At 49.1% G+C, this 230,045-nt stretch carries 242 protein-coding genes, 2 tRNA genes and 1 riboswitch (1 of these 245 only partly in view); of the genes, 75 read left to right on the top strand and 169 right to left on the bottom strand.

Going from position 1 to position 230,045, the window contains the following annotated elements; all coding sequences use genetic code 11:
- The 5 genes from Q8O77_RS12955 to Q8O77_RS12935 form a co-directional block, all read left to right on the top strand.
- On the top strand, positions 1–1,313 hold the 3' portion of the coding sequence (locus Q8O77_RS12955) for an acetyl/propionyl/methylcrotonyl-CoA carboxylase subunit alpha (protein WP_305553738.1). The gene continues 673 nt to the left of window position 1, outside the view; the window shows 1,313 of its 1,986 coding nt (coding positions 674–1,986); its start codon lies beyond the left edge, outside the window; its stop codon occupies positions 1,311–1,313.
- Positions 1,310–2,224, top strand: coding sequence for a hydroxymethylglutaryl-CoA lyase (locus Q8O77_RS12950; RefSeq protein ID WP_305553737.1), 915 nt, complete (start codon positions 1,310–1,312; stop codon positions 2,222–2,224). Before Q8O77_RS12955 ends, Q8O77_RS12950 begins: the two co-directional genes overlap by 4 nt.
- 323 nt (positions 2,225–2,547) lie before the next feature.
- Positions 2,548–3,249: a CoA transferase subunit A gene (locus Q8O77_RS12945; RefSeq protein WP_371133494.1), complete on the top strand. Its 702-nt coding sequence runs from the start codon at positions 2,548–2,550 to the stop codon at positions 3,247–3,249.
- A 10-nt stretch (positions 3,250–3,259) separates the two neighbouring features.
- A complete protein-coding gene (locus Q8O77_RS12940) occupies positions 3,260–3,919 on the top strand; it encodes a CoA transferase subunit B (RefSeq protein WP_305553735.1) in 660 nt (219 codons plus the stop codon).
- 116 nt (positions 3,920–4,035) lie between these two features.
- Positions 4,036–4,269, top strand: a complete 234-nt coding sequence (locus Q8O77_RS12935) for an antitoxin Xre/MbcA/ParS toxin-binding domain-containing protein (RefSeq protein WP_305553734.1) — start codon at positions 4,036–4,038, stop codon at positions 4,267–4,269.
- 44 nt (positions 4,270–4,313) lie between these two features.
- Here the strand turns inward: Q8O77_RS12935 and Q8O77_RS12930 are convergent, their stop codons facing one another.
- A complete protein-coding gene (locus Q8O77_RS12930; protein WP_305553733.1) occupies positions 4,314–5,195 on the bottom strand; it encodes an NAD(P)-dependent oxidoreductase in 882 nt (293 codons plus the stop codon).
- Positions 5,196–5,281: 86 nt separating this feature from the next.
- Between Q8O77_RS12930 and Q8O77_RS12925 the strand changes: the two genes are divergently transcribed.
- Positions 5,282–5,761 (top strand): glutathione peroxidase, encoded by a 480-nt coding sequence (locus Q8O77_RS12925; protein WP_305553732.1) that lies wholly within the window; start codon positions 5,282–5,284, stop codon positions 5,759–5,761.
- 70 nt (positions 5,762–5,831) lie between these two features.
- Positions 5,832–6,821, top strand: coding sequence for a 2-hydroxyacid dehydrogenase (locus Q8O77_RS12920; RefSeq protein WP_305553731.1), 990 nt, complete (start codon positions 5,832–5,834; stop codon positions 6,819–6,821).
- 51 nt (positions 6,822–6,872) lie between these two features.
- On the opposite strand, the gene Q8O77_RS12915 is transcribed toward Q8O77_RS12920, so the two are convergent.
- The 3 genes from Q8O77_RS12915 to Q8O77_RS12905 form a co-directional block, all read right to left on the bottom strand.
- A complete protein-coding gene (locus tag Q8O77_RS12915) occupies positions 6,873–7,262 on the bottom strand; it encodes a DUF2750 domain-containing protein (protein ID WP_305553729.1) in 390 nt (129 codons plus the stop codon).
- Positions 7,263–7,334: 72 nt separating this feature from the next.
- Positions 7,335–7,763 carry a YqaA family protein gene (locus tag Q8O77_RS12910; protein ID WP_305553726.1) on the bottom strand — a complete coding sequence of 143 codons (429 nt, stop codon included), beginning with the start codon at positions 7,761–7,763 and terminating at the stop codon, positions 7,335–7,337.
- 3 nt (positions 7,764–7,766) lie between these two features.
- Positions 7,767–8,186: an MAPEG family protein gene (locus tag Q8O77_RS12905; protein WP_305553723.1), complete on the bottom strand. Its 420-nt coding sequence runs from the start codon at positions 8,184–8,186 to the stop codon at positions 7,767–7,769.
- 141 nt (positions 8,187–8,327) lie between these two features.
- On the opposite strand from Q8O77_RS12905, the gene Q8O77_RS12900 reads away from it, so the two are divergent.
- The 3 genes from Q8O77_RS12900 to Q8O77_RS12890 all read left to right on the top strand — a co-directional run bounded on the left by Q8O77_RS12900 (position 8,328) and on the right by Q8O77_RS12890 (position 11,539).
- Positions 8,328–8,921 (top strand): thymidine kinase, encoded by a 594-nt coding sequence (locus Q8O77_RS12900; protein WP_305553720.1) that lies wholly within the window; start codon positions 8,328–8,330, stop codon positions 8,919–8,921.
- A gap of 3 nt (positions 8,922–8,924) precedes the next feature.
- Positions 8,925–9,941 carry an MJ1255/VC2487 family glycosyltransferase gene (locus tag Q8O77_RS12895; protein WP_305553717.1) on the top strand — a complete coding sequence of 339 codons (1,017 nt, stop codon included), beginning with the start codon at positions 8,925–8,927 and terminating at the stop codon, positions 9,939–9,941.
- Positions 9,942–10,006: 65 nt separating this feature from the next.
- A complete protein-coding gene (locus tag Q8O77_RS12890) occupies positions 10,007–11,539 on the top strand; it encodes a sensor domain-containing diguanylate cyclase (RefSeq protein ID WP_305553714.1) in 1,533 nt (510 codons plus the stop codon).
- A 30-nt stretch (positions 11,540–11,569) separates the two neighbouring features.
- Here Q8O77_RS12890 and Q8O77_RS12885 read toward each other — a convergent pair whose 3' ends face one another.
- From Q8O77_RS12885 to wecB, 33 genes are all read right to left on the bottom strand, one after another.
- On the bottom strand, positions 11,570–13,678 hold the full coding sequence (locus Q8O77_RS12885) for a YjbH domain-containing protein (protein WP_305553711.1): 2,109 nt from the start codon (positions 13,676–13,678) through the stop codon (positions 11,570–11,572).
- Entirely contained in the window at positions 13,675–14,421 is a 747-nt protein-coding gene (locus Q8O77_RS12880) for a capsule biosynthesis GfcC family protein (RefSeq protein WP_305553708.1), read from the bottom strand. The genes Q8O77_RS12885 and Q8O77_RS12880 overlap by 4 nt, the downstream gene beginning before the upstream one ends.
- On the bottom strand, positions 14,411–15,130 hold the full coding sequence (locus Q8O77_RS12875) for a YjbF family lipoprotein (RefSeq protein WP_305553705.1): 720 nt from the start codon (positions 15,128–15,130) through the stop codon (positions 14,411–14,413). Before Q8O77_RS12875 ends, Q8O77_RS12880 begins: the two co-directional genes overlap by 11 nt.
- Before the next feature lie 88 nt (positions 15,131–15,218).
- A complete protein-coding gene (locus Q8O77_RS12870) occupies positions 15,219–15,533 on the bottom strand; it encodes a hypothetical protein (protein ID WP_305553702.1) in 315 nt (104 codons plus the stop codon).
- A 156-nt stretch (positions 15,534–15,689) separates the two neighbouring features.
- Entirely contained in the window at positions 15,690–17,579 is a 1,890-nt protein-coding gene (locus Q8O77_RS12865; protein ID WP_305553700.1) for a nucleoside-diphosphate sugar epimerase/dehydratase, read from the bottom strand.
- 155 nt (positions 17,580–17,734) lie between these two features.
- The gene (gene galU, locus Q8O77_RS12860) at positions 17,735–18,631 is read right to left on the bottom strand and encodes a UTP--glucose-1-phosphate uridylyltransferase GalU (RefSeq protein WP_305553697.1); all 897 of its coding nucleotides are present in this window, start codon (positions 18,629–18,631) and stop codon (positions 17,735–17,737) included.
- Between the two features lie 88 nt (positions 18,632–18,719).
- Complete coding sequence (locus Q8O77_RS12855; protein WP_305553694.1) at positions 18,720–19,895, bottom strand: nucleotide sugar dehydrogenase; 1,176 nt, start codon at positions 19,893–19,895, stop codon at positions 18,720–18,722.
- 130 nt (positions 19,896–20,025) lie between these two features.
- Positions 20,026–21,465: an MBL fold metallo-hydrolase RNA specificity domain-containing protein gene (locus Q8O77_RS12850; RefSeq protein ID WP_305553691.1), complete on the bottom strand. Its 1,440-nt coding sequence runs from the start codon at positions 21,463–21,465 to the stop codon at positions 20,026–20,028.
- A 58-nt stretch (positions 21,466–21,523) separates the two neighbouring features.
- Positions 21,524–21,895, bottom strand: a complete 372-nt coding sequence (locus tag Q8O77_RS12845; RefSeq protein ID WP_305553688.1) for a four helix bundle protein — start codon at positions 21,893–21,895, stop codon at positions 21,524–21,526.
- Between the two features lie 119 nt (positions 21,896–22,014).
- The gene (locus Q8O77_RS12840; protein WP_305553685.1) at positions 22,015–22,566 is read right to left on the bottom strand and encodes a sugar transferase; all 552 of its coding nucleotides are present in this window, start codon (positions 22,564–22,566) and stop codon (positions 22,015–22,017) included.
- 105 nt (positions 22,567–22,671) lie between these two features.
- Complete coding sequence (locus tag Q8O77_RS12835) at positions 22,672–23,613, bottom strand: SDR family oxidoreductase (protein WP_305553682.1); 942 nt, start codon at positions 23,611–23,613, stop codon at positions 22,672–22,674.
- The gene (locus tag Q8O77_RS12830) at positions 23,597–24,733 is read right to left on the bottom strand and encodes a glycosyltransferase family 4 protein (RefSeq protein ID WP_305553679.1); all 1,137 of its coding nucleotides are present in this window, start codon (positions 24,731–24,733) and stop codon (positions 23,597–23,599) included. Before Q8O77_RS12830 ends, Q8O77_RS12835 begins: the two co-directional genes overlap by 17 nt.
- Before the next feature lie 196 nt (positions 24,734–24,929).
- On the bottom strand, positions 24,930–26,183 hold the full coding sequence (locus tag Q8O77_RS12825) for a hypothetical protein (protein ID WP_305553676.1): 1,254 nt from the start codon (positions 26,181–26,183) through the stop codon (positions 24,930–24,932).
- 7 nt (positions 26,184–26,190) lie between these two features.
- The gene (locus Q8O77_RS12820) at positions 26,191–27,432 is read right to left on the bottom strand and encodes an oligosaccharide flippase family protein (protein WP_305553672.1); all 1,242 of its coding nucleotides are present in this window, start codon (positions 27,430–27,432) and stop codon (positions 26,191–26,193) included.
- On the bottom strand, positions 27,422–28,486 hold the full coding sequence (locus Q8O77_RS12815) for a hypothetical protein (RefSeq protein ID WP_305553669.1): 1,065 nt from the start codon (positions 28,484–28,486) through the stop codon (positions 27,422–27,424). Before Q8O77_RS12815 ends, Q8O77_RS12820 begins: the two co-directional genes overlap by 11 nt.
- Positions 28,483–29,460 carry a hypothetical protein gene (locus Q8O77_RS12810; protein ID WP_305553667.1) on the bottom strand — a complete coding sequence of 326 codons (978 nt, stop codon included), beginning with the start codon at positions 29,458–29,460 and terminating at the stop codon, positions 28,483–28,485. The genes Q8O77_RS12815 and Q8O77_RS12810 overlap by 4 nt, the downstream gene beginning before the upstream one ends.
- A 10-nt stretch (positions 29,461–29,470) precedes the next feature.
- Positions 29,471–29,965 carry a DapH/DapD/GlmU-related protein gene (locus Q8O77_RS12805; protein WP_305553665.1) on the bottom strand — a complete coding sequence of 165 codons (495 nt, stop codon included), beginning with the start codon at positions 29,963–29,965 and terminating at the stop codon, positions 29,471–29,473.
- A 5-nt stretch (positions 29,966–29,970) separates the two neighbouring features.
- Positions 29,971–30,660 (bottom strand): cytidylyltransferase domain-containing protein, encoded by a 690-nt coding sequence (locus Q8O77_RS12800; RefSeq protein ID WP_305553662.1) that lies wholly within the window; start codon positions 30,658–30,660, stop codon positions 29,971–29,973.
- Positions 30,661–30,681: 21 nt separating this feature from the next.
- Positions 30,682–31,731, bottom strand: a complete 1,050-nt coding sequence (locus Q8O77_RS12795; RefSeq protein ID WP_305553658.1) for a nucleotidyltransferase family protein — start codon at positions 31,729–31,731, stop codon at positions 30,682–30,684.
- Positions 31,732–31,837: 106 nt separating this feature from the next.
- Entirely contained in the window at positions 31,838–32,776 is a 939-nt protein-coding gene (locus tag Q8O77_RS12790) for a methionyl-tRNA formyltransferase (protein WP_305553657.1), read from the bottom strand.
- Positions 32,773–33,837, bottom strand: coding sequence for an N-acetylneuraminate synthase (gene neuB, locus Q8O77_RS12785; protein ID WP_305553654.1), 1,065 nt, complete (start codon positions 33,835–33,837; stop codon positions 32,773–32,775). The genes Q8O77_RS12790 and neuB overlap by 4 nt, the downstream gene beginning before the upstream one ends.
- Positions 33,838–33,846: 9 nt before the next feature.
- Positions 33,847–34,998, bottom strand: coding sequence for a UDP-N-acetylglucosamine 2-epimerase (gene neuC, locus Q8O77_RS12780; RefSeq protein WP_305553651.1), 1,152 nt, complete (start codon positions 34,996–34,998; stop codon positions 33,847–33,849).
- Positions 34,991–36,139, bottom strand: a complete 1,149-nt coding sequence (locus tag Q8O77_RS12775) for a LegC family aminotransferase (RefSeq protein WP_305553648.1) — start codon at positions 36,137–36,139, stop codon at positions 34,991–34,993. The genes neuC and Q8O77_RS12775 overlap by 8 nt, the downstream gene beginning before the upstream one ends.
- A gap of 8 nt (positions 36,140–36,147) precedes the next feature.
- On the bottom strand, positions 36,148–37,386 hold the full coding sequence (locus tag Q8O77_RS12770; protein ID WP_305553645.1) for a UDP-N-acetylglucosamine 4,6-dehydratase: 1,239 nt from the start codon (positions 37,384–37,386) through the stop codon (positions 36,148–36,150).
- Positions 37,331–38,284, bottom strand: coding sequence for a Wzz/FepE/Etk N-terminal domain-containing protein (locus Q8O77_RS12765; protein WP_305553642.1), 954 nt, complete (start codon positions 38,282–38,284; stop codon positions 37,331–37,333). Before Q8O77_RS12765 ends, Q8O77_RS12770 begins: the two co-directional genes overlap by 56 nt.
- A 180-nt stretch (positions 38,285–38,464) precedes the next feature.
- Positions 38,465–41,116: an SLBB domain-containing protein gene (locus Q8O77_RS12760; protein ID WP_305553639.1), complete on the bottom strand. Its 2,652-nt coding sequence runs from the start codon at positions 41,114–41,116 to the stop codon at positions 38,465–38,467.
- Positions 41,117–41,361: 245 nt separating this feature from the next.
- Entirely contained in the window at positions 41,362–41,886 is a 525-nt protein-coding gene (gene rfaH, locus Q8O77_RS12755; protein ID WP_305553636.1) for a transcription/translation regulatory transformer protein RfaH, read from the bottom strand.
- Positions 41,883–42,908, bottom strand: coding sequence for a dTDP-glucose 4,6-dehydratase (gene rfbB / locus Q8O77_RS12750; RefSeq protein WP_305553633.1), 1,026 nt, complete (start codon positions 42,906–42,908; stop codon positions 41,883–41,885). Before rfbB ends, rfaH begins: the two co-directional genes overlap by 4 nt.
- A complete protein-coding gene (gene rfbD, locus Q8O77_RS12745; protein ID WP_305553630.1) occupies positions 42,905–43,801 on the bottom strand; it encodes a dTDP-4-dehydrorhamnose reductase in 897 nt (298 codons plus the stop codon). Before rfbD ends, rfbB begins: the two co-directional genes overlap by 4 nt.
- Positions 43,798–44,331, bottom strand: coding sequence for a dTDP-4-dehydrorhamnose 3,5-epimerase (rfbC, locus tag Q8O77_RS12740; protein WP_305553627.1), 534 nt, complete (start codon positions 44,329–44,331; stop codon positions 43,798–43,800). Before rfbC ends, rfbD begins: the two co-directional genes overlap by 4 nt.
- A gap of 76 nt (positions 44,332–44,407) precedes the next feature.
- Entirely contained in the window at positions 44,408–45,685 is a 1,278-nt protein-coding gene (tviB, locus tag Q8O77_RS12735) for a Vi polysaccharide biosynthesis UDP-N-acetylglucosamine C-6 dehydrogenase TviB (protein ID WP_305553624.1), read from the bottom strand.
- 50 nt (positions 45,686–45,735) lie between these two features.
- A complete protein-coding gene (locus tag Q8O77_RS12730; RefSeq protein ID WP_305553621.1) occupies positions 45,736–46,731 on the bottom strand; it encodes an SDR family oxidoreductase in 996 nt (331 codons plus the stop codon).
- A 23-nt stretch (positions 46,732–46,754) separates the two neighbouring features.
- Entirely contained in the window at positions 46,755–47,888 is a 1,134-nt protein-coding gene (wecB, locus tag Q8O77_RS12725; protein ID WP_371133482.1) for a non-hydrolyzing UDP-N-acetylglucosamine 2-epimerase, read from the bottom strand.
- A 103-nt stretch (positions 47,889–47,991) separates the two neighbouring features.
- Here wecB and Q8O77_RS12720 point away from each other — a divergent pair, with 103 nt between their 5' ends.
- Both Q8O77_RS12720 and Q8O77_RS12715 read left to right on the top strand, forming a co-directional pair.
- Positions 47,992–48,291 carry a DUF6170 family protein gene (locus Q8O77_RS12720; RefSeq protein WP_305553618.1) on the top strand — a complete coding sequence of 100 codons (300 nt, stop codon included), beginning with the start codon at positions 47,992–47,994 and terminating at the stop codon, positions 48,289–48,291.
- A 150-nt stretch (positions 48,292–48,441) separates the two neighbouring features.
- Positions 48,442–49,998: a peptide MFS transporter gene (locus tag Q8O77_RS12715; RefSeq protein ID WP_305553615.1), complete on the top strand. Its 1,557-nt coding sequence runs from the start codon at positions 48,442–48,444 to the stop codon at positions 49,996–49,998.
- A gap of 80 nt (positions 49,999–50,078) precedes the next feature.
- On the opposite strand, the gene Q8O77_RS12710 is transcribed toward Q8O77_RS12715, so the two are convergent.
- Positions 50,079–50,399 carry a DUF440 family protein gene (locus Q8O77_RS12710; RefSeq protein ID WP_305553612.1) on the bottom strand — a complete coding sequence of 107 codons (321 nt, stop codon included), beginning with the start codon at positions 50,397–50,399 and terminating at the stop codon, positions 50,079–50,081.
- Positions 50,400–50,663: 264 nt separating this feature from the next.
- On the opposite strand from Q8O77_RS12710, the gene rlmA reads away from it, so the two are divergent.
- From rlmA to Q8O77_RS12685, 5 genes are all read left to right on the top strand, one after another.
- Positions 50,664–51,473: a 23S rRNA (guanine(745)-N(1))-methyltransferase gene (gene rlmA / locus Q8O77_RS12705; RefSeq protein WP_305553609.1), complete on the top strand. Its 810-nt coding sequence runs from the start codon at positions 50,664–50,666 to the stop codon at positions 51,471–51,473.
- Positions 51,474–51,918: 445 nt separating this feature from the next.
- A complete protein-coding gene (locus Q8O77_RS12700; protein ID WP_305553606.1) occupies positions 51,919–54,423 on the top strand; it encodes a TonB-dependent siderophore receptor in 2,505 nt (834 codons plus the stop codon).
- A 115-nt stretch (positions 54,424–54,538) separates the two neighbouring features.
- Entirely contained in the window at positions 54,539–56,143 is a 1,605-nt protein-coding gene (locus tag Q8O77_RS12695) for an FAD-dependent oxidoreductase (protein ID WP_305553603.1), read from the top strand.
- Positions 56,140–56,787 (top strand): c-type cytochrome, encoded by a 648-nt coding sequence (locus Q8O77_RS12690; protein WP_305553601.1) that lies wholly within the window; start codon positions 56,140–56,142, stop codon positions 56,785–56,787. Before Q8O77_RS12695 ends, Q8O77_RS12690 begins: the two co-directional genes overlap by 4 nt.
- 10 nt (positions 56,788–56,797) lie before the next feature.
- Complete coding sequence (locus tag Q8O77_RS12685) at positions 56,798–57,292, top strand: RidA family protein (RefSeq protein WP_305553598.1); 495 nt, start codon at positions 56,798–56,800, stop codon at positions 57,290–57,292.
- A gap of 71 nt (positions 57,293–57,363) precedes the next feature.
- On the opposite strand, the gene Q8O77_RS12680 is transcribed toward Q8O77_RS12685, so the two are convergent.
- The 6 genes from Q8O77_RS12680 to Q8O77_RS12655 all read right to left on the bottom strand — a co-directional run bounded on the left by Q8O77_RS12680 (position 57,364) and on the right by Q8O77_RS12655 (position 64,877).
- Complete coding sequence (locus tag Q8O77_RS12680; RefSeq protein WP_305553595.1) at positions 57,364–58,791, bottom strand: alpha-amylase family glycosyl hydrolase; 1,428 nt, start codon at positions 58,789–58,791, stop codon at positions 57,364–57,366.
- 169 nt (positions 58,792–58,960) lie between these two features.
- On the bottom strand, positions 58,961–60,070 hold the full coding sequence (locus Q8O77_RS12675) for a serine hydrolase (RefSeq protein WP_305553592.1): 1,110 nt from the start codon (positions 60,068–60,070) through the stop codon (positions 58,961–58,963).
- Between the two features lie 145 nt (positions 60,071–60,215).
- A complete protein-coding gene (locus tag Q8O77_RS12670) occupies positions 60,216–62,888 on the bottom strand; it encodes a S8 family serine peptidase (RefSeq protein WP_305553589.1) in 2,673 nt (890 codons plus the stop codon).
- Between the two features lie 111 nt (positions 62,889–62,999).
- Positions 63,000–63,635 carry a hypothetical protein gene (locus Q8O77_RS12665; protein WP_305553586.1) on the bottom strand — a complete coding sequence of 212 codons (636 nt, stop codon included), beginning with the start codon at positions 63,633–63,635 and terminating at the stop codon, positions 63,000–63,002.
- On the bottom strand, positions 63,622–64,200 hold the full coding sequence (locus tag Q8O77_RS12660) for a sigma-70 family RNA polymerase sigma factor (RefSeq protein WP_305553583.1): 579 nt from the start codon (positions 64,198–64,200) through the stop codon (positions 63,622–63,624). The genes Q8O77_RS12665 and Q8O77_RS12660 overlap by 14 nt, the downstream gene beginning before the upstream one ends.
- Positions 64,201–64,223: 23 nt before the next feature.
- Positions 64,224–64,877: an energy transducer TonB gene (locus Q8O77_RS12655; RefSeq protein WP_305553581.1), complete on the bottom strand. Its 654-nt coding sequence runs from the start codon at positions 64,875–64,877 to the stop codon at positions 64,224–64,226.
- A 208-nt stretch (positions 64,878–65,085) separates the two neighbouring features.
- Between Q8O77_RS12655 and Q8O77_RS12650 the strand changes: the two genes are divergently transcribed.
- The 4 genes from Q8O77_RS12650 (at position 65,086) to Q8O77_RS12635 (ending at position 70,178) form a co-directional block, all read left to right on the top strand.
- Positions 65,086–66,516 (top strand): efflux RND transporter periplasmic adaptor subunit, encoded by a 1,431-nt coding sequence (locus Q8O77_RS12650; RefSeq protein ID WP_305553578.1) that lies wholly within the window; start codon positions 65,086–65,088, stop codon positions 66,514–66,516.
- A 2-nt stretch (positions 66,517–66,518) separates the two neighbouring features.
- Positions 66,519–67,271, top strand: a complete 753-nt coding sequence (locus tag Q8O77_RS12645; RefSeq protein WP_305553575.1) for an ABC transporter ATP-binding protein — start codon at positions 66,519–66,521, stop codon at positions 67,269–67,271.
- Positions 67,268–68,497 (top strand): ABC transporter permease, encoded by a 1,230-nt coding sequence (locus Q8O77_RS12640; RefSeq protein ID WP_305553572.1) that lies wholly within the window; start codon positions 67,268–67,270, stop codon positions 68,495–68,497. Before Q8O77_RS12645 ends, Q8O77_RS12640 begins: the two co-directional genes overlap by 4 nt.
- A 118-nt stretch (positions 68,498–68,615) precedes the next feature.
- Complete coding sequence (locus Q8O77_RS12635) at positions 68,616–70,178, top strand: methyl-accepting chemotaxis protein (protein WP_305553569.1); 1,563 nt, start codon at positions 68,616–68,618, stop codon at positions 70,176–70,178.
- Positions 70,179–70,201: 23 nt separating this feature from the next.
- Here Q8O77_RS12635 and Q8O77_RS12630 read toward each other — a convergent pair whose 3' ends face one another.
- From Q8O77_RS12630 to ccmA, 10 genes are read right to left on the bottom strand one after another with little or no spacing between them, the layout of a single operon-like run.
- On the bottom strand, positions 70,202–70,993 hold the full coding sequence (locus Q8O77_RS12630) for a VacJ family lipoprotein (protein WP_305553566.1): 792 nt from the start codon (positions 70,991–70,993) through the stop codon (positions 70,202–70,204).
- 1 nt (position 70,994) lies between these two features.
- Positions 70,995–72,191, bottom strand: coding sequence for a c-type cytochrome biogenesis protein CcmI (gene ccmI, locus Q8O77_RS12625; RefSeq protein WP_305553563.1), 1,197 nt, complete (start codon positions 72,189–72,191; stop codon positions 70,995–70,997).
- Positions 72,188–72,661, bottom strand: a complete 474-nt coding sequence (locus Q8O77_RS12620; protein WP_305553560.1) for a cytochrome c-type biogenesis protein — start codon at positions 72,659–72,661, stop codon at positions 72,188–72,190. The genes ccmI and Q8O77_RS12620 overlap by 4 nt, the downstream gene beginning before the upstream one ends.
- Entirely contained in the window at positions 72,658–73,230 is a 573-nt protein-coding gene (locus Q8O77_RS12615) for a DsbE family thiol:disulfide interchange protein (protein WP_305553557.1), read from the bottom strand. The genes Q8O77_RS12620 and Q8O77_RS12615 overlap by 4 nt, the downstream gene beginning before the upstream one ends.
- Positions 73,223–75,190 carry a heme lyase CcmF/NrfE family subunit gene (locus Q8O77_RS12610; protein WP_305553553.1) on the bottom strand — a complete coding sequence of 656 codons (1,968 nt, stop codon included), beginning with the start codon at positions 75,188–75,190 and terminating at the stop codon, positions 73,223–73,225. Before Q8O77_RS12610 ends, Q8O77_RS12615 begins: the two co-directional genes overlap by 8 nt.
- Complete coding sequence (ccmE, locus tag Q8O77_RS12605) at positions 75,191–75,709, bottom strand: cytochrome c maturation protein CcmE (RefSeq protein WP_305553550.1); 519 nt, start codon at positions 75,707–75,709, stop codon at positions 75,191–75,193.
- Positions 75,709–75,909 carry a heme exporter protein CcmD gene (gene ccmD, locus Q8O77_RS12600; protein WP_305553547.1) on the bottom strand — a complete coding sequence of 67 codons (201 nt, stop codon included), beginning with the start codon at positions 75,907–75,909 and terminating at the stop codon, positions 75,709–75,711. The genes ccmE and ccmD overlap by 1 nt, the downstream gene beginning before the upstream one ends.
- On the bottom strand, positions 75,910–76,647 hold the full coding sequence (locus Q8O77_RS12595) for a heme ABC transporter permease (RefSeq protein ID WP_305553544.1): 738 nt from the start codon (positions 76,645–76,647) through the stop codon (positions 75,910–75,912).
- 1 nt (position 76,648) lies between these two features.
- Positions 76,649–77,314, bottom strand: coding sequence for a heme exporter protein CcmB (ccmB, locus tag Q8O77_RS12590; protein ID WP_305553541.1), 666 nt, complete (start codon positions 77,312–77,314; stop codon positions 76,649–76,651).
- Positions 77,308–78,006 carry a cytochrome c biogenesis heme-transporting ATPase CcmA gene (gene ccmA / locus Q8O77_RS12585; RefSeq protein ID WP_305553538.1) on the bottom strand — a complete coding sequence of 233 codons (699 nt, stop codon included), beginning with the start codon at positions 78,004–78,006 and terminating at the stop codon, positions 77,308–77,310. The genes ccmB and ccmA overlap by 7 nt, the downstream gene beginning before the upstream one ends.
- Before the next feature lie 66 nt (positions 78,007–78,072).
- Between ccmA and Q8O77_RS12580 the strand changes: the two genes are divergently transcribed.
- Both Q8O77_RS12580 and Q8O77_RS12575 read left to right on the top strand, forming a co-directional pair.
- Complete coding sequence (locus Q8O77_RS12580) at positions 78,073–79,890, top strand: flagellar hook-length control protein FliK (protein ID WP_305553535.1); 1,818 nt, start codon at positions 78,073–78,075, stop codon at positions 79,888–79,890.
- 8 nt (positions 79,891–79,898) lie between these two features.
- The gene (locus Q8O77_RS12575; RefSeq protein ID WP_305553532.1) at positions 79,899–80,216 is read left to right on the top strand and encodes an EscU/YscU/HrcU family type III secretion system export apparatus switch protein; all 318 of its coding nucleotides are present in this window, start codon (positions 79,899–79,901) and stop codon (positions 80,214–80,216) included.
- On the opposite strand, the gene Q8O77_RS12570 is transcribed toward Q8O77_RS12575, so the two are convergent.
- The 33 genes from Q8O77_RS12570 to Q8O77_RS12410 all read right to left on the bottom strand — a co-directional run bounded on the left by Q8O77_RS12570 (position 80,213) and on the right by Q8O77_RS12410 (position 112,554).
- Entirely contained in the window at positions 80,213–80,656 is a 444-nt protein-coding gene (locus Q8O77_RS12570) for a DUF2802 domain-containing protein (protein WP_305553529.1), read from the bottom strand. The two genes, Q8O77_RS12575 and Q8O77_RS12570, sit on opposite strands and share 4 nt — an antisense overlap.
- 8 nt (positions 80,657–80,664) lie before the next feature.
- The gene (locus tag Q8O77_RS12565) at positions 80,665–81,159 is read right to left on the bottom strand and encodes a chemotaxis protein CheW (protein WP_305553526.1); all 495 of its coding nucleotides are present in this window, start codon (positions 81,157–81,159) and stop codon (positions 80,665–80,667) included.
- Between the two features lie 30 nt (positions 81,160–81,189).
- Entirely contained in the window at positions 81,190–81,978 is a 789-nt protein-coding gene (locus Q8O77_RS12560) for a chemotaxis protein CheW (RefSeq protein ID WP_305553524.1), read from the bottom strand.
- 3 nt (positions 81,979–81,981) lie between these two features.
- Positions 81,982–82,758 carry a ParA family protein gene (locus tag Q8O77_RS12555; RefSeq protein ID WP_305553521.1) on the bottom strand — a complete coding sequence of 259 codons (777 nt, stop codon included), beginning with the start codon at positions 82,756–82,758 and terminating at the stop codon, positions 81,982–81,984.
- A 1-nt stretch (position 82,759) separates the two neighbouring features.
- A complete protein-coding gene (locus Q8O77_RS12550) occupies positions 82,760–83,740 on the bottom strand; it encodes a flagellar motor protein MotB (protein ID WP_305553518.1) in 981 nt (326 codons plus the stop codon).
- Positions 83,741–83,745: 5 nt separating this feature from the next.
- Positions 83,746–84,489 carry a flagellar motor protein gene (locus Q8O77_RS12545; RefSeq protein ID WP_305553515.1) on the bottom strand — a complete coding sequence of 248 codons (744 nt, stop codon included), beginning with the start codon at positions 84,487–84,489 and terminating at the stop codon, positions 83,746–83,748.
- Positions 84,482–85,627, bottom strand: a complete 1,146-nt coding sequence (locus Q8O77_RS12540) for a chemotaxis response regulator protein-glutamate methylesterase (protein ID WP_305553512.1) — start codon at positions 85,625–85,627, stop codon at positions 84,482–84,484. Before Q8O77_RS12540 ends, Q8O77_RS12545 begins: the two co-directional genes overlap by 8 nt.
- 12 nt (positions 85,628–85,639) lie before the next feature.
- Positions 85,640–87,793, bottom strand: a complete 2,154-nt coding sequence (locus tag Q8O77_RS12535) for a chemotaxis protein CheA (protein ID WP_305553509.1) — start codon at positions 87,791–87,793, stop codon at positions 85,640–85,642.
- 15 nt (positions 87,794–87,808) lie between these two features.
- Positions 87,809–88,564, bottom strand: coding sequence for a protein phosphatase CheZ (locus Q8O77_RS12530; RefSeq protein WP_305553506.1), 756 nt, complete (start codon positions 88,562–88,564; stop codon positions 87,809–87,811).
- Positions 88,565–88,589: 25 nt separating this feature from the next.
- Positions 88,590–88,973 (bottom strand): chemotaxis response regulator CheY, encoded by a 384-nt coding sequence (gene cheY, locus Q8O77_RS12525; protein ID WP_008220031.1) that lies wholly within the window; start codon positions 88,971–88,973, stop codon positions 88,590–88,592.
- Between the two features lie 40 nt (positions 88,974–89,013).
- Positions 89,014–89,694: an RNA polymerase sigma factor FliA gene (locus Q8O77_RS12520; RefSeq protein WP_305554849.1), complete on the bottom strand. Its 681-nt coding sequence runs from the start codon at positions 89,692–89,694 to the stop codon at positions 89,014–89,016.
- 35 nt (positions 89,695–89,729) lie between these two features.
- Positions 89,730–90,560 carry a MinD/ParA family protein gene (locus Q8O77_RS12515; protein WP_305554846.1) on the bottom strand — a complete coding sequence of 277 codons (831 nt, stop codon included), beginning with the start codon at positions 90,558–90,560 and terminating at the stop codon, positions 89,730–89,732.
- 40 nt (positions 90,561–90,600) lie between these two features.
- Positions 90,601–92,004 carry a flagellar biosynthesis protein FlhF gene (gene flhF, locus Q8O77_RS12510; RefSeq protein ID WP_305553499.1) on the bottom strand — a complete coding sequence of 468 codons (1,404 nt, stop codon included), beginning with the start codon at positions 92,002–92,004 and terminating at the stop codon, positions 90,601–90,603.
- Between the two features lie 10 nt (positions 92,005–92,014).
- The gene (gene flhA / locus Q8O77_RS12505) at positions 92,015–94,117 is read right to left on the bottom strand and encodes a flagellar biosynthesis protein FlhA (RefSeq protein ID WP_305553495.1); all 2,103 of its coding nucleotides are present in this window, start codon (positions 94,115–94,117) and stop codon (positions 92,015–92,017) included.
- Positions 94,118–94,224: 107 nt separating this feature from the next.
- The gene (gene flhB / locus Q8O77_RS12500) at positions 94,225–95,352 is read right to left on the bottom strand and encodes a flagellar biosynthesis protein FlhB (protein WP_305553492.1); all 1,128 of its coding nucleotides are present in this window, start codon (positions 95,350–95,352) and stop codon (positions 94,225–94,227) included.
- A gap of 15 nt (positions 95,353–95,367) precedes the next feature.
- Positions 95,368–96,117 (bottom strand): flagellar biosynthetic protein FliR, encoded by a 750-nt coding sequence (gene fliR, locus Q8O77_RS12495; RefSeq protein ID WP_305553489.1) that lies wholly within the window; start codon positions 96,115–96,117, stop codon positions 95,368–95,370.
- Between the two features lie 29 nt (positions 96,118–96,146).
- Positions 96,147–96,416, bottom strand: coding sequence for a flagellar biosynthesis protein FliQ (fliQ, locus tag Q8O77_RS12490; RefSeq protein ID WP_305553486.1), 270 nt, complete (start codon positions 96,414–96,416; stop codon positions 96,147–96,149).
- A complete protein-coding gene (fliP, locus tag Q8O77_RS12485) occupies positions 96,413–97,159 on the bottom strand; it encodes a flagellar type III secretion system pore protein FliP (RefSeq protein WP_305553483.1) in 747 nt (248 codons plus the stop codon). The genes fliQ and fliP overlap by 4 nt, the downstream gene beginning before the upstream one ends.
- 8 nt (positions 97,160–97,167) lie before the next feature.
- Positions 97,168–97,764, bottom strand: a complete 597-nt coding sequence (gene fliO / locus Q8O77_RS12480) for a flagellar biosynthetic protein FliO (RefSeq protein WP_305553480.1) — start codon at positions 97,762–97,764, stop codon at positions 97,168–97,170.
- A complete protein-coding gene (fliN, locus tag Q8O77_RS12475) occupies positions 97,764–98,156 on the bottom strand; it encodes a flagellar motor switch protein FliN (RefSeq protein ID WP_305553477.1) in 393 nt (130 codons plus the stop codon). Before fliN ends, fliO begins: the two co-directional genes overlap by 1 nt.
- Before the next feature lie 5 nt (positions 98,157–98,161).
- Positions 98,162–99,250 carry a flagellar motor switch protein FliM gene (gene fliM / locus Q8O77_RS12470; protein ID WP_305553474.1) on the bottom strand — a complete coding sequence of 363 codons (1,089 nt, stop codon included), beginning with the start codon at positions 99,248–99,250 and terminating at the stop codon, positions 98,162–98,164.
- Between the two features lie 12 nt (positions 99,251–99,262).
- Positions 99,263–99,784: a flagellar basal body-associated protein FliL gene (gene fliL / locus Q8O77_RS12465; protein ID WP_305553471.1), complete on the bottom strand. Its 522-nt coding sequence runs from the start codon at positions 99,782–99,784 to the stop codon at positions 99,263–99,265.
- A 93-nt stretch (positions 99,785–99,877) separates the two neighbouring features.
- Positions 99,878–101,620: a flagellar hook-length control protein FliK gene (locus Q8O77_RS12460; RefSeq protein ID WP_305553468.1), complete on the bottom strand. Its 1,743-nt coding sequence runs from the start codon at positions 101,618–101,620 to the stop codon at positions 99,878–99,880.
- 107 nt (positions 101,621–101,727) lie between these two features.
- Positions 101,728–102,183 carry a flagellar export protein FliJ gene (fliJ, locus tag Q8O77_RS12455; RefSeq protein WP_305553464.1) on the bottom strand — a complete coding sequence of 152 codons (456 nt, stop codon included), beginning with the start codon at positions 102,181–102,183 and terminating at the stop codon, positions 101,728–101,730.
- Entirely contained in the window at positions 102,180–103,526 is a 1,347-nt protein-coding gene (fliI, locus tag Q8O77_RS12450; protein ID WP_305553461.1) for a flagellar protein export ATPase FliI, read from the bottom strand. The genes fliJ and fliI overlap by 4 nt, the downstream gene beginning before the upstream one ends.
- Positions 103,527–103,529: 3 nt before the next feature.
- Complete coding sequence (gene fliH, locus Q8O77_RS12445; protein WP_305553458.1) at positions 103,530–104,354, bottom strand: flagellar assembly protein FliH; 825 nt, start codon at positions 104,352–104,354, stop codon at positions 103,530–103,532.
- Positions 104,355–104,371: 17 nt separating this feature from the next.
- The gene (gene fliG / locus Q8O77_RS12440; protein WP_173500534.1) at positions 104,372–105,406 is read right to left on the bottom strand and encodes a flagellar motor switch protein FliG; all 1,035 of its coding nucleotides are present in this window, start codon (positions 105,404–105,406) and stop codon (positions 104,372–104,374) included.
- On the bottom strand, positions 105,399–107,087 hold the full coding sequence (fliF, locus tag Q8O77_RS12435; protein ID WP_305553453.1) for a flagellar basal-body MS-ring/collar protein FliF: 1,689 nt from the start codon (positions 107,085–107,087) through the stop codon (positions 105,399–105,401). The genes fliG and fliF overlap by 8 nt, the downstream gene beginning before the upstream one ends.
- Before the next feature lie 14 nt (positions 107,088–107,101).
- Entirely contained in the window at positions 107,102–107,437 is a 336-nt protein-coding gene (gene fliE, locus Q8O77_RS12430; protein ID WP_305553450.1) for a flagellar hook-basal body complex protein FliE, read from the bottom strand.
- A 120-nt stretch (positions 107,438–107,557) separates the two neighbouring features.
- Positions 107,558–108,955 (bottom strand): sigma-54 dependent transcriptional regulator, encoded by a 1,398-nt coding sequence (locus Q8O77_RS12425; protein ID WP_305553447.1) that lies wholly within the window; start codon positions 108,953–108,955, stop codon positions 107,558–107,560.
- On the bottom strand, positions 108,952–110,085 hold the full coding sequence (locus tag Q8O77_RS12420) for a PAS domain-containing sensor histidine kinase (protein ID WP_305553444.1): 1,134 nt from the start codon (positions 110,083–110,085) through the stop codon (positions 108,952–108,954). Before Q8O77_RS12420 ends, Q8O77_RS12425 begins: the two co-directional genes overlap by 4 nt.
- A 109-nt stretch (positions 110,086–110,194) precedes the next feature.
- Complete coding sequence (locus tag Q8O77_RS12415) at positions 110,195–111,646, bottom strand: sigma-54-dependent Fis family transcriptional regulator (protein ID WP_305553441.1); 1,452 nt, start codon at positions 111,644–111,646, stop codon at positions 110,195–110,197.
- Positions 111,647–111,759: 113 nt separating this feature from the next.
- Positions 111,760–112,554 carry a flagellin gene (locus tag Q8O77_RS12410; RefSeq protein ID WP_305553438.1) on the bottom strand — a complete coding sequence of 265 codons (795 nt, stop codon included), beginning with the start codon at positions 112,552–112,554 and terminating at the stop codon, positions 111,760–111,762.
- A gap of 203 nt (positions 112,555–112,757) precedes the next feature.
- Between Q8O77_RS12410 and pseB the strand changes: the two genes are divergently transcribed.
- From pseB to rfbA, 7 genes are read left to right on the top strand one after another with little or no spacing between them, the layout of a single operon-like run.
- Positions 112,758–113,759, top strand: coding sequence for a UDP-N-acetylglucosamine 4,6-dehydratase (inverting) (pseB, locus tag Q8O77_RS12405; protein WP_305553435.1), 1,002 nt, complete (start codon positions 112,758–112,760; stop codon positions 113,757–113,759).
- Positions 113,756–114,904 (top strand): UDP-4-amino-4,6-dideoxy-N-acetyl-beta-L-altrosamine transaminase, encoded by a 1,149-nt coding sequence (gene pseC / locus Q8O77_RS12400; protein ID WP_305553432.1) that lies wholly within the window; start codon positions 113,756–113,758, stop codon positions 114,902–114,904. Before pseB ends, pseC begins: the two co-directional genes overlap by 4 nt.
- The gene (gene pseF, locus Q8O77_RS12395) at positions 114,901–115,599 is read left to right on the top strand and encodes a pseudaminic acid cytidylyltransferase (protein ID WP_305553430.1); all 699 of its coding nucleotides are present in this window, start codon (positions 114,901–114,903) and stop codon (positions 115,597–115,599) included. Before pseC ends, pseF begins: the two co-directional genes overlap by 4 nt.
- Positions 115,596–116,645: a UDP-2,4-diacetamido-2,4,6-trideoxy-beta-L-altropyranose hydrolase gene (pseG, locus tag Q8O77_RS12390; protein WP_305553427.1), complete on the top strand. Its 1,050-nt coding sequence runs from the start codon at positions 115,596–115,598 to the stop codon at positions 116,643–116,645. The genes pseF and pseG overlap by 4 nt, the downstream gene beginning before the upstream one ends.
- A 12-nt stretch (positions 116,646–116,657) precedes the next feature.
- Positions 116,658–117,707 (top strand): pseudaminic acid synthase, encoded by a 1,050-nt coding sequence (gene pseI / locus Q8O77_RS12385; protein WP_305553424.1) that lies wholly within the window; start codon positions 116,658–116,660, stop codon positions 117,705–117,707.
- 3 nt (positions 117,708–117,710) lie between these two features.
- Positions 117,711–118,157 (top strand): GNAT family N-acetyltransferase, encoded by a 447-nt coding sequence (locus Q8O77_RS12380; RefSeq protein WP_305553421.1) that lies wholly within the window; start codon positions 117,711–117,713, stop codon positions 118,155–118,157.
- 30 nt (positions 118,158–118,187) lie between these two features.
- The gene (rfbA, locus tag Q8O77_RS12375) at positions 118,188–119,066 is read left to right on the top strand and encodes a glucose-1-phosphate thymidylyltransferase RfbA (protein WP_305553418.1); all 879 of its coding nucleotides are present in this window, start codon (positions 118,188–118,190) and stop codon (positions 119,064–119,066) included.
- Positions 119,067–119,126: 60 nt separating this feature from the next.
- On the opposite strand, the gene Q8O77_RS12370 is transcribed toward rfbA, so the two are convergent.
- Complete coding sequence (locus Q8O77_RS12370; RefSeq protein WP_305553415.1) at positions 119,127–120,065, bottom strand: class I SAM-dependent methyltransferase; 939 nt, start codon at positions 120,063–120,065, stop codon at positions 119,127–119,129.
- 252 nt (positions 120,066–120,317) lie between these two features.
- Between Q8O77_RS12370 and Q8O77_RS12365 the strand changes: the two genes are divergently transcribed.
- The gene (locus Q8O77_RS12365; protein ID WP_305553412.1) at positions 120,318–121,097 is read left to right on the top strand and encodes a class I SAM-dependent methyltransferase; all 780 of its coding nucleotides are present in this window, start codon (positions 120,318–120,320) and stop codon (positions 121,095–121,097) included.
- 41 nt (positions 121,098–121,138) lie between these two features.
- On the opposite strand, the gene rffA is transcribed toward Q8O77_RS12365, so the two are convergent.
- From rffA to Q8O77_RS20105, 31 genes are all read right to left on the bottom strand, one after another.
- Positions 121,139–122,317 carry a dTDP-4-amino-4,6-dideoxygalactose transaminase gene (gene rffA / locus Q8O77_RS12360; protein ID WP_305553409.1) on the bottom strand — a complete coding sequence of 393 codons (1,179 nt, stop codon included), beginning with the start codon at positions 122,315–122,317 and terminating at the stop codon, positions 121,139–121,141.
- A gap of 23 nt (positions 122,318–122,340) precedes the next feature.
- Positions 122,341–123,165 carry a phytanoyl-CoA dioxygenase family protein gene (locus Q8O77_RS12355; RefSeq protein WP_305553406.1) on the bottom strand — a complete coding sequence of 275 codons (825 nt, stop codon included), beginning with the start codon at positions 123,163–123,165 and terminating at the stop codon, positions 122,341–122,343.
- 25 nt (positions 123,166–123,190) lie between these two features.
- Positions 123,191–124,117, bottom strand: a complete 927-nt coding sequence (locus Q8O77_RS12350; RefSeq protein ID WP_305553404.1) for a hypothetical protein — start codon at positions 124,115–124,117, stop codon at positions 123,191–123,193.
- A complete protein-coding gene (locus Q8O77_RS12345) occupies positions 124,114–124,779 on the bottom strand; it encodes an acetyltransferase (protein WP_305553401.1) in 666 nt (221 codons plus the stop codon). Before Q8O77_RS12345 ends, Q8O77_RS12350 begins: the two co-directional genes overlap by 4 nt.
- The gene (locus Q8O77_RS12340) at positions 124,776–125,405 is read right to left on the bottom strand and encodes a class I SAM-dependent methyltransferase (RefSeq protein ID WP_305553398.1); all 630 of its coding nucleotides are present in this window, start codon (positions 125,403–125,405) and stop codon (positions 124,776–124,778) included. Before Q8O77_RS12340 ends, Q8O77_RS12345 begins: the two co-directional genes overlap by 4 nt.
- The gene (locus tag Q8O77_RS12335) at positions 125,402–126,124 is read right to left on the bottom strand and encodes a WbqC family protein (RefSeq protein ID WP_305553395.1); all 723 of its coding nucleotides are present in this window, start codon (positions 126,122–126,124) and stop codon (positions 125,402–125,404) included. The genes Q8O77_RS12340 and Q8O77_RS12335 overlap by 4 nt, the downstream gene beginning before the upstream one ends.
- A complete protein-coding gene (locus Q8O77_RS12330) occupies positions 126,125–127,756 on the bottom strand; it encodes a hypothetical protein (protein WP_305553392.1) in 1,632 nt (543 codons plus the stop codon). It abuts the gene before it with no gap.
- Between the two features lie 456 nt (positions 127,757–128,212).
- Complete coding sequence (locus tag Q8O77_RS12325; RefSeq protein WP_305553390.1) at positions 128,213–131,035, bottom strand: 6-hydroxymethylpterin diphosphokinase MptE-like protein; 2,823 nt, start codon at positions 131,033–131,035, stop codon at positions 128,213–128,215.
- Between the two features lie 14 nt (positions 131,036–131,049).
- On the bottom strand, positions 131,050–131,364 hold the full coding sequence (locus Q8O77_RS12320) for a hypothetical protein (protein WP_305553387.1): 315 nt from the start codon (positions 131,362–131,364) through the stop codon (positions 131,050–131,052).
- Positions 131,364–131,798 (bottom strand): flagellar export chaperone FliS, encoded by a 435-nt coding sequence (gene fliS, locus Q8O77_RS12315; RefSeq protein WP_305553384.1) that lies wholly within the window; start codon positions 131,796–131,798, stop codon positions 131,364–131,366. The genes Q8O77_RS12320 and fliS overlap by 1 nt, the downstream gene beginning before the upstream one ends.
- An 11-nt stretch (positions 131,799–131,809) precedes the next feature.
- The gene (gene fliD / locus Q8O77_RS12310; RefSeq protein WP_305553381.1) at positions 131,810–133,273 is read right to left on the bottom strand and encodes a flagellar filament capping protein FliD; all 1,464 of its coding nucleotides are present in this window, start codon (positions 133,271–133,273) and stop codon (positions 131,810–131,812) included.
- A 9-nt stretch (positions 133,274–133,282) separates the two neighbouring features.
- A complete protein-coding gene (locus Q8O77_RS12305; protein ID WP_305553378.1) occupies positions 133,283–133,672 on the bottom strand; it encodes a flagellar protein FlaG in 390 nt (129 codons plus the stop codon).
- 68 nt (positions 133,673–133,740) lie between these two features.
- Positions 133,741–134,565, bottom strand: coding sequence for a flagellin (locus tag Q8O77_RS12300; RefSeq protein WP_305553375.1), 825 nt, complete (start codon positions 134,563–134,565; stop codon positions 133,741–133,743).
- 225 nt (positions 134,566–134,790) lie between these two features.
- Complete coding sequence (locus tag Q8O77_RS12295) at positions 134,791–135,618, bottom strand: flagellin (RefSeq protein WP_305553372.1); 828 nt, start codon at positions 135,616–135,618, stop codon at positions 134,791–134,793.
- Between the two features lie 151 nt (positions 135,619–135,769).
- Entirely contained in the window at positions 135,770–136,594 is an 825-nt protein-coding gene (locus tag Q8O77_RS12290; RefSeq protein ID WP_305553369.1) for a flagellin, read from the bottom strand.
- A gap of 195 nt (positions 136,595–136,789) precedes the next feature.
- Positions 136,790–137,617 (bottom strand): flagellin, encoded by an 828-nt coding sequence (locus Q8O77_RS12285; RefSeq protein ID WP_305553366.1) that lies wholly within the window; start codon positions 137,615–137,617, stop codon positions 136,790–136,792.
- Positions 137,618–137,772: 155 nt separating this feature from the next.
- Positions 137,773–139,008 (bottom strand): flagellar hook-associated protein FlgL, encoded by a 1,236-nt coding sequence (gene flgL, locus Q8O77_RS12280; protein ID WP_305553363.1) that lies wholly within the window; start codon positions 139,006–139,008, stop codon positions 137,773–137,775.
- A 2-nt stretch (positions 139,009–139,010) separates the two neighbouring features.
- The gene (gene flgK, locus Q8O77_RS12275) at positions 139,011–141,029 is read right to left on the bottom strand and encodes a flagellar hook-associated protein FlgK (protein WP_305553360.1); all 2,019 of its coding nucleotides are present in this window, start codon (positions 141,027–141,029) and stop codon (positions 139,011–139,013) included.
- Between the two features lie 42 nt (positions 141,030–141,071).
- Entirely contained in the window at positions 141,072–142,076 is a 1,005-nt protein-coding gene (gene flgJ / locus Q8O77_RS12270) for a flagellar assembly peptidoglycan hydrolase FlgJ (RefSeq protein ID WP_305553357.1), read from the bottom strand.
- A gap of 1 nt (position 142,077) precedes the next feature.
- On the bottom strand, positions 142,078–143,175 hold the full coding sequence (locus tag Q8O77_RS12265; protein ID WP_305553354.1) for a flagellar basal body P-ring protein FlgI: 1,098 nt from the start codon (positions 143,173–143,175) through the stop codon (positions 142,078–142,080).
- 10 nt (positions 143,176–143,185) lie between these two features.
- A complete protein-coding gene (gene flgH / locus Q8O77_RS12260; protein WP_173500569.1) occupies positions 143,186–143,860 on the bottom strand; it encodes a flagellar basal body L-ring protein FlgH in 675 nt (224 codons plus the stop codon).
- 11 nt (positions 143,861–143,871) lie between these two features.
- Positions 143,872–144,660: a flagellar basal-body rod protein FlgG gene (gene flgG / locus Q8O77_RS12255; RefSeq protein ID WP_305553350.1), complete on the bottom strand. Its 789-nt coding sequence runs from the start codon at positions 144,658–144,660 to the stop codon at positions 143,872–143,874.
- A gap of 41 nt (positions 144,661–144,701) precedes the next feature.
- On the bottom strand, positions 144,702–145,448 hold the full coding sequence (locus Q8O77_RS12250) for a flagellar basal body rod protein FlgF (protein WP_305553347.1): 747 nt from the start codon (positions 145,446–145,448) through the stop codon (positions 144,702–144,704).
- Positions 145,449–145,547: 99 nt separating this feature from the next.
- Positions 145,548–146,579 carry a hypothetical protein gene (locus Q8O77_RS12245; RefSeq protein ID WP_305553344.1) on the bottom strand — a complete coding sequence of 344 codons (1,032 nt, stop codon included), beginning with the start codon at positions 146,577–146,579 and terminating at the stop codon, positions 145,548–145,550.
- A gap of 76 nt (positions 146,580–146,655) precedes the next feature.
- The gene (flgE, locus tag Q8O77_RS12240) at positions 146,656–147,960 is read right to left on the bottom strand and encodes a flagellar hook protein FlgE (protein ID WP_305553341.1); all 1,305 of its coding nucleotides are present in this window, start codon (positions 147,958–147,960) and stop codon (positions 146,656–146,658) included.
- Positions 147,961–147,979: 19 nt separating this feature from the next.
- On the bottom strand, positions 147,980–148,741 hold the full coding sequence (locus Q8O77_RS12235) for a flagellar hook assembly protein FlgD (protein ID WP_305553338.1): 762 nt from the start codon (positions 148,739–148,741) through the stop codon (positions 147,980–147,982).
- Positions 148,742–148,751: 10 nt separating this feature from the next.
- A complete protein-coding gene (gene flgC, locus Q8O77_RS12230) occupies positions 148,752–149,177 on the bottom strand; it encodes a flagellar basal body rod protein FlgC (protein ID WP_305553335.1) in 426 nt (141 codons plus the stop codon).
- Positions 149,178–149,179: 2 nt separating this feature from the next.
- Positions 149,180–149,581, bottom strand: a complete 402-nt coding sequence (gene flgB / locus Q8O77_RS12225; protein WP_173500576.1) for a flagellar basal body rod protein FlgB — start codon at positions 149,579–149,581, stop codon at positions 149,180–149,182.
- A gap of 74 nt (positions 149,582–149,655) precedes the next feature.
- On the bottom strand, positions 149,656–150,489 hold the full coding sequence (locus tag Q8O77_RS12220; protein WP_305553332.1) for a protein-glutamate O-methyltransferase CheR: 834 nt from the start codon (positions 150,487–150,489) through the stop codon (positions 149,656–149,658).
- Between the two features lie 16 nt (positions 150,490–150,505).
- Complete coding sequence (locus Q8O77_RS12215; RefSeq protein ID WP_305553330.1) at positions 150,506–151,435, bottom strand: chemotaxis protein CheV; 930 nt, start codon at positions 151,433–151,435, stop codon at positions 150,506–150,508.
- 185 nt (positions 151,436–151,620) lie between these two features.
- Positions 151,621–151,926 carry a hypothetical protein gene (locus Q8O77_RS20105; protein ID WP_371133493.1) on the bottom strand — a complete coding sequence of 102 codons (306 nt, stop codon included), beginning with the start codon at positions 151,924–151,926 and terminating at the stop codon, positions 151,621–151,623.
- On the opposite strand from Q8O77_RS20105, the gene flgA reads away from it, so the two are divergent.
- The 3 genes from flgA to flgN all read left to right on the top strand — a co-directional run bounded on the left by flgA (position 151,816) and on the right by flgN (position 153,103).
- Complete coding sequence (gene flgA / locus Q8O77_RS20100; protein ID WP_371133492.1) at positions 151,816–152,274, top strand: flagellar basal body P-ring formation chaperone FlgA; 459 nt, start codon at positions 151,816–151,818, stop codon at positions 152,272–152,274. The two genes, Q8O77_RS20105 and flgA, sit on opposite strands and share 111 nt — an antisense overlap.
- 77 nt (positions 152,275–152,351) lie before the next feature.
- Positions 152,352–152,672, top strand: a complete 321-nt coding sequence (flgM, locus tag Q8O77_RS12205; protein WP_305553326.1) for a flagellar biosynthesis anti-sigma factor FlgM — start codon at positions 152,352–152,354, stop codon at positions 152,670–152,672.
- Positions 152,669–153,103 (top strand): flagellar export chaperone FlgN, encoded by a 435-nt coding sequence (flgN, locus tag Q8O77_RS12200; protein ID WP_305553324.1) that lies wholly within the window; start codon positions 152,669–152,671, stop codon positions 153,101–153,103. The genes flgM and flgN overlap by 4 nt, the downstream gene beginning before the upstream one ends.
- A gap of 41 nt (positions 153,104–153,144) precedes the next feature.
- Here the strand turns inward: flgN and Q8O77_RS12195 are convergent, their stop codons facing one another.
- Positions 153,145–153,606, bottom strand: a complete 462-nt coding sequence (locus Q8O77_RS12195; protein WP_305553322.1) for an LPP20 family lipoprotein — start codon at positions 153,604–153,606, stop codon at positions 153,145–153,147.
- Positions 153,607–153,736: 130 nt separating this feature from the next.
- Between Q8O77_RS12195 and Q8O77_RS12190 the strand changes: the two genes are divergently transcribed.
- The 3 genes from Q8O77_RS12190 to Q8O77_RS12180 all read left to right on the top strand — a co-directional run bounded on the left by Q8O77_RS12190 (position 153,737) and on the right by Q8O77_RS12180 (position 156,423).
- Positions 153,737–154,876, top strand: a complete 1,140-nt coding sequence (locus Q8O77_RS12190; RefSeq protein ID WP_305553320.1) for a flagellar assembly protein T N-terminal domain-containing protein — start codon at positions 153,737–153,739, stop codon at positions 154,874–154,876.
- Between the two features lie 48 nt (positions 154,877–154,924).
- Positions 154,925–154,999: transfer RNA gene (locus Q8O77_RS12185), tRNA-Arg, on the top strand.
- Positions 155,000–155,184: 185 nt separating this feature from the next.
- A complete protein-coding gene (locus Q8O77_RS12180) occupies positions 155,185–156,423 on the top strand; it encodes an integrase domain-containing protein (RefSeq protein ID WP_305553318.1) in 1,239 nt (412 codons plus the stop codon).
- Positions 156,424–156,474: 51 nt separating this feature from the next.
- Here the strand turns inward: Q8O77_RS12180 and Q8O77_RS20095 are convergent, their stop codons facing one another.
- Complete coding sequence (locus tag Q8O77_RS20095; RefSeq protein WP_371133481.1) at positions 156,475–156,684, bottom strand: DUF3892 domain-containing protein; 210 nt, start codon at positions 156,682–156,684, stop codon at positions 156,475–156,477.
- 284 nt (positions 156,685–156,968) lie between these two features.
- On the opposite strand from Q8O77_RS20095, the gene Q8O77_RS12175 reads away from it, so the two are divergent.
- Positions 156,969–157,049: transfer RNA gene (locus tag Q8O77_RS12175), tRNA-OTHER, on the top strand.
- Positions 157,050–157,164: 115 nt separating this feature from the next.
- Positions 157,165–157,563: a hypothetical protein gene (locus Q8O77_RS12170; protein ID WP_305553316.1), complete on the top strand. Its 399-nt coding sequence runs from the start codon at positions 157,165–157,167 to the stop codon at positions 157,561–157,563.
- 17 nt (positions 157,564–157,580) lie between these two features.
- Here Q8O77_RS12170 and Q8O77_RS12165 read toward each other — a convergent pair whose 3' ends face one another.
- Positions 157,581–158,150 carry an SOS response-associated peptidase gene (locus tag Q8O77_RS12165; protein WP_305553314.1) on the bottom strand — a complete coding sequence of 190 codons (570 nt, stop codon included), beginning with the start codon at positions 158,148–158,150 and terminating at the stop codon, positions 157,581–157,583.
- A 584-nt stretch (positions 158,151–158,734) separates the two neighbouring features.
- Here Q8O77_RS12165 and Q8O77_RS12160 point away from each other — a divergent pair.
- The gene (locus tag Q8O77_RS12160) at positions 158,735–158,980 is read left to right on the top strand and encodes a hypothetical protein (protein ID WP_305553312.1); all 246 of its coding nucleotides are present in this window, start codon (positions 158,735–158,737) and stop codon (positions 158,978–158,980) included.
- Here Q8O77_RS12160 and Q8O77_RS12155 read toward each other — a convergent pair.
- The 35 genes from Q8O77_RS12155 to Q8O77_RS11990 form a co-directional block, all read right to left on the bottom strand.
- On the bottom strand, positions 158,972–159,211 hold the full coding sequence (locus tag Q8O77_RS12155; protein ID WP_305553310.1) for a phage tail assembly chaperone: 240 nt from the start codon (positions 159,209–159,211) through the stop codon (positions 158,972–158,974). The two genes, Q8O77_RS12160 and Q8O77_RS12155, sit on opposite strands and share 9 nt — an antisense overlap.
- Positions 159,201–159,530, bottom strand: a complete 330-nt coding sequence (locus Q8O77_RS12150) for a hypothetical protein (RefSeq protein ID WP_305553308.1) — start codon at positions 159,528–159,530, stop codon at positions 159,201–159,203. Before Q8O77_RS12150 ends, Q8O77_RS12155 begins: the two co-directional genes overlap by 11 nt.
- Before the next feature lie 10 nt (positions 159,531–159,540).
- Positions 159,541–160,998, bottom strand: a complete 1,458-nt coding sequence (locus Q8O77_RS12145) for a hypothetical protein (RefSeq protein ID WP_305553306.1) — start codon at positions 160,996–160,998, stop codon at positions 159,541–159,543.
- Positions 160,999–161,001: 3 nt separating this feature from the next.
- Positions 161,002–164,355 carry a phage tail protein gene (locus Q8O77_RS12140; RefSeq protein WP_305553304.1) on the bottom strand — a complete coding sequence of 1,118 codons (3,354 nt, stop codon included), beginning with the start codon at positions 164,353–164,355 and terminating at the stop codon, positions 161,002–161,004.
- 102 nt (positions 164,356–164,457) lie between these two features.
- Positions 164,458–165,012: a hypothetical protein gene (locus Q8O77_RS12135; RefSeq protein ID WP_305553302.1), complete on the bottom strand. Its 555-nt coding sequence runs from the start codon at positions 165,010–165,012 to the stop codon at positions 164,458–164,460.
- A gap of 3 nt (positions 165,013–165,015) precedes the next feature.
- On the bottom strand, positions 165,016–165,621 hold the full coding sequence (locus Q8O77_RS12130) for a hypothetical protein (protein ID WP_305553299.1): 606 nt from the start codon (positions 165,619–165,621) through the stop codon (positions 165,016–165,018).
- A 66-nt stretch (positions 165,622–165,687) separates the two neighbouring features.
- Positions 165,688–166,053, bottom strand: a complete 366-nt coding sequence (locus Q8O77_RS12125; protein WP_305553296.1) for a hypothetical protein — start codon at positions 166,051–166,053, stop codon at positions 165,688–165,690.
- 40 nt (positions 166,054–166,093) lie between these two features.
- Entirely contained in the window at positions 166,094–168,424 is a 2,331-nt protein-coding gene (locus Q8O77_RS12120) for a phage tail length tape measure family protein (protein WP_305553293.1), read from the bottom strand.
- A gap of 190 nt (positions 168,425–168,614) precedes the next feature.
- Entirely contained in the window at positions 168,615–169,004 is a 390-nt protein-coding gene (locus Q8O77_RS12115; protein WP_305553290.1) for a hypothetical protein, read from the bottom strand.
- A 12-nt stretch (positions 169,005–169,016) separates the two neighbouring features.
- The gene (locus tag Q8O77_RS12110) at positions 169,017–169,436 is read right to left on the bottom strand and encodes a phage tail tube protein (RefSeq protein WP_305553287.1); all 420 of its coding nucleotides are present in this window, start codon (positions 169,434–169,436) and stop codon (positions 169,017–169,019) included.
- Positions 169,437–169,447: 11 nt separating this feature from the next.
- Positions 169,448–169,855 carry a hypothetical protein gene (locus tag Q8O77_RS12105; RefSeq protein WP_305553284.1) on the bottom strand — a complete coding sequence of 136 codons (408 nt, stop codon included), beginning with the start codon at positions 169,853–169,855 and terminating at the stop codon, positions 169,448–169,450.
- Positions 169,852–170,352, bottom strand: coding sequence for an HK97-gp10 family putative phage morphogenesis protein (locus Q8O77_RS12100; RefSeq protein WP_305553281.1), 501 nt, complete (start codon positions 170,350–170,352; stop codon positions 169,852–169,854). Before Q8O77_RS12100 ends, Q8O77_RS12105 begins: the two co-directional genes overlap by 4 nt.
- Positions 170,349–170,681, bottom strand: coding sequence for a head-tail adaptor protein (locus Q8O77_RS12095; RefSeq protein ID WP_305553278.1), 333 nt, complete (start codon positions 170,679–170,681; stop codon positions 170,349–170,351). Before Q8O77_RS12095 ends, Q8O77_RS12100 begins: the two co-directional genes overlap by 4 nt.
- Complete coding sequence (locus Q8O77_RS12090) at positions 170,671–171,009, bottom strand: head-tail connector protein (RefSeq protein WP_305553275.1); 339 nt, start codon at positions 171,007–171,009, stop codon at positions 170,671–170,673. The genes Q8O77_RS12095 and Q8O77_RS12090 overlap by 11 nt, the downstream gene beginning before the upstream one ends.
- Positions 171,009–171,293, bottom strand: a complete 285-nt coding sequence (locus tag Q8O77_RS12085; RefSeq protein ID WP_305553272.1) for a hypothetical protein — start codon at positions 171,291–171,293, stop codon at positions 171,009–171,011. The genes Q8O77_RS12090 and Q8O77_RS12085 overlap by 1 nt, the downstream gene beginning before the upstream one ends.
- A gap of 62 nt (positions 171,294–171,355) precedes the next feature.
- Positions 171,356–172,576: a phage major capsid protein gene (locus Q8O77_RS12080; protein ID WP_305553269.1), complete on the bottom strand. Its 1,221-nt coding sequence runs from the start codon at positions 172,574–172,576 to the stop codon at positions 171,356–171,358.
- A gap of 62 nt (positions 172,577–172,638) precedes the next feature.
- On the bottom strand, positions 172,639–173,229 hold the full coding sequence (locus Q8O77_RS12075) for an HK97 family phage prohead protease (RefSeq protein WP_305553266.1): 591 nt from the start codon (positions 173,227–173,229) through the stop codon (positions 172,639–172,641).
- On the bottom strand, positions 173,222–174,370 hold the full coding sequence (locus Q8O77_RS12070) for a phage portal protein (RefSeq protein WP_305554843.1): 1,149 nt from the start codon (positions 174,368–174,370) through the stop codon (positions 173,222–173,224). Before Q8O77_RS12070 ends, Q8O77_RS12075 begins: the two co-directional genes overlap by 8 nt.
- A gap of 89 nt (positions 174,371–174,459) precedes the next feature.
- A complete protein-coding gene (locus Q8O77_RS12065) occupies positions 174,460–176,187 on the bottom strand; it encodes a terminase large subunit (protein ID WP_305553263.1) in 1,728 nt (575 codons plus the stop codon).
- Positions 176,188–176,664 (bottom strand): phage terminase small subunit P27 family, encoded by a 477-nt coding sequence (locus Q8O77_RS12060; protein WP_305553260.1) that lies wholly within the window; start codon positions 176,662–176,664, stop codon positions 176,188–176,190.
- 94 nt (positions 176,665–176,758) lie between these two features.
- On the bottom strand, positions 176,759–177,124 hold the full coding sequence (locus Q8O77_RS12055; protein WP_305553257.1) for an HNH endonuclease: 366 nt from the start codon (positions 177,122–177,124) through the stop codon (positions 176,759–176,761).
- A complete protein-coding gene (locus Q8O77_RS12050) occupies positions 177,124–177,417 on the bottom strand; it encodes a hypothetical protein (RefSeq protein WP_305553254.1) in 294 nt (97 codons plus the stop codon). Before Q8O77_RS12050 ends, Q8O77_RS12055 begins: the two co-directional genes overlap by 1 nt.
- A 14-nt stretch (positions 177,418–177,431) precedes the next feature.
- A complete protein-coding gene (locus Q8O77_RS12045; RefSeq protein WP_305553251.1) occupies positions 177,432–177,830 on the bottom strand; it encodes a 3TM-type holin in 399 nt (132 codons plus the stop codon).
- Between the two features lies 1 nt (position 177,831).
- Positions 177,832–178,206: a D-Ala-D-Ala carboxypeptidase family metallohydrolase gene (locus Q8O77_RS12040; protein WP_305553248.1), complete on the bottom strand. Its 375-nt coding sequence runs from the start codon at positions 178,204–178,206 to the stop codon at positions 177,832–177,834.
- Positions 178,207–178,475: 269 nt separating this feature from the next.
- On the bottom strand, positions 178,476–179,675 hold the full coding sequence (locus tag Q8O77_RS12035; protein WP_305553246.1) for a hypothetical protein: 1,200 nt from the start codon (positions 179,673–179,675) through the stop codon (positions 178,476–178,478).
- Positions 179,676–179,744: 69 nt separating this feature from the next.
- On the bottom strand, positions 179,745–180,095 hold the full coding sequence (locus Q8O77_RS12030; RefSeq protein ID WP_305553244.1) for a hypothetical protein: 351 nt from the start codon (positions 180,093–180,095) through the stop codon (positions 179,745–179,747).
- A complete protein-coding gene (locus Q8O77_RS20090) occupies positions 180,092–180,310 on the bottom strand; it encodes a helix-turn-helix domain-containing protein (protein WP_371133491.1) in 219 nt (72 codons plus the stop codon). The genes Q8O77_RS12030 and Q8O77_RS20090 overlap by 4 nt, the downstream gene beginning before the upstream one ends.
- 20 nt (positions 180,311–180,330) lie before the next feature.
- Complete coding sequence (locus tag Q8O77_RS12025; protein ID WP_305553242.1) at positions 180,331–180,792, bottom strand: hypothetical protein; 462 nt, start codon at positions 180,790–180,792, stop codon at positions 180,331–180,333.
- Between the two features lie 69 nt (positions 180,793–180,861).
- Entirely contained in the window at positions 180,862–182,082 is a 1,221-nt protein-coding gene (locus Q8O77_RS12020) for a tyrosine-type recombinase/integrase (RefSeq protein ID WP_305553239.1), read from the bottom strand.
- Between the two features lie 2 nt (positions 182,083–182,084).
- Complete coding sequence (locus Q8O77_RS12015; RefSeq protein ID WP_305553236.1) at positions 182,085–182,291, bottom strand: hypothetical protein; 207 nt, start codon at positions 182,289–182,291, stop codon at positions 182,085–182,087.
- Complete coding sequence (locus Q8O77_RS12010) at positions 182,281–182,532, bottom strand: hypothetical protein (protein ID WP_305553233.1); 252 nt, start codon at positions 182,530–182,532, stop codon at positions 182,281–182,283. Before Q8O77_RS12010 ends, Q8O77_RS12015 begins: the two co-directional genes overlap by 11 nt.
- Positions 182,505–183,251 (bottom strand): ATP-binding protein, encoded by a 747-nt coding sequence (locus Q8O77_RS12005; protein ID WP_305553230.1) that lies wholly within the window; start codon positions 183,249–183,251, stop codon positions 182,505–182,507. Before Q8O77_RS12005 ends, Q8O77_RS12010 begins: the two co-directional genes overlap by 28 nt.
- Complete coding sequence (locus tag Q8O77_RS12000; protein WP_305553227.1) at positions 183,251–184,198, bottom strand: replication protein; 948 nt, start codon at positions 184,196–184,198, stop codon at positions 183,251–183,253. Before Q8O77_RS12000 ends, Q8O77_RS12005 begins: the two co-directional genes overlap by 1 nt.
- A gap of 553 nt (positions 184,199–184,751) precedes the next feature.
- Complete coding sequence (locus tag Q8O77_RS11995) at positions 184,752–185,255, bottom strand: phage regulatory CII family protein (RefSeq protein ID WP_305553224.1); 504 nt, start codon at positions 185,253–185,255, stop codon at positions 184,752–184,754.
- A complete protein-coding gene (locus tag Q8O77_RS11990) occupies positions 185,248–185,523 on the bottom strand; it encodes a hypothetical protein (protein ID WP_305553221.1) in 276 nt (91 codons plus the stop codon). Before Q8O77_RS11990 ends, Q8O77_RS11995 begins: the two co-directional genes overlap by 8 nt.
- Before the next feature lie 107 nt (positions 185,524–185,630).
- Between Q8O77_RS11990 and Q8O77_RS11985 the strand changes: the two genes are divergently transcribed.
- From Q8O77_RS11985 to Q8O77_RS11975, 3 genes are read left to right on the top strand one after another with little or no spacing between them, the layout of a single operon-like run.
- A complete protein-coding gene (locus Q8O77_RS11985) occupies positions 185,631–186,044 on the top strand; it encodes a hypothetical protein (RefSeq protein ID WP_305553218.1) in 414 nt (137 codons plus the stop codon).
- Between the two features lie 3 nt (positions 186,045–186,047).
- Entirely contained in the window at positions 186,048–186,806 is a 759-nt protein-coding gene (locus Q8O77_RS11980) for a HipA family kinase (RefSeq protein ID WP_305553215.1), read from the top strand.
- The gene (locus tag Q8O77_RS11975) at positions 186,806–187,687 is read left to right on the top strand and encodes a hypothetical protein (protein ID WP_305553212.1); all 882 of its coding nucleotides are present in this window, start codon (positions 186,806–186,808) and stop codon (positions 187,685–187,687) included. Before Q8O77_RS11980 ends, Q8O77_RS11975 begins: the two co-directional genes overlap by 1 nt.
- Before the next feature lies 1 nt (position 187,688).
- On the opposite strand, the gene Q8O77_RS11970 is transcribed toward Q8O77_RS11975, so the two are convergent.
- Together Q8O77_RS11970 and Q8O77_RS11965 are read right to left on the bottom strand one after the other, a co-directional pair.
- Entirely contained in the window at positions 187,689–188,093 is a 405-nt protein-coding gene (locus tag Q8O77_RS11970; protein WP_305553209.1) for a type II toxin-antitoxin system YafO family toxin, read from the bottom strand.
- A gap of 9 nt (positions 188,094–188,102) precedes the next feature.
- Entirely contained in the window at positions 188,103–188,711 is a 609-nt protein-coding gene (locus Q8O77_RS11965) for a hypothetical protein (protein WP_305553206.1), read from the bottom strand.
- Between the two features lie 397 nt (positions 188,712–189,108).
- Here Q8O77_RS11965 and Q8O77_RS11960 point away from each other — a divergent pair, with 397 nt between their 5' ends.
- The 19 genes from Q8O77_RS11960 (at position 189,109) to modC (ending at position 201,787) form a co-directional block, all read left to right on the top strand.
- Positions 189,109–189,471, top strand: coding sequence for a hypothetical protein (locus Q8O77_RS11960; protein ID WP_305553203.1), 363 nt, complete (start codon positions 189,109–189,111; stop codon positions 189,469–189,471).
- Positions 189,468–189,791: a hypothetical protein gene (locus tag Q8O77_RS11955; protein WP_305553200.1), complete on the top strand. Its 324-nt coding sequence runs from the start codon at positions 189,468–189,470 to the stop codon at positions 189,789–189,791. The genes Q8O77_RS11960 and Q8O77_RS11955 overlap by 4 nt, the downstream gene beginning before the upstream one ends.
- Positions 189,792–189,805: 14 nt before the next feature.
- Complete coding sequence (locus Q8O77_RS11950) at positions 189,806–190,171, top strand: hypothetical protein (RefSeq protein WP_305553197.1); 366 nt, start codon at positions 189,806–189,808, stop codon at positions 190,169–190,171.
- On the top strand, positions 190,168–191,070 hold the full coding sequence (locus tag Q8O77_RS11945) for a recombination-associated protein RdgC (protein WP_305553194.1): 903 nt from the start codon (positions 190,168–190,170) through the stop codon (positions 191,068–191,070). Before Q8O77_RS11950 ends, Q8O77_RS11945 begins: the two co-directional genes overlap by 4 nt.
- Entirely contained in the window at positions 191,067–191,918 is an 852-nt protein-coding gene (locus tag Q8O77_RS11940) for a hypothetical protein (RefSeq protein WP_305553191.1), read from the top strand. The genes Q8O77_RS11945 and Q8O77_RS11940 overlap by 4 nt, the downstream gene beginning before the upstream one ends.
- Before the next feature lie 140 nt (positions 191,919–192,058).
- Positions 192,059–192,925: a hypothetical protein gene (locus Q8O77_RS11935; protein WP_305553188.1), complete on the top strand. Its 867-nt coding sequence runs from the start codon at positions 192,059–192,061 to the stop codon at positions 192,923–192,925.
- A complete protein-coding gene (locus Q8O77_RS11930) occupies positions 192,925–193,470 on the top strand; it encodes a hypothetical protein (protein ID WP_305553185.1) in 546 nt (181 codons plus the stop codon). The genes Q8O77_RS11935 and Q8O77_RS11930 overlap by 1 nt, the downstream gene beginning before the upstream one ends.
- Positions 193,470–193,928, top strand: coding sequence for a hypothetical protein (locus Q8O77_RS11925; protein WP_305553182.1), 459 nt, complete (start codon positions 193,470–193,472; stop codon positions 193,926–193,928). The genes Q8O77_RS11930 and Q8O77_RS11925 overlap by 1 nt, the downstream gene beginning before the upstream one ends.
- 3 nt (positions 193,929–193,931) lie before the next feature.
- Entirely contained in the window at positions 193,932–194,132 is a 201-nt protein-coding gene (locus Q8O77_RS11920) for an AlpA family transcriptional regulator (RefSeq protein ID WP_305553179.1), read from the top strand.
- Between the two features lie 299 nt (positions 194,133–194,431).
- A complete protein-coding gene (locus tag Q8O77_RS11915; RefSeq protein WP_305553176.1) occupies positions 194,432–195,673 on the top strand; it encodes an integrase domain-containing protein in 1,242 nt (413 codons plus the stop codon).
- Positions 195,674–195,811: 138 nt separating this feature from the next.
- A riboswitch (molybdenum cofactor riboswitch) is annotated at positions 195,812–195,961 on the top strand.
- On the top strand, positions 195,947–196,921 hold the full coding sequence (gene moaA, locus Q8O77_RS11910; RefSeq protein ID WP_371133480.1) for a GTP 3',8-cyclase MoaA: 975 nt from the start codon (positions 195,947–195,949) through the stop codon (positions 196,919–196,921). It overlaps the preceding riboswitch by 15 nt.
- Before the next feature lies 1 nt (position 196,922).
- Entirely contained in the window at positions 196,923–197,489 is a 567-nt protein-coding gene (locus Q8O77_RS11905) for a molybdenum cofactor guanylyltransferase (protein WP_305553173.1), read from the top strand.
- Positions 197,476–198,015, top strand: coding sequence for a molybdenum cofactor synthesis domain-containing protein (locus Q8O77_RS11900; RefSeq protein WP_305553170.1), 540 nt, complete (start codon positions 197,476–197,478; stop codon positions 198,013–198,015). The genes Q8O77_RS11905 and Q8O77_RS11900 overlap by 14 nt, the downstream gene beginning before the upstream one ends.
- Before the next feature lies 1 nt (position 198,016).
- Positions 198,017–198,532 carry a cyclic pyranopterin monophosphate synthase MoaC gene (gene moaC / locus Q8O77_RS11895; RefSeq protein WP_305553167.1) on the top strand — a complete coding sequence of 172 codons (516 nt, stop codon included), beginning with the start codon at positions 198,017–198,019 and terminating at the stop codon, positions 198,530–198,532.
- The gene (locus tag Q8O77_RS11890; protein ID WP_305553164.1) at positions 198,529–198,780 is read left to right on the top strand and encodes a MoaD/ThiS family protein; all 252 of its coding nucleotides are present in this window, start codon (positions 198,529–198,531) and stop codon (positions 198,778–198,780) included. The genes moaC and Q8O77_RS11890 overlap by 4 nt, the downstream gene beginning before the upstream one ends.
- 15 nt (positions 198,781–198,795) lie before the next feature.
- Positions 198,796–199,245 carry a molybdopterin synthase catalytic subunit MoaE gene (moaE, locus tag Q8O77_RS11885; protein WP_305553161.1) on the top strand — a complete coding sequence of 150 codons (450 nt, stop codon included), beginning with the start codon at positions 198,796–198,798 and terminating at the stop codon, positions 199,243–199,245.
- A 3-nt stretch (positions 199,246–199,248) separates the two neighbouring features.
- Entirely contained in the window at positions 199,249–200,025 is a 777-nt protein-coding gene (gene modA, locus Q8O77_RS11880; protein WP_305553158.1) for a molybdate ABC transporter substrate-binding protein, read from the top strand.
- Positions 200,025–200,726, top strand: coding sequence for a molybdate ABC transporter permease subunit (gene modB, locus Q8O77_RS11875; RefSeq protein WP_305553155.1), 702 nt, complete (start codon positions 200,025–200,027; stop codon positions 200,724–200,726). Before modA ends, modB begins: the two co-directional genes overlap by 1 nt.
- Entirely contained in the window at positions 200,723–201,787 is a 1,065-nt protein-coding gene (modC, locus tag Q8O77_RS11870) for a molybdenum ABC transporter ATP-binding protein (protein ID WP_305553152.1), read from the top strand. The genes modB and modC overlap by 4 nt, the downstream gene beginning before the upstream one ends.
- A 16-nt stretch (positions 201,788–201,803) precedes the next feature.
- Here the strand turns inward: modC and Q8O77_RS11865 are convergent, their stop codons facing one another.
- The 5 genes from Q8O77_RS11865 to narL all read right to left on the bottom strand — a co-directional run bounded on the left by Q8O77_RS11865 (position 201,804) and on the right by narL (position 207,065).
- Positions 201,804–201,995, bottom strand: a complete 192-nt coding sequence (locus tag Q8O77_RS11865) for a YfhL family 4Fe-4S dicluster ferredoxin (RefSeq protein ID WP_305553149.1) — start codon at positions 201,993–201,995, stop codon at positions 201,804–201,806.
- A gap of 2 nt (positions 201,996–201,997) precedes the next feature.
- The gene (gene yegQ / locus Q8O77_RS11860; protein WP_305553146.1) at positions 201,998–203,308 is read right to left on the bottom strand and encodes a tRNA 5-hydroxyuridine modification protein YegQ; all 1,311 of its coding nucleotides are present in this window, start codon (positions 203,306–203,308) and stop codon (positions 201,998–202,000) included.
- A gap of 106 nt (positions 203,309–203,414) precedes the next feature.
- Positions 203,415–205,040, bottom strand: coding sequence for a thiamine pyrophosphate-binding protein (locus Q8O77_RS11855; protein ID WP_305553143.1), 1,626 nt, complete (start codon positions 205,038–205,040; stop codon positions 203,415–203,417).
- 124 nt (positions 205,041–205,164) lie between these two features.
- A complete protein-coding gene (gene moeA / locus Q8O77_RS11850; protein WP_305553140.1) occupies positions 205,165–206,412 on the bottom strand; it encodes a molybdopterin molybdotransferase MoeA in 1,248 nt (415 codons plus the stop codon).
- Entirely contained in the window at positions 206,412–207,065 is a 654-nt protein-coding gene (narL, locus tag Q8O77_RS11845) for a two-component system response regulator NarL (RefSeq protein WP_305553137.1), read from the bottom strand. The genes moeA and narL overlap by 1 nt, the downstream gene beginning before the upstream one ends.
- A gap of 321 nt (positions 207,066–207,386) precedes the next feature.
- Between narL and Q8O77_RS11840 the strand changes: the two genes are divergently transcribed.
- Complete coding sequence (locus tag Q8O77_RS11840; protein WP_305553134.1) at positions 207,387–209,003, top strand: MFS transporter; 1,617 nt, start codon at positions 207,387–207,389, stop codon at positions 209,001–209,003.
- 41 nt (positions 209,004–209,044) lie between these two features.
- Here Q8O77_RS11840 and Q8O77_RS11835 read toward each other — a convergent pair whose 3' ends face one another.
- Together Q8O77_RS11835 and Q8O77_RS11830 are read right to left on the bottom strand one after the other, a co-directional pair.
- A complete protein-coding gene (locus Q8O77_RS11835) occupies positions 209,045–209,350 on the bottom strand; it encodes a DUF3135 domain-containing protein (RefSeq protein ID WP_305553132.1) in 306 nt (101 codons plus the stop codon).
- 78 nt (positions 209,351–209,428) lie between these two features.
- A complete protein-coding gene (locus Q8O77_RS11830) occupies positions 209,429–211,213 on the bottom strand; it encodes an ATP-binding protein (protein WP_305553130.1) in 1,785 nt (594 codons plus the stop codon).
- A gap of 337 nt (positions 211,214–211,550) precedes the next feature.
- Here Q8O77_RS11830 and Q8O77_RS11825 point away from each other — a divergent pair, with 337 nt between their 5' ends.
- The 8 genes from Q8O77_RS11825 (at position 211,551) to nrdD (ending at position 223,217) form a co-directional block, all read left to right on the top strand.
- Complete coding sequence (locus Q8O77_RS11825) at positions 211,551–215,267, top strand: nitrate reductase subunit alpha (RefSeq protein ID WP_305553128.1); 3,717 nt, start codon at positions 211,551–211,553, stop codon at positions 215,265–215,267.
- Positions 215,268–215,283: 16 nt separating this feature from the next.
- Complete coding sequence (gene narH, locus Q8O77_RS11820) at positions 215,284–216,819, top strand: nitrate reductase subunit beta (RefSeq protein ID WP_305553126.1); 1,536 nt, start codon at positions 215,284–215,286, stop codon at positions 216,817–216,819.
- Positions 216,820–216,824: 5 nt separating this feature from the next.
- The gene (gene narJ, locus Q8O77_RS11815) at positions 216,825–217,568 is read left to right on the top strand and encodes a nitrate reductase molybdenum cofactor assembly chaperone (RefSeq protein WP_305553124.1); all 744 of its coding nucleotides are present in this window, start codon (positions 216,825–216,827) and stop codon (positions 217,566–217,568) included.
- Positions 217,569–217,606: 38 nt separating this feature from the next.
- Entirely contained in the window at positions 217,607–218,296 is a 690-nt protein-coding gene (gene narI, locus Q8O77_RS11810; protein ID WP_305553122.1) for a respiratory nitrate reductase subunit gamma, read from the top strand.
- 172 nt (positions 218,297–218,468) lie between these two features.
- Entirely contained in the window at positions 218,469–219,236 is a 768-nt protein-coding gene (locus Q8O77_RS11805; protein ID WP_305553120.1) for a peptidylprolyl isomerase, read from the top strand.
- A 188-nt stretch (positions 219,237–219,424) separates the two neighbouring features.
- Positions 219,425–220,642, top strand: a complete 1,218-nt coding sequence (locus tag Q8O77_RS11800) for a hypothetical protein (RefSeq protein WP_305553118.1) — start codon at positions 219,425–219,427, stop codon at positions 220,640–220,642.
- A 298-nt stretch (positions 220,643–220,940) separates the two neighbouring features.
- Entirely contained in the window at positions 220,941–221,393 is a 453-nt protein-coding gene (gene nrdG, locus Q8O77_RS11795; RefSeq protein WP_305553116.1) for an anaerobic ribonucleoside-triphosphate reductase activating protein, read from the top strand.
- Positions 221,394–221,411: 18 nt separating this feature from the next.
- Entirely contained in the window at positions 221,412–223,217 is a 1,806-nt protein-coding gene (gene nrdD / locus Q8O77_RS11790) for an anaerobic ribonucleoside-triphosphate reductase (RefSeq protein ID WP_305553114.1), read from the top strand.
- Positions 223,218–223,370: 153 nt separating this feature from the next.
- Here nrdD and Q8O77_RS11785 read toward each other — a convergent pair whose 3' ends face one another.
- Together Q8O77_RS11785 and Q8O77_RS11780 are read right to left on the bottom strand one after the other, a co-directional pair.
- The gene (locus Q8O77_RS11785) at positions 223,371–224,198 is read right to left on the bottom strand and encodes a PEP-CTERM sorting domain-containing protein (RefSeq protein ID WP_305553112.1); all 828 of its coding nucleotides are present in this window, start codon (positions 224,196–224,198) and stop codon (positions 223,371–223,373) included.
- 159 nt (positions 224,199–224,357) lie between these two features.
- On the bottom strand, positions 224,358–225,398 hold the full coding sequence (locus tag Q8O77_RS11780; protein WP_305553110.1) for a sugar phosphate nucleotidyltransferase: 1,041 nt from the start codon (positions 225,396–225,398) through the stop codon (positions 224,358–224,360).
- 275 nt (positions 225,399–225,673) lie between these two features.
- Here Q8O77_RS11780 and Q8O77_RS11775 point away from each other — a divergent pair, with 275 nt between their 5' ends.
- Together Q8O77_RS11775 and Q8O77_RS11770 are read left to right on the top strand one after the other, a co-directional pair.
- Positions 225,674–226,729 (top strand): PAS domain S-box protein, encoded by a 1,056-nt coding sequence (locus Q8O77_RS11775; RefSeq protein ID WP_305553108.1) that lies wholly within the window; start codon positions 225,674–225,676, stop codon positions 226,727–226,729.
- Positions 226,726–227,367: a response regulator transcription factor gene (locus tag Q8O77_RS11770; protein WP_305553106.1), complete on the top strand. Its 642-nt coding sequence runs from the start codon at positions 226,726–226,728 to the stop codon at positions 227,365–227,367. Before Q8O77_RS11775 ends, Q8O77_RS11770 begins: the two co-directional genes overlap by 4 nt.
- A 2-nt stretch (positions 227,368–227,369) precedes the next feature.
- Here the strand turns inward: Q8O77_RS11770 and Q8O77_RS11765 are convergent, their stop codons facing one another.
- Positions 227,370–228,698 (bottom strand): diguanylate cyclase, encoded by a 1,329-nt coding sequence (locus tag Q8O77_RS11765; RefSeq protein ID WP_305553104.1) that lies wholly within the window; start codon positions 228,696–228,698, stop codon positions 227,370–227,372.
- A gap of 345 nt (positions 228,699–229,043) precedes the next feature.
- Here Q8O77_RS11765 and Q8O77_RS11760 point away from each other — a divergent pair, with 345 nt between their 5' ends.
- Both Q8O77_RS11760 and Q8O77_RS11755 read left to right on the top strand, forming a co-directional pair.
- The gene (locus Q8O77_RS11760) at positions 229,044–229,517 is read left to right on the top strand and encodes a CBS domain-containing protein (RefSeq protein ID WP_305553102.1); all 474 of its coding nucleotides are present in this window, start codon (positions 229,044–229,046) and stop codon (positions 229,515–229,517) included.
- A gap of 29 nt (positions 229,518–229,546) precedes the next feature.
- On the top strand, positions 229,547–229,996 hold the full coding sequence (locus Q8O77_RS11755) for an Hsp20/alpha crystallin family protein (RefSeq protein ID WP_305553100.1): 450 nt from the start codon (positions 229,547–229,549) through the stop codon (positions 229,994–229,996).
- The last annotated feature ends 49 nt before the right edge of the window (positions 229,997–230,045 follow it).

Below are 230,045 nucleotides of genomic sequence, written 5' to 3'. Positions count from 1 at the left end.
CCGAGCGCGACTGCTCGATACAGCGCCGCCACCAAAAAGTGATTGAAGAAGCGCCGGCGCCGAACTTTAGCAGCGAACAGCGCAAAGCCATGGGCGAGGCGGCAGTGAAAGCTGCTAAAGCCATCGATTATCGCGGTGCCGGTACGGTGGAGTTTTTATTCGACGAAGACGGCTCTTTCTACTTTATGGAAATGAACACCCGGCTGCAGGTAGAGCACCCGGTTACCGAGATGATCACCGGCCAGGATCTGGTCAAATGGCAGCTATTGGTCGCCGCTGGCGAGACACTGCCACTGGCGCAGGATGATATTCAACTCGATGGCCACGCCATTGAAGTGCGGGTGTATGCCGAAGATCCGGATAACGATTTTCTGCCACAAACCGGCAAGCTGACGTATTTACGCCAGCCTGAAGCTAACCGCCATGTGCGGGTGGATACCGGCGTGGTAGAAAACGATGAAGTGTCGCCGTTCTATGATCCGATGATTGCCAAGCTGATTGTTTGGGATGAAAGCCGCGACCGCGCTATCGCCCGCATGTTACGTGCGTTGGACGATTACCGCATTGCCGGTGTTACCACTAACTTAAGCTTTTTAACCAGCTTAACCGAGCATCCGGCGTTTAAAGCGGCCGAGCTTGATACCAACTTTATCAACAAGCATCAGCAAAGCTTATTTGCACCAGCCAATAAAGAAAATAATCAGGCACTGGTATTAGCTGCGCTGTTTATTTTGCAGCAGCAAAAAGCGCCGCAAAGCTCGTGTAACAGCTTCAGCCCCTGGCAATTCAGCCATGGCTGGCGTATTAACGAAACGCCAACAGTAGAAATTGCCCTGCAACACGGCGAGCACAAAACGCTGTTAAAAGTACAGCAACTGCAGCAGCATTATCTGGTTGATGTTGAAGGTCAGCAGCTTTGCTGCAGCGCTGAGCTGAACGGCGATGAACTTAGCGCGGTATTAGGCGATCATCGCACCAAGGTGCGGGTAAGCAGGTATGCTGACACCATTAGTGTGTTTATTAAGCATCAACGTTATGATTTTAGCTACCAGACCGAAGTAACCACTGAAGTGGAAGGCGCCGATCATGCCGGCAGCTTAACCGCACCAATGAATGGCACTATAGTGGCGGTTATGGCCAAAGCCGGCAGCAGTGTTAACGCCGGTGACACCCTGGTGATTATGGAAGCGATGAAAATGGAATACAGCATTAAAGCGCCGAAAAACGGTGTGGTAAATGAAGTGTTCTATGCCGCCGGTGACCTGGTAAAAGACGGCGCTGAGCTGGTTGACTTTACGCCGGAGGAAGCATGAGTTTTCCCAAACAAGTGCGCATTGTTGAAGTAGGCCCGCGCGATGGCCTGCAAAACGAAGCCGCGGTAGCCACCAATGACAAAATCGCGCTGATTGATATGCTTAGCGCCGCTGGCCACAACTACATAGAAAGCGGTGCCTTTGTCTCACCGAAGTGGGTGCCGCAAATGGCGGATTCTTCAGAGGTGTTTGCCGGTATCCAGCGTAAAAGCGGGGTTACCTACGCGGCGCTTACGCCAAATTTAAAAGGCTATGAAGCCGCCAAAGCCGCCGGTGCCACTGAAGTGGCGATTTTTGGTGCGGCATCTGAAGCCTTTAGCCAGAAGAACATTAACTGCAGCATCGCCGAAAGCATGGAACGTTTTGCCCCTGTAGTAGAAGTCGCCAAAGCTGATGGCATTAAAGTACGCGGCTATGTGTCTTGTGTGGTCGGATGCCCGTATCAGGGTGATGTTGCCCCTACCGAAGTAGCATTGGTAGCCAAAGCTTTGCTGGAGATGGGCTGCTATGAGATATCGCTGGGCGATACCATCGGCTTTGGCACGCCGGATAAAGTTAATGCGATGCTGGATGCGGTGCTCGCTATGGTGCCGGTAGATAAACTGGCCGTGCATTTTCATGACACCTACGGCCAGGCGTTAACCAATATTTACGTGGCGCTAAACCGCGGCATCAGTGTTATTGACAGCGCGGTGGCCGGCCTTGGCGGTTGCCCTTATGCTGCCGGGGCGTCAGGCAATGTTGCCACTGAAGATGTGGTGTATTTACTGAACGGCCTTGGCATTTCACACGGCATCGATTTAACTGCACTGGCCAAAGCCGGCTGGTTTATTACCGACAAGCTGGGGAAGCAGCCTAGTTCTAAAGTAGGATTGGCGCTAAGGGCCAAGTGCAGTCAGACTGGTAATTAGTTAACAGCAACAACTAAGGTTCTTCGAACACGGTAATCACTCCGTACAACTTTGCCGGAACACGCCGTAAATACGTCCCTGTAGGCTCCTGTTTTTCATCCATGAAAAACACGGTTCCGGTCAAAGTGTACTGCGCGCTTACCTCGGCACAGATGCCAGCGGATGCGGATGTGATTTTTTCGGCGACCGTTGGAGGCCATGGATGGCCGGAATCGAGCCCCATGGATGGTTTATGGCGTGTCGCAGAAAAAACTTCACGCAGCAGCCGCGTAATCGAAGAGCAGTTCGCAACAGATAGTTCAGCAAAGAACAGAGGACAACAAATGGCAGGGTTTAATAAAGTCGTACATAGCTACGAAGACGCCATGGCAGGCCTGCAGGACGGCATGACCGTTATTGCCGGTGGCTTTGGCTTATGCGGTATTCCGGAAGGCTTAATTGCCCAAATCAAAAAAATGCAGACCAAAGACTTAACTGTGGTGTCAAACAACTGCGGTGTTGACGGCTTTGGCCTGGGCATTTTGCTGGAAGATCGGCAAATTAAAAAAATGGTTGCCTCTTACGTGGGCGAAAACGCCCTGTTTGAAAAACAACTGCTGAGCGGCGAGCTGGAAGTAGAACTCACACCACAAGGCACGCTAGCCGAGAAAATGCGTGCCGGCGGAGCTGGCATACCGGCGTTTTTCACTGCCACCGGCTACGGCACTCCGGTAGCTGAGGGCAAAGAAACCCGCGAGATTAACGGCCGTCATTATGTACTGGAACCTGCAATTACCGGTGATTTTTCCATAGTGCGCGCCTGGAAGGCCGACCGCTACGGCAACCTGGTGTTTCGCCACACCTCAATGAACTTCAACCCGATGGCGGCCACCGCCGGTAAAATTACCGTGGCTGAAGTAGAAGAAATTGTCGAGCCTGGCGAGCTGGAGCCGTCACAAATTCACACCCCGGGTATTTACGTGCAGCGCGTTATCAAAGGCAGCTTTGAAAAACGCATTGAACGTCGTATGGTCCGTCAAGGTTAAGGAGGCAACAATGGCTTTATCTCGTGAACAGGTTGCCATGCGCGTGGCGCAAGAGCTGCAAGACGGTTACTACGTCAACTTAGGTATCGGTATTCCGACCTTGGTGGCTAACTATGTGCCGGCAGGCATTGAAGTAATGCTGCAATCAGAAAACGGCCTGCTGGGTATGGGTCCCTACCCGACAGAAGACGAAATCGACGCCGATATGATTAACGCCGGCAAAGAAACCGTCACCGCCATTAAAGGCGCGGCGATTTTCAGCTCAGCTGAAAGCTTTGCCATGATCCGCGGTGGCCATGTCGATCTAACCGTGCTGGGCGCATTTGAAGTGGATCAAAACGGCAATATCGCCAGTTGGATGATCCCAGGCAAACTGGTTAAAGGCATGGGCGGCGCGATGGACTTAGTCGCCGGTGCACAAAATATTGTCGTTACCATGACCCACGCCGACAAATACGGCAACAGCAAGCTGCTAACCGACTGCACCCTGCCACTTACCGGCGTAGGCTGCGTAAAGAAAATCGTGACCGACTTAGCCGTGCTCGAAGTACGCAACGGCGCTTTCCACCTATTGGAGCGCGCACCGGGTATTTCAGTTGAAGAAATTCAGCAAAAAACCGCTGGTAAGCTGGTTGTTGAAGGCGATATACCGGAGATGGTGTTTAGCTAAGTTGCCGCTTTAACCTCTGAATAGCGCTCAGATTGTGATGATCTTGGCGCTATTTTTTTGACCAAATTAAAATCTGGTTATAGGCTTAGAACTGATAAAAGATCGATGCAAACACTATGACTAAACAAGTAAAAAACGAAACTAGCAAAGCAGAGTTGCGTAACTACAAGGCTGTGCAATTCGCTGCGAGCAACTTATTTGATGGCGACATGGCTGCCACTCATAAATGGCTGAACGAACCTGCATACAGCCTTGGCGATAAAGCTCCTGTGGATATGCTTAATAGTGAAACTGAAACGCAACAAGTATTAGACTTAATCGGCCGCTTGGAGCATGGTGTATTCAGTTAGAGAGTAAGTTTATCCAACCTTTAGCGCCATGCCCCTCTTTGCGCTTAACGCTTTAACCGCGCCAGCAAGCTGGAGGTATCCCAGCGGCTGCCGCCCATTTGCTGCACTTCGCTGTAGAATTGATCCACCAGGGCCGTAAGCGGCAAATGGCTGCCATTTTCACGTGCTTCTGTCAGCGCTATGCCTAAGTCTTTGCGCATCCAATCCACCGCAAAGCCAAAATCGTATTTACCTTCGAGCATAGTTAGCGAGCGGTTTTGCATCTGCCAGGATGAAGCTGCACCTTGTGATATCACTTCTACCACCGCTGCAGCGTCTAAACCCGCGTTCTGAGCAAAATTCAGCGCTTCTGCCAGGCCCTGCACCACCCCGGCGATACAAATCTGGTTTACCATCTTTGCCAGTTGGCCACTACCTGCCGGACCAAGTAATTTAGCGCAGCGTGAATAACTCATAATAGCCGCTTCGGCTTTAGCAAAGTCTGTCGCCTCACCACCGGTCATTACCGTTAACACCCCGTTCTCAGCACCGGCCTGGCCACCCGATACCGGCGCATCCAAAAAGCCGATGCCCTGTTGCTTTGCTGCTTGTGCCAGCTCGCGGGCTAAATTAGCTGATGCGGTAGTGTGGTCTATCAATACTGCGCCAGCTGCCATACCGGCCAGCACGCCCTGTTCGCCATACACTACTGAGCGCACATCGTTATCATTGCCAACACAGATAAACACCAGCGTCGCACCTTGTGCGGCTTTAGCCGGAGTTTCGGCATAAGTACCACCATACTGCGCTGCCCACTTTTCTGCTTTAGCCGCTGTGCGGTTATACACGGTTACCTGATAACCTTTTTGTTGCAGGTAACCCGCCATCGGGTAACCCATTACACCCAGGCCGATAAAGGCCACTTTGTTCTCACTATTATTTGACATATTACTGACTTAAAACTGTGACATACTGTGGCGCTGAGCTTACAAAGATATTGCTCTGATTGAAAGCATTTAAAGAAGGAAAGGTTATGGCAAATGTTCATCAGCACAAGGTAAAAGACGCACAGGGCAATGAGGTAGATTTAAGCCAATACCGGGGCAAAGTGCTGCTGATAGTGAATACCGCCAGCCAGTGCGGCTTTACACCACAATATAAAGAGCTGGAACAGCTGTACCAAAAGTATCATGACAAAGGTTTAGTGATCCTGGCCTTTCCCTGTAATCAGTTTGGTGGTCAGGAGCCGGGCTCAGATACTGAAATCCAGCAATTTTGCCAAATTAATTACGGCCTTAGCTTCCCTGTTATGTCCAAACTGATGGTAAACGGGCCGGAAGCGTCGCCGTTGTTTGAACACTTAAAAGACAGCGCCCGTGGTTTGATGAAAACCCGCGCTATTAAGTGGAATTTTACTAAGTTTTTAGTCAACAAAGATGGTGATGTGGTCAAGCGTTATGCACCGCGTACCAAGCCCGCCAGTATTGCCCAATCAATAGAAGAATTGCTGTAACTTTGATCCAGCGCTAAATACTTTAGCGCTGGTTAAGCTAAGCTGTACGGCAACAGATGGGAGAGATGCCATGAAAGTTGCCGTATTCAGTGCGAAAAAGTATGACCGCGATGGTTTCAGCCAATGGGCTGATGCCAGTATGCAATTTAGCTACCACGAAACCAGACTAAATAAAGACAGCGTTAAACTCGCTGCCGGTTGCCATGCTGTGTGCGTATTTGTTAATGACGAGCTCAATGCTGAGGTATTACAACAACTGTCAGAGCTGGGTATTGAAATGGTAGCGCTGCGCTGCGCCGGTTTTAATAATGTCGATTTAGCTGCAGCCAAAGCGCTGGGGATCCGCATTGCACGGGTACCGGCTTATTCACCAGAGGCCGTGGCCGAACATACCATAGGTATGATGCTGTGCCTTAACCGTAAACTGCACAAAGCCTATAACCGTGTGCGCGATGATAACTTTGCGCTGGACGGCCTGCTGGGCTTTAACCTGTTTGGCAAAACCGTTGGCTTAATCGGCACCGGCCGTATTGGCCAGGCTACTGCCAGAATACTGCATGGCTTTGGTTGTCAGCTGTTGTGTCATGATATCGCCCCAAGTAGCGTGCTCACTGAACTGGGCGCTCGCTACGTGCCACTGGCAGAGCTTTACGCGCAAAGCGACATTATCAGCCTGCATTGTCCGCTAACACCCGACACTAAGCACCTGATCAATCACTACAGCATTGGCAGCATGAAAGATGGCGTAATGCTGATTAACACCAGCCGCGGCGCGTTAATCGACAGTAAAGCGGTCATTGCCGGCCTAAAACAGCGCAAAATTGGTTATTTAGGCCTGGATGTGTACGAGCAGGAGGCGGATTTGTTTTTTGAAAACTTGTCAGAACAGGTAATAGATGACGAGGTATTTAAACGCCTCCTTACCTTCCCCAATGTATTGATCACCGGCCACCAGGCGTTTTTTACCCGGGAGGCGCTGCAGGAGATTTGTCAGGTAACCAGCGACAACCTGCTGGTTTTTGCCAGCAATACCACCAGCGGCAATGAATTAGTGAATTAAAAAAAGCAGCCATCAGGCTGCTTTTCAGTGAAAGGCCAGCCGCTTACTGCGTTAGTCTTCCTGCATTTCGTTAATCAGTGTTTCTGCCAACTCTTCCGGCATTACCACTACGCCAGGGCCATCAGCATCAGGTAATACGGCTATGGCTAACTCGTCGCCGTTTAAGCCTGAAGTCCACTTATCCAACCAGGTATCAACATCCACTGCCTGAGCAGTACAATGTTGCCATTCGCCTTCAATCCATTGCTCTGCCAGCTCGGCATGTGGCCATACCGGAATACAACGCTCATCTTCAGCGCTTACCAGTACAAAGCCTTCTTCGTCGGTTAATATCCAGATTTTTTCCAGATCAGCCACTGCCTGAATAAAATAAGTGTAACGCTGCTCCGCATCTAAAGCGGTAATGCGTTTGATCTCGTCAGCGGTTAATTGGTATTCCATAAGATGTTCCTGTTAAGCAAATCAATAATACCGCTAATGATGACGGATCACGCGGCCTTTTACCAATAATAATTACACCAGCCAGGCATTACCAAACCAAATCAGCAGCGCATAACGGCCGGCCTTGCCAAGCGACACCAACAGCAAAAACAGGCCAAACCGCACCTTCAGCACCCCGGCGATCAGCGTAAGCGGATCGCCCACCAGCGGCAGCCAGGCAAAGAGCAAACTCCAACTGCCAAAACGCTGAAATTGCCGCTGCGCTTTGTCAAGCACCGCCGCTGAACAGGGAAACCAGCGCTTATGCTGAAACTGCAACAGTTTCAGCCCCAGGTACCAGTTAACACATGACCCCAGCGTATTACCGGCAGTGGCCGCAATAAACAACCACAACGGGTTGTAGCCTTGCTGCAGCAAGGCCAGCAGCAACACTTCACTGGACGCCGGAAACAACGTAGCGGCCAACAGGCCGCTACAAAACAGAGTGAAATACGCTAACATTTATCAGCCAGCCAGCACCTGCCACACTAAACGCAGCCAAATAGCCCACAACACCACACAGCTGAGTAAAAACACATTAAAACGCAAGCGCACCGTATTACTGCCAATATGCACGGCAGTATGCAGTATCCGCAGCAATACATAGGCTGCGCCTAACACTACATAAGCCAGATCTGCCAACCCCAATTGCAAGGTGAACAGCACGCTGAATAAATACAACATCGGCATCTGGAATTGGTTATCAAAGTTACGGCTGGTGGCAATTACCTGTTCATTAGCACCGGTCAGGTTCATGGTTTTAAATGCTGCTACGCTTATTTCTTTATTTTTTGCAGCGCGAATACGGCGGCGCCCCATCAGCACCATTACCACGCTGGTGAGCAATATTTGCACAAACACCGGCAGCAAAATCATTTTTTCCATTTTATTCTCCTGATTTAATCCGCTCAGAGCTTAATGCAGCGCGGCCAAAGATGCCAGTGTCTTAATTTTGTCATGTCAGGCCTTTATATTTCAGCCAGTGATGTTGTTATACTGCGTCGTATTTTTTTGCAGAGCGATACTATGGCGCAATTATATTTTTACTACTCGGCAATGAACGCCGGTAAATCAACCTCCTTACTGCAAAGTGCGTATAACTATCAGGAAAGAGGTATGACAGTGGCTATTTACACCGCCGCACTGGATAACCGTTTTGGCTTGGGTAAGGTAAGCTCGCGTATCGGTTTGGCAATGGATGCGCATATTTTTGATAACAGCTTTAACTTTATCAATCATGTGCAGCAGCTTAAAACGCAAGGGCGGCTGGATTGCGTACTAATAGACGAAGCACAGTTTTTATCCAAAGGCCAGGTGCGCCAGCTAACCGATGTAGTAGATAAATTAAATATACCGGTGTTGGCCTTTGGCCTGCGCACCGACTTTTTAGGGGAAACCTTCGCCGGCAGCGAAGCGCTGTTAGCCTGGGCGGATAAATTAGTCGAACTGAAAACCATCTGCCACTGTGGCCGCAAAGCTAACTTTGTGGTCAGGCTGGATGAACACGGCAACGCAGCCACTACCGGCTCGCAAGTGCAAATAGGTGGCAATGAAAGTTATGTCTCTATGTGTCGCGAGCATTTTAAAGCACTGGTTTGGCAGGATAAACAAACGGAGTAACAAATGAAAATTCTCTATGGTGTGCAGGCAACAGGAAATGGACATATCAGCCGGGCCCGCGCCATGGGGAAGTATCTGGCGAAAGCCGGCGTGCAGGTAGATTACCTCTTCTCCGGCCGCCCCGGCGACCAACTGTTTGATATGCAGCAGTTTGGCAACTATCAGCTAAAACGCGGCTTAACTTTTGTCACGCAAAACGGCAGGGTTAACTACTGGCAAAGCTTTTGGCAGGCGCAAATCCGTACCCTGCAACAGGATATCAAGGCGCTGGACTTAACCGGTTACGACCTGGTACTCACCGATTTTGAACCTGTAACCGCTCAGGCAGCCAAACAGCAGAATAAGCACAGCATTGCCATCGGCCATCAGTACGCTTTTTTACACGATATCCCGATGGAACACGCCAACCTGATGAGCAAGCTGGTGTTTAAGCACTTTGCTCCGGCGCAGTATCAGCTGGGCCTGCATTGGCATCATTTTAACCAACCTATCCTGCCGCCCATTATCGACGAAGCTGAACACAACACGGAAGTTGCAGCGAATAAAGTGCTGGTGTACTTACCCTTTGAAGATCAGCAACAGGTTATCGCTATGCTCACCCCGCTTAGTGAATACCGCTTTCATCTGTACGGCCCGGGTTTAAGCAAAGCTGAGCTTGGTCATATCCACACTCATCCACCGGCACTGGCACCGTTTAAAGCCGATTTGGCCAGTTGCAGCCATGTGCTCAGCAACGCCGGGTTCGAGCTGATAAGCGAAGCGCTGCAGTTGCAAAAGCAGATCATGGTAAAGCCGCTGCATGGCCAGATGGAGCAGGAGTCCAACGCCCTGGCACTGCAGCAGTTGCAACTGGCCAGCCGCAGCAATCAGCTCAGCAGCAATATTATTGCTAATTGGCTCAGTGCGCCGGCCAATACTAATACCGTACAATACCCTAATGTGGCCAGCGCCATTTGTGACTGGTTACTGCAAGACACACCGGACAACATAGCCGCGCTGAGTAAATCACTCTGGGCTTAAGCCGCTTTTTTGCCAATACGGCCAAATCCGTTATAGTAAAAGCTCATCACTAACCTGAGAGCACTATGTCAGATAACGCTGTTGCCCTGCCGCATTTCTGGGCCATTATCGACGCCCTGCCCATAGCTGTGCTGTATAAAGAGCACGCCCGAAGCCGTATTTTGGCCAACCGCGCCGCTTTGCAGTTGTTTAACCCGCCGCTGACAGAGCATGCGTTAACCTTATCTGACGTCCAGCAACTGCGACTGCTTAGCCGCGACACGCAAACCCCATACGATTTGCTGCACAACCCTTTGCTGCTGGCATTAAGCGGCACTGAACTTACACAGCCCCTGCTGCTGGCCGGCGAGCCGGCACAAAATATGTTGCTGCGCAGCAGGTTAATCTCGCTGTCCTTTACCCTGCACACCAGCGTGCTTATCACTCTGGAAACCGACAACAGCAACAGCCCTGCTGTGCTGCCGGATAACAACTACCCTGCGCCGGACATCAGTGAATTAGAAGAAGCCCTGGCATTCGACAAACTAATATCACTGATCTCAACTGAATTAATCAACGTGCAGGATGACGAACTGGACCAGCATATTGAAGATGCACTGGCAGCTGTCGGCGAATTTTGCCACGCCGACCGCAGCTACGTATTTCAGTTTAACGCCAAGATCACTGAGATGAGCAATACCCATGAATGGGTGCGTAGCGGTATCAGCAGCCACAAAGCGTCTTTACAACAGATCCCGCGCCAGGCGTTGCCGTATTTCTACCGCGAAATCCAGCAAAACCTGGTGTTTGCAGTGAATAACGTCGCCGAACTGCCAACGGAAGCTGCAGCAGAGCAACAGGAATTTAATGCTGAAGATATTCAGTCTGTGCTGTGTTGTGCCATGCTGGCCGGCGATGCACTTATCGGCTTTGTCGGTTGTGACATGGTATCGCGCCAGCGTAACTGGACCAGTAACGACCTGCGCCGGTTAAAACTGGTGGGCGAAATGCTGGCTAATACGCTGCAAAACGTCAGTTACCGCCGTTCACTGCAGCAAATACAACTGCAACTGCAACAGGCCAATGCCGAATTGCAGCAGCAAGCGTTGCAGGATGGCTTAACCGGCATCGCCAACCGGCGTAACTTTGATACCAAACTGCAGCAAGAGCTACAGCGCTGCGCACGGCATCAAATATCGCTGGGCTTATTGTTGCTGGATATTGACCACTTTAAAGCCTACAACGACCACTACGGCCACCAGGCCGGCGATCAGGCGCTACAGCAAGTGGCGCAGCTACTGCCCGGGCTGTTAAAGCGTCAGGGTGAACTTGCCGCCCGCTACGGCGGTGAGGAGTTTGCGGTTATCTTACCGGGCAGTGATGAAGCAGCTTGTCAGCAGATCGCAGAGAAAATCCAACAGCAGCTAAACGCCTTGGCTATCCGGCATCAGCATTCCGGCGTCAGTAAACTGCTAACACTTAGTATTGGTTATTGCAGCCAAATACCGGATAAAAACAGCAGTGCAGAGCAACTCATTCAAGCTGCCGACAGTGCGTTGTATAAAGCCAAAGATAGCGGCAGAAATCAGCTTATGCCATGCGAAAAAAAGGGCAGCTAATAAGCTGCCCTTTTTCATTTTGCAGATCGGTTAATCGTAGAACGGTGAGCGTTGCTCGGTTGCATCAATTAACGTTGCAGGTCGGTTCAGTGGCTGACCACCATCACGCGCAATCGGGATCCAAGGCAAACGTCCCCTGCCTTTGGATGGCCGTAACGAGAATAAGTCAAATGGGATCGATAAATAAAACCCTTTGGTAAAACTACCTTCACCATAGTCTGACGACGAAACATCAGTAATAGCAGCATAAGCCCCCACTACAATACCGCTGTCAAAGCGTTTGGCAAAATCCACGTTTACGCCTTTATCCTTCGCCAAAAACTGGCCAATATTAAAGGTCAACTGAGTGTCAGGTAAAAACGCCGGTTTCCAATACACATTAACGTGGCCGGTAAAGGTCTTATAATCAAAAAAGTCAAAATCGTTCTCGTACGAGCGCTGTTGCACGTAGTTCAGATCAAAACCAATAGCAAAATCGGAGTCCACCGGACGGTACAGCATTTCGCCACCAACACCACCAAACATCGTCTCCAGATAACCGCCATAGGCTTGGGCATAAATATCCGGCGCTATCTGATCCTGCCATTGCAAATACAAGTTTTCCATCGATAAAGTATTGCCGGTTACATACTCGCGGATATAAGTTCTCACCCTTGGCAAAGGTGTCGCCTGGTTGTCCACTTTAAAATTAAACTTATCAAAGTTTTCCAACAACGTAATCTTAGCTGTACCGTTAACACTGAGACTACTGTTTAACCGGTAGCCGACATTGGCAAATACCCCTCCCTGGTACATATAAAACGCTTCAGGGTTACCAAAGGTTTGGATCCAAAATGTTTCTGCCCCTGTGTAGAAACCACTTTGTGCCGGCATACTGGTAAAACCCAGCGTGCGCGGCTCCGGCTGCTGACGCACATAGGTGGATGTTATATCACTACGTAACGAGTCATAACGGGCTGCCGCAATAAACTGTTCAGCATGCACCACAGTTTCTACCATTGGCAAATTGCCGGAGTAGGTCACAATACGGTATGTCTTAATATTGGCGGGTACTTCGGTAACTAAAATCCGGCCGATACGCTCAATCGCCTCATCGTGATCGCGATACGCCACTTGCTGGCCATAAAGTACAAACTCATCGTCAGTCATATGTGACGTTAATAAAGCAAAACCCGCTTCGCGATAAAGCGCCCGGGGTAAAGCATCCCGGTCAGTGATCTGCTTAACACTATCGAGCTGCTGCGGAATCTCCCGCAGCGGCGGCTTAATTTTTAGCTGTGTGGCGCTATGTAAATTCATTGCATAATGCACACCAAAACCCAAGGTGTTACCACGCTGGTAGTTCACATCAAAGTTAAAATTGCCCCAACGGTACACCGCGCCGATATTCCAGTTGCTGTCCTGCAGCAAATCACCGGCTCTGTCGTTTTGGTAATCATTGCCTTCGTACTCCAGCTTTAAGCGTAGTGGCTGCCAGGGAGTTTGGTATTCCACACCACCAAATAATGAGGCCGGGCCCTTAAAAAACTTTGTGTAGCTGATCTTACCACCTCGGCCCAACGTCCCTTGAGGTCTATCACAAAAACTGTCTTTAATTTCACAAAACGGGTTACTGGTATTGGCACCGTTGCCTAAATAGCCCCAGCCCATCCCAAGGTGAAAGTCAAAGTTGCCCCATTGCTTACTTAACGCAATAAATTCGCTTTCAAAAAAACCGGTGCCGCCAAAGTCTCTGAAGCCCACCGACACTTGCGGCAAATAGGTACTCTCTTGCAGCAAACGAAACTTAACGTCTATACCTTTATCTTTTAGTGTCTGGTCACCGCTAAAATTCGGATCATCGCTATACAGCCTGGTGCGCACATCGGTATAACGCACCGTTGATTCCATCCAGTCAAATAACTGAATACTCACCGACCACAAGCGATATTCCTCGTTGTCGGTGTAATTAATCGATAAATCACCGGCCGGCGCCATGCGCGCAGTAGGCGTCTGAATTAAACCGACTCCACCGTGTGCCATTTGCGATACTCCAGATGGCGCCTGCTGCCAGCTGTTGCTGTCAGCCGCCTTTGCTATCGCCGGTTGTAGCCCAAAACTAATTAAAGATAATAAAAACGCAATACGCACTGCAGTCATGACAACACCCTGTGAATCGCAAGCTCAAGCAACCGCTGATTTAGTATTTCCAGCTGCGAATTAAATAATCTACTTTGCAGTGGTATAAAAATTTGTGCACCGGGCATAGCTTCAATATGAGTGCGGTTCCAGTAGCTCACCCCAACTGTTTGTACTTTGCCATCCGGCTGCACCAACATCACCTCATCTACCTTGGCTAAAGGTGTCGGCTCTACCGATACCATATACTCGGCAGCTGCAACGGCACCACGATGTGGCACCCTGGTGCCAGAGCTAACGGCACCAAATATATGCACATGGTTTGGCCGTAGCTTTAACTGTAATAAATAAGCGCCATCGTCAAAACGCGGGTTTAACTCCGGTCGTGTTCTGGCAAAGTCATAGTCTATTGGCAATAAAATACGTTGCGCTAAACGCCATGATACTAACTGACGCTCCAACGACTGCAACGTAAACACTAAATCACTGTCGGTCGCATTGTGCAGTTTTAACTCTGCTATCTGTTGTAATAACTGCTGGCGTAATTGCTCAGGTTTATTGCTGTCAAGCTTAAACAGCGCCGAGGCAGGCCAATACCACACTGATGTTAACGCAGCCGGCGCCAACACCTCACTTAATCTTGGGTTGGTTGCGAACTGATAGCTGGTGTCATTAATAATGACACTAACAGCTGATTCTGCGGCAGCGGTTAATAGCAAACCACTACATAACAGTGCTGTACTGAATTTCATTTTACTTCTCATCACTGTACACCTGAGCAGTAGTTTGATCCCCAGCCGACACTAAGCGGGCAATCCGGCTGATATAAGTCATGGTTATTGGCGCGCCAAATGGCGCCAGAGTCTGTTCACTTCTAATTAAAGTGCCGGATGCAGTATCAAACCAGAAGTAATTTTTCCAGCTATTGTCAAAGCGCAAATAATTGGCATCGTCTTCGTACTGCACATACTCTACTACCAGCGTCGTGGTTAGCTTTTGCTGAAAGAAACTTACCTCTTGTGCCGGTAGCACTTCAAACCGTGAACGCAACGCATAGCCGTATTCACCGCTTTGCCAATCCGCTAATCGCAACCAACTACTGTCAGGTCGAATCGTATTATGCTTTTGAACGGGGTCGCTTACAGTATTCGTCAGGTACAACAAATCATTGCTAAAGCCCAGAGTACGCACCAAGCGCCCCTGTTGCATTATCAGCATCGCTTTATCTGCCGACACCCACTTATGCTGGCCGGCCTCTACTTTAAATAACGCCATAGCGGCAACAGGCCGCTCGCCGTGTTGCACATATAGTAAATCTGACGGCGCGTTGATAACCTCTTCCAGACTCAGGTCCGCGTCTTCAGCTTTAGCAAAGGCTAACTGCAAATTATCAATATAGGAGTGATAAGTACCGGCGCAGCCGGTAAGGGTTAGCAGCACCAGGCCGCCCAAAACAGATCTAACGAATAGCATCAAAGATGTATGCCTGCTGAATATTAAGTCAAATAAACAAACAGCAATAAAAAAGCCGCCAGCAGGCGGCTTTTTTATTGCAACAAACTTAACCGCCGATAGCTGGAGCGGTAAAAGTTACTGTTGATGTGGTAGTGCCTGTACCAGTAACCGTAGTGCCGGTACAAACGCCATTTACCGGGCCAGTCTGGCCATCGGCGCAGGTAGGCACTTCTTCCGGAGGTGTTACAGAAGAACCACGGTTATTAGAAATAACCGCAGCAGCTACCGCAACACCAACAACACCGGCAGCTACAGTAGTAGTGGCTACACCACCAATAGTACCTGAACCACCTTCTTTTTCTTGCGCATTAACACCGGCACTCAACGCCAGTACAGCAGCGGCAATAATTAATTTTTTCATACTATTTCCCTCATTAAGAAACCTGAATTCAGACTTGTACGCAGCTTAAACTAAAAAAAAGCTCAGCTCAACCTGAAAAGCGACAAAAACATAACTTTTTTACAGCTAATAAATAAATAAAATACCAGCTACGCCACCCTCAACGATAAATACTTGTCAGGCAATATATTTTTTTGCCGGCACAGGGTCTGTATGCACCACCAGCAGCGGTGAATCGGCGCCGCTATCGCAACCGGCTTTAACCACGAGGTCACTACTGGCGCAGCTGTAACTAAAGCCGGTTGGTGCTGCACGCATCAACTCAATAATCTGCTCTACCGCAAAACTGTCACACAGTGTATCCAGCCGTAATAACAAACTTTCCATTTCGGCCCAGCTCAGGCATATTTCATCCGCGGCCATAATGCGCGGGTGGGCGGTCTCACGCACACTTTCACCAATCAGCAATTCTTCATATAGCTTTTCGCCTGGCCTTAAGCCGGAATAATGCACTTCAATATCCCCGTTGGGGTGTATATCGTCTTTTACTTCCAACCCCATCAAGTGGACCATCCGCTTGGCCAGGTCAGCAATTTTAACCGGTTCGCCCATATCCAGTACAAATACATCACCGCCCTGCCCCATAGCACCGGCCTGAATTACTAACTGCGCCGCCTCCGGAATCGTCATAAAATAACGGATAATATCTTTATGCGTTACCGTTATCGGGCCACCGCGGCGAATTTGTTCGCGAAACAGCGGCACTACCGAACCGCTGGAGCCCAATACATTACCAAATCGCACCATGCAAAACCGCGTGGTATTTTGCCTTTGCGACAGCGCCTGTAATACCAGCTCGGCCAGCCGTTTCGACGCGCCCATTACATTGGTTGGCCGTACCGCTTTATCGGTAGAAATTAATACAAAGGTTTCAACACCGGTGTTAATTGCTGCCTCAGCAGCATACCAGGTACCAAACACATTATTACGCACGCCTTCAACCACATTGTATTCCACCAAAGGCACATGTTTATAAGCCGCAGCGTGGTAAACCGTTTGCACGTTAAACGCCTGCATTACCGTTTCCAGCCGGTTTTTACGCTGCACAGTGCCCATTACCGGAATTAACTTTATATCAAGCTCGCGCTGGCTAATGGTATTAGCCAGTTCCTGCTCTATGCTATACAAACCAAATTCGGATAGCTCAAACAGCACCAGAACCGCGGGTTCACAATTAATAATTTGCCGGCATAGTTCCGAGCCGATAGAGCCGCCGGCACCGGTTACCATTACCACCTTGTGCTGAATATTGGCTTGCATCAGTTTTACTTTCGGCGCTACCGGGTCGCGGCCTAGTAAGTCTTCTATCTTTACATCCTGCAGCTCGTCAATCCGCATCGAGCCGTCTACCAGATCACTCATCCCCGGAATCGACTGCACCGGAATAGGCAACTCTTCTAATGCATCTAATACCTCACGCCGTCTGGCGCGGCTGGCTGAAGGTAACGCCAGTAAAATACGGCTGATATTGTAATTTTTTAATAAAGCAGTAATTTGCGCCGGCGCCCCGACAGGAATACCAAGAATGGTTGAGCGCTGTAAGGTGGTGTCGTCATCAACAAAAATTACAGGGTGATACTGCTCGCCATTCATCAGGGCGTGAGCCAATTGCCGGCCCGACGAGCCGGCGCCGTATATTAGTACCCGCTCTTTATGGCCGTTATTACGCTGCACCAAAAACATCCGCGCCAGCAAACGCACACCACCGGAAGTAACCAGCGCCAAAATGGCATAAACAAAAATCAGATTGCCTTTGTCATGCACATTAAACACGCCAAATAACAGCGCCAAAACAAAGGCACTGCTGACAATACCGGCCAATACCGCGCCCAAAGCATGTTGACCAATATAACGGATTACCGCGCGGTATAAACCCAGCTTGGTAAAGATAAATAAGGTAACCGGCAGGGTAATAGAAAATGCCAACGCTATTTGCGGCACATTAGTATGCACATCATTCTGTGTTAGAAAATAAGCGGCAAACAACGACGTAATCAAAAAAAACATATCTGCACATACAGAGACGAGTCGTTTTACCGAACGCGGTAAGCCCAATAACCAAGTCAGCATCTAATACCTCATAACACTTGTTTGCTAATTAACACAGTGCTGATATTTAAAATTTAAAAAGTATAGCATTTATTATTATCAAAAACGCAGCGCTACTGCCGCGCCAACAGCTTCTGCAACCAGGAAGCAAACTGCGGGCCCAGATGTTTATCACGCAGCCCATGCTCAACAAAGGCCTGCATATAGCCCAGTTTATTACCGCAATCATGGCTGCGACCAACAATATGGTAGGCATTAACCGCTTCTTGCTGCATCAGCATCGCAATAGCATCGGTTAGCTGTATTTCATCACCGGCGCCTACCGGGGTACGCTTTAACCATTGCCAAATATGGCTGCTAAATACATAACGGCCCACTACAGCTAAATCAGATGGTGCTTCATCTATCGCCGGCTTTTCCACTATGGCGGTCATTTTTGCTGACTCTCCGGCAGCCAGTTGCTGACCACTTACATCGACAACACCATAGCTGCTGACTAACTGATGTGGCACCGGCTCAACCATCACCTGGCTAACACCGCTTTGCTCAAACAATTGCACCATTTTTGCCAGGTTTTCACGGCGTAAATCACTGTCGTAACTATCTACCAACACATCCGGCAATACCACAGCAAAAGGTGCATCGCCTACCAACGGTAAGGCGCACAGTACAGCATGGCCCAAACCTTTAGCTTCCGCTTGGCGCACATGCATAATGGTGACGTCTTTAGGGCATATTGCCTGCACTTCATCCAATAACTGACGTTTCACACGTTTTTCCAGCATCGACTCCAGCTCAAAGCTCTTATCAAAGTGGTTTTCAATCGAGTTTTTCGAAGAATGGGTTACCAGCACAATTTGCTTAATACCGGCGGCAATACATTCATTTACCACATACTGAATAAGCGGCTTATCCACTACCGGCAGCATTTCTTTCGGAATAGCCTTGGTTGCTGGCAGCATTCGTGTGCCCAGACCCGCTACCGGGATAACCGCTTTTAGTACTTTCATCTAAACTCCGATACTTAGTGTTTAGTGGTGAATGTTTAGTGTTGAGTTAACAACTTAAAATTCACAACTCAAAACTCAAAACTAATAATTAGTCGCTACCAAACAAATCACGGGTATACACTTTTTCTTCAACATCAGCCAAAGCGTCACTGCGGCGGTTTGCTACTATTACATCAGATATGCGTTTAAACTCCGCTAAATCTTTAATTACCCGCGAGCGGAAAAACTCGTCCTGCTGCAACTCCGGCTCATACACCACCACTTCGATACCTTTAGCTTTAATACGCTTCATAATGCCCTGGATAGCCGAGGCACGAAAATTATCTGAACCCGTTTTCATTACCAGGCGAAAAACACCCACTACCTGAGGGTTACGGGACAATATGGACTCAGCCACAAAGTCTTTGCGAGTGCGGTTAGCATCTACTATTGCTTGCATTATATTGTTCGGCACATTCTGATAATTAGCTAATAGTTGCTTAGTATCTTTGGGCAGACAGTAACCACCGTAGCCAAAGCTGGGGTTGTTATAATGGTTACCAATGCGCGGGTCCAGTCCAACACCTTGAATAATTTGCCGCGCATTTAAGCCATGGCTTTCAGCATAGCTGTCCAGCTCGTTAAAATACGCCACCCGCATCGCCAGGTAAGTATTAGAAAACAGTTTAATGGCTTCAGCCTCGGTGCTGTCGGTAAACAGCAGCGGCACGTCTTGCTTTATCGCGCCCTGTTGTAACAAGGCGGCAAAACGCGCAGCACGCTCACTTTGCTCACCAACAATAATACGCGACGGATACAGGTTATCGTATAAGGCACGGCCTTCACGCAAAAACTCCGGTGAAAATATCAGGTTGTCGGTAGCAAACTTTTGTCGCGCTGCAACAGTAAAGCCCACCGGCACGGTAGATTTAATTACCATTACCGCCTTGGGGTTAACCGCTAATACATCGCGGATCACCGCTTCTACACTGCTGGTATTAAAATAGTTGGTTTGCGGATCGTAATCGGTTGGCGTAGCAATAATAACAAAGTTCGCATTGGCAAAAGCCAACTGCTTATCCAGAGTAGCCGTGAAATTCAGCGCTTTATTTGCCAAAAAGTCGGAGATTTCTTTATCTTCTATCGGTGATTTTTTCTCGTTTAGCAACGCCACCTTTTCCGGTACTATATCCAGCGCAACCACGTGATTGTGCTGCGCCAGTAACATGGCATTAGACAACCCTACATAACCGGTGCCGGCAATGGCAATTTTTAAACCCGACATAACATCCCTTTTTTGAGTTTTAAGTTGTGAATTAAAAGTTGTGAGTGGTAAGAGGTGAGTTGTGAGTTGTGAGTTGTGAGTTGTGAGTTAAAAACTCAACACTCAACACTCGCCACTAAACACTAAACACTCAATCCTGGCTGGCAATAATAGCATTGATCCCTAAGCTGGAAAAAGCCTGTTGTAGTGCTGTTTTCGCGCCATCATCACCATGCACTATGCGTACCTGTTGCGGTTTTCGCCGCATCCGGCTAATAAAACTTACTAAACCAGTTTTATCAGCATGGGCTGAATAGCCGCTTAATGTAATAATTTCGGCGCCGATAATAATGCGCTCGCCGTCTATATCGACATAACCGCCTTGCGGACCAAAGCGCTGTATTGCTGCGCCCAGGGTACCGCGTGCCTGATAACCAACAAACACCACCTGATGCGCCGCATCCGGTAATAACGCTTTTAAATAATTGACCACCCGGCCACCTTCACACATGCCGCTGGCAGCAATAACAATAGCCGGCTGTTTGCTGCGGGCTAAAAACTGCACCAGATCTAAATGTTGGCTATGGCTGTCTATGGTATGTAATTGCGCAAAGCTCAGCGGGTGCCGGCCTTGTTTCAGCCGTTGTTTGGCTTCATTGTCCCAGCAATGTTTCAGCTCGTCATAAGCACTGGTAAATTTTGCTGCCAATGGCGAATCAACAATAATTTGCAGTTCATCCCAACGTAACTGTTGGTGAATTTTTTGCCCGCGCAAACGGTGAATAATGGCTTCCAGTTCATATAACAGCTCTTGGGTGCGGCCGATACTGAAAGCCGGAAATAACACAGTACCGTTATCTTTGAGCGAATGCAGCAACACCTGCTCCAGCCGTTTTATCCGCGCACGACGATTTTCGTGTTCGCGATCACCATAGGTACTTTCTATTACCACCACATCTGCCGTATTAGGTGGTTTGGGTGCTGGTAGCAAAGGCGCATAGGGCGCGCCCAAATCGCCGGAAAATACGGTTTTGTAGCTTTTTTTAGCTTCGGTATTATGCCGCAGCTCAACATAGGCCGAGCCCAGAATATGCCCGGCCGGCTGAAACCGTAGCTCTGGCCCGGCGCTGCCCAGGGTCGACGCCGCACCGTCAAATGCCGGCAATGGCAGCCATTGTTTAAAATCACAAGCGACCAACTGACGGCGCACCCTGGCCAAAAAAGCATTAATTAACTCTTCATCGCGGGTAACCCCTACCTTTAATGCATCTTCCAACACCAGCGGCAATAACGTGGCCGAGGCGGTAGTGCAATAGATAGGCCCGTTAAAACCGGCAGCGAGTAAATACGGAATCCGCCCAACATGGTCAATATGCACGTGGGTAACAATCAGCGCTTTAATATGGTCAATGGCAAAAGCAATCTGCGGCGCAGCAGCAGAACCCGAAGCAGACAGCTCTGCGCCCTGAAACAAGCCACAATCAATAAGTACGCCGTAGTCATCGGCCAGCCGGTATTCATGACAAGAGCCGGTAACACCATCTACCGCGCCATGGTGGATAAATTGGGGGGTGTTATACACAGTCGACATCCTGTCTCCTTGTTAGTGGTGAGGGGTGAATGTTTAGTTTTGAGTTTTTAGTGTTGAGTTAGTTTTTAGTGTTGCGTTGGGCGGTTTTTACTATGCTGGTTAGTATTTTAATCAGCTCTTCGCTTTGGTTAAGTAAGCTGGCTACATGCGGTTGAGTATCATCGAGGTAGCCAGTTATACATAGCAGCTCCAGCCAATACTTTGCTTCTCTTGATTCTTTACTGGCAATACTCATTTTAGCAATAAAATCAGCTTTAGATTGCCCCGCCTGCGCCTCGTTGATATTGGCACCGATAGAAGTACCACAGCGCACTAACTGCTTAGACAGCACAAATTCTTTATGCTCTTTTACCAAATACTGATAAAGCCTGACAACCCGAACCGCAAACTCAAAAGCCTTGGCCAATACATTATTCGATTCAGCAGGCATCCAAAGCCCCAACCAATCAAAATCCTATACTACCTATAGCCCAAACCATAAATTTTACAAATAATAAACACCAACCAATCAAAACTCAGCACTCACAACTAACAATTCACCACTCAAAACTACCGAACCCTATCCCCACTGCCCTTCCCGGCCACCGTCATAAAAATATACTTAAAGTAGTTAGCCACCGTAAGCTGTGCCAGCATTTTTGCGTCTGTCTCGGCCAGTAATACCGGCGTCGACATATCAATATCATTAACCTGCGCCAGCCCGGTAATGCCCGGCCTGGCATTTAACACACCGCGCTGTTCGCGCTCGTTAATTAATTCTTGCTGGTTAAACAGGCAAGGCCGCGGGCCTACCAGGCTCATTTCGCCTTTTAATACATTCCACAGCTGCGGCAGTTCATCCAGCTTGCTCTTACGTAAAAAGCCACCAAAGGGTGTTATTGCACTGGCGCTGGCTAAATGGCTGGCCACATGAGCAGTATCCGGCCTCATGGTACGAAACTTTACCAGCGTAAACGGCTTTTTATGCCGCCCTACCCGCTGCTGGCGAAATATCGGCGAACCAGTATCAAATAAACCAATCAGGGTTAAAATAACCAGCACCGGAAAACCAAACACCAAGCCACAAAAGGCAAAAATAATATCCAATAAGCGTATCAACATAATTCCTCTAAAATTTGCCAGCGACAACTAAACACTCACAACTAAAAACTCAACACTCAGCACTCAGCACTCAGCACTCAGCACTAAACACTCAACATTTATCTCTCAACCCTTCGCGGCAAAGCAGCGAGCAATCCCCTCTTCCACCGTCACCGGCGGCCGCCAACCCAGCGTGTCTTTAGTATGCGATATATCTACTTGTAAATTACCGCAAAGCCGGTCTATTACCGCAGATTTCCCCGTCAGCTTACCGGCCAGTTTCAGCCAACTCATCGGCACCGGTAACAACCTTGGCTTTTTCCCGGCAGCACGTGTCATCATTTGCAACAGTTCAGTAGTGGAAACATCGTGCTCATCACTCACCAAAAAGGTTTGGTTCGCCGCCTTTGGATGTTCAATGCAAGTAACAATTAAATCGACCAGGTTATCCAGTGCCACCAGGCTGCGTTTGTTATGGATAGCCCCTAAGGGTAACGGCAAGTTTTTTCTGGCCAGCTTCATCATAGCGGCAAAGTTAGCTTTAACTCCAAGGCCGTAAACCAGCGGCGGACGAATAATTACCACCTCCATGCCGGTCTGTACTGCTATCTGTTTCAACCCGATTTCAGCTTCAGCCTTAGATATGCCATAGGCATCATCAGGCAGCGGCTTATCGTCATGCCTGAACGGCTTGTCGTTACGTGTTGATTCACCATTTACTTTAATGCTACTGATAAAAATAAAGCGCTTAACGCCGGCTGCGGCAGCCTGCCGGGCCAAATTAACAGTGCCAAAAGTGTTCACGTCACGAAATGCTGCTAAAGGATCTGTTGTCTGCTCATTCATCATATGCACTCTGGCTGCACTGTGTATAACCACATCAACACCCGCTAAAGCTGAGGAGTAGTCACTATCAGCATTAAACTCCGACTGATAGAACGGCAACGATACATTTTCTGGCTTTTTTCTACCCAATAGCACTAAAACTCTGGTGCTAAGCACTGATAACAACCTGGAACCAACGAAACCACTAAAGCCTGTAATTAAAATTTTATTGTTCAACAACATTACCCTTTAGCAACTCTTCATAAATAGCAAAATGTTTGTTCACCACAGAATTTATATCGAACTCACGTTCAGCTAGTCTACGCCCCGCAACGCCAAAACTTAACCGTAAATCACTATCATTGACCAGCTTCTCAATAGCACCCGCTAACGCCGCTGAATCTTTAACCGGCACTAATAAACCTGTTACATCCGGCGTGATGGCATCACGACAGCCAGGCACATCAGTTGTAATAACGGCACGGCCACAAGCCGCAGCCTCAATAAGTGACTTTGGTAACCCTTCGCGATAACTGGGCAATACAACTATATTTGCTTGCCGATAGCTTGCAGCCACATCACTACTGAATCCCCAATATTCTATCAGTTGTTGTCCCACCCAAGAATTGAGCTGAGCCTGACTAACAGATTTTGGATTTTCATCAACATCGCCAACCAAAACTAAACGGCATGATATATTACTTGCTCTAAGTAACTTTGCAGCTTCAACAAACTCCAAAACGCCTTTATCTGTCAATAAGCGAGCTAACAGCATAGCTACTGGTTTACCTTGAGGCTCTTCACTAAACGGATACTCTGCAAAGTTAACCCCCGAGCCTCTTATCATAATTGCCTGATTAGCTGAAATGATACCTGCAGAGATAAATAAATCTCTGTCGGTCGGGTTTTGAAAAATCACTCTGGATTTGCGATGACGTAGCGCTAACCTGTATAAAAAACTTATGAACACACGCACCAGCCTAGCTTTTAAACCCTCAGAAATAAATACGAAACCAAGACCCGAAATAGATGAAACTTTAGGGATCTTAGAAAAAAGAGTCGCAAGTCCGGTGTAAAGTACGGGTTTAATGGTGACAGCATGAATAATATCCGGCCTGCTTAGCTTAATTACACGCTTAATTGCTACAAGCGTTTTAAACTCTTTAAAAACCGAAGTGCCGCTGCGTTCTAACGGCAAGTTATGCAAAATAAAACCATAGCCTTTTATGGCTTCACCTTTTGCAGTTAACTGACAAGCAATATTCACCTCGTAACCTGCGGCTTGTGCAGCTAATGCAATGGGTAAACGGTGCGAAAGAAAAAACCAGTCAACATTAACGACAAAAAGTAACTTTTTTTTCATGCTATATTAGCTCTCTTCTAGCTATAATGCTGTATCGTACTACTATAATGATCGTGCTGAATTGCTACCGCGAAAAATCATCACAATACTAATATAACAAAAAAACGATACAACATAAGGTACTGGCTCAGCATCAATCCCTGCTTAAAAATCTTATTGGCACGTGCAAGACGAAATTGGGTTCAGCGCTATAAAATTACTTCTGTGACGTCGTTCTAGCTAAAAGAATCCAAAAAGCTAATAAAGAACAGAGCAATAAAGGAACTTTAAAGCTAGACAAAAAATTAAACAAAGCGGTCCTATGCATATAGGAAAATAAAATTATTAAGGTAGGGACATGAATTAAGAAGTACAAATTCCTACAGCCAATCCACATCCAAGAAGAAACCGCAAGTAAAACAAAAACAAAAACAGTAAAAAAAAATAAACCTCCAGCCCCAAAAAAAGCATAAACCTCGCCGAAAATAGAAGACGCCAAACCGAAATCTACCAAGTAAAAATTATCTTTCAAATAAGTCGACGTATTAATAACATCTACGGAAAATGCTCTACGATACAAATCACTTAAAAATGGAATGGGAGCGAAAAACAGATAACCCACGTTGCCACCATAATCAACATTTTCAACTAAAGTTATAAAATTCATAACTACTGCTTTGGGCTCGACCAAAAGCAAATCAAATAACAGGCTAAAGTCAACACTTTGAAGAACCGTTAGCACTGTGCCAATTTCACCAGACTTTATATTTTTATAGAACAGCTTTACACTCAACAATAATGACAATACTACTCCTGTTGTAAAGATCGTCGCGGAATGCTTTAAAGAAAGAACTCTAACCATCTTACCATTAAAACTATGAAGAACGAATATCAATATAAAAAAAAGTATATTCGCTCGACTGCCAATAATCAAAAAAATAACCACAACAAAAAATGAAACTAATAGTCCTGGAATAAAATTACGCCTCAGAGATAGAAAAAAAACAACTTGAGAAAAACCGGCTATTAATGCAATAACTCCACCTTGTTGAAACTTTACATCCATCTTAGAACCAAGCAGATCGCCACCATTAAATAAAACCAGATAAATCAAGAGAAGCACAAGGGGAATCAAAAAGAACTTTACGGCTACTTTCTCTTTTCCGTTACTACTAGATTCTTCGTTGAGACGATCTCTTCCAAACCGTTTACAGACTAAAAAGTCATAAACCAATATCAAAATGCTCAAGGACAAACTGAAAATCAAAATATAGAGCTTTAGCCAAAATGGCACCGCAATTGCTAAAGAGGTATAAGAGAATCCACCAAAATCGACAACGTCAAAAGTGACCACACAATAATTATATAAAAAGAAAAGCACAAAGATAGTAAAAAAGTCGAAGAAGCGTCTTCGTAAAAATACGATATAAAAAAGCAGTGAAAAAGAAAAAAAAAGAAAAAAATTAACCATACAACATTTAACCTCTCCGCCTGATAGTTAAAATTGAAAATAAACCGGTCATCAGAAAAAATGACAACATAGCGAAAAAGTTCGACAAAGCCACGCCATACAACCCGAAGTATCGAGACAGCACAATTATCAATATAACACTTAAAACACCACAACTAATCGTAATACAAGATTGTAAAAAATTCTTTTTATAATATGATAAGAAACCACTAAACACTAAATACAAACCTCGTAACGATTGACCCAATAGTAAAATAAAAATTATATCGACAGCGGCTAAATACTTCTCACCTGCATAAACCCTAACGAAGCCCTCTCCAAAAAAAAAGAACAAAAACGGAAAAGAAAAGACAAGCGCTAAATAAAAATAGAACTTTCTAACAAGAACTGTTGCTACACCATTATTTTTAAGAAATGAGAAAAGAAAAGGAATATATGCTTTTTGAATAGAATCAAATAAGAAGCCTGCTATAGACGCTACTTGAACTGAAAAAACATAGATCCCGACATCCGCTAAAGAAAATTTATCCTCTATAAAGAAACGGTCAAAGTAACTGATAAGAAACGCACCTAGCAAATGCGGCATCAAAGGCAAACCAAATACCAAAGACCTTTTAATACCAATTTGTATATCAGCAGACTCGCCAGCTAGAATAAGTTGCTTCTTCAACGTGAATGTGCAATAAACTGATATTAGAAAAAGAGATAGCGTTACAGCATACACTCGCCCGTCCAAGCTTGGAAATATCGAAAATACAAAAAACAACGTCATCACAACGTTGAGTGCGCTGCCGGCAACTTGCACCTTACCATAAGAAAAAGCACTTTGCTCAGCTTGAAATATGAACAGTCTAATATTGAGCACACAAGTAAAAAACGAACATAAAATAGCCAACAAGACATATTTAAGCTCAATAGGAAATATCCAGATATCAAAATTATAAAGAATTAATACGATTGCACCAACTACAGCTAGCATCGAAATATAAATAAGGTAATTCGACTTAACTATGACAGCTCTACTTTCTATGTCATCGAAATAAGCGCGTATTATATATGACTGCGTTCCTAAACTGACAAAATGCACAAACAAAACTGACAAAGTCTGAAAGAGACCTAAAGTACCGTATTCTTCTATAGTTAATATCCGCGTGAGAAGAGGCAACAAAAAAAATGGAATAGAAAAGTAGACAATGTTAGACGCTAAGTAGATAAAAACATTCGAATAAAATTTACTACTAGCATTCATTGCTTTGCTCTATAAATTTAATCCATGCCAACATTCTTGCTTGCCAAGAAAATCTAATTATATCTATATCTTTTTTCAGAAATGCAGATTTACAGCGAGCAGCTATTACTCTAGCAGCAGATTCTGTGTCAGAGAAATCTAAAAGTATTCCATTTCCATATAACAAAACCTCGTCAGAATAACCAAGGGTATGTTCTTGTGCAAAAACGAATGCTTTATACTTGATATAGTCATATAGTTTAAGTGGGCTTCCTGGACTTACTCTATTGTTCTTTACCGGAAGCAAACAAGCATGAGAAATCTGGATTATTTCATCACAGCCAGTAGAGTCTAATGGAGAAATATTAAGAATATTCTCCCGCCTAAGATTATCTGGCAATTTTCCACCAGCAACCAAAATCAATATCTCTGGAGCTATATTTTGTAAAAATTTACTGATTTCATAAATGTAGTCAATACCATGCCATTCGGATACAGACCCAGTAAAAGACAAAATTACTCTGCCTTCTGGAATATTGTATTTATTTCTTAAATTATTTAAGTCTTCCACCACACTGAAATTCGTATCATAGCCATTGTAAGAATAAAAAGAATTTCCAGAGTAACTGTACTTTTTGCAATATTTCTCAAGAAGTAACGGGTGATTAAACAAAATCGATTCAGAATTAACGTCGAGAAAATGCGTAAACTCTGCAACAACTTTGTATATACCCAAAAGAAACTTTCCTTTTCTTATTAGAGAAACCTCATCCTTAATATCTGCATGAACTTCTCTAAAATAGGAGATACCCAGCAATCTACATGCTAAAAGTGGAAGAAATCCAACACATCCTCTTGATATAATTCCGGAAGGCCGCTTTATAAATATAAGAAGGAAAACATAGATCTCTAATAATGGTAGAGATAAAAAAATAGGAATATTTTTATAGGGAAAGAAATTAAGAACTTCAACATCTCCACCCATTGAAGAAAGAACATTCATCTTTTGTCTAGTTGCCCTAGATTTTCCGCCTGACTTATGCACATCAAATCCAACAAGATAAAATAACTTCATATTTCTGCCTTCAAATCTACCACAAAGATGCCAGCATCTTTAAAGTATGAGTACACATTCCCAGCATCTTGCCGGCGACTTTCTGATTTAAGAAAGTCGCAAATATCATAAGAAGTCACCTTGGCAAAACAAAACTCCCTCCCGAGCGAATAGAGCGCAGTTGTCCAAAAGCCACCTAAAGCTATCGACTGTTTATTACTTACTGTTTCCATGAAGTGCTCTACGGGAGTTGATAAATGATATACATTTATACCAGCATTTTTAAGCATACTAAGCTTAACTTCGTTGTCATCTCTATGAGGAATGTATTTCATATCAACTTCATACAAAGTAGAAATATGAGTAATTAAGCTTACTTCCAAAGCCAATGGGATAATACCAGCCTCAGAGTATTTTGAACCAATAAAATAAAAGTCCTCTATTTTACTTTCTAAATTACTTTTTCTTATTTTCTCTCCATTAAAGATGGATTCAGTCACTAACTCTATATCGTTATCGAAACGCATTCCCAGCAATCTATAGACCCCAAAACGCAGACCATTATAAACACCTTTAACTTGAGGATATGTAATGCCTTTACTGATGTAATTAGATAATATATTTATAGTTGCTGCTCCATCATCCATAATAACACGCTTCTTAGATTTTATGCGTCGAAGTAACAACTGAGAATATAAATCTCTAAAATCACCAACCAATATTTCATTCACTTCTGAAAAAGAAAACTTAATTTTAAAAAACATGAAAATGAGCTTGAACTCCAATTCAATAATGTTGTTGAAGCTTATTACATGCAGAGAAGCATAGAGTGAAGATTCTTCAATCAAAACTTCAAAATGTTTGTTATTTTTTTCCCGCTTTTTACTTCCTTGTAAAACTACAAATATATTATCCTCAGTTGCATTCCGACTTTTTGCAATTCCCAACGCAGACATTAACTGAAACGGCGAAGAAACATAATAAATAGCTGTCACATTATGATCCTTAATGAAACTTTTTCAATGATTTTTTCTCTGAATAATGCTCAGGATCTCTATGTGAAAAAACCTTCGCTGGGTGCCCTCCTGCTATGCTTAGTGCGGGAATATCGTTAACTACGACGCTTCCAGCTTGAACAATTGCACCTTCCCCGATAGTAACTCCACCGAGAATTATTACTCGAGCACCAATCCATACATTATCACCAATCAACACATCTTTATTGATAAACGTTGCATCATAAGGAATTGAATCTCCGTGATAATTATGATAAGAGGTTATTATCATACAACCAGGGCCTGAATGAAAATTGTCACCAAATAGGACTTTCCCCCCACCTAGAACATTCATACCGTTAAAATGGCAGTTATTTCCTATAATGGTGTTAAATGTAAATATTGAATTTCTATTCACTCGTAAGCTCTCGCCATATTGTGCTACGATGCGTTTAGCTTTAGACGTGTAAAATTTTCTAATTAAATATTTTATAATTTTTTTCATTATCATCAGCAGTTTTTCAAAAGAAATTCAGCATACTCTAAGTCATCTATAGTATCTATATCAACAGATTTATTACGTCCCATAATATAAGCATATACAAGACCGTTGTAACTAATACCAAAATTTTCACTTAAAAAGCTGACATTAAAGCAGTATATAGCACCATTCAATCTGTAGTATTCTTTTAGTTTTTGAGCTTCTAATTGGGAAGCTGGCTTAATAAAATCTCGCAAACTATGATCGGCAGGAAGAACATTTGTCCACAGCGGACTATGCTCACATTTACACACAGAAACAATACCATCAGCTTTTTTTTCAAAAAGCATTTCTATACTGCTGTCTATATCATATTCGTCTCTTAGCGGAGATGTAGGTTGAAGCACTAGCAAGATGTCTGGCTTTTCAGATAACATATTAAGCGCATGCATAACTACATCATTTGTGGTTGCTGAATCCGTGGATAAATGAGTAGGTCTTATAAATGGAACTTCAGCACCAAACCTATTTGCAATTTCAAAAACCTCTGCATCATCTGTTGTAACAATTACTCTATCTACATATTTACTCTTTTTACATGCATCAATAGTATGTGCAATTAATGGTTTTCCACTAAAAGAAAGTACGTTTTTTCGGGGTAATCTTTTGCTACCCCCTCTGGCTGGAATTAAAGCCAGAATTCTTTTTCCTTCGAACATAGAGGAGTTCCGTTGTTATTTTCAAAATTCTAAATTTCTAATATCTATTTGTGCTCGTTGGTAATCCGCAATACGTCCAATATCTAACCAGTATTCATGTATCGGAAACATTAATACATCGTTATTATTTGCAATAGCTTGTTCTAACAAGGTCGGCATATCCAACCGCTGGTTTTTCTGTACTGATTTTCGTAAAGCAGGACTGATAACATAAATACCGGCGTTGACAAAATAACGTTGGACTGGTTTCTCCACCATAGAAACAATGCGGTTACCTTCTCCATTAATCACGCCAAAAGGTATTTGAAATTCATAATCTCGTACACACATTGTGGCAGTTGCTTTATTTTTATGATGGAATTCCAGAACTCGCTCGAAATCTACGTTGGTAAGTACATCCCCATTCATCAAAATCAAAGGCAAATCAGGTAAGTCATCAGGCAATAATCCTAAGGCTCCTCCAGTACCAAGCGGCTGTGCTTCGTGCACATAGTGAATAGAAACATTCCATTTACTACCATCACCAAAATATTCCCGAATAACCTCAGGCATGTAATGCGTGGAAATATAAAAGTTAACAAAACCTGCTTTTATAAAACTTGAAACCACCGTTTCCAATATGGGCTTATCCCCCACTTTTAACATTGGTTTTGGGCAGTTATCTGTAAGCGGCCTCAGTCGGGTACCAAAGCCTCCTGCCATAATAAATACAGGATTCTCGTACCGGCGCCCACCAAATTTCTGTAGTGTTTCAAGACCTACAATGAGCCCTTTATTAACTAAGGGAATAGCTAATAGACTTTTGTCTGTCATCAATTTGACAAGGTCTTTTCTTAATGTGCCCACCTCAGCGGTTATAGGCGTTTTATTCATTACACTCGAAACGGAACTATCCAAAGACGCATTTCTAAGCAATCCTCGTCTTATATCGCCGTCAGTCACAACGCCAAGCAAACTCATATCGTCGTCAACAACCAAAGCTATACGCAGCGCTTCAGCATCAATAATTTTCAGCGCATCTTTAATTGAATCGGAAGGTGTTAATACTGTATTTTTCCAGTTGTAACTCATCAAAAAATCCCTTAACGTTAAAACGCTTTGCGGCATACAGCGTTTTGTATCCGTTGGTATCTTGGTTACCGCAGCTCCACCCCTGTGATTGAGCACCAGTCGATACTCATACGCTCGCTTTTGCGCATTGATTATTAAATCTTGACCCTATTCTAAAATTTGGCGTTTTACTGTCGACGATGGCGCCATCGAGAACTCTTCCAACTAAAGTAAGCAGTAAAGTGCTGTCACCAACTTTAACAATTATGCCTTTATCGCTTTTACCGACTACCTCGCCGACAGTGGCGATATAATTAGGAGCGTTCTCAATCAGCTCAGTCCTTTCAATGGCATACTCTACAGCGTTGAAGATAAATCTCGCACATGGGCCAGGCTTACTGATAGCTCGAACGAAGTTATGCACTCGCTCCGCAGGCCAGTTAAAATCGACCCATTCATCACCAATGGTTCTGATGCCGAAATAAGTGCCAACAGGGTGTAAATCTGTCTGCTTTATTATCTCAACTTCCCCTTTTGCAATTTTTAATATTGCTGAATGAAGCACATTCGCGCACTCTTTAATTGCCCGATGCAGAAGTGAGCCATAATTGTCATCTAGTGATATCGGGTAAAGCCGTTGTTCTACAATATCTCCCGTATCAATCCCCTCTTCAACATAATGTACTGTAATGCCGAAGTTTGACTCACCATTTATCAACACCCAATTTAAAGGATTTCTGCCACGATAAAATGGTAAAGCACCAGCATGACAATTTATGAACCCGAGTGGCGCGTAATCGATAATACTTCTTCTCAGTATTTGATTGAATGACATTGAAACTAACAAGTCTGGCTTATACTCATCCATTAAGTTCAAAAACCGTTCAGTATTGACATTTTCAACAGGTATGAAAGGAATAGCCATCTCCTCTGCCATTTTCTTAAGCTCAGGATCTTGAGTGTCATATCGCGGAACAATGAATACAACATTTAAACCATTGGTTTTAGAAATAAGCTCTAAGGCACGATGAGACCAAGGACCATCAGCAAAATACCCAATTCTCATTTTATAATCTCATCTTCTTTATAAGACTCAGTTGATATTTTGCCAAGAGTATCCCAGTAATAAAATGGACTAATTCCTGCACCAGGCCTTTTAATTGCTAAGTTATGCCGTGAAAAAGCCTCGCCTTTATTAATATCTGTTGCAGCAACCAAACTCTTACGAGCTACAACTTTATTTTTTATTTCCGAAGCGGTTGGTGCTTTTACACCAAGGCCTAATGCTAACTCAACGTTTCTAATGGCAGAAACCATTGTCTTAAGCTCACCAGGTTCTAATGAGGCTTTATGATCAGGACCATCCATGTTTTTATCTAGAGTAAAGTGTTTCTCGATTACAATGGCGCCTCGAGCCACAGCTGCGATAGGCACGGTAATACCTTCACTATGATCAGAGTAGCCAACGGGTAACTTAAAAGCATGAGCTAAAGTATCCATTGCTTTCAAATTTATTTCATCCATCGGAGCTGGATACTCAGTCGTGCAATGCAGGATCGTAACCTTTTTCTTAAGTAATTCCTGCCCTTTGGCGGAAGCATAGGCTTCTCTGAAAGCATCGAAGCTTGGGTTTGTTAAACCTAAATAGCCAAATGCAATCACGCCCAAAACATCTTCAATCTCTGCTAAAGTTGCCATCCCAGTTGAAAGGATCAAATTGCACCCTGTTTGCGCATGTTCTAACACTAAAGGGGCATTGGTTATTTCCCCAGAAGGTATCTTCAGTTTCTTAAGACCTAAATCATTGACTAAAAAAGCGAGGCTTTCAGAATCAAACGCAGTCGAAAGAAACTCAATTCCCACATCATTACAATATTTGATGAGCTCATGATGAAATTCGTAAGGTAACTCCAAACGTTTTAGCATCGCTAATTGCGATTCTTTCCTTTGAGTGTTTTCTACTTGGTACTCAGCCTGATGAGCTTCCTTTGATGCTAAATTTTTTGCTTTAAAGGTTTGAAACTTAACGATGTCTGCACCAGCATTTTTAGCCGCATCAACAAGTTTGTACGCAAGCTCTTTACTTCCATTGTGGTTTACACCGGCCTCGGCAATAATTAAAGTCATAATACCTACTTACAAATCATAAAATTTTTTACAGGGATGAAATTCCATTTTTTTAAGCATATCAATTACCTGACGACTAGCATTCCCTTGGCCATAAGGGTTTTTAATTACCTCGCCATCTGCTTTATAGCTCCTTGTCACTGCGGCATTCATAGCTGATACTATTTCAGCTTTAATCGCTTTACAATGCAGTACGCTTCTCGCAGATAAACGACCTTGCTGGCGTAAACCAACATTGACTGTCGGAACATCAAATGCAGGTACTTCAATAATTCCACTAGAGGAGTTACCAATGACTGCATTCGCATACTTAACTGCACTCAAGTAACGCACTTGTCCCAAAGAAGGTATAGCTATCACTCTAGATGGATTTTGCGCCGCATAAGCTTCCAATAACGGTATGATGCGACGCCCCCCATCATCGGCATTTGGATACGTAAGTATCACCTGGTGATCAGGATAATCGTCTAAGGCGTCTAATATAGCTTGAAAACCGGCTTCAGGTTCTTCTTCACCCAAAGTGACGGGATGGTAAGTTACTAAGAAGTAGGGTTGATGCAACTCAAACTGAAGAGACACAGACAGCATATGCAGATCCATAAACTGAGCCCGCTTAAGATGATCAAGCCCAATCGCACCTACATTCTTAACTCTTTCAGGCGATTCACCAAGCTGAATCACTCGCAGCCGGTACGCTTCAGTAGAAGTACAATGCAAATAACTGAGTTTAGTAATAGCATGACGAATCGCGTCATCATAAGCTCCTTCGGTAATCTCACCACCATGTAAATGCAATACCGGAATACGTAAAATCATTGCGGTTTGTGCCGCAGCCAGCGCTTCAAAACGATCGCCGAGAATAACCAATACATCCGGCTTTAACCGTGCCAGGGCATCAGCAAAACCCAACACTCCCAACCCGATGCTTTTGGCAGTGCCAACAGCAGAGTCTGACGACAGTAAGATTTCTATTTTCTCATCAATACAGAAACCATCCTGCTCTATCTGTTGGTAAGTCAGGCCAAACTCCGGCGACAAATGCATGCCGGATACCAACAGCTGTAAGGATAAGTCTGCATCCGCCTGAATATCTTTCAGCAACCAGTACAACAAGCCGTATTCAGCCCGGGTACCGGTAAATACTGCAATTTTTTTAGTCATGCTGCGCTACCGGCGAACTGGGTAAATTAACCAGATGGCCTTCCAACCATTCTGATACCACCAGGCTATCTCTTAAAGCATGTTGAAACATCGGCAGGCGGTGCATCAATTTCCAGATTGGCCGCGTCATTACTCCGCTCTCATTAGTTACTTTCAGCAGTTGGTCGCGGCTTGGTAAATCCGGACAAATCACCGCATTTAACCAGTAGTTTGACTGCGCATACTCTGGCTCTGTGACAAAATTAAATTCTGAATTGGCAAAGAACTGCTGATATTGCTCAGCAATTCTGCGTTTTTGCTGTAGAAACGTTGGCAACACTTCCATTTGCGCACAACCCAGTGCTGCATTCAGATTGGGTAAGCGGTAGTTGAAGCCCGGTTCGTCATGAAAAAACTCATAAGGATGAGGTACCTTGGCCGTTGTTGTAACGTGCTTGGTGCGGGCACCCAGCGCCGGATTATGGCATAACACCATACCACCGCCACCGGTGGTGATAATTTTATTGCCGTTAAAGCTCAGCGCACCCAGCTCGCCTATAGTGCCGGTATGTTTACCTTTATAATAAGAACCTAAACTTTCTGCGGCATCTTCCACCAAGCTAACCTGCCATTTTTGGCACACCGCAACCAACTCATCCAGCTCTGCAGGATGGCCAAAGGTATGCATCGGCACTACCGCACTGATCCGCCGATTATTGGTTTTATAAAAACAGCCTGTTTCATTACTATAAGCATTGTCAGTTAAATAACGCTCTAACGCCACCGGGCACAACGACAAGCTGACTTTAGACACATCAACGAATATCGGCTCTGCGCCCATATGATGTAACGCATTACACGTTGCCACAAACGTCAACGCCTGAGTAATCACATAATCGCCGTGTTTCACCCCCGCCATATACAGCGCCGTATGCAGCGCTGCGGTGCCATTTACCGTGGCAACCGCTTTTGCTGCACCGGTAAAGCCTTCCATCTTGCGCTCAAACTCATCGACAAACTTGCCTACGCTGGAGACGAAGGTGCTTTCGATGGTTTCGCTGACGTACTTAAGTTCATTGCCGGCAAATGTTGGCGCATGCAAGGGAATAAATTCATTACTTTGGTATAGCTCACGGATAAAACTAACAAGGGTTGCACTCATAATCTGGCCTACATCTTACTGTCTAAGTATTTGCCTGTTTCTTTGTGGCCAAAGTCAGGGATCATCTTGTGGAACAGCTCGACCAGTTGAGGTTTGGTCCAGGCTCTTAATTGCTTCATTTGGCTGATTTCCTGCTCAAACAAGCTAAGTAATTCCTGCTGGTACAGCGCTTCGTTTTTAATGACGCCGAGGTTTTCAAACCTGGCCATATCCAGCACTTCATTGTCGGTAAAAAATTCTTCAAAGTCTTTTTCGCCGGTAGTATCACTTGAGGTAAACAAGCATGGCCATTTGCCCTGCTCCGGCAAAGTTTTTACCAACTCACGGGCTTCATCTTCGCTGCTACACAGATGAGGTTCGTAGCCTAATTGCTGTAAATACTTTACGGCAATATCGGCAAAGGTAATTAAATGCAGCGCTTCGCTGAGTTTCGGAAAGAAAATATCACGGTTCTCACCAAAAATGCATGACATCAGGCAAAGCTCTCCGGACTCTTGCGGCGTGACAAAATAGCGTTTGATGTCATTAGGCGCAACTATTGGCTGACGTTTCTGAATACGCTGGTTAAAACCGTGCAATAAAGACCCATCGGAAAAAGCGACGTTGGCAAAACGCGCAGTGGAAATAGCAATGTCTTTACTGCGGCGCATCAGGAACATTTCCATAATACGCTTCGAAGCGCCCATCATATTGACCGGGTTAGCTGCTTTATCGGTAGACACGCAAAAGTACTTCTTCGCCCCTTTAGCAACAGATTGGGCAATGGTTTTGTCGGTATTAAACACATTAACATCGATCATCCGCATCAACGTAAAAGCATCTTTTTCGCTACGAACATGCTTTAATGCAGACAGGTTCAGGACGTAGTCAAACTCGCCATCAGCTGCAATAAAGGCATCATACTCAACAGAACCAATGTCCAGTGCAAAGGTTTGAAAATCACCATTGATATAGCCGAAGGAACTGCGAATATCACGCACCAGCTCAACCATGTTGTTTTCGCTGATATCGACAACATGGAGCTTTTTCGGGTTGCGCTTGAATATCTCTTTAGTCACCGCCTGACCTATAGATCCAGCTCCACCAAGGACAAGAAATCTAGACTCAGCAACTATTGTTAGCAATCTCGTTTCATATACACTCATATCATTACTGAACAGTGCCAATTCTCTACCGATCAGCGGTAATATGTCAGACATTCTTAGTTGCCCCTGAATTTCTTTTAAAGATATTTGATACCAAGACAAAAATAGTTGCCATAAAACCTCCGACGAAAGTAATTAGTAGGACTATAAGAGCCCTTTGGGGAGATGATTTCTCTTCAGGAACAATAGCACGATCAATAGTCTTAAATGCATATTCATCACGAACATTAGCAAGCATCAGCGTTTTCGTTTGTTCTTCTATTAGCGAGAAAAGTGCTGTTCGCAAATCGGCAATATTGGTCTGACTTATTTGCTTTTGTAGGTAAGAAATACTTTTTTCAGCTTCTTCAATGTCACGGTTTTTCATTTCCACGTTTAGGTCAGCTATAAGCATTTGTACCCAACTTCTTGCAACAAATGGCGATACATGCTCGAAACTTATCTTAACCATTCCTGTTGTTGCATCTTTGCTCACATTCAGCTTTTCAGATAAGACCTTATACGCTTCCTGAATTGAAGGCTTGGCCTGCTTTGGAGGCTTAGCATCGCGCTGCCATTGCTGCGTCTGCGGATCGTAAATTTCTTCGTTGTAGTGAATTCTGTTGCTGTTCAGATCCCAGTTTTCTGCTGCCATTAGATCATGAAGTTGAATACGCGTTTCGATAAAACGGCCTAAAAAATCGCGCGACTTTATCACTTCAAGAGCCAATGCAGTTTTATCCACGCTGGCCCCACCGCCTAAGCTTACGCCAGCCAAGGCAGCTAAACCACCTAACTGGCCAGATAAACCTCCACTTTTTTGCTCAGCTGCGGGTGCCAGCAACGCTTCGCTTTTATAAATATTTGGCAGGCTTAAGGCATAAAACACTGACGCTACAGCAAATACAAAAGTTGTAGCGATAATAATCCATTTCCCCTGCCAGATAACAGCGAACAGATCTCGTAAGTCTATTTCGTCATCGGCTGGCTGCCGGGGTTGGGCAACATGTTGTTGAGACATATACATCCTTTGAGGTGACTAGCTCGCTTTGCGAGCGGTAACCAGCCGGTATAACCGGCGGTCACTAGTTGCCTGCGGCAACGGTAACTTTTTAACGGCAGTCACTAGCTTCCTGTGGAAGCGGTAACTGGTGACGAGTAACTCGTTACTGCTGCTTGAGCAGCTCGTCACCGCTTCTGATTAAATTGCATTAAGCGCGGCTATGGTCACAGCAGACTGGTAGAAAATCTGCGTAATTTGCGCCCACAAGGTAATGTTGTCTTTATATTCAGTATCCAGCGGCACTATGATGGTATCACCAGGCTGCAGGCTGGATTTTGATACGGCAAACCACTTGCTTTCAGGCACCATTACCGAGCCGTCGGCACGGATAACATAGACCCGCTCATCGTCGGCACGTTTACGCATGCCGCCGGCCAGTTTTAAGTAATCGTCCAATGACAATTTAGCATCGAAGCGGTGGCTGCTGGCATGCTGCACTTCGCCCAAAATAGAGATGGTATTATTGCGCCTGGGGATAAGCAGTTCATCGCCATTTTGTACCTGGATATGGTGCAGCGGATTACCACTGATAATAGCCTCAAGATCGATAACTAAGCGGCCAACCGGCTTTTGTTTTTCCAGTTCTTTGATCATCGTTATAACGTCTGCCGGTGCTGTTGGTGAGCCCTGTGCAGACAGCGCGCGGCCGGCGATGTCTGCTCTTAACTGCTCAATCAGTTTTTTCTGCTGCTCGGCTTCTTGTTCCTGCACACCCAACCGCGTATAAACTACACCTTTAACAAAAGCCTGCTCGGTTAAACCACCGGCGCGCGTTATAATGTCGTTCAGCGATTCATTTTGCTGAATGCTATACACCCCAGGAAAGCGCACTTCGCCTTTCAAGGTAATAGTGCGCTCAACATTCCAATCCGGCGTTTCAAATACATTAAGGTTATCGCGGCTTTGCAACAGCATATCGTTATTATTGCTGAACACTTCGTTCAGATTAATAGCCAAATGCCGGGTTTGTACGTTGCCACTGCTGTCCGGTTCGGCACGGGTTAATTCGGCATGGCTGGCAAACGCCGATTGCGCCAAGCCCCCAGCTGCATTGATTAATGAGGATACGGTGGCATTTGCCGCCAGTGGATAAATGCCAGGCACTTTAACATTACCACTGACAGTAGCTACTTGCGGTTGCTTGTTATAGCGGGCTTGTTGCTCTAACTGCTGAATTATCGGTTTTAGCAACTCTTCACGGCTAAAATGCACTGTTAATGGTAACAGCTCTTTATTGATATAAGCATTATCTACTGTCTGCTGCAGATGATAGCCAATTTGCTTTTCCTGCTCCGGCGTAACAAAGCCAAATATTGTCTCTTTAAGCGCTGTGGCTTGTTCATCAAATACACTGATTTCGGTCTTCTTTTTCAGCTCGGTATATAACAGCTCGCGCTGATAGCTGTTATCACCGTGCGGAAAAACAATCAGCATATCGCGCGGTGCCAGCCGGTGATTAGCTGCGCTGTCCGGGGATGTGATGGCGTCTGCCAAATTAAACTGAATAACCTCAATATTACCGCTGTTACTGGTTTCTCGCACAATAATGGCGTATTCCAAATCTGCTGCTAAATGCAAAGCCGACCATATTGATGGCAAGATGTCCGACACTTTGATACCCGCATGCCAGGCATATTGGCCCGGACGCACAACAACACCCGCCACAGTGATAACATTTTCGATGCGCGGGGATGTTGCCGCCACAGTCAGCACATCGCCATTACGTACCTCAAGTTGCTGCGCTGTCGGTTGTGTCAGGTCAAGATTTTGTAAATCACGCAGATTCTGCTGGTTAAACCGCTCCAGCACAGCAGATTTAGGATAAGCGCCGGCTTTGGCGCCACCGGCCATTTGTAACAGTGACAACAAGGTTTCACCTGTTGCCAATTCATAAATAGCCGGGCGTTGCACTTCACCTTTTACTTCTGCCATAGCTGTAACAGGTGCAACAAACACCACATCGCCGTGACGCAGATTAATATCGCCACTGGCATCCCCTTTGAGTAATAACTGATACAAATCGAAGCGTGCCGCGTTTTTACCGGCGCGATTAACGCTGATGTCACGCAAACTGCCGATATCAGATACACCGCCGGCGATAAATAATGCCTGGGTTACTGTGGTTAAGGCTGATACGGTATAAATGCCGGGCCGTTTCGCCTCACCGGCAATAATGACGTTTATAGTGCGCAGCTTGCCCATACTAACTGCTGCATCAACACCAATTTTAGCGGCTTTTACCCGCTCACGGATTAGGTTAGCCGCTTTGTCGAACGTAAGGCCGGCCAGTTGCAAAGGGCCGATATCCGGTATTGCCAGGCTGCCATCGTTAGCAATAACCAGCTCATAGTCTGTGCTTTCTTTGCCGTATAGTTGTAATAATAAGCTGTCGGCCGCGCCCAGTTTATAATCGGCCGGTACAGGGGTATTGCTAAGCTGAGAGAAATTACTGCTGTTGCTGCTAAACATAGCTAAACCAAAGCGGTTTGGTTTGGTTGGCTCTTCTGCATTAAACCTAACTTCATCGGTTTGTTCAGGTGGCACCAGCGGTTCCAGTTTGTCCTGTTCTGCCTCTGTTGCTCCGGCATCCGCACTGCTGCTACCGCTACCGGAGGAGCGTGGCAAAGTGTAGCCGTACTGTTTTGCCAAACGCTCTTGCTCTGCGCGCGGTAATGATTTGAATTGCTCCAGCATTGCCGGCGATATGGCCTGAGCAACTGCCGCTAAAGGTGCCAGGGCAGCCATGCTGACCGTTAGCGTTAGTAAGAGACGTTTTACAAATTTAAGCACCCGCAAACTCCAGTGTTGTTAGTGATCCAAACAGCTTTATTATTCGTTTATATCGACGTTGAAATGGCCGTTTAAGCACGCTACCGCCATTAGGTTACAGCACCCTAATGCCTGATTGTGTGAAACCTTGTTATTTGTTGCGGCTGCTATAGCCACTTTAATGCGACACTTACACGAAAAAACTGCAGAATGTTACCGTTTTTTCACTGATTAATCGAATACTATTGCGCTTTTGTCACAGCGGGCTAAGTGTTTGCATTTTTTTTCGCCATAATTTGCTTGTTGTCTACCACAGCTTCTACCCACTGCCCCAGCATACTGATCAGAACAATGCTGCGCTTGTTGCCCTCAGCGGTATCGAACAATGCCTGTAGCCCACTGAACGGGCCATTAATTATGCTTACTTCATCGCCTTTTTTCAGCCGGTTGTCTTTTGGATGTTGCTTTAGTGCTATTTGTTGTTCTGTCAGCAATTGGATCAGCTCAGAAGGCACCCGGGCCAACTGCGCGCCAAAGCGGACAAAGTCGCTAATGCCACGGGTTGAACGAATGACGCTGATATTCAGCTCCTGCCCTGGCGGCAGATATAAAAACAGATAACGCGGAAACAGGGGCTCAGTAACCTGCTGCCATTTATTGCCACGCAGTTTTTGCAGTGATATTTGCGGTAAAAATGAGTTGTAGCCCTGATTGGCCAACTGCTGTTGTGCCCGTAGCTCCTGCCGGGGTTTGCAGTACAGCAAGTACCATTGGTTGTCGGCTGAATTCACAACGAACCCGCATGTTGTAAGTACCACAGCACAGTATTACGCAGCCCAACTGCAAAGTTATGTTGTGGCTGCCACTGTAGCGCAGTTTGAATTTTACTGCTGTTTATCGCATAGCGCAGATCGTGGCCGGGGCGATCCGTTACGTAAGTGATGAGTGATGAGTGTTTGGTGTTTAGTGGGTAACCGCGTTTATGCATCGGGGCTAGTTCATCCAGTAGTTCGCAGATGGTCTTAACCACTTCTATATTTTGTTGTTCGCTATTGCCGCCGATATTATAACTTTGGCCAACTTCTCCCCGGTTTAGTACCTGCCATAACGCCCGTACATGATCTTCTACATACAGCCAATCGCGGATTTGTTTGCCATTGCCATATACCGGTATTGGCTGCCCGCTTAGCGCCTTGCTGATGGTATTGGGGATCAGCTTTTCCGCATGCTGCCAGGGGCCGTAATTGTTTGAGCAATTAGTAATAATGACCGGTAAACCATAGGTGCGGTGCCAAGCGCGTACCAGATGATCGCTGGCCGCTTTACTGGCAGCGTAAGGGCTGCTGGGCGCATAATGGGTTTGCTCGGTAAATGCCGGCGCGTCCGCTGTGGCCAGATCGCCGTACACTTCGTCGGTAGAAATATGCAAAAAGCGAAACTGTTGTCTTTGCAGTTCCGGCAGCTGTTGCTGGTAGTGACGGCTTACTTCTAACAGCTGAAAAGTACCGTTAATATTAGTCTCGATAAAACCGGCAGCACCGGCGATTGAACGGTCAACATGGCTCTCTGCCGCCAGGTGCATAACAGCCTGCGGCTGGTACTGTGTAAATATTTGCTGCAGCGCAGCGGCATCGCAGATATCCAGTTGCTTAAAATGGTAACGGGGGTTAGCGGCAACCGCTGCCAAAGCTGCAGGGTTAGCGGCATAAGTTAGTTTGTCGAGGTTAATAATCTGATGTTCAGTGTGTTGCAGCAGGTAACGAATTAACGCAGAGCCGATAAAGCCGCAGCCTCCGGTGATCAAAATTGTCATATAATTACCTGTTTTAACTGATTTAATGCCGCTTGCCACTGTGGCAAAACAATACCAAAGGTATCGCAAAATTTACTGCAGTCAAGCGCTGAGTTAGCCGGCCGGGTTGCTGCACCGGCATATTGCGCACTGCTAAGCGGCATAACGCTAACCGGTACTTGCTGCACTGCGAAAATAGCTTGCGCAAACTGATACCAGCTTACCGCCGGTTGCCCGGCCAGGTGATATAGACCATAGGCTACGCTACCCTGCTGTTGGTAACGCTGCAGCAGTTGCAGCACTATGGCCGCCAAATCGCCGGCATAGGTAGGGCAACCAAATTGATCATTCACCACTGATAACGGCTCTGCCAGCTTAAGCTGCTGCTGTGCCAGCCTTAACATAGTGCGGTAGAAGTTATGGCCATATTCACTAAACAACCAACTGCTGCGCAAAATCAGGTATTTGCTGCAATTGGCCTGTATCAGCTGCTCTGCTGCCAGCTTGCTGCGGCCATAAACATTCAGCGGTGTGGTGCTGTGTCGCTCGGTATAAGGCATGTTGTTTGTACCGTCAAACACATAGTCGGTAGAAAACTGCACCAACAGGCTGTTGTGCTGCTGACACAACGTGGCCAGTTGGCCTGCTGCCATGGCATTAACGGCAAAACAGCTGTCGCTTTGCTGTTCAGCTTTATCCACGTTGGTCCAGGCAGCACAGTTAAGCACAATATCCGGCCGGTAAGCAGCCATTTGCGCAGCAAGGGCTGCGCTATCGGTAATATCCAGCTGTGTGTGGCTTAACGCCAGGCTTTGAAATTGTGGCCGCTCTTGTTGCGATTGTTGCGGCTGGTGTAGCTGTTGCAGTAGGGCCTGGCCTAACTGGCCATTGCTACCCAGTAATAGCAGTTTCATGCCAGTGCCTGTGCAAAAGATGGCGCAGCGGCATCTTTAGCTGACAGCTGTGTTGGTTGCTGCGGCCAGGCTATGGCCAGGTCGCTGTCGTTCCAGCAAAAACTGCCCTCATCGGCACTGTTGTAGTAGCTACTGGTTTTATACAGCACATCGGCAATGTCGGATAACACCAGGAAGCCATGGGCAAAGCCGGGCGGTAGCCATAGCTGCTGCGCTTTGTGCTCTGACAGCACTATGCCCTGCCACTGACCAAAAGCAGGCGAGGTGCGGCGGATATCTACCGCGACGTCAAAAATTTCACCGCGCAGTACGCTGATTAACTTGCCTTGCGGCTGTGTGCGCTGAAAATGCATACCGCGCAGCACGCCTTTTACCGAGCGCGACCAGTTATCCTGCAGCAGCGGCTCTGTAATACCCGCAGCCTGATAAGCAGAAGCACGAAAGTTTTCCTGGAAAAAGCCGCGCTGATCGCTAAAGCGCGGCAGTTCAAACAGCAAACCGCCGGCTAATTTGGTTGGGGTTATATTCATCAGCTACGAATGTTAACTAAATAAGCACAGACTATAGCGCAGCGACGCACCATGATCACAGTAGCGCAGCGGCGACTTACAGGCGTAAGTCGCTGTCGGCAGCACTGAGTACATATTTTAAGTCGTATACAATACCACTGGCATTGGTTAAGGCTTTAATACCGGCAGCGCCCAACTGGCGAAACTCGTTGTGGCCCACTGCCAGAATAACGGCATCGTAAGTACCTTGCTGCGGCTGTTTAATCAGCTGCAGGCCATACTCATGCTGCGCTTCTGCCGCATCGACCCAGGGGTCGAACACATCGGCTTCTACGCCGTATTCTTTTAACTCGGCCAGAATATCCACTACCTTAGTGTTACGGATATCGGGGCAGTTTTCTTTAAAGGTTAAGCCCAGTACCAGCACTTTGGCGCCGGCAACATGAATGCGGCGTTTTACCATGGCTTTAACCAGCTCGCTGACCACATAGCGACCCATGCTGTCGTTAATGCGTCTTCCGGCGAGGATAACCTCAGGGTGATAACCGATTGCCTGAGCTTTATGGGTTAAATAATACGGGTCTACACCAATACAGTGGCCGCCGACTAAGCCCGGCCGGAATGGTAAGAAGTTCCATTTGGTGCCGGCGGCTAATAATACTTCTTCAGTATCAATGCCCAGCTTATTAAATATCACCGCCAGCTCGTTTATCAGTGCGATATTTAAATCGCGCTGAGTGTTTTCAATCACTTTGGCCGCTTCGGCTACCCGAATGGAGCTGGCTTTATAGGTACCGGCGGTAATAATGCTGCGATACAGGCTGTCGACAAATTCCGCTATCTCTGGCGTAGAGCCGGAAGTCACTTTTTTAATGGTGGTAACGCGGTGCTCTTTATCGCCGGGGTTTATCCGCTCCGGGCTATAGCCGGCGAAGAAATCAACATTGTACTTTAAGCCGGATACACGTTCGATAACCGGAATACAGTCTTCTTCGGTCGCGCCAGGATATACGGTAGATTCATAAATAACCACATCACCGGCTTTGATTACTTTGCCTAAGGTTTCTGAGGCTTTAATCAGTGGCGTTAAATCCGGCTGGCGATGCTCGTCTATCGGTGTGGGTACAGTAACAATAAACACATTGGCACGGCGCAGCTCTTCCAGCTCGCAGCTGTAGCTGAGCTTGCCGGCTTCAGCTAACTCTGCGCTGCTGACTTCCAGCGTATGGTCCACGCCTTGTTGCAGCTCTGCAACGCGGGCTTTATTAATATCAAAACCCAGAGTTGGGTAATGTTTACCAAATTCAACCGCCAGCGGCAGGCCAACATAGCCCAAACCGATAATAGCTATTTGACTGTGTGCGATATCTTTCATACTAAAATCCTGTGTAAGTCTATCTATTTTAAATTAATGAAACAAAAAAATTATGTTTGTTGCATATACCAGGGCATAGCCAGCTTTAAGCCATCCAGAATACGGTATTGCGGCTGATATCCCAGCATAGTATTGGCTTTGCTGATATCGGCCTGCGAGTGGCGCACATCACCGGCGCGAAACGCAGCATACACCGGTGTTTTGCTGTATTGCAGACCATTTTCTGCCAATGCCGCGGCTATAGCATTAAATAAGGTATTCAGGCTGGTGCGATCGCCCACTGCTACATTAAATACTTCGCTTTGCGTGATGTCAGCCAGCGCCGCTTTAATATTGGCTTGTACGGCATTGGCAACAAAGCAAAAATCGCGGCTGGTTTCACCATCGCCGTTAATCACCACATCTTGCCCGGCTATCATTGCGGCGGTCCATTTCGGGATCACGGCGGCATAGGCACCGTTGGGGTCCTGGCGTGGGCCAAACACATTAAAATAGCGCAAGCCTATGCTGTGAAAGCCATAGCTGCGGGAAAACACATCAGCGTACAGCTCATTAACGTACTTGGTAATGGCATAAGGCGATAACGGCTTACCAATAACGTCTTCTACCTTGGGCAGTGCCGGATGGTCGCCATAAGTAGAGCTGGACGCCGCATAAACAAAACGCTTTACCCCGGCATCTCTTGCTGCGACCAGCATATTTAAAAAGCCGCTGATATTAGTCTCGTTAGTGGTAATGGGGTCGTTAATAGAGCGTGGCACCGAACCCAAAGCTGCCTGATGCAGCACATAGTCGACACCGGCACAGGCCTGTTGGCAGCTGCTGAGATTACGGATATCGCCGTTAATAAACTGAAAATTAGCCCATTGCGCTTCTGTAACCAGGTTTTTTACTTCATCCAAATTACGCTGATGGCCGGTGGCAAAGTTATCCAGCCCCACTACGTGCTGGCCGGCTTTTAGCAAGGTTTCCAGCAAGTTAGAGCCGATAAAGCCGGCACAACCTGTTACCAGCCATTTATGCGGCGTTGTAAGTAATGTTTGCATTAATGTCTCTTTTTTGCACCGGTTTACGCCGGGCTGACCTGTGATTTAATGGCATCAATAATACGTTGACAGCCGTTGCCATCACCATAAGGGTTATGCGCAAAGCTCATGCTGTCATAGTATGACTTGTCGTTCAGCAACTTGCTGACTTCCTCTACAATACGCGCCTGGTTGGTGCCAACCAGTTTAACCGTACCGGCAGCCACGGCCTCGGGCCGCTCTGTGGTATCACGCATTACCAGCACCGGTTTACCCAGCGACGGTGCTTCTTCCTGAATACCGCCGGAGTCTGTTAACACCAGGGTGCTGCGGCTCATCAGGTAAACAAACGGCAGGTAATCTTGCGGTTCTATTAAATGCACGTTTGGCGCATCAGACAATAAACGAAATACCGGCTCGCGCACATTGGGGTTTAAATGCACCGGATAGACGATATCGCAATCCGGGAATTGCACTGCGATTTGCTTCAGTGCGGCGCAAATATTGTCAAAACCGGCACCAAAGCTTTCACGCCGATGCCCGGTAACCAGCACCAGCCGGCGACCATGTTGGCCGTACGGAAACTGCTTAGCAAAACCGGCACTTAAAGCGCTGTCGCTGTCGATTTTTTTCACTACCTGCAGCAGCGCATCAATAACCGTATTACCGGTTACCACGATATGCGCCGGGTTAACCTGTTCATTCAGCAAGTTCTGTTTTGAAGTATCGGTAGGCGCAAAATGAAACCGTGTAATGGCGCCGGTAAGTTTGCGGTTGGCTTCTTCCGGCCAGGGGCTGTATATATTGCCGGTACGTAAACCGGCCTCTACATGGCCGACAGCGATTTTTTCGTAGTAGCACGCCAGTGCCGCTGCAAAGGTGGTGCTGGTATCGCCATGTACTAAGACGACATCCGGTTTAAATTCGCGCAGTACCGGTTTGATGTTCAGCAGTATGCTGGTGGTAACGTCGTATAAATCCTGGCCGGCCTTCATAATAGCCAGGTCATATTCTGGTTTAATATCAAATAATTGCAGCACCTGATCCAGCATTTCACGGTGTTGGCCTGTTACACAAACCCGGCTGTCGATACCGCTTTGTTGTTTCAGCAGATTAACCAATGGCGCCATTTTAATGGCTTCCGGCCGGGTGCCAAATACGCTGAGTACTTTTATCATCAAAGATCCCTGATTGTGCTATTGGCGTAAAGCTTACCAAAAGCGCTTTTAAAGCGATAGTAACAACCGCTAAACTAGCGACGGCAATAATAAGGATCTGAAGATGTTATACCTGAACAGTCAAAAAATACCCGAACTTGCCGGGTTAAGTTTTTCCCAGCGTATGGAGGTGATCCGCAAAGCCGCCGACAACCTGCCGGTTCCGACCAAAATTACACTGAATATTATCAAGTTACTGGTGCTGGTGCCGCTGTTTTTACTGATTGCCCGTGCCGATGGCTGGGCCATTGCCGGCTATATTGTGTTGCTGTTGGTAGCCTACCCTGCCATAACCCGACCGCTAACCTTTGCCCTGTGCCGCAAAAACTTTGCTGCCGTGCGCCGGCAGCTGTTTCCGTCCTGACGGCGGCTCAGAGCAACAAAACCGCATTTTTATGCGTTTTATCCGTTAGTACTGCGCCGGGAGATGACAAGACCCGCCAACATCTGCATAATCCGCTGAGCTTCAGCAATAACAAACGAAGCAGATAATTCTAATAATTCCGGGGATCCCATGACTACAACTGACACTATTGCGGTGGCGAACGCTAATCAGCCGCAATTTCTCGGCCATCCGGTCGGGCTTTACGTGTGCTTTCTCACAGAGATGTGGGAACGCTTTTCGTTCTACGGCATGAAGTATCTGCTGTTGTTATATTTAACAAAATATCACTTATTCAGCGATGCCGGCGGCCTTGACGTACTGGGCAGCTATGCCGGTTTAGTGTATGCGATGCCGGTTATCGGTGGCATGCTGGCCGACCGCTACTTAGGTATGCGCAAGGCCGTAACCTTTGGTGCTATTTTACTTTGTCTGGGCCATTTAGGCCTTGCCTATGAAGGCTTTCAGGCTTACGTACAAGACGGCGTGGTAGTACAGGATAGCGGCGCTATTCAGGTATTTTACTTCTCGCTGGCGTTAATCATTATGGGCGTGGGCTTTTTAAAGCCGAACATTTCTACCATAGTGGGCCAGCTGTATGGCAAAGAAGATGCCCGGCGCGACTCCGGTTTCACCATCTTTTATATGGGCATTAACCTGGGCTCTTTTATCGCTACCTTAAGTGTGACCTACCTGGGTGAAACCTACGGCTGGGGCTACGGCTTTGGTTTAGCCGGCATAGGTATGGTAGTGGGTTTAATTATCTTTTTAGCCGGACAAAAATACCTGTACGGCTATGCAGAACCGTCTAACCCGGCGCTGTTAAAAGAAAAAGTGTTTGCCGGCATTAACCGCGAATGGCTGATTTATCTGGCAACACTGCCGGCACTGGCAGTAGTGTGGCAACTGGTGCAGTACAACGCTGTGGTGCACAGCACTTTGTTGGCTATGTCTTTTATTGTGTTGGTTGGCATTATTTGGTTTATTACCACCCAGTGCACCAGGGAAGAGCGCGACCGCATGATAGTGCTGATTGTACTGACTATGTCGACCGTGGTGTTTTGGGCGCTGTTTGAGCAATCAGCATCATCAATGACGTTGTACGCCGATCGTGTAATGGACCGCAATGTGCTGGGCTATGACGCCACCGCCGGCCAGTTTGGCTCATTAAACGCCTTCTTTATTATTACCCTGGCACCGCTGTTTGCCTGGTTGTGGATTTTCCTGGCAAAGCGCAATTTAGAACCCGGTACACCGGTAAAATTTGCCCTGGGTATTATTCAGGCCGGTTTGGGCTTTGGTGCTTTAGTGTTGGGTGCGCAGTTTCCGAATGAGGCCGGCTATGTCGCCGCCTGGTGGATGATTCTGGCCTATGCACTGCATACCATGGGCGAGCTGTGTTTATCACCGGTGGGTTTATCCGCGGTAACCAAGTTGGCGGTACCTAAAGTGGTTGGCGTAATGATGGGAGCCTGGTTCCTGGCGACGGCATATTCAGAACTGCTAGCCACTCAACTGGCGAAACTGGCAGCTATAGATGTACCGGCCGGTGAAGTGGTTGAAGTAAGCACTGCGCTGGCAGGATACACTGAGTTATTCAGCTTCCTGTGTTATGTCGGTGTAGGTTTTGGTGTCTTTATGTTGTTCCTCAGCCCCTGGTTGAGAAAGCGCATGCACGGCGTGCATTAACGCAAAAAGGGTCGGCACTGCCGACCCTTTTTATTTGAGGTGATGTAAAGATAATTTACTGGCCACGCCGCCTGCTTCTATTAGCCACGCCACTGCGCATGACATAAGGCTTCATGCTTTTCGCGGCTTAACAGAATGCGCGCTAACACCATATCGGCGGCGCCATTTTCCCCGGTTAAGCCAATTTGTGCTTCGTAGTGCAGCTCCGGTTCCAGGTCCTGCATCATCATTTCTACCCAGTCTTCGCCCGGGATAGCTAAGTCGACATAGCCACGCGCTTCATAGTGTTGCTGGTACAGGGTGTAGTCTTCTGCACTCAGGTTTTCTGACGCCAGTTCTTCAAAAATATCAAACGCGTGGTCACATAACTCGTCCAGCGTCCACAATTCTAAATCTTGCATTAATGCTCCGGTATCAACATCAGTGTAATCGCCGGCCTTGCGTTACAACACTGCTGTGCTCGCCAAAGCAACTCGCTCACGCTTGCGCGCTCACTCAGACACTCTTTGGCTGTGCGCTGCAGGTTCTAACCGGCCAGCTTAATCGTGCGAGCTTTCACAACCCAACACGATGCTAAATTAACAATGCCGCCAGTATAGCAAGCCTTTGCCGAAAACACTGCTGTGCTGCTACACTGTCGGCCTTTTTTCCGGCCGGAATTTGCTATGTACCTGTGTCCGCTGTGCCAAAACCCGCTGACGCTTGCTGAGAAACAATACCAGTGTGTCAACCGCCACAGCTTTGATATTGCCCGCGAAGGCTATGTGAACCTGTTACCGGTGCAGCAAAAAAACTCGAAAGATCCGGGCGATAACAAAGATATGATGTTAGCCAGGCGCGCTTTTTTGCACGCCGGCTGGTACGCGCCGCTGGCACAAGCTGTATGCAATACCTTAAGTACGCTGGCACCCGAAAACGTGCTGGATTTAGGCTGTGGTGAAGGTTACTACACGGCACAGTTTAAGCAGGCACTGCCAACGGCGGCAGTATATGGTGTGGATATTTCCAAAGCAGCGGTTAAATTTGCCGCTAAAGCCAACAGCAACATTCAGTTTAGTGTTGCCAGTGCGTACCAGCTGCCGTTTGCTGAGCATTGTTTTGACATCATAGTGCGCATTTACGCACCATCTAAACCGCAGGAGCTGCAACGCTTACTTAAACCGGGCGGCTATTTACTTACCGTAACCCCGGGCCCGCAGCACCTGTTACAAATAAAACAAGCGGTGTACGACAATGTGCGGCTACACAGCGACGATGTAGAGGCTATAGCCGGCTTTAGCCACCGGAGCAGGCAGCGGCTGCAATTTCAACTGAATTTTAACCAGCCGGCCGACGTGTTGGCACTGGTACAGATGGTGCCGCTGGCGTGGAAATTCAGTGCAGAGCAAAAACAGCAGTTTGCCGCGACATTACCGCAAATCGACGTCGATTTCCTGCTCGATGTGTATCAGCATGCGCCGCTAAAAACCGGGTAATAATACTGCACATTTTTTGCGCACCAACACTGCGCATTTTGCCCCGTTATGGGGTGATTACCCAGCTTGATTTATCATCTATTTTACTTATATAACGGCTGGCCGAAAAAAAATTCCGGCCATTTCCGGCGGCGTTATTAACAGCTGCACCTGTCTCTGTCCCCTTTGGATGTAAGCGCTACACCCGACATTGTTAATTAATTATCTATACAAACGTTAACCGGCGTTTGGTCCTACCGGCTGCCCTTAGTCAATTCGCGCAAACTTTGCGCACAGTCTTTGCATTAATGCTACTGAAGCGCAAAAAATTGTGGCGTTTTCATCTTTCAACAATTTGATATTAATCAGTTTTAATTAAAGATTAACGAATATGGGAACACAGATGAAATATAATAAAAACTCAGTAGCACACTGCATCAAAGTTGCGCTTTTTGGCACAGTCGCAATGGCGATGCTTTCTCAACCGCAAGCGTGGGCAGAAGAGGCAGCGCCTGACGGCGCTGAACAGGTAGAAAAAATAGCAGTAGTCGGCTCCAGATCCGCACCACGGTCGGTGGGCGAATCTCCGGTACCTATCGACATTATCGGCGGGGAAGAGTTTACCAACCAGGGCAACTCCGACATGCTGAACTTACTGAGCACTATGGTGCCCAGTTTTAATATTAATGCCCAGCCGATAAGCGATGCAGCAACATTGATCCGCCCTGCTAACCTGCGCGGTTTGGGGCCGGATCAAACCCTGGTGCTGGTAAATGGTAAACGTCGCCACCGTGCTGCCGTTATCGCCTTTTTAGGTGGCGGCCTGTCTGACGGCGCCCAGGGCCCGGATATTTCTGTGATCCCGGCGATTGCGATTCGCCAGGTTGAAGTACTGCGCGACGGCGCCGCCGCCCAGTACGGCTCGGATGCTATTGCCGGGGTGTTAAACTTTCAACTGAAAAACGCCAATGAAGGCGGCATGTTAGAAGCAAAATGGGGTGAATATTACGATGGCGGTGCCAGCGATCAATTTGCCGGTAATATTGGCCTGCCGTTTACTGATAACGGCTCGGCCAACTTCAGTTTTGAGTATCGCACTGCCGATGCCACCAGCCGCAGTGTGCAACGGGATGATGCCGCCGGGCTAATTGCTGCCGGTAATACCGAAGTAGCCAATCCGGCGCAAATTTGGGGCTCGCCACAAATTAAAGATGACTTAAAACTGTTTGCCAATATTGAGCTGGATTTAGGTAACGACAAAGAAGCCTACGCCTTTGGTAACTATGCCAAGCGCGAAGTGGAAGGCGGTTTTTACTACCGCAACCCAACCAACCGCAGCGGCGTATATGAAGGCACGCCGGTTACAGTAGATAATGTGGAATACGACACAGTATTGGTGGGAGATTTGACCCCGGATGATGGTGTCAGTTGTCCGGCTCTGCGCCTGGATGAAAACGGTATTCCTATAGCTGCCGATCTGGCCGCAATAACAGCGGATGAAAACTGTTGGGCCTTCACCGAAATGCTGCCGGGCGGCTTTACGCCGCGCTTTGGCGGCACTGTGTATGATGCCTCTATTGCCGGCGGCGTTAAAGGCGAATGGATGAACGATATTATGTTTGACCTGAGCGCGTCTTATGGCCGCAGCCAGGCAGATTTTAGTATCAAGAACACCATTAACCCGTCGATGGGGCCGGAAACGCCGACATCATTTGACCCGGGTACTTATGTGCAAACCGAGATTGGTCTGAACCTGGATATGTTCCGCGAATTTGACGCCGGATTTGCTGAGCCGTTAATCCTGGCCGGTGGTGTGGAATGGCGTGAGGATATCTTCGAGGTAAAAGCCGGTGATGTGCCCTCTTTTACCGTTGGCCCGCTGGCCAGCCAAGGCTTTGGCATAGGCTCTAACGGTTTTCCGGGCTTTAAACCGGAAGCTGCCGGGGTGTTTACACGGCGTAACCTGTCGTTTTATACCGATGCCTCGGCTTGGGTTACTGACGATTTAATGTTGAACGCTGCCCTGCGCTATGAAGACTTTACCGACTTTGGTGATACCACCAACTGGAAAGTATCAGCGTTGTATAACCTGACTGACAGCCTGTCACTGCGTGCAGCAGCCGGTACCGGTTTTCGGGCACCTACTATAGGCCAAAGTAAGGTAATCAACGTTACTACTGCCTTTGGCCCGAACGGTCTGGAAGATCAGGCCACCTTGCCGCCGGACAACCCGATTTCGATTCAAAAAGGCGGCAAGCCGTTAAAGCCGGAAGAATCGGAAAACTTCTCGTTTGGTGCTGTATTAAACCTCGGTACTACGCATGTGTCGCTGGATTATTACAACATTAAAGTAACCGACCGCTTAAGCCAAACTTCGCCGCTAACGTTAACCGAAGACGATATCGCAGAGCTACTGGCAATGGGCGTAACTGACGCCAGCAGCTACTCCAGCATTTTGTTCTTTACCAACGACTTTGACACCCGCACCCAGGGTGTTGACTTAGTGGTAAGCCAGGATCTGGATTTAGGCCGTGGCCGCAGCAAGCTGAACCTGGTGTTTAACTGGAACGATACCGAAGTAACCCTGGACCCGCTAACCACCAATGTCGGCGAAACCAAAGTGCGCCAGTTAGAAGACAACTTACCCAACACCCGCGGCAGCCTGTCGTTTACCCACGAAGAAGACCGTTGGCGCGCACTGGCGCGGCTTAATTACTTCGGTTCATTCTGGGAAGCGCATCTGGATGACGGCAGCCTGGGCATTGATGAGGGCTCAGCCGTTACCGTTGATCTGGAACTGGGCTATAAGGTAACAGCGGAACTTGAGTTGGTATTAGGCGCGCAAAACGCCTTTAACAAATACCCGGATGAAAACCCCTATGGTGGCGTAGCCGGGGCTAAATACCCTACTACCACACCTTACGGTTTTAACGGCGGTATGTACTACGTGCGCGCTGTTTACCAGTTCTGACGCAGCCGCCGCATCTTTGCAGGCAGCGTAAGCCTGCCCGGGTGCGGCAGAAATACCGTTCGCGCACTAAGCTGACAGCAGCTTAGTGCCGTTTTTACTGCGGAATTTGCCCTGTATGAGCAACTACCTTAAAACACCCATTACCAGACGCCAGTGCCTGAACCTGCTGGCAAAAGCCGGCGGTAGTTCAGCCGTATTGCACGCCGCCGGCCTGTTTGGCCTGACAGCAACACCGGCTGCGGCCAGCCCGGTATCGCTTAAACCCTTAATGGGTAAAAAGCGCACGGTATTAATTTTGGGCGCCGGTATCAGCGGCCTTACCGCGGCTTATGAGTTGGAACGGGCAGGCTACAGCTGCCGTATTATTGAAGCCTCACACCGGATCGGCGGCAGAGTAATGACATTGCGCCACGGCGATTTTATTGACGAGCTGGGCGCGCCGCAAATTTGCCCGTTTGACGATGCCCCCAACCTGTATTTTAACGCCGGTGCCGCACGTATTCCGGCGCACCACAGCGGTATTTTGCACTATTGCCGCTTGCTCGGTGTCGAGCTGCAGTTGTTTTGCAACCACAATAAAAACTGTTATACCCAGGATGATGCGATATTTGGCGGCAAGCCGCTGCGCATTCGCGAGTACGAAGCCGATGTACGCGGTTTTATCGGCGAATTACTGGCGAAATCTGCCGGCGCTGATGCTAAAGCAGAGTTACCTTTTAATGCTGAAGACCTGGAAAAATTGGTCAGCTTTGCCAAAGCCTACGGCGATTTAACGGATGACCTGCGCTACCGCGGTTCAGAGCGGGCCGGCTATGCCAGCGGCGGTATTACTGCGCCCGGCGTGTTGAAAACACCCAGGCCGCTGGCCGATTTACTGCGCAGCGATTTTGCCGCCGGAGCTATGCATTTTGCCGAAATTGCCGACCAGGCACCAGCACTGATGACCCCCACCGGCGGCATGGACAGCATAGTGCGGGCATTTTTGCGCCAACTGACAAGCGATATTCAGCTTAACTGTCAGGTCAGTAATATTCAGTTGCTGCCACAAGGTGTGGCGGTAACTTATCTGCAGCAAGGCGAGCGCTACACCGAGCAGGCAGACTATTGCCTGAACTGTATCCCGGCACAATTGGTTAGCGGTATAGAAAGCAATTTACCGGCCAATTACCTCGCCATAATGCGGCAACTGGGCCGGGGCAAACTGACCAAAATAGGCTTGCAGGCAAAGCAGCGTTTTTGGGAGCAGGAAGATATCTACAGCGGTATCAGCTGGACCAATCAGGACATTACGCAAATTTGGTACCCGCAGCATGATGCGTTTAAGGCCAAAGGCATTTTGCTTGGCGCCTACAGCTGGGTACCGGAAATATCTGACCGCTTTGCCGCCATGACACACCCGCAGCGGCTGGCAACGGCCATTGCTCAGGGCACTAAAGTGCATACCGATTATGCACAGCATATTGAAAGCGGCGTCAGTGTTTGCTGGCAGCGGATGAACCATATGCTTGGTTGCGGCGCCGTATGGTCAGAGGCACTGCACAAAACCGGCTTTGCTTTATTGCAGGCGCCGGCCGGTAACCATTATTTAATTGGTGATCAGCTCAGCATGCATCCGGGCTGGCAGGAAGGAGCTGTACGCTCGGCCTGGCACGCGCTGGCAGATATTGAACGGCGTGAAGCGACTCGCAGCAAAAAATACAGCACAGGAGTAATGGCATGAACAAAGCCAGGCTACTTATGTTATGGCGGACCGCATTGCCAGGCTTGCTGCTGTTGCTTAGCCATAGCGTGGCAGCACAATCGCAGCAGCCCAACGCGCAGTATTGCCTGGTATGCCACGGCTCGGCGGCTCAGGGCAATGCAGCAATCAAGGCGCCAAACCTGAGTATGCTGCCGGGCTGGTATCTGCAGCAGCAATTTACTGCGTTTCGTAATAACTGGCGCGGCAATGCCGCCGAAGATATCCACGGCAAAGAAATGCAGGCCGTTGCCGGCAACATGAGTGATGCAGAAATACAACAGGCCATTGCCTTTATCCGTAGCCTGAAACCGGCAGCACAACCACAAACAGAGGGCATAACAGCCGACTTACAACATGGCCGGCAGTTGTATCAAACATGTCAGGCCTGCCATGGCAGCCGTGGTGAGGGTAATGCCCAACTTAAAGCGCCGCCGCTGGCCGGGCAGCAGCGCTGGTATCTGGCGCAGCAGCTTAGTGCTTTTAAAAATGGTTGGCGCGGTAACCAAACGAATGACGACTATGGCCAGACTATGCGCCGCTTTGCGCAAAGCCTGGCGGACGACCAGGCTATCGACGATGTTGTAGCCTATATTGACAGCTTAGCTTCTCCCGCAAAACAATAAGGACACGCAAATGAAACTGAGTTTTTATACCGCCGCTGCGCTATTGGCCGTCAGCAGCTGCAGCCAGGCCGCCGACATTACCCGCTATCCTTTGCCGAACAACAGCAGTTTTCCGATAGCTGCGGCAGTAGAGGTGCCAGCCGGCAAAGCGGTGATTTACGAGAGCGGCAAGGTACCGGCGCCGCTGGACAGCAAAGCAGAAAAAAACTCTGCCGCTTATTGGGGCAATACCGAACAACAAACCGTTAATGTACTGGCACAAATTGAAGCCAGCCTGAAAAGCAAACAGCTGAGCATGGCGGATGTGGTGAAAATGACAGTATTTCTGGTGGGTGACCCGGCGCTGGACGGTAAGATGGATTTTGCCGGTTTTATGCGCGGCTATACGCAATTTTTCGGCACCAAACAGCAGCCCAATTTGCCGGCCCGCTCTGCTTTTCAAATAGCCGGCTTAGTGGCTGAGGGTATGTTAGTGGAAATTGAAGTGATAGCGGTAAGGCCCTAAACCGGCTGCGCCAATTGTTTGCAAACTTATTTAAGCGCTAACGGGCTGAGATGCCCGTTAGCGCCTCAACCTTAGTTTGCCACATAAATACGATAGCCCCAGGGCGGCAGTGTCAGCTGCGTATCATCGGCAAATTCTGCTGCCTCAGCGCTGAGGTACTCAGTATAAACACCATGATGCAGCGACTGCTTAAAGCTGACGCTTTGCTGCTGAGCGGTAAAGTTAAATACGGCAAACACTTTATCGTTATCATTTTGCCGCACAAAGCTTAATACCTGCGCTGCTTTGCTGTTATGTACCGGGATCATCCGCGCGCCCCAATTGGCATTCCACAGCGCAGTGTTGGCCTTTTTCAGCGCAAACAGCTTTTGGTATAACACGCCGTTGTCGTGCCGGATAAAGTCGCCGTTTTCATCGTGCCAAACAATAGGATCACGCTCGAAGAACGCCAACCGCCGGCTGTTGCCCACTTCCTGGCCGTTGTAGATCATCGGCATACCCTCACCCACTACCGACAAGGCCATTACGGCCGGCAAGGCATCGCCGAACATCTCAAATTCCGTACCTTCCCAGGCATTTTGATCATGATTACTTACCCCCAGCATGCGCATAATGTTCTGCGGGTAATATTTTTCGTTCCATGAGTAATACACATAGAGTTTATTTACGTCGGCATGGCCCTGCGCTATAGCGTGCACGGCCTGATGCCAGGTCCAGCCGTAAGTCATATCGAACGCCCTGGCGTGAAAGTCGCGGCCTTCAAACTCGGCCAGCATAAATACCGGCTTTATGCTATCCAGTTCTTTGCGCACTGTGTTCCAAAAATCCAACGGTACAAAGCCGGCAACATCGGCCCGAAAGCCGTCAAAGCCAACTTCCTCTACCCAATACTTCATGGCGTCTGTCATATACTTGCGCAGCCCGGGTTGGTTGTAGTCCAGCTCGATAATGTCGCTCCAGTCCCACCAGGGCGTGGGGCGAAAATCACCTTTCCAGTCACGGATATACCAGTCCGGGTGCTCTGTCACCAGGTTATTGTCCCAGGCGCTATGGTTAGCTACCCAATCCAGAATCACGTAAATGTCCAGGGCATGAGCGGCGTTAATAAAGGCTTTTAAATCCGCCATGCTGCCAAACTCCGCGTTTACACCATAGTAATCTTTAACCGAGTATGGGCTGCCAAGGCTGCCTTTACGGTTAACCGCGCCTATTGGCTGCACCGGCATCAGCCAGAGAATATCCACCCCCAGCGCCTTTAGGCGTGGCAGTTGCAGCTGCGCGGCAGCAAAGCTGCCCTCAGGTGTAAACTGACGGGTGTTTATCTGATAAATAACCGCATTTTTGCTCCACTGCGGGTGTGCTACCTGCACATAAGCTTGTGGCTGATAAGTGTTGCCTGTTAGTTTTTGCGCATTGCTGCAAGCGCAAAGCAACGTAACCGCCGTGGCAAGCAACACCAGCCGGCGCCAGCGCTGCAATAAAGTGAGTTGGTGTTGCATACCGCTCCCCTGTTGTTTAAACATCAGTCATTTCAACATCAGTCGTGTTATCGCTCTGTATCGATTAACATCAATAGACGTTGCAGCACAATGTCTCAAGCTGAATACGTATTCAGCCAAACTGGTCAGCTAAGTGCCCGGGCGAAGATATACAGAATAAAGTGCAGGCTTAATCCTGCACTGTGGAGAGGTCGGTATCGTTGGTATCAGCCGTTTGTTGCTGACGAATGGCGGTGAGCATACCGGACCAAAAGTAGGTGCCAAGCTCGTTAATCATATTGGATTCAGCATTCATCAACATTACCAACCCCAGTTGGTGCTCGCGCGAATAGGCTATTTCGGCGCGATAACCCTTTACCCAACCACCATGATAAACCAGCTCATCCTGGCCAAATTGATATACCCGCCAGCCCAGCGCATAGTGCGCGTCGGTTAAGTAGCGGCGCCACTCTTTGCGGCGCAGGTCGCGGCGGGTTTTAACCCGTTTGCCGGTCAGTTGTTGCAGTAATTCATCCGGGAATACCGCAGGGTTATGGCCCAGTTGCGCAATTAACCAGTAGCCTAAATCTATTGCACTGGCATTGATACCGGCTGCCGGGCCAAAGCGATAATAGCTTTCAGCCACTTCAACTTCATGCCATTTACCGCGTGCTCTGACATGCGGCATAGCACGGTTTTCCGTACTGAAAAAACCATCCAGCCCAACTGACGCCGTGGGCAACTGCAGTGGTGTAAATATGCGTTCCTGCATTAATTGCGCATAGCTTTTACCGGTGGATTGCTCGATAACCGGTTCAATTAAGCTGAACAGTACATTTTGGTAGCCATAACATTGGCCGGGCGGACACAGGGGGTCAATTTTACTGAACTGCGGCAGTATACGCTCCAGCGGCAGGTTAGCTTCTATCAGGTTATCGTAGGCATTGGGCATAACGCCGGTGCTTTGCGACAATAAATGCCCCAGCTTTAATTGCTTGTTGTAGCGCTTGGTTTTAAACGAAAAACCCGGCAGATAATCCACCAGCTTGTCGTCCCAACTGAAATGCCCTTCTGCTGCCAGAATACCGGCCAGGCCGCCGGCAAAGGTTTTAGACACTGAGGCAATACGAAATACAGTATAAGGGTCTACCGGTTCGGCGCTGCCTTGCTGGCGCACACCAAACCCGGCAGTGGCAATGATTTTATTGCCCTGCACTATGGCGTACACGCCGCCAGGAATATCATGCTGCGTTAACTGGCTGGCAAAGTGCTGATCAAAATCAGCAATTAACGGTGCCATATAAGCATTGCTTACTGCGTTATCGGCAGCCGCCGCAAGGCTGCAACAGCAGCATAAAATGGCAAGAAAAAACTGTTTCACCCTGTATTATTATCCATTGTTATAGGTTACACCTGTAGCAACCGGGCCAGGCATTGTAGGGGCTTTAGCCCTGCTTGCCAAGCCGGCGCCAGCTTAGTAAGCCAAGTGCCATTAACCACAAGGCACTGTTGCTACCGCCACCGCTGCTGCCGCCATCACCACCATTATTGCCACCACTGTTAAGCGGATTTACCGTTACCGTAACGGTACCGGTGCTGCTGGTAATGCCGTCATCGGCAGTAAAGCTGAAACGTAAAATAGTGACACTACTGACGGTTGGTGCGGTAAAGCCGCTGCTAAGGGTGTCAGTACTGCTAAGCGTAACAGCAGGCCCGTCGGTTTGCTGCCATTGATAAGTCAGCGGGTTAAAGTCCGTATCGGTTGCCGTGGCTTGCAACTGCACGCTGGCACCACTGACCACCTGCTGCGCCGCCCCGGCAGACACTAGCGGTGCCGTGTTAGTACAATCAGTGTTAACCTCCAGCTCTTCTAACCCTGCCAGCCAATCGCCAAACTGTTGATTTACCGGCGCACAAAGCTCTGTACCGGCAAAGCTAAATGCCAACAGCTGTGATAACCCGGTAAGAGTTTGTGGCAAGGTGCCGGAAAAATTATTATTTGCCAGCCACAATATACGCAGCTGCGACAGCTGGCCTAACCCGGATGGTATGGCACCGGACAACTGGTTATCTTCAACAAATAGTTGTTGCAAAGCACTCAGATTGGCGAGCGCCGGCGGCAGTTCACCACTAAAACGGTTAAATGATAAATCCAGATTAACCAGGGCTGACAGGTTACCCAGTGCTGCAGGAATAGTCCCCTCCAGCGCATTACTCCACAGATCTAAAGTTTGCAGTTTGCTCAGTTGCAGTATGGCTTGCGGGAAGGTGCCGGTTAAACTGTTAAATCTCAGGTTAAGGCTTTCCAGCTCGCTTAACTGGCTAAAACCGGCAGCAATATTACCAAATAAGCGGTTTTCGCGTAAATCAATACCGGTAACACTGCCACCATTACACGTAATACCATACCAGGCGCAGGGTAGGTTTGTTGTTAACCAGTTGTCCCGACGCTGCCAATTTTGACCCTGAGTATCGTAATACAGCTGCACCAGCGCATTGCATTCAGCCAGCGGAATTTCACTGACATTATTGTCAGTACAGTAACTATTATTGCGGGGGAAAACCTGCACTACGCCATCGGGGAAATTCAGCGTGGTGGCCGTGCCGTCAAAAGTCCAGTTACCGCTGTAAGTACCGTCTGCGGCATGGATATCAGGGGTTATACCATTGTCTGTAATGCTTACAGGTGTTGCTGCAACACCGGAGGTCAGCGCGGCAGCTATGCTGTTACCGTCACAATCAATACTTAGCACCTCAATGCGAATACTGCTGTTGGCAGCAACATACAGCGCATCCGCTGCCGGCAACATACGCCGCTGCAGTTGCTGATTAACGCAGTTTAATGCGCCGCTTTGGCCAGGGCCACTGGCTAACAGCAGACTGCCGCTGGCCGTTTGTGCTGCCAGCAAGGCATCTGTCGCCGGCACCCCGGAGGCTAAAATACGCCCGCGTAGTTGTTGCATATTCAGCGCAGGCTCTGCTGCTTTTAATAAGGCGGCCACAGCTGTCACCATAGGTGATGCCATAGACGTGCCGGAAGCCAGGGCAAATTCATCAGCTAAAGTGGTAGATAAAATTTCCACCCCGGGCGCTGAAATATCCACCCAATCGCGGCCATAGTTAGAAAAATCGGCTTTTACGCCCTGCTCATCATGCGCCGCTACGCTGATAACGTTGGGTAAATCGAAGGCAGCCGGGTAAAACTTCGCTTGTGAATTATCATTACCGGCACTGGCAACAAATAAAATACCGGCGGCGTTGTGCTCAGCAATAGCGTTATACAAAGCCTGAGACTCAGAACTACTGCCCCAGGAGTTATTGGTAGCAATAATATTTATGCCATGGTTTAGTTTTAAATCCAGCACGTAGTCCAGACATTTTATGGCATCGCTGACAAAGCCCGAACCATTAATGTCCATAAAGCGGCAAGGCAGCAGTTTCAGCTGCCAGTTAACGCCGGCAATACCTAAATCGTTATTACCTGATGCTGCAATAATGCCGGCAACTATAGTACCGTGACCATCTTCGTCCATAGGGTCAACGCTGTTATCAGCCGGATTTATCCCACGGATATCATCAATATAACCGTTGCCGTCATTATCGATACCATCAGCTGCTGTTTCACCGGGGTTTTGCCAAATATTGTCAACCAGATCAGCATGAGTGTAATCAACGCCGGTATCAATTACCGCCACCACTAACTGATTATCCCCGGTCGTCAGATCCCATGCATCTACAGCATTAATACCGCTGCCGGCTTTTAAATGCCATTGTTCTGCAAAGTCGGGGTCATTCGGTTCAGCAGTTTTATACACCCGATGATCGCGCTCTACCGCTGTGATGCCGGGCAATACACTATATTGCGCTATAGCGGCATCAATATCGGTATCGGCTGATAACGCAACCACCGCCAGTTGCGGGAAATGGCTAAAATAATGCAACTTTGTCTGTGCAGCACCGCGCGCAGAGGTAGCCTGCACCTGTTGCAAATCAGCACGGCTGGCAGCAACCTGTGGCTCAAAGGTAAGAATAAGGCGTTGCTCAGCAGCGTGCAGCTGACAAGCTCCGGCAGATAACAGCAAAACAGCTGATAATTTACTGACAACAGACCTGACCATAGCATTCCCCTTATTGCGCTAAGCAGCACGTGGCTCTTGCTATAGTACGGCATTATCCGTGAAAAAGAGCAACTGTTTGTACAAAGTCTGTTGGCAGATTAATCTGTTGCCTCAACCTTGCCGGCATTGCAAAGGCTGTTTCGCCGGACTAATCGCCACCAGCTGGCCCTTGTTGTTACTGACAAACTCTACCCATTGACCATCGTTAACTGCTGTGGAGTCAAGGTTGATTATGGCAATTTTTGCCAGCAGGTTATGGTCAATACTCAGCAGTAAATCATCACAGACACTGATCTCCCAGTCTTGCTGCTGCCGGCGCAACAACCCGGTTTGATAGTGGAAATTATCGCTCTGCGCCCTGGCGGTAAAATAATCAGCCATGCCATAACCATCGACGCGGTCGGCAGAGCTGACAACGCCCTGCTCTGCTTGTGCTGATAAACTGTGGCGCTGCATCTCTTTATACTGCGGCTCCTGATACTGTTGCTCCTGCTGTTGTATCTGCACTATATGGTAATATCCGGCTTGCGCTGTTGGCTCGCGCTGCAACATCACACCAAGCAACAGCACTCCACAAACACTCATTGCCAGTTGCATATTACGCCATAGGCCCGGCAGAGCAGGTTTAGTGCGCTGCTTAGCGCGCACAGCGATAGCATTAAGCACAGCGCCCGGCAGCGGATGCTTAGCTTTGTTATGCTGGTATTGCTGCTGTAATTGCTGTTCAAAGCGCTCAGGTGTTGTCATTATTAACTCCGGATAACTGCTGCAACGCTTGCTTAGCGTAGCGCAGCCTGCTTTTAATGGTTTGCGCCGGTTGCTGCGTAATTTGGCTGATTTCAGCCAGCGAAAAGCCTTCCAACTGCAACATCAGTGCTTCGCGTTGTAAAAACGGCAATAACAGCAACTGTTGGTTAAATTGCAATTGTTGTTGCTGCTGCTCCAACTGCTGCGCCGGACACAGCAGCTCTGCCAGCGGTTCCTCTTCAGACTGTTGGTACTGCCAGCGTTGTAACCGGCGCAGCTCGTCTAATAACCGGTTACGGCCGATACTGAACAACCAGGTTTTAAAGCTGCTCAGGCCAAGAAAATTGCCACGTTGCTCCACCAGGGTTAACCAGCATTGCTGGCTGATATCGCCGGCCAAAGCGGCATCCGACTGCTGCAATAAGAAGTAGTACAAATCGTTACCGTGCAACGCGATTAGTTGCTCCAGATAACACGGATTAGCACTGTCACGATACAGGCTGAACAACTGCTCAGCACTGTATTCCGGCGCACTGCTGCGGGGTAGGAAAAAGCTCAATGCCATACAACCACTCCTTGTGCTTAAGCTTAATTTTCAGCCTGGTCGCTGTGTAAGCTAAAATCAAGCTGCACCTGCAAATTAGTTTGCTTTATTGCTTTGCCGTCAACTACTTGCGGCTGATACTTCCAGCGCCGCAATGCCCGTATCGCTTCACGGTTAAAGATATTACCAGGCTCGGCAGCCAATACAGTGACATCTGTCACCGCGCCGGCCTCATCAATACTAAAGCTCAGTTTTACCCAGCCGGAAATACCCTGCCGCGCTGCATCCACTGGGAAACGCGGCTCAACCCTGACCAGAGGTGTAGCACCGCGGTTACCTTGCTGGCCACCGCCCGGCAAACCTTTGCTACGCGGCAACACCGGCGCGACAATGTCCACCGGGCCAATACTGATCCTGTCCGGCACGTCTATTGGCGGTTGCACCGGTTCAATATTACGTATCACCGGCTCGGGCTTAACCGGTGGCTGCGGCCGGACAATAATATCGCTGTCTTGCGCCGCCACCGACAGCTCTACCGGAATTGCCGGCGGCGGTACCAGCCGCGGCCCGGTTGCGGGCTTAACCAACTGCTGCATCAGGCTAAACAACAGCGCGGTGATCAGTAAGGCAGCTCCGCCACTGGCAGCCAGTTTGGCAACCGGATTAGATGAAACAAAATCAGAGTGAGTCAGCAGCATAGCCATTCCTTATTGTTGTTAATTACTGATAAGACGTTTGAGAAACAACTAAGGGGTTAAACCTGCGCAATTTTTTTCCGCCGTACCTTTAGCCGTACCTTTAGCCGCACCTTTACAAAACCTTTACCCCCGTTGACTTTGTCCGGCCGGCGCGGCTGGTTATAGTAAGCAGTAACAACTTTATGGAGTAAAAGTAGTGCGTTATCTGATGTCAGCCGTTGTTGTAATTGTTGTTGCTGCCGGTCTGTGGCTGTTTGCCGGAGCAGAGCCGCAACAGGTGCAATATCAAACTCAGGTTTTGGCCAGGGGCGATATTGAAAGTGTGGTAAATACCGCCGGCACCACCCGTGCAGTGGTAACCGTAGAGGTAGGCACTGAAGTGTCAGGCCTGATCACCGAGCTGTACGTCGATTTTAATGACGACGTAAGCCAGGGCCAAGCCATTGCCAAACTGGATGACCGCAGCTACGTGGCCCGCTTACAACAGGCTCAGGCCGATGTGGTAATGGCACAAGCCAACCTGGCGCAGCAGCAGGCAACGCTGAGTAAATCAAACACCGAATTAGCACGGGCTGAACGCGCTTTTACCCGCCAGCAACAGCTGGTGCAGCAAAAACTGACTAATCAAAGTGAACTGGATGAAGCGCAAGCGGTATTTGAAACTGCACAGGCGCAAATTTTGCTGGCCAATGCACAAATTCAAAGTGCGCAGGCTCAGCTGTTGCAACGCAATGCTCAGTTAGAACAAGCGCAACTGGATTTAGACCGCACCACTATCCGCTCACCGGTAAACGGTACCGTGATTGACCGCCAGGTAGATATTGGCCAAACCGTAGCGGCCAGCTTATCGGCGCCAACCTTATTTACCATAGCGCAGGACTTGTCACAGATGCAGATTGAAGCCGATGTCGATGAAGCTGACATTGGTAAAGTGCAACAGGGCCAGCAGGTGCGGTTTCAGGTGGATGCCTACCCTGAACGACAGTTTCGCGGCGACGTGGCCCAGGTGCGCAAAGCGGCGACCAATACTAATAACGTGGTGACCTACAAGGTGATTATAAATGCGCCGAATCAGCAGCAACTGTTGCTGCCCGGCATGACTGCTAATTTAAATATCGTGCGCGGCCAACAAACACAGGTATTGCGGGTGCCCAATGCTGCGCTGCGCTTTAAACCGGCCGGCAGCAGTAATAACCCAGCCGCCGGCGAACAGCCGGATCAGGCTGAGGAGCTGATTAAACAACTGCAGTTAAACGGCGATAAAGCCGCTAAGGTACGCCAGCTGTATGACACGCTCAGAGATAAGCTGCAGCAAGCGCGGGCGCAAGGTGCTGACAACCCGATGGCTGACGCGCGAGCGCTGTTCGCCCGTGAGCGGCAAAAACTGCAAAACGAATTGCAACTGCTGTTATCGGAGCAGGAGTATCAACAATACCAACAGCTGAGCAATACCCGCCGCGAAGAGCGCCGCCAGGCCAACACCGGTACTGCCGCTCAGGTTTGGCGGCTGGATAGCAACGGTCAGCCGCAACCGGTGAATATCCGTGTTGGCCTTAGCAATGATGAGTACAGCGAGGTGCTCAGCGGTGCTGTCAAAGACGGTGATGCGTTGATAGTACGTGCAGTAAGGGTGGACTAAGCATGGCTACAGCTGTTATTGCCACCCGGGCGCTGGAAAAACATTACCAAATGGGCGGCCAGCATTTACGCGCGCTCAAAGGTATTGATGTCAGTATCGCCGCCGGGGAATTTGTTGCGGTAATGGGCCCTTCCGGCTCGGGCAAATCCACCTTTATGAACCTGCTGGGCTGTCTGGATTCGCCCAGCCTTGGGCAAATTTTGTTACAGGGCGAAGATGTCACCACTTTAAGCGCAGCGCAGCTGGCGCGGGTGCGCAACAAATATATCGGTTTTGTGTTTCAGCAGTTTAATTTACTGCCGCGCACCACTGCATTAGACAACGTAATGCTGCCACTGCTGTACAGCACGACGCCAAAACACCAGGCGATAAGTCGTGCCACTGAATGCCTGCAATTAGTTGGCCTGGCACAGCGTATGGATCACCATCCGTCGCAGCTGTCCGGCGGCCAGCAACAGCGGGTTGCTATAGCGCGGGCGCTGGTAAACCAACCGGCGTTGCTGTTGGCCGATGAACCCACCGGCGCACTGGACACTGAAACCGGGCTGGAAATAATGCAGCTGTTTCAGCAGTTGCATCAGCAGGGTAAAACCATAGTGCTGGTAACGCACGAGCCGGATATTGCCGCCTTTGCCAGCCGTCAGCTGATGTTTCGCGATGGTGAGCTGATCGGCGACAAAGGCTCACAACCACAAAGCGCAGCAGCGGCATTGCAACACTTTCGTCAACAACGGCTGGCGGAGACGGCAACATGAATAGCTTAACCCTGCTTAACGTGGCGGCCGTAGCGCTGCGGGTGAATTTGTTGCGCAGCATTTTAACCATGCTGGGCATCATTATCGGCGTGGCGGCGGTCATTATTATGCTGGCATTGGGCGCCGGCGCGCGCTATGACGTAGACCAACAAATTAAAAGCCTCGGTGGCAATGTGTTTGTGGTGTTTGCCCGCGGCCGTTTTATGGGCGGCGCCCGTGAAGCCAGTGGCAGCAGCCAGGGCTTAACCGAAATGGATGCACTGGCGATTGAACAGCAAATTCCGCAGGTGAATGTGGCAGCGCCCACATTGCGCGCCAGTGGCCAGTTGATTTACGGCAACCTGAACTGGGCGCCGGAAATTCATGGTGTGGATAACCGCATCTATGCTGCGCAAAGCTGGCAAGTTGTTGAGGGCAGAACCTTTAGCGACACCGAGCTAAATACTGCGGCCAGAGTGGCAGTAATAGGCCAGACGGTAAAACGCGAGCTGTTTGGTGCCGGCGACGCCCTGGGCCAAACGGTGCGGGTAAACAAAATGCCGGTAACCATCATTGGTGTGCTGAACAGTAAAGGCCAAAATACTCAGGGCAACGACCAGGATGATCTGATTTTTATGCCGCTGGACACCGTGCGCAAACGCATTGCCGGCATGACCTTATCCAGCCCTAAAGCCATTCGCGCTATTATTGTGCAGGTAGAAGATGAGCGTGATATGGCAGACGTAGAGCAGCAAATGGACAGCCTGTTACGCCAGCGCTTGCGCAGCAGTGACAGCGAACCGCCGTTTCGGATCCGCAATTTGTCAGAAATGATTGCCACCCGCTCAGAAACCATGCAAATCTTCAATGGTTTGCTGGCCGCGGTGGCGTCGGTATCTTTGCTGGTGGGCGGCATTGGCATTATGAACATTATGCTGGTGTCGGTAACCGAGCGGACGCGCGAAATTGGCCTGCGCATGGCGGTGGGCGCCGAGCCCAAAGTGATCATGAAACAATTTTTAATCGAAGCAGTGCTGTTATGCGGCCTCGGCGGTGCCATAGGTTTGGCGCTGGCGGTAGCAGTTAGCCTGTCATTGCAGTACTTTGCCGGTTTTACCGCTATTATTGAACTCTATGTGGTACTGATGAGTGTTGGCTTCTCCTGCCTGATTGGCATTTTTTTCGGCTACTATCCGGCCACCAAAGCCGCCGGATTGCAGCCGATAGATGCACTGCGTTACGAATAACACAGCGCAAACGCTTATCAGACTTTAGTCTCATCCGGCAGCGGCTGAATTGACAGCTGCCGGCTTTTTCCCAACACTGCAGCATCTGTAGTTGTTTTTGTTGCGATAAGAGACGCTTATGCAAAACATCAAACTTAAACCTGTGCTGTTGGTATTGGCATTTGCTCTGCTGCAAACAGCAGCATTTGCACTGAGTAGCTCTGCCGTATGGCCCCTGCTGCTGGGTGCGGTGCTGTTACTGCTGTACCTGTATTGGCCGGTAGCCGGCAGCGCAGCCGCAACCGGCGCAGATGCTTCTCTGTCCGACAGTAAAACGGCGCTGGCTGACACGGCAGATAAAATTACTGCCGCCACCTCCAGGATGGCGATTGGCTCAGCAGAAGTGTCGTTTTATATTGATGGCCTGATTAAAGATATACAGCACAGCAGTGAAGACAGCGGCAAAATTGCCGATGTCAGTAATATGCTGGCCAGCACCAGCACAGAGCTGACGCACTCGTTACAATCTATCGGCGCCACCTTACAACATACCGCCAATGCCTCGGCGCAGGCAGATACTTTGCTGAGCAACTCGGTGAAAAATATCAACAATCTGGTGCAGGCCGTAAGCCAGGCGGCACAAGATTTAGAGCAACTGCGCAGCAGCAGCGACAATATTCAACACATTACCGAAGTGATTAATACTGTCGCCGGGCAAACGAATTTACTGGCATTAAACGCGGCCATAGAAGCAGCACGGGCCGGAGAACAAGGCCGTGGTTTTGCCGTAGTAGCAGAAGAAGTGCGGGCGCTGGCCGGCAAAACTGCCGCCGCCACTCAGGATATTGCCGCTATGCTGGCCGATATCCGCCAGCAAAGCCAGCATACCGCCAGCCAGATGCAAAACCTGCAGCAAAGTGGCACTGTGGTACAGCAGGAATTAACCGGGGTGGCGGCCGGCTTTGCCGACATTAACCGGCAAATTGCGCAATCATCCGACACCTTCGGCCAAATTGAACAAGCCAGCAGCGAGCTGAACCGCACCAGTGTGGCGCTGGCGCAATCGGTCGACAATATCAGTAGTACCTTGCAAAGTATCACTGATAAGGGCCAGTCTGTTGCCGGCCAGGCCATCAGCTTATCCGAAGAGACTGAAAGCATTTACCGCGAACTGAGCAGCCTTAGCAGCCACAGTTTTTACAGCGATATTTTACAGGAAGCGCAGCAGGCTGCGGCACAGATTGGCCAGCTGTTCAGCCAGGCGATTGCCGATGGCAAGCTGACAGCAGACGCCGTTTTTGCTGAAAAATACCAGCAGATCAGTGGCAGTAATCCGCCGAAATACCATACCGGATACGACAACTTTACCGATCAGCAGTTTCCGGCGATTCAGGAGCCGGTTTTAGCACGCCATAGCAATGTATTGTATGCCGGTGCGGTAGACAGAAAAGGCTATTTTCCGACACATAATAAAAAGTTCTGCCAGCCATTAACCGGCAATTATGACAAAGATTTACTGCAAAACCGCACCAAGCGTATTTTCAGCGACCGCACCGGCAGCCGCTGCGGCAGCCACACCGAAACGATGTTGCTGCAAACCTATAAGCGTGACACCGGCGAGATTTTACACGACTTGTCAGTGCCGGTTTATGTTAACGGCCGGCACTGGGGTGGTTTTCGAATTGGCTTTAAGCGGCACTAAACCTGCGTTTAGTGCCATGATTGTTACAGATCATCCAGCAGATCGTCGAAAATATCTTCATCTACTTCCGGCTCTTCCTGCTGTGGCGGGTTGCCATCGTAAATTTTAAACTGCTGACGCTGATAATAAGACTCTTTGATAAAGGCGTAAGGGTCAAGTGACTCTTCCAGCAAACTTTCCATCGACATTAGCTGCTCACGGCTGTCCAGTGCCCCAATTAAGGCCCGGGTCAGCGTTAGCGGCGTATTAAGCAGGCCCAGCGGAAAATACAAATTATCCACCAGACCACCGCCGGTGCCGCGCACTGTGGTTGGCCCCAGCGCCGGTAGCATCAGATAAGGGCCATCACCCACGCCCCACACCGCCAATGTTTGGCTGAAATCTTCCTGCTGTTCAACCAGGCCAATTTTAGTGGCCACGTCGAATAAGCCAAATAAGCCCAAAGTACTGTTCACCAGAAAGCGCCCGGCACTCACCGCAGAGCGGGATGGCTTGGCTTGTAACATGCCATTTAAAAAGCTGGCCGGCTCACTGAGGTTATTTGCGGCATTAACCAGGCCTTTGCGCGCCGGTTTGGGCACTACTGTCATATAACCGACGGTGGCAGGGCGTAACAGGTACGCATCGAGAATGTCGTAGTTAAAATCCCACAATGGCCGGTTGATGGTTTCCAGCGGGTCGCGCGGGTCGGTATAACCGGCGGGCGCGCTGCTTTGGGCTGCGGCCTGCTCCGGTGCTACGGGTTTAGCAGCACAGCCGGATAACACTATCAGCGCCGCAGTCAATACAAGATACCGCACAGAAAAAGATCGCATACTAAGGTTCCAGTTTTAATGTTATTGACAGAGCATCGCCGCCGAAGCTTAATACGTCAGACACAGTCTGAATATCACCCGGCCGTTGCTCTACCGTACCGGATAACGACATACGCGCAACTACTTCTACCTGGTCAGCATTGGCGAGGCTCCAACCGCTTTGCATCGCCATTTGTTCGGTGAGTACCAATTGCACTTCCCCCTGCGGCAGCGGAATACGTTGTACCGCTAATGGCAGGGCCGCGCCGCCAACAGCACGGGCAAACAGGAACAAACTGGCATCCGGGTTAGCTTGCTGCAGCTGTGGCGCCACATACAAATTCACCTTGATCTGCCGCCCGGCCACGGGCTCTGCCGCCCCCAGTTCAGCCAGGCGCTGCTGTACCGCAGCATAACGCGGATCCTCTGCCGGCAATTGCTTTAACAGCATTTGCCAGGCCGTAATAGCCTCGGCCATATCGCCTTTTTCGTAAGCTATCAGCGCCATTAATGACAAGGCATCGCTGTTTTGCGCTTCACGGCTCAGCACCCTGGCCACGGCGCGACCGGCCCGCGCCAGGCTGTTGTCATCACCCAGCAGGATCAGCGCCTGGGCATAACTCAGTAGCAAGGGTGAGCGCTCCGGCGTCAGTTGCAAAGCGCGTTCAAAGGCATCAATAGCCTGCTCTACCGCGCCTTGCGACATGCGGATCCGCCCTAACAACATCCAGGCGACAGCGTCATCACCTTCATTCGCCAACCGGGTGCGCAGCGCCAGCGCAAATAATTCTACTTCCTGCTCTGATAACGGCTCGCCCTGATTTAACAAGGCCCGTTCACCATACTGCTGTAAATTTTGCTGCGCCTGTTGCCAATCCTGCAACTGCCGGTAATGGCCGTTCAGTGCGTACACGCCGCTGACGACTATAGCTACCAGCGCAAGCAACAGCGCCGGCAATGGCCAACGCGCGCGGTTATCTTGCTGCACAAGGTTGTGCTGCTGCAGTAAAAACTGGCTTTTCAGCTCTTGTGCCGCGCTGTCAAAATCCTGCTCTGCCAACTCGCCGGCATCGCGGGCTAACGCCAACAATTGCAGCCGTTCTTCAAACAACTGTGCCGGGGTTTGCAGCGGCAACTGTGCACTGCGCCGCGGCCAAAACAAACACAGTGCCGTTAACAGCAGCATGGTTAAAGCAGCAATAAATAACGGCCACATCATGGTTTTTTACTCCGGTAACGCTCAATCAGCTGATCCAGTTCGGTATCCAGCCCCTGCTGCTGTGTATCATTTGCCAGCGGCAACTGCTGCTTGCGCCGGTACAAACCAACGCCAGCCAGGCCGGTTAATAACAACAGCGGCGCTAACCATAGCCACAGGGTATAACGGTTGAATGGCGGTTGATAATGGACAAAATCGCCATAGCGGTTTTTCATATAATCCAGCACCTGCGCCCTGTCATGGCCTTCGCGTACCAATTGATAGGTTTTTTGCCGCATATCTACCGCGACAATAGCGTTGGAGTCTGCAATATTCTGATTCTGACACTGCGGACAACGCAGCTCGGCCGTTAACTGTTGATACAGCTGACGTTCGGCTTCATTATCAAAACTGAGGATTTCATCTGCCTGTAACAGCGTCGCGCCAAACAACAGCAGCAAGCTCAGTATGCTTGTTATCAGCTGCTTCATGGTTGGCTCCATTGCTGATACAGCGGCGCCAGCTTAGTGCGCCACACTTGCGGGTTAATATCGCCGATATGGTGCGCCCGCACTATGCCGTCGGCATCGACAATAAAGGTTTCCGGTGCACCGCTTACGCCTAAATCCAGGGCTAAACTGCGCTCAAGATCGAGAATATTAAACTGGTACGGGTCGCCATGCTGCGCCAACTTTTGCGTCACGTCCTGTTGCAGTACAGCTAAGTCAAACGGCGCGTCAAACGCCGGGTCGCGTGGCAGTTCGTAGTACAGGCCAACAATTTTAACGCCCATAGCACGCAGCTCACTCAGATAGCCCAACTCAGCATTACAGGTTGGGCACCAGGTACCCCAGACATTCAGTAAAAAGGTTTGCCCTTTGAGCTGCTCTGCTGTCCAGATATGCTGTGGTTGCATTAAGTCGGCCAGCGCAAAATCCGGTAAGGCTTTATTTAAGCTGGCCGACTCGCGCTCACGCGGATCAGAAAACAGGCCACTGAGTAAAAACAGCGCCAACACTAAAAACAATGCCAGCGGTGCATAAAACAGCACTTTACGCATCAGCTTCTCCTGTTTGCAGCGTGGGCATTACTTTACGCCGGTAGCGTTTATCCGCTAATGCCAATAAGGCGCCAAACGACATTAACAGGCCGCCAAGCCAAATCCAGCGTACGAAAGGCTTCACCTGAATACGCATCGCCCAGGCATCGCCCGGTAATTCTTCGCCCAGCGACACATATAAATCGCGGCTTAAACGGGCATGTACCGCAGACTCGGTCATAATGGTGCGCTGAATACGGTAAAAGCGCTTTTCGGCATGCAAATGCGTGACATACTGTCCATCTTTGCGCACATCAAGCTCGGCAGCCTGGCCGCCAAAGTTGGCGCCGTCTAACTCATACACGTCGGTCAGGGTAAAGTCATAACCGGCCACGTTGGCAGTATCGCCTTCCTGCATCCGTACATCGCGCTCTGTGGTGTAGGTTTTGGTCATCGCCACGCCAACTACCAGCACGGCAAAGCCGATATGCGCCAATGTCATACCATAGTGGCTGGCGTTTAATTTAGTAATGCCCTTACTGACAGAGCCAAATTGGCGGATACGCAGTGCCACTTCTGCCAGCGCAGAAATGCCCACCCAAGCCCCCAGCAACAGGCCTATCAGCGCCAGATTAGCTTGCACACTTTGCATGGTTGCCATTACACCCAGCGCCAGCGTTAACGCCGCCAGTACCAATAAACTAAACGGCTTAATTAATGGCGCAACCTGCTGCTGCTTCCAGCGCACCCAGGGGCCTAAACCCAGCATTAAAGCAAAAGGAATAGTCAGATAATAAAACATCTGGTTAAAAAACGGCTCGCCGATAGAGATTGACCCTAAACCCAGTTCTTTGTGAAATAACGGGAATAAGGTACCGAGAAACACAATTAAACAAGCGGTAAGCAGGAAAATATTATTGCCCCACAGCAGCATTTCGCGGGAGAACAACTGATAACGAGCCTGGCTGCGTACAGAGTTCATCCGCCGGGCATACAGCAATAAAGAACCGCCCACCACCAGCAGCAAAAACACCAACAAATACATACCGCGGCCGGGATCAGTGGCAAAGGAGTGCACCGATACCAATACACCGGAGCGGACTAAAAAGGCACCGACTAAACTGAGCGCAAAGGCAGCCAGTGCTAACAACACAGTCCAGCTTTTAAAGGTACCGCGCTTTTCGGTAACAGCCAGGCTGTGAATTAACGCCGTACCGGCCAACCAGGGCATAAAGGAGGCATTTTCTACCGGATCCCAGAACCACCAACCGCCCCAACCCAGTTCGTTGTAAGCCCACCAACTGCCCAGCATAATACCGAGGGTTAAAAACAACCAGGCGGCTAATGCCCAGGGCCTTACCCAACGTGCCCAAACACTGTCAAAACGACCACTCATTAACGCCGCAATAGCAAAAGCAAACGCCACGGCAAAACCGACATAGCCCATATACAGGGTGGGCGGATGTAAAATCATGCCGAAGTCTTGCAGCAACGGGTTAAGGTCGCGCCCTTCCACCGGGTAAAACGGCAGGCTGCGCGCAAACGGGTTAGACATAAACAGCGAAAAAGCGATAAAGCCAACACAAATAATGCCGAGAATGGCCAGAATACGGCCTTGCAACAGCAACGGCAGTGCTTTAGAGAACTGTGCCACCAGTGCGGTCCAGCCGGCCAACATCAGCACCCACAACAGCATAGAGCCTTCATGCGAGCCAAAGCTGGCGGTGATTTGATAATACCAGGGCAAGGTAGAGCTGGAGTTTTGCGCTACGTTAATTACAGTAAAATCGCTGGTGCGAAAGGCGTAGATAAGTGCCAGCATTGCAAGCAAACAAAACACAAACTGGCCCAATGCCAGCGGTTTAGCCAACAATAACATGCGCTGGTTAGCCACAAAGCTGCCGTATAACGGTACTATTGCCAACAACACCGATAACGCAAAAGCAAACGTAAGCGCCAACTGACCGGCTTCAACTACCATTTAATAACGTCCTTCTGCTGGCTTAGCCTCTGTACCGCTTTGCTGCGCTGACGATTGCTGTTGTGACGGCGGCACATGGCGAATACCTTTTAATGCTTCGGCCACTTCAGGCGGCATATATTCTTCATCGTGTTTGGCCAGCACTTCAGTCGCCGCTATGGTGGTGGCATCGAGCATTACGCCCTGGGCGACTATACCCTGACCTTCGCGAAATAAATCCGGCAAGATACCTTCATAAATCACGGTAACCAGCGGGCCGGTGTCGACTAAATCGAAGCTCACTTTCAGTGAGTCGGGGTCGCGCTTTACTGAACCTTTTACCACCATACCGCCAATACGCAGACGCTGGCCCGGCTGTGGTTTAACTTTATCTTTACCCAAGCCGTCAACCAACTGTGATGGTGTGTAAAACAAATCAATATTTTGCTGCAATGCGTACAACATGGCAGCGACGGCGCCGGTTAACAGCCCTATTACCAGTAATACGGCGAATAAGCGTTTCTGACGTCTTGGTTGCATTAGTCTGTTTGCTCCTGATACTGCTTAACCCGCTGCTCACGTGCCAGCCTGGCAGCCAGCTGATACTTAAACTGCTTATGCTGGTAATGGCTGTACGCCACCAACCCGGCCAACAGTAAATATGTTATGCCAAACGACAGCCAGACAAACAGGCCGTAACCGCCCATGGCCCAAAATTCTGCCCACGACTGAAAATGCATTTAGTGTCCTCCCGCCAGTGTTTTTACCCAGGGCCGGTGCTGCTCATTCAGCAAAATGGCATTGCGTAGTCGCAGACACAGCAAAGCCAACATTAATACTTTAAATGCCAGGATGCTGATTAATAACGGCCATAGCATGCTGGGGTCAATTGACGGTTTGGCAAACTTGGTTATAGACGCGCCCTGATGCAAAGTGTTCCACCATTCGACAGAAAAATGGATCACCGGCAAATTAATCACGCCGATCACCGCCAGCAAAGAGGCGGCTTTAGCACCGGTCTGCCGGTCTGAAAAGGCACCGCTGAGCGCAATAACACCTAAATACAGAAATAATAAAATAAGCTCTGAGGTTAACCTGGCATCCCACACCCACCAGGTGCCCCACATCGGCTTACCCCAGGCCATACCGGTAATTAATGCTATAGCGGTATAGACTGCGCCCACCGGGGCTAAGGCCAGTACTGACCACTGCGCTATCTTCACCTGCCACACCAGAGCAATAAAAGCGGCAATCGCCATCGCCGAGTAGGTACCCATCGACATAATGGCCGAAGGCACATGAATATGAATAATGCGGTAGCTGTCGCCCTGCTGATAATCCGGCGGCGTAAAAGCCAGGCCCCAGATATTACCCAACAGTAACAACAACACGGCTAACGCCATTAACCATGGATACAGCCGGCCGCATAAATGATAAACGGTCTCAGGCTTGGCAAAAGGATGCAACCAGTTAAACATATCAGCTCACATTCAGTTTTAATGCACTGATCACCGCTAACGGGATCAACGCCATTGCAAACAACAACATTGCCAGCATTATTGCCAACTGGCCATAGTAAGGTAATGCCATCGCTGCGGCTTCCATTGCTGCACTGGCAAAAATTAACAGCGGAATATACAGCGGCAGTATCAGCAGCGCCAGTAAAATACCGCCTTTATCGGCCGATACCGTAAGCGCTGCGCCCATTACACTGAGCAGGCTCAGCAGTGGTGTACCAAGCAGCAAGGTGAATACCATGGCCACCAGGCTGGCTTGATCAATATTAAGCAGCAGCGCTACCAACGGCGACAACAGCACCAACGGTAAGCCGGTACTCAGCCAGTTAGTAATCAACTTTGCCAACACAAAACTCAGCAACGGTTGTTTCGCTGCCACTAACTGCTCTATTACGCCGTTGCGGTAATCATCTTTAAATAAGCGCTCTGCCGCCAGCAACACGCTAAGCAAGGCAGCTATCCAAACTATACCTGGCGCCATAATGCGCAGTAAATTCGGCTCCGGCCCTACGCCCAGCGGAAACAGGCTAAGCACGATAACAAAAAACAGCAGCGGATTAAGCCAGTCGGCTTTTTGCCGCGCCAGTAAGCAAAGCTCACGCTGAGTAAAACGGTATAAGGTTACCATCGGTAAGCCAGCTCCAGCGTTGTTAAAGCCTGATGTGTCATCTGCAGCGCTTGATGCGTCGTTAGCACTATGGCGCCACCCAACTGTAAATGCTGCAAAAAGTGCTGCTGCAACATGCTGATGGCGCTTTGGTCCAGCGCAGTAAAAGGCTCATCTAAAATCCACAGTTGCCGCTTTACAAACCATAATCTGGCCAGTGCCACCCGACGCTGTTGCCCGGCCGACAACATCCGGCAAGGGATATCTTCCAACCCGGCCAGACCTAACTGCGCCAACAGCGCAAAATCATCAGCAGCGGCCACGCCGGATGCGGTGCGCCAAAAACTGATATTTTCCAACGCAGTAAGCTGCTCATGAATTCCGCTTTGATGGCCGATATAACATAAATCTGCCGCATAACCGGTTGCTGCCTGTGATAAGGTTTGCTGTCGGTAATACACAGCGCCGTCGTCCGGCTGGGCAAGACCTGCCAAAATACGTAACAGCGAGCTTTTGCCGGCGCCATTTTTACCGGCCACCTGTAACAGCTCACCGGCATGCACTGTAAGGCTTTGTTGTTCAAACAACACACGGTCCTGACGGATACAGCACAGAGCACGGCCTTCAAGCAGAGGCTGACCGGTTAATACGGGAAAAGGCTGTGGTTTAATGTCTAACCTCTGACTATCGACGACGGTTAAAATTGGGCGCATATTACCATATTGGCGTCATAATACGAATGCAGCAGCAAGGCGGACCAACGCAAAACAGGTAAAAACATGAACCAGATCAATCCGGATAAACTGCTGCAACTAAGCGCAGGCACCAAGCTTGATAGCCCGGCTATTAAGCTGATGCTGGCAGAAGTGTATCAAAGCCAGGTACAGCAGTTAACCGACGGCCGCTTTCGCTTACAGTTGCCCTCGCCGCAAGGCGCAGTACACATTAGCTTACCGGCATCGGCCAGCGCCGCAATACAAGCCATGTTACCGGCCGCGCCAGCAAGCTTGCAGGGTGCTTTGCAACAGCTGCAATTACAATTTCAACCACTGGCCAACGGCCAGCTGCAACTGACACTGCAAAGTGCTGCCAACAGCCTGAGCATTCCGTTGTCACTGACTCAAGTGCAGCAGCTATTGGCAATACCGGTATCAGGCAACACGGCCGCACCGGCAACAATAGCCGCCAACCTGCTACCATCCTCCGCTGCCGTTACTCTGGCGCTGCCCGGCTTTAGCCCGGTACCACTATCAACACAAACACAGCAAGCGCTGAGCGCTATGCTGCCGGCGTTGTCCGCTGCAACGACACAGTTATTGTTAAGACTGGACACTAACGCGAAAGACTTGCAATTGCGCTTAATCGCGACGGTAACACACCCCACCCAAGGTAGTAGCAATACGCAGAGCAACAGCGTGGTATTACAAAAAACAGAACAAACCGCGATAGTGCAGCAATTGGTAAGACTGTTCAATCAGCAAGCCGGCGCGGCCGACACCACTAAACTAAACCCTGTGCTGCAATCCGTATTGCAGTCTGCGTTGTCCGCAGCGCCTGCCGCCATGCCGGCACAGTATAAGCTGCAACTGCAACAACATGCCGGACAATGGCAACTGCAGCTGAGCACAGCGCAACTCAGCAGTAAAGTCAGTGTACAGCAGGACGATATCAGCCGGCCGCTGCAGTTTATCGCCGGCCCAAACCAAAGCAGTGGCGAAAAAACACCGTTAACTGCCCCGCAGACCTCTGCAGCCTTGCAAACAGCACAACAGACGGCGCAACAAGCCGTGCAGCAAGCATGGCGGCATCTGTTACCGTTACTGCCGGCCACTGCAGATCCCCTGGCCAGCCTGGCAGAATTGCCGCAACCGGTACAACAGATATTACAATTATTACGCCAAAGCCAACCGGATGGTGCCAGGATGCAAACGCCGCTGCAGCTTACGCAGCAACTGGCCGCGCTATTGCAGTTTCAACCGCTGCAACCGGCGGCAACGGTGCAAAACAGTGGCGGTGCTTTGGCAGCAGCTATCCAACTGTTGTTGGGCAACCTGCTGCAGCGGCCACCGGCGCTGGCAAATTTGCCGGCCAACCAACGTCTGGCGCAGCTGGTTAATCAATTAGAGCCGGCCCAAGCCAGTAACCTGTTACGGCAATTGGCCGGCCATAGCAGCACCTTGCAACAAAGCCAGCTTGCCACCTTAGACAGCAATAATAACGCCCAGCAACAACTGCTGCTGCAACTGCCGCTGCAACTGGCCGGCCAGTCGGTGTTCAGCCAGCTGCAGTTAGAGCAACGTGAAGCCGATGGCAAAAAAGGCGGTGAAAAACAAACGCAATGGCAGCTGACAATGAAGTTTGATTTGCAGCAGTTAGGCCAGCTATTGGTGGTCGCCAAACTGCAACAACAGCAATTGCAGCTGCAGTTTTACACTGAGCAGCAGCGTGCCAAACAGTTGGCCGAGCAGTTTTTACCGCTGCTCAAAGACCGCTGCGAAGCACAGGGGCTCCAGGTGAAACAAGCTGAGTGTGTGTTAGGGAAAATACCCGACAGCTTATTACCGCGCGCCAACAGCTTACTTGCCGTTAAGGTATAAGGACAGATATGAGCGACAGTGAACACAACAAGAAAGAAAAAACCGCCACCGCCTTGCAGTATGAAGGTAAAAAAGCGCCCACCGTTACGGCAAAAGGTCATGGCCAGCTGGCAGAAGATATGATTGCGTTGGCACGCGAGCATGGTGTGCTGGTGCATCAGGATGATGAATTAAGTAAGTTATTGAACCAACTGCAATTGGGCGAACAGATCCCTGCACAACTGTATATCGTTATTGCAGAGCTTATCGCCTTTTCGTATGTACTGCAGGGCAAATTTCCGGAGAACTGGCATAATATCCACCAGCGGATTGATATTAAAAGTTAGCCTTGCTTTTTTTGCTGATGCAAATTAAACAGCAGCTCTGCTTCTGCGCGCGGTAATTCACATTCACGGATAATTTCATCGAGATCGGCCCCCAGTTGCACCATCTTCATGGCGCGGCTGTAAATCTTCGATTCCGGGTCGGTCAACTCCAGTGCCTGTTGTTTGTCCGCCAGTAATTGCAACTGCGCCGTTAACTGCTCGCTCAGCTGGTTTAATCCGGTATCGAGTTGCAGCACCCGCTGGCCTACACCAATAACGCCGGCACGCAACTCTTCTACTTCATGCTGGCTGCCGGCCCATTGCTTTGCGGCATATTCCAGCTGTTTTTCCAGCGTGGTTTGCTGCAGCTGCATATGCCGCTGCTGCCGGCTAACCCACAGGTAAATACCGACGGCAAACAGCACTAACAGGCCGGTTTGAATTGCTACACCAAGCCACATAAGGGTTCCTAGATCGAGTTCACTTCTTCCCATTCTTCTTCGCTAAGCAACTTATTCAGATCAACGAGGATCAATAATTCGCCTTCGCGGTTCGATACGCCCTGGATAAAGCGCGCACTTTCATCGGTGCCGACATTCGGTGCAGTATCAATTTCTGACGATTTTAAGTACACCACTTCAGCCACACTGTCGACCATAATGCCGAGCACTTGCTTTTCCGCTTCAATGATCACGATACGGCTGTTATCGGTGACATCAGCCGGAGCCAGGCCAAAGCGTGAACGGGTATCTATTACCGTTACCACGTTGCCACGCAGGTTAATAATGCCCAGCACATAGTCGGGTGAACCCGGCACGGGGGCAATTTCGGTATAGCGCAGCACTTCCTGCACCTGCATAACATTAATGCCGTAAGTCTCTTCCTGCAGCTTAAACGTTACCCACTGCAACACGATGTCGGCTGCTACGTTTTTGTTGGCAGACTGCTTGGTTAAATTGCTCATGCACAGCTCCTGTATAAATAGCTTTTCCGGTTAAGCACTGATATCCAGACCCCGGTTTAATAAATCAATCATAGCGTCAACATCAATCAATACGCACATATGCTGTTTGATCAAACCCGCCATCCACGGGCGCTTGCCTTCTGCCTCACGCCATTTTACATCGTCCTGCTCCAGCACGTAGGTGTTGATCAGGGTTTCGCAGCAAAGGCCCCAGTTACTGTTGCCCAGCATAATAACATATTGATAGTTTAGCTTTTGCTGCAAAGTTTGATCATATTTTTCCGGCATTACCCAACGCGCAGTATCAACAATATTTATTTTTTGCTCGCGGTACAGCATAACACCTTTAAACCAGTTGGGTTTGCCGATCAGGCTGCTGACATTACCCAGCTGATGAATGCCGCCCAGCTCTTTTAACGGCACCGCCACTTTTAACCCGGCAACATCAAAAAACAACGCCTGAAAACGGCCCTGGCGGTAATCCTTCACGACAACCGGTGCTGCTGCAGGCACTGCAGCTTTCACCACAGGGGCAATGCGCTCGGCTACCGGAATATCACGCTGCGCCAGGCTCTGTGCTTGTTCGGCGGCAGCAAATTTGGCTTTTAATGTTGCCAGCGCCGCAGTATCTGCTGTGACGGCCGTATCTGTTTTAACTACCGCTTTTGCTACAGGCGCAGCAACCACAGCTTGCGATAATAAGGCATTAAGTTGCTGTTTTTTTTCTTCCGCCAGCGCCAGGGTTTCAGTGTCGTCTTCTGTCAGCAAGGCTGACAAATAATGTTGCATCACTTTTTGACTGGCAATTAAATTACTCATACCTTACTCCGGCGCCAGTTGCAGTAAATAGGTCAGCAAGGTGTTGTAAGCAAATACGCCGCGTGACGCCGATGCATACTCGCTCGGTGGTGTTTGTGCCAGGCTGGCATCACGGAATTTAGTGTCTACCGGAATAACCGCTGACCAGACGCGGTCCTGATACTTGGTTTTAAGCTCTTTGTAAGCCTCCAGTGAGGCTTTAGTGCGCTTATCGTACATGGTAGGAATAATAGTGTAGGCGTAATCTTTTTTCTGCGACGTGCGCATTAACGCCATGGTGGCAATCATCCGTTCCAGGCCTTTTAACGCCAAAAACTCAGTTTGCACCGGGATTAGAATACGGTCGCAGGCGGCAATAGCGTTCACCATCAACACGCCCATTACCGGCGGGCAGTCTATCAGCACATAATCGTATTCTGTTTTGACTTTTTGCAGGGCTTTTTTCAGCATCAGGCCCATGCCGCCTTTGTTACCCATGGAGCGGTCTAAGGTTGCCAGCGCCATGGATGATGGCAGAATATCCAGATTCGCGACACCACTGGGGCACAGTGACTGCATGATTTCTTCACTGGTAATGTCTTTGCCACGGATAAACATATCATACACGCTGACTTCCAACTCTTCGGCGTCAATGCCGAAGTAGTATGTCAGGGACGCATGCGGATCCGTATCAACCAACAGCACTTTGTAACCGCGTTGCGCTAACAAGCCGCCGAGGGTTACCGTAGTGGTGGTTTTACCTACACCGCCCTTTTGATTTGCTACCGTCCAAATTACCACTTCAGGGTTCCTGTTGTTCCGGCGGCTGCGCATCCGGATTGTCCTGCCGCGTGGTGATACGAATACCACCGCCCGGTAAGGCTATCACTCTGATACTGCCGTCTTCTTGCGAAATTTGTTCCAACTGGCGCTGTAGCGCATCGTTTTCAGCGTTCTCACTGTTGTCTGTTTTTTCGCTCTGTGCTGCATAACCATAGCGCGAAATCGCAATAACCACTTTGCGGTTAGCGGCACGCCCCTGAGCGCTGTCATTAGCACTAAACGGATAATACTGGCCGAACCCTTCAATGGCCATACGCTGCGGTGCTGTACCCAGCCGCTCCAGCATCCGCAGCACTGAGGTAGCCCGGCTGACTGACAACTCCCAGTTAGACGCGAACAGCTCATTGTTAATCGGCTGGTTATCAGTGTAACCGCGCACACGGATAAAATTATCAATTGGATTAATTACTTTGGTTATTTCACCCAGCAAGGTTTGCGCTGATGACGTTGCAGTAGCACTGCCACTGGCAAACAGCAAACCACTACTCAGTTCAATGCTCAGCCAGTTTTCATCTTGCTGTATTTTTGCCAATCCCTGCTCCAGCAAGTTTGCCAGAGCCCGGGTTAGCTGCTGCTCAACAGACTGCAACGGGCTGCCTAACTGTTTGGCCGACACCTCTGATAACTGTTTCGCATCAGCAACCAGCGATGGCCCTTTGGCGTCTTCCAGTGAAGTGCCGTATAACTCCAATTCACTTTGCGGTGCCGGCTCGGTTAGCACCGAGCTGCCGGGCACACCGCTGCCGGATTGCTCCGGCTTTTCAAACATTCGGGTGATAGAGTCGGCCAGCACATTGTATTGTTCTTCTTTAACAATCGACATGGCATACAACACCACAAACAGCGCAAACATCAGTGTCATATAGTCAGCATAGGATACCAGCCAACGGTCAAGCTGTTCCTGCTCTACGTGCTGATGCTTCTGTTTATGCCGGTACATGCTGTTTAACCGGGGTGGTAAGCGGCCAGCTTACGCTCGATATTACGTGGGTTCTCACCATGAGCAATCGATACCAGACCTTCGACAATCAGCTCATGGTACAGTGTGCGTTGCTGCACTAAACTTTTGAGTTTATTGCCTACCGGAATAAACACCAGGTTAGCAAAACCAACACCATAAATGGTGGCAACAAAAGCCGTAGCAATACCCAGACCGAGTAATTCCGGTTCAGAAATATTCGACATCGCCTGAATAAGACCCAATACTGCGCCGACAATACCAATAGTCGGGCTATAACCGCCCATGGCATCAAAAATACGCGCACCGCGTAGCAGACGCTCACGCTCCAGCGTCAATTCCGCATCAAGGGTGTCTTGCAATACCGCAGGTTCCACGCCGTCAACTAACAAATTCAGGCCACGGTGTAAGAAAGCATCATGCTCTGCCAGGGCGTCGTTTTCCAGCGCAAGAAAGCCACTGCCACGGGCCGCTGTGCCCCACTGTACAATACGCTCTGCCGTGTGTTCCAAAGGCAATTGCGCCGGGCGGATCACCCAGGGCAACATACTCAGTCCCAGCCGGAATTGATTAAACGGGGTTTGCAGCATAACTGCACCTACTGTGCCGCCAACTACAATTAAAAATGCCGGAAAGTGCAACAAGGTGGACAAAGCACCACCTTCCATGACAAAGCCACCTGCTACCGCCAATACTGCCAGTAAAAAGCCGCTGATTGCCAGTTTATCCATGGGTCACTTCCGTGATAAGGCGTGTTGCCACTTCGTTCAGGCTAACTTCCAGGTCCATTAAGCCGGCAGCAGCTATTGCCTGTGGCATGCCGTACACTACACAACTGGCTTCATCCTGAGCCCAAATCCGTGCCCCGGCTTGCTTTAACAGCCGCGCACCTTCACGGCCGTCGGCGCCCATGCCGGTTAATACTATTGCCAGTACTTTATCGCTGTACACTTTGGCGGCGGTGGCAAAGGTAATATCGACGCTGGGTTTAAAAGTTATCCGCGGTGAGTCATCTTCTTTTATACGTAACCGCGCCTCGCGCTCATTACCCTCGATCAGCATTTGTTTACCACCGGGTGCCAGATAGGCTACGCCTGGTCGCAGCACATCATTGTCAGCGGCTTCGCGCACTTCAATTTTGGCCAACGAGTTTAAGCGCTGAGCGAAAGCACCGGTAAAAGCAGCCGGCATATGCTGAATTAATACAATTGGCAACGGGAAGTTCGCCGGTAGTGCGGTAATAATGCGCTGTAATGCTACCGGTCCGCCGGTTGAGGTGCCTATTGCCACCAGCTTATAACTCTTACCGCTGGCCTGGAAATTAGCGCTACGCGTCGGCGCGGCGACTCTGTCGCTTAACTTTGGCCGTTCAAATGCCGTACGGGTTAACGCCGGACGCTCGCTTAAACGCGGTGCAGGGGTTTCAGTACGCGCAGCAGAGCTGCTGCTAAAGGTGGTTCTGCCCGGCTGGCGTTTACGCGCTACGGCTTTAACCCTGTCGCGTAGTAATTGCCCGGCTTCATCTTTGTCACGGGCAATGTCTTCAAACTTTTTCGGTAAAAAATCTACCGCGCCGGCTTCAAGTGCATCAAAGGTGGCTTTTGCTCCTTCATGTGTTAATGAAGAGAACATCAGAATAGGAATACGCTGCTGTTGCATAATTTCGCGCACAGCCGAAATGCCGTCTAATACCGGCATTTCCACATCCATGGTAATAACATCAGGCTTCAGCGCTAAGGCTTTATCTACAGCTTCCCTGCCATTATTGGCTGTGTCGATAACTTCAATATCGCCATCCTTTGCCAGGATTTCTGTCAGGCGGCGACGAAAAAAGCTTGAATCGTCGACCACTAACACCTTAATCGCCATAATTATCTCTCTTTAGGCATTAATTTTATTGAAGCGATCAAATTTGATCTTTGATTTCTTCGCATAATGTTTCAGCAGGTTAGGCACATCAAGGATCAGCGCTATACCACCGTCAGACGTTATCGTTGCGCCGGCCATCCCCGGCGTGCCCTGCAATAAGGCATCCAGCGGTTTAATTACAACTTCTTCCTGGCCAATCAACGAGTCAACCACAAAACCAACTTGCTGGGTGCCAATTTGCACTATGACCACATGGCCTTGTTCGCGGCGGCGTTTTTTGTCTGACCCTTTCACCAGCCAGTGCTCGAGGAAGAACAGCGGTATGGCTTTATTACGCACCACCACAGTTAACTGACCATCAACGACATTGGTTTTGTTTAAGTCCAGATGGAATATTTCGCTAACACCTGCCAGCGGTAAAGCAAAGGTTTGCTTGCCGACAATAACCATCAGGGTTGGCAATATAGCCAAAGTCAGCGGTACTTTAATTTCCAGTAAGGTGCCCTCACCCATCTTGGAGTGAATATGCACAGTACCGTTTAATTGGGTGATCTTGGTTTTTACCACATCCATGCCGACACCGCGGCCGGAGATGTCAGAAATTTGCTCCTTAGTAGAAAACCCGGGCGCGAAAATCAGGTTAAAGGCTTCTGTATCCGACATTCTGGCTGCCGCGTCGGTATCAAGGATGCCGCGCTTAATGGCGATACCTTTGAGTTTTTCCGGATCCATACCGGCACCATCATCATGGATAGTCAGCAAAATATGGTCACCGGCCTGAGCTGCAGCCAATTTAACTGTACCGGTACGGTTTTTACCGGCTTTTTGCCGAACATCCGGCATTTCAATACCATGGTCTACCGAGTTGCGCACCAAATGCACTAAAGGATCAGCCAGCGCTTCTACCAGGTTTTTATCCAGATCGGTTTCTTCGCCTTCTAATACCAGCTCAATATCTTTATGCAGCGAACGCGCTAAGTCGCGTACTACCCGCGGGAAACGACCAAATACTTTTTTAATCGGTTGCATCCGCGTTTTCATCACCGCGCCCTGGATATCGGCAGTAACCACATCCAGATTAGAAATGGCTTTACTCATTTCTTCATTTTGCGCTGTGGTGGATAAGCTGACCAGGCGGTTACGCACCAGCACCAGCTCACCAACCATGTTCATGATCTGATCTAAACGTTTGGTATCAACCCGCACTGTGGTCTCTACCTGAGCAGCTTGTTGTGCGGCAGCAGCTTTATCTGCTGCTACCGGAGCTGCCGGTGCAACCTTAGTTTCGGCAACCGCGGCTTTAGCCGGAGCGGCAGCTGCTGCAGCCGGCGCTGATGCTGCGGCCGGTTTAGCCACTTCTACCGGGGCCTTACCTTTACCGTGTAATTGGTCCAGTAAGGCCTCAAATTCAGCATCGTCTATTTCGTCATCTGATTTCTTCGCTGCCGCGCCGGACGTTGCTGCAGGTGCGGGAGCCGCTTTCTCTGCTGCAGCGGCGCTATCCGGAATAAAGGAGCCCTTGCCATGCAGCTGATCAAGAATAGATTCAAACTCATCGTCAGTAATATCTTCACTACCGGAGGAGCTCGCTACCGCTGCGGCGGGTGCAGGGCTGGCGGCTGCGACGCCTTTTTTGCCGTGCAGCTCATCCATCATGCGTTCAAATTCTTCTTCGGTAATATCGTCTACACTGCCACCGGACGACGGCGCAACCGGCTCAGGCTCTGCCGGCGCAGGTGCAGCTTTAGCGACAACAGGTGCCGGGTTTGAAGCCGACTCCGGTTCGCTGTAATGGTGCAAAGCTTCAAGTATGGCAGGAGAGGCAGGTGTTAACGGTTGACGATTTTGCACTTCAACAAACATTTCATTAATGCTGTCGAGTGACTGCAGAATAACGTCCATCAGCTCAGGCGTAACACGGCGCTTACCGGTGCGCAGAATGTCGAACACGTTCTCTGCACCATGGCAGGCATCAACCAACTCAGTTAATGACAGGAAACCGGCGCCGCCTTTTACTGTATGGAAACCACGGAAAATTGCATTGAGTAAATTGGCGTCGTCCGGATTATTCTCCAGCTCTACCAACTGCTCTTGCAGTAATTCGAGGATTTCACCGGCTTCAACCAGAAAGTCCTGCAGTATATCTTCGTCCATATCAAAGCTCATGCAATGACACCTCTGTTAAAAACCTAAACTGGATAACAAATCATCGACGTCATCCTGACCGCTGACCACATCATCACGCTCTGCTGCATCAATAATAGGCCCTTCTGCTTCGTGTGCTTTGGGCTTACTTTTTGCAGGCTTCGCCTCGGCAGCAGGCGCCATCAAACTTGATTGGCCAAACGCGGTTAATAAACCAATCAGACTTTCTTCTACTTCCCGCACCAACTCAATAACCCTGCGCAAAATCTGACCGGTTAAATCCTGATAGTCTTGCGCCATTAATACGTCAGTTAGCAACGAGTTCAGCGTATTGGAATCACCACTGGCTTGCTGAAAAAACGCATCGAGGTTATGACATAACGATTTAAACTCGCCTAACTGCATTTGCCGTTGCATCAGCTTTTGCCACTGCGGCTGAATACTGCCCAGTTTTTGGCTAATTTGGTCCGCAATGGGTAAGCACGACTCTACCGCGTCCATAGTACGGTTGGCAGCCTGCTCGGTCATATCGATAACATGATTAAGCCGCTTTTTCGCGTCAGGAATATCTTCTTCAAGCAGGTTGTTCAGTGAGGGGTCTATCTGGAAATTTTTTAACGAGTCGTGCAGCTGGCGTGTTAACTTACCTACTTCAGCAAACAACTCTGATGAACCCGGCACAGCCAATTGCTGCACCAATTCGTTGGCAGAGTCATGCTCCCCCATTTCCAGCAGCTGTACCAGCTCCCGGGCCTGGTCCAGAGAAATTAAAGGCGCCGTAATTGCAGACATGGCTATGCTCCTTTGTCAGTTACGGTTAGCCGATGCGTTCAAATACTTTAGCTAACTTCTCTTGCAGCGTGGCTGCAGTAAAGGGTTTGACGATATAACCATTTACGCCGGCCTGAGCCGCAGCGATGATTTGTTCTTTCTTGGCTTCTGCCGTTACCATCAGCACCGGGATGTGCTTTAACTTGGCATCAGCGCGGATAGCACGTAACAAGTCTATCCCCTGCATACCGGGCATATTCCAGTCTGTTACCACAAAATCAAAGTCGCCGTTTTGTAGCATAGGCAAGGCAGTACTGCCATCATCTGCTTCAGACACGTTCGTAAAGCCAAGGTCACGCAACAGGTTTTTTATAATTCGTCTCATGGTTGAAAAATCATCTACCACAAGAATCTTCATGTTTTTATCCAAAATCCCCTCCGACGAGATATTATTGTTATCTCAGAATAGGTTACAACCAATCCTGCATTCTGGCTTTTAACCTGATTAATGCCTGACTATGAATTTGACTAATCCTGGACTCACTGACATTCAGTACCGCCCCGATCTCTTTCAAGTTTAGCTCGTCATTATAATACAGCGAAAGTACTAATGCTTCACGCTCAGGTAAATTACTGATTGTTTTCGCTAAATCCTGGTGGAAAGTTTCATTTGCCTGGGTTTCATACAAATGATCACTGTCTGTATCACCGGATGTTACCAATACATCTGCCGAAATCCCGAGGTCTTCAATACCAATAACTCTGCCGCTACTGATATCGTTAAGCATATGATGGTATTCATCTATAGATATATCAAGTTTTTCAGCAACTTCTGTATCTTTAATATCACGACCATATTCAGCTTCCAGCCCGGCGATGGTTTCCGCTATCAATCTGGCATTACGGTGCACCGAGCGTGGTGTCCAATCGCCACGGCGCATTTCATCGAGCATGGCACCGCGGATACGAATACCGGCGAAGGTTTCAAAGCTGGCCCCTTTGCTGCCGTCGAAATTCTTTGCCGCTTCAATCAGACCGATCATACCGGACTGAATAAGATCGTCGACCAACACGCTGGCGGGTAACCTTGCCATTAAATGGTAAGCGATACGCTTAACCAAAGGCGCGTGACGTTCGACCAACTGCTGCATATGGTCAACACCGCCATAAGCTGCAACTTTACTGTTCACGCGATCCCCCGATCAACCTGAGGTTGCACCAGTTGCTCCAGAAAAAACTCCAAATGGCCGGATGCCGTTGCCGGTAACGGCCACTTGCCGGCTTTTAACGCCAGGCTTTTTATCGCCATGCTGGCCGGTGTCTTCGGAAACGCTTCGACAAAGCCTTTTTGCTTGCGCGCAGCTTTACGTACGTTTTCGTCGTACGGGATAGTAGCGACCAATTCCAGACTTATATCAAGAAAACGATCGGTTACGCGGGTTAATTTGGCAAACAGCTCCTGGCCTTCTTTTAAACTGCGCACCATATTGGCGACAATTTTGAATTTTTCCACCCCATGATCGCGACTGAGAATTTTCATCAGTGCATAAGCATCGGTAATCGATGACGGCTCATCACATACCACCACCATTACATCCTGAGATGCACGGGAAAAGCTTAATACCATGTCGGAGATGCCGGCGGCCGTATCCACCAGTAATACGTCTACCGGGGTTTTTAGTTCGCTGAAAGCACGGATAAGGCCGGCATGTTCTGCCGGTGCCAGCTCAGTCATATTTTGCGAGCCGGATGTAGCGGGAATAATTTTGATGCCGAAGGGACCGTCGATAATAATGTCGTCAAGCCCGACATCACCTGCCAGTACATGCGACAGGTTTTTTTCGACCCGCAAGCCTAACATAACGTCACAATTGGCCAGACCAAGGTCGGCATCCAGCACCAGCACTCTTTTACCCATCTGCGCCAGTGCCATGGCAAGATTCAGCGTAACGTTGGTTTTACCCACGCCGCCCTTGCCACCGGTAATTGATATTACTTTTACCATCTGCTTATTCATTTTTCTCAGGCCATTGGCTTGATCGTCGATATTGTCATGACTATGCATAGGTTCCGTCCGCGCGGCTCATCTCATCGTTATACCACTGATGACCCGTACTACTGTGTGCGATTCGTAATTTTTCTGCCTGCTGCACCATAACACGGGCATCGGCAACTGCTATATCTTCAGGTACGCGTTGGCCGTTGGTCAGGTAACTGACAGGTAACGCATTCTGAATAGCAACATTGATGACTTCACCTAAGCTTAAGCATTCATCAAGTTTGGTGAAAATACAACCAGACAAAGGTATACGTTTGAAATGTGTCACGCTTTCCTGCATAACCCTAGCCTGCGCTGTGGCAGACAATACCAGATAACTTTTTATTTTGACACGACTATTATGCACCAGACCGGCAAGTTTTTCCGCTAAACGTACATCACGTTGGCTCATACCGGCCGTGTCGATTAATATCAGTTTACGTTGTTGTAACTGATTAATTAACAACGCTAACTCGTCACTGTCTTTGGCTTGCTTCACCGGACAACCAATAATACGGCCAAACGTAGCCAATTGCTCATAAGCACCGATACGGTAGCTGTCAGTGGTGATAAGCGCGACTTGGTCAGCGCCGTGCCGCTTGGCAAACTCTGCCGCTAATTTGGCTACAGTCGTGGTTTTACCCACCCCGGTAGGTCCTACCAGCGCAATCAGGCCGCCACGGCGTAAAATATCGTCATTAGTAGTGCTAAGCTGCCCCGCCAGTAATTCCAATGCCGCATCCCACGCATCTGCGCTGTTCAGCTCTTCCGGCATAAAACACGCCAGCTGATCGGCTACCTGCTCAGACAACCCCAGTTGTTGCAGGTTTTCGATTACCAAAGCCCGTACCGGTTCGCGTCGTGCCAGATCTTGCCACATTAAACCGGACACCTGATGCTGCAGCAGTTGCCGCATCGACAGCATCTCGTTGCGCATTGCATCCATTTGTTGCTGCACTAATTTGGCTTGTTGCTCTTGCTGCTTACTGATCTCGGTCAGCTGCACGCTGCTAACGCCCTGCGGCACGCCGGAAGTTTGACGCTCAAACTGCGCGCTGCGCGGCGCTTGTTGCTGTGCTTGTGGCTTGGCTGCAGTCTGGGAATTCACCTGCTGCTTAATCATCTGCCGTGCCAGCAGAGCTTTTAGTGAGTCGGCCGGTGCTTCGGCAGTGCTCTCCGGCTCAGCAGTATTAAGCTGGTTATCGTCATCTGCCACCGTTACGGCAAAGCGCGGTTCCGCACGTTTTGCTACTGCCGGCGCTGCTTTAACGGCAGCTGCGGCATCATGATCAATCGCCGCAACAATTTCCACGCCACCGGCCACTTTTTTATTTGACAAAATAATGGCGTCAGGACCAAGGAACTCTTTTACCTCGGTTAAGGCAGTACGCATATCTTTTGCCACAAAGCGTTTGATTTTCATCAGTTAACTCCTAGTTTGCCTGGCCAATAACGCTGACAATACGAATTTGTTTATCATCGGGGATTTCCTGATAGGACAATACCCGCAACCCTGGAATGGTGTACTTCACGAATCGTGCCATAACTGAGCGTAAAATTCCTGACGTTAACAATACGGCGCTGTCACCGCTAAGTTCCTGGTTCTGATGTGCGTCCTGCAACGATTGCTGAATACGGTCGGCCAGACCCGGTTCAATACCGGCGCCATCGTTTCCGGCGGCCTGCATCGACTGATGCAGCATTTGCTCCAGTTCCGGCGCAAAGGTAATAACCGGGATTTCTTTACGGCTGCCACCCACTTCCTGCACGATCAAGCGGCGCAGCGCAATACGACAGGCGGCAGTTAACACATCCACATCCTGGCTCTTGGCACCGTATTCCACCAGGGTTTGCACTATGGTGCGCATATCACGGATAGGCACGCCTTCCTGTAACAGATTTTGCAGCACTTTCACGACGGTGGTTAATGCCAGCGTGTCCGGCACCAGGCCCTCCACCAGTTTGGGTGAATGTTTTGCCAACATATCCAGCAGGTTCTGCACTTCTTCATGCCCCAACAAGCTGGCAGCATGATTGGTCAAAATCTGGCTTAAGTGTGTCGCTACCACGGTGGCGGCATCCACCACGGTGTAACCCAGTGTTTGTGCATGCTCGCGCTGATCTTTGGCTATCCATACCGCGTCCAGGCCAAAGGCCGGGTCTTTGGTAGCAACGCCTTTTACCGTACCAAATACCTGGCCGGGGTTAATCGCCAGTTCGTTATCATGCCGCAGCTCGCCTTCACCACTGGTTACGCCCATTAAGGTCATGCGGTAGCTGTTCGGCTCCAGGTCCAGATTATCGCGAATATGCACAGCCGGAATAAGAAAGCCCAGCTCTTGCGACAGTTTTTTCCGTACACCTTTGATACGGCTTAACAGTTCGCCGCCCTGGGCTTTATCTACCAGCGGGATCAAGCGGTAACCCACTTCAAGGCCAATGGTGTCAACGCCCTGTACATCATCCCAGCCAATCTCTTTTACCACTCCCGACTCTACCGGCGTTAATTCTGCAGTATTGCGGCTGACCAGCTCGGCCTGGCTTTGCTGCGCACGTTTGTGCATCAGATAAGCCATGCCGCCTACTACGGCAGCTAAGGTTAAAAAAGCAAAATGCGGCATGCCGGGCACTATACCCATTAAGGTCAGTACGCCGGTGGCGACAAACAGCACTTGTTTGTTACCCAGCTGAGCGGTCATTTGCTCGCCCATATTTTCCGACTTGTTTTGCCGCGTCACGATAATGGCAGTACCGATAGACAGCAGCAGTGCCGGTATTTGTGCCACCAGGCCATCACCAATGGTCAGCAGGGTATAAATTTCCATCGCATTGCCAAACGATAAGCCATGCTGGATCATGCCGATAAACAAACCGCCTACCAGGTTGATCACCAAAATAACGATACCGGCGATGGCATCACCTTTAACAAATTTACTCGCACCGTCCATCGAGCCGTAAAAGTCGGCTTCGCTGGTGACTTCATCACGGCGTTTACGCGCATCTTCCTGAGTAATCAGACCGGAGTTTAAATCGGCATCAATCGCCATCTGTTTACCGGGCATCGCATCTAACGTAAAGCGGGCAGAAACCTCTGCAATACGGCCGGCGCCTTTGGTTACCACCACAAAGTTGATGATGATTAAAATTAAGAACACTACTATACCCACGGCATAGTTACCGCCGATAACCACAGAGCCGAAGGCTTCGATAACCTTACCGGCAGCGTCGCCGCCGTTGTGACCTTCAAGCAATACCACCCGGGTACTGGCCACGTTCAGCGCTAAGCGCATAATGGTTGCGACCAGCAAAATAGCGGGGAAAGCGCCGAAGTCCAGCGGCCGCATGGTGTATACCGTAACCAGCAACACAATAAGCGCCAGCGCAATATTGAAGGAGAACAGCATATCCAGCAGCATCGGCGGCAGTGGCAGTACCACCATCGCCAGCGCAGCGAGGATAAATAGCGGCGTACCCAGGCCTTTTGCAAAAGCAAAACGGGAGCGATCGAACTTAGTGAAATAACCGGCTAACTGCATAACAACCCTGACAGTAAATTGGCGCAATACAGGGAGTCAGCAAGAAGTGTTCCAAAACGTGCAAGCCATTGCGTAACTGCACGTTTTGTTTAACGCAGCAGGCAGAATTAGTGGCGGTAATCGTCCGGGATCGGCAGCTCTTTAGCCAGAGTTTTCGGCCGGCTGCCTTTGCCTTTTTTATACATCTTCAGCTGATACACATAGGCCAGCACCTGGGCCACTGCGGCGAATAACTGCTCCGGAATAGGATGATCCAGCTGGGTGGTGTAAAAAATGGAGCGCGCCAGGCCCGGTGATTCAATTACCGGCACTTTATGCTCATTGCCTATCTTACGGATATGCATCGCCACTTCATCCACGCCTTTAGCCACGACAACCGGCGCGCGGAACTTGCCTTGGTCATATTTCAGCGCCACCGCATAGTGGGTCGGGTTGGTCACGATAACATCGGCTTTGGGCACTTCCTGCATCATGCGTTTCATCGACATCTGCATTTGGGTGCGGCGAATACGGGCTTTTATTTGCGGATCGCCTTCGGAGTTTTTATGCTCGTCTTTAATTTCCTGCAGCGACATTTTCAGCTGCTTAATATGATTCCACTTTTGGTACGGTGCATCCACCACGGCTATCACTGATACGCTGGCACACAAGCCCAAAAACAACCAAGCCAAAAAATACAACGCCGATTCAATATTATTCGGCTCGCTCATCAAAGACAGCGCCATAATGTCGAAGAAATACATTTTCAGCAGCAGATAGGCAATGCCCACTACCACTATCACTTTGAGAATACTTTTTAACAGCTCTACGAATGCCTGTAAGCCAAACATCCGTTTAAAGCCTTTCATCGGATCCATTTTACTCAGCTTGGGTCCCGCGGCCTGCCAGCTGAAATTAAAACCGCCCAGCAGAGTATTGCCGATAAAAGCGGCGATTAAAATGATCAGAAAAATACCGGCCAGCGGCGGTGCAAGTCGCTCGCCCACTGCGCCCCACGCCGTAAACATTGAATTGGTTTCAAAAATATCTTTCGGGTTCAGCTGCAACATACGCTGACCAACATCTAATATTCCTACGGCCAGCATTTTGCCAAACACCAGAATTGCCGCAGCACTGCCGATTAACACAAATGCCGTGCCTAAATCCTTCGAACGCGCTATCTGGCCCTTTTCCGCTGCGTCTTGCAGCTTCTTGGGCGTGGGCTGTTCGGTCTTTTCGGTGCTTTCATCTGCCATAGCAACGCCCTGTGTTTAACAGCCAATCAGCCGGCAGCTGTACTCAATGCTGTACTGCCACTGTTTGTCGTAATGGAATAAAAAGGTATCCAGCGTCAGCCATAAAATCACTAAACCGGCCAACATGGTAATTGGAAAACCAATGGAGAATATATTCAGCTGCGGCGCCGCCCGCGTCATAATGCCAAACGACAGGTTTACCGTCAGCATTGATACTATCGGTGCCAGCGCTATCGCCAGGGCAGTAGCAAACATCCAGCCGCCAAACTCTATTACTGTCCAGTAACTGGTTACATCCCACCACTGGCCGTTAATCGGCAGGGTGTCAAAGCTGAATACCAGCATTTGGATCATGATTAAATGGCCATCGAAGATCCAAAACAATAAGGTAGCCAAAATCAGATAAAACTGACCGATAGCCGGCACATTGACACCGCTGGCCGGGTCTACCATCGAAGCAAAACCCAAACCGGTCTGGGTGGCCAGCAACTGCCCCGCCAGCACAAAAGTGGTAATAAACATCAGTGAGATAAAGCCCAGCGCAAAACCAATCAGCAGTTGCAACAGCACTTCTAAAAACATCTGGCCGGACATCAGGTCAGGATTAGCTACCGGCGGCAGCGTTGGCATAATAATTAGTGTAATCATCACCACCAGCCCGGTTTTAATCCGCATCGGCACATTGCGCACACCAATACCGGCCATAATTAAAAACATACCGGTAACGCGGCACAATGGCAGTAAATAGTCCGCGATGGTTTGCATTAACAACTGCAGCGGAAAGTCCATCGCAGTTACCCTACCACAGTTGGTATGCTCAGGATCAGCTCATGGGTGTATTCCATAATCACCCGGGTAAACCAGTGTCCACCGAAAATAAGTGCCAGCAAGGTAACAATTAAGCGCGGCAAAAAGCTTAAGGTTTGTTCGTTAATCGAGGTTGCCGCCTGAAACACGGCCACAATTAAACCGACAAATAACGACGGCAAAATAATGGCACTAACCAGCAAAATCACCAGATAAAGCGCATCACGCAGTACGTCAACAAACACCTCAGGGCTCATGTGCCTACTCCGTAACTGGTGGCCATGGTGCCCATCACCAACAGCCAGCCGTCAACCAATACAAACATCATCAGCTTAAACGGCAGGGAGATAATCATCGGCGACAGCATCATCATACCCATGGCCATCAGTACGCTGGCAACCACCAGGTCGATAATCAAAAACGGGATAAACAGCATAAAGCCAATTTGAAAAGCGGTTTTCAGCTCACTGGTAATAAAAGCCGGAATAACGATGGTAATGGGGTAATCCTGCGGCGATGCCGCCACTTCATGGCCGGCAATCTGAGCAAAGGTATCCAGATCCTTGGTACGGGTTTGATGCAGCATAAAGGCTTTAACCGGCGCAATTGCCGCGTCCAGCGCTTGTACCGGCGAAATCTCTTCACTCAGGTAGGGCTGAATGGCCGTGTCGTTAACGGTTTTAAATACCGGCGCCATAATAAAAAAGGTCAGAAACAGCGTAATACCGATTAACACCTGATTCGACGGTGATTGTTGCAAACCTATGGCCTGGCGCAAAATAGCCAACACCACGATAATCCGGGTAAAGCTGGTCATCATAATGACCATGGCAGGAATAAAGCTCAGTGCTGTCATCATCGCCAGCACTTGCAGCGTTACGCTGTATTGCTGACTGCCGTCGGCAGCGGTGGTTACGGTAACGGCTGATAAGGCACCGTTATCAGCCAGAACATCGGGGCTCAGCAGCAGGGCCAGCACCACGAACAACAGTCGCAACATAGTTCACACTATTTTTTGAGTAAAGATTGCAACTGTGTATGAAAGTCTGATGCCAACTTTTCTTCAGGCAGGGAATTTTCCAGTTCAAACAGTAAATTTATGCTGTGTGCCGTAACACCTAAAACCCGCTGTTTTCCTTGCATTTCAATAACTAACAGGCGCTCTTTTGGCCCAAGCGGCATGCTGGAAATAATTTTTATATGCCGACTACCCGGCAGGCGCAGCGTCAATTTTTTGAACGCCCAACCCAGCGCAATCACAATAGCAACCACTATGGCCAGCGACAGCGCCATTTTACCTAAGCCTAACCCGGCAGCGGGACGCTCGTCGCCAGGCGACGCTTTAGCGCTAAGCGCCGGTATGTTGTTCTGCGTGCCGCCGTCTGCCGGCTTTGCCGGCGCAGCTGTGCTATCCGGCTGCGCTGCGGCTTGCACCGCGACCTCAGTTTGCGTCGCCGTTTCGGGTTGAGCTTCGGATTTAGTTTCCGGTTCTGCTTGTTGCTCAGCTTGTGCCTGCTGCTGTTGTGCCGCCGGCGCTGTGTTATCGGCCGCTACCGCGCCTGGCAACATCAACCACAATAGCGTTAAAACATAGAATATTCGCATTAACGTAACTTCTTAATCCGTTCAATCTGGCTTATTACGTCAGTCAGGCGAATACCAAACTTATCGTTCACCACTACTACTTCACCATGCGCAATCAGGGTGCCGTTAACCAGCACATCCAACGGCTCGCCTGCTACCCGCTCTAACTCCACCACCGAGCCCTGGTTCAGCTGCAGTAAGTTACGAATACTGATTTTAGCGCGGCCCACTTCCATCGAAATGGTAACCGGAATATCTAAGATGGTATCCAGCTTACGCTTCTCATCTACCGTAATATCGGCTTTTTCGTCACGTAACTCTTCCAGCTCAACGGCCTCTGCACCGTCGTCCCCGCCTTCGGCTTCAGCCATTGCTGCAGCCCATTCGTCCATCGTATCTTTATCATCAGCCATGTTACTTACCTTCTATCGCGATCTGACAAGTTCAGATCGGCCTCTAATTCCGAAATATCGGCATCGCTGTCCAGCCGACGCCCGCCTTTAGTGAACACATGCATCTCAGATTTCACTGATTCAGGCCGCTTAATTTTTTCAATAATTTTCAGCGCCGCATGCTCGCGTGAGCGCCCCAGTTTTGCTCTGTAGGTTGGCAAGTCTTCCACTAACACCGTAATATGGTCCGGCATTTCAATTGGTATAATATCGCCGGCCTGTAACTCCATAATCTGGCGCAGCGACAGGTCGAAATCCATCATTTTGGTAGTTAAGTCTACCTTTACATCCATAATTTCGTCGCGCAGCGCCTTACTCCAACGCAAGTCGGTATCTTCTTTATCGCTTTGCACGCCGGCGTCGAGCAATTCACGGATCGGCTCCAGCATGGAGTACGGCAGGGCAACGTGGAAGTCACCGCCACCGCCGTCCAGCTCAATGTGAAACGAGCTTATTACCACCACTTCGGTCGGGCTGACAATATTGGCCATGGCCGGGTTTACTTCTGAGTCCAGATACTCAAAAGACACATCCATTACCGGAGCCCAGGCTTCTTTGTAATCTTCAAAAATCAATTTCAGCAGCATCTGAATAATACGCCGCTCGGTGGGTGTAAACTCACGGCCTTCAATTTTGGCATGATAACGGCCATCACCGCCGAAGAAGTTATCCACCAGAATAAACACCAGCCGCGCTTCCATGGTAATAAGGCCGGTGCCTTTTAGCGGCCGGAACCGCACCATGTTGAGGCTGGTGGGCACAAACAGCGTATGCACGTACTCACCGAACTTAATCATCTGTACGCCGTTAATCGACACTTCTGCAGTACGGCGCATCATATTAAACAAACTAATGCGCATATGCCGGGCAAAACGCTCGTTTACCATCTCCAGCGTTGGCATACGGCCACGCACAATACGATCCTGCGATGAGAAATCGTATTCCATGGCAGAGCGACCCCGGCCACCGCCGGAGTCGTCTATTTCTTCTTCTTCAACGTCATCAACACCATGTAACAGCGCATCAATTTCGTCTTGTGACAGTAAATCGGTCACGGCTGCTCACTCTTATTGCATTACAAAACCGGTGAAAAGTACTTCATCCACTACCACCGAGCCCACCACTTCAATCATGGCTTGTTGTAAATCACTTAACGCTTTATTTTTCAGTGCATCACGCCCAGCTACAGTAACCAGCTCATCGGCATTGGCCGAACTGAACGTTTGCAGCAAACTGCCTTCTATCAGCGGAATATGCCGCATAGCGATAGTTTCATTATTGCTGCCCCGTACCATTAGCTGCACTTTAATTTGCACCATGCGATCACGCGAAGCGCCCGGTACATTAAACACAAAAGGCCGCGGCATCGGCACATACAGCGCACTGCCTTTGCTCTGCTCTGTACCACCGGCTGCGGCAGTCTGGCCGCCATTGTCACTACCGGCTGCAGTGCCGGTATCGCTACCGCCGGAAAACAGCATAAACCCCACTACCGCCAACACGATAACAAGCACTGCACCGCCGGCTATAAACAATATTTTTTTCTTTTTGCCACCATCGGCAATAACTAAATCTTTTTCTGCGGCCATGTCATGCTACCTGTGAGTTTATTTGGCATTATTATGCTCATCTGTCGCCGGCAATGTAAATCACCGCCGGCGAATTTGCGCCGTTAGCACGCATTATGCGTAATAATCCACCAGACGCTCACTGACCACCGCCGTTACCTCCACGGCACCGGCCATTGGCCCGCCCTCATCTGCTGCGCCCTGCTGTGCCCCGCCGCCACTATTATTGTCCCTGGCTAACTGACGCTCCTGCTGCTGTTGCGTTTGCTGTTGCACATTGCCCTCGCTAAGCGCTATGCCTTGCTGCTGCAACATCTCACGTAAACGCGGCAACTGCTGCTCTAACAGCTCCTTAGCTTGCGGCTGTTGCACGATAAATTGCACAGACGCCTGATCTTGCTGCATGTCTATTTTGATCTGCATTTGGCCAAGCCCGGCCGGGTCAAGGCGAATTTCTGCCACCTGAATATTTTGCCGTACCATCAGGCTAACCCGCTCCCGCAATTGGCCTGCGGCATCTTGCTGCAATAAATTCAGGCTTTGTTTTAACTGCTCTGCCGGCGCTTTGGCTGCCGTTTTTTGCAGTGTAGCCTGTTGCCGCTGCTCTGCAGCCTGCAAGGTATGGCTAAAGGCTGCTTCGCTGCGCTGGGCCCCCGCTTGCTCCGGTACAGCTTTTAGCGCCATATTGTTATCTTGCGCCAACAACTGGCTATCAGTAACGGCCTGCGCCGCAGGGTTACGCTGCTGATGCTGTTGCTCTGTATTGTGTTTGTCAGCTCCGCTGCCGGTTTGTGGTTTAGCGCCCCCTTCTGCACCAGCAGCAGTGGCGGCGTCTTTCCCGGTTAAATTGTTTTTATCTGCCGGGTTAACTGCCGCGTCGGCTTTTACCTTATCGCCAACTACCGCTTCCGGCTTTAATGCTGCGGCCTGTTGTTGCGCTGCAGTATTAAAGCCGGCGCTTTGTTCATTATCTTGTGCCTTGCTTTGGTCATTGCTTTGCTGCGAGCTGTGCTGAGCTGGTTGCTGAGTGCTTTGCTCAGTAACGGCGTTGGCACTAAGCTCCGGCGGCATAGCTTTGGCCCCTGCCGCCGTGCCGGTGTCTGCTGCACTGTCCGCGGTTGCTGCGCCAGCGTTCAGTATAGCTGCAGGGTTGCCGGCTTTATCAGCAGCGCTTTGTGCTGAATCAGCTTCCGGCTCTGCCCGGGTAGCCGCAGCGCTTTGTGCTGCGTCAGCATCCGGATCTGCCTCTGTCGCAGAGCTTTGCGGTTTTGCCTCTTCCGCTACTGCAGATACCGCTGCTTGTTGTTTTGCGCTTAAGGTTGCCGCTATACCACCATCTGTTTCTGCATTTGTTTCTGTTTCACCGTCAGCACCGGTGGTGGTATTTTCGCTTTGCGTTTGCAACAGAGCACTAAGCTGCGCATCGTTAGCTTTGCTGTCGCTATCAGCCGGTACTTTGTCTTTCAGAGCAATTTGCCCCAGCAGACTGGCCGTAAGTAATATTGTCTCTGCATCGGCATCTTCAAGGGCAATGTCGCCGGACTGGCCGCCAAGTGGCAGACCGGTGTCATCGGTTAGCGGCTCAGTACCGGCATCGGCGGCTTTAGCAGCTGCCAGCGCCTGGCTGATACCCGACAATAAACTGATGCCGGCAGGAAGTTGCCGCATAGCCCCGCTTTGCATTTTGCCGCCGGGCGTCGATGCTTTGTCGCCGGTGGAGGGCGCCATGCCACTGAGCAATTCGCCAAAAGCGTTACCGCCGCCTGACTCAGCCCCGGCCTCAGCCGCAGCAGCATCAAAGCGCAGTGCCTGATCAGCACCGCTCATCAGCGTAGATAATTGTAAGCCCTGTGCCATACCACTCTCCCGTTTACCGGCAACACTGTGCCGGATTTATGTTGTACTACCTTAACCACAAGGTGATAGCCGGTTACATTCAAAATTCAGGCCAGAATATAACAGCGCTACTGTAACCGCTCAGCGGCAAGGCGACGCATAAACTGCTGGCTGGCATATTCATCGGCATTGCGCTGCTCTTGTTGCAGCTGTTTTTGTAACTCTGCAGCGTCATTGCGCTGCACTAACAGCTCCAGTGCTTTACGCTTTTTCTGCATAGCTAACCAGCTTTGTTTGCGCTGCTCTGCAGCGGCTTTGGCTTGCTGTACCGCCCGGCCTTGTTGTTGTATCGCCTGATCCAGTTTGCCGATAAAGCTGACAAACTGGTTATACTGCCGGCTTTGTAACCCGGCGCTGCCCTGCTGCTGGCTTTGTTGAATATATTCAGTACGGTAGTTGGCCAAGCCCTGATATTTCATTTGCGCCTGCTGATAAAACTGCTGCGCCTTAACAAAGTGCGCCTGTAATTTCTCTTCTCTGTCCTGCTGAATTTTAATCAGCATAGTAAAGCGGTGGTTTATCATAAGCCGTTATTCCCGGTTAACGGCACCAACCGTGCCAGGCCCTGCAAGCTGTCATCATAGCCAACTACTTCATGCATACCTTGCTGTAAAAAGCGATTAATGTTCGGCATCATGCCAATGGCTTTATCCAACTGCGGATCACTGCCACGCACATAGGCACCAATGGCGATTAAGTCTTTGCTTTGCTGAAAACCGGAATACAACTGCTTTAAGGTGCGGGCCATTTGCTGATGCTCAAGGCTGGTAACTGCCGGCATAACCCGGCTGATGGATTTTTCCACGTCTACCGCCGGAAAGTGGCCGGCGTCGGCTAACGCGCGCGATAACACTATATGGCCATCCAGAATCGCACGCGACGCATCGGCGATGGGGTCTTGTAAGTCGTCGCCTTCTGACAACACCGTATAAAACGCCGTAATAGAGCCCTGGCTGCCACTGCCGTTACCTGCACGCTCTACCAGTGCCGGTAATTTGGCAAACACCGAGGGCGGATACCCTTTGGTGGCCGGCGGCTCCCCTACGGCCAGCGCAATTTCGCGTTGCGCCTGAGCATAGCGGGTAATAGAGTCAATCAACAGCAGTACATCCAGGCCCTGGTCACGGAAATACTCAGCCACCTGTACTGCTGTTTCGCAGCCTTTTAACCGCATCAGCGGCGAGACATCGGCCGGGGCTGCGATAACCACCGAACGGGCTTTACCCTCGTCGCCTAAGATTTCATCAATAAATTCTTTCACTTCGCGACCACGCTCGCCCACCAGGCCAACCACTATGACATCGGCGCTGGTACCGCGGGTCATCATGCCCAACAGCACGCTTTTACCTACGCCGGAGCCGGCAAACAAGCCCATGCGTTGGCCTTTGCCAACGGTAAGCATGCTGTTGATAGAGCGTACGCCCACATCCAGCGGCTGTTTAATCGGCCGGCGCTGCAGCGGATTAATCGGTTTGCCTTTAGCACCGCCATACTGCTGTGCAGCAATAGGGCCTTTACCATCAAGCGGTGTGCCCATGCCGTCAATCACGCGGCCGAGTAAACTCATACTCAGCGGTACGCCTTTAAAATTCAGCAGCGGCGTTACCTTAGCGCCAGGCACCACCCCGGACACATCATCTTTGGGCATCAGGTAAATCCGCTCGTTAGCAAAACCCACCACCTCCGCCATAATGGCGCCGCGGGCGGTTTCGACACTGCAAGCCTGGCCAATGGCGGCGCTGCAGCCGGTGGCTTCCAGAGTTAACCCTACCACCCGTACCAAATGCCCGGCCACTGCCGGCTTTGAGCTATGGACATAGCTGTGCTGTTGTTGCAAAAAACGGCTTAAGGTGTCGCTGCTGGCCATGCGTTATTCCTCAACATCCGGCTGCCCGGCGTGTTGCTGCAGCTGTAAGAAATGCTCAAGGCTGCTTTGCAGCCGCTGGCTTAACGAACGGTCAACACTGGACTGGCTGCTTTGCACTAAACAACCGCCCTGCTCTACAGCAGGTTCAGCGCGCAGTTGCCAGCCGCGCTGCTGTATATCTTCTTTGCTGTAGTGCTGCTCTATAATGGCGATATCGGCCGGGTTGAGTTTGATCAGCAATTGCGTAGCGTCTAACGGCAGCGCTGCCGTGGCCTCTGCCAACGCCTGCAATATCACCTGCGAATTGGTTTTTACTTCAACCGCAATAACCGCTTGGGCCATGGCAAGGCTCAGTTGCAGCAATTGCTGTTGTACCTGTTCATCGACATTGGCCAGCGGCTGCTGCAGTTGGTCCAGCAAGGCGGTCAACTGTTGCAGCTTTTCCTGCAGTTCGGTTTCGCCCTGAGCCAGGCCCTGCTTTTTACCTTCGGCTACGCCCTGAGCCAAACCATCTTGCTGGCCTTGTTCACGCCCTTCAGCATAGCCTTTACTGAAGCCATCATCCTTGCCCACGGCAAAGCCTTCATCGTAAGCGGCCTGACGCATTTGCTCCATATCTTCTGCTGTCAAAGGTTTGACAACCAGCTCTTCGTCTTCTTCATGCCGCGCCGCTTTGGCAACCGGCCGGGTTTTATTCAGCGCATTGGTGCGCAGCGGATCTACCCGCTTGTCAGATGTCAGCTCCGGCGTTTGCCATTGCTTCAGCTGCTCATCGGTGGCTTCATCCGGCGAAAACGGTCGCTTATATTTAAAGGCATCATCACTCATAGTACGGCTCATTTAACTTAGAGGAAGTCATCGCCACCGCCGCTGCCCAACATAATTTCACCGGCATCAGACAAGCGCCGTGCTGTGGACAGAATTTCTTTTTGTGCCGCTTCAACGTCACTGACCCTTACCGGCCCCATGGCTTCCAGGTCATCCGTTAACAATTCAGCGGCCCGTTTCGACATGTTTTTCAGGATCTTCTCTTTTAAGTTTTCATCCGTGCCTTTAAGCGCTTTCATCAGCACGTCCTGCTGAATTTCACGCAGTAAGGTTTGAATGCCACGGTCATCCACATCCACCAGGTTTTCAAATACAAACATCAGATCCTGAATTTGCTGCGCCATTTCTTCGTCATGCTCACGGATAGAATCCATCAGCTGGCCTTCAATATTGGTATCCATATAGTTGAGGATATCGGCTGCCGCTTTTAAGCCGCCCATTTTCGCCGTTTGAGTACCGGCCTGACCGGCAAACTGTTTCTCCATAATTTCGTTTAACTCCTGCAATGCAGCCGGCTGTACTTCTTCCAGGTTGGCAATACGCATGGTCAGATCCAGCCGCACTTTTTCCGGGAACTGCGACAGAATTTCCGCCGATTGCTCCGGCTCCAGATAAGACAATACAATGGTCTGTATCTGCGGGTGCTCGTTGCGGATAATATTGGCAACCTGCTTCGAGTCCATCCACTTCAGTGAATCCAGACCTTTGGCGCCACCACCCAATACAATCTGATCAATCAGGTTAGCGGCTTTTTCTTCACCCAGCGCTGCAGTTAAAGCACGCTTGATAAACTCTTCGCTCTGGAAGCCGATGGTGCTGAAATTCTGGATCTGTTCAATAAACAAGCGGTGCACGGCAGAGATTTTCGCCTGATTCAGATCGGTCATCTGCGCCATGGCCAAACCCACTTTCTGCACTTGCTTGGGCTCCAGGTGTTTTAAAATTTGCGCAGCATCTTCTTCTGACAAGCTCAGCAGTAAGATGGCGGCTTTTTCAACACCGTCCAGTTTACCTACGTCAAAGGCAGGTTTTGTTGCTTCTATGCTACTCATCTTCAGCCAACCAGTTTTTCACTACCAGAGAGGATAATTCCGGCTCATTTGCTACCAGAGCCCGAACTGCGCGTAACAAGTCATCATCACCATGCAGGTCCGGCAACATCAGAGTGCCATCTGCGGCAAAGCCCACAGCGTTCTCATCAAAAGATGAGCTTAGCATGTCGATAGTATCATCCCCTAAATCCAGCCCGCTGCTCAGCGCATTTTCATCATAAGCATCTTTGGTATCTTCAGGGTAAATCAGTTTTTTCAGCATCGGCCGCACTATGGCCAAAATCAGCACGATAATGATCAGGCCGCCTATGGCCAGACGCACCACGCGCAGGAACCAGTCTTCTTCATAAAATGCCGGTACAGGCTCTTCTACCACCGCATCTTTCATAAAGGGCACGGAGATCACTTCTATCATGTCGCCGCGCTGGGCATCAAAACCGACACCGCCTTGCAACAAGCGGCGGATATTGGCCAGCTCGGCCTGAGCACGCGGTTGCTGTTCGCCGTTCTCGCCGGCAACATAGTCAATCGCCACCGACACACTTAGCCGGCGGATCACGCCGCTTTGCTGGGAAATATGGCTGATAGTGGTATCCAGCTCGTAATTGCGGGTGGCTTCTTTATGGTTGCGGCCAGGCACCACCGGCTGGGCGTTACCGCCGCTAGCCTGCTCCGGAATATTGGAATTTAACGGCGGTTGGTTAGACAGTGCGCCCGGAATACCGCCGCTTACACCACCAACACTGTTTTCTTCAATGGTCATTTCACTGCGTACGGCAGGTAAATCAGGGTTAAAGCGCTTTTGCGTTTGCTCGGTAGCGGTAAAGTCCATGTGTAAATCGACCTGAGCAGTATAGTTACCATAGCCCAGTACCGGCATTAGAATAGAGTCGACTTTCTGGCGGTATTCTTCTTCACGGGTGCGCTGCAGCTCGTACTCTTTACGGGTACGGGCTGAGCTGGCATCCTGAGAACCGCTGTTTAATAAGCGGCCGTTCTGATCAGTTACTGTCACTCTGGACGGCGATAAGCCCTGCACAGCAGAAGCCACGATATCGACGATGGCATCCACTTCGCTGTCACGCACCATAGTGCCGCCACGGGCGGTAACCAGCACCGTAGCCGACGGCAGTTTTTCTACCCTGGCAAAGACGTTTTCTTTTGGAATAGCCAGTAACACCCGCGCCCGCGCGATGCTTTGTAATTCTTCAATGGTGCGCGCCAGTTGTTGTTCACGGCTGTGTTTTAACCGCTCCATTTCCAACCGTTGGCTAACGCCGAAGCCGCTGTCCTGCAGCAAAAACTCGGTACCGCTGGAGGGCTCTTTCGCCAAACCGGCACGGGATAACGACAGTTTAATATTCTGGAACTGATCTTCGGCAACCATGATCACATTGCCTTCGAGCTTGTAATCAATTTTCTGCGCATCTAAATGATCCAGCGTTTGGATCAGCTCTTCAGTGGGGAAGGTTCCCAGCGGACGCATTTCCGGTTGCCGCGCCCACATGATAATTAAGATAGCGATGGCCAGACAGATAGTCAGCGCGACGATAAGCGTAATTTGCCGCACCAGGTCCATGCCGCCCAATGAGCCGACAAAGCCCGGTTTTTGTTCCTGTTGCTCGCCGCTGTTGTAGTCGTTGCCTGACAGCGCCAGCTCGGTGGATTGATTCTCAGCCACTGCTTATCCCTCCGTTATACCGGCATCGACATTATGTCTTTGTAGGCTTCAACTAATTTATTGCGTACCTGCACTGTGGCTTCAAAGGCTAAAGAGGATTTCTGGCTGGCAATCATTACCTGTGCCAGTGATACGCTTTTGTCGCCCATTTCAAAGGCAGTACGCATTTGGCCGGTTTCCTGTGCAAGGTTATTGACCTTACTCAGCGCGCTGGTCAGCATGCTGCTGAAGTCGCTTTGGCTTGGATTTACTTCTGCCGCATTTTGCAGTTTCAGCTCATTGCCGATAGCTCTGGTCTGATTCACCATCGACTGCATTTCGGCGTAAAGGGCCTGACCTTTGATATTCATAGCGACACCTGTCAAAAATTTGCTGCTGTTACCGTTACACCAGCTAAAGCAGGAGTTGTGCCATATTTTAATCAACTGAATTATAAAAGAAAAAACCCTCTTTTTGAGGGCTTTTGCGGCTTACGCCGGCAGGTCGATACCATGGTCACGCATGCGCGCTAACTTATAACGCAGAGTACGGTCGCTGATACCCAGCTTTTCTGCCACGTCTTTGCGCCGGTTAGCACAGGCTTTCATGGTGGCCAAAATAATGCGGTGCTCCTGCTCATGTACTGAGGCTTTAAAAGCGCCACCGCCTTCTTCATTGTCATCTTCAGTGCACTGTTCTATATGGCAGTCAGCCGCAAACAGGGCAGCTGTTGCTAAAGCCGGCTCGCGGCCGGACGGCAACATATCCACCTGTTCCAGCATAATGTCGTCGGTGCCAATCTCATCGCCGGCAGCAATGATCAATGCCCGTTGCATAACGTTATCCAGCTCACGCACATTGCCGGGCCAGCTGTAGCGCTGCAAAAGCTGCTCAGCCGCCGCGGTTAACACCGCCTGGCTGCGGCCACTGTGCTGGCAATGGCGCTGCAGTAAATGCTGCGCCAGCGGTACTATATCTTCCGGCCGTTCAGCTAATGCCGGCCACACCAGCGGAAACACATTCAACCGGTAGAATAAATCTTCACGAAATTCGCCCTGCGCCACCGCCTGTTTTAAGTTGCGGTTGCTGGTAGCCAGAATGCGCACATCCAACTTAATGGTTTTACGCCCGCCCAGCCGCTCTACTTCCCGCTCCTGCAATACGCGCAACAGCTTGGCCTGCAGGTTAAGGTCCATCTCGGTAATTTCATCCAGCAGCAAGGTGCCCTGCTGTGCCTGTTCAAACTTGCCGGGGCAGGCGTTTACCGCGCCGGTAAAAGCGCCTTTCTCATAGCCAAACAAGGTAGATTCCAACATGTTCTCCGGAATGGCGGCGCAATTTATCGCAATAAAAGGCCCGCTGCTGCGTGCCGATAACTGATGAATATAGCGCGCCAACACTTCCTTACCCGAACCGCTGGGGCCACTGATCATCACACTGGCGTCAGTGCGCGCCACTCTGGCACATAGCGCCAGCAACTGCTTACTGGCCGGCGCTGCAACGACAGGTTCAATATTAGCGACGGCTTCCGGCGCCACATAGCGGCTAACGGTGCTGAGCAACACCTCCGGCGAAAACGGCTTGGCCAGGTAATCAATGGCACCCAGCCGGATGGCTTCAACAGCCGCCTGCACCGTAGCATAGGCGGTCATCATTAATACCGGAATTTGCGGATACTGGCTGCGCAGTGTCTTTAACAAGGTAAAACCAGACACGGCGCCCATTTGTACGTCGCTTATCACCAGTTGCACGCTGTGCTGCTTTAACTGCAGCAACGCTTCTTCTGCACTGCTGACAGCAACCAGCTGATAATTGGCCAGCTGCAGCGTATCGCTAAGCGCTTCGCGCAGGCCGGCGTCATCTTCTACCAATAAAATGCACTGGCTCATAATGGCTCACTCCCTTGCTGCGTTAACGCCGTGTGGTATGGCAGCAACAGCTCAAAGCAAGCGCCGCCGGTGGCACTATTGTGATACTGCACAGTGCCGTTGTGCGCTGCGGCCACCGCCTGCACCACTGCCAAACCTAAGCCTGTGCCATCAGCACGGCCGGTAACAAAGGGTTCAAACAAACGGTTCAGTAAATGTGCAGCTACGCCGGGGCCATTGTCGGTTACCTGAATGGACAACATGGCCGGGTCTGATGCAGAAGGGGCAATATTCAGCTGCACCCTGGCAGCATCCGCCTGCGCCGGTGTAATATCGGCCAGCGCCTGTACGCTGTTATAAATTAAATTCTGCACCGCACCGCTTAGGGCGCTCAGGTTACCCAACACGGTAACATCAGGTTCGGCCACGGTGACGGTAAACAACGCAGCGCCTTGCTGCAGCACAGCTTCGGTAGCGGTAACCACCTGCTCTGCTAACGCTTTACAACTAACAGGTGCCACCGCCTGCGCACTGCCACTGCGGGCAAACAGCAGCATGTCATTTAGTTGCTGCTCCAAATCCTGCAGCCTTGATAACAGCTTTTGCTGAAACTGCTGCTGCACCTGCAGTGTCGCCCTCGGGTTGCCAAGGTTCTGCGCATATAACATGGCGGCGGATAAAGGCGTGCGGATCTGATGTGCCAGCGAGGCCATCATTTTGCCCAGCGTAGACAGCCGCTGCATTTGGCTGAGCCGGCCCTGTAGTTGCCGGGTTTGAGTTAAGTCGGTTAGCATAATCAGCTGGCCCGGTTCAGTGTATTCGGTGCGGCTGAGTAAGGCGCTGATCTCAAGTTTTACCAGACGGCCGTCTTTTAACGAGACTTCCAGGCCATCATCACTACGCGGGCGAAAACACCGGCTGATCACTGCAAACCAGCGCTGCCCCACTAACGGCTCGCCCAACATAGCCACCGCCGCAGGATTAGCCTGATACACCAGCCCGCGCTGATCCAGCAGGATCACTGCCGCCGGCAATGCCTGTAAAATAGGGTCTTGTAATTCTGATGACAGTAACTGTAGCCCGGGCCGCGCACTGTTTGGCCGGCGGCTCAGGTTGGATGGCGTAAAATCGTATGCATTTGCCGTTGTCATTAGTTTCCCCTGCGACAGCTTAATCTAAGGGGAGTAATGCAGGCATTATGCCAGCTATAAATGCTTATTTTTTAGTAAGTTAATACTGTCAATTCTCTGACAGCGTTAATTACTCGTCTTTACCGAGGTTATATTTACGCATTTTTTCCACCAGGGTGGTGCGGCGCAGCCCCAGTACTTCTGCGGCGCGGGCCACCACGAATTCATGCCGCTCTAACGCCTGAGAAATAAAGCGGATTTCCAGCTCTGCCAGATACTCTTTTAAATCCAGCCCCTGCTCAGGCAAATGCTGTGGGTCGCTATCTGTGCTGAAAAATGCCGTACCGCTGTCGTCTGTGTCATCTTCGTCGTCGGCCTGAAACAGCTCATTAAGCAGATCCCGCTCCTGCAAACTTTCCGGGTATTGCGGCACATAGCTGTCGACATCAAGATGGCGGTATTTTTCCGGCAGCTCGGCCACATCCGCCACCTGGTCCGGATACATAATCACCATCCGCTCCAGCAAGTTTGCCAACTCGCGCACATTGCCCGGCCAGCTGTGTAACTGCAGGCTTTCAATAGCGCGTTCGGTAAACTTAACCCGCGCTTGGTGGCTTTGCTCCAGCCGGCGCATTAACTCCTGCACCAGCAGCGGTAAGTCTTCAGCGCGCTGCTGCAATGACGGTGTTTCTATCGGGAACACATTAAGGCGGTAGAATAAATCTTCACGAAAACTGCCGTCGCTAATCATATGTTCTAAATTACGATGGGTGGCCGCCACAATACGCACATCGGCTTTAATCGGCACAGTGCCGCCCACCCGCTCGTATGTGCGCTCCTGTAATACGCGCAGCAGTTTTACCTGCATCGGCAGCGGCATATCGCCGATTTCGTCTAAAAATAGCGTACCGCCCTGCGCCAGTTCAAAACGGCCTTTACGGGTAGAAATCGCGCCGGTAAAAGCACCTTTTTCGTGGCCGAATAATTCACTTTCCAGCAGCTCCGCCGGAATAGCACCGCAGTTAATCGGCACAAAGGGCCCGGCGGCGCGATGCGATAATAAATGGATATTGCGCGCCACCACTTCTTTACCGGTGCCCGATGGCCCCAGTACCAACACATTGGCATCGGTTTTGGCCACTTGCTGAATAAGAAAACGTACCTGCTGCATGCTGGCGGCATTGCCCACCATGCCATCAAATTTTACCGCTGCTTCTTGCTGTCGCTGTGCCGGTAACAAACGGTGATATTGCTGGCTGTCGCGCAGGAGTTGGGTTAATGAAGCGTAAGCAAAAGGCTCGCTTAACAAGCCCACGGCATTAGCATATTGCAATAACGGCTGCAGGGTTTCGCCAAGCAGTAAAAAGGCGGTGGCCGGAAAGCTTTGCAGTAACTGAGCATGCTGCTGATTGGCTAAAGCACCTAACAACACCACACCCGGGCCTTGCTGCTGCAGTTTCTGCTGCAGTACAGCAAAATCCAGTAATTGGTGCGGTTCATTAATAAAACTCAGTACCGTGCTTAACCGGCTACTGCGGTTACTGTGTTCATCAACGATATAAAGTGAAAGACTATTCGACATGCCGCTGCTTTTATTATGCTTTTAACTGTATTGTACTGTGCACAAAACAGCATGCAAGGTAATACGCTATTTTTTTGACGCAGTGTCAAAAAAATAGCGTGACTAAAAAGCCATCAGGCTAATAAGTTTAACGCCTGCTGAGGCTGCAGCCTGGCTTGCATTGCCACACTAACAGAGGTGTTAGCTAAGATGTCTGCTGCTGCTTTATCGCTGCTGGCACGGGCAAAATCCAAATCTTCAATCCGGCTGCGCGCGGCCGATTCGGCAATTTGTTGGCCGTTTAAATTGCTGGCCGCAGAGCTGAAACTGTTGATGGACGCTCCGGCATCCGCCTGCAGGCCGCCGATATAATCCAGTGACTGCTGAATATTACTCAGCGACGCCTCTGCACTGCCGGCAGAGCTTAAATCGATGCTGAAAATATTCTGCGCATTAAGGCCGGCCGCCACATCTACCGTACTGAAGCTTAAACTGCCGGAGCCGGTACCAAAGCTTAAGGCGCCGTCTTGATCAAACAGCTTTTTACCAGCAAATTCTGTGTTATCAATGGTTTGTTGAATATTGGCAGTATACTGGTCGGCCTCGGCCTGCAAGGCTGCACGCTCCTGCTCACCGTAGATGCCATTGCCGGCAGCCACCGCCAGCCGGTTTAATTCGCCCAGGTTATCATTGATGCCTTGCAAGCCCTGCTCATATACCCGCGCCAAAGACACGCCATCATACAGGTTGCGCTCGCCCTGGCCTTTGCCGTTAATACTGCTGCTAAGCTGATTGGCTATCTGCAAACCGGCCGCGTCATCGGCTGCACTGTTAATGCGCTTTGCCGTAGCCTGCTTTTTCAACAGGCTTTCCTGTTGCAACTGCGCTTGATTTAACGTATTCAAACTGCCGGGAGTATTAATTTTCATCTTGGCACCACTTTGTTGAAAACTGCTTATAAGTTTAGTCAAAGCGACAATAAAGCGCTATTAATTAAATCCCGGCACAAATCTTAACAATGTATTAGTATTAAAACTGTTTAATCTGAATATGTTAGAAGCAGCGGCACAGTTTATGCTAAAGTCGGGCGAAACAGCAATTCGCTAAAATGCGTGGTTCCTGAGGGCAACTTATGTTTAACGGCAAAACAATTTTAATCACCGGCGGTACCGGCTCATTCGGCCATAAGTACACTGAAACCCTGCTTACCCGCTATAAGCCGAAAAAAATCATTATCTATTCCCGCGACGAATTAAAGCAGTACGAAATGCAGCAAAAATTTAATCAAAGCTGCATGCGTTACTTTATTGGTGATGTGCGCGATGAACACCGTCTGGTGCGTGCAATGCATGGCGTGGATTATGTGATCCATGCGGCGGCATTAAAACAGGTGCCGGCTGCCGAATACAACCCGATGGAGTGCATTAAAACCAATATCAATGGCGCCGAGCATGTGATCAACGCCGCCATTGAGAACAGTGTGGAAAAAGTGATTGCTTTATCTACCGATAAAGCCGCTAACCCGGTGAATTTGTACGGTGCAACCAAGCTGGCATCAGACAAGCTGTTTATTGCCGCTAACAATATCTCCGGCGGCGCAAAACCGCGCTTTTCTGTGGTGCGCTACGGTAATGTTGTCGGCTCGCGCGGCTCAGTAGTGCCGTTTTTTCAACAACTGATGGCACAGGGCACTGACCATATTCCGGTTACCCATCTGGAGATGACCCGGTTTTGGATCAGCCTGCAACAAGGCGTCGATTTTGTGTTAAAGAACTTTGAGCGCATGCTCGGCGGCGAAATTTTTGTGCCGAAAATCCCGTCCATTCGGATTGTCGATTTAGCCAAAGCCATGGCACCGGCTCTACCGATTAAAGAAGTGGGTATTCGCCCGGGCGAAAAGCTGCACGAAATGATGTGCCCGGGCGACATGTCGTATCACACCTTTGAATTTGACGATCACTTTGTGATTGCGCCGGCGATTAAGTTTTTTAACCGCAGCAATGATTTTTCCAGTAATGCCTTAAATGAAAACGGCAAGCTGGTGCAACCGGGCTTTGAGTATGTGTCCGACAGCAATCCGGATTTTCTCAGTGTGGAACAAATGCGTCAGTTTAATCAGGAAGCGATGTCGTGATCCCCTACGGCCGTCAGCATATTACTCAGGCTGATATAGAAGCAGTTACCGACGTACTGCAAAGCGACTTTTTAACCCAGGGCCCTGCCGTACCGGCGTTTGAGCAACGTTTGTGTGAGCTGACTACCTCGCAGCATGCAGTAGCGGTAAACAGCGCCACCTCGGCTTTGCATATTGCTTGTCTGGCACTGGGCGTGGGCCCTGGCAGCCGCGTTTGGACCTCGCCCGTCAGCTTTGTTGCCTCGGCCAATTGTGCGCGTTATTGCGGCGCTGCGGTTGATTTTGTCGATATAGAGCCCGACACCGGTAATATGGCGGTAGACAAACTGCGGCAAAAGCTGGAGCAAGCACGCAGCAATGATACGCTGCCACAAGTAGTAATACCGGTGCATCTGGCCGGTGCCAGCTGTGATATGCAGCAAATACATTATCTGGCTAATGAGTTTGGTTTCAGCATTATTGAAGATGCATCGCATGCGGTGGGCGCTGGTTATCAGGATGAGCCGGTAGGCAACTGCCGCTACAGCGACATTACCGTATTCAGTTTTCATCCGGTAAAAATTATTACCACTGCCGAAGGCGGCCTGGCACTGACTAACAATACTGAGTTGGCGGATAAAATGCGCTTGCTCAGAAGCCATGGTATCTGCCGCGACGAAAGCCTGATGACAGAGCCCGCACATGGCGCCTGGTATTATCAGCAATTGCTGCTGGGTTTTAATTACCGCATGACAGATCTGCAGGCCGCGCTGGGTTTAAGCCAGAGTCTGCGTCTGTTGCCGATAATTCAAAAACGCCAGTTGCTGGCGGCAAACTATAACCGCTTGCTGGCAGAGCTGCCTGTTGGCTTGCCGGCATTAGATGATGTGAATATCAGCGCCTGGCATTTATACATTATCCGGCTGGATGACAAAACCAAACGCAAGGCGGTATTTGACGGCCTGCGCGCTGCCGGCATTGGCGTGAATGTGCATTATATTCCCATTCATACCCAGCCGTATTATCAGCAACTGGGCTTTGACTGGGGCGATTTTCCGCTGGCGGAAGATTTTTATGAGCGCATTATCAGCCTGCCGATGTTTCCCGAGCTAAGCGGCGAGCAACAACAATATATTGCCGATAAACTGGCAGAGCTGTTGCAATGAGAGTGGCCATTATTCCGGCACGTGGCGGCAGTAAACGCATACCACGCAAAAACATTAAAACCTTTTGCGGTCAGCCTATGCTGGCTTATCCGATCCAGGCAGCGCTAAACAGCGGCGTGGTGGATAAAGTGGTGGTCTCCACCGATGACGCAGAAATAGCCGCTATAGCACGGCACTACGGTGCCGAAACACCTTTTATGCGCAAGGCAGAGCTGGCGGATGACTTTACCGGCACCACAGAGGTTATCCGCAACGCCGTTACTGAGCTGCAGCAACTGGGCTGGCCGCTCAGCAGCTGTGCCTGTATTTACGCTACTACCCCTTTGTTAAACAGTGAGCGCATTGCCGCGGCATACCAGCTGCTGTTAAGCAGCAAAGCGGATTATGTCTTTAGCGCGGCCCGTTTCTCTTTTCCTGTTCAGCGCGCCCTGCTGCAAACTGCAGCAGGTGGTGTAGTGCCGTTTGATCCGGCCAGTATTATGCAGCGCTCGCAAGATCTGGCAGAAACCTTCCATGACGCCGGCCAGTTGTATTGGGCAACAGCTGATACCTGGCTGGATACCGGCAAAGCCGTATTCGGCACCGGTTCCAGAATGCTGCTGCTACCTGCGCATTTAGTGCAGGATATCGATACGGCCGAGGATTGGCAGCGCGCCGAACTGTTGTACCAACTGCTGCAGGCACCTGCGCAGTGAAGGTGCTGTTTCGCACAGATGCTTCCGTAACCCTGGGTTCAGGCCATGTTATGCGTTGCCTGACGCTGGCACAGGCTTTGCGAAAGCTTGGTGCCAGCTGTGATTTTGCCTGCCGGATAACATCAGGCCATTTGGCAGATGTTATCCGCAGCCAGGGCTTTAACGTACTGCCACTACCGGATGCTCTTAGCAGTCAAACTGCAGATGCAACAGCAACACTGGCACAGCTAACGCAGAATTATGCCCTGCTGGTGGTGGATCACTACGCGCTGGCAGCTGATTACTGCCGGATGCTGCGGACCAGATGCCGGTTTATTCTGCAGATAGATGACCTGGCCAACCGCAGCTATGACTGCGACCTGCTGCTGGATCAAAACCTGGTAGCCAACGCAGAGCAGCGTTACAGCAAATGGCTGCCAACGCATTGCCAGCCGCTGCTGGGACCGCGTTATGCCTTGCTGCGTGAAGAGTTTTACCAGAACGCAACGCCACGCGACCGCAACATTAACAGCAACCGCATTCTGATTGGCTTTGGCGGCAGTGACGAGCAAAATTTAACCGCTCTGGCGATAGAGGCTGTAGATAAACTAAAGCTTCCCGGCATTTCTGCCGATATAGTAATTGGAGCGAATAATCCGTGGCATGCAGACATTAAGCAACTTACTGCAAGCCTGCCCGATATGACGTTACATGTGCAATGTAACTATATGGCGAAGTTAATGCATCAAGCGCGACTCATGCTTGGTGGTGGTGGTGCCAGCCATTGGGAAAGGTGTATTAGTGCTCTGCCGGGTTTGGTTGTTACCGTTGCCGAAAATCAGCAGGCGGCAACGGCTTATCTTGACCAGCTTGGCGCCTGTGTGTGGTTGGGACAGGCTGCAGATATGTCAGCAGAGTTCTTTGCAGAGCAACTGTGCTATTACCTGTCGCAACCGGCACTGCTTGATAGTATGGGCCAAACGGCAGCCGGTCTGATACCGGCTGCCGCAGGCACACCTCTGGTAGTTGAAACTATAATGAATACACTGAATAACGGGCATCCGTAACGAGGATAAGCAATGGCTGTAATTATGCTTGGCAAACACGCGGTGGGGCCGGACCAGGCGCCGTTTATTATTGCCGAATTATCCGGTAACCATGATCAAAGCCTGGACAAAGCATTGTTGATGGTTGAGGCCGCCGCAAAATGTGGTGCTGACGCGATAAAGCTGCAAACCTATACCCCGGATACCATTACGCTGAACCTGCACCAGAACGAATTTTTTATTGATAACCCCGACAGCCTTTGGCACGGCAGCTCACTGTACAGCCTGTATCAGCAAGCAATGACACCGTGGGAGTGGCACAAGCCACTGTTTGACCGCGCAAAAGAGTTAGGCATGTTGGCCTTTAGCTCACCGTTTGATTTAACTGCGGTAGACTATCTGGAACAGCTGGATGTGCCCTGCTATAAAATTGCCTCATTTGAAAATATCGATCATGGTTTAATCGCCGCCGTTGCCCGCACCGGTAAGCCGGTTATTGTGTCTACCGGTATGGCGACACAAACCGAACTGGCTGAAGCTGTTGAGGTACTGCAACGTAACGGTTGCCACGACATTATCTTGTTAAAATGTACCAGCAATTACCCGGCGCGCCCCATCGACGCCAACTTAAATACTATTCCACACCTGGCCGCGCTGTTTGGCTGCCAGGTCGGTTTATCTGATCACACCGCCGGTATTGGTGTCAGCGTCGCTGCAGTGGCGTTGGGCGCAACTGTGATTGAAAAGCACTTTGTGCTGGACCGCAGTGAAGGCGGCATTGATTCAGCCTTTTCTATGGAGCCGGACGAGTTCAGTTTACTGGTATCGGAATGTCGTAAAGCTAAAGATGCCTTAGGTAAAGTGCATTACGGCTGTACCGATAAAGAAATTGCTTCACGGATACACCGCCGCTCACTTTATATTGCCAAAGATATGCAAGCCGGAGATATATTTACTGCAGAAAACCTGCGCTCAGTGCGCCCCGGGCTTGGCCTGGCACCAAAGTACCTGCCACAGTTTCTCGGCCGTAAAGTGAAACAGGATGTGCCGATGGGCACCCCGCTAAGTTGGGAGTTACTCTAAGGCATGACTGCGTCTGTCCGGCTTCGCTTTGCTACTATGGCCGACGCTGAGCGCCTGTTGCACTGGCGTAATGACGCCGACACGCGACGATTCAGCCTTAACGCAGAGCAGATTACTGAGCAGCAGCATATGCGCTGGCTACAACAAAGCCTGAATAATCCGCAGCGCAAGCTGTTTATCGCAGAATATGCCAATCAGCCTGTCGGCACTGTCAGAGTGGATTCGACAGCAGACTGTCATCGTATCTCCTGGACAGTGGCTGCGGAGTGTCGCGGCAAAGGCTTAGCTAAAGCTATGGTTAAATTGTTGCTAAGCCAACTAACAGGAAAAATAGTCGCTGAAATTTTGCCCGGCAATACAGCGTCGATAAAGGTTGCACAACATGCCGGATTAACCTATCAAAACACGCACAATGGCATTATGTATTATGAATACCAGACACCAGGCTAATATTCACATTACGCTGCAACAGGATGTTTTATGAAAGGAATTCTTCTGGCCGGTGGCACCGGCAGCCGGCTTTACCCTATTACTTTGGGCATTTCCAAACAGTTATTGCCTATTCATAACAAGCCAATGATTTACTACTCCTTATCGGTGCTGATGCTGGCAGGCGTACGCGATATTTTGTTAATTACTACTGCAGAGCAACAGGCAGCGTTTCAGCGCCTGCTCGGCGATGGCAGCAAATTTGGCATTCATCTGCAGTACGCCGTGCAGCATAAACCTGAAGGTATTGCTCAGGCGTTCTTAATTGCAGAGCAGTTTATTGGCAATAACGATGTTTGTCTGGTGCTGGGCGACAATATTTTTTATGGCGAAGGCTTTACTCCTAAATTACATAGAGCGCGCAGCCGCCTGCCGGGCGCAGTGATTTTTGGCTACCAGGTAAAAGACCCGGAACGTTTTGGCGTAGTAAAGTTCGACGCCGACTTTAAAGTGCAATCTATAGAAGAAAAGCCGGCACAACCGCAAAGCAAATATGCCGTTACCGGGCTGTATTTTTACGATAATAATGTTGTTGATATCACCAAAAATCTGCGCCCTTCAAAGCGTGGTGAGTTGGAAATTACCGGTGTTAATCAGGCCTATCTGGCGCAGAAACAACTGCAAATTGAATTGCTCGGCCGTGGTTTTGCATGGCTGGATACCGGTACACATGAGAGCTTGTCGGAAGCATCTACCTTTGTCGAAACCATCGAGAAGCGGCAAGGCTATCAAATTGCCTGTCTGGAGGAAATTGCTCATCTGAACGGCTGGCTATCACGTGAAGAGGTATTAAGGCAAATGCAAACGATGCCCGACTGCAGTTATAAAGACTACTTGTCAGAGAATATTATTTCTAAATCACGGCTATAAAACTCTCTGTGCAAGTGGCGCTTTTTCATAACGGCACCGGGCTGTTTCCGGACATCTTCATTACAATCTGGTTTTGATTAGTTCCTCGATAATCCGGCTGACAGATTTGCCTTCTTTCTTAGCCAGCTCGTAGAGTGAATTTTTCAAATCCGGAGCAATACCTTCAATCTTTCCAAAATACCGCTTGCGCACAGAGCCGCCCCGATAACCCACATGCTCTATATCAATATCGGCATAAGGCAATTGGTCAGATTTAGTGAACTTAATAAGATAAAAACAATTGCCTAAAACGTAACTCAGGCTTATGTCAGATGCACATAATGGCAGATGTTCAAGTGGAACTTTTTCTTGCCAAAGGGCATTATTTTCCATAAACATCTTGCCGTAATCATCTGCTCTTAAATGCTCAGCGACAGATTCATCACCAAATAGAATGGTTCCGCCAACTTTACAAACCCGATTCATTTCCGATATGGCCAGCCCGATATCGCCAAAAAGGTTTATCCCACCAAAGTGGAAAACGGCGTCAAAATAGCCATCTTTGTACGGCAGATCCAAGGCGTTGGAAACAGTAAGAACAATATTTTCCGCAGAATACTTGTCTGCCGCCAGAGAAATGAAATGCCTGCTGAGGTCTTGTGCATGCACAAATCCATCTTTGCCCACCAACATTGCCGCGACCTTAATATCTTCGCCAAGTCCGCAGCTGGTGATCAGTATTTTTTTACCCGTGATATTCCCCAGTCGTGCAAAGCAGTCTCTGCGAAAGTCCATTTCCTCTACGTTAAAAGTACCAAACAGCCAGTTAAGAAAATTTCTGTATATCTCAACAGACTGTGAATTGTCGTACATTGCTTTGTTTAGCTTGTCACTGCTTGATTGATCAGCTGTTAAATCAACAAAGCCGCTTTTTCCGGCAGTATCCGCCGCACTGTCTATTGCGGAGTGGTATTTAGTTAACAACGCCTGTTTTAACTCGAAAGTGCGATCGGTTTTCATTTTTCTTCCTCTGTAGTCGTACAGTAAAATCCGGCCAGCGGCTTAGTACTGTTATCATACACCCCATAGTCAATCAGATGACATCGGGAATAAAAAAACCAGACTAATTTTAGCTGTTTATAAACGACAGGGTGCTCCGCTACACGTCTGATACACGTCTTACGGCATAAGTAAGATCTACAGCCAGTATATATAAATAGCGGCATAAAAATTGCTGGTTATCTGTGATTTTTTTAATTAACGGGTGGCTATATGAAAGTTTGCAACGCTAACAGAGAATTTTTCTTACATGTCGTCAGCGCTGTATTTAACGCTTACGGTAAGAAACCTTTGATTGCTGAGCTTGGCGTACTAAGAGGCGAGAATGCACTAAATATGTATAATATTTTATCTCCTGAGCACATGGTGCTGATTGATAGTTGGAGTAAAGATATTACAAAAACATATAGCCCTTTTGACACTTTGCCACCCTGGATAAACCCGGTTGAGACCTATTCCTACTACTTTGGTGGCTCTCTGAACGAACAGTCAACTTTTGACAAAATATACGAAGAATGTTTAGTTAAATTTAGCGACTTTAGCAATGTCACCATGATCCGCGACGATACAATTAAAGCAATCAGTAAAATACGCCCCGCTACCGGCATAGATAAGTTCGATCTGATATATGTCGATGCCAGTCATCAGTACGAATATGTTTTACGGGATCTGATGTACTACAAAGAATTACTGGCACCAAACGGCTTTATGATACTGAATGACTGCTGTCACAGTGACGCCGGTACTAAACAGAATCTTGGCGTTCTGGAAGCGTTGACAAGCTTTATGAAGCGTACAGATTTTATCCCGCTTGCACTTACCAATACTGACTGGTCTGACGTAATCCTGGTCAGAAAGGGTTCCCCGATGATTCAGGCCGTTGATATAGCTATCTCAAACTCTGACGTCGCCTATGTAGAATTGCCGTATCAATTTATCTCATCTGCCAAAGTTATTTATGGCAAACAAAGAGCCAATATCAGTTTCGTTTGATATCCGCCAGCATCCCTCCGGGCTTCTGCAGACATTCAATACTATGCCTGTGAAGCTTCGGAGAGTTCATAATTCTTCCGATGAATCAGTTCATTGATACTTTCCAGTAGAGCGCTAACGATATACTCCTGTTGCTCACCGGTAAGCTCGACCCACAATGGCAATCTTAAAATCCGTGCAGACGCATCATCTGTTACTGCCATCGTAGTCGCAGCACGACCAAAATGTTGCCCCGCGGGAGAGCTGTGCAATGGTATGTAATGAAACACTGTACTGATTAATTTTTCTTTAAGTTTATCCATAATTACCTGCCGCCCGAGTTGCGCCGGCAGTAACACATAGTACATATGAGCATTATGGCCACAATGCGCAGGCACTGACGGTCTTGTGAGCAAACCTTCATTTTCTGCTTTCTCAAGTAAAGTATGATAATAATCCCAGCGCGCAAGCCTCAGTGCAGTTATATTCTGAGCGTCTTCCAGCTGAGCCAGCAGAAATGCTGCAATAATCTCACCCGGTAAAAATGAGGAACCAATATCCTGCCAGGTATACTTGTCTACAACGCCGCGGAAGAACCGTGCTCTGTCGGTACCTTTCTCACGGATAATTTCGGCTCTTACAGCTAAATCAGGCCGGTTTACTAACAGGGCACCACCTTCGCCTGAAATGACATTCTTTGTTTCATGAAAACTATAGGCTCCTATATCACCTATAGTTCCCAGTGGCTTGCCTTTGTATGTCGACATAACGCCCTGTGCAGCGTCTTCTACCACTGACAAATTGTGTTTTTTTGCAATGCGCAAAATCTCACTCATCTCACATGCCACACCGGCATAGTGCACAGGCACTATCGCACGGGTTCGCGCCGTAACGGCAGCTTCAATCAGCTTTTCATCGATATTCAGTGTGTCGGGTCTGATATCAACGAAAACAGGCACAGCACCGCGCAAGACAAAGGCATTGGCGGTGGAAACAAAAGTATAGGAAGGCATTATTACTTCATCACCCGGCTGCAAATCTAACAGAATAGCGGCCATTTCCAGTGCGGCAGTACAAGAATGGGTTAACAGCGCCTTATTGCAACCGGTATGCTGCTCAATCCAGCCGTGACATTTAGCGGTAAAGTCACCATCTCCGGCAAGCTTACCAAGCTTGTGTGCCCTGGCAATATACTGGATCTCTTTACCTGTCATATAAGGTTTGTTAAAAGGAATTTGCATGCTGTGATCCCTGCATTTGACCATCAAACACGCCTTAGCCGCTGTGCGACAAAAGCATCAATAGACTGTATTTCGTCGAAGCCGAAACCGAGAATCTTTTTCTGCTGCTCAGTTAAACCCTCTTCAGACAAATTACCGGGTATTTTTATCTGCTGCTTAAAAAAAGGAATATTGAACAAGTGATTGACTGCGCGACGATCTAAAGGTGAAAGGTTGAAGCCGCCGGTGTGGAAAGTCATACAGTTAATCACTATAAACCGGCCTGCTTTTGCACATACCTGCACAGCATGATTTTTTATGTATCGCGTTGAGGGCATTTCTTCGCGCAGATGAGAAAAAGGTAAAACATAGGTAGAACCATTATCACTGGTAAAATCATCGACACAGTACAGCGCATTTACCGCGATAGGCCGTGAACTTACAAAGTGTTGATAAGGCAAATCCCGATGCCATTTTCCCTGATTATAAGGTTGCCTTGAAGGATTCGTAATTGCATTTTGCTGGTTAAGGATAAAACTCCCTGCAATAACACTACTGACGAATTCAAGCAGTACAGGGTTTAACGCTAAGCGTAAAAACGTATCGCTGTTCTCAAACAATAGCGGAGCTCTTACCGTGTGATATTCATCACAACTTTTCAACTTGTCGCTGCCATAATGCGTGATATAACGCCTGGACAGAGTGTCAAAATCCGCTTGTATAGTGGCAATGTCTTCACCGGACAAGCCAGCATCCAAAATAGCATAGCCGTTGGTTAAAAATTGCTCCCTTATTTCTTCAATGTCAGTGAGCACCTGCTTCTGCTCAAGAATGCCATAGCTCTGCGTTGGAATTTTGCCTTCATCCATAGTTTAAGGACCTTCAGATGCGTATTTACGGCGTGTTCAGAACCGCCAGACCAAAACCAGTACGCCCATACCCATTACCGCTGTAAAGCATGTAGGTTTTGCTTTTATGCTGAAACACAAACGGATACTCGATCATCTCTGAATCCCAACCAGATTCTGAGACATCGATACCACTGTTGTTCAACGCCAGTTGCCAACCCTCACCAGTGTTATATGCATAGCCGATACGGTATTTCTGCCCTGTACCGCAACGGTAAGAAAACCACATATCCAGCCTATGCTCAGAACTTTTAATGACTGAAGGTCTGGAAAACACCTGAGCATAGTTTAGCTGATAGGGTACTGCTGAATCAGTCTTGTGCCAGCTAACGCCATCGGCAGACTGCGCATGCTTGATGATATGAACCATCTCCCCGTTCTCTGCTTCCCATGTAAGAGTTGAACCGTACCACATGTCGTAGCGCTGAGGTGCGGTTTGCATAACCCAGGGATAAGACAGACTGATAGGATCATCCGCGTCCAAAGCTAAATAGGGTTGCCTGTCTGTCACTTGCAACGTCAAATCCTCAGCCACGGTTATCCGGCCAATATCCCCCCGCCAATGTCCCTCCGACGGGGTTTGCCAACCCATAAACAGAATAAAGGTTGAACCGTTAACCTGATAGTGATTACCAATACTGATGCCGTCAGCAAAAAAACTGCCGGCAGCGCCATGTATCAAAAAGGGTTCAAAATGATCTTTAACCACTTCGCCGCGAACAATATCGATATCTACCGCCCCGACAGAAGAGCGGTTTTGCTCGTCTCTGCCACTGTAATATACCCGAAAGACATCATCAGCCATATGCAACGCTAAGGGGTTGGCCGCATGTGTAGCCAGTTTAGCGTGACGGTTTTTGCCTTGCGGACTATACAGCAAGCCCAATTTTTTCCATTCAGGTTGAAATGTCATATTTTGCGCAACCCTGAACTGGGTAATGCAGACCGCTCAGTAGCGGTACCTTTATATAAGCCATCAGCTTCTGCATCAGCCAGCAATAATACACCGGCACCAATAACACAGCGGTCGCCAATCCGGATATGATCACGCAATGTGGCATTAACGCCGATAAAACATTGCTCGCCAATATCTACACCGCCGGATACAACGATATGTGAGGCAATAAAAGTGTGATCCCGTATTATCGAGTGATGGCCGATATGATTGCCGCTCCATAAGGTCACGTTATTACCAATTTTAACAAAAGGTTGGATGGTGTTATCTTCAAGAATAAAGCAGTTCTCTCCGATGTCCTGCTGGTTCAACACTGTCGCCTTGCTGCTGATATAACTCGCCAGGGTATATCCCATAGCTTTAACTGCAAGGTATTTCTGTTTTCTTACAGCATTTAATTTTGAGTAACTCAACGCCACAAACACGCTGACGTCCTGTGGTGAAAAAAACGCCTTCAGCTCAGAAAATGCGATTACAGGTAAACCGCAAAACTCCTCAACCGTCTTGTATTCGCTGTCGACAGTAAAGGCCACTACATCATAGAGGCTGTCATTGCTGAAATAGTAGTGTGCTAATTGTGCGATATCGCCCGAACCAAATATAACTAATTTATTTTTCATGACTTCCTCACAATAATCGTAAACTCAAACAGATTATAGTCATGCAATAAAGCAACATTCCGGCCGTAATGTATTTTGCAATGGTTAAACAATTCACAGGGATCAGCATAAAAAAGCCCGTCTTTCATTCTCTCTGCATCCGAGTACGACGTCAGGCAATTAAAGGCGAACCCCTTCGTGCTGAATTTATCAATAATGGCAATAGTCTCAAGCACATAACTCTTCCAATCATGTATTGAATTTTCCAATTTGACATTGAAAATACCACTGGCCACAGTAAAGTCTGCCGCGACTTCCGGTACGGTACCACAGAGAAATTTTGCATTAGCTGAACCAATATAGCGCTGCCGGGCGGCTGAAATCATATTGGCAGCAACATCAACGCCGACATAATCAAAAGAGCTGTATTTTGTCCGCAGGAAATCATAGAAAGCACCATAGCCACAGCCAATATCGTTTAGCGTAAACTTTCCGCTGTTGCAAATAACCTTGTTCAATTGCTCAAAGCGCAGAAATTGTCCCTCAGCGCCATTCCAATCCACGCCCTGCGGGGTTGTGCCATGCTCACAAAGCTTATTTGAGTAATAATCAGATACCTGACTAATAATGCCACTATTGTCTTTCATGCTTTGCCCTCATATTTGATCAGCGAATCCGTTGGCTTTTTCATATAGAGAAGTGACTCAGGACCGCAGTTAAACAACAGATCTAATATACTGACGAAAGGCTCAAACCCACCCCATTGTTGGGGATACGCCGGATAACCGTCGTAATCAGCCCACCCGACATCAATACCCTCTTGTTCAAACAAGGCTACATCGAGATAATCTTTCGCCGCCGGGCCTGATACATAAAGCCCCGCGCCTGCCTGCCGGCAAATATCGACCAAGCGTTCAGTTTTACCGTCAATCAGTTGGTATTGAGAAGACAGTGAAATAGTCGTGTTGATACCTAAGTAGCGGCATATCGCCACAATAAAGGTGTAGTTTATATTTGACAGCATGTCCTGATTTTCAGCCAGGTACAGAGGCTCAAGCCAAGCAGCAATCCCGGCGTAATGTCTGGCTTTCTTGTAGTTTTGCGAAAGCGTTTGCCAGTGTGATTTATACCAATGGCTATCTGATACTTTGGTATCTTTAATTTTCTGAAAATATTTACCTTTTACCTCAACAGGAATCGTTAACCAACAAGTTCCCTGCCCGGTCTTTATCTTATTTCTGTTGCGCCAATCCCGGCGGGTATATTGCATATCATCATACAAGATGAATTCATCCACCGATGCAATCAGGTCAAAATAGCCACGCCACGGTATGTAATTTGACTGAGTAATAGCTACACGCTTCATTCAGTCTCTCCTTGCTACCACAGACGCTACATTAAACAATGGCCCATTCACCACGTTGTCAAACAGGTCTGTATATTTATCACTAAGAGCCTCAAGCTCAACAAACCGTTGCAAAGCGTTACGTTTCAACGCATCTAACGACGCAAAGTCATTGCAGACAGTACTGATTAAATTGCCCATTTCGGACAAAGTGTTAAAAGCAAAAAGGTCACCGGCAAACGAATAAGTATCACCGTATTTCAACGTTAAAACCGGTACGGACATACTCAATGCACACAATGCCGTTAAACCACCACCAACACGTTGTGGCGTGACATATATATCAACCAGCTTTATAAATGCCGGAAAGTCTTCCTGATAGCCCACGAAAACAGAGATATTGCGCAGGACAGGAAATCTTTTACAGTAATCTTCATAGTCATTAAAAACGCCTGCAAAGACCACAAAATATCTATCGCTGGAAATACATAACAGCATAGAAATAAAGCTATCGTCTATTTCCGCATCAAGCCGGTTACCCGGCACGGCCAATATAACTTTATCGCGGGGTATACCAAATTGATCACGTGTAAGCTCTGACTGCGCCAAAGCGCGCTCAGGTAACATGTCAACAGACAAGATCCCTGGCTGCAAACACTCCGGCACTTCGTCGGCATTTGTAATAAAACGCTTATTGAAAACCCTGTATTGGCTTAAGGTATGAGGCAACCGTGACACTGTTGGTACCACCACATTGGGCACAAGTTGGCTGATGATATCGGCAGTAATACTCTCGCCCACTGTTATGGTGAAATACGGCTTATACGTTTTAATCAACTCGATCACACCGTTTATCTCGACAAGATTAGGCATGCCGGCAGAGAGTTGCAGATAATTAAAACGCGCCCCCTCATAAGTCAGCGTTTCAGCATTGTATTGCCCCCTGCTACCGTATGCGGCATCGTACCAAGGCAAAGCGCCGCTCGTGGGCAATAGCTCGCAGGTGTCTATTAATACAACCTGCTTATTTGCAGATAAACACAGCGCTTTAATGGTTTCTAATACAATTTTACTCGGGGCATGCCTGGGGCTGAGAAACTGTGCAATAAAAACAAACACGATATCAGGATTTCGCTGTTCTTTATCAATAAAAGCGCCGGGGGGGCCCAATTGCAAAGCAAACTCCCGCACCACATGGCTATATGCGGTAAAACGGGTATTAAAATCAGACTTGTTTTTTAACGCTCCGCTAAACTCCATCGACAGAAGTTGGTTATAGATAAAGTAGCGCTGACTAAGTGTAAAGCGACTATCCGACACCAATTGCCACAAATGTAAAATACTGACATTAGTGTCACCCAGTTTTAATGACAGACTTTTGAAATAGACCTCACCATATTTGTTTAATCTATTGGCATAAAAATTCAGCAACCGAATCTGTACATAGGCAGAAAATGCGCATTTTTGGCTTTGTAACCCGGCAATAAACGCAGCGGTAAGCTGGCTTATTGATTCATGCTCAGCAATATCGGTAAGTCGTTCATCTAATAGAAAGAAATTCTTTAACTGATTAAATTCTGTCGATACCAGCGGTTCAGCCGGCACCAATTCAAAAGGCGGAAGGGTCGTAGCAACTGACATCAACTCTGTCATGTCAGTTTCTGTCAGTGGTAATGGCAGTTGATCTATAAAACGGATGCCGCGGAACAACTCGGGAAAGAACCGGGTTAACTCAGTATGTATGCCCGCGTTATTAGTAACAAAGCTTACGGCGTTAAACTTTACATAATGAGCCCGCAGCGCAGACAATAAAGGCTCTATATAGCCTCTGGTGCTGCAGTTAAACACCAGCACATTGCCCGGGGCCACAGTATTAAAGTACGCATCATCGCCAACGCTATCCTGGCAATCAATTAAGATGACAGCGGTTTGCTTAATATCTGCAATCGTCATTTATCCCTTTCCATTCAGCGCAATAACCAAACTATAGTGCACTTGAGCATGCAAAGATAACGCCATATTTTGCACAGGATAAAATAACCTGACTCTGTAGGCTATATGCAGAATATTACTGGTTTTACACCGATAAAATGTCAAAAAACTAACGCGTCAGCTTTTGGCAAACAAGTGTTGTACATCCACATCGTCAAACTTTAACGGCTGTTGTTCAAACTGCTCGCCGGCGCTTTGCACATAATCACGCCATACCTGCATAACCTGGTTAAACACAGGCAAGATCTCCGGCGTATCGTCACTGATACAAGATGCAACCTTGGTCATCAGGCCGCCGAAGTAATTGGTGCTGCCGTAGAACAAATAGAAGGTTGGATCTGACGGGTCGCGCGCAGCAGTTTGCAGCAAGCGCCATTGCCCGGCAATAAAGGCTTTGGCCTGCTCCGCATTGCTAATCTCAGCATCAAACATTGCCAACCAGGCGTCAATTGTACGACGAAAAGCAGTAAAGTCGATTTGGGCCAATATCGGCTTGGCATAACCTGATAAATCGGCATAGTACGCCGTATCGATCAGCTGTTGTAATATCAACTCTTTGTGTTTGGGTAAGTCACTGAATAAAATGTTATCCGGCTGCAGCGGCACAGCACCATCAATCTTCACGCCATTGCTGCAGTTGTAGATCTCTACTTTGCGTCCGGCTTTGCTGATAGCCTGTTCCAGCAATTTTCGCGACATATCAAATTCAGGCTTGGTAAACACATAAGGTAAAAAGTTACCCTTTGCCGGCATGCCGCCGCCATGAGTTTGCTGGTAGTCATACACTTCTGTGCCGTCGTTACGGTAATAAGCCGAAGCCTGAGAGTGGTGTTGGCGCACATCAGCGTAACCAAGATCAACCCCAAACAGATAAAATACTTTAAAGCCCAACCGTAATGCGTAATTTAATACCAGATTAGTAACTGTTGGGTAAGCATAACTAAGTGACGCTACCTGCACGCCTTGTTTTTTTAACCGCGAGTCAAAAAAATTAGTCGATGACTCACCGTCTTTAAAACACAACAAGGTTTCTTTAAACAGATCGGCTGTATCCGGATGAATACCGTTCACACTGATCAGCCGGATATCCTTTAAATAATCAGCATCTTTCACCTGCCCTATCCAGCAGAACGTAGAGCGATTTTGTTCCACCTCGGCGTGAAAGTCCGGCTTAATGCCTTTTTTGTACAGTGAATACAAAGCGGTACCGCAACTGATTAACACCACCTTGTCGCGATGCTCCTGCAAATAGCCGAAGCTGCTGTCTAACGACGGCCCATTACCCACCACAAACACCGGCAGGTTTAATGCCGGCAAATTGCGGTAACTGCTGTTGTCATACTGTAAAAACTTATGCTGCTTAGCCACGCTGTTATAAGTATGTGCAATACCATAACGACAATGATCATAATATTCGCCCAGCGCCAGTACGACCTTTAATTCGGCGCGTAAGTCGGCAATCGCTTTGTGCATCTTTTGGTTGAAGTAAGAGCAAAACATATAGGTATTGGCGATGGAATAAGCACCAACCTGGTAAAATTGCGCCATCAGATCGTAAAAATAGGTTGAGCCGTCGCCGCCCAGGTTCAGGTATATCCGCAGGCCATTTTGCTCGGCACGGTCAAATATAGCGGCCCAATCCGTTACCTTAAGACTGGCAGCAAAAAAATCTAAATTGGGCTCACAAATATACAGATTGCTGATCTGATACTGTTCGGTCAGTAACTGAATATGTTTACCCAAACCCACACCGAAGATAATCAGTGAGTCGACCTCTTGCGGCAACTGAATTTTCTGTTGCAGTTGTTTATTAATCAGCGGCTGTGTCTGCGCAATATGCGAGTAATGAATGTAGTGGCTGAATTTATCAACAGAGGTCTGGCCTAACAACACATCATCTTTATACGGCTGCCGGGTAAAATACTCCAGCAAACGGGCCGATTCCGCATCAAGGTCCTGATAAAAAAATGCTTTACGCTGCGGATGGTATAAATTGCTTTTGCCATTGTCATCGGTTACCGCTTGCCAATGCCGGCTTTGGTGCTTATTAATTTCATCATGTACTTTGGGGTAAAACTTTTGCAGCGCCGCCATATTGCGCCGGTACAACTCATCTGCCGGCGCCGCGGCATGCGGTTGTTGGTTACCCAGCACGTTAGCGCTGCGCTCGGCAACGTAATCGTTAAAGTCTTCGTAGGCGACAAACTGTGCAGTGCTGCCCAGCAACTGCTCCGGCTGGCCGCTGTGAGCAAATAAATATTCAGCTACTTTATCCATCACCGGATGGCAGTAATGCCGGTATACATAAACACGGCTAAAACCGGCCACGCTGCGCAGCTCTGCCAGGTCTTCTGCAACCGAGCTGCCGTCATTTTCCAATTGCAAAAAAATCTGTGTGCCCGCAGCTTCTGCCACGGTAAACAGTTGCCGCCAATCATTAGCCTGCACCGAGCAAATCAGCGCATCTACATTGGGTTCGTACACAATAAGGTACTTAACCCCGGCTTTTTGCAGCAGAGCGTTTATCTGATAACCCAGCCCCAACCCCAGCATAACAACCACATCAGGCTGCGGCGGTAAAGCCTCAACAGGCCATGGCTGGTCAGCCTGCGTTGGCGAGGCAGATGTATCAAGTTCAACATAGGGTGCATTACGGCAAAAGCTGTCGACTTCGCGTGATACTTCAGCAAAGGGCGTTTCGCTGTACCACACACGGCCGGTTGCAAAGTCGACAATATTCAGCTCTGCAGCGCGGGTACAGAATACCGAATACTGCTGCATACTATGTTGCTGAATTATTGGTACCACGGAAGGAATGTACTGCGATAACGCCTGAAGATTGTTGTTAAAACGCTGCTTGATGCCGGCAGCGACTTTTTGCTCAGACGCCGCCTGAGCAGCGTCGTCTGAGTCCAGCTGATAATTAATGTACTTCAGCATGCAAGAGCCTGATTTTATTGTTGGTTATGTTGGCCGTAGCTATGCCGGGCGCGCTGGCCCTTTTTTATTTCTAACATATTGCCGGCTACAGCATCTTTATCTGCTGACAGTTTTGCCATTGTTGCCTGTAGCCAGTCAAGGTTTTGCTGCAGAAACACGGCAAAAGACTCAACTTTGTCCTGCGGGGGAACAGTTTGGCATAAATGCTGATTTAATTGCTCAACCAAATCAGCAACCCTGGCTACATCATAGTCGGGTTGCCGTATCAGGCTATCAATGTCGGCGCGCAGGGCTGCGCACTGTTGTTTAACGGTTTCAGTTGCCGGCATCAGGCACCAACAGCTAACTGCTGATTTTTCTGCGCTTGCAGCTGATAGCCTTTTTCGCGATCGCTTACCGGAATTTGATCCCAGGCACCTTTAATCGTTAATAAAATTTCCATCACTTCATCCAGCTTGCTGATGCTTTTATCCCGGCTGGCCTGAATAAGGTGATTAAGCATAAAGTCGTACAGGGAAAACAGGTTGTCTGAGATTTCGCCGGCGCTCATATCCAAACACCCCTGCAAAGCAGAAATGATATTGATAGCTTTAGAAATGGCTTCTGACTTACCTGCGAAGTCTTTACGGTCAATACAGCCTTTCGCTTTGGCCATATTTTCCAGCGCGCCTTGCATCAGCAGCTGAATAACGCGATGTGGATCGGCTACCGCCAAATCATCTTTAATACCAACCGCTTTATAGGCTTTAATTCCGTAACTCATAAGATGCTCCACTAATTCGATTTATTGGTTCCAAATCCGGGCAAACTTGCCAACTGCGAGGTCACTGTTGATGCCATATTCTGCATCGAGCCCAATAATGAATCCAGGGCGGTATACCTTTTGCGCAACGTTTGCTCAAAGCTATCTATATATCGGTTAGCAGCTTCCAAATCTTTAGTGTTTTTATCTAATTGTATTTTCAGTGAACTCTCTTTGCTGGCAATAATGCCGCCGGCTTCGGTAAATTGTGACACGAATTGGTCTAATTTAGCGCTCAGGCCGGTATCACCACCAAAAATAGCCGCCACACCGTCATAATTCTCAGTTAAGGCCTTATCAAACCGGACACGGCCGGAATCGCCGCCAAAAGCAGAGGTGGCGGCAATTTCCAGCTTGCCGTCTTTATCAAACGTAATGCCCATAGAATACAGTGTCGCCAGTTCAGAGCCTGACTCGCCTACCACACCACCCAGCATGCCTTTGAGCTGATTCATAATAGAGCGTGGCAACGAATCTGCAGCCAAAGCACCGCCCTCAGCCGTTACCGTCTTACCGTCTGAGCCTAAAGTACGGCTTTTAGTCAGGTCAGCAATTTGATCAACCAGTACATTGTAATTATTAATAAAATTTTGAATATTCTCTTCAGCCGCTTCTTTATCGGTGGCGATATCGACAGTGGCATTATTGCCATCCGGCGTAACGGCTTTCACCGTCAGGCTGACATCCTGAATAGCGTTGGTAAAGGTATTGCTGCTGTTAGTAGCAATGATGCCGTCAATTTCTATAATGGCATCCTGCGCCAGCTGGCTGGCTGTCAAACCAGCTGTCGCGCCGGTAGGTACTGTTGAGATGGCATCCAGCTCAGCATTGTTATTGGTAATCACCAAATCATTGCCGGCGCCGGTTTCATTGGATGTTAACACCAGCTTGGTACCGACGCTGCCACCGGCATTAATAATATTGGCGTTGATGCCAAAATTATCTGTCTGCGCATTAATTTGTTGGCGTAACTGGTTAAGCGTCATGCCGGCGGTAACTTCAACGTCAAAGCTCTTGCTGCCCGCAGTGAGTGTCAAGGTGCCATCGGTGGTGGAAATAACGTCATCGGCAGAGCCATAGGCCAAATCGGCACTTTCCAGCCGGCTACCTGATGCCAGCTGGTTTACCTTTATATCAAAACTGGCGGCTACAGCAGAGCTGGAGGCCGATGCTTCAATATAGGTTTTATCCTCGGTGGGTTGCGTAACTGTAGCAACGCGGGCGTTTAAATTATTGCCGCCTAATTTTTTTATCGCATCCTGAAAAGCTGAAAGTGCAGATTTCAGCTGCCCTACGCCGGAGAGCGAGGCATCTAAGGTCTTTTTCGTGGTATCAATACGGCCCAGTTTACTGTCGCGCTCTACCTTTACCAGCGTACTGACAAGCTCTTCCAGCGGTAAACCGGAAGCTGAACCTAAAAAATTAATACCCGACATAATAAACCTCTACACTTTGCTATCGATTAACAAGCCAATGGACTGTCCCATTTCTTCCTGCAACCGCTTAATATCCTGCGCTACTTTTAACAACTCTTCTGACGGAATTTGTTTTATCAGCTCATCAGTCTCAAAGTCTACCACTTTGATCACCGAACGGCCCGATACATCATCTATCGAAAAGCTTAATGAGCGTTGCTCCAGAGCAACTGCCTGATTTACCACATCCACTGCATTTTGCAATTCGGTACGGCTTACTGCGGCTTCCGGCTTACTCTGCTGTATTGGCGTAACGGTAGCTACGGGGTCTTGCTCCGACGCTGTAGCTACTTTTGCCGGCTTTTCCGCATTTAACGGATAAGTCAGCGCTGACGAATTATTAGCGTTAATGCTACTCATAGTCTGTTCCTTTATCGGCGCGCAGGGTGAAAGCTTTAATTAAAGCATTCACCACTACGCGTATTAGTTTAACCCAATAAGGACAAAGCTGCCTGTGGCCGCTGGTTAGCCTGTGCCAATACTGTAGTACTGGTTTGTTGCAGGATCTGCTGACGCGTTAATTCTGCAGTTTCACGGGCGAAATCAGTGTCACGGATCCGGCTGCGGGCGCCTGATACGTTCTCTGAAATATTGGTTAAGTTACGGATAGTTGACTGGAAGCGGTTTTGGATCGCACCCAGGTCAGCACGGGTACCGTCAATTACACCAATAGCGGTATCGATCAACGCCAGAGCTGCTGAAGCACCACCTACTGACGATACGCTCAGAGCACTTAAGCCCAATGCATTAGTGCCGTAGCCTCCGGTACGCGATAACTTAATATCAATGTTCTGGCCGGCGTTTGCACCTACCAGGAAAGACGCTGAATAAGTACCGTTTAACAGATTTTGCGTACCAAACTGAGTTACAGAAGCAACACGGCTCATTTCCGCTTTTAGTGCTGTTACTTCTTTTTGCAGTGCAGCACGGTCCGTTGAACTGTTGATACCGTTTTGCGACTGGATTGCCAGCGTACGAACACGTTGCAAAGAGTTAGTGATCTCTTCCATCGCGCCTTCAGCAACCTGAGCTACTGAAATACCATCGTTGGCATTACGGGCTGCTTGATCCAAGCCATTTACCTGGCTGGTTAAGCGGTTAGAGATTTGTAAGCCAGCCGCGTCGTCAGCTGCGCTGTTAATGCGAAAACCTGAAGATAAACGCTTAAAAGCGGTATCCAGATTATTGCCTGAATTAAACAACTGACGCTGTGCGTTCAGTGACGACGTATTGGTGTTTACGTATAAAGCCATGAGTCACTCCTTAGTCTTCGGTAGCAAGCTACGTACGACTATGATTAAAAATACGGTTATCCCGTTAATTGAGCCAAGCTGCAACTTGGCTTAACCAGTTTATCGGCCGTAACTTCGGTGACTTTAGCGAAATAATTAAATTTTTTGTGTTTTTTTAATTTTAAATAAAAAGATATTAAATATCAGCGATATAAAAAATAATTTTGTCGCAATTCCGGATGTTTTTTAATTACCCAGTACACTTAATGCCGCTTGTGGTCGCTGATTTGCCTGCGCTAATACCGTGGTACTGCTTTGCTGAATTATTTGCGTCCGCGTAAGTTCAGTAGTTTCTCTGGCATAGTCGGTATCGCGAATTCGGCCGCGTGATGCAGAGACATTTTCGCTGATATTGCTCAAATTACGGATAGTGGTAGTCAGTACATTTTGCCAGGCTCCTAAGTCTGTGCGTCCGACATCGATAGCTAAAATAGCCTGGTCCAGCGCTAACAGTGAGTCAGCCGCATCATCAACCCCTAACTGCACTGCCGCCACATTCAACCCGGTAACACCGCTGCCGTAGCCGGCGGATAAATCAATTTCAATTTTTTGACCGGCGTTAGCACCAATCTGAAAAATTACCGAAGGCGTGCTGCCGTCCAGCAGTTTAATACCACCAAATTCGGTATTATCGGCAATATTCTGAATGGAGGCCGCCAGCTCATCATATTCCTGCTGAATTGCTGAAATGTCAGCCGCGGTATTAATGCCATTTTCAGATTGAATAGTCAGCACCCGCATACGTTGCAGGCTGGTGGCAATTTCGTCCATCGCACCTTCAGTAACCTGCACCAGTGACACCGCATCATTAGCATTACGCACCGCCTGGTCCAAACCATTCACCTGGCTGGTCAACACGTTGGAAATTACCAGCCCGGCTGCATCATCCGCCGCGCGGTTAATGCGAAAGCCGGATGTAAGACGCTCAAAGCTGGTACTTAAGCCACCTGTTGCGTTGCTAAGCAAGCGCTGGGATGCCAGTGAAGACTGATTAGTATTGACGACTAAAGGCATAGCACGGTTCCTGGCACAGTAATAACAGCTGTGCATTAAGGTAAAGTTTCTGACTTAATTCTGTATCGGCGGGAAAAGTCTTTTCTTTAGTTTTTTAACTAATATCAAATAGATAAGCCGCCAAAAGGCGGCTTTATCCTGTTAATCAAAATTACTGCAGTAAACTCAACGCGGCTTGTGGCCGCTGGTTAGCCTGCGCCAATACCGTGGTACTGGTTTGCTGCAATATCTGTGTACGGGTTAACTCTGCAGTTTCTTTGGCAAAGTCGGTATCACGGATACGGCTGCGGGCGCCGGAGACGTTTTCAGAAATATTGGTTAAGTTACGGATAGTCGCCTGGAAGCGGTTTTGAATCGCACCCAGATCAGCACGGGTACCGTCAATGACACCGATAGCGGTATCAATCAGTGCTAAGGCCGCTGAGGCACCACCTACTGACGATACACTCAATGCACTTAAACCCAACGCATTAGTACCGTAGCCACCGGTGCGTGACAGTTTAATATCGATATTTTGTCCGGCATTGGCGCCGACCAAAAATGACGCAGAGAAACCGCCGGCTAACAGATTGGTTACGCCAAACTGAGTGGTTGACGCAACACGACTCATTTCGGCTTTTAACGCCGTCACTTCTTTTTGCAGCGCAGCGCGGTCTGTCGAGCTGTTGATGCCGTTTTGCGACTGGATAGCCAGGGTACGGATGCGCTGTAAAGAGTTGGTGATCTCTTCCATTGCGCCTTCTGCCACCTGGGCCAGCGAAATACCATCGTTAGCATTACGCGCAGCTTGGTCCAAACCATTGATCTGGCTGGTTAAGCGGTTAGAAATTTGTAAGCCGGCCGCATCGTCAGCAGCGCTGTTAATACGAAAACCGGATGATAAACGTTTAAATGCCGTATCCAGCGAATTGCCGGAATTAAACAGCTGCCGCTGGGCATTTAGTGATGAAGTATTGGTATTTACATACAAAGCCATGTTAACTCTCCTGATACCTGATTAAACACTAACAGAAGCCACCTTAATGATGATTTTTGCTATATCTTCGTGCTATTTATGTATCGGAAAATAAACAGAAAACTTTAGATAATTTATATAAATAAATACTTAACTATAAAAAACACATCAAAACTAAAAAAGCCACCTTCAGGTGGCTTTTTAACAGGTTATGAATTAACCTTGCAGTAAGCTTAATGCTGCCTGAGGCCGCTGGTTAGCCTGCGCCAATACCGTGGTACTGGTTTGCTGCAATATCTGTGTACGGGTTAACTCTGCAGTTTCTTTAGCAAAATCAGTGTCACGGATCCGGCTGCGGGCGCCGGAAACGTTTTCAGAAATATTGGTTAAGTTACGGATAGTGGCCTGGAAGCGGTTTTGTACCGCACCCAAATCTGCACGGGTACCATCAATGACACCGATAGCGGTGTCAATCAGTGCTAAGGCAGCTGAAGCGCCACCCACTGACGATACGCTCAGTGCACTTAAACCCAGCGCATTAGTACCGTAGCCACCGGTACGTGACAGTTTAATATCGATATTCTGTCCGGCATTGGCGCCCACCAGGAAAGTAGCAGAGAAGCCACCGGCCAACAGGTTCTGCGTACCAAATTGGGTAGTGGTTGCCACCCGGCTCATTTCGGCTTTTAACGCCGTGACTTCTTTTTGCAGTGCAGCACGGTCTGTCGAGCTGTTGATACCGTTTTGCGACTGGATAGCCAAGGTACGGATACGCTGTAAAGAGTTGGTGATCTCTTCCATCGCGCCCTCTGCCACCTGGGCCAGCGAAATACCATCGTTAGCGTTACGCGCAGCCTGGTCCAAACCATTGATCTGGCTGGTTAAGCGGTTAGAAATTTGTAAGCCGGCGGCATCATCAGCAGCGCTGTTAATACGAAAACCGGATGACAAACGTTTAAATGCCGTATCCAGTGAATTACCTGAATTGAACAGCTGACGCTGGGCATTTAATGAAGAAGTATTAGTGTTTACGTATAAAGCCATGATAGTGCTCCCAACTGTTGTTCTGTCGGATAAACCCGTTTGTTGTTCGGGTTTATCACCTGATACTTATGTATCGGAACCGGCAGCGGAAACTTGAATATTTTTTGCAGAATTTTATATTAGTAGCGCCGGAGGCCTTACCCGGCGCTGCTTGCTTAGCGGATATAATCGAACAAACTTACCCCGGACACCTTAACAAAGGTATTGGAAATGGCTTCCAATGCTATTTCCTGCTTGGTGATTTCGGTCAAGGCGGCGGCGTAATCGACCTCTGATAAATCCGCGCGGTAAGACTTATTGTTAATCGTCAAGTCTTCATTGGTACCAAACACACTGTCCAGCACATTTACCCGACCACCAATAGTTGACAAGAAACTATCAATATTCGACGCCGAGGACGTAACCTGGGTAATAGTGTCACTGATGGCTTCGTTAAACTCAAAATTTGTCAGGCCCGGAGTTTCCAGCGCGGTAATAAACTCACCTATGGTCGTAAGAATATTTTTCTTTTCCGGCGCTTGCAGCGAAAAGTCTATCTGGCCGGGCACGGCAGCCGCACCACTTACCGTGATGGTTAAACCGTTAAATTGTATCGGCGCATCGGCAACAAAAGCGCCGGTTACCGGTGGCACCAGAGCAACACCGTTTTGCAGAATTTCATAATTTGACGGTGCTGTCAGCGCCACGCTGAAATCATTATTGGCTGGCGTCAGACTGTCGTAAGCTTGTTTGTAAAAGGCATCAAACTGACTTTGGTCTGCAACTGAAACTTCAGCTGCAGTGGCGCCACCGGCACTGATAACGGCTGCTGTTGTTTTAAACCTGGCATCGACATTTTCGAACACCATTTTGCCACTGTCATTGCCGGGCAGCGCTATGGTAGGTGATATTTGCAGTGCTTTTTGGCCATCATCACCCTGAAACTCATAAATGCCGGTAGCCTGATTAAAACTGTAACTTTGTTTTTTGTCCTGAAAGCCGGAAAAAATATAGCCGCCTTCAGCATTGCGGGTATTCATTAAATCCAGCAATTCTACCTGAATGTTTTTCAGCTCCTGCGCCACAGCCTTTTTGTCATTTTCAGTATAAGCGCCGTTACCTGATGCGATGGCCAGCACCCTGGCGCGGTCAATTGAGGTGCGCATATTAGTCAGCACGGTTTCTTCCAGTGCCAGATTATTTTTTAACAGCACACTGTTGTTTTGAAACTGCGCCACCTGTTCCAGGTTTTGATCTAACCCCAGCACCTTAGCCGACGCTGCAGGGTCATCCGCCGGTGTCAAAATACGCGTTTGTTTGGTCAGTTGATCCTGAGCACGGTTCATCTTGCTCTGGGTGTTTAATATGCCGTCTAAGCCGGCATTAAACTTCATGTTAAAAGATAATCTCATCACTACCTCACTGCCGCTAATAAGGTGTCAAACACCGTTTGCGACGTTGAAATGATCCTGGCCGCGGCCGCATAGGTTTGCTGAAACCGCACTAAATTAGACGCTTCTTCATCCAAACTTACACCAGACAAGGATTCATACCAGGCCGTGGTTTGCTCCAACAAGGCCTTGCCGGCTGCTTCGTTATTACGCGCCTGATTAGTGCGCTCGCCAATTAAGCTGACCATGTCGCCATAAGACTGATTAAAACTGACCGAGTTAACCCCACCCGGTACCGACAACGGATTTAACCGCGTGGTTTGCGCAGTTTGCAGTGCCGACAACGCCAAACCATTACGGTTATCATTAAAACCACCGTCGTTAAAGCTGATATTAAAGGTATCACCGATAGCCGGTACGCCGGTAACCGAAAAATCAAAACCGACATCAATACCCGCCTGGGCAAAAATATCCTGATACTGATTTGAACCAAAAGCTGCCGTTGCGACCGGGTTACCCAGGTTATCTACTATTTCAAAGGTATCGCCACCGGTATACGTCATGGTCCAGGGGCCGTTAATTAAGCCAGACGGTGTATCAAAGCCATAATCAGGCAAGGTTGCCGGCGTAGTATCAGTTACCGTTAAGCCTTCAACCTGAGCATTGCCTAAATTTGTTACGCTAAACTCTGTACGTACCGGCGAAGCCAGGGCGATATCTTCCGGCCGCGTTGTCGCCAGGTTTAGGGTTCTGGATGCGGTACTCAGCGGTTTTAATTGAAACTGATCGCCTACCGCCGGTGCGCCGGTGAGGGTAATTTCCAGCCCGTATAAGTCGCCACCGGCATCTGCCGAACTGATAGTGGCAGGGAAGCCGCCTACCGGCACCACTTTATCAGAACCGGTAATAACATTACCCTTTATATCAATAGCCTGGATCCTTACCTGGCCAGCTTCAACCGTAAGCAAAAAATCATTCGGTGGTAAACTCTCACCCTCGCCCTGCTCAATACCTACCGTAACAGCACCGGTACCGGCATTGCTTGATAAGGCAAAGCCACTGCTTACCGGCAAGGTAAACAAATTACCGCCAATTTCACCGTTAAGGTTCATGCCCAAACGGTTTTGACTGTTCATGGCATCCGTCATCGACAGCGCCAATTGCCCGAGCCGGTTTTGCGTTGGTACCAGAATTTCTTCTCTGAATTTCAGCAGGCCACCGATTTTACCACCCAGGGCCTCTATATCGATATCACGTTCAACACTGGTGCGCCCTGCCAATTGCAGCTTCAGATCGCGCTGTGAAGGGTCAGGATCGCCGCGCAGTGTCATCAGATTAAACTGGCCGCGCTCAACCACTAAGGACTGCCCGGTGCCGAGAAACACCAGCTTCTCGCCATTGTCTGCATCCAGGGTGCGGATCTCCACCATTTCCGCCAGGTTTTTAATGGCCAAATCGCGTTTATCCAGCAAATCCAGCGGCACCGGCCGGCTGTTGCCGGTACCAAATGAGGCAATTTCGAGGTTTAAATCAGCAATTTGCTTAATGTAACCGTTGGTTTCACTGGTATAGATATCCAGTTGTTGATTAACAAAGTTTTCCTGATCCAACACCAGACTGGACAAGGTAGAGAATTTATCCAGCAATGCCTGCGAACTACCGATAATCAGTTGCCGGTTGGCCAGGGTGGCCGGTTCATTGTTAGCAATTTGAAATTGCTTAAACAGGTCATTAATGCCGGTAGCAATACTGTTAGCCGGGTTAGAAAACAACGCATCGACGCGGTTGGCTTCGGTAACATACTGTTGCGCATAGCTATAGTTAGACGTATCGCGACGCAGCTGTTTTAACGTAAAGTCACTGACCAGACGCTCTGTAGTGCCCTTACCCACCCCAAGGCCGAGAATTTGCGATTCAAATTCGGTGCGCTGGCGCACATAGCCTTCAGTATTAATGTTGGCAATGTTATTACTGGTGGTGTTGAGTAAGGTGCTGTTAGCCAAAATGGCCGACGTGCCTATTCTCAGTAAATTGTCTGACATTGCTCTCTCCGCTGGCGCCGCTATGCTGCGCCCATTCAATTATTAATCGGCGCCAACACTGCTTTCTTGAGCATCATCTTGCTCTGAGCGTACCTGTTGCATCACAGGACTTTGATATACGGCCATAATTTTTTGCGCATAAGCCGGGTCGGTGGCATAACCTGCTGCCTGCAGTTGCTCAAAATAAGCTTTTGCATCTGTCGTTACCTTTACCGCGTCCTGATAGCGCGAACTGCCACTGATAAAGTCTACATAGTCCTGCAAACTGTGCGCCGGTGAATCATAGGCGCGGAATTTGGCTTGCTCTTTTTTCGCCACACCACCGCGGTACTCCAGCGTATCAACCACCGCCGTTTGCCCTTGCCAACCGTTGTTGGCCTTAATACCAAACAGGTTAAAACTGTTTTCGCCCTGCGCCGTTTTTATCATACGTTGGCCCCAACCGGTTTCCAACGCGGCTTGCGCCACCAGAGCCAACGGATCCAGCCCCAGCGCTTTGGCGGTTTGCCTTGCCGCCGGCAATAAACTTTTGACAAAATCGGCTGGGCTGGCCACTTGCCAGCCGGTGCTCTCTTGTGCGGCAGCACCGGCAGCTTCTGCTGATATATCTGCTGCGACAGGCGCCGTCTGTACGGTATTTGCTAACGCTGTAACGGCGTTAGCTTTGCGCGCCGGCAGAATATGCGTTGGCATCTGCAGTGTTTTTTCCGCTTTTTCTTCCGGTTTTGCACTGCCACCCAGTGCCGGGCTTAATTGCTGCACCAGCAAATCGGCCAGGCCCAAAGCGCCTTTTTGCGCTAAATCGGTGGCCATTTGGCTGTCATGCATATCACGGTAAAACTTGGTGGTTTGGCTGTTCATCATGCCGTCTACTTCAAAGCCGGCATTGGCTTTGCGCATACTGCTGAGCAACATACCAAAAAAAATCGATTCGAACTGCTGTGCTGCCTGACGTAATGCCGCTTTTTCATCCTTAGCCGAATTGCTGCTGATTTGCTGCAGGCTGGCAAGGTCATGATAAGACACATTGTTGGGCGTCAGGCTCATATCAGATCACCACCAATTCGCCATGAATAGCACCGGCTTCTTTCAGCGCTTCCAGGATGGCCATTAAATCACCGGGCGCGGCGCCTACGGCATTAACCGTGCGCACTAAATCATCCAGAGTTACGCCAGGGTCAAACTTAAACATACGTGATTGATCCGGCCGTACATCAATAATAGTGTTCTCTTCAATGGCCGTCTCGCCACCGGCTAAAGGCCCCGGCTGCACTACACGCGGGTTTTCCGCAATAGTTACCGTTAAGCCGCCATGGGTTACCGCTGCAGGAAACAAACGTACCTCTTTGCCGATAACAATAGTGCCGGTACGCGAATTAATAATAATTTTGGCGGAGTGATCGCCTGGCTCAAAACTCAGGTTCTCCAATGTAGACAAGTAAGACACGCGCTGGTTGATATCGCGCGGCGCCCTGACCTGTACCGAGGTAGCATCCATCGAGTAAGCGGTTTCCGGTCCCATAAAACTGTTGATGGCTTCAGCCAACCGCTTGGCGGTGGTAAAGTCAGACCGTTTTAAATTAAAGGTAATAAAGTCGCCCTGAGCAAAGGGCGAAATAACTTCGCGCTCAACCATGGCGCCGTTAGGAATACGGCCGACAGTAGGCGTATTAACCAAAATACGTGAGCCGTCCAGGCCCTCGGCGCCCAAGCCACTGACAATCAGGCTGCCCTGAGCCACGGCATAAACATTACCGTCCAAACCGGTTAAAAAAGTTTGCATTAAGGTGCCACCACGCAGGCTTTTGGCGCTGCCGACGGAGGATACGGTAATATCCAGACTTTGACCGGGCTTGGCAAAAGCCGGCAACTCCGCATGCACGGCAACGGCGGCGACATTTTTAATTTGCGCTTTCATATTGCCCGGCAAAGTAATACCAAAATTGCTTAGCATGGTGCGAAAGCTTTGCTCGGTAAACGGGCTTTGTTCACCGGTGCCGGGTAACCCCACTACCAGGCCATAGCCTACCAGTTGGTTACTGCGCACGCCCTCAACGTCAGCCACATCTTTAATACGTGCAGCATTAACCGGGCTCAGCGCCAGTAGTAACAGCAGCGACAATAACGGATACAATATGCCTTTCATTACATCTCTCCTAGAAAGGCCACAGCGGGCCGTTAAAGAACCGGCTTAGCCAACCGGGAGACTGGCCACCGTGTGTAGCCCCGGTGCCACTGTATTCAATGCGGGCATTGGCAATTTTGGTCGACTCTACGGTGTTGTTCACATCGACGTCAGAAGAACGGATCACCCCGGTTAAGCGGATATATTCTTTACCGGTATTTAATGTCAGCCATTTTTCACCGCGGATCACCAGGTTGCCGTTGTTCAGTACCTGTAATACGTTAACCGAGATATCACCGACCAGGCTGTTACTTTGGTCCGCCTTGGCATCGCCTTTGTAATCTGATGACGAGTCGGCACCAAATTGCAGTACGTTGCCGGCTGCCGATACATTTCGCCCACCAAGGCCTATGATTGGCTCAAACGAGGCTGAACTGTCTTTTTTCATTTCGGTCTTGGCGTTTTTGCTGGCTTGGGTGCGCTCTTTTAACACCACGGTAATAATGTCGCCTTCGTGCCGCGCTTTATTATCCGAATACAGGCTGTTGGAGTGATTTTGCGCAAACAGCGAGCCGTTTTGCACCAGCGGCCGCGACGGCGGCTCAGGCATTAACGGCGCAAAGTAAGGATCGTCGGCCTGTGGCTCCTGCAATGACGCGCAGCCTGCCAGCAATAGCACACAACATCCGGTAATAATGCGTAACATAAAGCCTCCTGTTACAGCTGCTGAATAGCAAAGCCAAGCATTTGGTCTACCGACGAAATCACTTTCGAGTTCATCTCATACACCCGTTGGCTCTCAATTAAACTCACCAGCTCTTCGGTAACATTCACGTTTGAGGTTTCCAGCGCGCCCTGCACAATAATGCCAAGGCCTTCCAAACCGGGAATACCCTGCACCGGGTCACCACTGGCACCGGTTTCGTTAAACAAGTTCTGCCCTATAGGCTCTAAACCGGCCGGATTAATAAAGTTGGTTACCGTAAGCTGGCCCAGTACGGCCGGTTCGCCTTCGCCCGGTAATTGCACTGACACCTGGCCGTCTTGCGATACCGTAATGCTGCGCGCATCCGGCGGAATAACAATGTTTGGTTGTACCTGATAGCCGGCCCCCGAAGTCACCAGGTTACCTTCGTCATCTACGGTAAACTGGCCATTACGGGTGTAGGAGATGGTGCCGTCCGGCATCAGGATCTCAAAAAAACCATGGCCCTGCACCATCATATCCAGGCTGTTATCCGTAGTTAACATATTGCCTTGAGTAAAGTTTTTCTGCGTTGCCACCACCTTGGTACCGGCACCAATCATTAAACCGTTGGGTAGTTCCGAGTTCTGTGAAGACGCACCGCCCGGCTGATTAACGTTTTGATACAGCAAGTCTTCAAATATCGCACGGCTCTTTTTAAAACCTACCGTACTGGCATTGGCCAGGTTGTTTGAAATAACCGAAATATCACGCTGTTTGGCGTCTAAACCGGTTTTACTGATCCATAATGCTGGATGCATGTGTGCCTCCCGGGGCCTGAGCCCTTTGCTTATTCAGCTAATTAGCCGACTATTCTGAGTAACTGATTTTGCTGACGATCCATCTCTTCAGCGCTTTTCATCATCTTTACCTGCAGCTCAAACTGACGCTGCAGACTAATCATATAAGTCATCTCGCCTATCGCATTGACATTGCTGCTCTCAATAGCGCCTTTGAGCAGGCTGACATCCACCGCGGCTTCCGCAATCTGGCCGTCTTTACGCCGGAACAGGCCATCGTTGCCTTTTTCCATCTCGCTGTTCAGCGGCCGCACCAACTTAATTCTGCCGGCCGGCAAAATAGCGTCAGCCGGAGCGCCTTGTGGCAATACGCTAATGGTGCCATCAAGTGCTATCTCCACTTTTGCCAGCGGCACCGGCAACTGGATCGGGCCATCATCGCCCATTACCGGCAGGCCGGAAGAGGTTTCCAACATACCGGTGGCACTGATCTGTAAATTACCGCCGCGGGTGTAGGCTTCGTTACCATCCGGTGCCTGCACAGCCAGCCAACCATCGCCCTGAATGGCAACATCCAGCTCGCGCTCAGTCATAATAATTGCACCGGCGTCAAAGTTTTGACCTGGTTGCTCAGTCAACGAGAACACGCGGGTGGGCAAACCTTCACCAAAGGCCTGCATTGATCTGGCCTGCTCAAAATCGGCTTTAAAGCCAACAGTACCGGTATTGGCCAGGTTATTAGCCCGCACCGCTATACTGTTCATATTTTCTTTGGCACCGCTCATGGCGATATATAACAGACGATCCATCACGTGCTCCGCAGATAAAATCTATGTATTTTATCTAGCAATAAACAGGCCAAAAAAAAGACCTGCATAGTGCAGGTCTTGTTAAAACACGTTTTTCAGTTACATCGCAGGAGTACTGGCAGCATATGTGGGATCAGAACCACCTAAATACTCATCAATATTACTATAGCCATCGCCATCACTATCTATAAAGGCATCGTTATAATCATTGTCAGATAAATTGAAATATTCTTCGTACCAGGCAGGCAAGCCATCAGCATCAGCATCATCAACAGCACCCTTTATAAGCTCAAACGTGCTTTGCGTAAAAGCTGAGTTTCTTACATGCCGGTTATGAAATCTCACACTCACGTTAACTTGTTCAAAATCTGTCGGATTATCAGGTGTTTTTACCAAAAATAATTTGCGGTTACGGTTACTGCAATTGTCCGACAACAGCCGTTCTGCAACCCTGACACCATCAACTGTCCTTATGCCATTAACCTGAAACGAGCAATCAACCACAGTAGCTGTATAACTACTTGAGAGTTTAAACCCCACCAGTGCCGGGTAAGCTTCATCGCGGCGGAACATAAAAGACTGGGTCGCATAGCTGCTTGGCCCCATAGAGCTATTCTTAGACTGATAATCCGATAAAAAGGCAGGCTGAGTAGGCTCCACCGGCTCTTCAGGTTCCTCCGGCTCAACGACCTCTCCGGTATCTACTGTATCTGAAAAACGAAACCGGCTGCTGAAGCTGTAATTTTTTGCAGTGCTAGCCGGCAGCTCGCTATCAAAGTACTGCAGCGCAACTTCCACCCTCAGTCCGGTGCTAGCATCAACAGACGGCGATAAAACACGGGTATCATGCCCCTCGCCTTGACAGAATAAATCTTTAATCCGCCTGCCATCAGGATGAAAAACCCGTATTTCACAGATAATGAACTTACTATCAGACGACGGTGTAGCACTAACAATAGTGAGGTTAGCAAAACCCGGCTGCGGGGCAATATTAAACTCTCTGGTTATCGTAGCAGCCTTATTATATAAGGTGTAATTATGAGTATTAACAATATCGACAATCTCTTCAGCTTTTACTGCCAAAGCAGATAAAAAAGAAGTAACTAATATTAAGTACCTGATAAATTGCATAAAACCTCCTATTTAAAGAAACAGGAGGTTAACCAAAACAGAAACAAATGACAATTAAATAAATATTAAAATTTAATTATCGGATCTGCAGTACGGTTTGTTGTAAGGTACTGTTAACTTCCAGTGCCCTTGAGTTCGCCTGGAAGTTACGCTGCGCGCTGATTAAATCCACCAGCTCGGTGGTCAGGTTAACGTTAGACTGCTCCAGTGCCGAGGCATTAATAGCACCAAAGGTATTGGTATTGGCCTGGCCGCCGATAGGCTTACCGGAAGTAATAGTCTGCTTCCACGACGTATTACCTACCTGCTTTAAACCCTGCACATTAGCAAAACGTACCATAGCTACCTGGGCCAGATAAGCCGAATCACCATTACTGTAACTGGCCAGCACGCGACCAAAGGCATCAATATCTACCCCGGTTAAGCTACCGACTGTAGTACCATCCTGGCTTAAGCTGGTAGGGTCAAAATCCCCGGCAACTTGCGTCGGTAATTTGGTATTCGCCGGGTCACGGAAGTTAACCACTATATCCGCCTGATACTGCGCACCGTTATCCAGATAACCGTTTAGCGGGTCGTTCAGTACAGCAAAAGGCATTGTTAGTGTCGGTGCCGGCGGCGTGAAAACCAGGTTACCGCTTGAATCGAAGACTAAGTTGTCTCCCTGGAACGGCGCTGCAGTTACATCATCCCATACCACAAAGGTTTCCCATTCGGAGTTTGCCGGTGGCACGGTAGTTGTGCGGCGAAAATACATGGTAGCAGTATGAGACTCACCCAAGCTGTCATACACCGTTATAGAAGTAGAATTGTTATAGGTTCCGGAATCAGTGGCATCAAACGGCAAAGCATCTGTTGGATCCAGTCGTGAGTCCAAATTCATATTGATAAAAATATTGTTCGTTGCCCTTGGCGCACCAGCAGTGGTGGGTATGGTAATCGGCTGTGCAGTACTTAAACTGACGGATTGGTTATCACCCGTCAACGAGTTAACGGCAAAGCCCTGCAAAAAGTTGCCGTTATTATCAACAATAAAGTTGTCCTTATTTAATTTAAACGCACCGGACCGGGTATAGGTTAAATCCCGCGATTGCAGATCCGGGGTTAAGGCAAAAAAGCCTTCGCCGGTAATCGCCATATCCAGCGAGTTATTGGTAAATTGCAGCGAGCCCTGGCTAAACTGCTGCGCCACCACAGAGGTAGTTACACCATCACCTACTTTAGTGCGGCCGGAGGCAAAAATGGATGTGGCATACACATCGGCAAATTCAGCCCGCGACTCTTTAAAGCCGGTGGTATTAACGTTGGCAATATTATTCGCCGTAGTATCCAAATCTTTCTGTGCTGCGGCAAGGCCGCTTAGTGCGATATTAAAACTCATAATTCACCTCAGCTCACTGTTAACCGTAAGAAACTTCTAACACATCACCTAATTTCACGGCGCCAAGGCCAATCAGGTTTAACATAATTCCGCCACCGGTACCGTTCATGCTAACGCTGCCTACCGGGGTATAGACATTCACCGGCAAACTGGCATTGGTGCCGTCGGCATAACTGACATCTACTTTAATTTTATAGACACCGGCGTTTACCCTGTCGATAACCTCCTCATCATCGCCATCAGCAGGTATCTCATCACCTTCTGCATTGCTGCCACCAGATGACGCGCCGGAGCCGGTATGGGTACCATCCCAAACAAATTCGTTTTTACCCACTTTTGGGTTTTCTACACTGAATGTTTGTACCAGCTCGCCAGCTTCATTTTCGATACTGATTTTCATCCTGGTCGCCGGCTTATCCAACTCGATATTGCCGCGGGCTAAGCTTTCACCGGTAAACACAATTTCATCTGATTGTGTCAACACACTGCGGCCAACCAAAGACGAGGCCTGCAACGCCTGGTTTGACGACATGCTCTCGGCGAAGCCTTTAAAGCTCTCGTTCAAAGATCCTATACCGTCGGCCATGGTAAAGTTGGTCATTTGGGCAATCATCTGATCGTTTTCTACCGGCTTGGTCGGATCCTGAAACGCCAGTTGCTGCGTTAGCAAAGCAAAGAAATCTGACTGCGTTAAAGCACCGTTATTTTTCTCCGGTGTTTTGTCTTTGTTATCCCAATACATGCCGTCAAGGGCAGTATTGTTATTTACGTTAGTGGTCATGATTCTGCCCTTAGTTTGCCTGGCCTAAGCGCAAGGTGCGCATGACCATTTGCTTTGCCGCTTCGGCGGTTTGCACGTTGGTTTCATAAGACTGCGAGGCCGACATCATGTTGGCCATCTCTTCCATAATGTTGATATTGGGTTTGTAGATGTAGCCGTTTTCATCCGCCAGCGGATGATTTGGCGCGTACTCCACATTTAACGGCGCGTCAGATTCAACAATACCCAACACCTTTACACCAACGCTGGCGTCGCCCTGTTGCCTTTTGGCTTCTGACAGCTCAGCGGCAAATACCGGATGGCGGCCACGGTAGGTTTGTTCCACACTGCTGCTGACACTGTTAGCATTGGCAATGTTACTGGCGGTGGTGTTCATCCGTACCGACTGGGCTGTCATGCCACTGCCACTGATATCAAAAATATTGAATGCACTCATGGTTATTGTCCTCCGCCGGTAATGGCTTTTTTCAGGCCACTGATACGGGAATTAAGAAAGCTCATACTGGTTTGGTATTCCAGACTGTTTTGCATCACGGCGTTACGCTCGCGATGAATGTCTACGCTGTTGCCATCACCGGTGTCGGGTTGATCCGGGTTGCGAAATTGGGTTTCGTGCCGTGCGGCGGTAGAAATATGAAAGTGCTTTTCGTGGGTTCGCGCCATAGCGCCGGATTGACGTGCTTTGGCATTATTCAGCGCTTGCTGAAAATCCACGTCTTTTGCTTTATAGCCTGGCGTATCTGCATTAGCGATGTTTTCTGCCAACACCTGAGCCCGCCGATCACGAACCAGCATGGCTTCAGGGTGCATACCAAATGCTTTTTCAAAACTGATTGCCATTTTTTTGCCACCTCTGAATTACCGATGGCAAAACAAATGCAAAACTCAGGCCAAATATTAAAAATGGGGAACTACTATGTCTTCTTGCGGTAAATAATGCCGGGATTACAGCGGATCATCTCAAAATCACTGTTCACACTGGATAGCGACTCTGACGCGCCGAGGAATAAATAGCCCTTTGGATTAAGCGATTGCGCGAATTGGCGGATAATTTTTGCTTTTACATCAGCAGAGAAGTAAATAAGCACATTGCGGCAAAAAATAATGTCGAATTTTCCCAGTAAGGTGTAGCTGTCCAGCAAGTTAAGATGGCGAAAACTAACATTTTTACGCACCGGATCTTTTACCCGCATCATGCCTTTGCCGCTGTCTTCAAAAAACTTACTGCGACGCTCCGGCGACAAACCGCGCGACAACGCCAGGCCGTCGTATTCACCGCGTTGACAGTGCTCCAGCATAGTATTGGAGATATCAGTACCGAGTATATTGACGCCGAGACTAAAGGCGCCGGGCCGTGTTTGCTGGTATTCCATCGCGGTCATTGCAATAGAGTAAGGCTCCTGGCCACTGGAACTGGCCGCCGACCAAATTTTGACGGTGCGGCAAGTTTTTTCCAGCTCCGGCAAAATTTGTTTTTTTAACAGCTCGTACGGGTAGGTATCACGAAACCATAAGGTTTCATTCGTCGTCATGGCATCAATAACGGCCGATCTTAACTGACGTTCAAACGGGCTTAGCGTCTTACTTACCAGCTCAGACAGTGACGCGACAGAAAAACGTTGCATCAGCGGACCAAGCCGGCTTTTTACCAGGTACTGTTTGTTTTCACCCAACACAATACCGCACTGTTGCTCCAGAAAATCACGGAACAATACATATTCTTTATCTAGCAGGTCTTTATTCGGCACCGGTTATCCTTAACGATTAATCAGCATGCAGCCACTTTTCCACAGAACCGGCCAGCTCGTCCGGATTAAATTTAGCAATAAAATCATCTGCGCCAACCTTTTGTACCATCTGCTGATTAAATACACCGCTGAGCGAAGTATGTAAAATCACGTGTAATTTCTTTAATTTCGGTTCCAGCTTAATCTCGGCAGTCAGGGTATAGCCGTCCATTTCCGGCATCTCGATATCAGAAATTAATAAGCCGATTTTTTCCGTTACCGACTCATTGCACTCTTTTGCTACCTGCTGCAGATACTCCAGCGCTTCGCGGCCATTATTAACCAAATGCATCTTTACACCTAACACTTCAAGCGCACGTTTTACCTGGTTGCGCGCTACTGCCGAGTCATCGGCAATCAGAATAACCCTGTCGCCCAGGTCAGCGGTAATACTTTGCGTGTCCAGCTGTTTGGTAATAGCAGTAGGTGACGGCGAAATCTCCTCCAGAATCTTTTCCACGTCGAGAATTTCAACCAGTTCTTTGTCAATCTCGGTTACCGCTGTCAGATAGCTTTGTTTACCGGCGGTACCTTTTGGCGGCGGCATGATGGCTTCCCAGTTGATATTAATAATGCGCTCTACTGAGTTAACCAAAAAGCCCTGCACAGAACGGTTGTATTCGGCAATAACAATAAAACTGTCTTTGGTGTTCTCAATAGCCTTACCACCGGTAGCCAGGCTTAAATCGATCACAGAAATAGTTTGGCCACGAATATGGGCAATGCCGCGCACAAACTTGTTTTGCCTTGGAATAGCGGTTAATGGCGGACACTGCAGCACTTCGCGTACCTTAAACACATTAATACCATAGCGCTGGCGGCCAACCAGTTTAAACAACAGCAACTCCAGCCGGTTTTGTCCGACTAACCGGGTGCGCTGGTTTACCGAGTCCAAAATACTCGCCATCGGCAACTCCTCTTTATACGTTCAGGATCGATTCTTGCTTAGTGTCAGGACACAAAGCGGTTATCTACATATAGCGTCAATTTTCTGCGCTATGTTATAACCCCTGGTTCGTAAAGCATAGCCGAAACCTTATGAAAAAGTACGAAAATTTATTTAAACAAACACTTACAGCTACTGTCGCGCTGCTAAGCTTTAATAGCTTTGTGCAGGCAGAGCCGCAAAGCTATACGCCGGCGCAACTGACGGAACTTGCGGGGCAATGGTTGGAACAACAGGTTGACGCCAGCAGCGGTGAGCTGCAAATTAACGTCACGCCGCTGGATAACCGCATTGGCGACAAATATTGCGTTACTGCGCCGCAGCTGAGTTTGTCGCAGGACATTACACAACGGCAAAATACTATTCAACTGCGTTGCAGTGCTGAGCCAGGCTGGCTGCTGTATGTTCCGGTAAGAATAGACGAGATTGTCCGCACTGTGGTGATGACACAAAATATTACTACAGGAACGCTGATCAGCGCCGATATGTTGACAACAGACAGCCGCGAGCGGCGTTTTGTGCGTGGTAGCCTGGTGAGCGATGAGAGCCTGATTATTGGCGCTAAAAGTAAAAAATCGCTGTCGTTAGGCCAAATTATCACCTTGCAGGATCTTTGCCTTGTCTGTAAGGGAGATGTTGTTACAATATCAGTTAGCGACAACGGATTACAGGTAGCCGCTACCGGCATAGCGCAACACGACGGCAGCCTGGGTGACACCATCAGCGTGCTGAATCGGCAGTCCAAACGAACGATCAGCGCAGAAGTAACCGCAGTAAACCGTGTCAGTATTAAATTTTGATTATTTTACTAAAGTTTTGCTGTTTAACGCCGTTAACCTGAACATAAGGAACTGTATTAAGGTGATGAGGTCCGAGCATGGCTATTAATATCAACAACTTGCAAAATACACCGCAAGTAAAAACTGACAAGGTTGAACAAAATGTTCAGCGTCAGCAGGCTACTGTGCAGCAAAATGCCAGCCAGACTGCTAACCAGAAACAGGATTCAGTCTCTATTACGCCGCAAGCTCAGCAGTTTGCCAAACTAACCGAGAAAGCCGGCAACAGCACGGGTATTGACCAGGAAAAGGTCGATAAAATTAAGCAAGCTATTGCTGAAGGTAAGTACAAAATTAATGTTGACCAACTGGCACGACGTATTGTGCAGTTTGAAAGCGAAATATTCGGTAAAAAATGACCGACGCTGCCAGTGCCATCATCATCCTGTTAAACCAACAACAGCAACATCTGGATGAGTTGCTGTTGTTGTTACGGCAAGAACTTGCCGCCCTCGCCGACCGTGACATTGTTGCGCTGGAACAACTTACCCAGACTAAATCTGCGATGCTGAGCCAACTGCAACAGACCGATAGTGAGCTTGCCGCAGCGGCAGAGCTGGAACAGTGCAAACAACAAGATTGGTTTAAGCAAAAAGTGGCAGCGCTGGATCTGCAACTGGAAGAATGTAAACGTCAAAACGACATTAACCAACAAACTCTGGAACAAAGCCAACTGACTCTGGCACGGTTTAAAACCGAATTACTGTCCAGCAGAGGTAAGTCAGGCTTAACCTACACCAGCAAAGGCAAGCCTGCGGTAGAAAACAAAGGTAAAGGCATTAAAGCCTGAGCCGGCGCAGCTGAAATTGTCCGGTTTCAGTACCCCCCGCCTTAATAATAGTAGCGCACACTCTTAATGGTCTGCCTCGGTTTGGTGTTCTGATACAGCTGATACACCTGTTCAAAATCCAACTCCAGCTCAGTAATATAGACGTCATCTACCGCGTAGGTTTTTACTACCCTGGCGCCGGTGATCACACCTTTTACTGACGCCGACAGTTTTTCATCCGCCAACACCATTTTCTGCAGCTGATTACTGGCGTCAATTTTTTGGCCGTAAACAATTTCGGTTAACTCACGATAGGCATCCAGCTTCGACGCTTTCATCGCTTGCAGCATTTTATGTTCGGTATTGGCGCCTAACTGAGCACTGATTGGCGCATAGCCTACCGCACGCACCAGCGGAAAGGCTTCCGGCTTAACATCTGCATACTCAACGTGGCGGTTGTACAAAGGTGAACAACCTGCAACCAATAAGGCCGCAACTACACTGGCACTCAACAAGAGCTTCATATTTATCCCCGGGGTGAGTTTTAATTGACACTGTTAGGCAAAGTAATAGCAAAATTCACGCCAGCATTAAGGCATGTATTTTGCTTATTCACCGGTAAGTACAAAAGTGTCAGCTGTTAATAAGGGTGTTATGAATAATCATCTAAAGCTTAGTGTCCTCGCCTGTATGCTATTCAGTGCTAACCTGAGCGCAGATTGGTATGAAGCCACCGGCCAGGCCATGATTGAGCAAGGCAATACCGAAGCTGCCAGACAAGCTGCTATTGACGACGCGGTAAAGCGTGCCGCCCTGTTTGCCGGCGCCAGTCTCAGCAGCACCCGGCAAATGCTTAACGGCGTGCTGCAGGCAGAGCAGCTCGGCGTGGTCAGTAACGGCGAAATTAAACAACTGCAACTGCTGTCAGAGAGCCGCAGCGGTAATGTGATCAGCGTCACCGTGCGGGTAGATATAGAGCCTCAGCTGTCCGGGTGTATCGGTAATACCTACCGCAAGCCTCTGTTACTGGGCCAGGTCCAGCTACAAGCGCGGCAAGATGCCATCTACGGCCAGTTGTTTGAATTGGGTAAAGATGCCACAACGCAGTTAGAGCATCATTTACGTGATTACAGCCCAACAGCACTGGTCACCACCTATACGCAAAGTATCACGCCACAACAACTGGTGTATCCCGATACCGAGCGCTTATTCAGCGAAGGTCACCGCTATGTGCTCAGTGCCAGCATCAATGATTTATCGCTGGGGCAAACTACCAGCCGTTTCTGGCAACAAGATCAGAAAGAGCGTTTTTTTGCGATAGAAATAACACTGTACGATTTATTTGAGCAAAGCTTAGTGCACCAACAGGAATATCGCACCAGCGCTTCCTGGCCTTATAAACGCAAAAATACGCCGCTTAGCCACAGCCAGGCTTTTTGGCAAATGCCCTATGGCCAAAAAATTGACCAGGTGTTGCAAGCTGTGGCTGAAGATGTACAGCAACAACTGCAATGCGAACCCCTGCTTAGCACGGTAATACAGGTAAAAAACAATCAGATCACACTGGCACTGGGCAAAATACATGGCCTGCAGCAAGACGACGAGCTGCAGCTGTTTCAGTTACAGCGTAACCCCGGCACTCCGCAGGTAAAACGCCTGCTGCAAAGCCCGGTTAAGCTGCAGGTTAGCGGGCTTAATGAGCGTCACGCCACTGCAGTCAGCACAGAGCAGCAACTGCTACAGCATATCCAACCCGGCGATGTGGTAAGTGTGCGAAAAAGCACCGGTTATTAGTGGCTCAGGTTCCCAACACCGGCGCACTCTGCTACACTTTCGCGCCGTTGCCCCATAGTTAAATGGATATAACGGCCCCCTCCTAAGGGGCAGTTGCAGGTTCGATTCCTGCTGGGGCAGCCAATCCAAGGTTTAAATTGGTTCACCAAAGTCCTACTACGTTCAGTAAAGCCAGTAAATACAACACTCTCACTTGATCTGTTAGTTCAACTTAGTTCAGAATGGTTCGGTAAGAGCAGGTAATTTTAATACTACGGATAATACTACATCCGGTGCAGTGTTAAAGTTGTAGTATTATGGGCGGGGAAATGGCAAGAAAAACAACACCTTTAAGCGACACGGAAGTGCGCTCTGCAAAGCCGAAAGATAAGCTTTATTCGCTGTATGATGGCGACGGTTTAGAGCTGCGGATCACTGCCGCCGGCAACAAATCATGGCTGTTTCGCTACACCCGACCGCATGTTAAAACGCCTAATTATTTAAAGATCGGCAGCTACCCTGAAACTTCATTAGCCGCGGCCAGAAAATCGCGTGTGGAATACCGCGAACTGCTGGCAAAAGATATTGATCCAAAAAAGTGGCTGGACGCACAAAGCGACAAACGCCGGCGCGAGATCAGTACAACGTTGGCTGACGTTGCGGAAAAATGGTTTGCCGTTAAATTTACCCATGTCAGCGATCGCCATGCTTTTACTATTCGCCGGTCTTTTGACACGCACTTATTCCCTGCCCTTGGCAGCTGGCCTGTTAACGAACTGACAGCTCCGGTTGTAATTGAAGAGCTGAAGCCGCTGGAGGCGGCTGGCAAGAGCGAAACCATTACAAGGCTGTGCCAGCGCCTCAACGAGTTAATGACCTGGTGCGTTAATACAGGTATTTTGCAGCACAACCCGCTAGCCGGTATTAAAGCGGCGTTTGCCAGCGCTAAAGCTACAAAGATGCCGACCATAAAACCAGAACAGTTACCGGAACTGATGAAGGCGTTAAGCTATGCGCAGATCCGGATAATGACACGCTGCCTTATAGAGTGGCAATTGCATACTATGGTGCGGCCTTCAGAAGCCGCCGGTGCGCGCTGGGACGAAATACAACTGGATAAGATGCTCTGGGTTATACCTGCTGAGCGAATGAAGCAGAAGCGCGAGCATCAGGTGCCACTTACACAGCAGACAGCCGCGCTGTTGGAATTTATGAAACCTATAACCGGCCGTTCTCCCTATATTTTTGCATCAGACCGTAACCCAGGCTTACCCACTCATTCTGAAACCGCCAACCGGGCACTGCAGCGTATGGGTTACACCGGAGTGTTGGTATCGCATGGTTTACGCGCGCTGGCCAGTACTACTCTGAATGAACAAGGCTTTGATCATGATGTTATTGAGGCAGCATTGGCTCACCAGGATACTAACCAGGTGCGGTCGGCGTATAACCGGGCAACTTACCTTGAGCGCAGGACCAAGTTAATGGAATGGTGGAGTAACCACATCGAAGAAGCAGCCACCGGCAAGATGGCGCTAAGTGGGAAGAAAACGTTAAAGGTTGTTTAAAGAAGAATTATGAGGTGTCATATAAGAATAGGCACCCGGAGGTGCCTAGGTTTAATCGTTTATATTATTGCCTGGGTTGCTGTCAGGGTTGCCCCTGACATATTTAGTCCCACCAATCTCAACGATGTGGTAATCAGGGTGCCTTCCTAGCTCAACTTCCTTTACCATTTTTGGCCGCGTTACAACTCTGCCGCGACCATCCTTGTATGCGTCATTTCCAGATCCCGATTCACTACCTAAACCTTTTATTACCTTAGCCATATTTGGCCCTCGCAAAATTATGCAAGGTGCGCTACTATTCATTCGTTGGTTATAGCAACGTGCACCAGCATGATGTTTAACTGAAGGGGCGTTGGCGCGCCCCTGTTCTTACAGCTAAGCTGCAATTCAAATTATAGCACCTTCAACTCATCCGACCAGTTTATTTTTAAATTATTTTCATACGGTTATTTTAAACGGTCGATTAAAGTATTAGCTCCAAAATTCTTTTGCATGGATTAAGCGTCAGTCATATTCCAACTTCAATACCCACGTCTCCTGTTGCTGCGGCTCTTTGGCCAGCGTCTTTGAAAACCAGTACCTTGACTTGTTGGGGGTCGGTGGTTCGAATCCACTAGACCGCACCAGTAAATTTAATAAAAACACATTGGCGTACTGTATAAGTATTTTTTACGCTTGCTTGCCTATAGAATGAACTTATATATCCTTAATTAGGAACACAAATAAAATTAAGGGACTTTCATGATCGATGCTCAATACCTGAAATCTATTCTTGATTTGGCTAAGGCTTCTGGCTATGCCGGAGTGACATCAGGTTTATTGGTTAAAACCTTTTGCCCAAATTCCGACTCGGACGAAGAATTTCATAAGTTCAAATATCATATGGATGAAATTTGGGCAGCAGGATTACTGAGGGTCTATCACGGTTCTAACCGAAACACTTGGGGATTAGTTGGTGCTAGCGGTAGCTTTTCATTAACTGACAAAGAACTTGTTCTTACCCCGAGCGGTGATCAGGTACAGGTTGAACTTTCAAAGTCACATGGTTTAGAAAATCTAACGAAAGCAATTAAAAAGGTTGCCGGCATGGCTGGTGAAGAAGCACTTAAACACGCAGTCGTAGAATTTTGCAAAATGTAAAGCTCTGTCACGGAGTGTCAGGAGGCGCTGGCAACAATTGCTTTATCTGGAAATGGCATTAGCAGCGGCGCCAGCCCTTCTGCCCTGCCGTTTAGCCACCAGTCTGCGTTATCGGTTGGGATAATTACCGGCATGCGGTGGTGATACTGTGCCGCGTATTGGTTTGGCGTGGTGGTTAGCGTAACCAGCGTGGGCTTATCGTCATACACACCGGCCGACCAGTAAAGTGCTGCCATTAGCAGGGGTTTGTGGTTTGCGCCGGTAAACAGGTATTTGTGCTTGTGCTCGTCTTGCTCAGTGCGCCATTCATACCAACCGGTGCACGGCACCAGGCAGCGCTGATGCTTAAACGCCGGTCGCCATAACCTACTGGTTGCCATTTTTTCTGCTTGGGCATTGATCAGCAATTTATCTGACCATGCCGGCTTAATGCCCCAGCGACAATTTAACTGCCCTGCTGTCGTAACCGCTGCAAGTTCCTGCGTTGGCCTAAGGTCAATGTTTGTTTGCACTGATAGTTGAATACCCAGCGCTTCGGCCAGGCCAATCATTAAAGGATCATCGGTAACGTTAAGACGACCGCACATAATCATTCACTCAGTATGTTTTCAATGGGTGACCACTCCCAAGTGTAGCCACCCTGCTCTAACGCCGACTTTATTTTTTCCAACGAATCGTGCCAGTAAAATGGTAATGTTTGTCCGGGCACGCTATGTATTACCTGCCAAGGCCTGAAATTAAGATTGGCAGCGTTTCTTGCACGCTGAAACGTGACCAGGTTTATTGGTTTGCCATCTTTATACATGTGCAGCAAACGCCTCTGCATGCTTACCCAGCTTGGCATAGATAAGATACTGTATAAATAAACAGTATTATGTACGCTAGTTGGTGATTTTTCCAATTATTTTTTGGAATTCGATTTTTTTCAGGTGTCGGCGGTTTAGATGGGGCTAAATGTCCAGAATGGATTTTAGAAACCCAAATTGGGTTTTACAAAGTCACGTATGGAGCATTTCGCGCTAAATTCATGAAATGACTTAGCCCTTAAGAGTACCTTTCTGTTTTGCAGAACGAAAGTGAGTTCAGAATTTTAATATATCATTGGCCGAACTTTGCAATGTGATATCTCGCTGATCTAATCTTCGCCCTGTCAACGAAGCGAGGTAGCAGAATGTCAAACAACATACAAATTGAGTGGAATTTAAAACCGGAAGAACTGAACAGTTGTGCCGCCGGCTCGGCACTGGCTGAAAGATTAATAAACTCTTTAGCAGCCAATGCCGACTTTCACTGCAGGAAAGATTTAGTGGGTATTGTGATGATGATGTGCGCCAGCGGTGGTATTAATACTAAAGCCGGTGAAGGCTTTATGGCTAAAGTTAACTTCGTAATGCGAATGGCGAGCGGCCTAAGTTGATAGCTCTGGCCACTGCACTGACTCAGGGAAGCCGGGTTGCTCTGTTATGTCGCGCAGTGCCTGGCGGTATTCTGCAACGCCGGCGGGTGCCGGTGGAGCATCTTGTAGCATGTAAAAATCTGTTTTATACAGCTTGCTATCACGTTCTCCCCTAACCTGCTGTGCTAAAGCCTCCAGCCGCTCAGCTTCCTGCTGTTCGGCAGTTTTCATGGTATCCCATTTAATCGACATTTTCAGGCTCCTGTGCAACTGGTTTATAAACTATTGGATCAGGGCACTGTCCGTTAGTTACGTTAAAGGTGTAGTCGGACCAATTGGTACTCTGGTTATCCTCTGCTAAATTCGTGTTATAGCGGTATTCCAGCTTCAGGTGTATTTCGCCGTTTATTCTGGTGATTTGACCAATAAACGGGCTATCCGCTTCGACTATTGCACCTTCCGGTAACTGTGATAAATCATAGGTTTCTCCCCGATACGTGATTAATTCACCTCTAACCTGTGGGGGGGTGTCTTGTTCAAAAACAGAATGTGGTGATAATATTATTTTCACTTTATTCTCCTTAGTACCAACGACCAAAAATAGCCGCTCTTACTTCAACTGACGCCGGAGAAGTTGTTGGAGTAAACAGCTGTAAAACACCGGTAGAAGATGAGCTGTTTCTTAAAACTGACCAACCTTCAGCTGCATTGTCAGAACTCCAACCGCCACCAGTTACGTAAGAGTTGCTTACAAAATTAGCAGGGTAAGTAATAGTTTTTGCTGAGCGATACAAGCCTGAGCTGTAGGCAGCTGGCGTTGAAAACCCGCTGGTGTGATTTACATAGCAAATCTGCGTACCATCGGCAAACCTCACAAACTCACCATTTGCATTGCTACCGCGCTGGATAATTGCACCTGTAGGAACCCCCGCAGATTGAGAAACTGTGCCAAGGGTGTTGTTATTGTCAAAAACTTTTCTAACAGCAGCTTGGACTAAACCGCTTGGCTCAATGGTTTCTAAAACCAATTCCCTTTCGATAATAGTTGTTGAATTCCGAGCTCTTGACAATGCTAAAATTGAAAAACTTGAATCAAACGATGGTCGTTTTACCCATATTTCAAACTTATGTGTGCCAATGCTTTTATAGAAAAATTCCTGATTGGAGGATGCCCCATAACTAAGCTGCAATACATCAAGCTTGAAAGAACCGCCTCGCTCAGAAGCTTCCAAAAAATAGCTAGACCTTGACGCATTACCCAAAAACCCAGTTGTGGTTATAATGCAGGCAAGAGCATCCCCAATAGCGGGGGTTAACCCATCAACTACGCCTAAGCGAAAATATTGAACTGTGCTACTACTCGTAGCACCTGTTGAAAAAATTCTTGTTTGTAAATCACCATCACCAACCTGTAACAACCTCCACGCTGTTGTGTCTGTTGGGCTGGTTGTTGGCACTAACCCCAACTCTGTTCGCCATGCCTCTACATTAGCGAGTGCCAGCAAGCCGGTACTGTATGAACTCGCAAGTTCTGCAAAGCTGCGCCACTGGCTGGTGAATTGGTCGTAATAAATAGGCTCACCACTACGGTAAGCCCTACCGCCCATGGTGCCGGCAACACTGATTCGATACATCTGAGTACCGCTGTTCTCAGCGGGAGCGGGCGGGAAGTCACCCGGTGAAGCATCCCACGCCCCCATAAAAGAAAAAGCGCCCTGAAGGGCGCTTTCGTTGGCTTCTGCAAGTGCCCTTAGTTTTACCACTGCATCGGCCAGGCCTTCCCAGCTCATAAAAGCCAGTAATGGTGCTGTTGTAGTTGGGTCTGCCCAGGGGCGCCGTAAGGTAATGGTACTGTTGCCGCTGCCGTCTGGAACGGTACCGCTTACGGCGTCTACCAGCTGGCGGGTACCAACCTGCACAATAGAGCCCGGCTTTAGCCAGCTGCAATCGATATTGCCGGTAACATTAATTATTGTGCTGCCATTGGTTGCAGTAGCGCTGGCACTGTAAAGCGGTTTAATAGGATTTAACGCTGCCATGTATTAGCTCGCAAGTTTGTTTTCAAAGGTTTTAACGGTTAGATTTACGATAACGTTGCTACTGGGCGTGACGCCGCCGGTAATTGCGACTGTTGCGCTGTATGATCTGTTTCCGGCCGATGTAGAACTATCTACAACCACAGTTTGCATAAAGCCGGTGTAAAGCGTTTGGCCGTCTTCTGCTTCGAAAAAGCCAGTTGCCACAAAAGGCACTGTTGTTAGTGTTGCTGTGCCGCGCTTAACTGTTAGCGTTAGCTGAGAAATTTGGCTGGCCGTGTTGCCTGTTTTGCGGAAATATACTGAAACAGAAGCTGATACTTCGACTGGCTTGCCGGCACTGCTATGAGAAGGGGCAGTAGCTGTGGCAGGAATGCTGCTACCATTTGAAACAGTGCCCAGCTGACTTTCTATTATTTGCCCACTGAAGAAGTCGCCTTTAACAAAGCCCTGCCCATTCGCCTTAATCCAAAATATGCCGTTAACGTCATTCTTAGTGCCACTGCCGGCCCACATTAAATAGGTGCCATCATTACCAACATCAACGCGAATGCCGGTTCCTTCGCTGGTAACTATTTTCCCCTGCACCGAAGCATTTCGCAGTGTCACATTGCCGGCGTTATCAACAGTAAATAATGCATTAGCTATGTTTTTGGTGCCGGTGCCGTACCAGAACGGGTAAGGGCCGGTACCCATTTCTGCGCGATAACCACTGATTGCGGTTTGAAAGTTGGCGCCTACCAGATCACCATTAAATACAAACTTGCCGCGGCCGCTATCCCAATACAACTGAACCGCGCCGGCCGTATTTGTTAAACGCAGTGTGTCTGCGCGAAACTCAAGTGCTTTTGTTGCCCCGTCTACCACAATACCGTTAATTACCGCACGACCACCGGTAACGGTAGTTACGCCAAGAAAAGCGCGCCCCGTTAGCTCACCCACATCATTAACCGTTGCCTGTAAAATAAGTTCGGCCTGCGCTACGTTGTCGTCTATATCACTAACTTGAGACTGCAAACCGGTAATAGCTAAAGCAGTGCCGTCGGCCGATGTTTTAGCCTGTTGAGCCAGGCTAAAGGTAGCGCTTAAACCATTTGCAGGGTTATTAACCTGGCCCTGTACAACGGAAAGTGCATCAGAATTGCCCTGCAGATCAGTTGTTACCTGCTGTATTTGATAAATTATGGCCTGGTCAGCTGCGGTTAACTCCAGAATGGCTGCAGCACGTAACTGGCCTTCTTGTGCTATAGCAAATGATACCTGCCGTATTTGTACACGCTGCTCAAATTCATTAGCCACACCCAGTATGTTCTGCAGAACTTCTACGCGCGGATCTTCGGTATCTGCTGCATTAACCAGGGCTATGCTGTCATCAATGAGTTGCTGCACCTCGGTTTCTGTTGGTATGTCGCCCAATGCCTGATCAACCGTTTGCTGCAGATTGGCGTTAACCTCAGCTACAACGTCGTCAAATATTGTGGCTGCAATGTCTTCACCTATCAGGTCGGCAATTACCGAACCATCAGCAAGCGTGGTAGCTATTACACTGGCCCAAGCCGATATGCCCAGCGCGTTAACCGTGCGGGCAAATACGGTGTATTCGGTACCGGGTACCAGGCCGGCAAATACAATGTTTGCCCCGCGGCCGCGCACTACATCTGTGGTAACAATGGCGAATTCAAACTGAGTGCCAAGGCCGGCGCCGGTTAATTGCGGCCGGCAGTCCAGTTCAAAATTACTGGCAATAACAGTAATGCTTTGCGGTGCTACGGGTGAAGTAAGGGCGTAAGTTATTGCAGCCGGTGCGCTGCGGGTGCCAATAGTGCTTACCGCATAAACCTGTATTGTATAAGTGCCGGCGGCAAGCAAAGGCACCGCGAATACCGGTGCTAAAACCTCCTGGCTATAAACCAGCGTGGAGCCGGAAAGAATCCGCACATCAAAACGGCGGATAAATGCGTTGTTTTCTGAGTTCCACGTTAACCGGCCTGCTGTGGCGAATGTTGGGTCGGGCGCCACACTTAAACCGGTTGGCGCGGGTATATTTGCCGGATCACCAAGGTTGGTGCCGCCTACCCGCTCGCTGTAGCTGGTACCGCTCCACGGGTAAATGGCGTTCTGATGTTCAATCAGCTCTATGTCACAGTCGCCATCGTCTTCTAGTTTTACCTGCTCTACGCGGAAAGGCTTGGCATCCCATCCGCGGGTATCGTCGGTAACGCTTACTATATCGCCCGGCTCTACCTGAATAGCTGCCGGCGATGCGGGAAAGCTGCATTCCAAACGGTTACGGCTGCGCTTAGCGATAATCTCGGCCATTTGATACGCTTCGGCTTTGCTTGTGATTGTCTCAAATTCAAAGCTTTGCTCAAGGCGTATGCCGTTATCTTCGTCCAACCACTGCTGCGCCAGCGGGTTTTCGTCGGCTGGGTAAAATATTTCGTCGTTTTCAAACGACGTGTTCTTGTTAGGAAACCGCACAATTACCCGATTGTACCGATCGCTTTTTCTGCCACTTTTGGCCTTAACAGGGCCGGTAATGGTGGCGTGGTTTGTTGCTTCGCTGCTGCCATGGCTAAAATGGAATACCGGTTCGCCGGATGTTTCAATGGCCAGGCGAATAAAACCAGAGCCAATAGGCAGTAAGCCGCGCATGCCTGAAAGCAGCTTTTTGACGTTGTTGAATACGCTACTGCCGGTATCAATAACGGCGTTACTGGTAAAGCGCCGGTGGTATAGCTCTGTGGTTATTTCATTTATTGTAACGTCGCTAATTAACTGCTCGTCTGCAAGGTCAGCAGCCTGTAAAAAGCTGGCCTGATTTAAACGCGACAGCGGCAGGCCTTTGCCATAAACAGTGTTTGTTAAGTAATCCAGCAACTGCAGTGGCGGGTTATCACTGTACTCAGTCAGGCCTGAACGTGGATCCAGTATTTTGCGGCCCACTACAGTGGCAGTAATGGCCGGCTCACCGCGCCAAATGCTTTGCTCTGCGTCCATTTGTATACGAATGTACAGGTAAGCAATACCGCGCAAGCGGTGGTTAACGGTCCAGTTCGGGATCTGGCTTACTGCACTGGCCGACGCCAGCTGGTCTGGCTCCCCTAAGAACCGCTGAACAGTAAACCATTTACCACCGCCGCTTTTATTCCACTTAGCATCATTTTCAGACACGCCATCAAAGAATACTTCAGCAATGCTGTCGATTGGGCCTTCACACAACGGTACAATTAAATGTAAGTACTCGTTTTGGGCGCCGCCGCTGGCATCGGTAACGTACTTGTGCACCTTAATCCCGCCAATGCGGCGTGTGCCATAAACTACAGGTATGGAGTTATCGCTGCCCTGTTTTTCAACCATTACCGCTTTAGCTGGTGGCTGATCAGGTGTTGGTATTAGCCAGCCGACGATCGTGCGAAGCCCTTTGGTTACGTGCTTGAATATTTTACTGAGAAAACCCACTTAAGCACCGCCCCATTTTAAGTCTTTCTTAACCTGCCCGGCGAACTCCATACCTTTGTCGCCCGGGTAAATGCGTTGTTGGCTGGCATCTGTACTGCGGCGGCCGGCGGGCTTTTCAAAGTCGGCCCACTCGCTGGCCATGCTTACAGTCATCTGTGCACTACCTTTGCTGTCTGATGAATCAAAGCCGGTAATTAGCCAGGTATGCAGCAAAATCGGATCTGGTATTACAGCCCCCTGGTCTGTTAGATATGCACGGTAAACGTACACATAGCGGTTAATCTGGTTGTTACCCAGCAGCAGCGATACCATGCTTTGGTCGGCGGCGGTAAACGCCAGGCTAATTTCGCCCACGCGGATATCGCTGGTGAACTTTGGCGCATCCATACCAACCAGCAGGCCGTTCGCTTCAAAGGTTTGGCTGCTCCAGTTAATGTCAAAACCGGCATCTGTCAGGCGAATAATAGTGTTGTTTGCCAGCTCCAACCGGATCAGGTGGCAATAGTCATGATCTCCGGCTATTGCAGCAGCGACTTGTGCAGTAAGTTGCAGCATGGTTTACAGGGCCTCTATGCAGTCCAGTTCAAAAGCAGTAATTCGGCCGTCGCGGCCACTAACAGAAAACTCCTGCATGTCTCGCAGTTGGCGAACTGTGAAAGGCACGTTATTTACAATAAGCGGGGTACCCAGCGTTACCGGCCGCGCCAGCTGCGGGTAAATAGGCAGCGTTAACTGGCCTGATACGTTGCTGTTTACGTCGGCAGTTACCATGTAAACCTTGCTGTGGTTACCAAAGCGAACATAGTCACCGGCCAGCAGCTGGCCAGAAACCGGCCCGCTAAAACCCTGCATTGCCACACTGGTTACACCGGCAGCGGCAGCAGTTCTTACGGTTGGCGAACCACTGGCAACACCCTGTGGCTGGCTGTAAGCCGGGATTACCACTTCAAACGGTTCAAAGCGGCCATTAAGTGCGGTAATAAACGCCCAGACCTTGCGGCCATAGTCCGGATAAAGCGGCACACTTTTAAGCGTAAACTCCCAGCGCTGCGCCGGCACCCGCCGCACATGCTGGATCAGCGCTTTGCTTTCCGTAGCAATAGTGGGGCTGTTGCTTTTAAACGTCGCTTCCTGAATTTTGAACAGCGGGGTTAGTGTGGGCATAATTCCTCAAATTTCAGGCAATAAAAAACCCGCCGTAGCGGGTTTGGTTGTAAACATTTATTAGAGTTAGTTTCTAAGCTTTTCGATTTCTGCAGCACGTTCCTGCTCTGTCATTAAACAACTGAAGTTCCATATTTTCTCAAAAATCGGGGAGCTTTCGAATGTGACGGCTTTTTCGCTATTTGCAACATATTTAATAAAGCCTTCGTAACCACCGTATTTGTTTTTTGCGTTAACCTCTCCGCATGGACCTTTTTTATTGCGAAAGAGTGCACCGTTGGGATCGTTCAAGTGAGCCTTAACATAGCCTTCGGCTTTGTACTCTTGATATATACCAACAGCCCAATTAGGGACGCCAACAAAATACAAGTAAGACGAAAACATGATGCACAGCGCGATGATGGTTAATATAACTTTAATTGCAGATTTCATAAAACTTCCTTATTTTTCTACAATTAAACCACAACGCTATTTATCCGGCCAGCCTCATTCCCTGATCTTCAAAAGCCGAGGAAACCATACCTGCAATAATGCCACGGTTCTCCATAAGCATTTCAAGAAGGCTGTCGTTGTCCATGCCGGTGAAATTAAAGTTTAAGTTTGCTGGCTGGCCACCCTGCCCGCCACCCTGCAGCGCAGCACGTAAGTTTTCATTGCTGGTTACTTTACCCGTTCCGCTGCCGGTGCGCAGTAGCTCAGGCCCGCGTTCACCCACTAAGTACCAGCCGTTGGGGCCGACAGGGCCACCGTTGGCACGGGCGCCACTTAGTTGCGTGCCGGTAATCTGGCCTATTAATCCTGCAGTGGCTGAAATAGTGGCAGCAATGGCCGGTATGTTAGCAGGGAATGGTATGGCCGCAGCATTGGCGATGCCCTGCGCGATTGACACGGTAGATTGAGCAATGGCAAAAGCTTTACTGGCAGCAAACATGGCCTTGTACAGGCCACTTTGTTCGCCTTTGTGCTTTTTGGCCATGTCAGCCAGGCTGCCGAATAACTCCTGCCCCGAACCAAGCAGCATTTGAGCGTTTTGCATATTGAAATTAAGCTGTTCAAGCTGAGCCCGCTGCTTAATTTGAGACAGTAATGCCTCACCTTCTTCTGTAATGCCGCCCACATTTTCGTAATAATCACGAACAATCTGCTCTTGGCTGGCGTAGTACTCCTGCATTAATTCCTGATCAGTTTTGTACTGATCAGCAACATACTGCATTTGGGCCTGCTGAAAACTTACGATATTGTTTTGCCGGGTTATTGCGGCATCTACTTCAGCTTGTGCCCGCGCTTCATTATCAGCGCGATCTTTCTCTTTTTTTGCCTTTAGTGCTGCTGATTGCGCATCATATTCTGCCAACTCTTTGGCTTGGTATGCTGCCCGCAGTTGCGCTATGGTTTCATAGCCCAAGCGCTGCAAGTCTGCTTCTGATACCGTGAGTTTGCTTATTTGCTCCAGCCGTTTATCACTGGCTAATTTTAGCTTTTGCTCTTCACTGGCATACTGAGTGTCTAACTGGTATAGCGTGGCTTGCGAACTGCTAATGTCTCGCTTTAACTTTTCGTCTGCTGCTTTTTTGTCATTTTGAGCTTTTAAAGCGGCAGCATCCTGGCTACGTTTTATCTCGGCTTGTTCTGCTGCAGAGCGTGCAAGGCGCTGCGCTTCTTCTTCTGCAGTTAATATTGCCTGAATTTCGGCTCGGCGGTTTGCCAGGATAGCTATTTCAACGTTCAGATTATCAGCTTCAGTTCTGTCAAACACGAATGGAACCAAGCGGGGTAAATCCATGTAGTTGCGGCCAGCCATTCCCTCTTCAAGCTTTACCCTTAAATCCGAGATCTGTTTATCTATATCGCCCACTTCAAGCTGAAAGCCCTCAATGGTTTTATCATTTGGCGCGATGATTTCGTTGATTTTGGTTAATAAGCGGTCCAGCGCACTGGTGCCTGCAATTACCGGAGCGGTATTGCCAATGTTTTTAAGAAACTTCTCCCAGCTCTGGCCAAGTCCATCTGCTGCACCGGCCAATCCCTGCCCCTCACCAGCACCGGCGCCACCAACTGTGTCACGCAACTGCTGAAGAATAAGTTTCTGCGCACCGGCCACATCACCAGAATCAACCATAGTCTTAATGGTGGCCTTCATTGATTCATCAAAGGCGTCTGTTACTTCTTTTAACTCACCGATTGCATTGGCAGGGTCTGACAAAACCTTACCCAGCTTTTTGATGTTTTCCGGCAAACCATTGCCATAAATTGCTGAAATGTCTTGGGCCAACGCTATGGCTTCTTTAAACGTGTCTCCCTGTACTGCCTTAAACTGCATTAAAATGCCGGCTGCCTGGCGAACACCATCAACACTAGCCAGCGTGTTGCGAGCAACGCTGTCTGCCAGATCGGTTATTTCACGGCTGGTTAAGCCGGCGGCACTGTTGTTCGCTTTTAACTGAGCCTCGATACGGAACTGGCTCTGTTCAAACTGAGAAGCAACAGCAACACCCTTGGCATACAGCGCTGTTAAACCAGCTAAAGCACCACCGGCAGCCAGCGCTGCACCACCAGCTATACCTAAACTACTCGTTAAGTTTCCAAGACCACCAGTTAGCGCACCGAGCGGGCCAGGCGCCCTGCCAATGCCATCTGTGAACTTACCAAACTCCTGACGAAAGCGGCCCTGGCTGTCGTTAGCAGCTTTAACCGTTTTTTGGTAACCCGCTGTAGACTTGTTTACACGCGCCATTTCTTTTTGGAACTGGGCGCTTTCAAGCTCCATTTTGGCGACCAGATTGGCAATTACGTCCTTGCTCATCGGCTCAGTTCCTCTTTCATCATGGCTATTTCATCTTCAACAGTTATTTTCGGTGTGTCGTCAGGTTTTAAATTAAAGTATGCAGCCCACTCCGTAAGCTCAGCACTGGTTAGCTGCTGCTCAAGTTCACGAACGGTTTTGTGTAAATGAGTAGCGAGTAAAAACAGAAACTGACGATAGGGCTGCTTTTTTAGTTTTTTGCGGCTTCCTCATGCGCCTGACCAGACAACAAGTTAAGGCGGTCAGCAACAACGAACAGGCGATCAAGTGCTTTGGGGTTTTTACCGGCGAGCTGGTTAATTAAATCCTCGCGCAGCTGCCCTTCTGTGTCGGCCAGTGAGTAGGCAACAACTACGGGGCGGAACAACTGGCGAAATTTAACTTCGTTCGGCTTGCCTGTTTCCGGGTCGTAAAAACCCATAGTGGCAATGGCTGCTTCATACGCACCACGTGTTGCACCGGACATTTCAGACAGTACAATTTCAGCGCCGCCCCATTCAGGAACGGTTACTGTTTCAGTTTTTAAATCAATGTGAGCCAGTGCCGCTGCCAGCACTGACTTTTTCGATGTTTGAGCCATAAAATTATTGCCTTATGGAGTTACGGGATCAGTCCACGTTACCGGACCAGACACTTTGGTTTTTGTACTGAACTGCAAGGCCTGCTCGGACTCAGGGTTAAGCACACGAAAGCTAAGCAGTACTAAAGAAAAGGCTGCTGTAACCGCGTTGGGGTATTCAATTTCCACCTCAATGGTGGTGCCGGCTCTTGCCGCATCGCGAAACGTTTTTTGCGTAGCGTCCATTGCTTCATAGTTACAAACAATGTCTTTTTCGTCGCCGTCTTTCATACCAGCGATGTATTCTTTATCCAGTTTATCCAGTGGGGTTGTTTCCACCAGCGGGCGCTCTGCACCAGTATCACCAATTGAGCGAACACCTGGTAACAATATAAACTCAGCTGCCGGAGCAATTTTAATTTTAAACTTAGTACCTGCACCGATAACGGCCATGGCGGTTCTCCTTAGGGTTGGTAAATTATGCTTGCTTCAAACTCAACCACATTAGTTGGAGTGTCGAAGTCTTTGTCTTCACCTGCTGACGCAGTATTGATAAGTAGTATGTTTACTGTTTTACCGGCGTATATTTCGATATCGCCTTTGAAGCTTTCCAGTTGCTGGATGCAGTCATCAGCAAGGTTTTTGGCTGAAATGTAAGTACCGCCCCAGCACTCGTAGTTAATTGTTACTCTGGCCAGAGGCTCGAACGAACCATCCAGCATTCTTTCTCTTTTTGGTTCGCTGCTAATGTATACAATTGCGGGCAATGGGCCGTCTGTGTCGCGTTCTAACGGTGTTATGCGGCTGGACACCTGGTTTGTAATAACTGCACTACTGAGAAGAATTTGGCGAATGCCGGCTTCGATACTCATGTTGTTCTGCTCTTTTTAAATGCTTGCACTATTATTTGCTCGCGTAAGCGTTTTTTTAATGCGTCTATCGTTGCAGATACGCTTCGCTCGAAAGATTGCTCAAGGTAATTTCCGGCTCGGATACCCGGGTGGTTTCTGGCTGTGGCAAAACGGCCACCAAACTTCATGCGCTTTGGCTTGTAGCCACGCTTTGCACCTTTGCGTGTTTCGTAAACATTACTCTTAGTGGCTTTGGTTCCGCGCTCTATCAGCCGTATATACCAGGCCTTTTTATCAAATGACCCGACGTAAGCCACAGGAACACCGTTGCCAAGCACTTTAGACTTAACCTTTATGCTCCGCCTCGCGGTGCCTGTTTTACTCGGTAACGCTTGCCGCATAGCTTTTTGCGGCACCTTCACTGCATCATTAAGTGCTTTTTTTGCAGCATCGCGGGCGAACTTGCCACCCAATTGTTCAAGCGCTTTATTTAGCTCGTTTAAACCTGTAACCCTCATAGTGAATGCTCGGTTATCAGGTAAAGTTCGATGTTCAGCGCTCTGGGGTTTTCAACCTCTTTTATGTCGTAGTACTGGCCTTTGTGCATTACTGCCAGATCGGGAGTTAATTCAACACCAGGCATAAAACGACAGTGAAATGTAATTGCGCTTGGGTAGTCTTTGCCGCTGGCAATGCGCTTTTCGGCTTGCTTGGCGCTGAGAATTTCTGCCCAGAACGGGCGCACCAGTTCGTATGCTGCAACTTTTTGGCCGGATGCGTCGCGGTTGTCGCGTTTAACCAGGTGCAATTGGCAGCGGTGGCGCATTTTGCCTGCTTCAATAGCCATTGGGGTAAATCCGGTACGGGCCAAGGGCTTTGTCAAAAACGGGGTTATCATTCAGCGACAGCAAGCTGGTAACCCCGCGGTTTTCGTACATATCTGACACCAACATAAGGCCGGCGCGCTTAACAGATGGCGGCAGTACCAGTGCGGTTACTGTTGCATCTGGATCGGCGTCAATAGCAGCCTGATCCTCATACAGCTTGCGGTTAAGGTGCTGCTCCAGCATGTCGATGGCGGCCTCTTCCAACTCTAAAAGATAGGCTTCTACGTCTGCATCAACATCGGCATCATCTAACCGCAACTGGCGCTTTATGCTGGGTAAGGAAAGCATTATTCAGTGGCTTCCTGTTGTGGCTCAGGCGCGGCCTGTTCAGCTTCATAGGCACTTTGTGCTAATTCGGCATCGGCGGGTGACTTATAGCGAGCGTTGCCGGCGTTAACCAAGCGATATGCTGACATCGGTGCTAAATGCTGTTCTGAATTAACTGCCCAATCAATGCCGATACCGGCCATTGGAACTGTCATAACAACCGTACACTTTTGAGCTTTGTCAGTCGACTCAGAAACCGGTTCAGTTTTAGCCGGCTCGGTTTTGGCTTTTTGTTGTCTTGCCATCACATTTCTCCAGTGAGTAAATAGAAAAGGCCAGCGTTTATCTGGCCTGTTTCATACTTTGGTTAAGAGGCTGGGTGTGCCAGCTTGGCGATGGCGCTGGTATCTTCCAGTACCGTGTCGAAACGGTGGAAAGCCAGGAACGCGGTTTGATCAAACTCTGCGAAGCGCTCTACCAAACGCTTCAGTGTCATGTAGCGCACGCGGCGCAATACGAACTTGCTGAAGTCACCATAAAACGCTGACACACCACTGGCGCCGACATCAGCAATGGCCTGGTCGATAGTGTATTGATCACCGTCGATAGTTGACGGTGCGACGCCGGCAATTGATGGCATCCACAGTGGGCGGCCTTGCAGGTCTTTCAGTGACTTAAGCAGTAACAGCGTAGAGTCGTTAAACGCAAAACGCGCAGAGGTGCGATAAGCTGGGTCCACTTTATGCTTCAGGTTTAAGAAATCCTGCGCTGAGATGGCAGCTGCTGCCGCCGCCGCCTGTGAAAGCGTGGTTGATACAGCCAGACCTTTGTTTTGCTGTGGTGTGCCTGCGCCAGAGCCCTGAACAATAAGCTGCGCTTCTTTACGGCCGATACGGCTGGCAATGCGCAGCGCAAGGTACGCTTCCATGTTTACGCTGTTATCTTGTAGCAGCTCGTTTGGCACACGGATGATCTTGGAACTAAGCTTTTTAGCACCCAGATTACCCATGCTAAACGCAACATCACCTTCGCCAGCTTCTTCGCTTTCGCCTACCAAGTCGCCCAGGTCGTTAGTGCCGTCGGTAATTACCCATTCCATTGGGTTGCCTTTGTCTGTTTCCAGCAACTGACAGATATTGGCTATACCGCCGTAAGCCTTCATCTTGTCGACGATTAGGCCGCGGAAGTCAGTTGGGATGGTTTCACCGCCTTTACCCGGCTCAGTAGAAGACTGGGCACGGAACTCCTTCATAATGGAGCGTTCTTCCTGAGTTAAACCACCGAAACCATTGCGCAGGAAGCTATTGAACGCTGAGCGGTACTGCACTTCAGGCGTTGCTTTGTCGTCCTGATCGTTACTCGCTTTACCGCGCTGTTCTTCGTTGTTTTCGAAGTGGCGGCTTTCCATGTTTTGCAGCTGCTCTTCACGCTGGATCTGCTGATCTACATCGTCAAAGTTTGCTTTGTGCTGGTCCCACTCTGAGCGCTGCTCTGGTGACCAGGTTTTATCGCCAATTTTTTCATTCAGCTGACGCATAGACATGGCGATTGCATTACGCTTTTGCTGTAAATCGTGTAACTTTGGCATTTTCATGCTCCTTTAAAATAAAAAAACCCGCAAGCTGCGGGCTGGATAGTTTCACTTGCGGGTTAAACGTTCATAAGGGATAGCAGGCGATCTCGATAAGCGCGTTCATTAATTGCTTTTTGCAGATCAACCTGGTCAATAAACTGTTGCAGACTACGCTGGGCAGAACCCGCAGCCTGATATGCCGGAAAAGCAACGGGGCCAATGTCGAACAGGCGGCTAACGCGGTGAATTTTGCGGATAACAATGCCTTCATCATCGCGCAACCACTCGTCACCATCGCTGGCAACACGAAAACCAAATGAGCTTTCTTTGATATCGCCGCGGGCCATTGGCGCCAACACCAGATCACGGATGGTCTGTGTTTCTGGTGCGTCAATTTCGTAGCCCAAGCCATCAGTATTAATATTCAGCCGCAATGTGCCTGAGCTTGACCGGCCAAGAATAAAGTTATGGTCGTGGTTGAATGTGGCTCGAACGTCGTCATTTAGTACATCATCAAAGGCGCCGGGCATGATTATCTCCCGAAAGCCGCCTAAATTTTCAGAGCGTGAGTTAAATACGGCGCCGTTACCGACTATTTTAACCGGCTGGCCCTCTTCATTTTGTGCGCGAACCTCGCTGGCAAAGCTGCGCTTCTCATATTCACTCATCAGTTTCACCTTTGTTTGTTTTGCCAGTTTGTTGGGCTGCGTTTACAGAGATCAGATATTCGTCCAAACCTTGAACAGGATTCATGTCGTCCAGCATGCGGGCTTCGTTTCGGTTTAGGTAACCGGCATTAATGCCAGAGGCGACAATTTCAGCCTGCTCTTTCGGTGTGGCTCGCAGCAGGCCTTTCACGTTGAACTTAACGTAGTAACCGGCCTTACGCTCTTGGGCTGTAAATATCTTGCGGTTTAACTCCTGCTCCCACTTCATGATGTAGGGCATCATTGTGTAGCGCACAAAGTTAATTGAGCTTTCAGTAATGTTGCTGAAGCTGGCCTTTTCCAGATCGTTAATCATGTGCGCTGGCACATTGAATATGCCGGCGATTTCGCTTCTGGTCATTTTGCGGGTTTCAAGAAACTGCGCATCATTAGGGGCTATGGTTATTGCTTTGTAATCCAGATCAGCAGGTAAAAGCAGCGTTTTGTTAGTGTCCTGCTGAAGCTGTGCTTTTGATTTTTTCCAGAGATCCAACAAACTAGCAAAGGTTTTATCGTTAAGAGCACCTTTTGCAGACAAAATACCGGTTGGCCGACCGCCACCCTGAAAGAACTGCAGCCCGTAACCCTGAGCAGCAAGACCAAGGCCAATGGCTTCAGCATGCTGTGTTATTGGGCTCTTCCCCCAGCGCTGGTTAGAGCCAAATGCTTTTATATGAATGCAGTCGTAGTGGCTTACAGTTTGAATGCCTTCATCGGGGTGATTAAAGCCGTAGTAAAGCCGGCCGCTCAGGGTGTTTATTGAATTGCCGTAGGCTTTGGCCTGGACTATTTGCTGCAGCTCGCCTTTACGGTTACGCACTAACTTGCTCAGGCTATTACCCCAGCCAACAGCATGGGCCTGCGCGGTTTCGCGCCAGTCGTAGCTGCTCAGATAGTCGTTTGGTTCGTCGTGCAATAACCAGTAGGCCGGATGATCTGTGGCTTTTTCTACGGTGTCGCCTACTCTGCGCATTACATGCAGAGGTAGCTGGGCGAGATTACTACTCAGTACATAAATGCAGCTGTAAACTGCTGCCAAGCGCATGCCGGATTCTTCAGATACATGGCTGTAGTTCGTTAGGTAATCAGCCAATTCATCCATTGAAAGCGGGTTTGCCGGGTTCTCAAGCGGATCGCTGCGCTTTTCAGGTGCCTGTGATGACATCCCGAAAAGTTTTTTGATTGATTGCATCATAAAAGCAGGTCTTCCACATTCAGTTTTGAGAAATCCAAGCCGCCATCTTCGTTGGCCATTGCTCTTGAAATTGCCATTATCAGCGCTACTGCGCCGTCTATTTTGTTTACTGAGCCCCGCTTTTCTTTAACCGGGCGCATCATCTTTTCATCGGGTGTTACTTGCGCGACTACGTTACCGATACACCAGGTAAGTATCGGGTTGCCGTCATGGTGGAACCGGCCGCTTTGTATTGCGGCTTCCAGTTCTTTCATGGGTTCGCTCATGTGGGTGTAGTTCTGCGGTATGTTTACCGGCAGCAGGCCTTCGCCCTCAAGGTCGTGCGCAAGTGCTGTTGCACCGTGCGGATCCAGCGGCACTTCGCGCACGGGTGCTTCGCGGTGGAAGTTAAGTATTTCTTCCATCACATCTTTAAAATTAATCTCGGCACCGTCGGTAACGATGATGCTGCCTGTGTTCGCCCACTTCTGGTACCGCTGTGCCAGCTTCTGATCGTCGCTGCTGTAAACCGTGTCGTAAGGGATAAAGAACTTGCTGCCTATGCAGTAGTAATGCCGCTTGCCGCAGATATCGCGCCAGAACAGTGGCACCATGGCCGTTAAGTCCAGCTTGCTGGCCAGGTCGTTTGCAATAATGCATTCCTGCCCGGCGAAGCTGCCAATATCGAGCGTTCTATCCTCGCAGGCCTTCCATGATTCAAGGTTAAAGAATGCGGTTTTAGCGCTTACCCACACGTTAAGGTGCTTGGTTTTAAACGTGTTGGTAAACCGTGCGTTTTTAATGGCTCGCTGCTGCTGGCTTAGCAGGTAATCTTCGTGCACCGACACACCCATATTAGGGTTTGCCTTGCGCAGTACCGCAGGATCCGTCCAGTCGTCGTCGGCATCGATGGTAAATATGATGCCAAACAATTCATCGTCGGGTGTTATGCCCTCAAGCATTTCAATAACGCCGCGGCGTTTGTCGTAACACGGACCTTCGATGTTGGCGCCGGCTGTGGTGATTATCCACAGCAAGGGCTGAGCCCGGGCACCCATACCGGTAAGCATGGTGTCGTACAAGTCGCTGGTATCGTGCTCGTGATATTCATCGATGATTGCGCAGCTTGGGCTGGCACCGTCACCTGGCTTACCTATCACCGGCTCTAACCGGCCGGCATCAGCTGGCTTGCTGATAGTGCTGGCGTTAACCTCAATACCAAAATGCGCTAACAGGTCCGGCGTGCGGGAGCACATCAACTTAGCTGGCCTGAACACTTCCCAGGCTTGTTTCTCAGTGGTAGCACCTGAGTAAACTTCGGCGCCAAATTCGTTGTCGGCGGCAAAGGTGTAAACCGCAACGCCAGAACTGACTGCCGACTTGCCGTTTTTGCGTGGCACCTCGGTGTAAACTTCACGGTAACGCCTTTTGCCACCTTTCTTACGAACCCAGCCAAAGGCATTGGCAACAATGAAGCTTTGCCAGGGTTCCAGCTTTAGCTTTTCGCCACGGAATGCCCATTCGCCTTTGGTGTGCGGTAACTTTTCGATAAAGCGGCATGCCCTTTCGGCTTTGTCTTTATCGAAACGGTACTTAAAAACCTTCTTCGATTGCTGCTCAAGATCGACCAGGTAGCGTTCACAGGCTAAGCGAACATACTTACAGGCCGGTATGCGGCCGGCCAGAATGTCACGGGCATACTTACTTGCCCGGTTAACATGCGGGTACCGTTCAACCTTGGCCATTTAAAACTCTGAGAACTGGTTACCGGCTGGCTTTTTGGCTGCGCCTATTAGCCGGCTTCGGCTTGAAGGATCCAAACCAAGCAGCGAGCCGAACGTTACCATTTGCCGAAGGGATTCATTTGCCACGGTAACCGCCGGATTTTTTATTAACCCGCCCATTGCGCCTTCTACCGTTATACCGCGGCAATCAATTTCAGCTTGCGCCAGTCGCCAGTTTGAATAGCTGGTGCAGAAAGCTTCAACGTTGTGCAGGTCGGTTGCTGTAAGAACTTGCTCTCGGCACAGTTCATTACTAACCAGCCTGAACATTACCCGTGCATTTTCAGATAGCCACTCTGGTGCTTCTACCGAATGGATAACTGAAAAATCAGGTTCCTGATCATTAAGCCTACGTTTGCCAGGGTTACCAGCAGCACGTTTTCTGGCCGTCGGTTTTGGTTTACGCCCGCGGCCTGCAACGATTTGAGTACCTGACATACAACCTCAACCACCGCGCCGGGTTAAACTTTTAATTTCGCGGGTGTAAAAATCTGACTTAATGGGCGGTACAGAGCGGCAATGCCCCAGAGATTTAACCCGCCCCCCCTCTGCGCTCCGTGGCCGTCTTCGCATCGTGGCACGGTTTACAGAGCCCTTGCAGGTTGCCTCTGTCGTCGGTACCTCCTTGTGCTTTGGGCTTGATATGGTCAACGTGAGTGGCTCTGGTGTACACGCCGCCTTTGATGCAGATCTGGCAAAGATGGTCATCGCGGTCCAGAATTTCTGCACGTAAAATCTGCCAATTACTGCCATATCCGCGTTCATGCCTGTTGCCACGCTGGCGCTGCCAGGCAGACCAGTTAGTATCATCAGCTGGTTTGCAGGCTTCACAGTATCCTGAAGGGTCACGGGTCAAGGTGCGTGTGCATTTGCGGCATGGCTTGCTAGTGCGAGGCATCAGCGCTTACTCTGGCTCTCAATCAGCCGGTCCAGCTTATGGTTTATATCCCGCAAGTCCTGTTTTATCTCACCTCGCAGCTGTTCAATGCGCTTCTGCTCAGCGGCCTGCTGCTCTTTTAAGTGGATAATAGCCAGAGCGTTTTGCTCTACCCGCTTGTCCAGCGTCATAGCCCAACTGAATACCGACACAGCTATTACTACTGTGCTAACCAGGTGGCCAACACTAATAGTTTTATCGAGGTGCCAGCTTCGCTTATCCGGGCCCCACTGTGTTGGCACTTCAGGTTTCATTTGCTGATCCTGCATTAGCCTACCTTCTTAAACGAGCCTGCGATTGTCGGCGCAATCTTTTCAACTGAGCGGCCGACGACATAGCCGCCGATACCAAACTCAACTATGTCCCACAGCTTTATGTACTCAGCTTCACTCAGGTCAGGTGCTGCGAAGCCAAACCAACGGGCAACGATTAACCCCCCGAACACCAGCATAAGCAGCGGACGCCAGTTAGCAGCCAGCCAGTGAGAGCTTGCTGCTTCAGTTCGGATGATGCTGGCAGCTGCGCTTTCAATTTCTGACTGATGCTGCAGCAAGGTTTTCATTAGCTCGGATTCAGCTTTGGCCTTAGCTTCAGGGTCGGGAAATAAGTTGCCAACAACCTTGCTAAGCACTGGCGCAAGAATGGGGATTAGTGCATGCAGGGCCATGTTAGTAACTCCAAATAGTTGGACGGCTATCAGCGTTCGTTAGATCATCCAAGTGTATGAATCGTGATGCGCCTTTTTGATTAACGCCAATACCAGTAAAGCCGTGCTTAATTGCAAGCTCTATCAACTTCAACGCGTCAGCACCGCGCACAACTACATCACATGCGCGGCCTGAACTATGCACACCAGGCTTTGTTTTAATGGCTTCGATTGGATGGCTTGGCGAGCGATAGCCACTACTGATTTGCATCGGCTTACCGTAAGCAATACGCAATGTTTGCAGACGCTCCATGAATGCTGGTTGCATCTTGCATTCACCGGTATGTTTGCAAGCAAACTCTGACTCGGTGAAGTTCGGATAATAAGACCAGTCCATGAATTTACTCCAATAAAAAACCCCAGCTAAAGGCTGGGGTATATGTGCGCTGTTGATTAGGGTAACTTAAAACTCGCGCTAGCTTAGTGAAATATAGCGACTTATAACCACAGTGTCTGCGTCAATAATGACGCTCCATGAAAATAAAGCTGAAATTATTTCTTAAATATCCAATTTGAGAACTAGTGGGTTTACTTAAGTGGTAACGCATTTTTGCAAGTTACTTCAAGGCATTAATTGGATAGGGTGATTACTCAATCTAACCCCGCTCAGGAAAGCCTTATGCCATCTTCTTTATATCTTCTATAATCAATGTTATTACCATATGCGCTTTCCGATATTTCGATAGCATCAACACAATAACTCCCATTATTTATAAAACCAAACATTTCATCTATTAATAACTGCTCCAACAATCCATATTTCTCCACAACATCTTTAAGGTGATACTTACCTTCACAATGAATTTTCATCAATATGCAAAATGCAAACCCTTCATCTAGGCATGATTTAAGCAGATCAACGTATGTATGAAACACCTCTGGAAATAACTGGCTTTCTAAATATGTGAACAATGATAAATATAAGTCAATGAAGTCAAAGTCCTCTAGACTAAAGCTATGAACCGAATCGACCATATTTCGGGGGTGAACTATCACACCTTTTATCTGCGATTGATTCGAGCTCAAACCAAGCTCCAGCTTCAATTTGAAGTCACTTAGTTCAAGAATACTACTTGACATTGCTTTTTTACTGCTACCTGACAAATATTCGACATAGTCTCTGAATTTAAATTTGATAATGCGATTTTCAAACATCCTATCTCTATTGGTACTGTTTCCATTTATTATAAAATCATACGCCAAAACACCGAATTCACGAACTTCTACTTGAGTAAACTTCCGCTCAACAGTATCAAACAACTTAAAAAGAGTATTTTCAAATGATTGTCTTTCAAGCGTCCTCAACTGAGCACTCAGAGCTGTGCCAGACTTCTCACTGGCATCAGCAGACCTAGCCAACTCTTCCCTTGTCATTGCTAATTCTTTTGACTGCAATCGAATTGTGTATAAAAGTGCAATAAATGAAGAAAAACCTAAAATCGGATTAAGAACACCCCCTATGTAATCTCCCATTGCACCCCAAGTGCCTGTGTCTCGAACTATAGGTATTTCTCTAAAGCTTAAAATATAAACGCCAAAAACAGTTAACACCGCTGAAAACACAACCTGAAAGAAGCGATAAGTAATTCGCAGTTCGCTTAAGTGACTTTCTCTGTGCTGTGCCAGATACACAGACTGCATACTGCCATCTTGGATGTGTGAAGGTATAGAGACCGGCTTCCTGCCTATCTCAGCGTCGTAATTCGAGGCTGCGCGCTTAATTAAAAAATGGTAACCGACCTGAACAAGCAGAAAACTTACGATAAAAACACCAGCAATGTAACTTATAAGGTGTAAAAACTCCACGTCAAATCCTTTTATGAAAATCCTTACAAGGAGAACAACTTAGCACTAAATAATTGGAATATTCAAGCTTCAGCAACTAGTAAAACACTCTGATAGCACATTGGTTTCAGCATGCAATAATGCTATTTTTTCAGATGAGCTTAAAAGCTTCTGCCTAACATAGCGTTTGTTGATTACAGACTGCTGCGGCACGGGCAAGTTGGTAATTGCACGATCAATTCTGGCAATGTACCATGGAACATGAATATTGTCGGCCTGATGATTGAATAGATGCTTATCTGAGCTCGCCCATATACCTGTCTGTAAAACCTCACAGCATCTAGCCGTTACGGACTTGCTCGCATAGCCTTGCAAAGCTTTTTTTTCAGCCCAAAAGCGACCCCACATTTTCAGCTCTTTACGAAGATCATGAATATTCATAGCGCAGGTGTCTCCTTGGCAATTGACAACGCGTCTAACAACTCAACCTTAAAAGCACACTTACATATTTGCAGAGTAATGCTAAATCGAGGTTCTGTACTTTTCCTTTCCCAGCGCTGATAAGTGCGGCGGTCAATATTCGACAATAAGCACACTTCATCTTGCGTCAATCCGATCTTCAATCGAACACTTCGCAATATATGCCCACCATGCATCCAACTTAGCTCTTGCTGCATTAACAAACCCCAAACAACGCAATTAACGCCGCATCCCGGCAATCTTCATTACTGCGTGCAGTCCAGCCCGTCAGTTTATTAAAGTACTCAGCATCCTTTTTGCAGCGCTTTTTGTGCAGGCCAACTAATGGTCGACAGGGCTGAACGTTAAAACCGGCGGCAGTCAACACTTCCAGTATCAGCGTGGCAACCGCCTTAACCTGGCCAACGTTCTGGCTAATTTTATTGCTTACAGCCTGCCGGTTAACAGCCGCCGGCCGATGCCGCTGGAATGTAGGAGCAATCGTATTCGGGTCTTCCAGCTTAATCAGGATCCTGCCATCAACTTTCATAGCCTGCAGCTGCATGTATTCCGCCAGCTGGGAAAACTTAACCCGCTGCATTTCAACAATGCGCTTATCCGGCGTTGTAACTGCAACACCGCTGGCAATCAGGTCTGGATCAATGCCGATAATTAACACAAAAAACCCCTTTTAAAATGTTCAGATGGTTTAGTTACACATTCTCTTGCTGAAAGTGCCAATTTCACGTTAAGCCGCATTTTTACTGGCGCTACAGCGCAGCTTGCTATTCATCAATGCCTGCATAGTGCCTACATCAAAACCAGCGAAAAGCAGGTCGTGGTACTGTTGCAGCGCAGCCAGTTTTACCTCATAGGCATCAGCTTTTATGTATGCCTGGTCTTGTCCTTTCTGCCGGTGGTTAAGCAAACGTTCTGATACCCAATAGTCCATCCCCATTTCTGCCCACGTAGAACGGGCCACTTTGCGCAGGTCATGCGAGCGGTACTTGCCGTTTACTGAAGTGCGAAATAGTTTCTGTGCCTGGTCTTTAGTGAGTGGCCGGCGTTTTACTGTGATCAGGTGTTCACACTCAGAGCTGTCAATAACTGCCTGTAGCACTGCAGTGGCCCAAGTTGTCAACGGCAGGTTGTTGTCATGTCCTGTTTTGGTTATGTGTGCCGGTATTGCCAATAAGCCGCGGTCAAAGCGAACCATGCTACGGGCCAATTGCCTTGCTTCGCCTATTCGCAGCGCAAACATCAGCATAAGCAGTTGCAGCACCAAAGCCGCAGGCTCATAAGCAAGCACAGCGTTAAGCACCTGAATTCTGTCAGAGGTAAGCAGCTTGCTTTCACGCGCCATAATGCGCCGCTGTATGTAATCAACAAACTTCATGCCGGCCAGTGGGTCAATGCTGATAAGGTCCAGCTCATACGCTGTTGCAAACGCTCGTTTTAATACACCGAAGTAGTTGCGAATAGTGCCGGGCATCAGGCCATCACTTTGCAGCGGCAGCATCAGCTTTTCATCAATCACCGCTTTGGTCACCATGGCAATACGTACTGTGCCTAAACGGCGTTGCAGGTGTTTATCAATTACGTTGACCACACCATTGCGGCGGCTCTGGCTTTTAAGTGTCTCCTGCTCTACCCGCTTTTTGTACCATTGCAGCAACTGCCCAACCGTTACGAACTGGCTGCTTTGCACTTCAGCACCGGTACCAAGCTTTTTCACCAGATCCGGCACCATAGCCTGTACATCCTTGGTTTTCAGTAACGGCCAGTAGCCCAATCGGTGCCGCTGCTTTTGCCGCTGTTGGTACCTCACGTAATACCAGGTCCCTTTATCACGGCTTTTATGAAAGCGCAGCACCAACTCTGACCGGTAATCACGCAGCTCACCCACTGCCTCATCAGCAGCGTGGCGGTTTATAGCAGCTTCAGACATCACCAGTGCTATGCTTTGCATGCTTACCTCAGCGTAATAGTACGTGCGGCCACCTTCTGCACGTTTTCTAAGTGGTCAGCAATTAGGATCAGTTCATTGCCAGCCAGCTCAGCAGGGCGGAACTGGCTTTGTGGGTCGGCCGGTGCTTGCTTTAGCGTTACCCCAGCAGCAAGCCGCAAGTGGTTAATAGCTTCGTTAATATGAAACTGGGCTTCGTTGTTATGCGGCATTGGTTTTACCTTCTTTTTGTTGTGATATCGCATCGTTAAGCGCTTTGCGATGCAGTTCGCGCTGGGCTGGCTGCATTTGGTTCAACCTTTTTGTAATTTCCAGCCTGGTCATTTGTTTGTTTGGCTTTAAGTGCAGCCAGTAGTGCGCCAGCGTTTTTGCCGCTTCGTAGTCCTGTTCCTCGCGGCTGCGGTTGCACAGGTTGTAATCAACTTTTACCGGCGCGTTCTGTAATCCGGCCACTTGCATTCCACCAAATAATTACTCGGTACCAAGCGGCTAACAATTCGCTCGCCCAGGTGAGCCATTAATTCTTCAGCCGGCAGGTTGCTCAGCAAAATAGTGCCTTTACCCTGCGTAACCCGCTTATCAATTACGGTATTGATGATCTTGCCGTCATAGTCCTGCGTGCTGCCCAGCTCTATTTCATCCAACACCAGCAAATCAACGCCGGCAAAGCTGCCGATCACCTTATCTTCGGTTAACGGGCTGTCGTGCCGGCGGGCGGCGCGAACCTTCATTTGCAACTCAAGCGCTGTGGCCACTACCGCGCTTTTGCCACTGGCAATCAGAGCATTACAAATGGCGCTGGCCATATGGTTTTTACCGGTGCCGGTAGTGCCGCAAAACATCATGTTGCGCTTAGCCAATATCTGGCCAAACTCAGCCAGATAACGGCGGCACTTATCAACCGCGGCTTGCTGGCCGTCATGGCAAATTAGGTAGTTGTCCAGCGTGGCGGTAAGGTAAATATCCTGCACGCCGCTGCGGTCCATTAGCTTGCGTATAAAGCGCTCATTGCGTTCACGCGCTATTTGCGCCTGCTGGCCGTGGAATGCCGCACGCTCTTCGCGCTGCTTAAATTCGTTGTAATGTTGTGGGTCAAACGCCTTGCGCGGCGCCAGCTGGTCTACTTTGTCCAGAATGCTTTTCGGTAGTGCTGCCAGTGTGTTTTTAAGCATCAGTTGATCCCCCCATGTTCACGCGCCAGCTGCGCCATATCGGCGGCAGTCATTGGTTGGCCATTAGCGCCCAGGCTAATGCCGGTTTGCGAGTTATTCAGGCCGCTGCGTTGGCCGTGATATATCGCTGCCAGCCTGCCCCACTGCTTGCGCAGTGCAGCCGGGCTTTGAATATTCTGGCGCCAGAATTCGTCCTTGTGCGCCAGCCGCCATAGCTTCAAAATGTGTTCAGGTTGGCGCCTGTCTTGCTGTCGCATAACGCGGATATCGTTAGCCCAGGCGGTAATGTTGGGCGGCCGGTAGTGCTCACCCAATGTTGCCTGCAGGCTTGTCAGCATGGCGTTAACCGTATCAACGTCTTGCTGCTCGCCCCACTGCTTGCCGTTTTCAACCACAGCACCAATGCGCTTGGGTTTGTCGTCTGCCGAAGGCGGCGACGGGAGATCTTTAGAAGTTGTATTTAGTAGGTTGTTTTTAGAGTTGTCTTTAGTGCTGGAACTACAGTTCCGTTTATCCGGAACCATAGTTCCGTCTTGTGGTAACCGTTGTTCCGTCTCAATGGAACCGTTGTTCCGCCTTAAATTGGAACCGTTGTTCCGGCTTTGCTTACCTTTAGCACTTTGTTTTTCACTTTTACCGGTGGTAATTACCCACTCGCTGATCACCTTATTAATGCCCACAATCTTCATCAGGCCGGTTTTTTCCAGCGTTATCATATTGCGGCCGTGCAGTTCCGCCAGGCAAAGGCGAACGCCCTTTTCCGACACGCCGGTTAGCTCTGCCAGGTAAGTGTTGGTAATGCGGTTGGTTTTTTGGTTGTAGCCATAAGTAATACGAACTATGGCATTTAACACCTGAAACTGGGCGCCGGTTAAGTCGGCCTTACACAGTTGATCCTGAATGGCATTAGCCGTTCTGGTATACCCATCATCAGTATCGGCTATCACCTGCGGCCCCCTGTTGCGAACAGCGTTAAAATCAACTAAATTAGCGGCTGTCATGGCTTACCTATATTAAGTTAATGACCGGCCCGCTCTGAACCAGCGGGCTTTTTATTGCCTGTTGCAAAATTGTTATTGCAACAAGCTAAAAGCTGTACTACTTTGAAAATGACATTCGTCCTTAAAATGTCTGTTGTACTGCCCCGGCCTTATCAACCGGGGCTTTTAATTAACTCTGCGGCGGCCAGCACGCTACCACTGGCTACCCCGTCGGGTGTGCGCTTAATCGCCTGAGGTCACTCCCCCATCCGGCCAGCTTCATGCCTGCCAACGCACCTTAACCGGTACGACACGCTTGCGCGCTTATCACACTGCCTGGCTACAGGCTTCACCGCATTAGGCTGGTAACTGGATAAATTACCAGGCTAAAGCAGTTAAGCTGCTGGCCTTTGTTGCATCCCCCAGAACCCCAGAGGCAAAGGCCAGCCCGTTCTTTCACGGCGTCAAGACAAAACAACAACCTATGTTGCTAATTTGGCGGTTAACCCCGCCACGGGCCCTACGATTTACCAATAACCACCGAAGGGTGGCGTGGCAAATCTCTTACCTGACCTTTAATTACCGTTTTAAGCGCCAGCGCTTCGGTAATGGTGTTCATCAGCCGTGTTTTAATTGTTTCAAACTCTGAAGGGTCAATAACGCCATCAGAACGGGCCGCACGCACTTCACCCAGTGCGGCGCCAAGTTCCTCACTAACCCGCATCAGCTGATCGCTTAGCTCTTCATCGCATGCAACAGCATCAGGCAGACGCACAAATACACCACCACGTTGGTGACACCAAGCTTCTAAAATGGCATCGTTATTAGCTTTCTCAGTTAATAAAATGGCATCGCGCAGGTACAAATGGTTGCTGTCGTTATCAGGGTTCAACTTGTTGTACATCGCGCCACGGCTTTGGTAAGTGTCGTCGGCAAACTTTTCTACACCGTAGCTATGGCCAACCTGATGGGCAGCGATAAGCGGGCATGAATAAGCCCCGGTTTTTAATGTGTGCTTAGCCATGAATTGGATATCCTTTGCTTAAGTTAATTTTGTTACATGAAAGGAATTCAGATGCAGAGTGTTTACCACCAGTCGCGTCAGCAAGCTTTGTGGCGTAATTGGTTTCACCGGTGTAATCAGTTCTTGGCAAGCGTCCATGAGAAATCCACTTGTAAACCGCTCTCACGCTTACATTGCAAATTCTTGCTGCACCAGCAACTTTGCCTGGCACGTTATCAAGCAATACAGAAAGAGCTATTTCAGATGCCACATGTTCATGTTCTTGCATTGGTAATATCTAAAACCTTAAATGTACTTTTGGTACATATTAAGTATGAACTGACTTTTCCGCAAGTGAATTGCACAATGAATTATCAGTTCATAGTGAATTACTAGATGAAAGACTTCAGTGATCGACTCTTAGTAGCCGTTGAAAAGGCAGGGGTTAAAAGACATGGCGCAGGAATGTGGTTGGCCTCATTTACCCATGTAACTGTGAAGGCAGCCAACAAGTGGCTGAATGGAGAGTCAGTCCCACGCAGAGAAAAGGTTGAAAGTATTGCTTCTCACACTGGAGTAAGAGCTGAATGGCTTTTGTTCGGTAATGGCCAGATGACTAATACTTATAATTCTGCATCTTCGGTGTCGGAAGCTTCACCGCTAGCTCTAGAAAAATTGATCACCAAAGCCACCCCGCGCACTCAGATTGAATTAGAAAAAATTGCCGAGGCGGCTGCAGATGGCAGGCTGACTGAAGACGACATTAAGCTGCTAAAGGCCATAGCAGATAGACTGGCTAAAAAGGACTAAGCCTTGCAACAAATTGGATTTGCCACACTCTATACAGCACCCCGCAAAATATCGGATCTTGGCAATATTTCACCGCTTTGGTTAGGTGATGCATTAACTCACACGGGTGACACGCGGCTGTACATAAAAGAAGTAAGCTACCAAGAGTTAATTGCAGAATGCCTGTGCACTACTATTGGTTCTGCAGTAGGCTTGCCGATAACGCAAACCTATGTTGTCCGCGACCCAAATAATTTACTAAACGCAACTTACATTATCGGCAGCGAAGATGCGGATATGCCATCGTTTAAACGGCACTGGTCATTAGCTGATCAAGTTCAGCAACATGCAATAATTGCTGCTTTAGCGAATTGGCGCCAGCTGCACGATGCCGCTCTGTTTGATGAATGGATAGCCAACCCCGACAGAAACACCGGCAACTTTTTATGGGACGGTGGAGACAACTGGCATCTTATCGACCACGCCAGAGCATTATGGACAACAACACCAACGGAAGACGCTACAGCTGCATTTGAAAACATCTTAGCAAACCTGGTTAAAGGTATTCAGAACGAATTCGGCATAGCTCAGCTAAAAAAGAAACTGACGACAGAAATGCCTAAGTATCAAGAAATTGATACAGCCAAGGTGTTGCAAGCGGCAAGGTGTTCCGAAATAGGTTGTGTTGCAGAAGCGCAAAATAAGCTAATATCGTTAGTAGCAAGAATAAATGCCTTGCCCGGGCTAATTGCCAGGCACAGTGAGCAACAAGAGCTATTCTAATGCAAATTAGCGAACAACACTTTCCGACACTACCAGAATACAGCGCCAAAGCTTGCCCTGTTTATATTGAGCCTATTGTTGGTTCCGGCGAGCGTATTTGTGTTGGCGTTGCAGCTTTAGGCCAAGATGGCCAAAGCGTTATTGTACGTACCATTAAAGACGAAACTGCGGCCTGTATGTTGGGTGCAGCCTCACATAAATTACTCAATCTGGTTGAAGTAGCATTATCCAGCTTGAAAAATTTCACCGCGCAACACAAAAACTTAACCGATTGGCAATCACCAGTGCCTGGTGTAATTCTTGGCAGCATTATCACCGGCCATGTAACCGATCTAACCATGATGGTAAGAACAGTTGCACGCAACCATGCGTTTTTATCAGCTATGAGTGATTTTACCGCAGCAGACGACAGCATTGCCGACGACTCACCCGCAACAGACCGCTGGGCCACAATGGTACGCGAAGCAACTACATTGCTGCGTCCTAACCTTGCCGTAGCATTTAACCGCCAGTTAAAGCTAACCAGCAAAGGCGTTACAAGGTTCGACTATGTAGGTCGCAATTTAGCTGCGCAGCTTGGCCGCATAATACCCGGGCATGGTATATCCGGTTTGGTAAAAACTGCCAAAGCAAAGCTGTGGGACTTAGAAACCCTGCGCGAATACAACGAACAGCAGTTATTTAAAAGCAGCCAAAGCTATGAATTAATACTGTACCGGCCAAAAGATAACGACCCGGCTTATTCAGAGCGGGAAATAGGCAGGTTAAACGAGGCTTTTGTTGAACTGGAAGAAACTGGCGATAAACAACAGCTAAGGGTAATGGCCGCCTACACAGCAGAGGGAGCAGCCCAGCGTATAGTTTCAGCTGAGGCGGCATGATTTACCAGGTAATACCAAATTTCTTTTTTGCTAACTCTATCAAGGTTATAACAAAGTTAATTTGATTTACTTTATCATGAGCTTTTGGGTCAATAACTACTAATAAAAGGTAGTGCTCAGGATTATTTGGGTTTATTGCATAGACTAAATAGGCGTCAGATTTTCTGTGGAATGTCGGAGTTCTTTTTTGATCGAATTCAGCTGTCTTTTCATCATCAAAAATATGCACCCTAGATAGGTTCACATCATCTGTACTCTTAGGTATTGTCAGTCGACCATATCGCCCAAAACCTTTGTGTAGTTTATTGTTATTCAACCACTGTCGAAAAGCCTGAACCAAATACCCTGCAGATTTTACGTTAACTGCAGAAAAAGATTCCTGCAGAACCTCAACCTTCCATGTCATACTACTACCTTAGTGCAGAGATTCTAAAAATTTTGCGCCTGATGAGGATAACGCAGAAATGTAATCACGGCTAAAGACAGACTGCCCTGCAGGGAACGAAGGACATTCAACAAATTGATTCAAAATAGAAATTATTTCACCAACTTTTACGTTGTGATCAAACCATAATTCCTTATGCCTTCTAATAACTATTAAAGCGTTACTTATTTTGGCATTTCTTACTAACTTTGCTTTCTTTTCGAATTTTTCTAATGATTCGAAAACAGGAGTATTCGCAAGTTCCATTTGAATTAACTTAGCTCTAAAGAACTCAATGGTTTCAACAATTTTATCATTGCTGTAGCGTTCCATCTGATCTGCAAAATCATCAGGATCAGCGTTATATCGACTTATAGTTTCAACAAAATAATTATTAAGTTGATTATAAGCTAACTTGGTATGTTCATGAAGCTCACAAATGGCTTCCGCCTGCCTGACTAAAGCCTGTTGGTTCTGATCAACTTTAACGGATGATTTTGCGAAATCAGCAACTTTTTTCATGATTTTATTCAACAGCAAGCTTTGATGAGCATTTTCACCAGGAAAGCTTACGTCAAAATCTTTTAAAGCAACTATCATTTCAATTCCTCAACTCAACCAATCAGAAAGCATTCCGGCGGCGGGCCAGAATTATACCAGCATAGTCGTGGTAAGCAATGCTTGCATAGGAAACAGCCGGAAAACTTCGGCAAAAAGCGGAAATATCCGGAACTCCCCACCCTCCTGTTGTAACCCCCTTTGACCATGAAATCTACTAAAAAACACACTCAAGAAATAAATATGTACTTTTGGTACTTTACATTTATGAACCATTGGTACATATTAGTTCATATGTGAACTTTGAGCATCAATTAATGAAACCACTAACAGACTACGTAAACATCACCAAGCGCTGGCCATTTGACTGGTTAACCGCCGCTCTATGCGTTGTTTTTCTGGTTTTGTTTGTGGCTGCCATCACAGTAGGAGCCAAACCATGACCACATCGTTAAGCCTTGCATTGCAGCATAAAGCTGCAGCGCCGGTACCGGCTTCTATCCGCCTGGTTGGTGGAGAGTTTGAAGTGGTAAGCAAGCTGGAAACTATGACATACGCACAGCGTGCCGGCCTGTATGTAGCGTGGGAATGGCACCGCGCTTTTCGCTTTAATTCTGCCGATATGGCGTTTCACCCTGTTCAGTTTGAAATTTACGACATTAAACCAAAAGGCCGCGGCGCGGCACTGGCAGAAGAGCTTCGCCAAATGGGCCTGCTGCAATGCCATGAAGGCCGTTACTGGTTAAGCCCCGCAGGGCTAAAGCTGGTCCAGTCTGCCGTTAACAGTGAGGTAAACCCATGAAAGCAAAAACTGCATTAATCGTATTTATCTGCGCCTGCATCACGTTTTGCGTTGGCGGGCTGGCGGCGTCTGAATTTGACCGCTCCGGACAACAGCTACTGATCACGATCCACTACGCCAAAGACAAGCACCAACTTGATCGCATAGTGATGGACGTTAAAAAGTTCCAAATGGACGAGGCCCAATCCGGGGCGGCGTTCTGGTCGCCAAACGACAACATTTGCGAAGTGTTCGTTATACGGCCACGACCAAACAGAGCCTATGAAATGGCAACGCTGGGCCACGAGGTTTACCACTGCACTAACGGCAAATTTCACTAACCGGAGGCATAACCATGTTTGCAGTATTCGGCATTAACCAGGCCAAGGCCCGGGCAATGGCCATCAAGAAAACCCCGAAAACTACCGGCAAAGGCGACAGTCTGCGCCAGCTTACACCTGCTGAGTATCAGGAAGCGTTAAACGCGGCCACTGAAAAGTATATGCAGCAAATGAAGCCGGTAATTCTAAGCGGTGAGTTCAGCACGCCCAGCACCTGCGGCGAGTTTATATATTTGGCCAGTAAAGGCGGCGCCAGCCGTTTAACGGTGATGATCAAGGCCCCTGTCGAAACCAAAGACAAAAAAGGCCGCAAGAAAATAACCAAGCGCTGGATGCCATATGACAGCAGCAAAGATTACACAGCAGGTATCACATTATGAACATAAAAAACGCCCGTATATACCGCCTGTCTGCTCCGCTGCAGGTTAACGCCGAAACGCTGGAGCACGCACTGGCAGAATTTAAAGCCCGCCCGCTTAGCGCGCAGGAATCTGTTTGCACCGGCTTTTGCCAGCCACTGCATAGCAGCATTAAACCGCTGGTAGTGCAGCTGCTAAATGGTGTACTGGTTGTGGCTATTAAGCGCACTGAAAAGCTGCTGCCGGCTGCTGTAATTAACGAAGAACTGCTGCCGAAAATTGAAGCTGCCGAACAAGAAAAAGGCCGCCCATTAAGCCGTAAAGAAAAGCAGCAGCTAAAAGAAGAACTGCAGTTAAGTCTGCTGCCCCGCGCTTTCAGCCGCAGCAGCGTTACCCACGCTTACATTGATATGGCCGGTAACCAAATTATTGTTGATACCGCAAGCGCCAGCAAAGCAGAGGATGTTTTAGCCCTGCTGCGTAAAGCTATCGGCACCCTGCCCGCGCTGCCCTGGCTGGATAACCACAAGCTGAATAGCCAGCTGCAGCTGTGGCTGCAAAACCAAAGCCTGCCGGCTGAATTAGCGCTGGGCCACAACGCCCTGCTTAAAGCGCCAGACGAAGAAGGCGCCAAAGCCCAGTTCGCCAACCACCTGTTAAGCGCCAGCGAAGTGCAAAGCCACCTGCAGGATAAGCTGGTAACCAAGCTACAGCTGAGCAAGGCTGAAGTGTGCGACTTCACCATTACCGACGATGGCGCCATTACCGGCATTAAGTGGCATGAGCTACTTACCTGCCAGAACGATGAAATGGGCCACGAGGATTTATACGGCCGCCTAACCGCCGACTTGTATCTGCTAACCACAGAACTGCGCCGGGTGATGGCCTCTATTCATGGAGTGGTTGGGGTGGCGGCATGAACAACGCCAGCTTAGTAAACCAAACCAGCGCAGAGGATGGCTTCGAATATTACACGCCGCCGGAGTGGACGAACGCAGCGCGTGAAGTCATGGGCGGCATCGACTTAGATCCGGCCAGCTGCGACTTTGCCAACCAGTGGATTGGCGCCAGCCAGATTTACACCAAAGAAACTGACGGCCTGCAGCAAGAATGGCACGGCCGTGTATGGATGAATCACCCGTTTCACCGCGGCGAGATGGCATGTAAGCCGAATTGCAAAAAGAAAAACTGCAAACCACGCACCAAGGCAAGTGACAAACAGCGCGGCCACTGCATTACCGAGGATATACCAGGTAACACAGAATGGATAAACAAGCTGCTGACAGAGTATCAGTCTGGCCGTGTTAAAGAGGCGGTAATTGTCACTTATTGCAGCTCGTCGGAAACATGGTTTATGCCACTACTCAAACAGCCGCAATGCTTCCCATTTGGTCGGATCCACTATGTAGGCGCAGATGGTAAAAAAGTCGGAGGTTGCACCAAGGGCAGCGTTATCACTTACTTCGGCCCGAACTTAGCGTGGTTCGCTGAGGTGTTCGGAAAGCTGGGTGAAATACGGGTTAACTATCAACACAGCGACCAGCTAGCAGAAATAAGCCATAGCCTGGCGATCATGGTCGAGCAACGCGCCACCGAACTAGCTCAGCAATACGCAAGCGCAACTTTAGAGCAGCGGCCAGATGATGCTGAGCCCGGCGAACCTGTAAATAATGCTTACGAGTTGCCAGTGGCTGAGTTGTCAACTGATGGTTTACAACTGCCAGCGGGGCCAGAGCTATGCGCAGCCAAAGAAGGAGCGGCAGCATGATCGACAAAAAACAAAACCCAGCTGAAATATACCTGGTGCCGATGCTTGGTGACGACCACGACCATATCTGGTGCGAAGACCCAGCACCAGGCGAAGGCATGAAAGAAGTAGATGCCACGCGGTATGTGCGGGCGGATTTGGTGCCGGCCGGTAATGATTTACTGGCCCAGCGCATTGCTGACCTGACAGCCGAGCGAGACACGGCAAAATACAAACTGGCCGGTGTGCTGGATGAAATCAGCGACTTCTGCGCCAGCTTAGACGGCGCGCTGATGGCAAACCAAAGCGCTGATGATCTGGTCGAAAATATCCAGTTGCGCCTAAGCCACTACAGGCTGACGGATGCCGACAGAGAAATACACCCTGACGATGTTGCTGCTGACAACTTTGCCGCTGCTATGAAATTTAAACTTGCGATAGCCAGAGCAAAAGGCCGTAGCGGCTGGGATGATAAAGAAAACTGCAGCGGTGAGTTTTTAGCCAGCCAGCTAGTTGCTCATTTGAACAAAGCCAATTTTGGAACATTCGAAGATATAGCCAACTTCGCCATGATGCTGCACCAGCGCGGTGAAAGCCCTTTGGTTTTAACGAGCGAATTTATCGCATCTGAGAATAAGAAAATACAGGCATATCAGGACCATTATGCGGCGCAGAAGAAAGTAACGGAACTGGCTGCGCAGGTTGAGCAGTTGCAGGAGGCAGTTAAAGCTTGCCATCTTTCGGCAATGGACCGTAACTTTGCAAGATTAATGCAATTGGCCGAGTTTAAAAATCCCGCCCAATGCCTCGCCGCCCGTGATGCTGAGGTTTCGGCTAAAGCTGTGATGAATTTCGCGGATGTAATAAGAGGTGCGCATCTAAGCGGATTTGTTCCTGCCGATTTGAATGTATACGACGTTTATCAAACCGCACGTAACCACGTTAAAGATAACTACGGCGTTATTGTACCAGCTTGGGATGATGAAGATGCTAAACAAATACGCCAGCAGGCTAAGGGTGGTGCGTGATGGCTAAGCAAGCAGACTTCCCCATGAACTATGGCAAGGTACCAAAAAAGCAACGCTGCGCCGAAGTTATCGGCACCATTATGAGGCACAGAAACTACGGTGATGTTTTTATCGCATGCAGCGATGCTGAAAACACAGAGAAATTATTCAACCGAATAAGCGGCAAAGATAAGTGCCGGCCAAGCCTATTTCAGGAAATGGTTGTATTTCCAGCTGCTTCGGCAGTTGTAGGCGACAAGGCGCGTAAACCCTTACCTGATGATGCGTGGGAATTTATGGACACAGCACCTAAGGATGGTCGGGAAGTTATTCTACTTGTTCAGCAGCGCGCTGGAATTTCACACCGATGCTTAGTTGGCCATTACATGCCAGGTGGCCATTGTATCGATGATCACCCGCCGATTAGTGCAGGCTGGTATTTCTGGAATGGCTGCAGCTTTGACCATGCGGCAAAGCCGCTGTTGTGGATGCCACTGCCAGAAACTACGCCAAGACTAGCGCAATTAATTGCAAAGGCCGAAGCCAATGCTAAGGCAGGCAACTAATGGCCTACGCAGAAAAAACATCAGTAGGCACCAGTGCCAGCGTTATGGAAATTGAGCGTACGCTAACCAAATACGGCGCCGACCAGTTTATGTATGGCACAAAGCCTGGCAGCGTTGCTGTCGGTTTCGTTATGGGCGGCCGGCAGGTTCGTATTGTCGTTCCGCTGCCGGCGAAAACGGATAAGCAGTTCTGGACTACTGACACCGGCCGCGACCGCAGCGAAACAGCAGCACTTAAAGAGTGGGACCAAGCTTGCCGGCAACGGTACCGTGCACTTGCTCTGGTGGTTAAAGCCAAACTGGAAGCTGTGGAAGCCGGCATTACAACATTCGACGAAGAGTTTATGGCGCACCTGGTATTGCCCGATGGAGAAACCGTTGGCCAGCGCCTGTTACCGGAAATTAACGAAGCGCAGCGCACCGGCAAACTGCCGCCGTTGCTGCCGCATGTGGGGTGAGAAATGCAGTTAATAAGATTACGCGACGTTTTAAAGAAGGTGCCTGTTAGCAAAACCACCTGGTACGCCATGGTTACAAAAGGTGACGCGCCGGCAGCCTTTCAGATAGGGCCCCGCTCTGTGGCCTGGTCAGAGGAAGAAATAGACGAATGGATCCAGCAGCGCCAGCGCGCTGCCAATAATCTGACAGTGCTGCAGTCATAATGCTGCAGCACAGAGTTTTAATACTACAGTTAATACTACACTTTAATGATTAACTGCCACAGGCCGCTAAATTAGTGGCTCGTCGATTCCTGCTGGGGCAGCCAAAAGACAGTACAACCCCGTCTTATTTGGTCTGACTCTCCTGAAAAAACCTTTTAATATCAAGCCTTAGCACTGATTTTCGGTCTTAGCTGGTCTTATCCGGTCTAAAGAGAATTACGCTTTTTAGCACCACAGATAGAACCACAGAGCAAAAACTGAAAACGCTGTGGTTCTAAAAGGGGTGCTTAGGAGCGAAAATGCCAAAGAAAATCATACCCTTAAGCGACACAGTTATTCGTAGTAGCAAACCATCCGGCAAGCCTTACACTTTATACGATGGCGACGGTTTGCTACTAAGAATTAGTGCAGCAGGAAACAAGTCATGGTATTTCAATTATTTCAGACCTTTACTGGAAAACCGTAACAATCTGAAGCTGGGCAACTACCCTGCTATCGGCCTCTCCGCTGCAAGGAAAACCGTAGCCAAATACCGGCAATTTTTAGCGGAAGGTGTTGACCCACAACGTTGGCTGGAACAGCAAAATAGCCAGGCATCCGCAGATGCGCTAAACACTTTTCAGAATGCCTGTGAAAAATGGTTTAAGGTAAAGTTTTCCGCCATCAGCGCACGGCATGCTTTTAATATCCAGCGCTCATTCGAGCAACATGTCTTCCCTAAAGCCGGCTATTTGCCGCTAAAGGAACTGAGCGCGCAGCAAATTATTGAAATACTGCGCCCGCTTGAAAAGTTACATAAGCTGGAAACACTGTCACGGCTGTGCCAGCGCATCAACGAATTGATGACCTGGTGCGTCAATACCGGCTTACTTGAGTTTAACCGGCTAAGCGGGATTAAAGCCGCTTTCAGTACTCCTAAAAACGAGAACATGAAAACCCTGAAGCCTGAGGAGTTGCCGGAGCTAATGCAGCGATTAAGCACAGCCAGTATTCAACTTTCTACCCGCTGCCTGATTGAATGGCAACTGCATACCATGGTTCGGCCTGGCGAAGCTGTTAAAGTTCGTTGGCAAGATGTCGACTTTGAGCAAGCACTTTGGACTATACCGGCAGAATTTATGAAAAAACGGCGAGCGCATCAGGTACCGCTGTCGTCCCAGGCAATCGCCTTACTCCAGCTTATGCGGCCTATTAGTGGCGAACAGCTTTATGTCTTCCCCTCGGTGCGGCACAAGGATAGCCATATCAACAAAGAAACAGCCAATATGGCATTAAAGCGAATGGGTTTTGCCAACCGGTTGGTTGCACACGGCATGCGTTCCTTAGCCAGTACTACATTGAACGAAGAAGGTTTTTATGGCGACCTGGTAGAGAGTGCCCTCGCCCACGAAGACAAAAACCAGGTGCGCCGGGCATATAACAAAGCAGGCTACTTAAAAGGCCGTAGAGATATGATGCAGTGGTGGAGTGATCATATTGAATCATCCGCTCGGGGTAGTCTGAGTTTAGCTGCACGTCGGCCAGTCATTGACGCCAAATGAACTGAAATTATAGGAGTCTATCATGCAAATTACAGGGGTATCTGGCGGTTGTGTGACTCAAATCTCAATCTATTACCCCCAAATAAGTAGTCACTCCCCCCTTAATGGCAATAACAATACCAGCCTAAACCTTTTAAGCTTTAACCATAACACCGAGCTGCCGGCTCTAAACCTGAAGAATACCCAAGGGGGTCAGGGATGAACGCTATGCCGTGGCAATAACGCCACCGGGTGTGGCGGGAAACGGCCATACCTCCCTATTTGGAAAGGTGAATGATGTTAACTGACGCCTATTCGCGCCGCTTTAGTTATTTGCGGTTGTCTGTCACTGAAAGCTGCAATTTTCGCTGCAGCTACTGCCTGCCTGACGGTAATGACTGCGACTCCCGTAGCGGCGAGCTTAACCTGACTGAAATTCGCCGCTTAGTCACCGCCTTTGCCAAACTCGGCACCCGTAAGGTACGTATTACCGGCGGCGAGCCATCGCTGCGTAAAGACTTAACCGACATTATCGCCACCTGCAAAGCCGTGCCAGGTATTGAAAAAGTCGCGCTCACTACCAACGGCTATCGCTTAAAACGCGATGCGCTGGCCTGGCAGGAAGCGGGGTTGGATGCGGTAAATGTCAGTGTCGATAGCTTAGATGCCGACACCTTTCATCTGGTCACCGGCCAGGACAAGCTTGCCGATATTCTCGACGGCATTGCCCACGCCAAGGCCATCGGCATTAAACAGGTAAAAATTAACACTGTACTGCTAAAGCAGCATAATGCATTGGCCTTGCCGGATTTTCTGCAGTTTATTAAACAGCAAGATATTGCGCTGCGCTTTATTGAACTGATGCGCACCGGTGACAATGCCGGCTTTTATCAGCGTCAGCATTTAAGCGGCGCCGGTATTCAGCAGCAGTTACTGGCCCGGGGCTGGCAGTTGAACGCCAAAGCAAAAACCGATGGCCCGGCGTTGGAGTATTCGCACAACGATTATCAGGGCCGCATTGGCCTGATTATGCCCTACAGCAAAGACTTTTGTGCTGACTGTAACCGGCTTAGGGTATCCAGTACCGGTCAGCTGTATTTATGCCTGTTTACCGACAGCTATCAGGACCTGCGTGTCCTGCTGCAAAACGATGACAGCGCGCCGGTAATGCGCTTTTTACAACAGGCCGTACAAGGCAAAGCCGCCAGCCACCAGTTACAGCAGGATTACAGCGGCAGCACCCGGCATTTAGCCCAGATTGGTGGCTAAGATGAGCACTGGTAAGCCATTTAGCGCATTGATTTTAGCCGGTGGACAATCCAGCCGCATGGGCCAGGATAAAGCACTACTGCAACTTAATGGCCAGAGCTTACTGGTGCATATGCAGCAACTCGCGTTAGCCGCTGGTGCCAGCGAAGTGTTAATTAGCCGCAATAAGCCGGGCTTTATCCAAGATGCTTCGGGTCAATTTGGTCCGCTGGCTGGCATTTTAGCTGCACTTAAGCACTGCACCAGTTCGCATTTGCTGGTGCTGCCAATAGATACGCCACGGCTAGACGTTATCAGCCTTAAGCTTTTGCTGCAAAAAGCAGATGGCACAGCAAGCTACTTCGCTAACAGCCCCTTGCCCTGTTTGTTACCGGTAACTGCCGCGCTCAGCACACTAATTGCCACGCAACTGCATCAAGGCCTGCGCTCGGTAAAAAGCCTGTTAGCGCAGCTTAACGCCATCGCTGTGCCGATATCCCCCAGTGAGCTGCTAAATGCTAATACACCGCAAGACTGGCAGCGTTGTTTGGATATATTTAGCAACGGGAAACTTTATGCCAAAGCCTGATTTAAGCCGGTTTTATCCGCTCAATATCGCTGTTTTAACGGTATCAGACACCCGCACCAGCGCGAATGACAGCAGCGGCGATCTGCTATGTGATCTGGTGCGTGAAGCCGGCCATCAATTCTTCGCCCGTGCTTTGCTGGTTAACAATAAATACGCGTTGCGCGCATTGTTAAGCCATTGGATCGCAAGCAGCAATATTCAGGTGATCTTGATAAATGGTGGTACCGGCTACGCCGCAGGCAACTGTACGATTGAAGCCTTGGCTCCGCTGTTGGATACGCCGGTACCAGGTTTTGGTGAGCTATTTCGCCAGTTGTCTTTTGCTGAACTTGGCTCGGCCGCGCTGCAATCCGGTGCGGTGGCGGGCCTGGCCAATGGCACCCTGCTATTTGCTATGCCTGGTTCAGGTGGCGCTTGTACGCTGGCAATGCAGCAACTGATATTACCACAGCTAAATGGCCAAACCGGCCCCTGTAATTTTTTGGCACACGTTAAAAACAGCCCAACGAAAAGCTGCGGAGTTTGATATGACAGCAATAGCACCGGATCAACTTAGCCCTATGAATTTGACTCATATAGATAAAAACGGAGCTGCTGCAATGGTCGATGTCAGCAGCAAACCAGCAACTACCCGGCTGGCCCGTGCGGGAGCCCTGGTGCAAACCACGCCGGAAGTGATCCGGTTAATTGAACAGGCCCTGCTGAAAAAAGGCGATGTACTGGCCACAGCGCGCATTGCCGGCATTATGGCAGCGAAAAAAACCAGCGAACTTATTCCGCTGTGCCACCCCCTGCTGCTAAGCAAGGTATCGGTCGATTTTCAGTTGCTGCCCGAGCAAGGCCAAATTCAGATCGAAACCAGCTGTTTGCTTAGCGGCTGCACCGGCGTGGAGATGGAGGCATTAACGGCCGCCTCCGTTGCAGCCTTAACCATTTACGATATGTGTAAGGCGGTAGATAAAGCGATGACTATCAGCAATATCCGTCTGCTGGAAAAAACCGGCGGTAAATCGGGGCATTATCTTGCGGAGATTAAGTTATGATTAAAATCCTGTTTTTCGCCGCCCTGCGTGAGCGTCTTGAGTGCGAGCAATATCTGTTAAGTTGCGATGGTAAAATATTGAATGTTGCCACCGTACTGGAACAGCTTAGAAACCGTTGCAATAACTGGCAGCAGGAACTTAGCCGCACCGATTTGCTTTGCGCCGTAAATCAGCAGCTGGTACCGCTAACGGCCAGCGTGCAGGACGGCGACGAGCTGGCATTTTTTCCCCCTGTAACGGGTGGTTAAGAAGCGGCGGTTAATATGAGCATCTTTGTTGCAGTACAAAGCGATGATTTCTGTGTCGCCAGTGAATATAACGAACTACGCCAGCATGCCAGCTGCGGCGCTGTCGTCACCTTTAGCGGCCTGGTACGCGAGCTTAGCGACAACACCCTGCACAGCATGACGCTGGAGCACTACCCCGGCATGACAGAGCAGGCCCTTATCGCTATTGCTGAACAAGCACAGCAGCGCTGGCAGCTTGGCGCGGTGCATATTATTCACCGGGTTGGCACACTTAAACCGCATCAGCAGATTGTATTTGTTGGTATTGCCAGCGCGCATCGCGCTGTCGCCTTTGCCGCCTGCGAATTTATTATGGATTACCTGAAAAACCGCGCACCATTTTGGAAAAAAGAGCACACCGCGCAAGGTGATTACTGGGTAGAGGCCAAAGCAAGCGACAAGCAAGCGCTGACGCGCTGGGAGTAGCCGATGATCCGCATCTTATTACTGCTTTGCCTGATTAGCATGCACCCGGCCTATGCTACCGAAAAGAGTGCCAGCGACAAGCTCACCATCGCTGCAGCGTCAGACCTGCGCTATGCATTAGATGAAGTTATTTCTCTGTTCCGCCAACAGCAACCTAACACTGATATTAATGTAGTGTATGGTTCCAGCGGCAAAATCAGCACGCAAATCCGCCATGGCGCGCCTTATGACGTGTTTTTCTCGGCCGATATTAAATTCCCTGAACAATTGTATAGCGAAGGCCATGCCGTAACTAAACCTGAGCTGTATGCGCTTGGCCGTATTGTGCTGTGGAGCCCGCAGCAAAATATGTCAGATATTACACTTTCACAACTGCCACAACTGCAGTTTCGTCGCCTCGCCATTGCCCAGCCCGCTCATGCCCCTTATGGCCTGCGCGCCAAAGAAGCGTTGCAGGCTGCTGGCCTGTGGCAAACAGTAGAGCACAAATTAGTGTATGGCGAAAATATCGCCCAAACCGCCCAAATGGCACAAAGTGGTGGTGCCGATATTGCTATTATTGCGCTGTCACTAGCCAGGTTTCCGGAACTGTCCAGCCGCGGCTATCACCTTATTCCCGCAGAGCTGCACCAGCCACTCACTCAGGCTTATGTCATCACCCGCCATGGCGCCGATAAAACCACGGCCCACCAATTAGCGTCCTTTATGGCGCGTACTGAGGTGCTCGCCATTATGCAGCGCTATGGTTTTGAAAAGCCAAACGGGCTGGAGTTACCATAATGCCGGAGCTTTTCGCCACACTTAGCCCGCAAGACTGGCAAGCCATCCGGCTAACGTTAAAGCTGTGTTTATACACAACAGTTATTTTGCTGCTGCTGGGTACGCCGCTGGCGTGGTGGCTGTCGCTTAGCCACAGCAAATTGCGCACCGCTATTCAAGCGATAGTGGCGCTACCATTAGTATTACCGCCAACGGTGCTGGGGTTTTATTTATTACTTCTACTGGGGCCGCATGGCGCTGTCGGCAGCTCTTTAGAGCAACTGGGCCTGACGCACCTGGCATTTAGCTTTAGCGGCATTTTAATCGGCTCAGTCATTTATTCGCTGCCCTTTACCGTACAGCCGCTGCTGGAAAGCTTTCGCCGTATGGGACCAAGGCCATTAGAGGTAGCCGCGACCTTAGGTGCCGGCAAGCTGGACCAGCTGTTTAGCGTGATACTGCCGTTATGTCGCGGCGGCTTTATCGTTGCCGCCACGCTAACCTTTGCCCATACACTGGGCGAATTTGGCGTGATATTAATGCTCGGCGGCAGTATTCCCGGTGAAACCCAGGTGCTTTCCGTGCTGATTTACGATCACACCGAGGCGATGAATTACGCTCAAGCACATCAGCTATCACTCGGGCTATTAATCACCGCCTTTATGGTACTATTTATTGTTTATGGCCTGAACAGGCGCTTTGAACGCGAGGTACCGATATGATGTTAGCCGTGGGGCTAACGGTAAAGCGCGGTGCTTTTACGCTAGAGCTAAATAATACCCTGCCACTACAAGGCATTACCGCACTGTTTGGCCGCTCCGGCTGTGGTAAAACCACCATGCTGCGGGCTATCGCTGGCCTTGATCGCCATGCCGGTGCTGAAGTGCAATGTGGCGCCATAGTATGGCAGCAAGGCAGCCTCTTTATGCCGGTGCATCAGCGCCGCATTGGTATGGCATTTCAGGAAAGCAGCTTATTGCCGCATTTATCGGTAGAGCAAAACCTGTTATATGGCTTTAAACGGCTGGCAAAACAAACTGACATACAGCTCAAACCAGAGCAGATTATCCAGTTACTGGAGCTTGCACCGTTGCTGCAACAAGCGCCAGAGCAATTATCCGGTGGCCAGCGCCAGCGCGTAGCTTTGGGCCGGGCTTTACTAAGTCAGCCACAGTTGCTGCTGCTGGATGAACCTTTAGCATCCTTGGATCAACAAAGCCGCAGCGAGATCTTGCCGTTTTTACAACGTATCGCCAGCCAGACCGGTATTCCGATGCTGCTGGTTAGCCATCAGCTGGATGACGTGGTTAAACTGGCCGATCATCTGGTGCTGATGCATGAGGGCCGCGTGGTTAGCCAGGGCCCGCTGCAACAGCAATTACTGCAACCCGAACTGGCTGCTATCGGTGCTATGTCACTACTGCACGCCAAAAGCCACGGCAGCAAACAGCACCTGCTGAAACTCAGCATTGGCAAACAGCAATTACAACTACCGGCACCGCTGCATGCTGCCAGCGTAGAGCAAACTGCTTATCGCCTACGCATTCTGGCCCGCGATGTGGCGCTAAGCTTAAAGCCGCTTAGCGAAAGCTCGGTCAGTAATCAGTTACAGGTAAGTATTAGCGGCTTTAACAGCGCCCCCCACCCGGCAGAAACCTTGGTGCAGCTAACACTTGAGGGCCAGCCACTGCAGGCACTGCTAACCAAACAATCGCTAGAGCGGTTGGGCCTGCAAATTGGTCAGCCGGTATATGCACAGATAAAAGCAGTAGCGTTGGACTAAAAAGATTCAGCAGTGCTTATGTAGTTAGCCCGATACAATCTATCGGACAGACGGCAATACAGGTGGGTTTATCGTAGTAGCCAATGCACTCGGTACACAGCGTTGGGTCAACCTCATAATGTTTTGCGCCCATGCTGATAGCTTCGTTCGGGCACTCCGGTACGCACATATCACAATTTATACAGCTAACGTCAATGACGGCAGGCATTATCAGCCCACCGCGCTAATAGCTAAATTGTTGTCTTCCGGCGCCAGTTGTTTTAGCAGCATGGCAAAGCGCAAGTCGTGCTGCGCCGGCAGCTTTACCTTTAACTGATAACAGGCGCCCGGCGCCAGTACTATGGCGTTATTCTGTTTATCGCGCAGTGCTGCCAGCGTAAAAGCGTGGTTGCCTTGTGGCGTCATCAGCATCAGCCGGTCACCAACAGCGAACTGGTTTTTTACCTCCAGCAAGGCAAAGCCTTCGCTATCCTGCTCAGCAATAAACTCACCGACTAACAGCTGCTGCCCTACGCTATGGCTGGTGTCATAGTTTTGTGTATCCTGCGGTTTATGCCGGCGTAAAAAGCCTTCGGTAAAGCCGCGGTTGGCCATGCCGTTTAGCTCACCCAGTAAGTCAGGGTTAAAGGCTTTACCGGCAACAGCATCATCTATTGCCTGGCGGTATACCTGGGCAGTGCGCGCCACATAGTACGGCGATTTAGTACGGCCTTCAATTTTCAGCGAATGTACGCCCATAGCCGTTAATGCCGGCACATGCTCAATGGCGCGTAAGTCTTTTGAGTTAAGAATATAGCTGCCGTGTATATCTTCATCTATCGCCATCAGCTCGCCCGGCCGGCCCTGCTCTTCCAGCAATGCCGGTGTGTTAATGGGGTTAAACTGGCCAACCTCATCCTCTGCTGCCGCATGCACCTGATAAGGCCAGCGACAGCTGTTGGTACAGGCGCCCTGGTTCGGGTCGCGTTTATTAATGTAGCCGGATAACAAACAACGGCCGGAGTACGCCATACACAGCGCACCGTGCACAAATACTTCCAGTTGCATATCCGGCACCTGGCGACGAATTTCGGCTATTTCCTCCACCGCCAGCTCGCGCGATAAAATGACCCGTTCCACCCCCTGTGTTTGCCAGAACTTTACCGCGGCCCAGTTCACCGTATTGGCCTGTACCGACAAGTGCAGCGCTAGCTGTGGAAAATGCTGTCGTAGTAAAAACACCACGCCAGGGTCTGACACTATTAATGCGTCGGGCTTCAACGCCACCACCGGTGCCATATCGGCAATAAAGCTGACGAGTTTGCTGTTATGCGGCGCAATATTCACCACCACATAAAACTTTTTACCCAGAGCGTGCGCCTCGGTGATACCTGTTGCAAGCCCAGCTAAATCAAACTCGTTATTACGCACCCGCAGGCTGTAACGTGGCTGGCCGGCATAAACGGCATCGGCGCCATAAGCAAAGGCCAGGCGCATGGCTTTTAAACTGCCTGCCGGAGAGAGTAGTTCAGGTATTAACATAGCAATTGCCTCTGCCGTTATAAAACGCTGCCAAAAGGAGCGAAAAAGGCGGCTATTCTAACGCCGTGGTGAGCGCTGGCTTTGATCTGCCGCAAAAGCCGGGCCGTTAGCACTGACACGGCTCACTCTGGCCGCAGGCTTTAAAACCAGCGGCAAAGTTAGTTAAACGCTCCGTACGGCTACCCTTTGGTAACATGACTTCAATCAAACTAAAATGCTGCTTGTTATCAAATGCCAGCCGCAATGCTTGAGTAAAATCATCCAGACTGCACACCTGCACACCGTCACCACCCATGCTGCGGGCCAGTTCGGCATAATGCCAGTTGCTTAAGTTGGTGCAAGCAAGCCCGGGAGCAAAGGCGTCTATCATGTCCCAGCGCTGGTTATTAAACACAATAATTACCGGCGCAAAGCCGTAACGGGCGCAATGGCCAAGCTCGAGCCCGGTCATTAAAAAGGCGCCATCCCCCACCAACACTACCGGGCGTAAGCCGGTAACGGCCTGCACACCAAAAGCCGCCGGCACCGCATAGCCCATTGATGCATAAAACGCCGGCGCCAACATTAAACTGGGTTTGGCATGCAAGGACGCAAACAGACAATCGCCTATATCGGAAATCAGCGGCACTATGTCTTGCCGCTGAGTTAGAAACTTATCCAACTGCTGTACCAGAGTGCTGGCTGTCAGGTGCTGCGGCGCCATCGTAAATACTGCAGGTTCCGGCAGTTTTGTGTCATTAAACGGCGCTATAGGCTGTTGTAATAACGCCGCCAGCAAAGGTTTTATTGTCAACTGATGGTAGGTAGCAACGCCAAGCGTCAGCTGGTTTTGATCAAGGCAAACCACTTTATTGGCGGGAAACAGCTCGCTATGAGCAGCAAAGTTGCTGTCGGTTTTAATTACGCCAATTTGCAAAATCAAATCAGCATCACGCAGCAGCTGCGTCGGCCGGATATCGGTTTTATCAAGAAAGATACCGCCATACAGCGGGTGCTGTTGGTTAAAGCTGGCACGGCCCATAAGAGTGCTGACAAAGGGGATATTCAACTTTGTGGCCAACGCTTCAAGCTCTGCTACTGCATCAAAGCGGCGTACATCCACCCCAGCCAGAATAACCGGGCGCTGGGCGTAAGCTAAGCGCTCGGCCAAATGCGCGGTTGCCAGCATCAGCTCATCTTCCGGCACGGCCGGTGGCTGGTAGTCTCCTGCCGGTGTGGTGTTAAATTGCACGGCATCGCGCGGTATTTCCAGCAGCACCGGCCGGCTTTGTTCTTGCACTGTTTTAAGCGCCATGCGGATATCTTCGCCGGCGCGCGCCGGATTATCTAAACGAAACTGTGCGGCGGTAATTTCTTTATAAATATCGCGCTGGGAGTCAACGCTTTTGGCCTGATGGTGAATAAGCAAGCCGCGCTCAAGCTCGCTTTGGCTGGGGAAACCGGCAATAATCAGCAGCGGCACATGTTCAACATAGGCCTGTGCCACAGCGTTGACAGCATTTAACGCACCGGCACCGTACGTTAGTATCACTGCAGCTGGTTTATTGCTGATGCGTGCGGCGGCATCAGCGGCAAACACAGCAGAGGGTTCATGGCTTAAATAATACAACGGCAAACTGCTGCGCTGTTGTAATTGTTCAAACAGCGGCAAAACAAAATCACCGGGAATACCAAATAGCTGTTTAACACCAAACAACTCCAGCTCTTGCAGCAGTGCATCAACCAATAACATAACCCACTCCAGTTTGTTTTTTATGTCTGGCAGTCTGGTGATAATTGCTATTGTCAGCTTTGATACAGATCAAGCATGTGCCGGCTTACGCCAGCACAAAGGAGGTAGATCGTTTGCAGGGAGATTAACGTAACAGCTCAGAAAACGGCAGTATGTTTACCGTTTCACCCGCAGGTAAACTGCTACTGTCACGTGCCAGTACGATATAACAATTGGCGTTGGCAATGGAGCTAAGCATACCTGAGCTTTGCGCACCTAAGGTTTTTACTTTTAAACCGCCCTCACCCTGCCAGTACCAGCCGCGCTGGTAATCCATCCGGCCGGGTTGTTTTTTCAATGGCACTTCGCACTCGGCGCTGAGCAATTTTGCTGGCTGAGCTGCAGTTTCACCGCTAAGTTTGCGCAGCACCGGCTGCACTAATTGCTCCAGCGTTACCACGGCAGCCACCGGGTTACCCGGCAAACCAAAAAACCAGCAGTTATCCAGCTTGCCAAAAGCAAAGGGTTTACCCGGTTTTATCGCTACCTGCCAGAAGTTAATCTGCCCCAGCTTATGCAGAGTCTGCCGCGTGTAGTCGGCATCGCCCACCGAGACACCAGCGCTGGTGAGCAGCACATCAGCCTGGGCCATTGCCTGTTTAAACGCCTGCTCTATCGCCGCCGGATCATCCGGCAATAAACCCAGGTCAATCACCTGAACGCCGAGACGCTGTAGCATAGCGGCGATAACATAGCGATTGCTGTCATAAATATGGCCATCCGGCAGGCTTTGGCCCGGTGGCACTAACTCATCTCCGCTGGAAAAAATAGCTACTTTTAGCTGGCGCATTACTGTTATGTTGGCAAAACCCAACGACGCCAGCAAACCAAGATCTGCCGGGCGTAACTTATGGCCTGCGGCAAACACCTGCGCCCCTTTGGCAATATCTTCGCCGGCACGGCGTACATGCTCGCCAGCGGTTGGTACCAGCTGACACAAAATCTGTTGCTGCAAATCGCTTTGTGTAAGTTGCACCTGCTCCTGCATTACCACAGTATCCAGCCCCTGTGGCATAACCGCACCGGTGGTAATACGCACACAGCTGCCGGACGGCACAGTATCGGTAAAGGCATGACCAGCCAGCGCTACACCCGCGACATCTAGTGGCTGACCGGGAGTTACCTCTGCCGCACGCAGTGCATAACCGTCCATAGCAGCATTGTCGTAGCCGGGTACGTTAATGTTTGATAACAGCGGCTGCGCCAACACCCGGTCCAGTGCTTCAGTTAACGGCACTGTTATGGTCTGCTGCAATGATTGCACCTCGCTGAGCATCTGCAGTATCGCCTGCTCTGCGCTTAGCATTGGTTTCGGGACGCGGGCGTCTTGCATCAGCTTTTGGCTCCCTGTTGGTTTACCATCCACACCGCGGCTTCTACCCGCGAGCGCAGACCAAGCTTTTTCAATAAGTGTTTTACATGCACCTTTACCGTACCGTCTGAGATATTCAGCTCGCGGGCGATCAGCTTATTGCTCAGGCCTTTGGCGATAAAACTTAAAATTTCGTGTTCGCGGTTAGTCAAGCTGTTAAGCTCAGCCGATGTTTTTACCGCCGGGCGCCGTAACGCCGTGGCCAGTACCTGAGTAATAGCTTCACTGAGTACCATTTTTCCGCTCAGCGCGCGCTTTATCTGCTCCAGCAATACTTCCGGATCAGCATCTTTAAGCAGGTAACCATCGGCGCCACTGCTGATCGCATTAACCACATCTTCGTCGGCATCAGATACTGTCAGCATCACTATGCGCGAAGTTACGCCCTCGTCACGCATCTTCTTCAACGTGGCAATGCCATCCATACCTTGCATATTTAAATCGAGAATAATTAAATCCGGATCCAGTTCTACTGCCAACTTAACTGCGTCAGCACCATTACTGGCTTCAGCAATAACTTCCAGTTCATCCTCCAACGCCAACAATTGGGTTAGCCCTTTGCGCAGCAAGGGGTGATCATCTACCAGCATAATGCTGGATTTTTGCTCTGACATTTTTTACTCCGGAAGTTAACTTGGCTGACAGTTACTATTAGCTTATAACAAGGTGCCGCTAACTTTGATATAAATCAGGTAAATAGCAGATCAGTATATTTTGCCCTGCGGTCAATGATTGCCTACCTAAGCCCGAAACAACATGCTAATCAATTGATTCAATTTAATATTAAAAACTCAACACCAAAAACTTACCACTTAATAGGTACCTCTAACTATCCCCCCACCGCTGACAGCTAACTCCGAAGATACATTGTGACAATAAGCCCAGGCCTGCATAGTTTCCGCAGTCTAGTTTGCTGTTCCTCACAGGAGTTTATTATGTCAGACCTGAAAAAGTGGCAGCCGGAAGATGAACACTTCTGGCAAACCACAGGCCAACGCGTTGCCAACCGCAATCTGTGGATCTCGATTCCCAGCTTGTTGTGTGGCTTCGGTGTTTGGATGCTGTGGAGTATTGTTACGGTGCAAATGCTGAACGTTGGTTATCCGTTCAGCACCGCCGAGCTGTTTACCCTTACCGCTATAGCCGGCTTAACCGGTGCGACTTTGCGTATTCCGTCCAGCTTCTTTGTGCGTTTATGCGGTGGGCGCTATACGCTGTTCCTCACCACCAGCCTACTGATGATACCGGCAGTGGGCACCGGGTTAGCGCTGCAAAGTATCGACACCCCACTGTGGATGTTTCAGCTGATGGCATTGCTATCTGGTATTGGTGGCGGCAATTTTGCCTCGTCGATGTCCAACATCAGTTTCTTCTTCCCGAAAAAACAGCAGGGCTTAGCGCTGGGTTTAAATGCTGGCCTGGGTAATTTTGGTGTCACCACAGTGCAAATTCTGGTGCCCATTTTTATGTCATATGGTGTATTTACTCTGCTGGGTGGCGGTGATCCTATGGTACTGGCTAAGGCCAGTGGCACGGTAACCGGTGTTATTCCTGCCGGCACGGCAACCTGGATCCAAAACGCTGGTTTTGCCTGGCTAATTACCTTAGTGCCGCTGGCGTTTTTACTCTGGTTTGGCACCAACAATATCCACACTGAAGAAGTCACCCCCAAGCTGCCATCAGCAGTGAAATCTTTCAGTATTATTCTGGCCATGCTCGGCATAGGTTTTGTCACTTCTGTTGCCGGTTTATGGCTGATTTTACCGGCATCGGCTAATGGTTCCGGCTTTGGCATCCCGAAAGAAATTGTACTTATAGCAGTATTGTTCGCCACCGTTTTCTTATTGAAACTCTTACCCGGGGCAATCCGTACCAGCCTGGAGCGGCAGTATAAGATTTTTAATAACAAGCACACCTGGGTAATGAGTGTGTTGTACGTAATGACCTTTGGCTCTTTTATCGGCTTCTCCGCAGCCTTTCCTTTGTCCATTCAGGTAATTTTTGGCTACAGCCATATCATGGTGGATGGCGTTATGACGCATAGCACACCCAACCCGAATGGCCCAAGTGCATTAACCTATGCCTGGATAGCGCCTTTTGTTGGCGCTTTGATTCGTCCGGTGGGTGGCTGGATAGCCGATAAACTCGGCGGTGCCTTTGTTACTCAGCTTTGCTCTGTGGTGATGATCCTCTGTGCACTGGGAGCCGCTTACTATATGCAACTGGCTTATCAAAGCGCGACACCGGAGCAGTACTTCGTACCTTTTTTCCTGATATTTCTGGGCTTATTTGCTGCCAGTGGTATTGGTAATGGTTCTACCTTCCGCACCATCGCGGTGGTATTTCCTAAAGAACAAGCCGGCCCGGTACTGGGTTGGACCTCAGCGGTAGCAGCCTACGGTGCCTTTTACATACCGCAGGTACTGGGCGAGCAAATTAAAGCCGCCACACCGGAGTACGCCATGGTCGGTTTTGCCATTTTCTATGGCTTATGCCTGCTGATTAACTGGTTCTTTTACCTGAGAAAAAACGGCGAGTTTTATAATCCTTAACCCCTGACCAAACAAAGGCGCATTTACTGCGCCTTTGTTGTTCATTTCTGCACTAAATTACTCACGTTCTTACAACTTTGCTCCAGCTCAGTTAAACATCCTTGTAACCGTTGAATATTCTGTGCAAGTTGCAGCTGTATAAATAACTGCTTTGCTTCTGCAGACGATAGCAGCTTTAAGCGTTGCTCGGTGACAAATTGGTACTGCAACAGTGAGCGTCTGTTCGCATCATTGCTCTGCCGCTCAATAAGCTGCTGCCGTAACAGCTCCGCCTTTTCAGGGTGCTGCTTACACAGCTGTATCAATTGATTAAAATCGGTAAAGTTATATTTTTGTACTTCAGACATCACAGTTCCCTCCCCAAAGCTGTTAATAGCCTTAGCTTGTGGCAACAACGTTGTTGAAGCTATACCCATTAAGTAATATCAGGCACGCTGTTTGTGCTGCAGGTATTCCGGAGAAAAATTGAAATACACTCCGGTACCGCCGTGGCTGCGCCGCCGGATGTCTATTGTGCCGCCCAAGTGTTTACTACGCTCCTGCATAATCGCCAAACCGTAGTGATTCAGTTTTTCAGCTGACTGCGGGATGCCAATACCGTTATCTTCTATTGCCAGCACTATCGACTCGCCTTTATGCTGCTGCAAACTGATTACAATCTCGCTACCGCCACTATGGTGCACTGCATTTTGGCTAGCCTCGCGAATAATTTGCAGCAGGTGAATTTCTTCATGCGGTGCCAGCGGAATATTGGTTAACTGATAATCCAGCTTTATCTGCATGCCGGATTGTTCGCTGAGCTGTTTCACCGAGGCTTGCAGCGCACTGTGCAGGCCGGCGCCATCTACTTTCAGCCGGAAGGTGGTCAGCAGTTCGCGCAGCTGACGATAAGCTGTATCCAGACCCTGTTTTAATTCAGCCGACACATCGGCAATGGTGTCTTTATCGTCTTTTTGTGTGGCTTTATTTAACCGGGTAACCTGAATTTTTAAGTACGACAATGCCTGCGCCAATGAATCGTGTAACTCACGGGCAATTACAGTGCGCTCCTGCATCAGGGCAAGGCGCCTAACCTGCTCTTCCTCTGACTTTAAACTCAGTGCCAGTGCCAGCTGATCGGCCACCGAAGCCAGCAATTTTTGCTGCCAGCGGTCAAGTTGTCCTTCTGAGATACGCGCCACCAATACGCCATATTTCTTTTTGTCACGGTGCAGCAAATAGTTGTAGCTATTGCTGTTGCAACCCGACAATTGCGGCAAGCTGAGGCAATCGCCACAATTTTCCTGCGCACAAGGGTCGTCGCTGCTATCTCCCGGCAACACCTGCATATAGGGTTTATCACCCTCTTCAGTGAACAGGCACAGCTCCAGATCGTCTACTTTCACTACCGTTTTTAACTCAGACACTATCTGATTAAAATCAACATACTCAGGTGCGTGCTCACTAATACGCTGAGCCGTATTGTATAAAAAGCGCAAAGTGGTATTAGTATGCTGCAGCGCTTCGGTTTGTTCTTCCACCCGCTTTTCCAGATTACCGTACATATATGCGATGGAGTCACTCATTTTATTAAAGCTATGCGCTAATGCCCCTAGCTCATCATTATTCGCAACATTTACCCGGTGAGTAAAATCCCCCATTGCCACCTGCCGTGCACCTTTAGTTAAATCTTCCAGTGGCTGCTGCACCATCACTTTTAACCAGTAGATCACTATTGCAGACAATAATACCGTTGCCAGCAAAGCCACCAACTGCAAGGTACGAAAACTGCGGACTTTATATTCAGCATCTTGCTGAATGTAAAACACCAGGTCTTCCAGTAACTGAATTTGCTGCTGTAACTGTCTTTCCAGTTGCGGCATATCTAACGGCTTCTGTTGTAACAACGGCCCAATTAGCTGCCAGTGCTGTTGCGCGGCATCAAACTGCTGCACTATCTTGTCATTATGTAAAAACCGTTTAAACACAGGATGCTGCCAGCTAAGGCTGAATTGTTCCCGCGCTTGTTCCAGCTTCACTTCATCTTGTTGCAAGGTTAACCAGGCCAAACGGTAGCTTTGCATCCGCAGCGAACCGGCGACATTTACTGCATGGGCGTCACTGTCGGTTTTATCCGACAACCAATACGACGCCAGCATGGTGCCAATCGCCAGCGTAACAATACAGGCCAGCGCAATATTAATTCGGGTAACAATGGAAAACTGTCGCATAACCGCTCCGCTTAGTTTACTGCCTAAAGCATACCTGCTAATTGCCACTCGTGCTGGCTTGTCGCTAAAAACCATTGACACAATTGAGCTACCCCTTTTTCCCTGCCCGGTTAGCTGCAACAGCCAACACCACGCAACAAGGGGTAACAGCCAGCGTATTATCAAGCATAACAGCGCTACCCACACTACCACCTTGTGGGTATTTTCGTTTTTTATCAGCTATTTAGAGCACTGGCTGCCTTGTTCCAAATCAAGCATCATCCCACTGTTGTTTCTATAGTGTGCATACCAGAAAAGCAAAATGTCTGTTCATGCAGGACAAGACCAGGAGTAAACCATGAGTCACCTACTCGACAAACTGCGGTTTTTTAAAACCCGCAAAGAACCCTTCGCCGACGGCCACGGTGTCACAACTAACGAAGACAGAAGCTGGGAACAGGGTTACCGGCAGCGCTGGCAGCACGATAAAATTGTGCGTTCTACCCATGGGGTAAACTGTACCGGCTCTTGCAGCTGGAAAATTTATGTTAAAGATGGCCTGGTAACCTGGGAAACCCAGCAAACTGACTACCCGCGCACCCGGCCGGATTTACCGAACCACGAACCACGCGGCTGCCCACGCGGCGCCAGCTATTCCTGGTACATTTACAGCGCCAACCGCTTAAAATACCCCAAGGTACGCCAACAATTAATGAAACTGTGGCGCGAAGCCAAAGCGGTACATAAAGATCCGGTAAAAGCCTGGGAATCTATTGTCAGCGACCCGGTAAAAGCGAAAAGCTACAAAGAACGCCGCGGTTTAGGTGGCTTTATCCGCGCCAGCTGGGATGAAGTGAACGAGCTGATTGCAGCTTCAAACGTCTACACCACAAAAGCTTACGGCCCGGACAGGGTTACCGGCTTCTCGCCCATTCCGGCGATGTCGATGGTGTCGTACGCCGCCGGTGCGCGTTATTTATCCTTAATTGGCGGTAACTGTTTAAGCTTCTATGACTGGTACTGCGATTTACCGCCGGCCTCACCGCAAGTTTGGGGTGAGCAAACCGACGTACCCGAATCAGCCGACTGGTATAACTCCAATTACATTATTGTTTGGGGCTCTAACGTGCCGCAAACCCGCACGCCAGATGCGCACTTCTTAACCGAAGTACGCTACAAAGGCACCAAAACCTGTGTTATCACCTCGGACTATTCTGAAGCGTCTAAATTTGGTGATACCTGGTTAGCCCCGCGTCAGGGCACCGACGCCGCACTGGCGATGGCGTTTGGCCATGTTATTTTGCAGGAGTTCTACGTTAATAACCCAAGCGCCTATTTTACTGACTATGTAAAACGCACCACCGATATGCCAATGCTGGTGATGCTGGAGCAAGGTGACAAGCATCTGACGCAAGGCCGGTTTTTACGCGCTGCCGATTTAGTCGATAATCTGGGTGAAGATAATAACCCGGACTGGAAAACCATTGCGCTGAACAGCGATGGCCGCTTAACCAGCCCGAACGGTGCCATTGGTTATCGCTGGGGCCAGGCCGGTAAATGGAATCTGGAGCAAAAAGATAAAGCCGGCGAAATCGACTTACAGTTATCGCTAAAAGATAACCGCGACGAGCTGGTCGATGTGGCTTTCCCGTATTTTGGTGGCGCGCCGCACGAATATCAGTACTTTCAGCACACCGCGCATGACGATGTGCAAATTCGCAAAATTCCGGCCAAACGCGTTGAGCTTGCCGATGGCAGCACGGCCTTAGTCGCAACGGTATTTGATTTAATGTTGGCGCACTATGGCGTCGATAACGGCATTGGTGATGCCAGCCGCGCCAAGTCTTACCTGGATAATGTGCCTTACACGCCGGGCTGGCAGCAGCCAATCACCGGCGTTGCTCCTGAAGATGTCATTCGGGTAGCACGCGAATTTGCCCGCAACGCTGATAAAACCCGCGGCCGCTCTATGGTCATTGTCGGTGCGGCACTGAACCACTGGTACCACATGGACATGAATTACCGTGGCTTAATTAATATGCTGATGATGTGCGGTTGCATCGGCCAAAGCGGTGGTGGCTGGGCGCATTATGTCGGCCAGGAAAAACTGCGGCCGCAAACCGGCTGGACACCTCTGGCCTTTGCGCTGGACTGGCAGCGGCCACCACGCCATATGAACGGTACCTCGTTCTTTTACAACCACTCCAGCCAGTGGCGTTATGAAAAGCTGGATATGACCGAAATTATCTCGCCACTGGCTAACAAAGAAAAATGGAGCGGCAGCATTATTGACTTTAACGCCCGCGCCGAACGCATGGGTTGGTTACCGTCAGCTCCGCAACTGGGCGTTAACCCGCTGGGCCTGGCGGCTAAAGCCAAAGCCGCCGGCGTAGAGTTAAAAGACTATGTGCTGCAGCAGCTGAAAGATCGCAGTATTAAGTTTGCCTGCGAACAGCCAGAGAGCCCACAAAACTTCCCGCGCAATATGTTTATCTGGCGCTCTAACCTGCTGGGTTCCAGCGGTAAAGGCCACGAATATATGCTTAAGCACTTTTTAGGTACCAAACACGGTCTGCTGGGTAAAGACTTAGGCGAGTTTGGCGGCAAAAAGCCGGAAGATATCGAGTGGACTGATGATGGCGCCGAAGGCAAAGTTGATTTATGGGTGACATTGGATTTCCGTATGTCGACCACCTGTCTGTATTCCGACATTGTGCTGCCAACCGCCACCTGGTATGAAAAAGACGATATGAATACCTCGGATATGCATCCGTTTATTCACCCTTTAACCGCCGCCATTGACCCGGTATGGGAAGCGCGCAGCGACTGGGAGATCTTTAAAGGCATTGCCAAGGCGTTCTCCAAAGCCGCGGTTGGCCACTTAGGCGTTGAAACCGATGTAGTCACCACGCCAATGCACCATGACACTCCGGCCGAACTGGCACAACCTTATGGCGTAAAAGCCTGGTGGAAAGGTGAATGTGAGGCCATTCCGGGTTTGACGATGCCACATATTAATATTGTTGAGCGTGATTACCCCAACACTTATCAACGCTTCACCTCAATTGGCCCGCTGCTGGAGAAAATCGGCAACGGCGGCAAAGGCATCGGCTGGGATACCAAGGACGAAGTGAGTTTCCTGAAAAAACTCAACCGTGTGCACACCGATGAAGGCATTAACAAAGGCATGGCGAAGATTGACAGCGCCATCGACGCCTGCGAGATGATTTTATCTTTAGCACCGGAAACCAATGGCCAGGTGGCCGTTAAAGCCTGGGAAGCCTTGGGTAAAATTACCGGCCGCGACCACACCCATTTAGCGCTGCCCAAAGCTGACGAGAAAATCCGCTTTAACGATATCGTCGCCCAGCCGCGCAAGATCATCAGCTCGCCTACCTGGTCAGGCCTGGAAGATGAGCATGTGTCGTACAACGCCGGTTACACCAATGTGCACGAGTTGATCCCATGGCGCACCATTACCGGCCGCCAGCAGTTTTATCAGGATCACGAATGGATGCGCGACTTTGGCGAGCAGCTGTGTAGCTACAAACCGCCGATTAACTTAAAAACCGTACAGCCGGTACTAAACAAAAAGCCTAACGGTAATAAAGAGATCGTACTGAACTGGATCACACCGCACCAAAAATGGGGTATTCACAGCACTTACTCCGACAACCTGTTAATGCTGACCCTGTCGCGTGGTGGCCCTATTGTCTGGCTTAGCGAAATCGACGCCGCTGCCGCGGGTATTGAAGATAACGACTGGATTGACATCTTTAACGTTAACGGCGCCATCGCCGCCCGAGCTGTGGTATCGCAAAGGGTTCCGGAAGGCATGAGCATGATGTACCACGCTCAGGAGCGCATTGTAAACGTGCCCGGCAGCGAGTTAACCGGTACCCGTGGTGGTATTCACAACTCGGTTACCCGCGCCGTAATGAAGCCAACCCATATGATCGGTGGCTATGCCCAGCAGGCTTATGGTTTTAACTACTATGGCACCGTTGGCTGTAACCGTGACGAGTTTGTCATCATCCGCAAGATGGGCAAAGTCGACTGGTTAGACACTAAATAAGCTTGGAGTAAGTAACATGAAAGTAAGAGCCCAAATTGGCATGGTGCTGAATTTAGATAAGTGCATAGGCTGCCACACTTGCTCCATCACTTGTAAAAATGTCTGGACCTCACGCGAAGGCGTCGAGTATGCCTGGTTTAACAACGTTGAAACCAAGCCTGGTATTGGTTTTCCGAAAGAGTGGGAAAACCAGCAAAAGTGGAACGGTGGCTGGGTACGCAACAAAAGCGGCAAGCTGGAGCTGAAAATCGGCGGTAAGCGGCGTATTTTAGCCAATATTTTCGCCAACCCGGATTTGCCGGAAATTGACGATTACTACGAGCCGTTCGATTTTGACTACCAGCATTTGCATACCGTTGGCGACACTAAACACCAGCCGGTAGCAAGGCCCCGCTCGCTGATCAGCGGCCAGCGGATGGAAAAAATTGAATGGGGCCCGAACTGGGAAGAAATTCTCGGTACCGAGTTTGCCAAACGCAAAATAGACCAGAACTTTAACGAGGTGGTGCAAAAGGACATTTACGGTCAGTTTGAAAAGACCTTTATGATGTATCTGCCGCGTTTGTGCGAGCACTGTTTAAACCCGGCCTGTGTCGCGGCCTGCCCTTCCGGCGCCATTTATAAGCGCGAAGAAGATGGCATAGTGCTGATTGACCAGGACAAATGCCGCGGCTGGCGTATGTGTGTATCGGCCTGCCCGTACAAAAAAATCTATTACAACTGGAAAACCGGTAAATCAGAAAAATGTACCTTCTGCTTCCCGCGCATTGAAGCCGGCCAGCCAACGGTATGCTCGGAAACCTGTGTCGGCCGCATCCGCTACTTAGGTGTGCTGCTGTATGACGCCGATAAAATTGAAATTGCCGCCAATACGCCGAACGAGAAAGATCTGTATCAGGCGCAGCTGGATATCTTCCTTGATCCGAACGATCCGGCAGTGATTGCTGCGGCCAAAGCAGAAGGTATAGGTGATAACTGGATTAAAGCCGCCCAGCGCTCGCCGGTGTATATGATGGCGATGGAGTGGAAAGTTGCCCTGCCATTGCACCCTGAGTATCGCACGCTGCCGATGGTCTGGTATGTGCCGCCATTGTCACCGATCCAGAGTGCAGTCCAGGCTGGCCATGTGGGTATGAACGGCGAAATCCCGGATTTGAAATCGCTGCGTATTCCGCTGCGCTATCTGGCCAATATGCTCACCGCCGGTGATGAGGCACCGGTAGTGCGGGCGCTGGAGCGAATGATCGCGATGCGCGCCTTTAAACGCTCGCAGCAGGTCGATGGCGTTGAAGATGCCGAAGTGCTGCAGCAGGTTGGCTTAACGCCGGTGCAGGTAGAAGAAATGTACCGCTATATGGCGTTGGCTAACTATGAAGACAGGTTTGTCATTCCCACCAGCCATCGTGCCTATGCCGAAAACGCTTACGACCTGAAATCCAGTTGTGGTTTCAGTTTCGGCAACGGCTGTGGTGATGGCAATAACGGCGTAAATCTGTTTGGCACTAAAGCCAAAGGTGTACGTCAGGTTATCCCGGTAGAGATTCAGGAGTAAGCGCCATGCCCATACTACAACTACTATCCTTGCTGCTGGATTATCCGAAGCAGCCGTTAGTCGACGCCAAAGCCGAATTGCTGGCAATAGTGGCCGATGCCACTATCGAGCCGGCATTAAAGCAGAGCCTAAGCACTTTTATCGACAGCCGCACCAGCGGCGAGCTGATGGACTGGCAGTCTGAATACGACAGCCTGTTTGAACGCGGCCGCTCGTTATCCTTGCTGATTTTTGAGCATATCCACGGCGAGTCACGCGACCGCGGCCAGGCGATGGTGAACCTGCTGGCGCAATATCGCGAAGCCGGGCTGGATATTGGCGTAAAAGAGCTGCCGGATTACCTGCCGCTATACCTGGAGTTTTTATCTACCCAGGGCGAGCAAAACGCGCAAATTGGTTTGGAAGAAATTGCGCCGGTGCTGGCGGTACTGCTGTGTCGCCTGCAGCAGCGCGAGTCTGACTACGCCGGTATTTTTGCCACCCTTGTAGCATTATCTGCCGCTGAAGTCGACTTGGCTGACATAAAACAGCAGATCGCCGGCGAGAAGCGCGACGATACACCAAAAGAGCTGGACAAGGTTTGGGAGGAAGAGATGGTCAGCTTTATCGGCAACGAGCAAACCAGCTCAGCATGCGGCACAGGCAATAAACCGACTGACGGTCAGCGTCGCGACCAGTTTATTCCGCTTAGCACTGAGCTGTTAAACCCTGCGCTAAAGCAGACAGACGCGTTAAGCACAGCACTTTAAAAGAGGCCGCTGCCAAGCGCGCTTAAAGGAGCATTAACATGGCACACTTAAACCTGTTTGCCTTTGGCATTTATCCGTACATTGCCATCGCCATTATGGTGATTGGCAGTTGGATCCGCTATGACAGAGAGCAATACAGCTGGAAAACCAGCTCCAGCCAGCTGCTGGAAAGCAAACAGCTGCGCAAAGGCAGCATTGCCTTTCATATCGGCGTACTGGGTATCTTTTTAGGCCATTTCTTTGGCTTATTAATGCCCAAAGAGATCTGGTATCTGTTTGGTATTACCACCCAGATGAAACAACTGATCGCTATAGGTGCCGGTGGCTTGTTCGGCCTGATCTGCTTCTACGGCTTAACGGTGCTGATTAAACGCCGGCTGTTTAACCCTCGGATCCGCGCTACCAGTAACCCTATGGATATCGCTATATTGTTTTTACTGTATGCACAGCTAATTCTGGGGCTGCTGTCGATTTTTGTCTCGATGGGCCATTTAGATGGCGCCGAGATGCTAAAACTGATGGCCTGGGCGCAAAATACCGTCACCTTTAACAGTTTGGCAGCAGCAGAAGCCATTAGCGGCGTGCACTGGATTTTTAAACTGCACGTGTTCCTTGGTATGACGCTGTTTGTCGTGTTCCCGTTCAGCCGCTTAGTACACATGCTGAGTGCACCGGTGCAGTACGTGCGCCGCCAGCACCAGATAGTACGCCAGCGTTTTGTGCGCTAGATAAACTTTCGGGCTCCGGGAGGCTTTAAGCCGGTGTTGCACACAAAGACGCCGTAAATCCATCCGTGGAGGCTCCTCTCCGGCATCCATGCCGGAGACGCTTTGTTTAGCAACAACGGCTCGCCCCCTTCAGCAGCCGGGCAGCAAGCTACAACTAACGCAGAGGTTCAAAATGATACAAGTAAACAATGCCAGTATCAGCGAAGCGGCCATTATGGCCGAAGTACAATACCATCCGGCGGCGAACAAACGCGCGGCCACGCTTAAAGCCGCTGAATCGCTGATCATCGGTGAATTATTACGTCAACGCGCCAAAACGCTGGGCCTGAGCGTAAAAAGCGAGCTGAACAGCGCCAGCGATGATGACTTTCTGGATGCACTGATTAGCCGCGAACTGCCTATCCCAACTGCATCTGAAGAAGAATGCTTACAATACTACAAGCTGAACCCGCAGCGCTTCGCCAGCTCACCGCTGCTGGAAGTCAGCCATATTTTGCTGGCCGCTGCACCGGAGGATGACAAAGCCCGGGTAGAAGCCAAGATCTTATCCGAGCAATTAATCCTGAAACTGCAACAAGGCGACAGCCTGACTGAGCTGGCTAAACACTACTCGGCCTGCCCGTCAAAAGAAACCGGCGGTAGCCTTGGCCAAATAAGTCGTGGCCAGACAGTGCCGGAGTTTGAACGGCAAATATTCAGTGCTGAGCCAGGTTTACTGCCACAGGGTATCGAAAGCCGTTACGGTTTTCATATCGTGTTTATTGCCCGCAAAGTGCCGGGCAAGCTATTGCCGTTTAGCGCCGTACAGCAAAAAATAGCCGAATACCTGAACGAGAAAGTACGCCGCAAAGCGGTGGCACAATATATTCATACACTGATAGTTGCGGCAGAAATTGAAGGTTATGATTTTAAGCTATCCGACTCGCCGCTAATGCAGTAAAACGCTACCCTTATCGGGGGCGCATGCTTGCGCCCTTTTTTGCTTTTCTGTTACTTAAGACTAAGAAAACAGCGCAGTACCAACCGGTCCTACCCACTTACCATAAAGTAGGTAACCATTTAATATAATTATAAAAAAACACATTTAGCGTTAGGATCTTCCTGTCGTCTATTGTCAGGAAGCCCGCAATGAAAACCCCTGTCTCTGCTTTACCTTTTGCCATCACTTTCGCGTTCTCTGCTGCCGTTGCATCACCACCTGCACAGGCCGACAGCGCCGGCGAACAACTGCAGCAAGCATTGGCACAAAGTAGCGTATCGGCGCATTTTCGCTACAGGTTGGAATATGTCGACCAAGACAATGTACCGGAAGATGCTGTCGCCTCTACGCTACGTAGCCGCTTAAGCGTTAATACCGGTAAAGCCTATGGTGTTAGCGCCTTATTCCAGATTGATAATGTCAGCCAGGTGGGCAACGACAATTACAACAACACGGTAAATGGCAAAACTCACTACAGCGTGGTGGCTGACCCTAAAGGCATCGACATTAATCAGGCGTTGCTGCGCTATCAAAATGACAGTGGTACAACGCTAAGCGCTGGCCGCCAGCTGGTTAACCAGCTGAACCAACGCTTTTTAGGCGGTGTCGGCTGGCGCCAGAATGAGCAAACCTTGAATGGCTACCGCCTGCAACAAACATTTGCCAACAACTTTAGCGCTGAGCTTGGCCATTACTACAACGTTAACCGGGTATTTGGTCCCAAAAGCCCCGCTGCCGATCAACACGGCAGCTTCAATACGGCACTACTGCAATGGCAGATAACTCCGGCGCATCAGTTGGCTGCTTTTAGCTACGACTTTGATTTTGATAACTGGGCAGCACGCAACAGCCGGACAGTTGGCGCAGATTATCAGGGCAAGCTTAACAGCGGACCTAAGCTTAGCTGGCAGTTAGCGCTGGCTAAACAAGACGATGCGCATAATGCGCCATTAAACTTCAGCCACCACTATCACCGCTTAAGCCTGAGCTGGGCGCTGAATAGCGTAACGTTGGAGGCCGGGCAGGAGCGTTTAGCCGGTGATGGCCAAAGCGCTTTTCAAACGCCGCTGGCAACGCTGCATGCTTTTTCCGGTTTCGCCGATATGTTTTTAACTACCCCAAATAGCGGCCTGCGGGATAACTGGCTGCAGGTTAATACTAAGCTCAGCGGTATGGCGTTGACGTTGGCGTATCATCGCTTTGACAGTGATGCCGGTAGCAGCAAATACGGTGATGAATGGAATGCCAGCGCCGGCTACGCTCTGAACAAACAATTATCTGCCTTACTGAAACTGGCGCATTACAACGCTGATACCCTGGCAGTGAACACTACTAAAGTTTGGCTGATGCTCAGCTACCAATTGTAGCCATCGTTAAGTTTTTCTTCTCTCATAGTTCCACCTTGGCCAATACTGCATGTTGGCTCCTCTGCACCGCCCCTGGTTTTCAGTGGGCGGTTTTTTTATTTTCTATGTCACACAGCCATCCCCGCGCCCTACTCCCGATGGGGTAATAACTGCAGTAAAACTGCGCTCTGGCGCCGGGCTGATGTTTTCACAGCTGCAAAAACATGATCCAGATCAAACTTTGACCTGAGCTTAGCGCTAAGCTAAACCACAACATCTAGTGCCATTAAAAACAAAAAAGCACTATATAGAGGGTTGAATGCTTAGATTTACTGATGAACAAATCGCCTTTCAGGAAGTGCCCGGCGAAGTATCACTGGCTTATACCATCGCCGGCTGTCCGCTGGGTTGCAAAGGCTGCCACAGCAGCTATAGCTGGCATAGCGAGCAAGGTACCATGTTAACAGCTAGCTATCTGCACCAGCGGCTGCAAACCTATCAGAGCCTGATTAGCTGCGTACTGTTTTTAGGTGGTGAATGGCAACCTCAGACGCTACTGCCACTGTTAATGATGGTGCGTAGCGCCGGCCTGAACACCTGTTTATATACCGGGTTGGACGATGTCAGCCCGGCGCTTAAACAGCAACTGACCTACCTGAAAACCGGCCGCTGGCTGGCCGAGCGCGGCGGCCTGAACAGCCCGAATACTAACCAGATTTTTACCGATTTACGCACAGGCCAATGCCTGAATCATTTATTTATCCAACCATAACATGCTGAGAGATACGCTATGCAAGCACTGAATTTCCATCAACTACAAAGCAAACTCACGTTTATCGAAAATTATCTGACAGCAAACAATGCGGCCGATGGCTCGAAACTGGATGCAAATGCCAACGTAACACAAAAAAACATTGCCACCCTGGAAGCTGAGCTGATGAAAGATCATTTTATCCAGGTAAACCGCGCCTTAGTCAGCAATAAAATCAGCACACTGTTTGGCGCGGAATTAGCTGCTGAGTATCTGCGCCAAATCACTGAGCATGAAATTTACGTACACGACGAGACCAGCTTAAAGCCCTATTGCGTGTCGGTAACCATGTATCCGTTTTTACGTGATGGTTTAACCAAACTGGGTGGCGAGTCACAGGCGCCAAAACATTTAGAGTCATTCTGCGGCTGCTTTGTAAACTTTGTGTTTGCGGTGTCCAGCCAATTTGCTGGCGCCGTGGCCACGGTGGAGTTTTTAACCTACTTTGATTACTTCGCCCGCAGGGATTATGGCGATAATTATCTGCAAACTCATACCAAGCAAATTGCCAACCATCTGCAGCATGTAGTATACGCGCTAAACCAACCGGCTGCCGCGCGTGGCTATCAAAGCGTGTTCTGGAATATCTCGGTGTACGATCAACATTACTTCGACAGTATGTTTGGTAACTTTGTGTTTCCGGATTTTGTAAAACCAGAATGGCAGTCGGTGTCCGCACTGCAGCAGTTCTTTTTGCAGTGGTTTAATAAAGAGCGGGAAAAAACCGTATTGACCTTTCCGGTGGTCACCGTGGCGATGCTAACGGAAAACGGTAAGTGTAAAGACACTCTCTTTGCCAACGAGATCGCTCACGAGATGGCCGCGGGTAACTCCTTCTTTATCTATCAATCAGAGAATGCCGACTCCTTAGCCAGCTGCTGCCGGCTACGCAGTGAAATCAGCGACAATACCTTCTCGTATTCGCTGGGGGCCGGCGGTGTTGCCACCGGCTCCATCAACGTAATTACCCTTAATATGAACCGCTTAATACAGGATGGCCGCGACATCGCTGTGGAAATTGCCAAAATTCATAAATATCAGGTGGCATACCGTAAATTAATTGAAGAGTACAAAGCCGCCGGCTTACTCACCGTATACGACGCTGGTTTTATCAGCCTGGACAAACAATTCTTAACTATTGGCATTAACGGCATGGTCGAAGCAGCGGAATCACAAGGCCTCGCTGCCGGCAATAACCCTGACTACATCAAATTTGTGCAGCAACAACTAAAAGTAATTTTCGATGCGAATAAAGCCGCAAAAGCTGAGTACGGTTATATGTTTAACACCGAATTTGTACCGGCTGAAAACCTCGGCGTGAAAAATGCCAAGTGGGACCGCGAAGATGGCTACCTGGTGCCGCGCGATTGCTATAACTCGTATTTTTATGTGGTAGAGGATGAGCACAGCAATACGCTGGACAAATTCCAGCTGCATGGCCGCGAGTTACTGGATTACCTCGACGGCGGCTCAGCGCTGCATTTAAACCTGGAGGAAAAACTCGATCAGCCGGGCTATGTAAACCTGTTAAACATTGCCGCCCGGACCGGCTGTAATTACTTTTGTGTCAACGTCAAAATTACCATCTGTAACCAATGTGAAGCCATCGACAAGCGCACTCTGTGTGCCTGCCCGGCCTGTGGCAGTAAAGATATTGACTACGGCACCCGGGTTATCGGCTATTTAAAACGGGTATCAGCTTTTAGCAGCGGCCGCCGCCAGGAACATAGCCTGCGGCATTATCAACGACAACAATCGGATAATAGAGCACAGCGCAGCGCTTAATCGTAGGGACGCATCATTGCGCCCTATTTTTCAAATGTTGCCACATGATGCCAGATAGTTCGCACCAGCATGAATAAGCATGGCGGTCAGACTAACCGCCATGCTTATAAAAAATATCAACTACTATATAACAGCAGATATCTCAGACATTCTTTATCTTTGGCCTTTCCTCTTAACCCGCATTAACATCAATCCCATCGCGCCAAGAAGACTCAAAGAGATAGTGCCGGGTTCCGGTACCATTAGCACACCTCTTGCTTGCCAAACGGTAGGGCTGTCTGTTGCATTGCCACTGGCAAGGTCAGCGCTAAAGATGGTGTCACCGCCCGGAGTATTGTAAACAAGGTTTATCAGGCCATCTGTAAGCAGCCAATTGTTTAACCGGTCTGTAGGTGTAGTGCAGCCGTTCCAACCACCGGCCGGCGTCGCACCGGGTTGAACTCTGGGGTTTGGCGCATAACCATCACAGGCAAATATAAAAATCTCATTGTTTTCTCCTGTTACCAGCCAGCTTGTCAGGTCAAACAGGGTGGCCAGATAGTCAGGCCCGGTGTCATCAAGCCACACTCCGTTCGGCGTTAGCAGATTGCCATTGACGTAAAGCGCAAAATAATCGTCGGCAGCAACATAGAGGTATGCATCGTTCAGATATACCGGGTAGCCCGTGTCAGCTATCCCCGGCAGATAAAAGTTATAGCGAAACTGCGCCATATTTGGGACGTATTGGATGTTCGTGTCCGGGTCGCGTGCGTTGTTACTGCCGTCACAACTGGGGCCGGGTGTCTCTTGGTCGCAGTACCACATATAACTGGCGGATGAACCCGGAATAACCTGGTCCGGAGGCGGTGGTGGTAATGCGGAAAAATCCAACGTTCCGGGGCTGCCCCAGTCCGTATAGTAAATGGTTGATGCCAGCACACTAACCGGGGTGCAAGCGAGAGCCAGTACAACAGCCGTTAATTTCCACTTAGATGTGTTCATATTCTGGTTCCTTGAGTGTTAAATGACGATCCCTGCAACTGTGGTTGCCCTTGAAAGGACGCATAATATGAGCCAACGCTGTTTTTTCCTGACATAATCCATCGTCGCAAAAAACATCAAACAGCTGCATCTTGCTGGCAAAACAACAAAAATTGGCGATTAACAAATACTGCGCCTTGCCTCGCTCAAACTACTGTCGAGGCCATATCTTTCAATACATTCCAGGATCCGTTCCGGCCTGCCCCAGTCGTCCCAGTCTATGGCTGTCATCGGCAGTACCAGACATTGCTGCGCCACTTTTTGTAATAGGTCGCTGGAAAAATCCAGGCCGGGCATATACTGGAAGGTATTATGAATCGCTTTGTCGACAGCCTCGCGCAGCATATCGCCTTGCAGTGCGCCTCTGGTTAAACGATGCAGATATAAAAAACACAAAAAGAACTTCGGTTGCAGTGTTTCAGCCAGTTGCCACAGCAGTTGGCCGTTAGCGGCGATTATCATCGTGCTCCACAACGCATTATTACTGAATAAACGTCTTGCTTGCTGATTATCCGGCTTTTCAACAAAAGCGGATACCGGCTGCAAGTCTGCCTCTGACATTACAGCGCCCCTGGTACCGGATTCAATCCAGCCAAAGTCCGGATTAGGCCAGCGGGCTTCAGCCCCCAGCAATATTAAGTGCTTAGTATCGACAGCGGCGGCACTCAATGCGGTGGCGGCCAGCGTTACAAAATGGGACTCCGGAAAAATAAAATGGTCTGACGGCATAATAATAACGTTGGCCTCAGGCTCAATAGCTAAAATATGCGCTAAGGCCAGATAAATGGCCGCGGCGGTACCATTGCTGTCCGGCTGGTACAACACAGTGCCAGGAATACTGTTGATATCCATTTCATCAAAATATACCGCCTGCTCAGCAACAGACACCGTAACAATATTCTTCTGACCGACGATTTGTCTGGCCCTGTCCCAGGTATGCTCAAGCATGCTGCGATCGCCGGCAAAACGACAGAATTGCTTTGGCCGGTATGTCCCTAACCATTCCTGAATGGCCTCACGCATCCGCTCGCCACGACCGCCTGCCAGCACAATGGCCCAATATTTCCCGCTGGAATTTGCCGGTGCTAACTGTCTGTCTGCCGTAATATCTTCCGGTGCATATATATGTTCAAAGCTCTTACCCGCTTTACTGAAACTCATGTTTCCTCCTGTCTGCAAGACCGATTGATTAGTAATGGAAGTCACGTCGATACAAAGCTGAACATAACCGCATAGCGATACCCGCAAGCCTGGTGTCAGGCCAACTGAAGCGATTCGTTATTACCTAATCAGTGTAAGGAAGAAAAAAATAATCTCGCTCGGATTTAGCCGGACTTTAAGCTAGGGAATACCCCTAAAGAATGCACTGTCGCGGCGGCAAACGTACAAACTGCAACTATACTGGATCGCAGTATTAAGCTGTCGGATATAAAAACATGCTCTCAGAGCAGGAAGAGCAAGAAAAACTGCAGGCCATTTTACGCACTGTGGCCGATGTTATCATCACCATTGACCACACCGGCACAGTGATACAGGTTAACCAGGCGCTGGAACAACAGTTTGGGTATACCCCGGCAGAGCTAACAGGGCGTAATATATCGATGCTAATGCCAGAGCCTTATGCCAGCGAGCATGATGGTTATCTGGCCCGTTATTTACGCACCGACAAAGCCGGCATTATTGGTGTAGGCCGCGAGCTGGTTGCTAAACATAAAAATGGCAGCTTATTCCCTATTCACTTGTCAGTAACCAAAGTAGAAGCTTTTCCGTTTTTTGTTGGCGTGATCCGCGATATGTCAGAGTTGGTTAAATTAGAGAAAGAAACCTTACTTATCGGCGAACAGGAGCGTAACCGGATCAGCAGAGAATTACATGATGATCTGGGCCAAAATCTGATGGGAATATCTATGCAGCTGCAGGGGCTAACTAAGCAGCTAGCCGGCACCGACAATCCGTTACAGCATCAGCTACAGCAACTGAGTAACGAGCTACAACAAAATGTCAGAAATATCAGAGACGTTATTAGTGAACTGGCCACCATCGAACTAGAGGAGCAGGGCCTGAAAGATGCACTGAAAACCTTTATTAGCAGTTGCAACCGGTATCATAAAACGCCGGTCAACTTAATGTGTGAAGGTGAATGGCAAGCAGAAGATTATGGCGTAGCGGTGCAATTATACCGCATTGCCAGAGAAGCGATTTATAACGCCCTGAAACATGCTGATGCCAGCTGTATTGATGTAAGCCTGCTGCAACAGCCTGACAGCATCCGTTTGGTCATTCAGGACAATGGCAAAGGCTTTCCACCAGAGATAACATTGCGCGATAGCCGCTTGTTAACAACAGGCCATGGCCTGCGTAATATTCATTTTCGCGCCCATGTTATTGGCGCCCATCTGACAATACGTTCCTCTGCTGATACAGGCACCAGAATTGAATGCCTGTATTGCGGATTAACCGGCAAAGCCGCAGCTGACAGGATTTACTCATGAATACTATTATGTTGGTAGATGATCATCCGGTGTTTCGCTGTGGCATGGCGACATTAATCCGGGCCGAACCGGATTTGACAATATGCGCTGAAGCAGCATCTGTTGATGAAGCACTGCCACTTATCAATCAGCACCAGCCCGATTTGCTGATACTGGATCTGGTGCTTGCCGAAGGCGATGGTCTGCAATTAATTAAACACCTGCGAACTCAGGGCAGCAAACTACCGATCCTGGTAATGTCTATGTACGATGAACGTCTGTTTGCAGAACGTGTACTCCGGGCTGGTGCCAACGGCTTTATTAATAAAGCTGATGCTATCAGCAACATTATTCCGGCTATCCGCCGTGTTCTGAAGGGCAGGATCTATGTTAGTGAGCAGGTATCAGAACTGCTTATTACTGCAAATGTTAATGGCAAAAATAGTCAGGGCAGCGCAGCTGAAACAAAGCTATCGGACCGGGAGATGGAAATTTACATGATGCTGGGCCGGGGTTACAGTACCAAAAGGATTGCTAAAGAGTTGCACCTGAGCCCTAAAACCATTGATTCCCATAAAGAACATATTAAGGAAAAACTAAATATTACCGACAATAACAGCCTTATCCAGCGCGCGGTCACCTGGATGATGAGCAACTGACACTACAACATGGGTACAGAAATTTCACAGTCATCGGTATCCCCTTTGGGACGCACACAGTTGCGGCCCTGTTGTTTGGCCATATAAAGACACCTGTCCGAGCGATTAATCAGTTGTTCCGGACTCGAATCATTATCGCCCAGCGCCGCCACACCGATACTGACAGTAACACCGAATGCGCCTTGCGGGCTGTCAAATGTCAGGGCAGCAACGGCCTGACATAACCGCTGCGCCAACTGACGGGCCGAACGTAAACTGCTTTCCGGCAACAAAACAGTAAACTCTTCGCCCCCCATTCTTGCAAAGCAATCACTGGCACGAATTTCCGGTGTAACAACCCGGACAAACTCTTTAAGCACCGTATCGCCGGAGGCGTGGCCATGACGGTCGTTAATCTGTTTGAAGTGGTCGAGATCTAGCATCAATACACTAAGGGGGTGACCGTAACGCTGCGCCCGGTGATACTCCTTTTCCAGCCGCTGCATGAATACCCGCCGGTTAGCAATGCCCGTCAGCGGATCCGTTTGCGACATGTGCAGTAGTTGTTCAGTCATACGCTGTAGCTCAGTAACATCACGATAAAACCAGATACGCCCCCAGTAGTTGCCCTCCGGTGCATGCAGCCCTCGCGAATAGCGTTCCAATATCCGGTCATCCTTCATCTGGATCCGAACCCCTTGCTCCTCTTCATTAAGAGATAAATACAATTCTCTGATCCGCCGTACAAAGCTTTCCGGGTCGGCCACTTGCTCAACTACTGCCGACAGCGCAGCTTCACCGTCCCGCGCATTCATCACCGCCTCCGGAATGTGCCATATTTCCAGAAAGCGACGATTCCAGGTTTTTATCAGATTGTTGGCATCTACCACCAGGATACCGTCAGGCGACTCATCCAGATAAACGCTCATCACGGTAGACTGATAACGCGCTTCCAGCTCAAGATGCACCTGATCACTTATTTCGTAAGCCGTACCCAGCAAGCGGGTAACTTTGCCGGCCTTATCAAAAAAAGGCACCAGGCTTGTCTGCCAGTAGGTACGGCCAATGGGTAAATCCAGCGTTTCCTGATAATCAATGGCAGCCTTGTTCTTAATACAACGCCGGTAATTAGCCTTAAGCTGAGCTACCGTGCCGGGTGAAAGCAACTCGACCACACTGCGCCCGGCAATCTCGGCGTGTTTCATACCACTTAGCTGCTCGTGACGGGCATTGATCGCCGCCAGCCGGAACTCATCGGCAGAGATCACATCAATCACAAAAGCCGCTACACCAAGGTAGTCCAGCATTTGCCGCAGTTCAGCAGGGTTGTTATTAACATTAATCTCTTTCATCTGGCTTACCGTCCTTACGGCTGAGTGCCCATATAAACCTGTTGGTTCCTATGTTTCCGGCTGCGTAACAATGGAGTGTGAAATAGCCTGCGCTTTGGAGCATAAACCGGCATAACTATGTACTTTAACGCAGCTATCTGGCTTTCCCGATGAGGACAAGGCGGAATGTATAGTAGGTAAATCTCCGATAGACAAGGCCGTCAGCTGGACAATCAACATCGAACATAGACTGTTTCTGATGCAGGAGTGGGAGAATTCCCTAAGGCAAAAAGTGACATTCTCCGAACGCGTAAACGCCCTCAACACAGTATGCTGTAGCTTAATTTAATCAACCGGAGCACTAATATGAAAGTTCAAGCGTGTATGAATCCTGAATTTAAAACAATCCACGTCGACGAATCTTTGCAGCACGCGGCCCAAATTATGTGGGAATCCGACTGTGGCGCCCTGCCCGTGTTGAACCATGAAAAACAGGTGATTGGTATGATCACCGACCGCGATATTGCTATGGCCGGCTTTATTCAGGGCTTGCCACTGCGCGACATCCAAGTCAAAGACGTTATGTCCAAATCGCTGATCAGTATCGCCCCGGAGCAGGATCTGGCTAAGGCAGAACACCTGATGCAGACTAATCAGCTACGACGTCTGCCGGTCATCAATAACAAAAAACATCTGGTTGGTATTCTGTCGCTGAACGACATCGCCAGTGCATACAAGCGCGATAACGGCAAACAGATAAGCGCCCATGAAGTAGCCGATACGCTGGCTTCTATTTGTACCCACAGAACCCTGGTTAAAACCGCGGCCGTAGCCGCCTGAAATATTAACTGTTATCAAGGAGATATATTATGAGCCTAATACCCATCGGTAGTCCGCTGGCGCAGTGGGATCCGTTCAACCAATTTGGCAATCTGTATGATAAGTTTAATGCGTTGTTTAATGGCCAAAATGGTTTGCCTGCGGAAGTGCAATGGACGCCCGCCATGGACATAGTAGAAAATGAACATGAAATACTGGTGCGTATGGATACGCCCGGCATGGAGCGCAAAGACCTGAAAGTTGAACTAAACGAAGGCTTGCTGGTTATCAGCGGCGAACGTAAATACGAGCATAAAGACGAGAAAGACAGTTACTATCGTCTGGAACGCGGCTACGGTAGTTTTATGCGTAACTTCCGCTTGCCGGACTATATCGACCAGGGCCATATCCGCGCTGAGTGCAAAGATGGCTTATTGCAGGTGCATCTGGCCAAAATCCCCGGCAAGAAAAAAGAAGTAAAAAGTATCGCTATCAACTAACAGCCAATTAGCTGACTGAATCAGCAAGGAAGCAATTTAGTTAGCACCA

Source organism: Rheinheimera sp. (assembly GCF_030690345.1).
In the GTDB taxonomy this organism is placed as follows: domain Bacteria; phylum Pseudomonadota; class Gammaproteobacteria; order Enterobacterales; family Alteromonadaceae; genus Alishewanella.
This window is presented reverse-complemented; position numbering and strand designations above follow the sequence as displayed.

Coding starts and splice junctions, on each gene's coding strand:
- Q8O77_RS12950 (WP_305553737.1), top strand. CDS start 1,310: ATGAGTTTTCCCAAACAAGTGCGCATTGTTGAAGTAGGCCCGCGCGAT.
- Q8O77_RS12945 (WP_371133494.1), top strand. CDS start 2,548: ATGGCAGGGTTTAATAAAGTCGTACATAGCTACGAAGACGCCATGGCA.
- Q8O77_RS12940 (WP_305553735.1), top strand. CDS start 3,260: ATGGCTTTATCTCGTGAACAGGTTGCCATGCGCGTGGCGCAAGAGCTG.
- Q8O77_RS12935 (WP_305553734.1), top strand. CDS start 4,036: ATGACTAAACAAGTAAAAAACGAAACTAGCAAAGCAGAGTTGCGTAAC.
- Q8O77_RS12930 (WP_305553733.1), bottom strand. CDS start 5,195: ATGTCAAATAATAGTGAGAACAAAGTGGCCTTTATCGGCCTGGGTGTA.
- Q8O77_RS12925 (WP_305553732.1), top strand. CDS start 5,282: ATGGCAAATGTTCATCAGCACAAGGTAAAAGACGCACAGGGCAATGAG.
- Q8O77_RS12920 (WP_305553731.1), top strand. CDS start 5,832: ATGAAAGTTGCCGTATTCAGTGCGAAAAAGTATGACCGCGATGGTTTC.
- Q8O77_RS12915 (WP_305553729.1), bottom strand. CDS start 7,262: ATGGAATACCAATTAACCGCTGACGAGATCAAACGCATTACCGCTTTA.
- Q8O77_RS12910 (WP_305553726.1), bottom strand. CDS start 7,763: ATGTTAGCGTATTTCACTCTGTTTTGTAGCGGCCTGTTGGCCGCTACG.
- Q8O77_RS12905 (WP_305553723.1), bottom strand. CDS start 8,186: ATGGAAAAAATGATTTTGCTGCCGGTGTTTGTGCAAATATTGCTCACC.
- Q8O77_RS12900 (WP_305553720.1), top strand. CDS start 8,328: ATGGCGCAATTATATTTTTACTACTCGGCAATGAACGCCGGTAAATCA.
- Q8O77_RS12895 (WP_305553717.1), top strand. CDS start 8,925: ATGAAAATTCTCTATGGTGTGCAGGCAACAGGAAATGGACATATCAGC.
- Q8O77_RS12890 (WP_305553714.1), top strand. CDS start 10,007: ATGTCAGATAACGCTGTTGCCCTGCCGCATTTCTGGGCCATTATCGAC.
- Q8O77_RS12885 (WP_305553711.1), bottom strand. CDS start 13,678: ATGACTGCAGTGCGTATTGCGTTTTTATTATCTTTAATTAGTTTTGGG.
- Q8O77_RS12880 (WP_305553708.1), bottom strand. CDS start 14,421: ATGAGAAGTAAAATGAAATTCAGTACAGCACTGTTATGTAGTGGTTTG.
- Q8O77_RS12875 (WP_305553705.1), bottom strand. CDS start 15,130: ATGCTATTCGTTAGATCTGTTTTGGGCGGCCTGGTGCTGCTAACCCTT.
- Q8O77_RS12870 (WP_305553702.1), bottom strand. CDS start 15,533: ATGAAAAAATTAATTATTGCCGCTGCTGTACTGGCGTTGAGTGCCGGT.
- Q8O77_RS12865 (WP_305553700.1), bottom strand. CDS start 17,579: ATGTTTTTTTTGATTACGTCGTTGTTTGCCGCTTATTTTCTAACACAG.
- galU (WP_305553697.1), bottom strand. CDS start 18,631: ATGAAAGTACTAAAAGCGGTTATCCCGGTAGCGGGTCTGGGCACACGA.
- Q8O77_RS12855 (WP_305553694.1), bottom strand. CDS start 19,895: ATGTCGGGTTTAAAAATTGCCATTGCCGGCACCGGTTATGTAGGGTTG.
- Q8O77_RS12850 (WP_305553691.1), bottom strand. CDS start 21,465: ATGTCGACTGTGTATAACACCCCCCAATTTATCCACCATGGCGCGGTA.
- Q8O77_RS12845 (WP_305553688.1), bottom strand. CDS start 21,895: ATGCCTGCTGAATCGAATAATGTATTGGCCAAGGCTTTTGAGTTTGCG.
- Q8O77_RS12840 (WP_305553685.1), bottom strand. CDS start 22,566: ATGTTGATACGCTTATTGGATATTATTTTTGCCTTTTGTGGCTTGGTG.
- Q8O77_RS12835 (WP_305553682.1), bottom strand. CDS start 23,613: ATGTTGTTGAACAATAAAATTTTAATTACAGGCTTTAGTGGTTTCGTT.
- Q8O77_RS12830 (WP_305553679.1), bottom strand. CDS start 24,733: ATGAAAAAAAAGTTACTTTTTGTCGTTAATGTTGACTGGTTTTTTCTT.
- Q8O77_RS12825 (WP_305553676.1), bottom strand. CDS start 26,183: ATGGTTAATTTTTTTCTTTTTTTTTCTTTTTCACTGCTTTTTTATATC.
- Q8O77_RS12820 (WP_305553672.1), bottom strand. CDS start 27,432: ATGAATGCTAGTAGTAAATTTTATTCGAATGTTTTTATCTACTTAGCG.
- Q8O77_RS12815 (WP_305553669.1), bottom strand. CDS start 28,486: ATGAAGTTATTTTATCTTGTTGGATTTGATGTGCATAAGTCAGGCGGA.
- Q8O77_RS12805 (WP_305553665.1), bottom strand. CDS start 29,965: ATGAAAAAAATTATAAAATATTTAATTAGAAAATTTTACACGTCTAAA.
- Q8O77_RS12800 (WP_305553662.1), bottom strand. CDS start 30,660: ATGTTCGAAGGAAAAAGAATTCTGGCTTTAATTCCAGCCAGAGGGGGT.
- Q8O77_RS12795 (WP_305553658.1), bottom strand. CDS start 31,731: ATGAGTTACAACTGGAAAAATACAGTATTAACACCTTCCGATTCAATT.
- Q8O77_RS12790 (WP_305553657.1), bottom strand. CDS start 32,776: ATGAGAATTGGGTATTTTGCTGATGGTCCTTGGTCTCATCGTGCCTTA.
- neuB (WP_305553654.1), bottom strand. CDS start 33,837: ATGACTTTAATTATTGCCGAGGCCGGTGTAAACCACAATGGAAGTAAA.
- neuC (WP_305553651.1), bottom strand. CDS start 34,998: ATGACTAAAAAAATTGCAGTATTTACCGGTACCCGGGCTGAATACGGC.
- Q8O77_RS12775 (WP_305553648.1), bottom strand. CDS start 36,139: ATGAGTGCAACCCTTGTTAGTTTTATCCGTGAGCTATACCAAAGTAAT.
- Q8O77_RS12765 (WP_305553642.1), bottom strand. CDS start 38,284: ATGTCTCAACAACATGTTGCCCAACCCCGGCAGCCAGCCGATGACGAA.
- rfbB (WP_305553633.1), bottom strand. CDS start 42,908: ATGACAATTTTGATCACCGGAGGCTGCGGCTTTATCGGCTCTGCGTTA.
- rfbD (WP_305553630.1), bottom strand. CDS start 43,801: ATGAAACTGCTATTACTGGGTAGCAATGGCCAGTTAGGCCAGGCCCTA.
- rfbC (WP_305553627.1), bottom strand. CDS start 44,331: ATGAATATAACCCCAACCAAATTAGCCGGCGGTTTGCTGTTTGAACTG.
- tviB (WP_305553624.1), bottom strand. CDS start 45,685: ATGAAAGATATCGCACACAGTCAAATAGCTATTATCGGTTTGGGCTAT.
- Q8O77_RS12730 (WP_305553621.1), bottom strand. CDS start 46,731: ATGCAAACATTACTTACAACGCCGCATAAATGGCTGGTAACAGGTTGT.
- wecB (WP_371133482.1), bottom strand. CDS start 47,888: ATGATAAAAGTACTCAGCGTATTTGGCACCCGGCCGGAAGCCATTAAA.
- Q8O77_RS12720 (WP_305553618.1), top strand. CDS start 47,992: ATGTTATACCTGAACAGTCAAAAAATACCCGAACTTGCCGGGTTAAGT.
- Q8O77_RS12715 (WP_305553615.1), top strand. CDS start 48,442: ATGACTACAACTGACACTATTGCGGTGGCGAACGCTAATCAGCCGCAA.
- Q8O77_RS12710 (WP_305553612.1), bottom strand. CDS start 50,399: ATGCAAGATTTAGAATTGTGGACGCTGGACGAGTTATGTGACCACGCG.
- rlmA (WP_305553609.1), top strand. CDS start 50,664: ATGTACCTGTGTCCGCTGTGCCAAAACCCGCTGACGCTTGCTGAGAAA.
- Q8O77_RS12700 (WP_305553606.1), top strand. CDS start 51,919: ATGGCGATGCTTTCTCAACCGCAAGCGTGGGCAGAAGAGGCAGCGCCT.
- Q8O77_RS12695 (WP_305553603.1), top strand. CDS start 54,539: ATGAGCAACTACCTTAAAACACCCATTACCAGACGCCAGTGCCTGAAC.
- Q8O77_RS12690 (WP_305553601.1), top strand. CDS start 56,140: ATGAACAAAGCCAGGCTACTTATGTTATGGCGGACCGCATTGCCAGGC.
- Q8O77_RS12685 (WP_305553598.1), top strand. CDS start 56,798: ATGAAACTGAGTTTTTATACCGCCGCTGCGCTATTGGCCGTCAGCAGC.
- Q8O77_RS12680 (WP_305553595.1), bottom strand. CDS start 58,791: ATGCAACACCAACTCACTTTATTGCAGCGCTGGCGCCGGCTGGTGTTG.
- Q8O77_RS12675 (WP_305553592.1), bottom strand. CDS start 60,070: ATGGCACCGTTAATTGCTGATTTTGATCAGCACTTTGCCAGCCAGTTA.
- Q8O77_RS12670 (WP_305553589.1), bottom strand. CDS start 62,888: ATGGTCAGGTCTGTTGTCAGTAAATTATCAGCTGTTTTGCTGTTATCT.
- Q8O77_RS12665 (WP_305553586.1), bottom strand. CDS start 63,635: ATGACAACACCTGAGCGCTTTGAACAGCAATTACAGCAGCAATACCAG.
- Q8O77_RS12660 (WP_305553583.1), bottom strand. CDS start 64,200: ATGGCATTGAGCTTTTTCCTACCCCGCAGCAGTGCGCCGGAATACAGT.
- Q8O77_RS12655 (WP_305553581.1), bottom strand. CDS start 64,877: ATGCTGCTGACTCACTCTGATTTTGTTTCATCTAATCCGGTTGCCAAA.
- Q8O77_RS12650 (WP_305553578.1), top strand. CDS start 65,086: ATGTCAGCCGTTGTTGTAATTGTTGTTGCTGCCGGTCTGTGGCTGTTT.
- Q8O77_RS12645 (WP_305553575.1), top strand. CDS start 66,519: ATGGCTACAGCTGTTATTGCCACCCGGGCGCTGGAAAAACATTACCAA.
- Q8O77_RS12640 (WP_305553572.1), top strand. CDS start 67,268: ATGAATAGCTTAACCCTGCTTAACGTGGCGGCCGTAGCGCTGCGGGTG.
- Q8O77_RS12635 (WP_305553569.1), top strand. CDS start 68,616: ATGCAAAACATCAAACTTAAACCTGTGCTGTTGGTATTGGCATTTGCT.
- Q8O77_RS12630 (WP_305553566.1), bottom strand. CDS start 70,993: ATGCGATCTTTTTCTGTGCGGTATCTTGTATTGACTGCGGCGCTGATA.
- ccmI (WP_305553563.1), bottom strand. CDS start 72,191: ATGATGTGGCCGTTATTTATTGCTGCTTTAACCATGCTGCTGTTAACG.
- Q8O77_RS12620 (WP_305553560.1), bottom strand. CDS start 72,661: ATGAAGCAGCTGATAACAAGCATACTGAGCTTGCTGCTGTTGTTTGGC.
- Q8O77_RS12615 (WP_305553557.1), bottom strand. CDS start 73,230: ATGCGTAAAGTGCTGTTTTATGCACCGCTGGCATTGTTTTTAGTGTTG.
- Q8O77_RS12610 (WP_305553553.1), bottom strand. CDS start 75,190: ATGGTAGTTGAAGCCGGTCAGTTGGCGCTTACGTTTGCTTTTGCGTTA.
- ccmE (WP_305553550.1), bottom strand. CDS start 75,709: ATGCAACCAAGACGTCAGAAACGCTTATTCGCCGTATTACTGGTAATA.
- ccmD (WP_305553547.1), bottom strand. CDS start 75,909: ATGCATTTTCAGTCGTGGGCAGAATTTTGGGCCATGGGCGGTTACGGC.
- Q8O77_RS12595 (WP_305553544.1), bottom strand. CDS start 76,647: ATGTTTAACTGGTTGCATCCTTTTGCCAAGCCTGAGACCGTTTATCAT.
- ccmB (WP_305553541.1), bottom strand. CDS start 77,314: ATGGTAACCTTATACCGTTTTACTCAGCGTGAGCTTTGCTTACTGGCG.
- ccmA (WP_305553538.1), bottom strand. CDS start 78,006: ATGCGCCCAATTTTAACCGTCGTCGATAGTCAGAGGTTAGACATTAAA.
- Q8O77_RS12580 (WP_305553535.1), top strand. CDS start 78,073: ATGAACCAGATCAATCCGGATAAACTGCTGCAACTAAGCGCAGGCACC.
- Q8O77_RS12575 (WP_305553532.1), top strand. CDS start 79,899: ATGAGCGACAGTGAACACAACAAGAAAGAAAAAACCGCCACCGCCTTG.
- Q8O77_RS12570 (WP_305553529.1), bottom strand. CDS start 80,656: ATGTGGCTTGGTGTAGCAATTCAAACCGGCCTGTTAGTGCTGTTTGCC.
- Q8O77_RS12565 (WP_305553526.1), bottom strand. CDS start 81,159: ATGAGCAATTTAACCAAGCAGTCTGCCAACAAAAACGTAGCAGCCGAC.
- Q8O77_RS12560 (WP_305553524.1), bottom strand. CDS start 81,978: ATGAGTAATTTAATTGCCAGTCAAAAAGTGATGCAACATTATTTGTCA.
- Q8O77_RS12550 (WP_305553518.1), bottom strand. CDS start 83,740: ATGTACCGGCATAAACAGAAGCATCAGCACGTAGAGCAGGAACAGCTT.
- Q8O77_RS12545 (WP_305553515.1), bottom strand. CDS start 84,489: ATGGATAAACTGGCAATCAGCGGCTTTTTACTGGCAGTATTGGCGGTA.
- Q8O77_RS12540 (WP_305553512.1), bottom strand. CDS start 85,627: ATGGCGATTAAGGTGTTAGTGGTCGACGATTCAAGCTTTTTTCGTCGC.
- Q8O77_RS12535 (WP_305553509.1), bottom strand. CDS start 87,793: ATGAGCTTTGATATGGACGAAGATATACTGCAGGACTTTCTGGTTGAA.
- Q8O77_RS12530 (WP_305553506.1), bottom strand. CDS start 88,564: ATGTCTGCAATTACGGCGCCTTTAATTTCTCTGGACCAGGCCCGGGAG.
- Q8O77_RS12520 (WP_305554849.1), bottom strand. CDS start 89,694: ATGCAGCAGTTGGTCGAACGTCACGCGCCTTTGGTTAAGCGTATCGCT.
- Q8O77_RS12515 (WP_305554846.1), bottom strand. CDS start 90,560: ATGAATAAGCAGATGGTAAAAGTAATATCAATTACCGGTGGCAAGGGC.
- flhF (WP_305553499.1), bottom strand. CDS start 92,004: ATGAAAATCAAACGCTTTGTGGCAAAAGATATGCGTACTGCCTTAACC.
- flhA (WP_305553495.1), bottom strand. CDS start 94,117: ATGCAGTTAGCCGGTTATTTCACTAAGTTCGATCGCTCCCGTTTTGCT.
- flhB (WP_305553492.1), bottom strand. CDS start 95,352: ATGGCAGATGAAAGCACCGAAAAGACCGAACAGCCCACGCCCAAGAAG.
- fliR (WP_305553489.1), bottom strand. CDS start 96,117: ATGCAAACCATCGCGGACTATTTACTGCCATTGTGCCGCGTTACCGGT.
- fliQ (WP_305553486.1), bottom strand. CDS start 96,416: ATGAGCCCTGAGGTGTTTGTTGACGTACTGCGTGATGCGCTTTATCTG.
- fliP (WP_305553483.1), bottom strand. CDS start 97,159: ATGTTGCGACTGTTGTTCGTGGTGCTGGCCCTGCTGCTGAGCCCCGAT.
- fliO (WP_305553480.1), bottom strand. CDS start 97,764: ATGCGAATATTCTATGTTTTAACGCTATTGTGGTTGATGTTGCCAGGC.
- fliN (WP_305553477.1), bottom strand. CDS start 98,156: ATGGCTGATGATAAAGATACGATGGACGAATGGGCTGCAGCAATGGCT.
- fliL (WP_305553471.1), bottom strand. CDS start 99,784: ATGGCCGCAGAAAAAGATTTAGTTATTGCCGATGGTGGCAAAAAGAAA.
- Q8O77_RS12460 (WP_305553468.1), bottom strand. CDS start 101,620: ATGGCACAGGGCTTACAATTATCTACGCTGATGAGCGGTGCTGATCAG.
- fliJ (WP_305553464.1), bottom strand. CDS start 102,183: ATGATAAACCACCGCTTTACTATGCTGATTAAAATTCAGCAGGACAGA.
- fliI (WP_305553461.1), bottom strand. CDS start 103,526: ATGGCCAGCAGCGACACCTTAAGCCGTTTTTTGCAACAACAGCACAGC.
- fliH (WP_305553458.1), bottom strand. CDS start 104,354: ATGAGTGATGATGCCTTTAAATATAAGCGACCGTTTTCGCCGGATGAA.
- fliG (WP_173500534.1), bottom strand. CDS start 105,406: ATGAGTAGCATAGAAGCAACAAAACCTGCCTTTGACGTAGGTAAACTG.
- fliE (WP_305553450.1), bottom strand. CDS start 107,437: ATGAATATCAAAGGTCAGGCCCTTTACGCCGAAATGCAGTCGATGGTG.
- Q8O77_RS12425 (WP_305553447.1), bottom strand. CDS start 108,955: ATGAGCCAGTGCATTTTATTGGTAGAAGATGACGCCGGCCTGCGCGAA.
- Q8O77_RS12420 (WP_305553444.1), bottom strand. CDS start 110,085: ATGACAACGGCAAATGCATACGATTTTACGCCATCCAACCTGAGCCGC.
- Q8O77_RS12415 (WP_305553441.1), bottom strand. CDS start 111,646: ATGTCGAATAGTCTTTCACTTTATATCGTTGATGAACACAGTAACCGC.
- Q8O77_RS12410 (WP_305553438.1), bottom strand. CDS start 112,554: ATGAAAATTAATACTCCCGGCAGTTTGAATACGTTAAATCAAGCGCAG.
- pseB (WP_305553435.1), top strand. CDS start 112,758: ATGTTTAACGGCAAAACAATTTTAATCACCGGCGGTACCGGCTCATTC.
- pseF (WP_305553430.1), top strand. CDS start 114,901: ATGAGAGTGGCCATTATTCCGGCACGTGGCGGCAGTAAACGCATACCA.
- pseI (WP_305553424.1), top strand. CDS start 116,658: ATGGCTGTAATTATGCTTGGCAAACACGCGGTGGGGCCGGACCAGGCG.
- Q8O77_RS12380 (WP_305553421.1), top strand. CDS start 117,711: ATGACTGCGTCTGTCCGGCTTCGCTTTGCTACTATGGCCGACGCTGAG.
- rfbA (WP_305553418.1), top strand. CDS start 118,188: ATGAAAGGAATTCTTCTGGCCGGTGGCACCGGCAGCCGGCTTTACCCT.
- Q8O77_RS12370 (WP_305553415.1), bottom strand. CDS start 120,065: ATGAAAACCGATCGCACTTTCGAGTTAAAACAGGCGTTGTTAACTAAA.
- Q8O77_RS12365 (WP_305553412.1), top strand. CDS start 120,318: ATGAAAGTTTGCAACGCTAACAGAGAATTTTTCTTACATGTCGTCAGC.
- rffA (WP_305553409.1), bottom strand. CDS start 122,317: ATGCAAATTCCTTTTAACAAACCTTATATGACAGGTAAAGAGATCCAG.
- Q8O77_RS12355 (WP_305553406.1), bottom strand. CDS start 123,165: ATGGATGAAGGCAAAATTCCAACGCAGAGCTATGGCATTCTTGAGCAG.
- Q8O77_RS12350 (WP_305553404.1), bottom strand. CDS start 124,117: ATGACATTTCAACCTGAATGGAAAAAATTGGGCTTGCTGTATAGTCCG.
- Q8O77_RS12345 (WP_305553401.1), bottom strand. CDS start 124,779: ATGAAAAATAAATTAGTTATATTTGGTTCGGGCGATATCGCACAATTA.
- Q8O77_RS12340 (WP_305553398.1), bottom strand. CDS start 125,405: ATGAAAGACAATAGTGGCATTATTAGTCAGGTATCTGATTATTACTCA.
- Q8O77_RS12335 (WP_305553395.1), bottom strand. CDS start 126,124: ATGAAGCGTGTAGCTATTACTCAGTCAAATTACATACCGTGGCGTGGC.
- Q8O77_RS12330 (WP_305553392.1), bottom strand. CDS start 127,756: ATGACAGAGTTGATGTCAGTTGCTACGACCCTTCCGCCTTTTGAATTG.
- Q8O77_RS12325 (WP_305553390.1), bottom strand. CDS start 131,035: ATGCTGAAGTACATTAATTATCAGCTGGACTCAGACGACGCTGCTCAG.
- Q8O77_RS12320 (WP_305553387.1), bottom strand. CDS start 131,364: ATGCCGGCAACTGAAACCGTTAAACAACAGTGCGCAGCCCTGCGCGCC.
- fliS (WP_305553384.1), bottom strand. CDS start 131,798: ATGAGTTACGGAATTAAAGCCTATAAAGCGGTTGGTATTAAAGATGAT.
- fliD (WP_305553381.1), bottom strand. CDS start 133,273: ATGTCGGGTATTAATTTTTTAGGTTCAGCTTCCGGTTTACCGCTGGAA.
- Q8O77_RS12305 (WP_305553378.1), bottom strand. CDS start 133,672: ATGAGTAGCATTAACGCTAATAATTCGTCAGCGCTGACTTATCCGTTA.
- Q8O77_RS12300 (WP_305553375.1), bottom strand. CDS start 134,565: ATGGCTTTATACGTAAACACCAATACGTCGTCACTGAACGCACAGCGT.
- Q8O77_RS12295 (WP_305553372.1), bottom strand. CDS start 135,618: ATGCCTTTAGTCGTCAATACTAATCAGTCTTCACTGGCATCCCAGCGC.
- Q8O77_RS12290 (WP_305553369.1), bottom strand. CDS start 136,594: ATGGCTTTGTATGTAAATACCAATACTTCATCACTAAATGCCCAGCGG.
- Q8O77_RS12285 (WP_305553366.1), bottom strand. CDS start 137,617: ATGGCTTTATACGTAAACACTAATACTTCTTCATTAAATGCCCAGCGT.
- flgL (WP_305553363.1), bottom strand. CDS start 139,008: ATGAGATTATCTTTTAACATGAAGTTTAATGCCGGCTTAGACGGCATA.
- flgK (WP_305553360.1), bottom strand. CDS start 141,029: ATGTCAGACAATTTACTGAGAATAGGCACGTCGGCCATTTTGGCTAAC.
- flgJ (WP_305553357.1), bottom strand. CDS start 142,076: ATGAGCCTGACGCCCAACAATGTGTCTTATCATGACCTTGCCAGCCTG.
- Q8O77_RS12265 (WP_305553354.1), bottom strand. CDS start 143,175: ATGAAAGGCATATTGTATCCGTTATTGTCGCTGCTGTTACTACTGGCG.
- flgH (WP_173500569.1), bottom strand. CDS start 143,860: ATGTTACGCATTATTACCGGATGTTGTGTGCTATTGCTGGCAGGCTGC.
- flgG (WP_305553350.1), bottom strand. CDS start 144,660: ATGCATCCAGCATTATGGATCAGTAAAACCGGTTTAGACGCCAAACAG.
- Q8O77_RS12250 (WP_305553347.1), bottom strand. CDS start 145,448: ATGGATCGTCTGTTATATATCGCCATGAGCGGTGCCAAAGAAAATATG.
- Q8O77_RS12245 (WP_305553344.1), bottom strand. CDS start 146,579: ATGCAATTTATCAGGTACTTAATATTAGTTACTTCTTTTTTATCTGCT.
- flgE (WP_305553341.1), bottom strand. CDS start 147,960: ATGAGTTTTAATATCGCACTAAGCGGCCTTGCCGCAGCACAGAAAGAT.
- Q8O77_RS12235 (WP_305553338.1), bottom strand. CDS start 148,741: ATGACCACTAACGTAAATAACAATACTGCCCTTGACGGCATGTATTGG.
- flgC (WP_305553335.1), bottom strand. CDS start 149,177: ATGAGTGCATTCAATATTTTTGATATCAGTGGCAGTGGCATGACAGCC.
- flgB (WP_173500576.1), bottom strand. CDS start 149,581: ATGGCAATCAGTTTTGAAAAAGCATTTGGTATGCACCCTGAAGCCATG.
- Q8O77_RS12215 (WP_305553330.1), bottom strand. CDS start 151,435: ATGGCGAGTATTTTGGACTCGGTAAACCAGCGCACCCGGTTAGTCGGA.
- flgM (WP_305553326.1), top strand. CDS start 152,352: ATGGCTATTAATATCAACAACTTGCAAAATACACCGCAAGTAAAAACT.
- flgN (WP_305553324.1), top strand. CDS start 152,669: ATGACCGACGCTGCCAGTGCCATCATCATCCTGTTAAACCAACAACAG.
- Q8O77_RS12195 (WP_305553322.1), bottom strand. CDS start 153,606: ATGAAGCTCTTGTTGAGTGCCAGTGTAGTTGCGGCCTTATTGGTTGCA.
- Q8O77_RS12190 (WP_305553320.1), top strand. CDS start 153,737: ATGAATAATCATCTAAAGCTTAGTGTCCTCGCCTGTATGCTATTCAGT.
- Q8O77_RS12180 (WP_305553318.1), top strand. CDS start 155,185: ATGGCAAGAAAAACAACACCTTTAAGCGACACGGAAGTGCGCTCTGCA.
- Q8O77_RS20095 (WP_371133481.1), bottom strand. CDS start 156,684: ATGGCTAAGGTAATAAAAGGTTTAGGTAGTGAATCGGGATCTGGAAAT.
- Q8O77_RS12170 (WP_305553316.1), top strand. CDS start 157,165: ATGATCGATGCTCAATACCTGAAATCTATTCTTGATTTGGCTAAGGCT.
- Q8O77_RS12165 (WP_305553314.1), bottom strand. CDS start 158,150: ATGTGCGGTCGTCTTAACGTTACCGATGATCCTTTAATGATTGGCCTG.
- Q8O77_RS12160 (WP_305553312.1), top strand. CDS start 158,735: ATGTCAAACAACATACAAATTGAGTGGAATTTAAAACCGGAAGAACTG.
- Q8O77_RS12155 (WP_305553310.1), bottom strand. CDS start 159,211: ATGTCGATTAAATGGGATACCATGAAAACTGCCGAACAGCAGGAAGCT.
- Q8O77_RS12145 (WP_305553306.1), bottom strand. CDS start 160,998: ATGGCAGCGTTAAATCCTATTAAACCGCTTTACAGTGCCAGCGCTACT.
- Q8O77_RS12140 (WP_305553304.1), bottom strand. CDS start 164,355: ATGGTTGAAAAACAGGGCAGCGATAACTCCATACCTGTAGTTTATGGC.
- Q8O77_RS12135 (WP_305553302.1), bottom strand. CDS start 165,012: ATGCTGCAACTTACTGCACAAGTCGCTGCTGCAATAGCCGGAGATCAT.
- Q8O77_RS12130 (WP_305553299.1), bottom strand. CDS start 165,621: ATGCCCACACTAACCCCGCTGTTCAAAATTCAGGAAGCGACGTTTAAA.
- Q8O77_RS12125 (WP_305553296.1), bottom strand. CDS start 166,053: ATGAAATCTGCAATTAAAGTTATATTAACCATCATCGCGCTGTGCATC.
- Q8O77_RS12120 (WP_305553293.1), bottom strand. CDS start 168,424: ATGAGCAAGGACGTAATTGCCAATCTGGTCGCCAAAATGGAGCTTGAA.
- Q8O77_RS12115 (WP_305553290.1), bottom strand. CDS start 169,004: ATGGCTCAAACATCGAAAAAGTCAGTGCTGGCAGCGGCACTGGCTCAC.
- Q8O77_RS12110 (WP_305553287.1), bottom strand. CDS start 169,436: ATGGCCGTTATCGGTGCAGGTACTAAGTTTAAAATTAAAATTGCTCCG.
- Q8O77_RS12105 (WP_305553284.1), bottom strand. CDS start 169,855: ATGAGTATCGAAGCCGGCATTCGCCAAATTCTTCTCAGTAGTGCAGTT.
- Q8O77_RS12100 (WP_305553281.1), bottom strand. CDS start 170,352: ATGAGGGTTACAGGTTTAAACGAGCTAAATAAAGCGCTTGAACAATTG.
- Q8O77_RS12095 (WP_305553278.1), bottom strand. CDS start 170,681: ATGGCTATTGAAGCAGGCAAAATGCGCCACCGCTGCCAATTGCACCTG.
- Q8O77_RS12090 (WP_305553275.1), bottom strand. CDS start 171,009: ATGCTTTCCTTACCCAGCATAAAGCGCCAGTTGCGGTTAGATGATGCC.
- Q8O77_RS12085 (WP_305553272.1), bottom strand. CDS start 171,293: ATGGCAAGACAACAAAAAGCCAAAACCGAGCCGGCTAAAACTGAACCG.
- Q8O77_RS12080 (WP_305553269.1), bottom strand. CDS start 172,576: ATGCCAAAGTTACACGATTTACAGCAAAAGCGTAATGCAATCGCCATG.
- Q8O77_RS12075 (WP_305553266.1), bottom strand. CDS start 173,229: ATGAGTGAATATGAGAAGCGCAGCTTTGCCAGCGAGGTTCGCGCACAA.
- Q8O77_RS12070 (WP_305554843.1), bottom strand. CDS start 174,370: ATGGATGAATTGGCTGATTACCTAACGAACTACAGCCATGTATCTGAA.
- Q8O77_RS12065 (WP_305553263.1), bottom strand. CDS start 176,187: ATGGCCAAGGTTGAACGGTACCCGCATGTTAACCGGGCAAGTAAGTAT.
- Q8O77_RS12060 (WP_305553260.1), bottom strand. CDS start 176,664: ATGTCAGGTACTCAAATCGTTGCAGGCCGCGGGCGTAAACCAAAACCG.
- Q8O77_RS12055 (WP_305553257.1), bottom strand. CDS start 177,124: ATGCCTCGCACTAGCAAGCCATGCCGCAAATGCACACGCACCTTGACC.
- Q8O77_RS12050 (WP_305553254.1), bottom strand. CDS start 177,417: ATGAAACCTGAAGTGCCAACACAGTGGGGCCCGGATAAGCGAAGCTGG.
- Q8O77_RS12045 (WP_305553251.1), bottom strand. CDS start 177,830: ATGGCCCTGCATGCACTAATCCCCATTCTTGCGCCAGTGCTTAGCAAG.
- Q8O77_RS12040 (WP_305553248.1), bottom strand. CDS start 178,206: ATGGACTGGTCTTATTATCCGAACTTCACCGAGTCAGAGTTTGCTTGC.
- Q8O77_RS12030 (WP_305553244.1), bottom strand. CDS start 180,095: ATGAATATTCATGATCTTCGTAAAGAGCTGAAAATGTGGGGTCGCTTT.
- Q8O77_RS20090 (WP_371133491.1), bottom strand. CDS start 180,310: ATGCATGGTGGGCATATATTGCGAAGTGTTCGATTGAAGATCGGATTG.
- Q8O77_RS12020 (WP_305553239.1), bottom strand. CDS start 182,082: ATGCAAAGCATAGCACTGGTGATGTCTGAAGCTGCTATAAACCGCCAC.
- Q8O77_RS12015 (WP_305553236.1), bottom strand. CDS start 182,291: ATGCCGCATAACAACGAAGCCCAGTTTCATATTAACGAAGCTATTAAC.
- Q8O77_RS12005 (WP_305553230.1), bottom strand. CDS start 183,251: ATGCTTAAAAACACACTGGCAGCACTACCGAAAAGCATTCTGGACAAA.
- Q8O77_RS11995 (WP_305553224.1), bottom strand. CDS start 185,255: ATGGCTAAGCACACATTAAAAACCGGGGCTTATTCATGCCCGCTTATC.
- Q8O77_RS11990 (WP_305553221.1), bottom strand. CDS start 185,523: ATGCAAGAACATGAACATGTGGCATCTGAAATAGCTCTTTCTGTATTG.
- Q8O77_RS11985 (WP_305553218.1), top strand. CDS start 185,631: ATGAAAGACTTCAGTGATCGACTCTTAGTAGCCGTTGAAAAGGCAGGG.
- Q8O77_RS11975 (WP_305553212.1), top strand. CDS start 186,806: ATGCAAATTAGCGAACAACACTTTCCGACACTACCAGAATACAGCGCC.
- Q8O77_RS11970 (WP_305553209.1), bottom strand. CDS start 188,093: ATGACATGGAAGGTTGAGGTTCTGCAGGAATCTTTTTCTGCAGTTAAC.
- Q8O77_RS11965 (WP_305553206.1), bottom strand. CDS start 188,711: ATGATAGTTGCTTTAAAAGATTTTGACGTAAGCTTTCCTGGTGAAAAT.
- Q8O77_RS11960 (WP_305553203.1), top strand. CDS start 189,109: ATGACCACATCGTTAAGCCTTGCATTGCAGCATAAAGCTGCAGCGCCG.
- Q8O77_RS11955 (WP_305553200.1), top strand. CDS start 189,468: ATGAAAGCAAAAACTGCATTAATCGTATTTATCTGCGCCTGCATCACG.
- Q8O77_RS11950 (WP_305553197.1), top strand. CDS start 189,806: ATGTTTGCAGTATTCGGCATTAACCAGGCCAAGGCCCGGGCAATGGCC.
- Q8O77_RS11945 (WP_305553194.1), top strand. CDS start 190,168: ATGAACATAAAAAACGCCCGTATATACCGCCTGTCTGCTCCGCTGCAG.
- Q8O77_RS11940 (WP_305553191.1), top strand. CDS start 191,067: ATGAACAACGCCAGCTTAGTAAACCAAACCAGCGCAGAGGATGGCTTC.
- Q8O77_RS11930 (WP_305553185.1), top strand. CDS start 192,925: ATGGCTAAGCAAGCAGACTTCCCCATGAACTATGGCAAGGTACCAAAA.
- Q8O77_RS11925 (WP_305553182.1), top strand. CDS start 193,470: ATGGCCTACGCAGAAAAAACATCAGTAGGCACCAGTGCCAGCGTTATG.
- Q8O77_RS11920 (WP_305553179.1), top strand. CDS start 193,932: ATGCAGTTAATAAGATTACGCGACGTTTTAAAGAAGGTGCCTGTTAGC.
- Q8O77_RS11915 (WP_305553176.1), top strand. CDS start 194,432: ATGCCAAAGAAAATCATACCCTTAAGCGACACAGTTATTCGTAGTAGC.
- moaA (WP_371133480.1), top strand. CDS start 195,947: ATGATGTTAACTGACGCCTATTCGCGCCGCTTTAGTTATTTGCGGTTG.
- Q8O77_RS11905 (WP_305553173.1), top strand. CDS start 196,923: ATGAGCACTGGTAAGCCATTTAGCGCATTGATTTTAGCCGGTGGACAA.
- Q8O77_RS11900 (WP_305553170.1), top strand. CDS start 197,476: ATGCCAAAGCCTGATTTAAGCCGGTTTTATCCGCTCAATATCGCTGTT.
- moaC (WP_305553167.1), top strand. CDS start 198,017: ATGACAGCAATAGCACCGGATCAACTTAGCCCTATGAATTTGACTCAT.
- Q8O77_RS11890 (WP_305553164.1), top strand. CDS start 198,529: ATGATTAAAATCCTGTTTTTCGCCGCCCTGCGTGAGCGTCTTGAGTGC.
- moaE (WP_305553161.1), top strand. CDS start 198,796: ATGAGCATCTTTGTTGCAGTACAAAGCGATGATTTCTGTGTCGCCAGT.
- modA (WP_305553158.1), top strand. CDS start 199,249: ATGATCCGCATCTTATTACTGCTTTGCCTGATTAGCATGCACCCGGCC.
- modB (WP_305553155.1), top strand. CDS start 200,025: ATGCCGGAGCTTTTCGCCACACTTAGCCCGCAAGACTGGCAAGCCATC.
- modC (WP_305553152.1), top strand. CDS start 200,723: ATGATGTTAGCCGTGGGGCTAACGGTAAAGCGCGGTGCTTTTACGCTA.
- Q8O77_RS11865 (WP_305553149.1), bottom strand. CDS start 201,995: ATGCCTGCCGTCATTGACGTTAGCTGTATAAATTGTGATATGTGCGTA.
- yegQ (WP_305553146.1), bottom strand. CDS start 203,308: ATGTTAATACCTGAACTACTCTCTCCGGCAGGCAGTTTAAAAGCCATG.
- Q8O77_RS11855 (WP_305553143.1), bottom strand. CDS start 205,040: ATGTTATTGGTTGATGCACTGCTGCAAGAGCTGGAGTTGTTTGGTGTT.
- moeA (WP_305553140.1), bottom strand. CDS start 206,412: ATGCAAGACGCCCGCGTCCCGAAACCAATGCTAAGCGCAGAGCAGGCG.
- narL (WP_305553137.1), bottom strand. CDS start 207,065: ATGTCAGAGCAAAAATCCAGCATTATGCTGGTAGATGATCACCCCTTG.
- Q8O77_RS11840 (WP_305553134.1), top strand. CDS start 207,387: ATGTCAGACCTGAAAAAGTGGCAGCCGGAAGATGAACACTTCTGGCAA.
- Q8O77_RS11835 (WP_305553132.1), bottom strand. CDS start 209,350: ATGTCTGAAGTACAAAAATATAACTTTACCGATTTTAATCAATTGATA.
- Q8O77_RS11830 (WP_305553130.1), bottom strand. CDS start 211,213: ATGCGACAGTTTTCCATTGTTACCCGAATTAATATTGCGCTGGCCTGT.
- Q8O77_RS11825 (WP_305553128.1), top strand. CDS start 211,551: ATGAGTCACCTACTCGACAAACTGCGGTTTTTTAAAACCCGCAAAGAA.
- narH (WP_305553126.1), top strand. CDS start 215,284: ATGAAAGTAAGAGCCCAAATTGGCATGGTGCTGAATTTAGATAAGTGC.
- narJ (WP_305553124.1), top strand. CDS start 216,825: ATGCCCATACTACAACTACTATCCTTGCTGCTGGATTATCCGAAGCAG.
- narI (WP_305553122.1), top strand. CDS start 217,607: ATGGCACACTTAAACCTGTTTGCCTTTGGCATTTATCCGTACATTGCC.
- Q8O77_RS11805 (WP_305553120.1), top strand. CDS start 218,469: ATGATACAAGTAAACAATGCCAGTATCAGCGAAGCGGCCATTATGGCC.
- Q8O77_RS11800 (WP_305553118.1), top strand. CDS start 219,425: ATGAAAACCCCTGTCTCTGCTTTACCTTTTGCCATCACTTTCGCGTTC.
- nrdG (WP_305553116.1), top strand. CDS start 220,941: ATGCTTAGATTTACTGATGAACAAATCGCCTTTCAGGAAGTGCCCGGC.
- nrdD (WP_305553114.1), top strand. CDS start 221,412: ATGCAAGCACTGAATTTCCATCAACTACAAAGCAAACTCACGTTTATC.
- Q8O77_RS11785 (WP_305553112.1), bottom strand. CDS start 224,198: ATGAACACATCTAAGTGGAAATTAACGGCTGTTGTACTGGCTCTCGCT.
- Q8O77_RS11780 (WP_305553110.1), bottom strand. CDS start 225,398: ATGAGTTTCAGTAAAGCGGGTAAGAGCTTTGAACATATATATGCACCG.
- Q8O77_RS11775 (WP_305553108.1), top strand. CDS start 225,674: ATGCTCTCAGAGCAGGAAGAGCAAGAAAAACTGCAGGCCATTTTACGC.
- Q8O77_RS11770 (WP_305553106.1), top strand. CDS start 226,726: ATGAATACTATTATGTTGGTAGATGATCATCCGGTGTTTCGCTGTGGC.
- Q8O77_RS11765 (WP_305553104.1), bottom strand. CDS start 228,698: ATGAAAGAGATTAATGTTAATAACAACCCTGCTGAACTGCGGCAAATG.
- Q8O77_RS11760 (WP_305553102.1), top strand. CDS start 229,044: ATGAAAGTTCAAGCGTGTATGAATCCTGAATTTAAAACAATCCACGTC.
- Q8O77_RS11755 (WP_305553100.1), top strand. CDS start 229,547: ATGAGCCTAATACCCATCGGTAGTCCGCTGGCGCAGTGGGATCCGTTC.